Annotated in this window: 197 protein-coding genes and 2 pseudogenes (1 of these 199 cut by a window edge); 56 read left to right on the plus strand and 143 right to left on the minus strand. The window is 54.3% G+C overall.

What is annotated here, in order from left to right:
• The 9 genes and pseudogenes from IEW09_RS16295 to nusG all read right to left on the minus strand — a co-directional run.
• Window positions 1-11,479 (minus strand): non-ribosomal peptide synthetase (locus IEW09_RS16295; protein ID WP_188555321.1); only part of this gene is annotated, 11,479 nt, incomplete at its 3' end.
• Window positions 11,480-11,918: 439 nt separating this feature from the next.
• Window positions 11,919-12,257, minus strand: a complete 339-nt coding sequence (locus IEW09_RS18935) for a phosphopantetheine-binding protein (protein ID WP_444542335.1) — start codon at window positions 12,255-12,257, stop codon at window positions 11,919-11,921.
• Window positions 12,231-13,748: pseudogene (locus IEW09_RS18940) on the minus strand (non-ribosomal peptide synthetase); the annotation flags it as partial. The pseudogene IEW09_RS18940 and the gene IEW09_RS18935, both read right to left, overlap by 27 nt.
• A gap of 60 nt (window positions 13,749-13,808) precedes the next feature.
• Window positions 13,809-18,443 (minus strand): annotated as a pseudogene (locus IEW09_RS16300) (amino acid adenylation domain-containing protein); the annotation flags it as partial.
• A gap of 2 nt (window positions 18,444-18,445) precedes the next feature.
• On the minus strand, window positions 18,446-29,155 hold the full coding sequence (locus IEW09_RS16305; protein ID WP_188555323.1) for a non-ribosomal peptide synthetase: 10,710 nt from the start codon (window positions 29,153-29,155) through the stop codon (window positions 18,446-18,448).
• 464 nt (window positions 29,156-29,619) lie between these two features.
• On the minus strand, window positions 29,620-32,277 hold the full coding sequence (locus tag IEW09_RS16310) for an ABC transporter permease (protein ID WP_188555324.1): 2,658 nt from the start codon (window positions 32,275-32,277) through the stop codon (window positions 29,620-29,622).
• Window positions 32,278-32,285: 8 nt separating this feature from the next.
• The gene (locus IEW09_RS16315) at window positions 32,286-32,630 is read right to left on the minus strand and encodes a PadR family transcriptional regulator (protein ID WP_188555325.1); all 345 of its coding nucleotides are present in this window, start codon (window positions 32,628-32,630) and stop codon (window positions 32,286-32,288) included.
• A gap of 368 nt (window positions 32,631-32,998) precedes the next feature.
• Complete coding sequence (locus IEW09_RS18890; RefSeq protein WP_373282834.1) at window positions 32,999-33,754, minus strand: 4'-phosphopantetheinyl transferase family protein; 756 nt, start codon at window positions 33,752-33,754, stop codon at window positions 32,999-33,001.
• A gap of 667 nt (window positions 33,755-34,421) precedes the next feature.
• On the minus strand, window positions 34,422-34,937 hold the full coding sequence (gene nusG / locus IEW09_RS16325) for a transcription termination/antitermination protein NusG (protein WP_263369205.1): 516 nt from the start codon (window positions 34,935-34,937) through the stop codon (window positions 34,422-34,424).
• A 1,585-nt stretch (window positions 34,938-36,522) separates the two neighbouring features.
• On the opposite strand from nusG, the gene IEW09_RS16330 reads away from it, so the two are divergent.
• A complete protein-coding gene (locus tag IEW09_RS16330) occupies window positions 36,523-37,329 on the plus strand; it encodes a hypothetical protein (RefSeq protein WP_188555328.1) in 807 nt (268 codons plus the stop codon).
• Window positions 37,330-37,373: 44 nt separating this feature from the next.
• On the opposite strand, the gene IEW09_RS18895 is transcribed toward IEW09_RS16330, so the two are convergent.
• Window positions 37,374-37,595 (minus strand): helix-turn-helix domain-containing protein, encoded by a 222-nt coding sequence (locus IEW09_RS18895; protein ID WP_188555329.1) that lies wholly within the window; start codon window positions 37,593-37,595, stop codon window positions 37,374-37,376.
• Window positions 37,596-37,940: 345 nt separating this feature from the next.
• On the opposite strand from IEW09_RS18895, the gene IEW09_RS16340 reads away from it, so the two are divergent.
• A complete protein-coding gene (locus IEW09_RS16340; protein ID WP_188555330.1) occupies window positions 37,941-39,374 on the plus strand; it encodes a sensor histidine kinase in 1,434 nt (477 codons plus the stop codon).
• Here IEW09_RS16340 and IEW09_RS16345 read toward each other — a convergent pair.
• The 3 genes from IEW09_RS16345 to IEW09_RS16355 form a co-directional block, all read right to left on the minus strand.
• The gene (locus IEW09_RS16345) at window positions 39,346-40,722 is read right to left on the minus strand and encodes a phosphotransferase (RefSeq protein ID WP_188555331.1); all 1,377 of its coding nucleotides are present in this window, start codon (window positions 40,720-40,722) and stop codon (window positions 39,346-39,348) included. The genes IEW09_RS16340 and IEW09_RS16345 overlap by 29 nt on opposite strands.
• 142 nt (window positions 40,723-40,864) lie before the next feature.
• Window positions 40,865-42,178, minus strand: coding sequence for a S41 family peptidase (locus IEW09_RS16350; RefSeq protein WP_188555332.1), 1,314 nt, complete (start codon window positions 42,176-42,178; stop codon window positions 40,865-40,867).
• Window positions 42,169-44,745 carry a CHAT domain-containing protein gene (locus IEW09_RS16355; protein WP_188555333.1) on the minus strand — a complete coding sequence of 859 codons (2,577 nt, stop codon included), beginning with the start codon at window positions 44,743-44,745 and terminating at the stop codon, window positions 42,169-42,171. Before IEW09_RS16355 ends, IEW09_RS16350 begins: the two co-directional genes overlap by 10 nt.
• Window positions 44,746-45,460: 715 nt before the next feature.
• Between IEW09_RS16355 and IEW09_RS16360 the strand changes: the two genes are divergently transcribed.
• Complete coding sequence (locus tag IEW09_RS16360; protein WP_188555334.1) at window positions 45,461-46,324, plus strand: PAS domain-containing protein; 864 nt, start codon at window positions 45,461-45,463, stop codon at window positions 46,322-46,324.
• Between the two features lie 281 nt (window positions 46,325-46,605).
• On the opposite strand, the gene IEW09_RS16365 is transcribed toward IEW09_RS16360, so the two are convergent.
• Window positions 46,606-48,477: an ABC transporter ATP-binding protein gene (locus tag IEW09_RS16365; protein WP_188555335.1), complete on the minus strand. Its 1,872-nt coding sequence runs from the start codon at window positions 48,475-48,477 to the stop codon at window positions 46,606-46,608.
• Window positions 48,478-49,035: 558 nt separating this feature from the next.
• Here IEW09_RS16365 and IEW09_RS16370 point away from each other — a divergent pair.
• The 7 genes from IEW09_RS16370 to IEW09_RS18810 all read left to right on the plus strand — a co-directional run bounded on the left by IEW09_RS16370 (window position 49,036) and on the right by IEW09_RS18810 (window position 55,982).
• Window positions 49,036-49,533: a helix-turn-helix domain-containing protein gene (locus IEW09_RS16370; RefSeq protein ID WP_188555336.1), complete on the plus strand. Its 498-nt coding sequence runs from the start codon at window positions 49,036-49,038 to the stop codon at window positions 49,531-49,533.
• 308 nt (window positions 49,534-49,841) lie between these two features.
• Window positions 49,842-50,117 carry a PqqD family protein gene (locus tag IEW09_RS16375; protein ID WP_188555337.1) on the plus strand — a complete coding sequence of 92 codons (276 nt, stop codon included), beginning with the start codon at window positions 49,842-49,844 and terminating at the stop codon, window positions 50,115-50,117.
• A complete protein-coding gene (locus IEW09_RS16380; RefSeq protein ID WP_188555338.1) occupies window positions 50,114-51,478 on the plus strand; it encodes an aminoglycoside phosphotransferase family protein in 1,365 nt (454 codons plus the stop codon). Before IEW09_RS16375 ends, IEW09_RS16380 begins: the two co-directional genes overlap by 4 nt.
• Window positions 51,469-53,490, plus strand: coding sequence for a prolyl oligopeptidase family serine peptidase (locus IEW09_RS16385; protein WP_188555339.1), 2,022 nt, complete (start codon window positions 51,469-51,471; stop codon window positions 53,488-53,490). Before IEW09_RS16380 ends, IEW09_RS16385 begins: the two co-directional genes overlap by 10 nt.
• Window positions 53,487-53,861, plus strand: coding sequence for a lasso peptide biosynthesis B2 protein (locus IEW09_RS16390; protein ID WP_188555340.1), 375 nt, complete (start codon window positions 53,487-53,489; stop codon window positions 53,859-53,861). The genes IEW09_RS16385 and IEW09_RS16390 overlap by 4 nt, the downstream gene beginning before the upstream one ends.
• A gap of 15 nt (window positions 53,862-53,876) precedes the next feature.
• Entirely contained in the window at window positions 53,877-55,808 is a 1,932-nt protein-coding gene (locus tag IEW09_RS16395; protein WP_188555341.1) for an asparagine synthase-related protein, read from the plus strand.
• A gap of 45 nt (window positions 55,809-55,853) precedes the next feature.
• Window positions 55,854-55,982 carry a hypothetical protein gene (locus tag IEW09_RS18810; RefSeq protein WP_263369202.1) on the plus strand — a complete coding sequence of 43 codons (129 nt, stop codon included), beginning with the start codon at window positions 55,854-55,856 and terminating at the stop codon, window positions 55,980-55,982.
• Window positions 55,983-56,091: 109 nt separating this feature from the next.
• On the opposite strand, the gene IEW09_RS16400 is transcribed toward IEW09_RS18810, so the two are convergent.
• The 4 genes from IEW09_RS16400 to IEW09_RS16415 all read right to left on the minus strand — a co-directional run bounded on the left by IEW09_RS16400 (window position 56,092) and on the right by IEW09_RS16415 (window position 65,773).
• On the minus strand, window positions 56,092-58,401 hold the full coding sequence (locus IEW09_RS16400; RefSeq protein WP_188555342.1) for a hypothetical protein: 2,310 nt from the start codon (window positions 58,399-58,401) through the stop codon (window positions 56,092-56,094).
• A gap of 133 nt (window positions 58,402-58,534) precedes the next feature.
• The gene (locus tag IEW09_RS16405; RefSeq protein ID WP_188555343.1) at window positions 58,535-61,681 is read right to left on the minus strand and encodes a TonB-dependent receptor; all 3,147 of its coding nucleotides are present in this window, start codon (window positions 61,679-61,681) and stop codon (window positions 58,535-58,537) included.
• 48 nt (window positions 61,682-61,729) lie between these two features.
• Window positions 61,730-64,705 carry a sigma-70 family RNA polymerase sigma factor gene (locus IEW09_RS16410; protein ID WP_188555344.1) on the minus strand — a complete coding sequence of 992 codons (2,976 nt, stop codon included), beginning with the start codon at window positions 64,703-64,705 and terminating at the stop codon, window positions 61,730-61,732.
• Between the two features lie 357 nt (window positions 64,706-65,062).
• Entirely contained in the window at window positions 65,063-65,773 is a 711-nt protein-coding gene (locus tag IEW09_RS16415; protein WP_188555345.1) for a response regulator transcription factor, read from the minus strand.
• Between the two features lie 807 nt (window positions 65,774-66,580).
• Between IEW09_RS16415 and IEW09_RS16420 the strand changes: the two genes are divergently transcribed.
• Window positions 66,581-66,904 (plus strand): helix-turn-helix domain-containing protein, encoded by a 324-nt coding sequence (locus IEW09_RS16420; RefSeq protein WP_188555346.1) that lies wholly within the window; start codon window positions 66,581-66,583, stop codon window positions 66,902-66,904.
• An 897-nt stretch (window positions 66,905-67,801) separates the two neighbouring features.
• A complete protein-coding gene (locus IEW09_RS16425) occupies window positions 67,802-68,587 on the plus strand; it encodes an XRE family transcriptional regulator (RefSeq protein WP_188555347.1) in 786 nt (261 codons plus the stop codon).
• A 33-nt stretch (window positions 68,588-68,620) separates the two neighbouring features.
• On the opposite strand, the gene IEW09_RS16430 is transcribed toward IEW09_RS16425, so the two are convergent.
• The 3 genes from IEW09_RS16430 to IEW09_RS16440 form a co-directional block, all read right to left on the minus strand.
• A complete protein-coding gene (locus IEW09_RS16430; RefSeq protein ID WP_188555348.1) occupies window positions 68,621-69,199 on the minus strand; it encodes a hypothetical protein in 579 nt (192 codons plus the stop codon).
• On the minus strand, window positions 69,196-69,975 hold the full coding sequence (locus IEW09_RS16435) for a hypothetical protein (RefSeq protein WP_188555349.1): 780 nt from the start codon (window positions 69,973-69,975) through the stop codon (window positions 69,196-69,198). Before IEW09_RS16435 ends, IEW09_RS16430 begins: the two co-directional genes overlap by 4 nt.
• A gap of 64 nt (window positions 69,976-70,039) precedes the next feature.
• Window positions 70,040-70,258 carry a hypothetical protein gene (locus tag IEW09_RS16440; RefSeq protein WP_188555350.1) on the minus strand — a complete coding sequence of 73 codons (219 nt, stop codon included), beginning with the start codon at window positions 70,256-70,258 and terminating at the stop codon, window positions 70,040-70,042.
• A 409-nt stretch (window positions 70,259-70,667) separates the two neighbouring features.
• Between IEW09_RS16440 and IEW09_RS16445 the strand changes: the two genes are divergently transcribed.
• Complete coding sequence (locus IEW09_RS16445; protein WP_188555351.1) at window positions 70,668-71,054, plus strand: hypothetical protein; 387 nt, start codon at window positions 70,668-70,670, stop codon at window positions 71,052-71,054.
• A gap of 346 nt (window positions 71,055-71,400) precedes the next feature.
• Here the strand turns inward: IEW09_RS16445 and IEW09_RS16450 are convergent, their stop codons facing one another.
• Window positions 71,401-72,060 carry a hypothetical protein gene (locus IEW09_RS16450; RefSeq protein ID WP_188555352.1) on the minus strand — a complete coding sequence of 220 codons (660 nt, stop codon included), beginning with the start codon at window positions 72,058-72,060 and terminating at the stop codon, window positions 71,401-71,403.
• Between the two features lie 443 nt (window positions 72,061-72,503).
• Here IEW09_RS16450 and IEW09_RS16455 point away from each other — a divergent pair, with 443 nt between their 5' ends.
• The 3 genes from IEW09_RS16455 to IEW09_RS16465 all read left to right on the plus strand — a co-directional run bounded on the left by IEW09_RS16455 (window position 72,504) and on the right by IEW09_RS16465 (window position 77,157).
• Entirely contained in the window at window positions 72,504-72,677 is a 174-nt protein-coding gene (locus IEW09_RS16455; protein WP_188555353.1) for a hypothetical protein, read from the plus strand.
• Window positions 72,678-72,680: 3 nt separating this feature from the next.
• Window positions 72,681-73,280, plus strand: coding sequence for an outer membrane beta-barrel protein (locus IEW09_RS16460; protein WP_188555354.1), 600 nt, complete (start codon window positions 72,681-72,683; stop codon window positions 73,278-73,280).
• A 319-nt stretch (window positions 73,281-73,599) separates the two neighbouring features.
• Window positions 73,600-77,157 (plus strand): Ig-like domain repeat protein, encoded by a 3,558-nt coding sequence (locus IEW09_RS16465; RefSeq protein ID WP_188555355.1) that lies wholly within the window; start codon window positions 73,600-73,602, stop codon window positions 77,155-77,157.
• Between the two features lie 105 nt (window positions 77,158-77,262).
• On the opposite strand, the gene IEW09_RS16470 is transcribed toward IEW09_RS16465, so the two are convergent.
• Together IEW09_RS16470 and IEW09_RS16475 are read right to left on the minus strand one after the other, a co-directional pair.
• Entirely contained in the window at window positions 77,263-78,570 is a 1,308-nt protein-coding gene (locus IEW09_RS16470; protein ID WP_188555356.1) for an MSCRAMM family protein, read from the minus strand.
• Between the two features lie 170 nt (window positions 78,571-78,740).
• The gene (locus IEW09_RS16475) at window positions 78,741-79,958 is read right to left on the minus strand and encodes an NHL repeat-containing protein (RefSeq protein WP_188555357.1); all 1,218 of its coding nucleotides are present in this window, start codon (window positions 79,956-79,958) and stop codon (window positions 78,741-78,743) included.
• Between the two features lie 516 nt (window positions 79,959-80,474).
• Between IEW09_RS16475 and IEW09_RS16480 the strand changes: the two genes are divergently transcribed.
• Window positions 80,475-80,774, plus strand: coding sequence for a hypothetical protein (locus IEW09_RS16480; protein WP_188555358.1), 300 nt, complete (start codon window positions 80,475-80,477; stop codon window positions 80,772-80,774).
• A gap of 25 nt (window positions 80,775-80,799) precedes the next feature.
• On the opposite strand, the gene IEW09_RS16485 is transcribed toward IEW09_RS16480, so the two are convergent.
• Window positions 80,800-81,405, minus strand: a complete 606-nt coding sequence (locus IEW09_RS16485) for a siphovirus Gp157 family protein (protein ID WP_188555359.1) — start codon at window positions 81,403-81,405, stop codon at window positions 80,800-80,802.
• Window positions 81,406-81,468: 63 nt separating this feature from the next.
• Window positions 81,469-82,593, minus strand: a complete 1,125-nt coding sequence (locus IEW09_RS16490; protein ID WP_188555360.1) for a hypothetical protein — start codon at window positions 82,591-82,593, stop codon at window positions 81,469-81,471.
• A gap of 431 nt (window positions 82,594-83,024) precedes the next feature.
• Here IEW09_RS16490 and IEW09_RS16495 point away from each other — a divergent pair, with 431 nt between their 5' ends.
• Entirely contained in the window at window positions 83,025-84,404 is a 1,380-nt protein-coding gene (locus IEW09_RS16495) for a protein kinase family protein (RefSeq protein WP_188555361.1), read from the plus strand.
• A 176-nt stretch (window positions 84,405-84,580) separates the two neighbouring features.
• Here the strand turns inward: IEW09_RS16495 and IEW09_RS16500 are convergent, their stop codons facing one another.
• The 5 genes from IEW09_RS16500 to IEW09_RS16520 form a co-directional block, all read right to left on the minus strand.
• Window positions 84,581-85,024 carry a hypothetical protein gene (locus IEW09_RS16500; RefSeq protein WP_188555362.1) on the minus strand — a complete coding sequence of 148 codons (444 nt, stop codon included), beginning with the start codon at window positions 85,022-85,024 and terminating at the stop codon, window positions 84,581-84,583.
• Window positions 85,021-85,164: a hypothetical protein gene (locus IEW09_RS16505; RefSeq protein ID WP_188555363.1), complete on the minus strand. Its 144-nt coding sequence runs from the start codon at window positions 85,162-85,164 to the stop codon at window positions 85,021-85,023. Before IEW09_RS16505 ends, IEW09_RS16500 begins: the two co-directional genes overlap by 4 nt.
• Window positions 85,161-85,487, minus strand: coding sequence for a DUF5983 family protein (locus IEW09_RS16510; protein ID WP_188555364.1), 327 nt, complete (start codon window positions 85,485-85,487; stop codon window positions 85,161-85,163). The genes IEW09_RS16505 and IEW09_RS16510 overlap by 4 nt, the downstream gene beginning before the upstream one ends.
• A 104-nt stretch (window positions 85,488-85,591) precedes the next feature.
• Window positions 85,592-86,512, minus strand: a complete 921-nt coding sequence (locus IEW09_RS16515) for a hypothetical protein (RefSeq protein WP_188555365.1) — start codon at window positions 86,510-86,512, stop codon at window positions 85,592-85,594.
• Between the two features lie 26 nt (window positions 86,513-86,538).
• Entirely contained in the window at window positions 86,539-86,739 is a 201-nt protein-coding gene (locus IEW09_RS16520; protein ID WP_188555366.1) for a hypothetical protein, read from the minus strand.
• 366 nt (window positions 86,740-87,105) lie between these two features.
• On the opposite strand from IEW09_RS16520, the gene IEW09_RS16525 reads away from it, so the two are divergent.
• Entirely contained in the window at window positions 87,106-87,342 is a 237-nt protein-coding gene (locus IEW09_RS16525; RefSeq protein ID WP_188555367.1) for a hypothetical protein, read from the plus strand.
• A gap of 21 nt (window positions 87,343-87,363) precedes the next feature.
• On the opposite strand, the gene IEW09_RS16530 is transcribed toward IEW09_RS16525, so the two are convergent.
• The gene (locus IEW09_RS16530; RefSeq protein ID WP_188555368.1) at window positions 87,364-87,705 is read right to left on the minus strand and encodes a J domain-containing protein; all 342 of its coding nucleotides are present in this window, start codon (window positions 87,703-87,705) and stop codon (window positions 87,364-87,366) included.
• A 23-nt stretch (window positions 87,706-87,728) separates the two neighbouring features.
• Here IEW09_RS16530 and IEW09_RS16535 point away from each other — a divergent pair, with 23 nt between their 5' ends.
• Complete coding sequence (locus IEW09_RS16535; protein ID WP_188555369.1) at window positions 87,729-87,914, plus strand: hypothetical protein; 186 nt, start codon at window positions 87,729-87,731, stop codon at window positions 87,912-87,914.
• A gap of 208 nt (window positions 87,915-88,122) precedes the next feature.
• Here IEW09_RS16535 and IEW09_RS16540 read toward each other — a convergent pair whose 3' ends face one another.
• The 11 genes from IEW09_RS16540 to IEW09_RS16590 all read right to left on the minus strand — a co-directional run bounded on the left by IEW09_RS16540 (window position 88,123) and on the right by IEW09_RS16590 (window position 94,384).
• Window positions 88,123-88,506 (minus strand): hypothetical protein, encoded by a 384-nt coding sequence (locus IEW09_RS16540; RefSeq protein ID WP_188555370.1) that lies wholly within the window; start codon window positions 88,504-88,506, stop codon window positions 88,123-88,125.
• Window positions 88,507-88,721: 215 nt separating this feature from the next.
• Entirely contained in the window at window positions 88,722-88,874 is a 153-nt protein-coding gene (locus tag IEW09_RS16545; protein WP_188555371.1) for a hypothetical protein, read from the minus strand.
• A 142-nt stretch (window positions 88,875-89,016) separates the two neighbouring features.
• The gene (locus IEW09_RS16550) at window positions 89,017-89,271 is read right to left on the minus strand and encodes a hypothetical protein (protein WP_188555372.1); all 255 of its coding nucleotides are present in this window, start codon (window positions 89,269-89,271) and stop codon (window positions 89,017-89,019) included.
• Between the two features lie 178 nt (window positions 89,272-89,449).
• Entirely contained in the window at window positions 89,450-90,259 is an 810-nt protein-coding gene (locus IEW09_RS16555) for a class I SAM-dependent methyltransferase (RefSeq protein WP_188555373.1), read from the minus strand.
• Between the two features lie 169 nt (window positions 90,260-90,428).
• A complete protein-coding gene (locus IEW09_RS16560) occupies window positions 90,429-91,040 on the minus strand; it encodes a DUF7007 domain-containing protein (protein ID WP_188555374.1) in 612 nt (203 codons plus the stop codon).
• Between the two features lie 52 nt (window positions 91,041-91,092).
• Window positions 91,093-91,374 (minus strand): hypothetical protein, encoded by a 282-nt coding sequence (locus IEW09_RS16565; protein ID WP_188555375.1) that lies wholly within the window; start codon window positions 91,372-91,374, stop codon window positions 91,093-91,095.
• A complete protein-coding gene (locus IEW09_RS16570) occupies window positions 91,371-91,763 on the minus strand; it encodes a hypothetical protein (protein WP_188555376.1) in 393 nt (130 codons plus the stop codon). The genes IEW09_RS16565 and IEW09_RS16570 overlap by 4 nt, the downstream gene beginning before the upstream one ends.
• Window positions 91,764-91,878: 115 nt before the next feature.
• Window positions 91,879-92,319 (minus strand): hypothetical protein, encoded by a 441-nt coding sequence (locus IEW09_RS16575; RefSeq protein ID WP_229739403.1) that lies wholly within the window; start codon window positions 92,317-92,319, stop codon window positions 91,879-91,881.
• A 10-nt stretch (window positions 92,320-92,329) separates the two neighbouring features.
• On the minus strand, window positions 92,330-93,457 hold the full coding sequence (locus tag IEW09_RS16580; protein WP_188555377.1) for a hypothetical protein: 1,128 nt from the start codon (window positions 93,455-93,457) through the stop codon (window positions 92,330-92,332).
• A gap of 48 nt (window positions 93,458-93,505) precedes the next feature.
• Window positions 93,506-93,793, minus strand: coding sequence for a hypothetical protein (locus IEW09_RS16585; RefSeq protein ID WP_188555378.1), 288 nt, complete (start codon window positions 93,791-93,793; stop codon window positions 93,506-93,508).
• A gap of 198 nt (window positions 93,794-93,991) precedes the next feature.
• A complete protein-coding gene (locus tag IEW09_RS16590; protein ID WP_188555692.1) occupies window positions 93,992-94,384 on the minus strand; it encodes a hypothetical protein in 393 nt (130 codons plus the stop codon).
• Between the two features lie 42 nt (window positions 94,385-94,426).
• Here IEW09_RS16590 and IEW09_RS16595 point away from each other — a divergent pair, with 42 nt between their 5' ends.
• Window positions 94,427-94,633 (plus strand): hypothetical protein, encoded by a 207-nt coding sequence (locus IEW09_RS16595; protein WP_188555379.1) that lies wholly within the window; start codon window positions 94,427-94,429, stop codon window positions 94,631-94,633.
• A gap of 453 nt (window positions 94,634-95,086) precedes the next feature.
• On the opposite strand, the gene IEW09_RS16600 is transcribed toward IEW09_RS16595, so the two are convergent.
• From IEW09_RS16600 to IEW09_RS16660, 13 genes are all read right to left on the minus strand, one after another.
• Window positions 95,087-95,317, minus strand: coding sequence for a hypothetical protein (locus IEW09_RS16600; RefSeq protein WP_188555380.1), 231 nt, complete (start codon window positions 95,315-95,317; stop codon window positions 95,087-95,089).
• Window positions 95,318-95,580: 263 nt separating this feature from the next.
• Complete coding sequence (locus tag IEW09_RS16605; protein ID WP_188555381.1) at window positions 95,581-95,943, minus strand: hypothetical protein; 363 nt, start codon at window positions 95,941-95,943, stop codon at window positions 95,581-95,583.
• Between the two features lie 32 nt (window positions 95,944-95,975).
• Window positions 95,976-96,119: a hypothetical protein gene (locus tag IEW09_RS16610; RefSeq protein ID WP_188555382.1), complete on the minus strand. Its 144-nt coding sequence runs from the start codon at window positions 96,117-96,119 to the stop codon at window positions 95,976-95,978.
• A gap of 53 nt (window positions 96,120-96,172) precedes the next feature.
• Window positions 96,173-96,592 carry a hypothetical protein gene (locus tag IEW09_RS16615; RefSeq protein WP_188555383.1) on the minus strand — a complete coding sequence of 140 codons (420 nt, stop codon included), beginning with the start codon at window positions 96,590-96,592 and terminating at the stop codon, window positions 96,173-96,175.
• A gap of 109 nt (window positions 96,593-96,701) precedes the next feature.
• The gene (locus IEW09_RS16620) at window positions 96,702-97,193 is read right to left on the minus strand and encodes a hypothetical protein (protein ID WP_188555384.1); all 492 of its coding nucleotides are present in this window, start codon (window positions 97,191-97,193) and stop codon (window positions 96,702-96,704) included.
• Between the two features lie 18 nt (window positions 97,194-97,211).
• Window positions 97,212-99,620 carry an FtsX-like permease family protein gene (locus IEW09_RS16625; RefSeq protein ID WP_188555385.1) on the minus strand — a complete coding sequence of 803 codons (2,409 nt, stop codon included), beginning with the start codon at window positions 99,618-99,620 and terminating at the stop codon, window positions 97,212-97,214.
• 57 nt (window positions 99,621-99,677) lie between these two features.
• Window positions 99,678-100,757 (minus strand): hypothetical protein, encoded by a 1,080-nt coding sequence (locus tag IEW09_RS16630; RefSeq protein ID WP_188555386.1) that lies wholly within the window; start codon window positions 100,755-100,757, stop codon window positions 99,678-99,680.
• Window positions 100,758-100,814: 57 nt separating this feature from the next.
• The gene (locus IEW09_RS16635) at window positions 100,815-100,991 is read right to left on the minus strand and encodes a hypothetical protein (RefSeq protein ID WP_188555387.1); all 177 of its coding nucleotides are present in this window, start codon (window positions 100,989-100,991) and stop codon (window positions 100,815-100,817) included.
• A gap of 29 nt (window positions 100,992-101,020) precedes the next feature.
• Window positions 101,021-101,491, minus strand: coding sequence for a MauE/DoxX family redox-associated membrane protein (locus IEW09_RS16640; protein ID WP_188555388.1), 471 nt, complete (start codon window positions 101,489-101,491; stop codon window positions 101,021-101,023).
• 657 nt (window positions 101,492-102,148) lie between these two features.
• Window positions 102,149-102,790: an RES family NAD+ phosphorylase gene (locus tag IEW09_RS16645; protein WP_188555389.1), complete on the minus strand. Its 642-nt coding sequence runs from the start codon at window positions 102,788-102,790 to the stop codon at window positions 102,149-102,151.
• Complete coding sequence (locus IEW09_RS16650) at window positions 102,787-103,425, minus strand: hypothetical protein (protein ID WP_188555390.1); 639 nt, start codon at window positions 103,423-103,425, stop codon at window positions 102,787-102,789. Before IEW09_RS16650 ends, IEW09_RS16645 begins: the two co-directional genes overlap by 4 nt.
• A gap of 72 nt (window positions 103,426-103,497) precedes the next feature.
• The gene (gene dnaN / locus IEW09_RS16655) at window positions 103,498-104,661 is read right to left on the minus strand and encodes a DNA polymerase III subunit beta (RefSeq protein WP_188555391.1); all 1,164 of its coding nucleotides are present in this window, start codon (window positions 104,659-104,661) and stop codon (window positions 103,498-103,500) included.
• 54 nt (window positions 104,662-104,715) lie between these two features.
• A complete protein-coding gene (locus tag IEW09_RS16660) occupies window positions 104,716-105,264 on the minus strand; it encodes a hypothetical protein (RefSeq protein ID WP_188555392.1) in 549 nt (182 codons plus the stop codon).
• A gap of 322 nt (window positions 105,265-105,586) precedes the next feature.
• Between IEW09_RS16660 and IEW09_RS16665 the strand changes: the two genes are divergently transcribed.
• The 6 genes from IEW09_RS16665 to IEW09_RS16690 all read left to right on the plus strand — a co-directional run bounded on the left by IEW09_RS16665 (window position 105,587) and on the right by IEW09_RS16690 (window position 113,359).
• The gene (locus tag IEW09_RS16665; RefSeq protein WP_188555668.1) at window positions 105,587-105,913 is read left to right on the plus strand and encodes a PadR family transcriptional regulator; all 327 of its coding nucleotides are present in this window, start codon (window positions 105,587-105,589) and stop codon (window positions 105,911-105,913) included.
• A gap of 15 nt (window positions 105,914-105,928) precedes the next feature.
• Window positions 105,929-108,694, plus strand: coding sequence for an ABC transporter permease (locus tag IEW09_RS16670; RefSeq protein ID WP_229739427.1), 2,766 nt, complete (start codon window positions 105,929-105,931; stop codon window positions 108,692-108,694).
• A gap of 165 nt (window positions 108,695-108,859) precedes the next feature.
• Window positions 108,860-109,426, plus strand: a complete 567-nt coding sequence (locus IEW09_RS16675) for a hypothetical protein (protein WP_188555393.1) — start codon at window positions 108,860-108,862, stop codon at window positions 109,424-109,426.
• A 10-nt stretch (window positions 109,427-109,436) separates the two neighbouring features.
• A complete protein-coding gene (locus IEW09_RS16680) occupies window positions 109,437-109,958 on the plus strand; it encodes a hypothetical protein (RefSeq protein WP_188555394.1) in 522 nt (173 codons plus the stop codon).
• A 367-nt stretch (window positions 109,959-110,325) separates the two neighbouring features.
• Window positions 110,326-110,670, plus strand: coding sequence for a PadR family transcriptional regulator (locus tag IEW09_RS16685; RefSeq protein ID WP_188555395.1), 345 nt, complete (start codon window positions 110,326-110,328; stop codon window positions 110,668-110,670).
• A 4-nt stretch (window positions 110,671-110,674) separates the two neighbouring features.
• Window positions 110,675-113,359: an ABC transporter permease gene (locus tag IEW09_RS16690; protein WP_229739428.1), complete on the plus strand. Its 2,685-nt coding sequence runs from the start codon at window positions 110,675-110,677 to the stop codon at window positions 113,357-113,359.
• A 165-nt stretch (window positions 113,360-113,524) separates the two neighbouring features.
• On the opposite strand, the gene IEW09_RS16695 is transcribed toward IEW09_RS16690, so the two are convergent.
• From IEW09_RS16695 to IEW09_RS16735, 9 genes are all read right to left on the minus strand, one after another.
• Window positions 113,525-113,779 (minus strand): hypothetical protein, encoded by a 255-nt coding sequence (locus tag IEW09_RS16695; RefSeq protein ID WP_188555397.1) that lies wholly within the window; start codon window positions 113,777-113,779, stop codon window positions 113,525-113,527.
• 45 nt (window positions 113,780-113,824) lie between these two features.
• On the minus strand, window positions 113,825-114,730 hold the full coding sequence (locus IEW09_RS16700) for a hypothetical protein (protein ID WP_188555398.1): 906 nt from the start codon (window positions 114,728-114,730) through the stop codon (window positions 113,825-113,827).
• Between the two features lie 95 nt (window positions 114,731-114,825).
• Entirely contained in the window at window positions 114,826-115,287 is a 462-nt protein-coding gene (locus IEW09_RS16705) for a hypothetical protein (RefSeq protein ID WP_188555399.1), read from the minus strand.
• 70 nt (window positions 115,288-115,357) lie between these two features.
• Complete coding sequence (locus IEW09_RS16710; RefSeq protein ID WP_188555400.1) at window positions 115,358-115,933, minus strand: PRTRC system protein E; 576 nt, start codon at window positions 115,931-115,933, stop codon at window positions 115,358-115,360.
• A gap of 62 nt (window positions 115,934-115,995) precedes the next feature.
• Window positions 115,996-116,844, minus strand: a complete 849-nt coding sequence (locus tag IEW09_RS16715; protein WP_188555401.1) for a PRTRC system ThiF family protein — start codon at window positions 116,842-116,844, stop codon at window positions 115,996-115,998.
• Window positions 116,834-117,571, minus strand: coding sequence for a PRTRC system protein B (locus tag IEW09_RS16720; RefSeq protein WP_188555402.1), 738 nt, complete (start codon window positions 117,569-117,571; stop codon window positions 116,834-116,836). The genes IEW09_RS16715 and IEW09_RS16720 overlap by 11 nt, the downstream gene beginning before the upstream one ends.
• Window positions 117,522-118,472, minus strand: a complete 951-nt coding sequence (locus tag IEW09_RS16725; RefSeq protein ID WP_188555403.1) for a hypothetical protein — start codon at window positions 118,470-118,472, stop codon at window positions 117,522-117,524. The genes IEW09_RS16720 and IEW09_RS16725 overlap by 50 nt, the downstream gene beginning before the upstream one ends.
• A gap of 326 nt (window positions 118,473-118,798) precedes the next feature.
• The gene (locus tag IEW09_RS16730) at window positions 118,799-119,011 is read right to left on the minus strand and encodes a PRTRC system protein C (protein ID WP_188555404.1); all 213 of its coding nucleotides are present in this window, start codon (window positions 119,009-119,011) and stop codon (window positions 118,799-118,801) included.
• Window positions 119,012-119,117: 106 nt separating this feature from the next.
• Window positions 119,118-119,531: a protein-tyrosine phosphatase family protein gene (locus tag IEW09_RS16735; RefSeq protein WP_188555405.1), complete on the minus strand. Its 414-nt coding sequence runs from the start codon at window positions 119,529-119,531 to the stop codon at window positions 119,118-119,120.
• Between IEW09_RS16735 and IEW09_RS16740 the strand changes: the two genes are divergently transcribed.
• The gene (locus tag IEW09_RS16740) at window positions 119,532-119,678 is read left to right on the plus strand and encodes a hypothetical protein (RefSeq protein ID WP_188555406.1); all 147 of its coding nucleotides are present in this window, start codon (window positions 119,532-119,534) and stop codon (window positions 119,676-119,678) included.
• 16 nt (window positions 119,679-119,694) lie between these two features.
• On the opposite strand, the gene IEW09_RS16745 is transcribed toward IEW09_RS16740, so the two are convergent.
• The 12 genes from IEW09_RS16745 to IEW09_RS16800 form a co-directional block, all read right to left on the minus strand.
• Window positions 119,695-121,323, minus strand: a complete 1,629-nt coding sequence (locus tag IEW09_RS16745; RefSeq protein WP_188555407.1) for a hypothetical protein — start codon at window positions 121,321-121,323, stop codon at window positions 119,695-119,697.
• 148 nt (window positions 121,324-121,471) lie between these two features.
• Window positions 121,472-121,924, minus strand: a complete 453-nt coding sequence (locus IEW09_RS16750) for a hypothetical protein (protein WP_188555408.1) — start codon at window positions 121,922-121,924, stop codon at window positions 121,472-121,474.
• A 22-nt stretch (window positions 121,925-121,946) separates the two neighbouring features.
• Window positions 121,947-122,192, minus strand: coding sequence for a hypothetical protein (locus IEW09_RS16755; protein ID WP_188555693.1), 246 nt, complete (start codon window positions 122,190-122,192; stop codon window positions 121,947-121,949).
• Window positions 122,152-122,826, minus strand: a complete 675-nt coding sequence (locus tag IEW09_RS16760) for an HNH endonuclease signature motif containing protein (protein WP_188555409.1) — start codon at window positions 122,824-122,826, stop codon at window positions 122,152-122,154. The genes IEW09_RS16755 and IEW09_RS16760 overlap by 41 nt, the downstream gene beginning before the upstream one ends.
• 23 nt (window positions 122,827-122,849) lie before the next feature.
• The gene (locus IEW09_RS16765) at window positions 122,850-125,141 is read right to left on the minus strand and encodes a helicase-related protein (protein WP_188555410.1); all 2,292 of its coding nucleotides are present in this window, start codon (window positions 125,139-125,141) and stop codon (window positions 122,850-122,852) included.
• 166 nt (window positions 125,142-125,307) lie between these two features.
• Entirely contained in the window at window positions 125,308-125,748 is a 441-nt protein-coding gene (locus tag IEW09_RS18900) for a type II toxin-antitoxin system VapC family toxin (protein WP_188555411.1), read from the minus strand.
• 3 nt (window positions 125,749-125,751) lie between these two features.
• Window positions 125,752-125,982, minus strand: coding sequence for a hypothetical protein (locus IEW09_RS16775; RefSeq protein WP_188555412.1), 231 nt, complete (start codon window positions 125,980-125,982; stop codon window positions 125,752-125,754).
• Window positions 125,983-126,027: 45 nt separating this feature from the next.
• On the minus strand, window positions 126,028-126,231 hold the full coding sequence (locus IEW09_RS16780) for a hypothetical protein (protein ID WP_188555413.1): 204 nt from the start codon (window positions 126,229-126,231) through the stop codon (window positions 126,028-126,030).
• Between the two features lie 123 nt (window positions 126,232-126,354).
• On the minus strand, window positions 126,355-127,002 hold the full coding sequence (locus tag IEW09_RS16785) for a hypothetical protein (protein ID WP_188555414.1): 648 nt from the start codon (window positions 127,000-127,002) through the stop codon (window positions 126,355-126,357).
• Window positions 126,968-128,023, minus strand: coding sequence for a DUF6094 domain-containing protein (locus IEW09_RS16790; protein ID WP_188555415.1), 1,056 nt, complete (start codon window positions 128,021-128,023; stop codon window positions 126,968-126,970). Before IEW09_RS16790 ends, IEW09_RS16785 begins: the two co-directional genes overlap by 35 nt.
• A gap of 108 nt (window positions 128,024-128,131) precedes the next feature.
• Window positions 128,132-128,494 (minus strand): nucleotidyltransferase domain-containing protein, encoded by a 363-nt coding sequence (locus IEW09_RS18905; protein ID WP_188555416.1) that lies wholly within the window; start codon window positions 128,492-128,494, stop codon window positions 128,132-128,134.
• A gap of 78 nt (window positions 128,495-128,572) precedes the next feature.
• Complete coding sequence (locus IEW09_RS16800) at window positions 128,573-128,803, minus strand: hypothetical protein (RefSeq protein ID WP_188555417.1); 231 nt, start codon at window positions 128,801-128,803, stop codon at window positions 128,573-128,575.
• A 425-nt stretch (window positions 128,804-129,228) separates the two neighbouring features.
• On the opposite strand from IEW09_RS16800, the gene IEW09_RS16805 reads away from it, so the two are divergent.
• Entirely contained in the window at window positions 129,229-129,531 is a 303-nt protein-coding gene (locus IEW09_RS16805; RefSeq protein WP_188555418.1) for a hypothetical protein, read from the plus strand.
• A 105-nt stretch (window positions 129,532-129,636) separates the two neighbouring features.
• On the opposite strand, the gene IEW09_RS16810 is transcribed toward IEW09_RS16805, so the two are convergent.
• The 17 genes from IEW09_RS16810 to IEW09_RS16890 form a co-directional block, all read right to left on the minus strand.
• On the minus strand, window positions 129,637-129,876 hold the full coding sequence (locus IEW09_RS16810; RefSeq protein ID WP_188555419.1) for a hypothetical protein: 240 nt from the start codon (window positions 129,874-129,876) through the stop codon (window positions 129,637-129,639).
• Between the two features lie 35 nt (window positions 129,877-129,911).
• Window positions 129,912-130,229, minus strand: a complete 318-nt coding sequence (locus tag IEW09_RS16815) for a hypothetical protein (protein WP_188555420.1) — start codon at window positions 130,227-130,229, stop codon at window positions 129,912-129,914.
• 297 nt (window positions 130,230-130,526) lie between these two features.
• Window positions 130,527-131,639 carry an NAD-dependent epimerase/dehydratase family protein gene (locus IEW09_RS16820; protein ID WP_188555421.1) on the minus strand — a complete coding sequence of 371 codons (1,113 nt, stop codon included), beginning with the start codon at window positions 131,637-131,639 and terminating at the stop codon, window positions 130,527-130,529.
• Between the two features lie 382 nt (window positions 131,640-132,021).
• Complete coding sequence (locus tag IEW09_RS16825; RefSeq protein ID WP_188555422.1) at window positions 132,022-132,267, minus strand: hypothetical protein; 246 nt, start codon at window positions 132,265-132,267, stop codon at window positions 132,022-132,024.
• Window positions 132,268-132,384: 117 nt separating this feature from the next.
• Window positions 132,385-134,574 (minus strand): AAA family ATPase, encoded by a 2,190-nt coding sequence (locus tag IEW09_RS16830; RefSeq protein ID WP_188555423.1) that lies wholly within the window; start codon window positions 134,572-134,574, stop codon window positions 132,385-132,387.
• 311 nt (window positions 134,575-134,885) lie between these two features.
• A complete protein-coding gene (locus IEW09_RS16835) occupies window positions 134,886-135,788 on the minus strand; it encodes a Rad52/Rad22 family DNA repair protein (protein ID WP_188555424.1) in 903 nt (300 codons plus the stop codon).
• Between the two features lie 27 nt (window positions 135,789-135,815).
• A complete protein-coding gene (ssb, locus tag IEW09_RS16840; RefSeq protein WP_188555425.1) occupies window positions 135,816-136,310 on the minus strand; it encodes a single-stranded DNA-binding protein in 495 nt (164 codons plus the stop codon).
• Between the two features lie 64 nt (window positions 136,311-136,374).
• Window positions 136,375-136,623, minus strand: coding sequence for a hypothetical protein (locus tag IEW09_RS16845; protein WP_188555426.1), 249 nt, complete (start codon window positions 136,621-136,623; stop codon window positions 136,375-136,377).
• Between the two features lie 129 nt (window positions 136,624-136,752).
• Window positions 136,753-137,013: a hypothetical protein gene (locus IEW09_RS16850; protein ID WP_188555427.1), complete on the minus strand. Its 261-nt coding sequence runs from the start codon at window positions 137,011-137,013 to the stop codon at window positions 136,753-136,755.
• Between the two features lie 57 nt (window positions 137,014-137,070).
• Window positions 137,071-137,547, minus strand: a complete 477-nt coding sequence (locus IEW09_RS16855) for a hypothetical protein (protein ID WP_188555428.1) — start codon at window positions 137,545-137,547, stop codon at window positions 137,071-137,073.
• Between the two features lie 96 nt (window positions 137,548-137,643).
• Entirely contained in the window at window positions 137,644-138,039 is a 396-nt protein-coding gene (locus IEW09_RS16860) for a hypothetical protein (RefSeq protein ID WP_188555429.1), read from the minus strand.
• Window positions 138,040-138,078: 39 nt separating this feature from the next.
• Window positions 138,079-138,375 (minus strand): hypothetical protein, encoded by a 297-nt coding sequence (locus tag IEW09_RS16865; protein WP_188555430.1) that lies wholly within the window; start codon window positions 138,373-138,375, stop codon window positions 138,079-138,081.
• 56 nt (window positions 138,376-138,431) lie between these two features.
• Entirely contained in the window at window positions 138,432-139,082 is a 651-nt protein-coding gene (locus IEW09_RS16870; RefSeq protein ID WP_188555431.1) for a hypothetical protein, read from the minus strand.
• Window positions 139,070-140,059 carry a TOTE conflict system archaeo-eukaryotic primase domain-containing protein gene (locus IEW09_RS16875; RefSeq protein WP_188555432.1) on the minus strand — a complete coding sequence of 330 codons (990 nt, stop codon included), beginning with the start codon at window positions 140,057-140,059 and terminating at the stop codon, window positions 139,070-139,072. The genes IEW09_RS16870 and IEW09_RS16875 overlap by 13 nt, the downstream gene beginning before the upstream one ends.
• Before the next feature lie 148 nt (window positions 140,060-140,207).
• Window positions 140,208-140,570, minus strand: a complete 363-nt coding sequence (locus tag IEW09_RS16880) for a hypothetical protein (protein ID WP_188555433.1) — start codon at window positions 140,568-140,570, stop codon at window positions 140,208-140,210.
• Complete coding sequence (locus tag IEW09_RS16885) at window positions 140,555-140,890, minus strand: hypothetical protein (protein ID WP_188555434.1); 336 nt, start codon at window positions 140,888-140,890, stop codon at window positions 140,555-140,557. Before IEW09_RS16885 ends, IEW09_RS16880 begins: the two co-directional genes overlap by 16 nt.
• A gap of 485 nt (window positions 140,891-141,375) precedes the next feature.
• Entirely contained in the window at window positions 141,376-142,170 is a 795-nt protein-coding gene (locus IEW09_RS16890; protein ID WP_229739429.1) for a replication-relaxation family protein, read from the minus strand.
• Between the two features lie 123 nt (window positions 142,171-142,293).
• Between IEW09_RS16890 and IEW09_RS16895 the strand changes: the two genes are divergently transcribed.
• A complete protein-coding gene (locus IEW09_RS16895; protein WP_188555436.1) occupies window positions 142,294-142,584 on the plus strand; it encodes a hypothetical protein in 291 nt (96 codons plus the stop codon).
• Between the two features lie 71 nt (window positions 142,585-142,655).
• Here the strand turns inward: IEW09_RS16895 and IEW09_RS16900 are convergent, their stop codons facing one another.
• The 23 genes from IEW09_RS16900 to IEW09_RS17010 all read right to left on the minus strand — a co-directional run bounded on the left by IEW09_RS16900 (window position 142,656) and on the right by IEW09_RS17010 (window position 165,559).
• Window positions 142,656-143,339 carry a hypothetical protein gene (locus IEW09_RS16900; protein ID WP_188555437.1) on the minus strand — a complete coding sequence of 228 codons (684 nt, stop codon included), beginning with the start codon at window positions 143,337-143,339 and terminating at the stop codon, window positions 142,656-142,658.
• A gap of 6 nt (window positions 143,340-143,345) precedes the next feature.
• A complete protein-coding gene (locus tag IEW09_RS16905) occupies window positions 143,346-144,098 on the minus strand; it encodes a hypothetical protein (protein ID WP_188555438.1) in 753 nt (250 codons plus the stop codon).
• Complete coding sequence (locus IEW09_RS16910) at window positions 144,095-145,885, minus strand: type IV secretory system conjugative DNA transfer family protein (RefSeq protein WP_188555439.1); 1,791 nt, start codon at window positions 145,883-145,885, stop codon at window positions 144,095-144,097. The genes IEW09_RS16905 and IEW09_RS16910 overlap by 4 nt, the downstream gene beginning before the upstream one ends.
• A gap of 5 nt (window positions 145,886-145,890) precedes the next feature.
• Window positions 145,891-146,118: a hypothetical protein gene (locus IEW09_RS16915; protein WP_188555440.1), complete on the minus strand. Its 228-nt coding sequence runs from the start codon at window positions 146,116-146,118 to the stop codon at window positions 145,891-145,893.
• Window positions 146,119-146,120: 2 nt separating this feature from the next.
• Window positions 146,121-146,957 carry a TrbG/VirB9 family P-type conjugative transfer protein gene (locus tag IEW09_RS16920; RefSeq protein ID WP_188555441.1) on the minus strand — a complete coding sequence of 279 codons (837 nt, stop codon included), beginning with the start codon at window positions 146,955-146,957 and terminating at the stop codon, window positions 146,121-146,123.
• Window positions 146,958-147,051: 94 nt separating this feature from the next.
• Window positions 147,052-149,616, minus strand: coding sequence for a hypothetical protein (locus tag IEW09_RS16925; protein WP_188555442.1), 2,565 nt, complete (start codon window positions 149,614-149,616; stop codon window positions 147,052-147,054).
• A gap of 228 nt (window positions 149,617-149,844) precedes the next feature.
• Window positions 149,845-150,153, minus strand: a complete 309-nt coding sequence (locus tag IEW09_RS16930; protein WP_188555443.1) for a hypothetical protein — start codon at window positions 150,151-150,153, stop codon at window positions 149,845-149,847.
• A gap of 10 nt (window positions 150,154-150,163) precedes the next feature.
• Window positions 150,164-150,910, minus strand: coding sequence for a VirB8/TrbF family protein (locus tag IEW09_RS16935; protein WP_188555444.1), 747 nt, complete (start codon window positions 150,908-150,910; stop codon window positions 150,164-150,166).
• A complete protein-coding gene (locus tag IEW09_RS16940; protein WP_188555445.1) occupies window positions 150,910-152,658 on the minus strand; it encodes a type IV secretion system protein in 1,749 nt (582 codons plus the stop codon). Before IEW09_RS16940 ends, IEW09_RS16935 begins: the two co-directional genes overlap by 1 nt.
• Before the next feature lie 6 nt (window positions 152,659-152,664).
• On the minus strand, window positions 152,665-153,564 hold the full coding sequence (locus IEW09_RS16945) for a hypothetical protein (protein WP_188555446.1): 900 nt from the start codon (window positions 153,562-153,564) through the stop codon (window positions 152,665-152,667).
• A gap of 12 nt (window positions 153,565-153,576) precedes the next feature.
• Window positions 153,577-154,428 (minus strand): hypothetical protein, encoded by an 852-nt coding sequence (locus IEW09_RS16950; RefSeq protein ID WP_188555447.1) that lies wholly within the window; start codon window positions 154,426-154,428, stop codon window positions 153,577-153,579.
• Complete coding sequence (locus tag IEW09_RS16955) at window positions 154,425-157,064, minus strand: TraC family protein (protein ID WP_188555448.1); 2,640 nt, start codon at window positions 157,062-157,064, stop codon at window positions 154,425-154,427. Before IEW09_RS16955 ends, IEW09_RS16950 begins: the two co-directional genes overlap by 4 nt.
• A 196-nt stretch (window positions 157,065-157,260) precedes the next feature.
• Window positions 157,261-157,605, minus strand: coding sequence for a hypothetical protein (locus IEW09_RS16960; protein ID WP_188555449.1), 345 nt, complete (start codon window positions 157,603-157,605; stop codon window positions 157,261-157,263).
• 10 nt (window positions 157,606-157,615) lie between these two features.
• The gene (locus IEW09_RS16965; protein WP_188555450.1) at window positions 157,616-158,065 is read right to left on the minus strand and encodes a hypothetical protein; all 450 of its coding nucleotides are present in this window, start codon (window positions 158,063-158,065) and stop codon (window positions 157,616-157,618) included.
• 7 nt (window positions 158,066-158,072) lie between these two features.
• Window positions 158,073-158,735: a hypothetical protein gene (locus IEW09_RS16970; RefSeq protein ID WP_188555451.1), complete on the minus strand. Its 663-nt coding sequence runs from the start codon at window positions 158,733-158,735 to the stop codon at window positions 158,073-158,075.
• 9 nt (window positions 158,736-158,744) lie between these two features.
• Window positions 158,745-159,179, minus strand: coding sequence for a hypothetical protein (locus IEW09_RS16975; protein WP_188555452.1), 435 nt, complete (start codon window positions 159,177-159,179; stop codon window positions 158,745-158,747).
• 740 nt (window positions 159,180-159,919) lie between these two features.
• Complete coding sequence (locus IEW09_RS16980; protein WP_188555453.1) at window positions 159,920-161,212, minus strand: hypothetical protein; 1,293 nt, start codon at window positions 161,210-161,212, stop codon at window positions 159,920-159,922.
• Window positions 161,209-162,189 carry a hypothetical protein gene (locus IEW09_RS16985; protein ID WP_188555454.1) on the minus strand — a complete coding sequence of 327 codons (981 nt, stop codon included), beginning with the start codon at window positions 162,187-162,189 and terminating at the stop codon, window positions 161,209-161,211. The genes IEW09_RS16980 and IEW09_RS16985 overlap by 4 nt, the downstream gene beginning before the upstream one ends.
• A 6-nt stretch (window positions 162,190-162,195) precedes the next feature.
• Entirely contained in the window at window positions 162,196-162,669 is a 474-nt protein-coding gene (locus tag IEW09_RS16990) for a lytic transglycosylase domain-containing protein (RefSeq protein ID WP_188555455.1), read from the minus strand.
• Window positions 162,666-163,586, minus strand: a complete 921-nt coding sequence (locus IEW09_RS16995; protein ID WP_188555456.1) for an AAA family ATPase — start codon at window positions 163,584-163,586, stop codon at window positions 162,666-162,668. Before IEW09_RS16995 ends, IEW09_RS16990 begins: the two co-directional genes overlap by 4 nt.
• Window positions 163,579-163,857 carry a hypothetical protein gene (locus IEW09_RS17000; protein WP_188555457.1) on the minus strand — a complete coding sequence of 93 codons (279 nt, stop codon included), beginning with the start codon at window positions 163,855-163,857 and terminating at the stop codon, window positions 163,579-163,581. Before IEW09_RS17000 ends, IEW09_RS16995 begins: the two co-directional genes overlap by 8 nt.
• Before the next feature lie 69 nt (window positions 163,858-163,926).
• Complete coding sequence (locus IEW09_RS17005) at window positions 163,927-164,184, minus strand: helix-turn-helix domain-containing protein (RefSeq protein WP_188555458.1); 258 nt, start codon at window positions 164,182-164,184, stop codon at window positions 163,927-163,929.
• Between the two features lie 169 nt (window positions 164,185-164,353).
• The gene (locus IEW09_RS17010; RefSeq protein WP_188555459.1) at window positions 164,354-165,559 is read right to left on the minus strand and encodes a tyrosine-type recombinase/integrase; all 1,206 of its coding nucleotides are present in this window, start codon (window positions 165,557-165,559) and stop codon (window positions 164,354-164,356) included.
• 962 nt (window positions 165,560-166,521) lie between these two features.
• On the opposite strand from IEW09_RS17010, the gene IEW09_RS17015 reads away from it, so the two are divergent.
• Window positions 166,522-167,064, plus strand: a complete 543-nt coding sequence (locus IEW09_RS17015; RefSeq protein ID WP_188555460.1) for a tyrosine-type recombinase/integrase — start codon at window positions 166,522-166,524, stop codon at window positions 167,062-167,064.
• Here IEW09_RS17015 and IEW09_RS17020 read toward each other — a convergent pair.
• Together IEW09_RS17020 and IEW09_RS17025 are read right to left on the minus strand one after the other, a co-directional pair.
• A complete protein-coding gene (locus IEW09_RS17020; RefSeq protein ID WP_188555461.1) occupies window positions 167,059-167,382 on the minus strand; it encodes a DUF433 domain-containing protein in 324 nt (107 codons plus the stop codon). The two genes, IEW09_RS17015 and IEW09_RS17020, sit on opposite strands and share 6 nt — an antisense overlap.
• A 159-nt stretch (window positions 167,383-167,541) precedes the next feature.
• Window positions 167,542-168,003 (minus strand): hypothetical protein, encoded by a 462-nt coding sequence (locus IEW09_RS17025; protein ID WP_188555462.1) that lies wholly within the window; start codon window positions 168,001-168,003, stop codon window positions 167,542-167,544.
• A gap of 199 nt (window positions 168,004-168,202) precedes the next feature.
• On the opposite strand from IEW09_RS17025, the gene IEW09_RS17030 reads away from it, so the two are divergent.
• Both IEW09_RS17030 and IEW09_RS17035 read left to right on the plus strand, forming a co-directional pair.
• Entirely contained in the window at window positions 168,203-168,457 is a 255-nt protein-coding gene (locus IEW09_RS17030; protein WP_188555463.1) for a helix-turn-helix domain-containing protein, read from the plus strand.
• A gap of 140 nt (window positions 168,458-168,597) precedes the next feature.
• Window positions 168,598-169,311 (plus strand): hypothetical protein, encoded by a 714-nt coding sequence (locus IEW09_RS17035; protein WP_188555464.1) that lies wholly within the window; start codon window positions 168,598-168,600, stop codon window positions 169,309-169,311.
• A gap of 197 nt (window positions 169,312-169,508) precedes the next feature.
• Here the strand turns inward: IEW09_RS17035 and IEW09_RS17040 are convergent, their stop codons facing one another.
• From IEW09_RS17040 to IEW09_RS17075, 8 genes are all read right to left on the minus strand, one after another.
• Window positions 169,509-170,309, minus strand: coding sequence for a DUF3307 domain-containing protein (locus IEW09_RS17040; RefSeq protein ID WP_188555465.1), 801 nt, complete (start codon window positions 170,307-170,309; stop codon window positions 169,509-169,511).
• A gap of 16 nt (window positions 170,310-170,325) precedes the next feature.
• A complete protein-coding gene (locus IEW09_RS17045) occupies window positions 170,326-170,958 on the minus strand; it encodes a SatD family protein (RefSeq protein ID WP_188555466.1) in 633 nt (210 codons plus the stop codon).
• 267 nt (window positions 170,959-171,225) lie between these two features.
• A complete protein-coding gene (locus tag IEW09_RS17050) occupies window positions 171,226-172,674 on the minus strand; it encodes an argonaute/piwi family protein (RefSeq protein ID WP_188555467.1) in 1,449 nt (482 codons plus the stop codon).
• Entirely contained in the window at window positions 172,671-174,461 is a 1,791-nt protein-coding gene (locus IEW09_RS17055; protein ID WP_188555468.1) for a 5'-methylthioadenosine/S-adenosylhomocysteine nucleosidase family protein, read from the minus strand. The genes IEW09_RS17050 and IEW09_RS17055 overlap by 4 nt, the downstream gene beginning before the upstream one ends.
• On the minus strand, window positions 174,458-175,651 hold the full coding sequence (locus IEW09_RS17060; RefSeq protein ID WP_188555469.1) for a hypothetical protein: 1,194 nt from the start codon (window positions 175,649-175,651) through the stop codon (window positions 174,458-174,460). The genes IEW09_RS17055 and IEW09_RS17060 overlap by 4 nt, the downstream gene beginning before the upstream one ends.
• Before the next feature lie 923 nt (window positions 175,652-176,574).
• Window positions 176,575-177,303, minus strand: coding sequence for an SEC-C metal-binding domain-containing protein (locus tag IEW09_RS17065; protein ID WP_188555470.1), 729 nt, complete (start codon window positions 177,301-177,303; stop codon window positions 176,575-176,577).
• Window positions 177,275-178,822 carry an adenylate/guanylate cyclase domain-containing protein gene (locus IEW09_RS17070; RefSeq protein WP_188555471.1) on the minus strand — a complete coding sequence of 516 codons (1,548 nt, stop codon included), beginning with the start codon at window positions 178,820-178,822 and terminating at the stop codon, window positions 177,275-177,277. The genes IEW09_RS17065 and IEW09_RS17070 overlap by 29 nt, the downstream gene beginning before the upstream one ends.
• 24 nt (window positions 178,823-178,846) lie before the next feature.
• Window positions 178,847-179,932, minus strand: a complete 1,086-nt coding sequence (locus tag IEW09_RS17075; protein WP_188555472.1) for an adenylate/guanylate cyclase domain-containing protein — start codon at window positions 179,930-179,932, stop codon at window positions 178,847-178,849.
• A gap of 172 nt (window positions 179,933-180,104) precedes the next feature.
• Between IEW09_RS17075 and IEW09_RS17080 the strand changes: the two genes are divergently transcribed.
• The 4 genes from IEW09_RS17080 (at window position 180,105) to IEW09_RS17095 (ending at window position 183,320) form a co-directional block, all read left to right on the plus strand.
• Entirely contained in the window at window positions 180,105-180,512 is a 408-nt protein-coding gene (locus tag IEW09_RS17080; RefSeq protein ID WP_188555473.1) for a helix-turn-helix domain-containing protein, read from the plus strand.
• Complete coding sequence (locus IEW09_RS17085; protein ID WP_188555474.1) at window positions 180,512-181,534, plus strand: hypothetical protein; 1,023 nt, start codon at window positions 180,512-180,514, stop codon at window positions 181,532-181,534. The genes IEW09_RS17080 and IEW09_RS17085 overlap by 1 nt, the downstream gene beginning before the upstream one ends.
• A 56-nt stretch (window positions 181,535-181,590) precedes the next feature.
• Window positions 181,591-182,718 carry a DUF3800 domain-containing protein gene (locus tag IEW09_RS17090; RefSeq protein WP_229739404.1) on the plus strand — a complete coding sequence of 376 codons (1,128 nt, stop codon included), beginning with the start codon at window positions 181,591-181,593 and terminating at the stop codon, window positions 182,716-182,718.
• Between the two features lie 155 nt (window positions 182,719-182,873).
• Entirely contained in the window at window positions 182,874-183,320 is a 447-nt protein-coding gene (locus IEW09_RS17095) for a DNA polymerase Y subunit UmuC family protein (RefSeq protein WP_188555475.1), read from the plus strand.
• Between the two features lie 69 nt (window positions 183,321-183,389).
• On the opposite strand, the gene IEW09_RS17100 is transcribed toward IEW09_RS17095, so the two are convergent.
• Entirely contained in the window at window positions 183,390-184,511 is a 1,122-nt protein-coding gene (locus IEW09_RS17100) for a tyrosine-type recombinase/integrase (RefSeq protein WP_188555476.1), read from the minus strand.
• Window positions 184,501-184,770 (minus strand): hypothetical protein, encoded by a 270-nt coding sequence (locus tag IEW09_RS17105; RefSeq protein WP_188555477.1) that lies wholly within the window; start codon window positions 184,768-184,770, stop codon window positions 184,501-184,503. Before IEW09_RS17105 ends, IEW09_RS17100 begins: the two co-directional genes overlap by 11 nt.
• A gap of 297 nt (window positions 184,771-185,067) precedes the next feature.
• On the opposite strand from IEW09_RS17105, the gene IEW09_RS17110 reads away from it, so the two are divergent.
• From IEW09_RS17110 to IEW09_RS17130, 5 genes are all read left to right on the plus strand, one after another.
• A complete protein-coding gene (locus IEW09_RS17110) occupies window positions 185,068-185,385 on the plus strand; it encodes a helix-turn-helix domain-containing protein (protein ID WP_188555478.1) in 318 nt (105 codons plus the stop codon).
• Window positions 185,363-186,610: a type II toxin-antitoxin system HipA family toxin gene (locus tag IEW09_RS17115; RefSeq protein WP_188555479.1), complete on the plus strand. Its 1,248-nt coding sequence runs from the start codon at window positions 185,363-185,365 to the stop codon at window positions 186,608-186,610. Before IEW09_RS17110 ends, IEW09_RS17115 begins: the two co-directional genes overlap by 23 nt.
• A gap of 418 nt (window positions 186,611-187,028) precedes the next feature.
• Window positions 187,029-187,376, plus strand: a complete 348-nt coding sequence (locus IEW09_RS18910; RefSeq protein WP_188555480.1) for an alpha/beta fold hydrolase — start codon at window positions 187,029-187,031, stop codon at window positions 187,374-187,376.
• The gene (locus tag IEW09_RS17125) at window positions 187,352-188,251 is read left to right on the plus strand and encodes a hypothetical protein (RefSeq protein WP_188555481.1); all 900 of its coding nucleotides are present in this window, start codon (window positions 187,352-187,354) and stop codon (window positions 188,249-188,251) included. Before IEW09_RS18910 ends, IEW09_RS17125 begins: the two co-directional genes overlap by 25 nt.
• A 56-nt stretch (window positions 188,252-188,307) precedes the next feature.
• Window positions 188,308-189,141, plus strand: coding sequence for a hypothetical protein (locus IEW09_RS17130; RefSeq protein ID WP_188555482.1), 834 nt, complete (start codon window positions 188,308-188,310; stop codon window positions 189,139-189,141).
• Between the two features lie 18 nt (window positions 189,142-189,159).
• Here IEW09_RS17130 and IEW09_RS17135 read toward each other — a convergent pair whose 3' ends face one another.
• On the minus strand, window positions 189,160-190,038 hold the full coding sequence (locus IEW09_RS17135) for a hypothetical protein (protein WP_188555483.1): 879 nt from the start codon (window positions 190,036-190,038) through the stop codon (window positions 189,160-189,162).
• A 114-nt stretch (window positions 190,039-190,152) separates the two neighbouring features.
• Here IEW09_RS17135 and IEW09_RS17140 point away from each other — a divergent pair, with 114 nt between their 5' ends.
• The gene (locus tag IEW09_RS17140; protein ID WP_188555484.1) at window positions 190,153-191,790 is read left to right on the plus strand and encodes a VPA1262 family N-terminal domain-containing protein; all 1,638 of its coding nucleotides are present in this window, start codon (window positions 190,153-190,155) and stop codon (window positions 191,788-191,790) included.
• Complete coding sequence (locus IEW09_RS17145; protein WP_188555485.1) at window positions 191,787-193,238, plus strand: hypothetical protein; 1,452 nt, start codon at window positions 191,787-191,789, stop codon at window positions 193,236-193,238. Before IEW09_RS17140 ends, IEW09_RS17145 begins: the two co-directional genes overlap by 4 nt.
• Before the next feature lie 458 nt (window positions 193,239-193,696).
• On the opposite strand, the gene IEW09_RS17150 is transcribed toward IEW09_RS17145, so the two are convergent.
• On the minus strand, window positions 193,697-194,008 hold the full coding sequence (locus IEW09_RS17150) for a hypothetical protein (RefSeq protein ID WP_188555486.1): 312 nt from the start codon (window positions 194,006-194,008) through the stop codon (window positions 193,697-193,699).
• Window positions 194,009-194,492: 484 nt separating this feature from the next.
• Between IEW09_RS17150 and IEW09_RS17155 the strand changes: the two genes are divergently transcribed.
• Complete coding sequence (locus IEW09_RS17155; RefSeq protein ID WP_229739405.1) at window positions 194,493-197,957, plus strand: TonB-dependent receptor; 3,465 nt, start codon at window positions 194,493-194,495, stop codon at window positions 197,955-197,957.
• Between the two features lie 202 nt (window positions 197,958-198,159).
• On the opposite strand, the gene IEW09_RS17160 is transcribed toward IEW09_RS17155, so the two are convergent.
• The 4 genes from IEW09_RS17160 to IEW09_RS17175 form a co-directional block, all read right to left on the minus strand.
• Window positions 198,160-198,594 (minus strand): GNAT family N-acetyltransferase, encoded by a 435-nt coding sequence (locus tag IEW09_RS17160; protein ID WP_188555488.1) that lies wholly within the window; start codon window positions 198,592-198,594, stop codon window positions 198,160-198,162.
• A 161-nt stretch (window positions 198,595-198,755) separates the two neighbouring features.
• On the minus strand, window positions 198,756-199,679 hold the full coding sequence (locus IEW09_RS17165; protein ID WP_188555489.1) for a DMT family transporter: 924 nt from the start codon (window positions 199,677-199,679) through the stop codon (window positions 198,756-198,758).
• Window positions 199,679-201,082 (minus strand): galactokinase, encoded by a 1,404-nt coding sequence (locus tag IEW09_RS17170; RefSeq protein ID WP_188555490.1) that lies wholly within the window; start codon window positions 201,080-201,082, stop codon window positions 199,679-199,681. The genes IEW09_RS17165 and IEW09_RS17170 overlap by 1 nt, the downstream gene beginning before the upstream one ends.
• A gap of 79 nt (window positions 201,083-201,161) precedes the next feature.
• A complete protein-coding gene (locus tag IEW09_RS17175) occupies window positions 201,162-201,923 on the minus strand; it encodes a DeoR/GlpR family DNA-binding transcription regulator (RefSeq protein WP_188555491.1) in 762 nt (253 codons plus the stop codon).
• A 291-nt stretch (window positions 201,924-202,214) separates the two neighbouring features.
• On the opposite strand from IEW09_RS17175, the gene IEW09_RS17180 reads away from it, so the two are divergent.
• The 6 genes from IEW09_RS17180 to IEW09_RS17205 all read left to right on the plus strand — a co-directional run bounded on the left by IEW09_RS17180 (window position 202,215) and on the right by IEW09_RS17205 (window position 215,273).
• On the plus strand, window positions 202,215-205,577 hold the full coding sequence (locus IEW09_RS17180) for a TonB-dependent receptor (RefSeq protein ID WP_229739407.1): 3,363 nt from the start codon (window positions 202,215-202,217) through the stop codon (window positions 205,575-205,577).
• A gap of 98 nt (window positions 205,578-205,675) precedes the next feature.
• Window positions 205,676-206,443: a glycerophosphodiester phosphodiesterase family protein gene (locus IEW09_RS17185; protein ID WP_229739408.1), complete on the plus strand. Its 768-nt coding sequence runs from the start codon at window positions 205,676-205,678 to the stop codon at window positions 206,441-206,443.
• A 322-nt stretch (window positions 206,444-206,765) separates the two neighbouring features.
• On the plus strand, window positions 206,766-207,425 hold the full coding sequence (locus IEW09_RS17190; RefSeq protein WP_188555493.1) for a TetR/AcrR family transcriptional regulator: 660 nt from the start codon (window positions 206,766-206,768) through the stop codon (window positions 207,423-207,425).
• Between the two features lie 122 nt (window positions 207,426-207,547).
• Window positions 207,548-210,046, plus strand: a complete 2,499-nt coding sequence (locus IEW09_RS17195; RefSeq protein WP_188555494.1) for a glycoside hydrolase family 2 TIM barrel-domain containing protein — start codon at window positions 207,548-207,550, stop codon at window positions 210,044-210,046.
• A 385-nt stretch (window positions 210,047-210,431) separates the two neighbouring features.
• The gene (locus IEW09_RS17200; protein ID WP_229739409.1) at window positions 210,432-211,769 is read left to right on the plus strand and encodes a glucuronyl esterase domain-containing protein; all 1,338 of its coding nucleotides are present in this window, start codon (window positions 210,432-210,434) and stop codon (window positions 211,767-211,769) included.
• 42 nt (window positions 211,770-211,811) lie between these two features.
• Window positions 211,812-215,273 carry a glycosyl hydrolase gene (locus tag IEW09_RS17205; RefSeq protein ID WP_188555495.1) on the plus strand — a complete coding sequence of 1,154 codons (3,462 nt, stop codon included), beginning with the start codon at window positions 211,812-211,814 and terminating at the stop codon, window positions 215,271-215,273.
• 5 nt (window positions 215,274-215,278) lie between these two features.
• Here IEW09_RS17205 and IEW09_RS17210 read toward each other — a convergent pair whose 3' ends face one another.
• Together IEW09_RS17210 and IEW09_RS17215 are read right to left on the minus strand one after the other, a co-directional pair.
• A complete protein-coding gene (locus IEW09_RS17210) occupies window positions 215,279-216,916 on the minus strand; it encodes a GH35 family beta-galactosidase (RefSeq protein WP_188555496.1) in 1,638 nt (545 codons plus the stop codon).
• A gap of 21 nt (window positions 216,917-216,937) precedes the next feature.
• Window positions 216,938-218,149 carry an SGNH/GDSL hydrolase family protein gene (locus tag IEW09_RS17215; RefSeq protein WP_188555497.1) on the minus strand — a complete coding sequence of 404 codons (1,212 nt, stop codon included), beginning with the start codon at window positions 218,147-218,149 and terminating at the stop codon, window positions 216,938-216,940.
• Window positions 218,150-218,271: 122 nt separating this feature from the next.
• On the opposite strand from IEW09_RS17215, the gene IEW09_RS17220 reads away from it, so the two are divergent.
• Together IEW09_RS17220 and IEW09_RS17225 are read left to right on the plus strand one after the other, a co-directional pair.
• On the plus strand, window positions 218,272-219,834 hold the full coding sequence (locus IEW09_RS17220) for a glucuronyl esterase domain-containing protein (protein ID WP_229739410.1): 1,563 nt from the start codon (window positions 218,272-218,274) through the stop codon (window positions 219,832-219,834).
• 181 nt (window positions 219,835-220,015) lie between these two features.
• Window positions 220,016-223,717: a choice-of-anchor D domain-containing protein gene (locus IEW09_RS17225; protein WP_188555498.1), complete on the plus strand. Its 3,702-nt coding sequence runs from the start codon at window positions 220,016-220,018 to the stop codon at window positions 223,715-223,717.
• A gap of 56 nt (window positions 223,718-223,773) precedes the next feature.
• Here IEW09_RS17225 and IEW09_RS17230 read toward each other — a convergent pair whose 3' ends face one another.
• Both IEW09_RS17230 and IEW09_RS17235 read right to left on the minus strand, forming a co-directional pair.
• Window positions 223,774-224,643, minus strand: coding sequence for a TIM barrel protein (locus IEW09_RS17230; protein ID WP_188555499.1), 870 nt, complete (start codon window positions 224,641-224,643; stop codon window positions 223,774-223,776).
• A gap of 298 nt (window positions 224,644-224,941) precedes the next feature.
• A complete protein-coding gene (locus tag IEW09_RS17235) occupies window positions 224,942-225,349 on the minus strand; it encodes a YidB family protein (RefSeq protein WP_188555500.1) in 408 nt (135 codons plus the stop codon).
• Between the two features lie 141 nt (window positions 225,350-225,490).
• Here IEW09_RS17235 and IEW09_RS17240 point away from each other — a divergent pair, with 141 nt between their 5' ends.
• On the plus strand, window positions 225,491-225,901 hold the full coding sequence (locus tag IEW09_RS17240) for a RidA family protein (protein ID WP_188555501.1): 411 nt from the start codon (window positions 225,491-225,493) through the stop codon (window positions 225,899-225,901).
• A gap of 37 nt (window positions 225,902-225,938) precedes the next feature.
• Window positions 225,939-226,358: a peptide-methionine (R)-S-oxide reductase MsrB gene (gene msrB / locus IEW09_RS17245; protein ID WP_188555502.1), complete on the plus strand. Its 420-nt coding sequence runs from the start codon at window positions 225,939-225,941 to the stop codon at window positions 226,356-226,358.
• A gap of 123 nt (window positions 226,359-226,481) precedes the next feature.
• On the opposite strand, the gene rpmB is transcribed toward msrB, so the two are convergent.
• The 4 genes from rpmB to IEW09_RS17265 all read right to left on the minus strand — a co-directional run bounded on the left by rpmB (window position 226,482) and on the right by IEW09_RS17265 (window position 230,517).
• Window positions 226,482-226,670, minus strand: a complete 189-nt coding sequence (rpmB, locus tag IEW09_RS17250; RefSeq protein WP_188555503.1) for a 50S ribosomal protein L28 — start codon at window positions 226,668-226,670, stop codon at window positions 226,482-226,484.
• A 189-nt stretch (window positions 226,671-226,859) separates the two neighbouring features.
• Window positions 226,860-229,730: a phosphoenolpyruvate carboxylase gene (gene ppc, locus IEW09_RS17255; protein WP_188555504.1), complete on the minus strand. Its 2,871-nt coding sequence runs from the start codon at window positions 229,728-229,730 to the stop codon at window positions 226,860-226,862.
• 184 nt (window positions 229,731-229,914) lie between these two features.
• Window positions 229,915-230,160: a hypothetical protein gene (locus IEW09_RS17260; RefSeq protein ID WP_188555505.1), complete on the minus strand. Its 246-nt coding sequence runs from the start codon at window positions 230,158-230,160 to the stop codon at window positions 229,915-229,917.
• A 180-nt stretch (window positions 230,161-230,340) separates the two neighbouring features.
• Complete coding sequence (locus IEW09_RS17265) at window positions 230,341-230,517, minus strand: Trm112 family protein (RefSeq protein WP_229739411.1); 177 nt, start codon at window positions 230,515-230,517, stop codon at window positions 230,341-230,343.
• Between the two features lie 67 nt (window positions 230,518-230,584).
• On the opposite strand from IEW09_RS17265, the gene IEW09_RS17270 reads away from it, so the two are divergent.
• On the plus strand, window positions 230,585-230,686 hold the 5' portion of the coding sequence (locus IEW09_RS17270) for a bifunctional 5,10-methylenetetrahydrofolate dehydrogenase/5,10-methenyltetrahydrofolate cyclohydrolase (RefSeq protein WP_188555675.1). The gene runs 846 nt beyond the window's last position; only the first 102 of its 948 coding nucleotides appear in the window; the start codon lies at window positions 230,585-230,587; the stop codon falls past the right edge of the window.

Here is a 230,686-nt window from a genome sequence, read left to right on the forward strand (position 1 = left end):
CTTTAAAGATCAGTGCTTTCGCATCCGGGTTCTTGCGTACCTGTTCCTCGAACAGCTGATGGATGCACAGGCTGTCCGCGTAGGGTGCCTCGGTCGCGTTCCATGTCTCCAGCAACAGCTTCCGCTCGTCCTGGGCAAGGAGCTTGACTGCCCCTATTGGCCGCTGACTGTCCGCCGTAGCCTCAGCGAGAAGCGTCAGCAGATACCCGGCATATCGTGTTGCGGTAGCTTCATCAAAGAGCGCTGTTGAATATGTGAGGCTGCCTACGACCTCCCCATCGTTTTCAGAAAGAGCCAACTCCAGGTCGAATCTGGCGTTCGTGTGGGATATGCCAAATGACTCCACCTGCAGCCCGGCCAACGTGGGAGGGTTATGCTGCTCATTCTGCCAGGCAAACATCACCTGGAAGAGCGGTGTGGAGTCGAGCCTGCGCGGCGGATTGACGATCTCGACGACCTGTTCGAAAGGCAGATCCTGATGATCCTGAGCCTCAAGCGTTGCCACACGAACCCTGCGCAACAGCTCTTCGACAGTAGGTTCTCCGCCAAGATCGATGCGCAGCGCCAGCGTGTTCACGAAGAAGCCGATCAGATTCTCCACCTGAACATGCCTGCGATTTGCCACCGGCGTGCCGATTACCACATCATCCTGACCGGAGAGGCGCGAGAGCACCGCAGCCCATGCCGCCAGCAGCGTCATAAACAATGTTGTGCCGTGTTTCGTGCTGAGAGCTTTGAGCTTCCGCGTCAGCTCGGCGTTGATGCGCACCGGTACAAAAGCACCGGCGAAGCTCTGTTGTGCGGGACGGGGACGATCGGTGGGCAGGTCCAGCAGCGGCGGTGCATCCGCGAGAGTCCTCTTCCAGTAATCTGCCTGTGCCTCCAGCCGCTCTCCTGCCAGCCACTTGCGCTGCCAAGCCGCGTAATCCGGGTACTGAATCTCCAGCGGCGGCAGCGGGTTCGGCTCGCCGCGCAGATACGTGCTGTAGAGGATACTGAGTTCGTTGACGAGAACCCCCATGGACCAGCCGTCAGAGACGATATGATGCTGCACCAAAATCAACACATGCTCTTCGTCACCGAGACGTACAAGGCAAGCCCGGAGCAGCGGGCCCCGAGAGAGATCGAAGGGGGTACGAACCTGTTGTTTATATAACTTGATTAACTGGCCTTGAGTGTCTGTCTTATCAGACAGATCGATTTCCGATAGTGGCAGCCCCATTGCTTCCGGGAGTAGCTCGACAGCGGGTCCGCCCTCAACGGTGACGAAGATGCTTCGCAGCGCCTCGTGACGAGCAAAGATGGTATCGAGGCTATAACGAAGAACACTGGTGTCCAAATCACCGCGCAGGCGCACTGCCATCGGAATGTGGTAGACCGGACTGGCACCTTCGAGCTGGCTGAGAAACCAGAGTCGCTGTTGCCCATAAGAAAGAGGTAATTTCACGCCGTCAGGCAATCGACTTATCGAAGGAAGACTCTGCTGATCACCTTGAAGGCGTCTTCCATCAATAGCTGTTCCCATTTGCACCAGGGTGGGAGCAGCGAATAACTCTGTTAGCGGAATATGAAGTTCAAAATTCTGTGCCAGGCGGCTCAGCAGGCGGACAGCTAAAAGCGAGTGACCGCCAAGATGGAAGAAGTTGTCATTGCGTCCAACGCGTTCGACATGCAGCAGTTCCTTCCAGATTTCAGCGAGTACAATCTCGGTCTCTCCGTAAGGCGGCTCATAGGCGTGGCTGGCATAGGCATCGCCCTCCGGTGCCGGCAGCGCCTTGCGATCGAGTTTTCCGTTAGGCGTCAGCGGCAGAGCTTCCAGATGCACGAATGCCGATGGCACCATGTACTCCGGCAGGAGCGTTGCAATATACATGCGCAGATGCTCAGCCGATATGTCTTTCGATGCGGATGTGGTGTAATAAGCGACCAGCCGCTTGTCTTCGGAAGTGTCTTTCTTTGCGATGACGACGGCCTGCTCGATCAGTGGATGCTCTACCAGGCGTGCTTCGATCTCACCCAGCTCGATGCGGAAGCCGCGGATCTTCACCTGCTGATCGTTCCGGCCGAGGAACTCCAGATTGCCGTCCGGCAGATAGCGTGCCAGGTCGCCGGTGCGGTACATGCGCGTTCCCGGCTCACCGCAGAAGGGGTCGGGGAGGAAGCGCTCCGCGGTCAGATCTGGCCGGTTGAGATAACCGCGAGCCACGCCCACACCACCAATGTATATTTCACCCGCCGCGCCGAGTGGTACCAGCTGATGTTGACTGTCGAGAAGGTAAATCCGCGTGTTCGCTATTGGGCGGCCGATCGGAACGATTGCGCTATCAAACCCCGATGGGCACGACCAGGCCGTCACATCGATTGCTGCCTCAGTGGGTCCATAGAGATTCTGGAGCCATAGGCGCGGTAACTGCTCGAAGCATGCCTTGACTTGAGCAGGCGAGAGCGTCTCGCCACTGCAGATGATCTGTCTCAGGCAAGTGCACCGTTCGACACCGGGAGTATGAATAAAGACATTTAGCACAGACGGGACAAAATGGGCAGTCGTGACTTTCCAGTCGCAGATCAAATGAATTAGCCGTTCCGGATCTGCCTGCTCACCGGGAGGAGTAAGCGCAAGTGTCGCACCTGCCATTAAAGTCCAGAAGAACTCCCAGACAGATACATCGAAACTGAAGGATGTCTTCTGCAGAACGACATCGCTGCTAGTGAGGCTATAGGCATTCTGCATCCAAACGAGTCGGTTGATGAGCGCACGGTGCTCATTCATGACCCCTTTGGGCGTACCGGTAGAACCCGAAGTGTAGATCACATAGGCAAGATGTTGTGAGGTAAGCCCCAATGTAGCCGGATCGGGATCAACTTCCACGTGCCGCGACCATGCCGGCAGGGGATCGTCGAGATCGAGCATGATGAGTTCATCTACAAGGCTGCTTCCGAGAACTTTACGACCGTGCGCATCGCAGAGCAGCACCCGAGGAGCAGCATCGCGCAACGCCCGCACAAGGCGTTCGGAAGGGTAGGCGGGATCGAGCGGCACGTATGCTCCTCCCGCCTTGAGGATGGCCAGCAGGCCGACTACCATCGTCGGGCCGCGGTCCACGCAGATGGCGACGCGGTCGTCCGGCCGGACATTCAGTTCGATCAGATAATGAGCCAGACGGTTGGCCCGGCTGTTCAATTCCGTATAGGTGAGAGATCCACCCTTAAAGATCAGCGCTTTCGCATCCGGACTCTTGCGTACCTGTTCTTCGAACAGCTGATGGATACACAGATTCTCCGGGTATGGAGCCTCGGTCGCATTCCATATCTCCAGCAGTAATTTCCGTTCAGCGGGAGGAATGACTTCGAGCTTGCAAACGGGCGTCTTCGGAGCTGTCTCCAGAGCATCTGCCAGGCTTTCGAGAGCCTGCCGCATGTAATCGCAGATGCGCTCCGAAGAAACGGGCGCGAGCACTTCGGAGGTCAATTCCAGAGAGTCTGAGAAATCGTCAACTGACAGAACTATGGGGTAATTGGTGCGATTTTCCCCCATCTTCCACTCGATTCCTTTGAATGGATGTTTCTCATCCAGGCGATACTCCCTCGCTGAAATTGGGTTGTGACGGTAATTAAGCACTGTGCTGAAGAGTGGGGTAGGAGCTTCGATCCCGCTGCACCTCTGAACAAAGGCAAGCGACGCATGTTCGTGTTTCAATAATTCAGCCAATCGAAAGTGAGTTCGTTCTATCGCTACCCCAGCCCCCTGCATGTCCAGGTCCAACACTATTGGCAACGTATTGATGAACATACCCACGGCTTGACTGACCCCCTCTCTCCCGTGCATACGCCCGAACAAAACCGTGCCGAAAACGACGCGTTCAGAGGAACTACAGCGCGCCAATACTTGGCCCCAAGCGAGATGACATAAGCTTGCCAAGGTCACACCGAGCCGGCGAGCCTGCAAGCGCAGCAGATCATTCAGCTCTGGAGGCAACTTAATTTGTGAGCGACTAACTTTGTGACCGTGTTGATACACATTGTTTAAGCCAAATGGAAAGGTGGGTTCACTGACCTGCCCGAGCATCTCTTTGAAGAATTCTTCGTGGGCGCCCGGTAAGTCGACCCCATGTGACTGAGCGACAAAAGCACGGAATGGCTCAGCTGGCGGCAGTGTCTCGCCGCGACCTTCCATCATGGCTTCAATTTCAGCTCGCAGAACCTGCACGGAGCCCGCGTCTTCAATTAAGTGATGACGCAGGTGCAGCGCAAACCATCGACTGCCGCCTATTTCCCGAGCAATCACGAACTGTAGGAGCGGGGCTCTTGTCAAATCCATTCGGTATCGCCCCGGATCAAAAAGACGAGTAAGTTGCTCTTCAACTGTTCCCTGACGCGGATCCGGTTCTAGTTCGGTAACCTGAAGCTGCGCTTGTCTCCACACCACCTGTGCAGGCCCTGAGATTCCTTTCCAGACAAAGGACGTCCGCAAAATATCGTGCCTATCAATAACCTGTTGCACAGCACGTAGGAAACGATCCAGCAGCGATCGATTTGCAAATGAGATCTGCGCGCTCAACACATAAGGGTCACCCTCATCGGTGAAGAGGTAATGGAAGAGTATTCCTTCCTGCAAGGCGGAAAGGGCGTAGATATCTTGGATGTTGGCGATACCTCCGGGAACCTGCTGTGCGATGCGATCAATGTCCTGTTGAGTAAGTTCAATCAATGGCAGCATCTCAGGGGTAATAACGTTATTGCTCGGTAGAATCTGATTTGGCGGCACAGCTGCGGAATTATCGTGACCTGCCATTGCGGCCGCATCACGCAGTACTGGACGAGTAAATAGGCTTCGTATCTCAAGAGAAAGGTCCAAGCGGCGTAGTCGCTCGATCACTTGGATAGCCAAGAGCGAGTGTCCTCCAAGCTCGAAGAAGTTGTCGTTGCGTCCAACGCGTTCGAGGTGGAGTAGCTCCTTCCAGATCTCGGCCAGCGCAATCTCCGTATCTCCTTGCGGCGGCTCGTAGGCACGGGTCGTGTAGGCATCGCCTTCCGGTGCGGGCAAAGCCTTTCGGTCAAGCTTGCCGTTGGGCGTCAGCGGCAAAGCTTCCAGATGCATGAAGGCCGATGGCACCATATACTCTGGCAGCAGTGCTACCAGATGTGCGCGCAGCTGTTCGGCCGTGAGCGATGCATCGCCGGTGTGGTAGGCGACCAGGCGTTTGTCGCCCTGCGTCTTCTCGAGGACAATGACTAGAGCCTGCTCGACCAGCGGATGCTCGGCCAACCGCACTTCGATCTCCCCCAGTTCGATGCGGAAGCCGCGGATCTTCACCTGTTGGTCGTTCCGCCCCAGAAATTCCAAATCGCCAGCCGGCAAATAACGGGCCAGATCGCCGGTGCGATACATGCGCGCCTCCGGCGCATCGCAGAAGGGGTCGGGGAGGAAGCGTTCCGCGGTCAACTCCGGGCGGTTCAGATACCCGCGAGCAACGCCCCCGCCGCCAACGTACATCTCGCCCACCGCGCCTAATGGCACCGGCTGACGATGGTTGTCCAGCAGATAGATGCGAAGGTCTGCCAGACGCTTCCCAATCGGACTTGCCGATGTCACAGTATCACTAGCCATTAACGAGCGGTAGGTCACATGCACGGTGGTCTCGGTGATGCCATACATGTTTACCAGCAGCGGTTGGCGCTCGGAACGGCGCCGGTACCAGGAACGAAGTATCGTCGGGTCCAGCGCTTCGCCGCCGAAGATCACATAGCGTAGCCGGTCTGAGAGATTACTCTCGGCCTCCGCTTCCATCAGCGCCCGGAAGGCGCTGGGAGTCTGGTTCAGGACTGTGACCTGCTGTTCGCACACAAGACGATAGAAGTCCTGGCTCGATCGTGCCACCTCGTAGGGCACTATGACCAAGCGGCTTCCGTAATACAGAGCGCCCCATATCTCCCACACCGAAAAATCGAAGGCGAAGGAGTGGAACAGGCACCACACGTCCCGGTCATTGAACCCATAACTGTCCTGGGTTACATCGAACAAACGGATGATCTGTGCATGCTCGACCATCACGCCCTTCGGCGTGCCGGTCGAACCAGATGTATAGATCACGTAAGCCAGATGGTGTCGATTGAGATCCAGTACTTGTGGATCCGTATCCGGGTGCGCCGCCCACACCAAATCCGGAGCATCGAGTTCGACTACTATGAGACCTCGTGTGGTTTCGCTTCCCAGGACTCCACGTCCTAATGCATCGCACAGCAACACGCGCGGGGCGGCATCGCTCAGAATCTGGGAAAGGCGCTCGGAGGGATAGGCGGGATCGAGCGGCACATACGCGCCGCCGGCCTTCAGGATGGCGAGCAACCCAATGATCATCATCGGGCTGCGATCTAGGCAGATTGCCACACGATCGTCCGGCCCGATACCCAGCTCCATGAGGTAATGTGCCAGGCGATTGGCCCGACGGTTCAGTTCCACATAGCTCAACGTCGCATCGTTGAAGGTCAGGGCTGCTGCATCGGGGCTCCGGCGCACCTGCTCTTCGAACACTTGGTGAATGCAGCGATTGTCCGCAGATGGAGCCGGCGTCCGGTTCCATGCCTCCAGCAACAGCTCCCGCTCTTCAGAGGGAATAATGTTGATCCGGCGAACTGGTGTTTGAGAACCTGTTTCGAGTGCCTGTGCAATATTCTCCAATGTCTCCAGCGTATAAGCGCAAATACGCTCTGAAGACACTGGCTCAAGCGCCAGTGCAAGCAACCCTAACGCGTTGCCAAAGTCTTCTACAGAGAGGGTCAACGGATAATTGGTTCGCCACTCATGGCCGAGAAGCTCAATCTCCATTAGCGCGGATGAAGATTGAGTATCCGCAGATGTGACTTGGTCTCCGTATCGATAATTAAATACGGCACTGAACAGCGGTGTCGGTGCCTCGATTCCGCTGCATCGCTGGGCTAGGGCCAGAGAAGCATGCTCATGGGCGAGAAGTTCAGCCAGAGAAGAATGAACTTTTCTTAGCGCTTCGCCTGTATCGATCCCATTGAGATCAACAGATATTGGCAGAGTGTTTACGAGCAAACCTATTGCTTGATCGGTTCTCTCGCTTTCCTGCATACGCCCAAATAGAACTGTGCCGAACACAACTCTGTCGGTGGAAGTAATTGAGGCCAGCACCTGGGCCCACGCGAGATGACAAAGACTTGCCATACTCACGTGTAGCCGCTTGGCTTGCTGTCGCAAGCGCCCATTGAGATGGCCTGGTAATATCTGTCTCGCCTCGGTGATGTTGCTACCGTCCTGATGAACATTGCTGATGCCAAAAGGTAGCGTGGGTTCGGTGAGATCGCCCAGCATGTCCCTGAAGAAACGTTCGTGCTCCTCTACAGATACGCCCAATCTGGATTGAGCCACTAGATTCCGAAATGGCACAGGGGGTGCGAACGCCTGTTGCGTACCAGAAATGAGTGCCGCAACCTCAGCTCGCAACAAATGCAGTGTGGACTGATCACCGACGAGGTGGTGCAAGCGTCTTAGCAGTATCCAGCGATTGTGCTCAGGATCATGCGCTATGAAGAATTGCAGTAGTGGCGCTTTCGTTAAATCCATATTCTGACTACGTGGATCAAACAACGCAGCGAGTTGATCAGCAATTCGACCATCACTAGGGTTCAGCTCCAGTTCGGTTACTGAGAGCTGCGCGTGACGCCACACTACCTGCGCCGGGACAGATAGCCCCTTCCAAATAAACGAAGTCCGGAGGATGTCGTGCCGGTCAACTACCTGTTGCACCGCCCACAAAAAGCGATCCAGCAACACCATGTCTCTAAATCCCAGCTCTGTGCTCATGAGATAGGGATCGCCTGAATCTGCCATGATGTGATGAAAAAGAATGCCCTCCTGAGAGGGAGATAGCGCGTAGATGTCCTGGATATTGGCGATTCCCCCCGGAACCTGCTCTACGATGTGGTCGATGTCATCCTGCGTGAGGTTGATCAGTGGCAGCATATCAGGGGTGATGATCCCCGACTCGGGCTGGATCAGATTCTGCGGGATTGCGAAAGCGGCAGATTGGTGAAGCGATGCTGCAAGGTCAACCAGTTTCGGGGTTGTGAACAGAATGCGAATCTCCAGATTGAGACCGCGCTGACGCAGACGTTGGATTAACTGAATCGCCAACAGGGAGTGACCGCCGAGCTCGAAGAAGTTGTCGTTGCGACCGACGCGTTCGACATGCAGCAGCTCCTTCCATATCTCGGCCAGGGCAGTCTCTGTTTCTCCCTGCGGCGGCTCATAGGCTTGGCTGGCGTAGGCATCTCCTTCCGGCGCTGGGAGGGCTTTGCGGTCCAGTTTGCCGTTGGGCGTCAGCGGCAGAGCTTCGAGATGCATGAAAGTCGCAGGCACCATGTACTCCGGCAGGAGCGCAGCCAGATACTCACGCAGCTGCTCGGCCGTGAGAGAGGCATCGCCGGTGTAATAGGCAGCCAGACGCTTGTCACCAAACGTATCTTCGCGGGCGATGACGACCACCCGCTCCACATGAGGATGTTCAGCGAGCCGCGCCTCAATTTCACCCAGCTCGATACGGAAGCCACGGATCTTCACCTGCTGGTCGTTCCGTCCCATGAACACAAGGTTGCCGTCGGGCAGATAACGCGCCAGGTCGCCGGTCTTGTAGATGCGCGCTCCCGGCTCAGTGGAGAACGGGTCGGTAAGGAAGCGCTCTGCCGTCAGATCCGGACGGTTCAGATACCCACGTGCCACCCCCGCGCCGCCGATGTACATCTCTCCTACCGCACCGAGAGGCACCGGCTGACGATGACTGTCCAGAAGATAGATCCGCGTGTTCATGATCGGGCTGCCGATATGCGGGGTTTCGTCCGCATCCGTGATCGGAGTGATGGTCGCGTCGACCGTACACTCGGTCGGTCCGTACATGTTGTACGCAGTCACCGACCCGCCGTTGCTGAGTTCGGCCCACATCGTGCCATCGACTAGTTCTCCACCCAGCAGCACCGTGCGCGGATGCGAGTCTTCAAGCAGCCCTTCGGCGATCAGCAGCTTCAATTGTGATGGCGTGGTGTCGAAGGCATCGATCTGCTGCTGACGAAGAAAAACCATCATCTCGGCGCCCGAGGTCCGGACCTGCTGCGGGATGATGACCAGGCAGTGGCCTGAGAGCAACTGCAGGAAACCCTTGAGCGACATATCGAAGGAGAAGGAGGCGTTCCAGCCAATACGCAGCGGCGAGGAAAAATCGTGATAAATCGAATGCGTCATCGCCTGGTGGAAGTTCATCGCCGAGCGGTGCTCGACCATCACCCCCTTCGGCGTGCCGGTCGAGCCTGAGGTATAGATCACGTAGGCGAGATGACGCGAGGTCAGCCCTGCCACCTGGGGATCGTTCTCCGCTTCGGAAGACCACGCCGACCGGGGAACGTCGAGATCGAGAACAACCAAAGCATCGCTAGCCGCACCTCCCAGAACCCCACGGCCACGCGCGTCGCACAGCAACGCGCGTGGGGCAGCATCATCCAACACCTGAGCGAGGCGCTCTGACGGATAGGCGGGATCGAGAGGTACGTAGGCGCCGCCCGCCTTCAGAATGGCCAGGAGGCCAATGACCATCGCCGGGCTTCGGTCCACGCAGATCGCAATACGATCGTCCGGTCTGACGCCTAGCTTGATGAGATGATGCGCCAGTCGATTGGCCTGCCGGTTCAGTTCCGCGTAGCTCAGTGTTTCGTCTCCGGAGACCAGCGCTGGCGCTTCTGGAGTCAGTTGTGCCTGCTCTTCGAATAGTTGATGAATGCAAGAATTGTCGGCAAATGGGCTCGTAGTTGCGTTCCACTTCTCCAGCAGCAGCTCCCGCTCTTCAGGAGGAATGACGTCGATGAGGCTGACGAGCATTTGGGGAGCCGTTTCGAGGGTAACGGCGAGGCTCTCGAGGGCCTGTTGCATGTAGCCGCAGATGCGTTCGGCGGAAACCGAACGCGTCACTAGGGCAACTAGTCCCAGCGAATCTCCGTAGTCATCCACAGACATGGTGATCGGATAGTTGTTGCGCACTTCACTTCTCAGCACTTCTATCCCAGCCAGTGGATGATCATTCGCAAATGTCGTTCGATCTTCCGTGGCAAACGCTCCGTATCGGTAATTCAACACAGTGTTGAATAGCGGAGTGGACGAACCAGAGATAGTGCATCGTTGCGCAAGGGCTAATGAAGCATGTTCGTGAGCCATCAGATCAGCCAGACGCACATGCGTCTGTTGGACCGTACGCTCTGTAGCAATTTCTCCCAGATCAAGCCGCATAGGCAATGTATTGATGAACAGGCCCACCGCCTCAGCTGCGCCACCTTGCATTCTCCCCAAAAGAACGGTCCCACAAATAACGGTATCGTTGCCGGTAATACGGGCTAGAATCTGACCCCAGGCTACGTGACAGAGACTGGCGAGACTCACCCCCAGCCGCCGCGCCTGCCGACGCAAGCGGTCATTGAGATCATGCGGCAAGGTTTGCCGGGACTCGGCGATATCGCCGCCATCCTGATAGATGTCGCCGATCCCAAAAGCCAAGGTTGGTTCGTCGACGTCGCCGAGCGTCTTCCGGAAGAACCGCTCGTGTTCTTCCACGGTCGCTCCAAGGCGCGATTGCACCACTAGACTACGGAAGGACTTCGGAGCCGGCAGCGTGTCTTCTTGTCCGCCAAGCAGCGCGGCAACTTCCGATTTGAGCAACTCCAGCGTGGAGTGGTCGCCTACCAGATGATGCAGTGTCTGAAGAATCAGCCATCGATCGTGATCCGGATCGTATGCTGCGGCAAAGTGAAGAAGGGGCGCTCTGCCAAGATCGATATGGTGTCGCCTCGGATCGAACCGTCCGGCCAGTTGCTCTTCGATCGAGCCTGCGGCAGGGTCGAATTTGAAATCGTCGATAGTGACCTGTGCCTTGCGCCACACCACCTGAGCTGGCGAGGAAATTCCATTCCAAATAAATGACGTACGCAGGATGTCGTGGCGGTCCACCACCTTCTGTACCGCAGAAAAGAATCGGTCGAGGAGCGGCCTGTTCGCAAACGACAACATAGTCCGAATCAGATAGGGGTCGCCTGCGGTATTCATCACATGGTGAAAGAGAATTCCTTCCTGTGAAGGCGAAAGTGCGTAAATGTCCTGGATGTTGGCAACTCCACCCGGAACCTGCGCCACGATCAAGTCTATGTCCTCTTGGGTAAGGTCGATCAGCGGTAGGCTCTCCGGGGTAAGCAAAGCTATGTTCTGATTGGTATGGCCTTCTTTTTCATGCGCACTGGGTGTCACTCGAGAGGTCGAACGAAGAAATGCAATGAGTTCCTCCCTGTTTTCGACAAGTGACGCTTTAATCTCTTCGTTTATCGCTCCCTTGTTTGCTTTGATAATGAGAGACTTTCCCTCTTCATCCAGATCGAGCGAAATGCGCAAGTCCTGAAGAGTTGTTAATAGTTCTCCAATGCTCATAAAGAACTCCTATGAAACTTCTGACAACTGAAAGCTTGATCGCTTTTGCACGTCTCGCACTCCGCAGGCATGACCTCGAGAGCGGGGGCAAAGAACTATTTGAATGTGTCTTTGGAAAGTACCTTGCAGACTTCGAAGCTGAGAGTTTAACTATCGGTCATCCCCGCAGATCTCTAGCGATCCAATAGCCCACGCCTTTGCACGGTCACCGCGAAGCCCGCTGTGTACTGGCGATACTGCTCCGTGACCAGATCGAGGCGAAGTCGCCGATTACTCCTCGGTCAGATTCAAGATGTGTTAAGTCTCCGCGCAGACCCAGTTAGGCGAAGAATATAGTGCGCTTCAATGGATCAAGAAGCACTTCCATGCGGAACTCTAACCGCGATGCCCCTCGACCACTTCCACTGTGATCACGCGACCTTGAGCACATCATTTTTTCTTAGAGTCGAATCTCTTCGAGCTCGGCTATCGCTGAAGCGAGCTCACTTAGTATCGGAGCATTAAAGATGGCACGAATCTCTAGCCCGAGATTTAGCCGCCGCAGGCGCTCCATAAGTTGCACCACAAGCAGGGAGTGTCCTCCCAACTCGAAGAAATGATCGTTGCGACCAACGCGCTCGATGTGCAATATGTCTTGCCAAAGTTCTGCCAGAATTTCCTCTTTTTCATTCTGAGGAGGCTCATATTGTCGCTGGATATAAGCATCTTGCCCAGGCTCGATAAGCGACTTGCGATCAAGTTTGCCGCTCGAGGTTAGAGGGAATGCATCCAGCTCCACGAAGGCTGTCGGAATCATGTATTCAGGCAATCGCACCGCTAGGAATGTTCTTAGACTCCTCGCGAACTCAGCGCCCATCGATTCCTGTTTCACATCGCTAGAGTGCTGGTCCTCGTTTCGTACCACATAAGCCACGAGGCGTTTGTCACCAGGAATATCCTCTCGGACGATGACCACTGCGTCTCGGACCAAGTTGTGTTGCGAGAGATTTGACTCAATCTCACCCAGCTCGACCCGAAATCCACGAATCTTGATTTGATGATCGCTACGGCCGAGAAATTCGAGATTGCCATCTCGCATATAGCGCGCCATATCCCCGGTCTTGTAGAGGAGGGCGTTGCTCGCGGAACTGAAGGGATCTGAGACAAACCGCTCTGCAGTCAAGGTCGGACGATTGAGGTAGCCTGCCGTGAGGCATTCTCCCCCTATAAACAGATGGCCACGTGATCCCAAAGGCAAAGGGTTCAATCGCTCATCGAGGACATAGTAACGGGCATTCTGGATGGGTTTTCCGTAAGGTATGCTTTGCCACTCCGGCGCGATTCGGTGCACCTGGTAATAGTTCGACCATACGGTGGCTTCCGTGGCTCCCCCAAGCGCGATCATTTGGCAATCCGGAAAGAACCTGCTGAACACGTCGAAGAAGGAAAGCGGTACCCAATCTCCGCTGAAGAAGGCAAGTCTCAACGAAGATGTCCCAGAACAGCGGGCCGCATCCTCAAGATAGGGCAATAACTGATGAAACACTGCTGGCGCGGAATCCCAGAATGTAACACCTCTTTCGAACATCAAGCGAGCGAGAGATGTCGGATCCAGTATTTCGATTTTGGATGCAATTCGAATACATCCGCCGGCCGCGAGCATGCCGAAAATATCGTAGACTGACAGATCGAACGACAAGGAAGTAGTAAAGAGAAGAGTATCGTTGCCACCCACACGAAACCGCTCATTTACCCATTCGATGAGGTTGATCACTGGTCTATGGAGTCCCATGACTCCTTTAGGTGTGCCTGTAGAGCCGGAGGTGTAAATCACATAGGCCAGGTCATTAGACGTTAATCCTATCGAAGCTGGATCGATGTTCGAATCGAGTTTGCCGGCAACGTTAGCTTCAGTTTGTTCTATGTCTAGAAGAGGATAGGCCTGGAATGTCGGTGAACCCAATGCTCTACCTCCTGCTTCGTCACAGAGCACAAGACGGGCGGAGGCATCAGCGAGAATTTGGATAAGGCGCTCGGTTGGAAATGTGAGATCAAGTGGAACGTAGGCGCCCCCCGCCTTGAGGATTGCCAGGATACCGATAATCATTGACGGACCGCGCTCCATACAAACCGCTATCCGATCGGTCGGTACTACTCCCAATTCGAGTAAATGATGCGCGATACGGTTTGCCCGACAATTCAGATCCGTATAGCTGATCGTTTGGTTTTCAAACCGTAAGGCTACCGCGTCCGGGGTTTGACTCACTTGCTGCTCAAAGAGTTCCTGCATGCACAGGCGAGAGGAATATGGCGCGGCTGTGGCATTCCAAGTTTCGAGCAGGAGAGTTCGTTCTTCCGCAGTAAGCAAGTCTATCCCAGCCATCTGCTGTTGACTGTTTTGCACGATTTCGGTAAGTACTTTTTGCAGGTAACCGATATGACGTTGGATCGTCTCTTCATCGAATAAGGCCGTAGAGTAACTTAGCTTCCCAAGGATCTCGCCCTGTTGTTCATATAGTCCAAGTCTGAGATCGAACTTGATTCTTTCGTGTGAGTCGGCCAGCGGCTCTGTTTCTGTCTCTGCTAGCTGGGGAAGATCCCGTTCATCGTTTTGCCAAACAAGCATCACCTGGAAGATGGGCGTGTGGTCGAGCCTGCGCGGAGGGTTGACGATCTCGACGACTTGCTCGAAGGGAAGATCTTGATGGTCCTGTGCCTGCAGTGTCGCCGCGCGGACACGGTGCAAGAGCTCTTCGACGGTCGGCTGTCCACTCAGATCAATACGTAGCGCCAGCGTATTCACGAAGAAACCGATGAGGTTTTCGACTTGTACGTGTCTACGATTTGCCACCGGGGTGCCGATGACCAAGTCATCCTGACCCGAGAGGCGGGAGAGCACCGCAGCCCATGCTGTCAGCAGCGTCATGAACAGGGTCGCCCCGTGTTTCGCGCTCAGCGTCTTCAACGCCTGAGTCAGTTCAGCATCGATATGGACTGCCACCTGCGCGGCAGTGAAGCTCTGTTGCGGCGGCCGAGGGCGATCAGTGGGCAGGTCGAGTAGGGGCGGGGTATTGGCCAGCGCCTTCTTCCAGTAGTCAATCTGTGTCTCCAGTCGCTTCCCTGTGAGCCAGTCTCGCTGCCATGCTGCGTAGTCCGGATATTGGATCTCCAGCGGTGGCAGCGGGTTGGGCTTCCCATTCAAATAAGCGGTATAGAGCGTGCTCAGTTCACGGCAGAAGATTCCTAATGACCACCCATCGGAAACAATATGGTGTTGGATCAGGATCAGTACATGCTCCCGATTTCCAAGGTTAACGAGAGAGGCGCGCACCATGGGCCCACGGGAGAGATCGAACGGCAGCCGAACCTGTTGCTCGTGAAGATCAATCAACTTTTCATGAGCATTTGGCTCATCGCTCAGATCGATTTCTGACAGCGGCAGTCCCATCGCCTCCGGCAACAACTGGACAACAGCCTCTCCGTTGCAAGTGACGAAGATGCTGCGTAGCGCCTCATGGCGGGCAAAGATGGTATTGAGGCTACGACTAAGAGCATTGGTGTCTATATCTCCCCGCAGATGTATAGCGACAGGAATGTGGTAGGTGATGCTTACGTCCTCAATCTGACTAATAAACCACAATCGCTGTTGTGCATAAGAAAGCGGGAGTTGAACTTTTCGAGGAATTCTCCGGATATAGGAAGTCAAATCATTGGCTTCAGCCGATAGCTCCTTAAGAGAAGTAGCTAAGTCAGCCAATACAGGACGCGCAAAGAGAGTGGTAATCGGCAGTTCGCATCCAAGAAGGGGACGTATGCGAACAAGCAACTGAACGGCAAGGAGAGAATGTCCGCCGAGTTCGAAAAAGTTATCGTTGCGGCCGACGCGGTCGACGTGCAGCAGATCCTTCCACACCTCGGCGAGAACGATCTCCGTCTCTCCCTGTGGTGGTTCGTAGGCGTGGTTGGCGAAAGCGTCGCCTTCCGGAGCCGGCAATGCTTTACGATCCAGCTTGCCGTTGTGCGTCAGCGGCAGGATTTCGAGATGCACGAACGCGGCAGGCACCATGTACTCCGGCAGCAGTGCTGACAGATATGATCGCAGCTGTTCGGCCGTGAGAGACACATCGCCGGTGTAGTAGGCAACCAGCCGCTTGTCGTCCGGCGTATCTTCTCTTACGATAACCGCGGCATCTGTGGCGAGCGGATGCTCGGCCAGCCGTGCCTCGATCTCGCCCAACTCGATGCGGAAGCCGCGGATCTTCACCTGCTGATCGTTCCGACCCAGAAACTCCAAGTTGCCGTCCGGAAGATAACGCGCGAGGTCCCCAGTCTTGTACATACGCGCTCCCGGCTCATCGCTGAACGGATCGACAAGAAAGCGCTCCGTGGTCAGCTCCGGACGGTTAAGGTAACCGCGCGCCACGCCTGCCCCGCCAATGTACATCTCCCCAGCCGCACCCAGCGGCACCAGCTGGCTGTGGCTGTCTAGCAGATAAATCCGCATGTTCATGATCGGGCGGCCTATGTGCGGGGTCTCATCCGCAGCCGTGATCGGAGTGATGGTTGCATCGACGGTACACTCGGTCGGACCATACATGTTGTACGCCGTCACTGTATTGCTGCTGCTGAGCTCGGCCCACATCGCTGCATCGACCGGTTCTCCACCGAGCAATACCGTGCGCGGAAGCGGATCTTCAAGCAGGCCCTCGGCGATCAATACCTTCAGTTGCGATGGCGTGGTGTCGAAGGCATCGATCTTCTGCTGGCGAAGGAAGGTCATCATCTCAGCGCCCGAGGCGCGGACCTGCTGCGGGATGATGACCAGACAGTGGCCGGAGAGCAGTTGCAGAAAACCTTTCAGCGACATATCGAAGGAGAAGGAGGCGTTCCAACCGATGCGCAACTGTGAAGAGAATCCGCTGTAGATCGTAACTGCCATCGCCTGATGGAAGTTCATCACCGAGCGGTGTTCAACCATCACTCCCTTCGGTGTACCGGTTGAGCCTGAGGTATAGATCACGTAAGCGAGATGATGGGAGGTCAGTCCTGCCACCTGGGGATCGGTTTCCGCCTTGGAAGACCACCTCGGCCGGGGAAGGTCGAGATCGAGAACAACATATGCATCGGTAGTCTCACTTCCCAGAACCGCATGTCCGAGCGCATCACACAGCAACGCAAGCGGTGCGGCATCAATCAACACCTGAGCGAGGCGCTCGGAAGGGTAGGCGGGATCGAGAGGGACATAGGCGCCACCCGCCTTGAGGATCGCTAGCAGGCCAATGACCATTTCCGGGCTGCGGTCAACGCAGATCGCAACACGATCATCCGGCTTGATACCGAGTTCGATGAGATGATGTGCCAGTTGATTGGCGCGACAGTTCAGTTCCGAGTAGCTCAGTAGCGCGTCTCCGGAAACGAGTGCTGTGGCCGTCGGAGACAGCCTTACATGCTCTTCGAAAAGTTGATGGACGCAGGTATCTCTCGGATACGGACTCGTAGTTGTGTTACATGTCTCCAGCAGCAGTCGCCGCTCCTCGGGAGCTAAAAGATCGATCGAAGATATCGCCTGTCTGCTGTCCGCCGCCATCGCCCGAAGGGTTGTAGTGAAGTATCTGATGTGACGCTCAATCGTCGGTTTATCGAACAGTGCAGTCGAATAGATCAGGCTTCCACTTATCCCGCTCGCCGTTTCAAACAGATCCAGCTTGAGATCAAATCGCGCCACTGGGTAAGGCGGTTCGAACAACTCAACTTGCAAACCTGGAAGACTCGGGGCAGTGCGTTGTTCGCTCTGCCATGAAAACAAGACTTGGAAAACGGGCGTATGAGCCAAACTTCGCGGAGGCTTCACGATTTCAACTACCTGTTCGAACGGCAAGTCCTGATGATCTTGCGCAGCCAATGTGACATCGCGAGTGCCGCGGAGCAAGGCGGCGACGTCGGGATCGCCACTAAAATCCATGCGCAGGGCCAGGGTATTAACGAAACATCCGATCAAATGTTCAATCTGGACGTGGCCGCGGTTAGCGACCGGCGACCCGATAACCAAATCCTTTTGGCCCGATAGGCGAGAGAGCACGGTTGCCCACCCTGCGAGCAACGTTATAAATATCGTGACGCCATTTCTAGCACTGAGTTCTTTTAATTGTTGAGTCAGCTCAGCGTCGATCCGGATCGACGTATGCGCTCCCGCGAAGCTCTGACGCTGGGGGCGAGGGCGATCGGTAGGTAAACTCAATAATGCCGGTGCACCGTCGAGAGCGCGTCTCCAGTGTTCTATCTGATCCTCCAGGCGCTCTCCTCTTAGCCACTCGCGCTGCCATGCTGCGTAATCGGGGTATTGGATCTTCAGCGGTGGCAGCGGATCGGGTTCTTCGCGTAGATAGGCGCTGTATAAAGCACTGAGTTCGCTGACTAGAATTCCCATCGACCAGCCATCGGAGACAATGTGGTGCTGCGTCAGGATCAGGACATGTTTTCGGTCCTCTGTTCGAATAAGACAGGCACGAACCAGTGGACCGGCGGAAAGATCGAAAGGAGAATGTACTTGATCGTCATAAAGCTGAATTAGACGGGAGTCTGCATTCGGCATACCCCTTAGATCAATCTCCTCTAAAGGAAACCTCATCTCGTCAGGAAGTAGCTGGACGGTTGGTTCTCCATCAACAGAGACGAAGATACTGCGCAGCGCCTCGTGACGGGTGAAAATGGTATTCAGGCTCCGGCGAAGAGACTTATAGTCCAATTCTCCTTGCAAACGAAGCGCAGCCGGAAGATGGTAGATTTCGCTGATATCTCTGGAGTGAGCGAGAAACCACAGCCGCATCTGGGCGTACGAAAGAGGCAAGGCCTTTTCCCTTGAAGCGGCCCGGATTGAAAAGTCCTCGTGAATGGTTTTCCCAAGCCCACGCGACCGAGCTAGAGACCGGAGACGTTCAATTTCCAGGGCATCCAGCGATTCAAGGAGATTATTATTTGCATGCATGGTTAACAGTCCTTCGGCAAGAGATCGCGAAAGTCAGTGGAATGGAATTCCTGGTCGATCGAAGCGATGAGCACGCGTTTCGAAAAAGGAGCTAGTTGCGGATTCTCAAACAGAGTCGACAGGTCAATCTTCAGTTCGAACCGGGCCTGTAGCCGACTGAGCAGGCGTACAGCCAAGAGCGAGTGACCGCCAAGTTCGAAGAAGTTGTCATTCCGGCCAATACGGTCGGTATGTAGCAACTCTTTCCATATCTCGGCTACTGCAGTCTCCGTCTCTCCCTGAGGCGGCTCGTAGGCCCGGGTGGCATAGGCATCGCCCTCTGGTGCCGGAAGAGCCTTACGATCAATTTTTCCGTTTGGGGTCAGAGGAAGGGCGTCCAGTCGTACGAACGCGGAAGGCACCATGTATTCCGGCAGTTTCGACGCCAGATGATTACGAAGGCGCTCGGCACTGAGAGACTCCGCTCCCGAGTAATAAGCTACCAGGCGCTTGTCGCCGGGTTTCTCTTCTCGTGCGACGACGACTGCTTGCTCCAAGTGGGGATACTCAACAAGCCGTGCCTCGATCTCCCCTAACTCGATGCGGAAGCCGCGGAGCTTGACCTGCTGGTCGTTCCGTCCCAAAAACTCAAGGTTCCCATCCGGCAGATAACGCGCGAGGTCGCCTGTCCGGTACATGCGCGCTCCCGCATCATTGCAGAATGGATCGGCAAGAAAGCGTTCTGCGGTTAACTCAGGACGATTCAGATAGCCACGAGCGACACCTACTCCGCCGATATACATCTCCCCAACCGCGCCCAGCGGGACAGGCTGTCGCCGGTGATCGAGTAGGTAGATCGCTATGTTCGCGATCGGACGGCCAATCGGAACAATGATGCTGTCGAACTCAGGTGGGCAAGCCCAAGCAGTCACATCGATTGCTGCTTCGGTCGGCCCGTAGAGGTTATCAACCTGCATGGCAGGTAGCTGCTCAAGACAAGCCTTTAGTTGGACGGTTTGAAGGGCTTCCCCACTACAGATGAGCTGCCTCAGCGACGTACACCGCCCCACATTGGGAGTATGCATGAAGATATCCAGCAGAGATGGAACGAAATGAACGATCGATACATTCCACTCACAGATCAATTCAATCAACCGATCAGGATCTGCTTGGGCTCCGGGAGGAGCAAGTGCAAGCGTTGCGCCGGTCATCAAAGTCCAAAAAAACTCCCATACGGAAACGTCGAAACTGAAAGATGTTTTTTGTAGAACAACATCGTCGGGACGAAGTTTGTAAGTCTCTTGCATCCATACGAGGCGGTTGACCACCCCACGATGCTCGTTCATGACGCCCTTTGGCGTGCCGGTAGAACCAGACGTATAAATCACATACGCTAGATGGCGAGACGTAAGGCTGGAAACGTGTGGATCAACTTCCGGTTGATGAGACCACGCTGGAGATCCACTGTCGAGATTGAGCAAAAGGATGTTTCGTGTCGCTTTGCCTTCAAGAGCCTTTTGGCCTGTTCCGTCGCAAAGCAAAATACGTGGCTCCGCATCCTCCAGCACTTGAACGATGCGTTCAGGAGGGTGAGCAGGGTCAAGCGGCATGTACGCTGCCCCGGCCTTGAGCGTAGCGAGTAGGCTCACCACCATTTCCGGACTGCGATCCATGCAGATAGCAACCGGATCGTCCGGACGAACGCCTAGTTCGACCAAATGATGTGCGAGACGATTCGCTCGTCGATTCAGCTCCTCGTACGTGAGGGACCCGTTTTGCCAGAGCACGGCTGTTGCATCAGGACTCTTAGCTGCTTGTTCCTCGAACAACTGATGGATGCACAAATTACTTGGATATCGCGTCGTTGTAGAATTCCACCTCTCGTGCAGTAGATCTCGCTCCTCCGCAGACAGAAGATTAATCGAATCGACTTCTTGCCTGGTGTCGGCCACCATTGCCTGCAGCACTACCTGCAAATAGCCGATCTGCCTCTCAGTTGTGACCTCATCGAACAGTGCGCTCGCGTAGGTCAGGGTGCCCACAATCATGCCGCTATCCTCAGCAAGATCTAACTCCAAACCATATCGAGAATTGACATAAGAGGAGTCGAGCAGGGATGCGTGGACGCGTGGTAGCTGCGGAATGTTTGTCTCCTCGTTTCTCCAGGCGAACATCACCTGGAAGATGGGTGTGTGGTCGAGCCTGCGAGGAGGGTTGATGATCTCGACGACCTGTTCGAAGGGCAGGTCCTGATGATCCTGTGCTTCCAATGTCGCAATGCGAACCCGGCGTAAGAGCTCTTCGACCGTCGGGTTCCCGCTCAGATCGATGCGTAGCGCCAGTGTGTTCACAAAGAAGCCGATAAGATTTTCAACCTGTATATGCCTGCGGTTCGCTACCGGAGTGCCGATCACCAGGTCTTCCTGGCCTGAGAGGCGAGAGAGCACCGCGGCCCATGCCGCCAACAGCGTCATGAACAAGGTAGTACCGTGCTTCGTGCTCAGCGCCTTCAGAGCCTTGGTCAGCTCAGCATCGATACGGACTGGTATCTGTGCCCCGGCAAAACTCTGTTGTAGTGGTCGCGGACGATCAGTGGGCAGGTCGAGCAACGGCGGTGCGTCAGCCAGCGCCTTCTTCCAGTAATCGACTTGTGTTTCCAGCCGCTCACCTGTAAGCCACAGGCGCTGCCATGCCGCATAGTCCGGGTACTGGATCTCCAGCGGGGGCAACGGGTTGGGCTCCCCGTTCAGATATGCCGTATAGAGCACGTTCAGTTCTCTGACGAGAAACCCCATCGACCAGCCATCGGAGACGATGTGATGCATGACCAGAATCAGCACATGCTCCTGGTCGCGCAGATGAACCAGACAGGCACGCACCATAGGGCCGGTTGCAAGGTCGAATGGAGTACGAAATTGCTCCTCGCACAGAGCCCGGAAGCGGGTTGCCTGTGCGGCAAACTCACGCAGATCATATTCAGGTAGAATGAATTCTTTTTCTTGAGGCAGGAGCTTCACGAAGGGCTCTCCACCAATGGTGATGAAGGTACTGCGCAGTGCCTCGTGGCGAGCAAAAATGGTACTCAGACTTGACTGTAGAGAACTGTGATCGAGATCGCCGTCTAACTGTAACAATGCGGCAATATGATAAGACGCGTTTAGATTTTCGAACTGGCTGAGGAACCATAATCGTTGTTGCGCAAATGACAGGGGGAGCGGGGCGCTGCGCGGAGTCGCTGTAATTGTCTGTAGATCATCAGGGACTGCGTCAGCAAGACTAGCAGCGATAATCTGAGCTAGGGCGCTTAGCGTATTGGATCCGAAGATATGTGCTAGCGATAGTTCGAGGTTTAATCGCTTCTGTACATGAGCTTGCAGACGAACTGCGAGCAGCGAATGACCGCCGAGCTCGAAAAAGTTGTCGTTGCGACCGACACGTTCGACATGCAGCAACTCCTTCCATATCTCGGCTAGAACGGTCTCCGCCTCTCCCTGCGGCGGCTCGTAGGCGTGCGCAGCATAGGCGTCGCCCTCGGGAGCCGGAAGCGCCTTGCGGTCGAGCTTCCCGTTAGGCGCCAGCGGAAGAGCATTCAAATGTGCGAAGGCCGCGGGAACCATGTATTCCGGCAGCAACTCTGCCAGATGTGTACGCAGCTGTTCGGCCGTAACAGAAGCATCCCCGGTGTAATAGGCGACCAGCCGCTTGTTACCGGGAACATCCTCTCTTGCGATGACCAGAGCTTGCTTCACAAGAGGGTATTCAGCCAGCCGTGCCTCGATCTCGCCCAGCTCGATGCGGAAGCCGCGGATCTTCACCTGGTGATCGTTCCGGCCTAAGAACTCCAGATTTCCATCTGACAGATAGCGCGCCAGGTCACCTGTACGGTATATGCGCGCTCCCGTCTCAGCAGAGAATGGGTCGGGCAAAAAACGTTCTGACGTCAGATCCGGACGGTTCAAATAGCCTCGCGCCACGCCCGCCCCACCGATATACAACTCGCCCACCGCGCCTAGTGGAACAAGCTGCCGCTCGCTGTCCATCAGGTAAATGCGAGTGTTCGCAATCGGCCGACCGATCGGAATCACCTCGGGCACGGTTTGATTGCGGAAGTGCCAACAGGTGGCGTCGATGGTGGTTTCTGTAGGTCCATAGAGGTTGACGACCCCCTCGGAGGTATAACGTTGCGCCTCCTGGACCAGCGCCGCACTGAGCGGTTCGCCGCCGCAAAAGAGATACCGACATTGGAACGTTCCACTCCGCAACGTGGCCTCAAGCAGGCTGGGAACAAACTGGGCAACCGTCACGTGATTCTTTGCGATCGTTGTCGCAATACCAACTGGGTCCCTCTGGAGGTCTGAGGGCAAAAGTATGAGCCGAGCACCAATCGCAAGCGGAGTCCAGATCTCCCACACCGATGCGTCAAAGGAGATGGCGGTACGCTGAAGAAATATGTCCTCTGCAGTAAAGGTGAACGCTTGCGCTTGCCAGTGGATGTGGTTGCTCAAGCTTCGATGCTCGACCATCACGCCCTTCGGCGTCCCGGTCGATCCCGACGTATAGATCACATATGCTAAATGGCGCGAGGTGAGGCCTGCCACATCGGGATTCGTTGGTGAAAGTTGCGACCAGACAGGCCGAGAGTTATCAACATCAACCATAACGGTTTCATTTCCGGAGCCACTTCCGAGAATCTCCCATCCAATCGCGTCACACAATAGAACCCCTGGTTGCGCGTCTGCGAGGACATAGGCAAGTCGATCGGAGGGATAACCGGGATCAAGGGGCATATATGCGCCACCGGCCTTCAGGACGGCCAATAGGCCAACGATCAGGGATAAGCCGCGGTCTATGCAGACAGCAACACGGTCATCCGGTCGGACTCCTTGTTCGATCAGATAATGTGCCAGACAGTTAGCTTGGCGGTTCAGCTCCGCATAACTTAGAAACCTATCGCCAATCACTACTGCTATAGCTTCCGGAGTCGTTCTTGCCTGTTCCTCAATGAGTTGGTGGATGCAACTGTCTTTCGGATACGGAACTGCTGTCTCATTCTGCGTCACCACCAGCAGATGACTCTCCTCGGGAGATAGGAGATCAATTGAACCGACTACCTGACCGCTGTCAGCTACCATGCGCCCAAGTATTGTGTAGAGATAGGCAGCGTGACGCTTCATCGTCAATTCGTCAAACAGTAACGTGGAGTACCTCAGGGTGCCGACAACTTCGTCGCCTTCCTCGCTGATATCAAGTTCTAGATCGAATTTGGCCGTGTAGGCCGAAAGATCATCAACTTGTAGCTCCAAATTCGGAATCGAAAGGAGGCTGCCTGGTTCCTCTTGCGAAACGAGCATCACCTGGAAGATGGGGGCGCGGTCGAGCCTGCGCGGAGGATTGATGATCTCTACAACCTGCTCGAACGGCAGGTCCTGATGATCCTGGGCCTCCAGTGTTGCAGTGCGAACCCTGAGTAAAAGCTGTTCGACGGTTGGATTCCCACTCAGATCGATGCGCAGCGCCAGTGTGTTCACGAAGAAGCCGATCAAGTTCTCGACCTGAACGTGCCTGCGATTTGCTACCGGCGTACCGATGACCAGATCATCCTGGCCCGAGAGGCGGGAGAGCACCGCAGCCCATGCTGTCAGCAGCGTCATGAACAAGGTCGCACCGTGTTTCGCGCTCAGCGCCTTCAGGGCCTTGGTCAGCTCGGCATCAATCCGGACTGTTAGCTGTGCCCCTGCGAAACTCTGTTGCGGCGGCCGGGGGCGATCAGTGGGCAGCTCAAGCAGCGGGGGTGCATCAGAAAGCGTCTTTTTCCAGTAGGTGACCTGTTTCTCCAGTCGCTTTCCTGCGAGCCACTTGCGTTGCCAGGCTGCGTAGTCCGGGTACTGGATCTCCAACGGCGACAGCGGGTCGGGCTTGCCATTCAAATAGGCGGTATAGAGCGTGCTCAGTTCACGGCAGAAGATGCCTAATGACCAACCATCAGAAACGATATGGTGCTGCACCAGAATCAATACGTGCTCCCGATCCCCAAGGCGAACGAGACAGGCACGCACCATGGGGCCGCGGGATAGATCGAAAGGAGTGTCGATCTGTTCTCGGCATAATGCCTCCAGCCGGCGTTTCATGTTGGTCGCTGTCCGGAGATCAATTTGTATGAAAGGAACACTCGCCTTGTTCGACAATAAAAACACTTCCGGATGACCGTCGACGGCTACGAATGTGGAGCGGAGGGCTTCATGGCGAGCAAATATCGTATTGAGACTGCGGCGAAGCGACATGCAATCCAGATCACCACGCAGCCGTAGCCCTGCAGGAACGTGATAGGCCGCGCTCACCCCTTCAAACTGGCTTAGAAACCAGAGCCTCTGTTGTGCATATGACAGGGGCAGATGCTCCTCAAGACGCAAGGGTGTGATCGGAAGAAGCAGTTCAGGATCGTTACGAGAGCACCTTTCTGTGATAGCAGTAGCCAGCCGGGCTGGGGTAGGGTAAGAAAACAAGTCTGTAAGTTGTAGCTCAATCCCAATTACTTGCGCCACGCGACTGAGCAAGCGTACGGCGAGTAGCGAATGGCCGCCGAGCTCGAAAAAATTATCGTTGCGACCGACGCGATCGAGGTGGAGCAGTTCCTTCCAGATCTCTGCCAGCGCAATCTCGGTCTCTCCTTGCGGCTGCTCATAATCATGGGCGGCATAGACCCCGTTCTCCGGAGCCGGCAGTGCTTTACGGTCGAGCTTGCCATTGGGCGTCAGTGGCAGGGTTTCGAGATGCACGAATGCCGCAGGCACCATATACTCCGGCAGCAGCACCGACAGATGCTCCCGCAACTGTTCGGCCGTAAGGCCGGCTGGATCCGAAGCGGTGGTGTAGTAGGCGATCAGGCGCTTGTCGCCCGATGTGTCCTCCCGGGCTATGACAACGGTCTGTTCTACAAGCGGATGGTCAGCCAGCCGCGCTTCGATCTCCCCCAACTCGATGCGAAAGCCACGGATCTTCACCTGCTGATCATTTCGCCCGAGAAACTCAAGGTTGCCGTCCGGCAGGTAACGAGCTAGATCGCCGGTACGGTACATGCGCGCTCCCGGCTCATCGCAGAACGGATCGTCCAGGAAGCGCTCCGTTGTCAACTCCGGGCGGTTGAGATACCCGCGCGCCACGCCTGCCCCGCCGATGTACATCTCGCCTACCGCACCCAGAGGTACTGGCTGCTGCCGGTTGTCCAGCAGATAGATGCGGAGGTCTGCCAAACGTATTCCGATCGGACTCGCCGATGCTGCCGTGTCACTGGAGGCTAGTGGTCGATAGGTCACATGCACGGTTGTCTCTGTGATGCCGTACATGTTCACCAGCAGCGGCTGGCTCTCGGACCTGCGCCAGTACCAGGACCGAAGTATCGTCGGATCGAGAGCTTCGCCGCCGAAGATTACATAGCGCAGACGGTCCGAAAGACTGCTCTCGGCCTCGGCTTCCATCAGCATCCGGAAGGCGCTAGGAGTCTGGTTCAGTACCGTGACCTGCTGTTCGCATACAAGACGATAGAAATCCCGGCTCGATCGCGCCATCTCATAGGGCACGATGACCAGTCGGCCGCCGTAGCGCAGTGCTCCCCAAATCTCCCATACCGAGAAGTCGAAAGCGAAGGAGTGGAAAAGGCACCACACGTCCTGGTCGCTAAACCCGTAGCTGTTCTGTGTCACTTCGAACAGGCGCGTGATCTGCGCATGCTCGACCATCACGCCCTTCGGCGTGCCGGTCGAACCCGATGTGTAGATCACATAGGCAAGATGACGCGAGGTCAGGCCTGCCACTTCTGGGTCCGTCTCCGGCTGAGATGACCAGACGGGCCGTAGAGCATCGAGTTCGACTACTACGAGACCTTGTGTGGCTTCGCTTACCAGAACCTCACGTCCCAACTTATCGCAGAGCAACAGGCGTGGCGCGGCATCACTCAGGATCTGGGAGAGCCGCTCGGAGGCATAGGCAAGATCGAGGGGTACATAGGCACCACCGGCTTTCAGAATGGCCATAAGGCAAACGAGCATAGACACACCGCGGTCCGCGCAGATGGCAACACGGTCATCCGGCTCAACACCCAACTCGATCAGGTAATGCGCCAGGCAATTCGCTTGGCGATTCAACTGCGTGTAGCTCAGAGACTCTCCGCCGAAGACCACCGCCACGGCCTCAGGGCTTTTACGAACCTGCTCTTCGAACATCTGATGAATGCAGCGCCCGTCCAGAGATGGAGCTGGCGTTTGGTTCCACGCCTCCAGCAGCAACTTCCTCTCCATGACAGATATAAGAGAAAGGGCGCCAACTGGCAGTGCATCATTAGTTTGTTCAAGAACTTCCTCCAACAACCTGGAAATAGCCCGGGAACTTCGGTTGATTTCCAATTCATCGATTATGTTTGGAGCATACGACCATCGAAACATTCCGCTCGGGTGAACCTGCAAAATGAGTGGGATCTCATCCAGACTTGCTGAATCCGGGCTGTCTCCGTCGCATTCCTCTACCACTTCGATCCCTACATTCCAAGGAACGATGTACCTTCCCGACGGTCTTAGCTCTGGGTCACGAGCTATGAGATCTGAAGAGTATGTGAAATGCTGCTGAACTTTTTCGATTTCCTCGACGATCTTCTGTAAGGCTTCACCGAAACCAAGATTCATATCGATTTCAATTTCGAAGGGAACATACGGTGCAAGCAGTCTCGACGTCCACTCGGGACCTGCAAGTGGGTTTCGCACTCTCCAACCAACATGCAGACGCGTATCTGCCGTTACCCGGCTGAGATAGATCAGCCATGCTGCGATCACGCATTCATGGTTTCCTGCTTGCGAATACTGCTCGAATGGGAAGAATTTCCAATTGCTGGCCATTCGCGGTCCCGGCGGTTCTTGGCCTCCTACACTCGAGGGCAGGGAAAGAGGCTGCACGTGCCGGAGTCTTTCGAGCCAAAAACTTTCATGTGGTTCTGTGTTCGACCCAATTTCAGCCAAAGTCTCTCGCTCTGGGTTGCTGAAGACAGGCAGTAGTGCCCCTTCAAAGAGCTGGCATGTTCTGGCCACGCGAATACAATCGAGGCGCTCTCCTGTTTGACTGATAAAACCGCCGACAGAAACGTTCTGTGTCCCCGTGGAGACATGCCATCTATCTGCCCCGATGCTCAAGAGGGTGCCGGGGGCGGATGTCGATCGCTCCTCCAATATTTCCAAGTCGGTTGCACAAACAATAACATCACTGTTCAGCACGATCTTTGGATACCGGCAGGCATTTGGGAGATACCCGCCTAAAATGAGTGCGCTCACGGTACGCGACAGCGACTCCGCGCTATCGTTCCAATAAAGGACACCGGGATCGCCCCTATTAGCTCGTCGGACGTAGATATTGTTCTCTAGCGCAACACCTGGTTCAGCACTGAGGCTCTCCACGCATTCGGAAACCAGTTGTTCAGGTTGATCAAGAAAAGCCTCCATTATTTGGAGAATCCTAGCTGAGTGAGCGCGCAATTCTGACACGCTGGTGGTGGCCTCGCGATCGCTCAGAAAGACTCTGTGAACATGTTCTCCGGTACAGTCCAGAATAGCGATTGTGAAGTCGCGCACACTACCGAGAGAAACAACTCTCCATGAGAATCGACATCCAGGAAAACTATTTGCTCCGTCGAAGTTCATCCAATTGATGGATGGACCGAACCATCCGTCTTGCATGATCTGGTTGTCGCGGCGAATCATCTCACCCCTGTAACGCTGGTGAGGCAACACTTGCCGGAGAACAGATCCAACATTCCGCGCAACATCGACAAGACGATCACCCGGTGCGAGCACGATGCGAAAGGGAAGCACGTTGGACGTCATAGAGGGGATGTCCTGTTCACCTTTACGTGCATTAGCAACAGGGAGACTAAACTGAAGCTCGGACTTCTTGACCAACATATGAAAATGGACTGCAACCACAGCCGCCCACATCTGCATAGGAGAAATACCTTGTTCTCGCGAACATGTGGTCACCCGCTGAAGATCTCGGAATGCAACATCATATCTCGCAATTTCATCTGTTTGGTCCGCAGCAGTGGCTACCTTGCGAGCAAGCCACCCAGGATAAAAGGATCGAGAAAGATACCGGCGCCAGAAATCCCTATCTCGGGCAATACTTGACTCTGCATATTGCATACCTACAGCTTGTTCGTGCAAGGAGTAGTGGTGTGGCGCAACCGGGTTTCCATTATTCAATTCTGTGTAGATCTCAGCTATCCGTCTTGCCAGGAGACCAAGGCTTCGTCCATCGATTATGATGTGGTGGTATCGTTGGTACCAATAGAACTGATTCTCAGCTATCTTTATCAATGCAAAAGTAAACAGGCACTCGCTCTCCGCCTTGTGAGCACGGGTCAGGTCCTGTTCAATCCACGTTAAAGCACAGTCTCTTGAATTCCTCGCGCCGCTGACGTCGATATTGATAAGGACGCTCTCCCTGAAGCGACGGGTGATGCGTTTCCGAAGTGTGCCTTCAGCGATTTCAAATCTAGTTCTTAATGCATCCGTTTCGTCGATCACGGCGTTGACTGCTTGCTCTAGAACCATCCCGTTGACATAGCCATCAACAATGGCATAAACAGCAACCGAATGATCGTCATTGCGGCCGGTCTCCTCGGCCAACCAAACCTCGCTTTCAGTTGGCGAGATTTCATACGCCGGAGCCTGTCTCGCATCCTGATCTTCCATCATGGTGTTATTCCGTACTGCGTTGCCAGCGGATCAGTAAAAGTTTGGAATGCATCCCCCGCGATTCGATCGGGGGCGCCGAGCGACGCTGTCGTAAATAGCTGCTCGTCAGATAAAGTTGTGAGATTTGGGAACAGGCTGCCTGGAAAGGTTAAGCTAGTGCAGCATGGAGTTGTTAAATGAGTTCAGTCTAAGATTGAGTTGTGGGATTGGGATACTGCACCCCGCATGCTAATGGGGTCCACGATAGTGGACAGATTATTGCAGTTTAAGCCGCACCACTCTTGCTGGGCATTTATACAAGACCGGACTTTTTACAGCAGAAGGTTGCTGATTGTAGCCTGGCTCTGCAGGTAACACGTGCCACTGTTACGGTAACAATGTGCGCTGTGGTTTTTGGGACGATTACGCCATATGGACTCAAACATGATCATAACGTTGCTCTTGAATGCTAATGCCTTCCTTGTTCATTCCTCCCGCAGTGCCTTATTAGGGTCAATCCGAGCGACTCTAAAAGCGGGTATTGTGCTCGCAAGAGCGGATACGGCTGCAATTGTAAGTACCACCGATAGAAAAGTTGCGCTGTCATATACTTGAACACCGTAGAGAAAACTCTGTAGGACACGCAGGACCCCTGCGCAAACAAACAATCCTAGAATCAATCCCGCGGCCGCAGCAATCACTCCTGATTTGGCGGCATAGATCATCGCTTCTCGAACTGTCGAACCGAGCGCAAGGCGAATGCCAATTTCTCTGGACCTCTCCGCTACCATATGAGCAACAAGCGCAAAAATCCCGATCGCGCTAAGCAATAAAGCGAGACCAGCCATTGTCGAAAGCAGAGCGACTTCGATTCGTTGCATCGCCAAGGTTTTCGCTTGCAGATCGCTCATGCTGTAAAAGCCGGAGAATGGAAGCCCTGGATCGACACTCGCCAAAGCGCGCTGCATCTGAGCAGTCAGGTCATCACCCGGATGAGCGCTTCGAACGATCCAACTTGGTTGAATCCATGTGTGCACCATAGAAAGCAACTTGGCATCGTCAACCTGGACATAGGGAACATAGATCGTTTCTTGATCCGTTAAAGGAGCTGCATCTGTAACCAAGTGAGTCGCTGAAGACAATACAGTGTCTGCAACGACACCGACAACCATCGCATTCTTGTTATTGTTTTCAAGCTGACGGCCCACCGCGTTTGCTTCATGGAAAAACTTCCGCGCAAAGGTCTCGTTGATCACCACAACGTGTTGCGTGCTCGGTCCGTCCGAATTCGTAAAAACTCGACCAGCCAGCAATGGAATTTGTAGGGTCTTGAAATAATCAGCGGTAACAAACACCTCATTGGTCGTAACCTGATCCCCCGCTTGCTTGCCATCGCTGAGGGTAACTCCATCCAGCAATGCGCGCTCATAAGGTAAGGTCAAACCGACTGCTGCGCTTTCGACTCCGGGAATATTCTGCATTGCGGTGAGGCTTTCGCGGAACAACGTTTGCAAAGCCCTGGGGTCTTGATACCGGACGTTGTCCAAAGATGCCTGCGCAGTGATCACCCCATTAGGATTGAATCCCGGCGACATAGTTTCAAGATGGACTAGCGTGTGAATCAGCAGTCCTGCGGCGGCCAACAGTAGAACCGTCAACGCAACTTCTCCCGCGATCAATCCCTGCCGTAGGCGTGCACGCCCCGTCCCGATGACCGAACGGTTGCCGATAGACGAGCGCAGGTCAACCTTGTTTGTGGCAAAAGCTGGGAGCATACCAAAGAGAATGCTGGTTAGCAACGAAAGCAGCAATGTGAAGGCCAAGACTCGACCATCGAGAGGCACATGCTGCACAGGCAGAAAATGTTCTGGAAGCATCTTCAGTAACGACCTTAGCGCAATAAAACCGAGCCCGATTCCTGCGGAACCTCCTATTAAAGCAACCAACAAATTTTCAATCCAAAGTTGTCTTTGAATCCGCCAACGCGACGCACCAAGCGCCATGCGGGTAGCGATCTCTCCCGTGCGGCGTAACATCCGCACCAAGGCGAGTCCCGCAAGATTGGCGCATGCGATCAGCAGTACAAGGCCGGACGCTAGCATGAGGGCTAGAACTTGAGGACGGAGTGTCTGGGTTTGCGCTTGTTGCAGGGGCATCCAGTAATAGGTCCGCTTCTCATCGGGGTTGCTTCTTGCGAATTCCAAAGTCTGATGACTTTGGTACAGAGCGCGCTCGATCTGACTATTTGCCTCTTGCCAAGTGAAACCATTACGTAGCAGCACGGTAGCGAGGAAATTAGTCGTCTGCCCTTCACCATCGCGGCTCGGTTGAAGGTCTGTGTATATGTCGGCATCCAAAGGAGTGGTTGCATGCTCAGGCAACACCCCGACAACCGTATATGGTTCTCCTTTTAGAAGAACGACTTGTCCCAGGACATGCTGGTCTTTACCAAATGCCGTACGCCACAGCGAGTAGCTCAGAATGGCAACTCTGGGACCATTAGGAAGATCGTCTTCGGCAGTGAAATTTTGACCAAGCGCAGGCTGAATGCCTAAGACGTCAAAATAACGCGCTGAAATCCGTCCGGAATGTAGATATTGAGCATGGGAGGCTGTCTGAAGGACCACACCGGCGGGATGAATTGCTGAAACAGCCGAAAGCACGGAGGGCACATTGTCACGTAATAGCTCCCATTGCTCTCCGTCTATAGTTCTTCGCTCGTCAGAAGGATGAGAGCCTGTGGTCCGAGCGTAGAGAGTCCCAATGCGCTGCGGTTGAACGTACGGAAGGTTGTTCAGTAGGAGTGCGTTCACAACGGAAAAAATCGCGGTATTCGCCCCGATACCTAACGCCAACGTCAGACAGGCTACTAAAACAAACCCAGGAGACCTGCTAACCTGCCGCAACGCAAGCTTTGCGTCACCAAGGAGGCTATCCCATCGCGGCCACAGCCAGACTTCGCGGCTGCGCTCCTCGATTACAGCGACATTGCCGAACTCGCGACGTGCGACTCGCTCCGCCTGCTCCCGTGTCATGCCGCGATCCATAAGATCGGCAATTTTTTCATCGAGATGTTCACGGATGGGTTCTGAAAGCTCTTGATAGCGACTGCGGTGAGAGAACAACTGTCGGAGCCAGCTCATAAGACCTCCTACTCTCCTGCCAATGCGAGCACGCGGGTAATTCCAGCAAACATTTTCTCTACGCTCGCAATCTCCTGTTCCAAATGCTTTTTGCCTACCTCGGTCACTTTGAAAACTCGTACCGGGCGGTTTCTAGCCGAAAGGCCCATCTCAGTTTCCAGCCAGCCAACCTTCAACATTCGTTGAAGAGCTGGATACAAAGAGCCTTCCTCAATTCGAAGATAGTCTTCCGAAATTTCCTTGAGCCTCTGAGCAAGCGCATAGCCGTGCATCGACCTCCAACTCAAGCTCTTCAGGATCATCAGTTCCAATGCGCCCGGAAAGAGATCACGGTATTCAGGTTTCTTCCTCATGCTATCGAAATTAGTATATTGCAAATACTATATAAATGGTAGTACGCATTGCCGGGCTCACGCAACAGCGGGACGCGGCACGGTTTGCGTGGCCCTTGCGGAAGTGCAATTCGCACTCGCAGCACACAAATAAGAGACCAGATCTGTGTTCCGGAGGAGATCAGCACATCAGAGGGTCGCTAGCTGCAGCTGATGTTCTCAAAACTTGAGCATAAAACGGCCCGCGGCCGCCGCTGAAATACACCGTGACCTGGTATGGGTAGCATAGTCGTGCAGAATCGTGCCAAGGGGTCGGCCCACATTCGTCAGATCCGCATATGCGCCGTCGGATTATGGGCGGCGCTCATCTCTTGCACTTTCTGGACGATTCAATGGAGCGCAGCTCCCACGTCAAAGAGTCGAGCGACTACGTTTTGAACGGGGGTTGCGAGCGCGGCTACATATCCCTCTGCGGTTGGAAATTCGAGCCCGAATATCCTCCTGCGAGGATGATGGCCTGGGCAGCTGATTTCCGACCTGCCTGGCCCTTCGAAGGACACTTGGACATCTCGTGGCGCGATAGATAAACCGCATCCCATTTGCTTCAAGAATGCCTCCTTGTGCACCCAATAGCGACAAAATGCATGCCGTCGTTGCTGGACCTCCAGAGCAAGAACGTCACCTACTTCAGCCTCTGCCAGGATATCCATGCAGATAGGAGTGACGTCGCCAAGATAATTCAGGCACTCAACGTCCACACCTATTTCCTCTCCCTCGCAGATGGCAATCACAATAATGTCAATCGAATGCGAAATGTTGAACGCTATTCGTCGTGATGTGTGCGGCGTCGAAGCTACACTGGGCTTTCCCTGATGCCCATAACAAAACATCACACTTGCCGGCCGTATACCGCAATAGCTTCCTAGAATCATCCGCAGAAGCGCGCGACCGACGAGGAATTCTTGCTTTTTCCCGGAAGGTCGAAACCGGTCGACTCGATCCAACTCTTCACGAGATAGAAGACTCTCCGGGTCGTTCAATATTGGAGCCAACAACGGAACAGCAGCACTCCATACATGCACCGATCCAGATTCGAACGGTATTTGGAGTTTGCAAATCTGACGTGCCAAATAATGAGCGTTCATTTCACCGTGCACATACCGCCAACTTTGTCTGGGAAGATCTGGAACGGATCGATAAAGCTTCAACACTTTACTCTCCCAACGCGAGTTCTGATGCGGAGACTTTGATCGAAAGAAACCTTAAACCGCTTCACCGAGATGACGAGGCGGCAATGCTCCTTTTATCGAGACACAATGCCAACTATTCCCTTAAGCGAGCCAGAGATGCCAATGACTTTTTCGCTTATCGCCAGATGTGGAACGGATATCGTCGACCTTCCGGATAGCAGCGCTTGCTGAATAGCCGCGATGTCTTCGTCTGACGTAGGACATGCGCATTCACCGAAAGACACGATCTTCTGGACGCCCGGAGTGCTAAGAACAGCTTGAATTACAAGCGCTTCGTCCTGCATAAAACATACGTCGGAAATAATGGCTGTTCATCACTTTATTCCGGTCCGACCATTGTCGTCGCGTAACAGTCTTGGGAAGAAAGTGCTCCTGGCCTTTGTGGTGAAGCAATGTAGCTATCCTATCGTCGTGACGAGGCCTGCACGGCGAGCCATCGGATTTGTTCAAGTGGTAACAATCGATGCCTCTTTGTCAACGTGCCGAGACGGGTTTCTCGATTTGCCATTTAAGGCAGCATTCCAGAGGGCGTTGCCAGTCGTGTTCCTAATCTGAGGACTGCTTACGCAATCTGTTCGAACGGAGCAACCTCGGCTGAAGACACTTCGATCGAAATTGACCTTAGGATTGCTTCTACCGAGATGATTAGCCGGCAGTGATTTTTCGGCCGAGAGACGATACCGGTTATTCCCTTCAATGGTCCAGAAACGATGATAACCTTTTGTCCCACGGTCAGGTATGGCACCGGCTCTGGATCTCGTCCGACCGACAGCATCCGTTGGATAGCCGATATTTCGTGATCCGGTATCGGGTACGCAACTTCGCCGAATGAAACGATCTTATGAACGCCTGGAGTGTTGAGCACGGTGCTGAAGAGGGAGCGCTTTGTTCTGCAAAAGACATACGCTGGAAATAGCGGTTGCTCGATGACCTTAATCCTGTCTGACCATTGCCGTCGTATGACAATCTTTGGAAGAAACTGCTCCACGCCTTTATGGTCAAGCAATAGCGCGACTCTAGCCTCATGACGAGGCATGACCTGTACAGCAAACCAGCGGACTTGTTCGACCGGTATCAAATAAAGCTCAAATCTCAGAGAGTCTTATCGGCGACTCTTCGGCGCAGGCTATCGCCCATCTAAGCCCCACCGCTACGGGAGCGACTCAGCATGCTAACTTATTGCGCGAACTTCGTTTCATCCAAATATCTGCCGCTGGGGTGAATCGATCTGAGTTCGCGTGCTTTGCTGCGCTACGCCATGCACACATACTTGCTGCTGCATAGGGCGCACGTTACGATTCGCGATAATCCCGAACAAGGGATTTGTCGCGGCTCATAGTTTGAGGTAAGCCTTTCTTCAAAGTCAATGAATCACAAGGAGGAACTCTAGTAGGCCGAACTAAGAACGCAGACAATCGTTACAGCCCATGAAAAGACGATCGCATCCCGCTTCAGCCCATATCGCGGAAGGAGTGCTCACTTCGCGCCAAGTCACGTATTTTTATGGGTTTGTTGGCAGTTCAACACCCAGTTGCACTATGGGAAATGGGGTAAATACCTCTGACGTACCAGATAAACCTTGCAGGCTGGTATTTGCGCATAAGTCAGAAAAGAGCCCTCGTGTATTTGTCCTATAAGCAAAATGCAGGTCAAGGAGCCGGGTGAATGGCTCCTCCCAGCGGGGATGCCACGATGGGATCCTTATCTGTTGCTCAATCCATTGGGCGAGCCGGCACACTGAGGGGAAAAATATGATGAGAAGAACAAAAGCACATGCTCCGGCCACAATCAGCCAGCGGGATGGAAGTCGTTCTGATTCTGTGTCTTGACTGTGATACGGGCAGAATGGACAGTTGCACGTATTTTGGACAGAATTGCGCAAACTATTCTGGCTTGGAGTTGATGCAGAAGGTTGAATCTGTTTCGGTTCTGAAGAAATAATCTCGCCCATCGCGTGTCCTCCATCATTCCGTCATAGATATAGCGACCGGGAATTCAAGATGTGGACAATCGTGCTGAGTAAATATCTGGTTATCCCAGAACGACTGCGGTAAGGTGTCGTTGCAGTCGGAACTAAATCATGCACGGCTGCGACGCATTACCCCGGGTTGATACTGGAATGAAATCTCCATCCCCATCCGATCTTTGCTGGGTGATAGGGTTTACGGCCCAAGGCAGCTGGATTGCGCCTGTCATCAGATCAGCAGTCCGGCTGGAATGGGATGCTGCAAAGCAACTAGCGGAGCGGTACCTTGGCGACGAGACATTGGCGTTGGAGTTAATGGAGGCCGCGATTCAGCAGACCGCAGAGCATCTCGAGGAAATGCAGCCGATCAGTGTAGAGGAAACACGCATTATCCTTGCTCGATCTTTCCGGAATGCACTCCGTCGCAAGCAATATGCAAACAGCAGATTCTATTTCGTTGGTACCAGTTCGGAGCTCGAACCTTATTGGCCCAGGCCAACATTCGGTACGGATGCTGCGGATGCGTTGCTTGATCTTGAAGTCTTACTCCGGGATACGCCCGACGAACTCCGACAAGCTATGCTGTTGCGCTATGGAGCAAGTGATCATTGGAGTGAAGTCGGAGAGAGACTGAAGAAATCGAAAGAAGCAGTCCGAAAGAGTTGCGAGCGAGAGCTCCATCGGATCCGAAAACGTCTTGGCCTATCGAGGTGAGGTGCTATCGAATAGCTTAGACAAGACAGGTCTAGCAAAAGAAGGAATCATGAGTCGAATCTTACCCTTTACGAGTGATGACGAAGACGACAGCGCTCTCTTCGAAAAACTCCGCGGGTATGTCCTTGAGAATTATCCGAATCCGGAACGGAAAGGCTGTTTCGATCGGGAAACACTTCGCACGTTTGTGGAAGATTCTTCCAAGCTCGATCTAAAAGACCCTCGTTATCTTCATATTTTTAAGTGTGCGGAGTGCACGCGCGAACTCAATGAACTTCGTGCAGCACACGTGGCGCATGCCAAAAACGCGCATGTAAGACGAGCTCGGAGTGTTTCCAGTGCCTGGAGGCTCGCTGCCTCTATTGTTCTCGTCTGTCTTGTGGGCGCTGTTGCATTCATTGGCCTTAAAAAGGCCGCGCTACTCCATCGCGCACCAATTGTCGCCGAGGAAGCTCCTGTCCCAGTAGAGCTTGATCTCAGCAAAGATGGGGATCTCCGGGGTGCGGGACAACCCGACGATGGTCTCTCACTTGAGCTTCCGCGGAAACGGATCAATCTTTCGGTCATTCTTCCTGTACTTTCTCCCCCTGGGGAGTACCGATTCTTCATCTCGCGCGAGAAAGGAGGTCCCGAACTCTGCGGCACGCAGGGATTGGCTGTCTCGCTGAAAGCGAGGACGGAGATCCATGTTCAGCTTGATCTGCACGCTCTTGCCGCAGGAAATTATTACTTGGGAAGCACATTCCGTCCGAACTCAGAGCTTCATTACTACCCTGTTCGGGTGCACTGATACCGGCTCATCCCGGTCGTGAGTCCGGACCTCGGGGCCTGTCTCTAGCCGCATCCATCAAGAAGCTCAGAGACCGTCATCTTGAATGTTGCTGCGAGAATAGCAAGAGTGTTTAGGTTAGGGTTCTTCAAGCCGTTTTCGAAATTGCTGATATAGGTCCGCCCTAGACCGCTCTCCACCGCAAGATCGTCCTGATTCCAGTTCCTGGCTTTTCTGAGTGCCCGGACTCGTTGCCCAAGCCGAGCATGGATTTGCCGAGTTGCCACCCTTTCAGGATCAATGTATTCTACTGGCTATATTTCGCCAGTAGAATACATTTCGAGGCAAATCACAAATTTGGTGCCGTGAACGGATGCTGGAGAACACGAAATGTCGCGCGAAGAGCACGATGCAGAAACGGGATCGGACTACCGCCCCTCGCATTCTCTGGTCATCGTATGCGGTATTGAGGTATTGCATGATGCAAATAAGCAGATCCAATTCTGAGCCTTTGTCTAAAGTGGTCAGGCCGGCGCGTTCCAGATGACCACTCGGATGCATGCTCGGGGCACGATCACGACACTTGAATAACATGTCTCTTTAGGTCACCTGGAGCGAGATAGCAGGCCCTGATGTCCCTTAAATTCCGAATCGCATCATTCACGGTGTCGCTCATCGCCCTTAATACGGCATTCATCATGTGGTATGCAACGCGTGGAATGCAGCAAGCACGTCTTCGGTCGATTTCCATTGTGATTCGAGATTTTGCATTCAGCGCGGCACATGATGTGGATCGCCTCAGAGCAAGTATCGATTTCATTGCGCCTGGAAGCGCTGTATTGACATTCCAGGCAAAAGACAGCGCTCTCCCGGCATCCATGCAGGGCCTAAGCGCGCCTGATGTTCGGCCAATGAAGGATTGTCTGATATCAGGCGGAAGGGTGTGTAGTCGCGATGATGTAGCTGGAATAGGCTATAGAGACGGAGAAGGTGGATTTCACTATGCGGTCATTCGACTTTCCCAGATCTCTCAATGGCCCTGGATCCTCTCCTTGGCCAGCACAGGATTCATAGCGATCTGCTTCCTGAGTATTTCCCTCGTGTATTGGTGGCGCAAGTATTTTTCTATACCCATTACAAGAATCACCAAATCCGTAGCTGAGTTTATCTTCCAGAGGCGTTCAGGAGAGGCTCATACAATGGGGTCGGAGAATTCATTGATAATGGCAGGAATTGGCGATGAAATCGCCAACCTAGAACAGGCCATAGCCGGTCTTTTGCATCGCGCTGATCAATTCAGGAAAGAAACCGATGCGCGTGAAACCCAACACTTGAAGTGGTTGTCTTACTTGACACACGATCTATCCAGCCCATTATCGCGAACCCTGTCAAGACTTCAACTACTGGAAATCCACCATGGAATGTCGGTTATCGAGCAGCACAAGCATCTCGAAGCAATTGACAGGGATATCAGACGCACAATGGATGTCATCGGTTCAGTCAGCCAATTCGCTATGCTTGAGAGCAACATACAGCGAAACTTCGTCCCTATTTCCGTTGTTGACCTCCTAGAACAGACAAGTCGAATCTTTGAATTTGAGGCTTGCCGCAAGGGCGTTGAGATCGACCTGCAAATCGAACCATCGATAGGTACCATAAATGCAGAAAAGCTCCTCCTCCGGCGCGCCGTCGAAAATCTCATCTCCAATGCACTGCGATTCTCTCCTGAGGGAGGAATCATTACAGTGATGGCGAAACGAGCGGGCGGGTTGATCAGCCTTTCCGTTGCAGACACAGGTTTAGGGATATCGGACGAGGATCTGCCGCGGATTTTTGACTTTGCGTTTCAAGGAACCGACCAAAGGCTCCCTTGCGTTCATGGTGAGATGGGAGTGGGCTTGGCTTTGGTAAAAAAGGTAGCCGAGTTGCACGGGGGCAGAGTCGCTGCCATGAATCGCGTAGACCGGGGAGCTGAGTTCACCCTGTTTCTGCCTATCGCACCATGCGCCTTGAATGCCGCCTCACCTGCACAGTCTGTCACGCACTCATCCTATACTTCTCATTGAGCGCTGTCGAAGCGGACATTAGTCTGCGGATAAGGCTTCTGACATGACGTTCAAATTGCGGTTTGAGCCTGTAGCTTGTCTTCAACAGCGGTTCCAGTAGACAAATCTTCATCGCGCTGCCCATAAAGGGGCCAATGGAGAAAGACAGGTCTATCTCTTTTTCCGAAAGAATTCCTCTCCATTGCTGCCCATAAGCGCTTTTGAGCTTTAACACGGATGCTCTAGAGCTTGATGAAAGGAGCGGGTGCATGGCGATCTCTTCGAATGCCATGAATGGAGGACCGATCACCGCAGATGCCCAATCGACTAAAACAAATTGTTCATCCGAGACCAGAATGTTGTCCGGACGAAGATCTCCGTGCACCAAACCGTCCGGCATTCCATATTCATCGAGCAACTGACAGGTGCGCTCTAAAACATCTACTATCCGATGAAGATCAGATGCTCTGACGCGACGGGGAGTCTGGTGTATTTGTGCCTGAACGATTTCGGTAAGCGCAGGCAGTAAGTTGCGGAAGCACTTATATAAGTGTGGGCTTCGGAGATCAATACATCCAGCATCTATCAAACTCGCTGTATACTCAATACTCTTTGCCTGAAGCGCGCCAACTGTCTGCATTAGACGAACAGGGTTTGCCTCTCGCATTCCGCGGATCGAATCCAGAGGAAGGCCCGCATCCCTCATCAACCAGCCGTTCCATGCCTCATGCTCAGCGATAATAGAAGGAAGATGTTCAGGAAACAATGCTGCTAAGGCACAGGCAACTTTCCGCTCTTTACTGAAGATTGGATCGCACGCCTTGAACCAAAGAAGGCTGCCATCACGCTTGCGTATTCGCAATAGCACAGATTTGGGCGACGCGTTGAGTTGTCGAAACTCTTGGCGGAATGCCATTGGTTCGTCCGGACCGACAGCTGTCTTGAGCCATTCATGAAAGACGGCTGTCCATCCGAAGCGAGAAAATGGTCCAGATTCTTTTGTTGTTCCACGCACTGTATCGATGGCGTGCTTCACTCCACACCAATACTCGCAATGGCGTAGTCCTTCTGGAGGGCTCCATCTGGACCCGTCATCGAAATGTTGAAAAGCACTGTCTCCTAAAGCCTCAGCGACTACAAGCCCATCCCCACCCGGTTCCTCACCGAAAAAGGTTAGAACAATGATTCGCAGGCCCCATCTTTTGAGAGCAAAAAGCTGAACATGTTCACTTGGCCTCGACCAACGTGGAATGAAGATACGAGGCAGCGTAATAGGTTCTCTGCTTGCGTCAACCAAAACTGCGTCATCCGCTCCTGATAGGAGCAGCAGCCTAAATGCGTCATATTCTGGGCTTGGGATACCCGGCAAACGGCCCCTCCGTGCAGCATCAAGCCGGAGCGAAGGCGCCCTCCAGCCTCACCCATCAGAATGTCACCCAGCGACATAGCGCGACAGGAGAATCGATTCGCAGGATGCGACATTCTATACGCCCTATACGCTGAAGTCCGCCTTAGAGTTTGGAAACTACATCCAACGCCACTTTCAACTGATTGTCGTGACCTTCTCGGGCGAGCTCCGGATCAAAAGGTACCGGCACATGCGGTGCAATTGGGTTGCCCTCAACGTTGTTACCCTGGGCGGTTCTCAACTCCCCTACGGGAAGAGTAAGCCGATAGCCATACGGGAGCTTGATTTTATCTCCGGCCAGAAGGCGACCAGGGCTTGCTTCGCCTACGATGATAGCGAGCTTGTTCTCTTTGGCAAATGCAAGCAATATTTCATTGGCACTCGCCGTGTGCTGATTGATCAAGAGCACGATGCGATTATGGAATGGCTGCGGACCAAGACTCTCTGTAGCCAAAGTGACCGGCAGGCGACGTCGCGTTATGCATCGCGCTCCCAACATCGCGAAATAACGCACAGTCAATAAATATCGCTCTAGGGTGTTGCGCGGAATCCGATCTAGCAGGAAACCCTGATCACTAATCTGTGAGGTCGCTGTCAATTTTCCATGCTGAAATATGCCGGCCGGTAGGCTGACTGGGGAAAGATAGCTCATCAGTCGCAATATTCCAATTCCTCCGCCCGTGTTGCCTCTGAGGTCAATGATTAGGCGCCGTATGTCCCCCAACGTCTTGAGCGATTTCGAGATGTCGTTTGCAATGTCCACGCCTATGGCGCCTGGATATGCGCAAATCTTGATGTAACCCGTGTCATGAGCTAAGCGACGCGTCTGGACGAGAGGGTCCGGCTCGATATATGGAAGCTGTCCACTCTTTGGTGCAACAAGAGGAATCGTCACGTGTTTGGTTTCTTGGTGGTTGGCGCGCGAAATGACTTCAACTGATACGGTCGATCCCATCGAAAAATGAGGATGCTCAAAAGGGCGATAGCTGCGATCATCAACGGAGAGCAGGATGTCACCTGGCCGAATTCCTGCTTTTGCAGCGGGACCGCCCGCGTGTACGTCCTGAAACGTCCAATATTGTTCTCCTCTGAATGCTTGTGGTACATAGGTGGAGGCTAGCGCCATCTTTGCAGTGCAGCGCGTTAAGTCTTCGTGGTAGAAGCCCACGTGCGATATGCCTAACGTGAGCAAAACCATTAAGACCTCGCGTTCGAATTCTTGCTCGGAGGTCGCTGCCAAGATCGCGCTGCGATGGTCGCCCAGGGCGGTTGCCCATTGACCTCCCTTTTTCTCTGGATCAAAGAGTTTGCTAGCAACCTGTGCGGACAAAGAATCAAGAACCTTTTCACGTCGCTTGGTGGTCATGCGAGTTTGACGCATTCTGCGAATCCGGATCAGAAGTGCTTTCAAATCCATTGAGATGGGTCTCCTACGAGTTCGACACTAGCCCAGTAGTATGGCATCAACCCTTTTCGCTCAACCATCAATTGAGCATTTCGCAGCGCTTCTGCCTTTGACTTACCTTGCTCTAGATTGTTGTAAAAAGAAGTCATCAGTAGCTCAGTACTTCGGTCCTCAAGCTCCCACAGAGACATGACCACGCTGTCGGCACCGGCCTCGAGAAACGCATTGCCTAAGTTGGCCACATCCGCTTCGCCAATCGGACCATCGCCTGTATTGCATGCAGAAAGGGTAACCAGGGTCGCCCTTAGGTGCATTCGACGTACTTGTTGGACAGTCAGGCGCCCATCGGTGGGATCTTTGTCATCGGGCACAAACACCAAGGCCGACTGATCCGGGAATTGAACATTCGCATAACCATGCAACGCGAGATGAATTACTTGGTACTGATCGAGTGGAAGGTGTGAAAATGTCGTGAGCGTTGCTGCTTGCCCCACAAGCACCGTAGCAGAGCTTCCGAAGCCTTTAGCTATCGTCTCCACCTCTCGCTTGCTTTCCGGAATAGAGACAAATTCACTTGGCTCAGCCAAAGCGGTGTCTGACAACAGTAAGTTGGCGGGATATTGACGTTGTTCGGTACTGGCGGCTACGCCCACGAATTTGCGCACCTCAAGAGCCGGAGGCGGCTTTCGGCCTCGTAATAAGGCAAGCACGGTGGCCGATGGGCTGACGCTGAAGACATGATCGACAAGCGCGTAACGGCTGCTGTCCCAAAGAGCCGCAAAAGGCAGGCGATTTAGTTCTCCGTCCGGGACCACAATGACATTCGTCTTCGCTCTGTATTCGACAATGGGGCGTAACAATTGCTCGAACAGAAGCGCTGCGCTCTCTTTGTCCTCTGCGCGTGCATGGATAGACTTCTCATACCGAATTACCGCCTGGCTGATTTCACTCTCTGGCGGGAGTCCATACGCTCGCACTCCGGAGTTCGTGACGACCACTACGTGAGATAGCGGCTCGCCTAAAACGTATTCGAGCAGGATTTCCGATGGCTTGAGATTTTCCTGTATCGACTTCAGAGGAAGTGGGCTTCTGGCTACCTCGGTCGCAAGGGGCGGATCACCATCGTGATCTGCATTCTCTAAGGCCTTTTCCAACTCCTGTTTGACGCCGGGGTTGTCCGTTTGAATCAGCTCGAGATTTAGTTGCTTTATTCGGCTTTCTATCGGGGAGGGCTCATGTGGAGTTGCGATTGTGTGATGTTCGAGCGCCTGTGCCTCAATACGTCCGTGCGCAGATTCGATCATAGAAAACGCATCCGCAAGCTTGCCCTGTCTGCAGAGCAGGTCGAATGCGCCGGAGTAGACATCTCTCATCTCTGTCAGCAGATCTCGCTCAACGGTTTGGGTCGGCGCTGTAGCCAAAAGTGAGTTGATGAGAGTAGAGCTTTTCTCGTAAAACAGCTCCGCTTCAGCCCGCCTGTTCATCTTGTCCAGAATTTCTGCCTTGATTGCCAGATTGCGTGGGCTGTAGTACATCTCCTCCGAAAGATGAGCATTTGCATCGATCGCAAGATCGATGTTCTTCAAGGCCGCATCCAATTGCGCTTGATGCTCATAGGCCTCTGCGAGGAGGGCCGCAGTTACGGTTATCGCTCTCCATGATTTCAGTTTCTGTGAGTATTCGAGCGCGGAGGAGAACTCTGTAATTGCATCCGGCCACTCTCCCTGGGCCTCGTACACCTGGCCCTTTGCGTTCATGATTTGTAGCAGATGGGCATCTAAATTTCTGGTTGGTAGGTGCTCTATAGCGTCATTTGCCAAAGCAAGAGCTTCTTGATAACGTCCCAGACCTCGAAGCGCATCGATTTTCGAGTTGATGGCGATGGTTGGGTAGGCCACTCCAGGTGACGTGCGAGCAGTGGTGATCGCTTCGTCGAGTGCTCGAAGAGCTTCCTGATAATGGTGTAGCTCTACAAGCCCAGCACCATACACGCTGGCGTAGCGAACGTGAGCCGCAGGATCGTGTAGGTACTTTGCAACAATCCAAGCGCGCAACACTAGTTTTTTTGCGCCCGCCAGATCGCCGAGGAAAAACTCACAGATGCCGCGCTCCCCTACCGCCCGCATCGCCAGCAAGTAGTGTCCTTGTCGCATGGCGATATCCTGCACTTTCTCCCATGTTTGTTCTGCTATGCCGGCATCATAGTTTGTCTCGATCATTCCTTCTATTGTCAGGATGCGGAGGCGAGTCTCCGCGGCCTGAGCGGCAGGAAGAGTAAGATCCTGATTGAGCTCGATGAGAAGAGAAGGCGTTGGATCCCAATCCGCCCTGGGAATCATTTGGCTCACATGGGCATAGAGGGCCTGAGAAGGTCGATGCTCCTGAAGAAACAGCAGTTCCGCTCGGTGATAGATGGGTGTTGCACCCATCCAGTCGTTATTCCAAGCAAGCCGGTCGGCCGCCGAGAGAAGATCCTCAGCGCTGCTCCCATCGGTGATGCGATAGCGGTGCAGCAGCATCGCGGCAGAAATTGCACACACGGCAGCAAGAATGACGTAGACCTTCGTTGCGACCCTCAATCTCCTCATCGACGATCCTCGTACATGCTCACCACGCGGGCCTCCAGGGGACGCCTAGTCACGAAACAGTGCCTACTGCAGTCTGGTGCGAGAGAGGAAATACGTCACCGAAATTCGTTCAAACTTGCTTATAAGCAAAATGTGAGCTGGCCTTGCTGGTAAATCGTTTATGTATTATTGTCAACGACGCCCGGTTAACGCCCTGCTCGACGTAAGCCAGCATGAAAAAAGAGGCGGCGAGACCTCGCGTTATTTGTCGGCAGCATTTCGCGTCGGCTGACTCCCGGCTTGCGTGCCCACGATCTTTTACCATCAGCCACTTTGGAAGCGTGTTTAGGCCGAAAGTTTTTCAGTCAAAATTCGCAACGCTTGGCCGAAGCCGCTCACTATCGTAGGGAGGACTCTTGTCCTGATGAAGAGACAATCGGCGCTTCCCGCCACCCGAGTTCCGCTCTCGTTCCGGGTTTCAAGAGAGATTGCATATATTACGGCGGTTCTTGTGGGCTGCGGGGCGTTTGGCATGACAGTTGTGCTGAAACATGCGGGATTTCCACTCGATCCCGTCTGGGTTGTCTTGTGCGCAACTCTAGCGGCGGTGTGGACCGGGGGAAGTGGTCCCGGACTAACTACGACCTGTATTGTGTTGGTGCTCTTTGCTGCGCAAATTACGAATGGGCAACTCACGCTGGGATCGTGCCTCCGTCTAGGACTGCTTATGAGCGCATGTCTCGCTGTGGTAGGTTTCATCGCCCTAAAGAACCGGCGCTTCGCCGAAGCTATGGTTGAAATCGTGTTTCTTCGCCGGATCGTCCACTGGGCGCCCATTCCCCTTGTGCTCTTTGGACGGGAACGAATCGTCGAATATTGCAATGCAGCATTTGAAGCTCTTTATGGGTGGAGCTTTGAAGAACTCAAAGGCCGGCCGCTTCCGATACCCGATCGTGAACTGGAAACCTGGCACGAACTTGAGCAAGGCTTGAGGTCTGGCCGTGAGTTCCGGAATGTCAGGGCAGTGCGGATTCGCAAGGACGGATCAGAAATCAACGTCCGTATTTCTGGGGTTCCTTTAACGGATGATAATGGCAACCCGGCCGGCCTTGTAGGGCTTGCAGTAAAGGACGATTCGAACTCTTCTCCGGATCTATCCCCGAGCACACTGCAGTTTATCGCCACGAGATGTGGTGATTTTGTCTGTCTCACCGACGAAGGACATCGGATCCATTTCCTCAATGATACTGCGCGGGAAGTCTTGGGGATTGACATCAAATCACCACAAGCATCTCTTAACCTTCTCGATTTTGTTTTTCCAGAAGATCACCAGAGGATCGTGCCCGAGCTTTCTCACTTGCCATTGCATGGATCTCTGCCATCTGTCTGGCTCAGGATTCCCGATCGAAGATCTGACGGTTTCATCCAGATCCATGGCGGCGTCTATGTATTACCTGACGAACAGGCGAGCGGCGGAAAGCAGTTTGCCTATGTCTGCCAGCGCGTGAACGAGTCATCTGGTCTCCAAGAGCCCCAGGTTCCGGAGAGCTTGCCTTCTCAGCCAGATTTGAGAATGTGCCGACAGCCGTAGGATTGCTGAACACCAACGGGCAATCACTTGAAGTTTCCAGCATTTGATTTGACGTCAAGCCCATGAGATCATGCACGCAACCGAATGAAAATCCTCGAATTTGCAGCTGGGAATAGACCACCTACGAAGTGAACAAGCGATTCTATGACAAAAGCGGTCAATTATTGCGGTGCAGGATCATTGCTTCGCTAGTGCGAGGAGGGACTGGCGAGTCAAGCTGATTACGTCAGCATCGTCGAGCCACTTCCTCCGGGTCACTCCCCTCCGAGTTTCTTCAGACCTTACACTGTTGATTTGCCGATAGGATTATTGGTTTTGATCAGGTCGGGCAACAGCGCATCCTCGAAAGACAGCGTCAATTCTTCATGCGTGTCCGACTCTGCCTCGTGCTCGAGTAAGCTGCGATAGAGGGGGCTGTGGCGATAGAGGAAAGTATGCGTGCCCGCCGAGTCAATTTCTCCGGCATCGAAGAGAATGATGCGATCAGCCCACAACAGCGAACGGAGACGGTGAGAAATGATGATGAGAGTTTGTCTCGTATCTCTGTGCGCCAGAGCATTAAGAATGGCGTGCTCGGTCGGAAGGTCAAGTGCCGATGTTGCTTCGTCCAAAAGCAATATCGGCGTTTTCCTTAAGATTCCCCTCGCCAAGGCTACGCGCTGACGCTCACCGCCGGACAGTGCAACTGCTTCCGGGCCGAGAGGTGTGTCCAGCCCCAGCATCAAGTTCGCGACGATGGGCCGTAGCTGCACGAGGTCCACGATCTCGGATAATTCCTCGTCATTCGTCTTGGGATTTCCAAACAGAAGATTCTCGCGTAGTGTTCCCGAGAACAGGACTGGATGCTGTGGTACATAACAGATAGCCCGGCGCAGACTCTGCAGGGTGTAATCGCGAATCTGCCTTCCCTCAAGCCATATCGTGCCGGCCGTGGGCTCGGCCATTCTGGCGAGCAGCCGAGAAAGTGTAGACTTGCCGCAGCCGCTTTTTCCTGCGATCGCTAGACACTCTTCCGGCTCGATATGGAACGAAACACGCTTTAAGACTCTGGTATCGCCAGAATAGGAAAAGCACACATCCTGACAGGTCAGACCCGATTGCAATGGATTCGGAACCACGCTGATCGATCCATCGTCACAGACGCTTGGTCTGGACTGAAGCACCTCGCGTATACGTCGGATACTGGCATTCACCCGCTGCGTTCTTGAGTAAAGCTCCATTGCGCTCGATATTGGATCAAAGATCCTCGTGATGTATGTATAAAACGCAAAGAACGTACCAATGCTGAGCGCTTTGGTTTGATATTCGTGAATGCCCACTTCAAGTACTGCCAGAATCGCAATTGCCATCACGGCAGTGACTGCAACAGTGAAAGCAATTTCAGATCGTCTTTGCTGCCATTGCGCCTCAACCATTTGAGACCATGCGACCACGACTCTTGACAGCTGTCTTTCTTCTGCGCCCAGCAATTGAATTTGTGGAACGGCGCCGAGGTGCTCGGCAACAACACCGGACGCCCGCCCTACGCTGGCCTGCGCCGTATTGGCACAGTCCCGAATATGGCTTCGAAATTGGGTTCTCACCCAATGGAATATAGGAAACAATGGCACGATCGTGAGCGCCATGCGCCAATTCAGAGAGAGCATGACTACGAGATTTACGACGAAGAACACGACGCTGCGAAAGGACACATTTGCGGCGTCAGATCCGAACTCGGCAACCTGCTGCACATCTTGTTCTACCCGCGCCATCTTTTCGCCCAAGAATGTGCGCTCGTGCCAGTCTGCCGACAGTATGGTCATGTGTCGTAGCAGACCCACCCGCAGATCCTGGCTCAACGATTGTGTTGTACGAAAACTGAGCAGTGACGCCTGTCCCCCAACGACAACTCGAGCGAGATAGCAGAGCGCAATCAGGGCCCCGACAGAGACAGCCTCGAACCGCCGATGTTCAAGAATATCCTTGTCCACAAGGTGTCGTATGAGCAGGGGGTCAAGGGTGCCGAGTAGGCCTGCCGTCAGCGTGGCGGCCAACGCAAGAAACATCCTCAGCTTGTATGGCGTCAGGCGCTCCCATAGCCATGCAGGCGTGCTTTTTTCGGAGATTGCCTGCTCATGACAAGGCGGCTCAGCACATTCGAAATGGGACTCCATATTCACTGCATTCTTTTGTCCTCAAGTCTCAACAAATCAGAAAGTTCTTACATCGCGTCTTCCGTTCCTTTTGCGCCGCCCCTTATTGCAGCATCTGCTCGTGAGAGCAATGATTTTGTGTGCATATTGCTTATAGGCAATATGGTTTTGCGTAACCTTGACAGCTTGGTTATTCGACTGTCTTATCTGAAGTGGATGCAGCATTATTGGCCTCTGCAGACCGGAAGGTTTACGGGAGGCCCGACGCGATGTAAGGCTCATCAGCTGATGGTGACCTCCTCCCAAACCCGATGCGACCGACCTCCAGGTCAGATACCAGATAGAGTCCACAGCAGGATTAGCATGGGTTTGCGAAGGAGTTTCCGTTCGCAGTCTACGGAGATAACTCTCTTGGTGAATGTAATCAGCCGAAGGTTGTAGATGAAGATTTATAGACTTAACGAATACCCATTTCTGGAACCTAGCCGAGAAAAAAGCATCTGTCGGCCGCGTCGCGCGATCAATAACTGTTGTCATGGTTTTTTTTGTGCCTCCCAGTTTCCTTATGAGGACATAATTGTGCCGACGCCCTCACAAGATTCGCTATCCGAACCCGAACGCAAGCTGATCGACCTGATCCGAGACACAAGAGCGAATCCCGAGGACAAACTTCATGCAATCCTTCTCGAGCGGCCAGAGGAGTTCATGCAATACCTCATCAACGATTCTCACGGCGCAGTAAAGTTGCGCCTGTACGTCGTGGCTGCCGAACTCGGCATAGGGATGAAAACACTTCAGCGCAACTTTGCGAAGAAATACAAAAAGGCGATGGTCGACTTTCACCTTGAAGCAAGGCTCGACTTTGCGAAATTCTTGTTGCGTGTTATGCGAGGCGAAAAGATGAGCGTGATCGCGAAGCACATTGGGTATGATCGCGAGCCCGAGTTCACTCGCTTTTTCGAGAAGCTTATGCATGAACCACCTGCCAAATGGGCCGAGAAAGAACACCGCCGCGCAGATCGGAAAGCAGCTCAGCTACGCGCTGACCAAGAGAATCATCCGCCCTCCTCACTGTAGCGCCATGTCGGCCGATTGACTGCATGCACTCCGCATTTTGTCGCATCCTGCGTAGCGGTTTTTCTTGCAACCTAGAAATCCAGGTGACAGACTAAGCCTCACAGTTGGGCCGACAGCTGTCCTCTCGAGCAACTTCCGGACAGCGTCGCGCAGTAGCCACACTTCGGGCAGCAGCATTTCTCAGTCCGATATGTAGCCGTCAAGGATTGCAGGCAAAGGGCGCCCCTACGTAAGACGGACGTCTCGCAGTCCATTTCACGGCGCAGCAGTGCGACCAATGCGTCTCGCCCTCCTTAGAGGAGGCTCCCATGCTCGCTCCCAGCCCTCAGCTCACTTCTGTCGTCACCACTGATGGTGCCGTCATCCTGGATGCGAAACAAAACCTCGTCATCTCGATTGATCCGATCGGTGGTTATATTTGGGATCGACTTGGCAAGGGGCAGAGCGTCGAATCGATTGTTCTTGATCTGGTCACTGATACTGGAGCTATGCCAGAGGTTGTTGAACGCGACGTTCAGGAATTTCTCGCGGACCTCTTTGCACGACACCTTCTTGTAGATTCTTCAGGCCGGCGAACCAAATGAAGCTCTTGCCACAACTCGAGAGTGACGTTTACCGTCTTGTCCTCTTATCTCCTGATGGGCAGCGGTGTCTCATGGTCAGGGTGAATGGTTGCAGGCGGCTACCCGAAGTTGAGATTCCCAAGTGGACGCGCCCTGCGGAAGAGATTGCACGATCGATTGAAAACACCTGGGGAATAACCGCAGTAATTCTTATGTTTTCCCTCGCCGAACAAGATGATCCATCGTGTGTCTTCGCGGAAGCATATGGATCGGACGTCGCAATAAAGAATATTTTGAACGCCATATGGGTCGACGTAGACAGTCTCGGAGACAAGGAAGTCGGGCGTTCAACTCGCGAATGCTTGGCTGCGATTTTGACGGGTGCTCAGACAGGGCACGGCCCGTTCGCGAAGCACGGCTGGATGAATGACGTTATCGAGTGGCTTTCGTCGCAGATCTCGAGCCGCACATTTCGCTTCGATGGCAGGTTCCAGCAATTCAACGTGAGCGGCCCGTTCCTTCTCGTGTCGCTCGGCAACCTTTATGGGCGACCCTACTGGTTAAAGGCGGTAGGAGAGCCAAATCTTCATGAGTTTCCGGTGACTGTAACCCTAACCGACTGCTTGTCACGATTCTTGCCGCGTATTGTTGCGACAAGAGCGGAGTGGACTGCTTGGGTAATGGAAGATGCAGGACACCGATTAAGTGAATCGGCACCAGCAGAAGACTTCGTGGCGGCTGCGACTACTCTGGCGAAGCTTCAAATCAGTTCCATCGATTGTGGCAGAGCGATATTGGACGCGGGTTGTTTTGACCAGAGCAATGGCGGTCTCGAGCGGGATTTGCCCATGTTCTTCGAGTTTCTCATCGCAGCGATGGCAAAGCAGACCTCGACCAAAGCGCCGCAACTCACAGCCTCACGGCTTCACGAGCTTCACGCAATCGTGAAGGATGCCTTTGATGAAATGTCAGAGCTCAGGATTCCGAGCACGCTGATCCATAATGACTTCACCCCAGGAAACATTCTGATCGATGGAGAGAAATGCAAGTTCATTGACTGGGCGGAGGCCGGATGGGGAAATCCGTTTTACACATACCAGCACCTGCGTGCGCTCATCGCCAAAAGCGATGGCCATGTAGACCGCCTCAGCATGACGGACCAGGCATATAAGCACTGCTGGGGTGCTGCCCTCACTGAAGAGCAGATCAATCGAGCAATACGATTAGCGCCTATGCTCGCGCTTGTTTCTCACCTATATGGACGAGGGGGCTGGTTGGCTTCGCAGGGGCTTCTCGACCCGAACCGTGAGCGATATGCGCGTGGTATCGCACGCCACATGGATAAGGCTGCCCTCGCATTGGAAGGTGTCCTATGCCACTGAACTGCAGTGAAAGATCAACTGCGACTGACATTCTCCACGGTGTATCGATCTCAGACCCGTATCGTTGGCTAGAAGATCGCCAATTGCCGGAGACAGACGCATGGATCAAGAATCAGAACCGGACTTTCGAGCAATATTTCGAGAGCAAATCCTGCCTGCCGGAATACCGCGATCGCGTGCGAAGACATCTACCAGTGGAATCGTATGAGGAGCCGGTTCGCACTGCTGGGCGGCTCTTCTATCGTCGGCGACAGGAAGAGCATTCGTCTATCTGTGTCATAGATGCTGACAAACAGAGAGAACGCGTCCTGTTGGATTCGTCCATTTACGGGCCATCTGCTTCGGTTTCCATCCATGCAGTCTCACACGATGGTTCACTTCTTGCATATGAATTACGAACAACTGGAACGGACACCGCAGAGATCCATCTTCTCAACTCGATCACCGGAGTAATGCTCCCCGATACACTGCCTAGTGGGCTCTCGAGAGGGTTTTCCTTTGATGGTGAAGGCGATGGCTTTTACTACAGCCGGCAACCGTTGGATGGCTCCCGCGATCACTCAATCCGGTATCACTCCATGGGAACTCCTTCTGAACAGGATCTCGAGCTATTCCGGACGCCACAAGCTAGTGGCAGCAATCTAGGCCTGCTTGCAGATGATCATCATTTTGCAGCTGTCTATAGCCGATTCATCGATGGCGAACGATTGGTTGACATTTACCTCGCGGAGCGTGCACGGCCAAACGATTGGGTATCTATGGCGCAAGTGCAGACCGGGCTTTATGCTCCTTATCTGCATTGCGGTCGCATTTTCCTACTGACGGACAGCAATGCGCCGAATGGACAGTTGGCCGAGCTCCGTTGCGCAGACGGCTTCACATCAGTCATCGTTCCAGCTTCCCAGAAGCTCATCCAAGACATTCTTTTCGTTGGCGGCAGCGTCTATGTAGCCTACGCAGATCGGTTCTCAACTTCCATCGAGGAATGGTCGCTGCAGGGAGAGTTTCTTGGCGAAGTGGCTCTACCGGAAAGTGTCGTAATGCCATCCGTAAAGCTCATCGCACAACCTTGCATCGACCATGCGTGTTTCTTGTCAATTCAATCGCCTGTTCATCCACCAAACATCTTCGAACACATCACTGGCGAGCCGGAGCTGAGGCCTGTTTTCCCGGAAGCATCCGGAGCAGTTCCACCTCTTCACGTCAAGCAGACAGCATATCATTCGTTTGACGGAAGAGAGGTGCCAGTAGCCCTTCTCAAAAGTTCTTCTCACCGGGTTTCCCAACCCAGCCCCGTTCTCCTCGTGAGCTACGGGGGATTCGGAGTCTCCTCCACTCCTCACTTCTCAGTAGCAATAGCCATTCTTTTAGAAGCAGGCGTCATTGTTGCGATACCGGGAATTCGAGGCGGCTCGGAGCTGGGCAAGGAATGGCATCGCAGCTCGCTCCGTGAGGATCGCCAGGCCGGCTTCAATGATTTCCTTGCCGCAGCCGAGTGGCTGATCGCGGAGTCAATTGCGGACCCGGGCCGACTCGCTCTCTATGGCGGTTCTAATGGAGGCCTTCTTGTCGCCGTAGCGATGACACAGCGGCCGGATCTATTCTGCTGCGTGGTATGTATGGGGCCCCTTTTGGATATGGTGCGCTATGAGCGCTTTGATCGGGCCGCCACATGGGTCAGTGAGTATGGGTCAATAGCAAACCCACGGGAATTTGCAGCACTCTATGCCTATTCCCCATATCACCATATCGCTGAAGATACGAATTTTCCTCCGACGTTGTTTGTTACCGGGGATGCGGATGATCGCTGTAACCCCGCACACGTGAGAAAGATGGTGGCTCGTCTTCTTGGGCGCTCTGCACAGCGTAGCCCAGTCCTCGTAGATTACCTGCCCGAGCGAGGCCATCGCTCAGGTCTGAACTATACCTTGAGGCGTGAGGCAATCGCACGGCGGGTTACATTTCTCTGCAGGGAGCTGGCTGTTGACCAAAAGCGAGGCGATGGATCATGACAATCCTCATTGTCCGATCGTGGTTCCTTCTCCTGCTGTGGGATCTGGTTAGCCGCACGTTCGGCTTCAAAGGGACGCGATTTTGTCTTCGCAAGTCGGTATCGTCCCCACACTCCCCATCGTCCTTCACCAGCGCCGGGATCGTCCAGGCTGTGAAGACTGCTTCGGTCTTATATTTCAAAGACGTTTGGTGTTTGCAGCGTTCCATCGTAACCACCTACCTGCTCCGTCGGCATGGTTTCCCGGGAGAACTCGTCATCGGAGCAACGTTTATGCCGCAGGTCACCCATGCCTGGGTTGAGATCGATGGCACAGTCGTCAACGACAAACCTTACGTGATTCACCGCTATCAGGTCTTGGAGCGTTATTAGACGAGCGAGGCGAATATGAGCACAATCTTCGGGATTCTCCTCAAGATAGACGGCATGGTTGCGTACGAAGACCTCGAAAGCATGTCGGCGCCAACCTCCCGCTATGCCGTCGACGGAACATATCTGAAATTTTCCGGAAGAGTTGGTATGGGCTTTCAACCTTTCTATACGCATGATCGATCCACCCTCGAATCTGTCCCTCTCGAAAATGCGCGTGGAGACCTTGTCGCCGTGGACGGCCGTATCGATAATTACAAAGATCTGCAAAACGCCCTAGAGCTGAACGGTTCATCTTCTGACTCCATAACCATCTTGGCCGCGTTCGCAAAATGGGGCTCTGACTGTTTCTCGCATTTCATCGGAGAATGGTCTATCGCGCTCTGGTCTGCAACCACACAGGAACTATATCTGGTCCGGGATCATGCAGGAACACGGCCGCTCTATCTTTGTGAACGCGCTGGCAAATATAAGTGGGCCACCTACCTCGATGCGTTTAGGGACGATATCGCGGATGCCGACATCGACATGGAGTACATCCAGCGCTACATCTCCGGAGCACCATTGTTGCCTCACAGCCCTTACAGGCATATCCGGCAAGTCGGCCCCGGACAGGTAGTCTGCATCAAATCGGATCACCTCACAACGTACATGCACTGGCGCTGTGCGGAGAGCCCGATTGTAAGGTGCCAAGTAGAGCAAGAATATGTCTCCGTCTTTCTGGAATTACTGGAACGTGCGGTGGTGCGCAGAACGGAAGGGTACAATGCTCCGATTCTCGAGCTCAGCGGTGGGATGGATTCAAGTGCGATAACGTGCATGTCGGACCGCTACAAGAGACGGAGCCGTTCACCCCTGTCACTTCTGGACACCATCTCCTTTTATAGCGACAGGGAACCGTCCTGGAATGAGGAGCCTTATTTTGCTTCTGTAGAGCGCCAGAGGGGGAAAAGCACTTGCCGTATAACTCTACCGAATTATGAGGGTTGCTTCCTGTCTCCCGCCGAAGCCGAGGACTGGATGACAGCTCCAGGCATTAGCAAACGGAGCATCGCAGTCGAGCTCGCGATTAAACCCGCTATAGCCGATCGAGGCTATCGGGCCATTGTCTCGGGTATCGGAGGTGACGAGGTGCTTGGAGGAAATCCTGACCCGATCCCCGAAATTGCAGATCTCTGGAGAGCAGGGGCAATTGCTCCCCTTATGCGGCGAAGTCTTGAGTGGGCCCTAGCAAAAGACACGCTCATATGGCGGATCCTCTTCGGTGGTGCACTATTTTGTTACCGCGCGCGATATGATCCATCTGCCCTATTGGAGATAACTCGGCCACCGTGGTTACGGCATCACAATGAACAACAAAAGGATGACATGTTGCGGCAGCTTCTTGACAGCTGCGGAAGTGACGACAATCCAACATTGATCTCGAACCGCGCTGCATGGATATCTCTGCTTGAAACCTTGCCATCCTGCCAACCAGACCATTTCACAAGATATGAATATCGCTACCCCTATCTTGACCAAGAACTAGTGAACTTTGCCTTCAGCCTTCCGCGAGATCAACTCGTACGTCCAGGTCGACGTAGATATCTCATGAGAAAAGCACTCGTGGGTATCGTTCCAGAGATGATTCTCGAGCGCGGACAAAAGGGTGTCGTCGGTCGCGGCCCCCTGGCAGAGTTGATCTCTGCCAGAATGTCAGATCCCCCCTTATTCCATCTCAAGATGTCCGCCGAGCTTGGAATCGTCGATCGCACACTCTTTACGAATATTGTCAACCATGTGTGCTCATCACAGGATCCAAAGTGGATCCATGCGATCTATCGAACGATGGAAATCGAGTCCTGGCTTCACACCAGATTCAGCACGAAGGCTCCTCACTTCGCGTCGACCTCACTAGGGATGCGAGCAGATGCCTTGCACCCTCAACAAGTCCCGATGCACATCCAGTGAAGATCTGCTGGATTACAACGGTAATTCAAACAAAGGAGAATCACCATGCGTTACAACAAACCACAAATCCTCAACGTCACCCGTGCAACCGCTGCAATCAAAGGTTCGAAGGCAGGCGTAAGCACGGACAATGAGCAGCGGATCACTTCGCCAAGCTACGAAGACAACGAATAGCCAACTTGCGCTGCCGCGACTCCTCTTCAGAGCCGCGGCAGCGCGGTTGTATCAAGGTATAGCGGGTGCCATTGATGATTAGATGGTCGAGAAGTGCCTTTTAAGTTCGTCAATGTAATCTATTGTGGGTTGCTTCTATACATTGTGAAGGCAGTTCCTTAGACGTCGACCGTTGTAAACTACACAGCCCCTCCCAGCGGTGATACTGACGGGTCTTCTCAGGGTTTGGATCTGCGTAACCCTGCAGCCAGAATCGAAACCAGTCGACATTGCCCCCTTGAGAAGCCAATCGGTTCCACGGTTTTATAAGGACATGATCACCATCCGGGATCAGTACGAAATCGACCGGACTGTTCAGGCGCTGAAGCAAGGTAAATGTTTCCCAATTAGAAAAGAGGCTTTCTGGCGCATTGGTCTCTAGCCTGAGAGGTGTCGTGATTCGTTCTACTCCGAAACCCAGCCCTGTCGCTATCCATTTCTGAATTCCGTCGCCAACAGGAAGTCCTCCGTTAATCCTCTCCAAGATGTTCCCCATGGCTGGGAACGAGTTGAGGAGCGCGAGGTATTTGAAATATCCACCATCGCTAGGGTCAGCTAGCGTCGCTGCTGCAAAATGATACCTGGAGTGCGTCAGGGCATACTTTACCCCCCAACCTGTAACGCTGAATCCAATGATTCCGATCCGTGATTCATCGACCATACCCCTTCGAACAAGAATGTCGATCAAGGCGTCATAGTTTGCAGCCTCTTCCCGTATATTGGGGAGGGTATTCTTGTCATTTCTATTCTGTGCAACCTGCGCAACAACGAATCCATGTCCTGCAAAGACCTGAGCTGCTGCGGCCGTCGTGAAGGGGCCGTCAATCCAGAACTGCTCCGGATCCCAGCCGTGCGTTTGAATGATGAGGGGGTATTTCTTTCCGCTCACGTATCCAACGGGCAAGTAGATACCTGCATCGACGGGTATGTCGCGGTTATTGATGTGTCCCAGATCTTCGACCCGGCCGAATTCGAGGCGCTGAAATTGAGGATTGAGATCAAGGACAACATGCCGTAGCCCTGTTTCGGTATCGGTTGCAATAACTTTTGGCGGCTCGTTCATCCCTTGCTTCAGGGTGACAGATACCGAACTGCTTCGTTCCATTTCTGCGCAGACACTACTGTCCACGTGCCATTCGGCGTTGTGCTTTGAGAAGACTATGTCGGCACCGGCGTCGACGTCACCGGCTTCCCAACGCCCTTTTCGGGTAAACAGCCGATCCGAGCCTTTCTCCCATTTCAACAGTTCGACCGCTTCAGTGCTGATTGGGCTAACCTTACCTGACTCAATGGACACTTCTGCCACAAATTTGGTTCTGCGTCGAACCTCATCTGATATTTGATTTGAAGCGTCTAACGGTAGGAATATGCCGGCCAGTGCCACAGATTTACTGTCTGGAGACCAGAGGACATCAGGTTGAACTCCCATCGGAGTTGGAGAGTTCAACAAAGGTCGACTGCTCCCCGTTTTGAGATCCACCAACAGGAATTCTCCTACAAACAGCTGTGAAGTATCGTGACGCACAACATTCAATTGTGAAAGCAGCATCGGGTCCAGATAGTGGTTCCAGATAGGCGGGAGATCGTGGGAAATGTACGTTTCGACGACAAGATGTTTGCCGTCCGGTGAAAGAGCCAACGGTTGCCAGGCAAGGATCCGACCTATTGCTACGATCCGCCGTCCTTTGCCTGTAACCAACGATCGAACATAAAGATCAGCGAAAAAGTCCTCATCGAAGTGGTACCTGTTTGTCAATAATCCAAAGAGTGATTGCGTACTGATATCGACACCTTCGTGCTGCTCTTCTGCTGTCAGGGTGTTGTCGCTTTTCTGCTGCGCCAAGAACGTAATGATTCTCTTATCAGCGTCTATTGCGTAGCTGTATATGTTCCCGTCACTTTGAGCGAGAGGTTTCAATGTTCGAGTGTAGATATCCATTGAATACACAGCCGAGCGTTCTCGCGAACCTCGTGCGATGAAGGTCAGCGTGTCGTTGTCAGCCCATTTGACCTGTTCCAGAGCAGGTCGGTTTGTTGAGCTGTCCCGCTCTAAGATGATTGTCCCGCCATTGGCTTTCATAGCTGCTGCTGCGTCAAACAACCTGATTTCATAGTGCACCGCATTATCCGCCAGGTCGCCCCGCTTGAGGACGATGATGAAATGCGTTCTATCCGGCGAGAAGCTGGCGATCTTTTCCTTTTGAAAAATACCCCCCACATAAAGATCTTCACCGGGGGTAGTCATCTCGATCATGTCTTGAACTGTTACAGGTCTTTTGCCAACTCCAGATTCAGAGAGGGATCCTTGTATGCAGAGGACGCTAAAACCGAGCGCAAATGCGAAACTTCTGGCTAATGAGGTTGCGCGCCAAAGTGCCATGATTATTTCCTTAACTGTGTTTTGAGCAAGCGTGATGTCGCGGCGAAGCCATGCAGAACCGAGAAGTAGCGGGCCTGATCGGGCTCGCTTGCTTTTGTGCACGGCTCGACGTGAGCGGTACGGTGGATGAAGCTCAGAATAGAAGCTTCAAAGCGAACTGCATCGAACGCGGACCACCTTGTTGGTACTGAGAAGCCACAGTGCCGAGGCTTTCATTCAGCATTTGAGTGGCATACCCAAAATTTGCATAGCTTAGGTAAGGCCACACGTAACCAAAATTTGGGTGATTCAACACATTGAATGCTTCCGCGCGGAATTGGAAGCTAACACGTTCGTTGACCGGGAAAGCGCGGCGGACAGCCACATTCCACTGTTCTGCTCCAAAACCGCGTACAAAGTTTCGGGCCGCAGTGCCCTGTTCCGAGCCTGTTGGCAACGTGAAGGCAGCTCGATTCAGAATTCGCCCCCCTGGATACTCTGAACCGTAGAGATATAGAGGAATGCCGGAGACCACGTTGACATTGGTGTAGTATCCCGAACCCGTTGCCAAGTCTGTCGTATAGTTGCCTTCCAATGTGATTGGGAAGCCCGTCCTAGCCATAAAATGGCTGTCAACTCCCCAGCCGTTGATTATGTGAGCTGCAAGGTTCGGCGCATTTACAGACGGCAGACTCCATGTGAGGGCCGCCTGGAGATTGTTTCTCACATCGAAGTCGGAGTTTCCGTAGGTCAGTGGGAGTGACGCGTAATTACTTCCATAGTCCAGAGAGTGAGACCAGGTATAGGAGACAAGAGCATTCACGCCCGTCGATACTTGTCGTTGGAACTTCGCCTGCAGACCCTGATAGTTGGATGTTACGCCCGCCCCAGGAATATAGAGAATGCTCTCGAATGTCGAGCTCGATGGGTACAATTCCTGGGACTGTATAAGCCTCCGGCCGGACGAAGCGACGTAAGACAAAGTAAATGTCTGCGTCGAACTGAGCGACTGCTCCAATGCTACGTTCCACTCGTTTGTATACGGTAGTTGCAGGTGTCGGGGGTAGTACATCGCCTCAAAGTATGGCGGAGAATCTATTGCGAGATTCTGCTGTGCAGCGGTAAATGGCATTGGAACGCCCGAGTAAAACCCGACCGCCTCATATCCGGCCGTGGCAAAAGCGTAATTTGCAGCCTCATTGTCCGTGTCGAAAAACACGCCGCCACCGGCACGCAGTACGGTTTCGTGTCCCGGGGTGCGATGAACCTGCCATGCGGCGCCAATGCGCGGGGCGAAATTGAGCCACGGTGTATGCCACAGCGGCGCCCCAGGAGCCGAGGGGGTGAGGCTGTCAGGATTCGTCAAATCGCCAAGAACGATGTAGGGCTTATTCTCATTGCCGCTGTGCGGGGGTGGATCCACTTCCCAGCGCAGGCCGTATGACAGTGTTAGTGCCGGACTTATCTTCCACTGATCCTGCCCGTAGAGAGCCAATTGGTTATAGATTGACACACCATTGAGATAGCGGACTGCATAGGCGTAATCTGCGGCGTTTTGCGTAAGGCTTGGCATACTCTCGTAGCCCACGTCGCCATAAACTGGCTCTGGATTCCGCCCCGACCGTAGCCTGCGATAGTCCAGCCCGAACCGAATTTGATGCTTGTGGATTTGCAGCGTTGTGCCATCAGTGAGATTCCATTGCTCTGTGTCTCCACTCGTGCCCCCTGTCGATAGCGTTGCGTTGCCAACTCCAGCGAAGATCAAATCTATCTCGGGAGAATTGTTGGGCGAGGCAGGTGTAAGGTTCATTGCAGTTGCCATTGAAAACGGAACCGCAGCGCCAAAGTCATCGAGGCCAATATGCACGGTAGTTGTCCCTGTGGTGTACCCGAGGCGAAGCTCATTAGTGAGGTCATTCAATACCTGGAACGTGGTACCCAGGGTGTAAGTCTGCGATGTAACGGTGTCCGTTTCCGTTTGTGAAATGCCGGATGGCCTTGAATTAATGGAACTGGGCGTGTCGCTGAAACGGAAGAACGAAGTCAGGCGTGGAGAGAATGTGTGATCGAGGCGAACACTGGTTGAGTTGATTGATCCGGGTACGGAGTACCCCTCAAAGAACTCCGCAAGGTTGGGAGACTGCGCCGTTCCATAGTCGATACCATTAGAGCTCTGTTTGGGAAACGCGTTCAGAAATGGCTGCAGGACCGGTGTTGCCTGCTGGCGCATGTATTCGTCCGGAACGTATTCCGTAGAGGCAGCTACTGGCTCATCTAGGCGTAACCCTTCATACGATACAAAGAAGAAGGTCTTGTCTGTGCCGTTGTAAAGTCTCGGAATCCATACGGGACCTCCAAGAGTTCCTCCGAAGTCATTTTGATGGAGTTCTTCCTTAGGCTGTCCCAACTCGTCATTGAACCAGTCATTGGCATCGAACCATCCGTTCCGGAAGTATTCAGACGCCGTCCCATGAAGAACATTTGTCCCCCCGCGGCTAACGAAGCTGACCTGCCCACCTGGGCCTCGCCCAAACTCCGCCGAGTATGTACTGCTCTCCACACGGAACTCTTGGAGCGAATCTACAGAGAGCAGAGTTTGCGTTGTTCCGAGAGCTGTGCCGGCTGCGATAGCACCACCTTGTGCGGGTTCCGGTCCCCCTCGTCCCGTACCACTGTTGGTGTTGGCTGAAACGCCGTCCACCGTGTAATAGTTGGTATCGGTGCGCTGTCCATTGATAGAAAAACCTCCATTCAATCCTGGGCTTTGGTTGGCGACCTGTGGCGATGTCGTTACCACTCCTGGCGTCATGGAGATGAGGTCCTGAAAGCTCCTCCCGTTGAGGGGCATGTTGGCGACAAAATTACGGTCGACTACCGTGCTCACTGAAGCGTCGGTTGTATTGATTGTTAGTCCACTGCCATTGACGGTGACCTGCTGCGCCGCGCTACCCACTTTCATGGCGAGGTGTAATTGTTTGTTGTCGCCGACATTGAGGGTTATGTCAGCGACAGTAAGATCAGCAAAACCAGTTTTAGCGATTAGAAGTGAATAATGACCGGGCTTCAGAAATGGAAATACAGCATTTCCACTCGCGCTGCTGACCGAATGCTGAACCTGATTCGTTTCGGTATTACGGAGGTCAACAGAAGCATCGCGAATCACTGCGCCGCTCGGATCAGTCACTGCGACGGCAAGACTGGCAGAGCTCGCATCAGCAAATACTCGAGATGGTGTCAGGGATGCGGTAATTGCAATTGCGCAAAGGAAGAGCTTACTAGCAAGTCGGGCAAAATTGGGCATACGTCTCCTGAGGCTCTGTGAGCCTGATTCAAAATCGTGAAATATTTGCTACCTATCTGCCTCTATACGGCTGGGGCTTTGAAGCCGCTCAATCGTGCCCTGGAGCTGCTTCTCTTCGGCATCGAGACTCGCAATTATTTGCGCGATCGTTGCCGGATTGTCGCCTGGAGGAGGACCTGACGACGTTAACGTGAACCCTGCTGCGATTAGTCGATCGAGCCGTTCTGCGTCGTGGCTGAGATTCAATGCTGCCGTATCAAGCTCGCGGATATCGGCGGCCTGCAGAGGTAGTGAATTTGTTTGCGTGCTGAGAGCCTGAGGGGGTAAGAGTCCGTGCATCTCGGAGTCGAGAGAGGTCAGCTGTTTGCGAAAAATCCAAAGTTGTCTATCCAGAAGGGCAAGCCAGATCGCCCTATCTTCGGCGTTCATGCTACGCAGATCGTCAGGGGAGAAATCACGCGACGCGATCTGGGCAATGTTCCACGCCTCGCGATGCAACTGGGCACCGAGCCCTGCGATTGCATTGGCTCGCTCGACTACCTTCGGCCCGAGATCTGTGATGGAAACTCCCTCACGCGAGAGAGCGGATCGGAGGCCCTCCTCGAAAGGAATGCTTGTGCCTGATATTGTCTGTGCTTCGATGGAGATGGGATTAACACTAGATGGTTTAGAACTCGACGGAAATGGCTCGTCGCTCGAATGGAGCTTGAGAAACAGGCCATCGCCTGCCTGGAGCGAGCGAAAGGCACGAACCACATCTTGCTTTTCCTTCGAGGTCGAAAATACGCCGCTGACTTCTACTGCGCCGCCGGGGTGGCGTTCTACGTTTACAACTTGCTCAATGTCCGGTCCGAGGTCATTGAGCAGTTGAAGCGCTTCGAGCGTGATGTGAGCGCCATTCACGGTCGCCGGACCGGAAGGTTGAGCTACAAGAGACGGATCAGGCTCAAAATTGCTGTCCAGGGTCTTTACGGCCGGGAGGATTTCATACGTCAACCGCCGAAACTGGTATTCACGAGTCTGTCGGCCTTCTCGCAGTCGGAACGTCTCCGCAATCGGGAGTTTTGTGTCTCTGGAAATGACGAGGCTCGCGGACAGCAGATGGGGCGCCACGGAAGGGCGATAGGTCAGTTCGTAAGTCTCCCGCTCTTGGTGCACGGCCACATCCGCTGCACCTCCACTCCACGCTTCGAACTCAGCCGCATCGGGTACCGCCGTCCATGCGTCCGCAATTTGTGGAATGGCTGGCTTCGTCTGCCGATGACGGATGAAGCCGCCCTTCCGGGTGTAACTGGCGGAGCCTGTCACGGAGTTCTGCCATCTGCCGGCAAGAAGAGTCCCGTGCGGGTCGTATGCCTTAGCGGCACTTCGTTCCGGTTCGCGGCTTCGATATCTCTCTATCGTGGCGGATTGGAGCAACTGTCCCGTACCGGAATGCACTTCAAGAGCAAAGGTCTGATGCTCTGCACCGTATTTCGGAATTGCCACATCTGAGGCTTGCTGCGACTGGCTAAGCAGCATCTGGGCTGAAGCCACACTTAGCGAGGCATTCTTCGGCTGGCCGCTGCGGGTCAAGTAAGAGAGAATCGCCAGCATGCTAGCTGTCATCGTGAGCGTGAAGGCAAATTTCCAATCAAGCCGCGTGAAACTTGATCGAATCCACTGGATAACCGAGGAACACGTTTTTCTGTTCTGTTCTGCGGGCTTCGCAGCCTCCGCGATGACACGGGGCATTTCAACAGCCGGTAGTTCATCAGGAAGCGCCCATTCATTTTCGGATTCTCCAAGGATGGGGTCGTAATAAGAGACATTGACTACGTGAATACCTCCTGGAAAACTGACCTCCGCCTGAAGAGTGCGGCCGTCGCTGAGAACGACTTCTGTTTTTCGCGGGCTCGGATCAAGATAGTCCTCATCTGCCAACTCGAGATAGAGAAGGCAGATACCCTGCTCACTGAGGATTTCCAGAAATTCCGGCCGCGAGAATGGTTCAAGTTTGGTCTGGAAACGACTCAAAGCCGAGGTGATCTGTTGCGCTGACTGCACTTCGCCGTTTACAGCCAGTTGCAGCTTCCGAGGACGGTGTTCGTGAGTATCGAGGAACCGTCTGCGAAGCCTGGAAAGAGTTTGTCGGCTTCCACCAGAGGATGGCGGTGCGCCATCACCACCATCCTTAGGTGGCTTGGTGGGACTATCAAAAAAGCGTTCCGGTAGAGAGGGAAGGTGAAGCAAACGATTGGCCTTTTCAATACACTCGCTACAACTTGTCAGGTGCGCGAAATCCTGCTTTGTTAGTTGGCGACTTGATGGATCGCTGTACCTGCCTTCGAGATATTCGAGCGAGAGACATTCGCCATCCGGCGTAGCGAAGATGCGTCTTCGCAACTCCGCGAACAATTGTTCCGGATCGTCTGGAAGGCTGCGATTTCTTTTAGCTTCCGGTTGAGTTTGTTCTCCCATGATGTGAAGCGAGTCAGGGCGCATCAGAAAGGCCTTTGCTTCAAGGCGGGCACTTTCGGTGAGCTTATAGACTGCGGCGGGTGTGGTTCCCAGCAGCTTCACGATTTCACTTGGGTAGTAACGCAGAAAGAAGCGGAGGATGAGAATTGCGCCGGCTCTGGAACTCCTGCGACGGAAACAAGCGTAATCACATATATCCGACAGATCACGTCGAACATGGAGAAGCGTGCTTCGATCGACCGCAAAAAGCGCATATTCGACGGAATCGTAGTCAACCGCATGAAGGCGGGATAGCACATCTGTCCCGCTTCTCCGGACTCGCGAAATAAGCCTGTTTCTCAGGATCCGGTAAAGATACCCGCGTAACCTGTGCGCATCGCTTAGGTCTATCTCGACATGCGTCTGAATAAATGGGATATAACTGTCATGGACAAGATCTTCCGCTTCCTCTTTTGCTCCACGAGTTAGTTGCAGCGCTTTTTCGAACATCCATGAATAGTGCTCGAGGAAGACTTGTTGACGGTCGCGAATTGTTTCAGCTTCTTTACATTGTTCGGAAGGCAAGATGTCCTCCTCTGCTACCTCTACGCTTTCCGCGGAGGGAGTGGACGGTGCTTGGTTCAGTCGACAATGAAAGGTTGTCGGCAGAATATTGTGAGCCGGTATGGCCAGGCAGTGACTGAATTATGGAAGGGACTAGGCTGGGACGTGGATGAGCTGATCGGGACGGCCTGTCTTTTAACGGCGAACCCTTTGGCAAGAGTATAGAAGGTTCTGGTCGCCGCGCGTCGGGCGACGCAACGGGCTCACGAGTTGCAGGTTAGGAATAAGCCTGTTTCCGGCGAGGTCCGGCAGAAAAGCAGTCAACGCCGGTTGAATTGCTCCTTCAGGTCTTCTGTCAGCATCTAGGCGCGGGAACAATTATGACTGCTGTATGGCTCGCGATGCGATAAGTTTGAATCCCCGCCCTTTGACGTTCTGAACGAGATCGTCTACGTCATGTTCGCGAAGTTTTGCTCGAAGCCGTGAAAGGGCACCGTCAAGAACGGAAGGAGACTTTCGGATGTCAGAACCCCATACTTTGTCGAGCAGCTCTTGGGTTGGCACAGTACGGGCAGGGTTTGCCGCAAGCACCTGGAGGATCCTCGTCTGCTTTCGTGTCAGCTGAATTGGCGTATCGTTCGCCGAGAGAACGTGCGATTCGGGATCGAGTTGAAACGTGCCAACGTCGATTCGTTGGACCTTGACGCCGCTGTGGCCGAGATCCCACTCGTTTCGCCGTAAATGCGCATAGAGCCTGGAAAGCACTAGAGATATCGGGGTTTTCTTGAGAATAAAGTCATCTGCTCCCGCGTCGAGTGCCGCGCTTTCATAGATCTCCCCTTCCATAACAGTCCACACAACGATCTTGGTCCTTATTCCGGCCGCACGGAGTTGTCGTATAAATCCTGTTCCCAACTCCGAGTTGAGTTTGAGATCCACCAGGACGAGATCGTAGTGATTCTGCCGTATCAGCTTATGGGCAGCTGCAGCTGTTTCAGCGACATCGACACGAAATCGGTATTCTTGGAGGGTACGCGCTTGGGCTTGAGCAAAGACCGCCTCGTCGTCTACGAGAAGTAGAGACTTCATGGATACACCAGACCTTATGGGTAAAAGCATCAATCATTGCAGGGGGAACAGCAGGGAGGACTTCAGCAATACTTGTCTGTAGACAGCTTGTGCTCGAACCGAGTCACGCAAAAAACGTCTGCAATAAGCTCACACATACCCCCATCGTATTTACTTGCAGGTTAACCCTGACAGGTCCGCTATCCGAGTCCGCTGCCTGCCGTAGGTCGTATAAATGACCTACACATACCTATCCCATCGCGGATCGTTAGCCAAAAATCCAGTTGGCCGCCGGGAGCAGCGAGGTAACAGCGGAGCCTGTAGCGTGTTGGTACAATTCTAGCGAACGTCCTACCGAAAACAACAGGCAACGACGGAATTTTGCAAGAATTTTGAGAGTTTATCGAAGGGATTCGCCCGCATTTTACGATAAGCTTTCCTGAAATATTTTCTCCGACGTGCCCGCGCAGACGGATCGCGGGTTCCCACGAGTCGACGGCAGTGCCAGCAAAGCGCGTGGATAGGAACCACCTGCAGGTATTCGGCGCCGCTGATCCAGGCTGTATATACGACAAGGAAGCCATTAGGGTCGGGATATCGACACGTGCGTGCCAGCCAGTCTTCTGGTGATGAGAGAACAAAAAGACTCTGCGTTCGAAAACAAGGTGGATAGGCGTTAGTAAGGCAAAGAAGGTCGCCCCAGGCGATCTTTCGTATCGGTTCGATCCAAACAAGATCGCGCGCGACCCCAATTCTGCAAAGAGTAAAGCGATCACAACCCTTGCACAGCATGGCGTGAACAGGCCGATTCGCCCTCCCCCGGGACGAATGCTCGACACGCTTCCGTATTGCCACTCTCATTATATCCCGATTCGGGATATTCCAAAATGGGATTTTACGGTGAATGAGGAGACTTTCCTGATTCACTTGAACAAGGCGGAAAAATACGAGGCCAAAAAGCGCCTTGGTGAGCGTCTCAGGGCCGCCAGAGCACTTCGCAATCTGACCCAGGTCGAGGTTGCCGCTGCCCTCGGGCAGCCGCAGTCCTATATGTCGAAGCGAGAATCGGGCGACCGGGAAACAACTGCCGTCGAATTGCAAGAGTTTATGCGGTTTTACGAGTTGCCGTTGGACTTCTTCTGGGTAATTTGACCGCCAACACGCTTCGCCAGTCGACACCGCCCGCCGGGCAATGTCCAGTATGTCCCGAATAAATTCCGGCCGGACTCATTGCTCCCAGATGCGGGCATGTGGGATCAGATCTCAAATTGTCGCAACCTGCGAATCATTTTTTCTTGCATAGACCCAATTTTGCATGACAGACTGGCCCCGCTCTCCGAAGTGGAGTTCAAGCAGTCGAATCTGCATTGCCAAATTCTTCGGGGCACGAAAGAGCTCGCTGTGGAACACATTGATCGGCCGAATGTTACAGGGTTGCCTCTTTGTACTCGTTCGGAATTGGCTGATACCGAAGCACCTGAACATTGGAATGCAGCAGGCGACAGTCAGTACCGTGCATAGAGCGTAAAGAATGGCGAATAGGAAAGATAGTTAACTTCTCTATATTGTGTTTGCCGCAAGAAGGCGACACACTTCGCATCTTGTCAGCTTGCGCCACAATAACAGAGCTCCTGGTCCGACACGCCGGGAACATTCATCCCCCTGTTCCTCGCTCGATGCGGAACTTAGACAGTTCGAGGCAAATGCCTCGACAGAAAGGAATGAGAGCGTGATTGATTTAACGATTGAGCCTTGCCCGACGCTCCTCCTGAATCTGAGAGGAGCCTTGCAGTGAAATCCCTGAAACCCCACCTTCGTACGATTCGTTCCCGGTTGGGACTGTCATCAAATAACCAGAGTGCTGCTAATCCCCCTTCCGATTCTCATACCAATCCCGCCTTTCCACCCATCTCCCGTCGGTGGGTGCAATCGACAGAAGCGTCAAGCGACATAGTCATTGCACCACGCCTGCAGGCACTCGCTGCAATCTATGGTTTCTCTATAGGGGAGCTTCTCCAACTTCTACATAGGTCCGAGGAGGATTGATATATGTTAGGCATAGGAAGAGACCTTCGCGCTGCACGTAATCGAATGGGATTCACCTTACAAGAGGTCGAGGAATTCAGTGAACAGTTGGCCCAGAGATGGGGCAACTCGAAGTATCGGGTATCAGGTAGTTGGCTGGACCGGATCGAGCTTCATAACCGCGCTCTCTCTGCGATCAAGCTGATTGTTCTCTCGTTTATTTATAACCTCACGCCGGCGCATATTCTTGCCATGCGACCTGGAACAGACAGCAATCCATCAGATCCGGATCCTGTTTCCGTCCCGAACTGCACTCTCGTGATCACTGAAGGTCCACTTGCAGAACATGCAAAGCGATGGTTGCCAGACGCGCTGATCGTCAATGAGGCACCGGAAAATGCTACTCTCCTCGATCCGATTCCGGGTCTGCTGCCTCCCCATATCAAGCGCGCCATCATCGGTCGAAAAGATAGAAATATGGAGCCGATGATTTTTCCTGGAAGCGTTATTGCATTTGATAGTACCCGGAGAAGCATTGCCCATCGCAGAGAATGGCACAACGAGTTCGAGCGACCTATTTATATCCTCTTTGCGCGGACTGGATTCTATTGCGGATTCTGTGAGCTCGATAGAAAAGAGGAGTGGCTAACGCTGGTGCCGCACATGCTGTCTCCGGAGCCCAGGAAAGGACGTTGGCGCTACCGCAAAGAAATCGAGGTGCTCGGCACCGTGACGCACATTTCATCTGCTCGTTTACAGCTCCCAGTGCGTCCCGTCGCTCCGATTGAGCCTAGTTCCACCGCGGCTTGATTGGCGGAGGCTATCAAGTCGCAGCGAAGCGATTCACAGCGCTCTTTGCAGTTCGGCTACGCCCGGCAGATTGAGTCCTTCATAAACAGAGAGAACACGGCGCGTCATCAGATAGTACGTCGCAATCGCCCGCTGGGCGTAGTCAGGAAATGAACGCTCAAGAGAGCCTATTTTCGCTGCGCTTCTAAGGCGGCTTAAATGCCACTGGATCTCTCTGGCATTTTTTCTGAGCTCCTCGGTAAGCGCCAACGCCTCCGGGTACCACTGCTGCACATAAAACACCAAGTCCACCAAGACTTCGCAGTTCCGCTCCAATACCTCGAGCCCTTTCAACCCGCCAATCAAGTCCCATATATCTGAAGGATCCAATTCCGGCCCCGACGTGTCATCAGGGGAGCGTTGGTTGCCAGACTCATCGATTAGATCGAGAGCTATCAGTGCGACGTTATCGCGGTCTACCGACATCAATCGACGCAGCAAATCCTCAAATTTGCCATAGGGATATTTGCGACGCTTTCGGGCCTGAAGGTAGTAATAGAGACCTACGCCTAACAGGATGGTGACGAAGGCGGCCAGAAAGGCTAGAAAGTAGATTGTCCGAATTTCAATCATTTTCTCAGTGCACGAAATTTCTGAAGATCGTATTCCAGTCGGCGATGCAAAGTAAAGAGACCGTTTCGCATCTCTCGCGGAAGCTCTTTAGGCGCTGGAGCCTCGCGCCAAAGCATGACAATCCAGTAGGCCACGCCAATGAGATACGCTGTCATTCGGATATACGTTAGCGCAAAGGAGAATGAGGAATTTCTATCCATTCCCGTAATGTTCTGTCCAGCGGAAGTCAAAAGCCCGATGAGCGAAAAGAAGCCGAGTCCCTGCGCGATTCTCGCAACATGAGTTTTCCAGGGAAGATGGACGGTGGCAGCAAGCACAATCATCACGAGCAGAATCTCGCAAATCCATGCGGATGAAAAGAAATTTAGCCACGTGAGGGCCGATGCACCAGACAAGCCCTTCGGGTACTTTGGAATAGAGCTCAGAGTTGCAGCAATCAACACAGTAACTGCAATGCCCACTGTGAATGGGCCCTTCGCGTCCGGAGCCCACGATCCAGTTGGACAGAACGTATGTCTCGCGATCTCGTACGTGACACCCACCTGAAGCAAAAGATCTGGAGTGACAAGCCAGTAATACGCAACGTCGTAAGTGCTCCTCGTTGCTGTCCTGAAGATGACAAAAAGCACTATCGTCTTCAGGAACTCGAAAGCGATGAACAGAGTGAAGATGGGAAAGCTCTTCATTCGTCGCCGAGTCCACAATACCCCAATCAACAGAAAATGCCCCAGAAGGCCGGCTGCCCAAAACAGGAAGTCGCTTCTGATCAGATGCATTCCGCTCCTCCAATCGAGCGGCCGGTCTCGGGGGCGCCCTCTCACCTATCTTAAGCCCCGCTGTCTACAGGGTCTGCAAAATAGTGAGGATGACTGTCATGAGATCGGTCTGGGGTTCCGGATCGGTTCCGCCTACGACAGTCGGCGGCGTGGATGGCGGTGTCGTAGTTGTCGTGGTGGTAGAGGAAGAGCCGCTTGACTGCGCAAAAGCAGGGTTTGAGCTGAACGAAAACACGCTCAGGGCAGCGGCGATCGCGAGAACGCGAGCGGATTTCTTGAACATTGCTTTGTCTCCTTTGCAGCGCAGAAGTGCGCTGGGCGGAGACTAGAGAGGAAAAGAAGAAATTCAGATCGATTCGCGCGTCCGTTGCTTATAGGAAATATGGGAGGTTTTTTATTGCTACTCTCGTGGCATTCTGAAACATCGGCACAATCAGTACTTAGCCCGCAAGAGTCCAGTAAATTGCGCTGCGTTTGTCGTATAAGCAATAAAAATCGGACCTTTGTGGGATTAAGTGGCGACTCGATAGGCCGTTGATGCGCGGTCATGTCAGAATTCAGCGCTATACCAGGCCTCGTAAAGTGCCGACCAGACTTTCTCCGGACGCCTAAGTCAGGTCGGGAACAGCTGTCCGCTACGAAGGGCTAAAAGCAACGCCAGGAGCCGGCGATGAGAGCAGATTTTATAAGCGATGTTTCGCCGCCGCCTATGCTCGACCGCGCTTTTTCGGCCTTGCGTACTGACGGGTTATTTTGAGTTCGCCTTTCACGGACTTCATATACTGCGCATCGATTTCCAGTGCTGCTCTCATGTTGAAGACCAGCACACTCCTGTCCGTGAAGTGGATCTCAACACACCATCCGCCGTCTTCCTCAATAACAACTTGCTCGATGAAAGCAACGGTTTTGCCGACAGCTTCTTTGAATTGAACCGGTGCCCTACTGAACCGCGTTTGTCTTCTCATTACCCCGCCTTTCACAGCAAATCGCATGAATTGTTTCTCCGGGTGCATTTTTACGTGGCCATTGGGAAAGCGTCTAGCGGCGTGCAGCAGCGCAATGGCGTCGGGCTTTATTGAGGCAAAGCACAGGCACGCTCGGCAAGAGTTTGTACCGATAGTCAGTAGCTGCTGGTGGTCTTTTCTACGAGGGAGAGGCAGGGCGAGAGCATGGGTGAGTGGGAGCGTTGCTTGCTGATTTCCCGTGTCTAGAGTTCGCGGACAGCGAAAACCCTGAATCCGGACAAATGGATGGTTCCAGAAATCGGCTTCCGCTCCAGTGGGATGTCCTCAGCTGCTCCTGAGAGGCAGCGGTCGGGCTAGAGTAGATTCACATCCAGGACTCTCTTCCCAACCCTAGCTGATGAGCGAATACTATAACTGCGATGCCGCTTTGTCCCTGTTCACTGTGCGGCCGGCGGCAGCACTATTCATCTTCTAGGTCATCGTCCTCGAAGTTGTTGGATGCATCCTCATCGCCGTCGAAGGCACTTGCGTATGCAGCGCGCTCCCTTTTATCCCTCCGGACCTCAAGCAACTGACTTCCGGTTGTATGCTTCGGTGAAAAGCAATATTGCACGTAGGCTTCAAAAAGAGAGAGATTGGACTTGCCTCGCTTCAGCAGATCCTGAAGATGCCGCTTATACATGAGTGCCAATGCGTCAGGAGTAATGACGTATCTCTCATTTGCGCCTTGCTTCTCGAGAGTCGCTTCTAACCATCCCTCTTTGATCCATTGCAAGATTTCTGATTTCCTTACGTGCAAAGCTGCCGACAAGCTGCTTAGTGAAAACTGATCGCATCGAATGTCACGCATCCTAAGCTTGGAGCGATATAGCATATTGCGAACAGCCTGTGGACTTCGGTGCAAGCGTGCCGCAACCTCTTGCAGCGGCCTACGCACAAGTTCTTCCCGTGCCATTTCAATTTCTTCCTCGCTCCATCGCCGATAGTCTGTGCTCTTTTTAAGACCGTGCTGGATGAGGAATCTCCAACACTGATCGCTGTTTCTCCCGCTCATCTTCTGAAGGCGGACGACCACGCCTTCCAGCTTGTTCCCTGAAAGTACCTTGGCTTGGGCGGCCATGGCATAAGCTTCGGCACTCCACTCGCCTGTTCCCAAAACAGCCCTCGCATTGTGGCCTATGCAGAGCCACGAAATACACGAATAAACCCCTACATTGATGTACGAACGAGAATGCGAAAAGCGGACACTTTAGCTCTTGAAAAAGGCACTGAAATGCCGGTTTCAATTGAGGACCCAGATGATCTGGCACGGGATACGTCACTCGCCGTGACATTCCACACCGTTCGAAAATCGATGGGGGCCTCGCTGAGGCTCGAAAGCATCTTCGTTAGCACTCACTTCAGTTCAGGTCGCTAGATTGATATTCCCTGTAGCGCGACCGCGCGTCCTGTTATCGCGAAATAGCGACGGACGACATGCCGAACCTTTTTAACGCGGCCTCGTCCAATCTGGAAGTGTACTTGCCATTGAAGGCTGTCCGAAAAAGAAGAATTCTGTGCCTGGTGGAACATGCTGTAGAGCGGCGCGGCGAGGTAGACCTGCCGTCATTGCTCTGTGGCTTCACCGGCGAGACGGAAGCTGGAATTGTGAAGACAAGCAAGCCCCTCGTTTATCAGAGCTGCTGGGTGCTGTGGCGGCGCTCTGACAATGCGGTGATTGTCTTCGTGGAGGTGTGATAGATGTCGATATTTCGTCTTCTGGCTTGTCGCCAGCAGTGCCTGCCTATAGTCCCTCTATTGCTTTTTGCTGTTCTCACACTGCTTACCGCCCTTGCCCCAAGGCTTATCGCTCAGGCTGCCCCCGCTGCCATACGCGGTGCGACCATTTGGGTGGGAGGCACGTATTCGAACTTTCAAACTGATTTTGAAGGTAATCGCATCGGAGGCCTGGGGGTCTATACGGACCTCAACCTATCTCCTCACTGGAGCGCAGAAGCCGAAACCCATTGGTTCCGGCTCGGTGGCTACCGCGGCCAAACTGCCTCAAACTATTTAGCTGGGGGAAGATATCGGTTGTTCTTGCCGAACGATAGGATATTTCTCTACGCGAAGCTCCTGATCGGTTCCGGCGTGATGACATACCCGAGCGATATCGGACACGGAAGCTACTTCGCTTATGTCCCAGGCGGTGGTGTCGATTTCCATATTTCTGACCGGGTCTCCTGGCGTCTCGACTATGAATATCAGTTGTGGCCTGGAGCCCCCGGATTTCCCGGCATTCCGAGCCATGGCCTGACGCCGAACGGGATCAGCTTGGGCGCTGCATGGCGACTGCCTTGACCTCGAACCTGCTTGAATGGCTGGTACCCGTGGATGGATGATCGAATGGCGGCACGTAGGCCTACTATCTCGGGGCGGTCTATAGAGAATTTCCGGAAACCAATATAAGAATCAATAGAGCAGGAGTCGAAGCGCGATGATGTATGTGAAGAATGTTCTCCGGGGGCTCTGCCTCTTGGCAGGTTGTACGTTGCCACTCGGGGGCATTTCTAGTGCGCAGACGGTTGTCGGTAACGTTGCTGTTGGCAAAAGTCCAATAGCGTCGGCCACCGATCCGGCTCTCAGCAAAATCTATGTCGCCAACAGTGGTTCGTCCAGTGTGACAGCGATAAATGAGTTCACCAATGCGGCAAGCACCATCGCTGTCGGCAATGACCCAACAGCTTTGGCAGTCGATCCAGCTTCTGGCAGGCTCTATGTGGCTAATACCGCCGATGCTACTGTGACTGTCATCGATGGGAGCTCAAGCAGTGTCCTGTTCACTATCAAGGTAGGCAGGTCCCCGGTCGCCATAGCCGTCAATTCTGTGACAGGCAAGGCGTACGTGGCCAATCGAGATGACAATACGGTCACGATCATCGATGCCGATACGAGCGGGACTTCGCTGGTGGCGGTTGGCGCAGCGCCAGTGGCGATCGCCGTAAACCCCGCCGACAACAGCGTCTATGTTGCCAACCAGAATAGCAACAATGTCACAGCAATCAATGGAACGGATGGCACCACTGCTACCCTGGTCGCTGGCAGCAGCCCGGCCGCGATTGCGGTTGAGCCGACCACAGACACCGTTTATGTCGTGAACAAAGGGGACAATACCGTCAGCGCCTTTGATCGCGCCTCGGATAGCGTGGCCACATTCAGTGTCGGGGCCAGCCCTTCATCCATCGCGATCAATCCCGTAACTAATCGAATCTATGTACCAAGCTCTGAAGATGGAAACCTCACAGTCATTGATGGTTTGGCTGCATCTACGACAACGATAACTGTAGGGACTCCGGCGATCGCGATTGCAGTGGACTCAAACATCAACAAGATCTACGCGGCGAATGATCAGACAACCGGAGGAATATTACTTAGCGTCGTCGATGGGGGAACGAATAATGTAACCGAAATTTCCGGTAGTGGAAGAGCATCTACGATCGCGATCGACTCCAAGAGCGGCCGCGTCTACGTGCCCACTACCGACACTAGCTCAACAGTAGTGATTAACGAGGCAACGAACCTAAGCGTGGCCGATAGTGTTGGCAAGTTTCCGGAGGCGATTGCCTTCGATCCCGTTATCGGTTTCGCATTCATTTGCAATATAGGCGATGGCACGGTATCCATTTTCGATACGGGTGCGAACAGCGTGACCTCTTTATCTACAGCCACTTCGCCAATTTTCAATTCGCCTCTCGCCGTCGCTGCAAATCCGGTCACCAGCAGAGCATATATTGCCAACGCCTGGGGCGGGACGGTAAGCGTCTTGGATTCGGTCGCAAAGGTAGTCACCCAGAGCATCCCCATTGGCTATTCAGAGCAGGATACGGTTACAGTCGACCCGGTTGCGAATAAGGTCTATGTCGCGGTCAGCTCGCAGAATGAGCTAGCCATCATCGACGGCGCAACAAACAGTCTCAGCACTCTCCAGGTGGGGCAATACCCGGTTGCAGTCGTGGTCAACCCTGTTACGAACAAAATCTACGTTCTTAATGAGAGCAGCAATTCCGTCAGTGTTGTTGACGGTGCAACCGACGAGATTACGGCAACCATTCCCGTGCCGACGAGCGTCAGCCTTGCTCTGAACCCGAATCTAAATCAGATCTATGCTGCCGGTGAGGCTGGAACACTAACAGTCATTGATGGCGCCACCAACAGCACCTCAACGATTCAACTTCCCAAGAATCTGAATGCCAGCTCTAATTACGAATCGAGCCTCGTGGTAAATAACCAGACCAACCGGATCTACATTGCCGACACGGAGGACGCGAATCTTACAGCGGTGGCCGTCGTGGATGGGGCAACTGGAAAGCTTCTCACATCCGTGAGTACGACCGCATCCGCAGGGGTGATGGCAATCAACCAACTGACTAATCAGATCTATGTCGCCACGGCCGGGAGTGATACGACTGCACCTCCTGGGCTAATGGTCGTCGATGGCCCAACCAGCGTATCGAAGACGTTTCCGCTGCCATCCGATTCTCCGGGGCTTGCGATTGATCCGGCGACAGGCAAAATATACGCGACTGTTTCGAGCAATAATGACGTGTATGTCTTTACCCCTAATATCCTTGACCCCATCCCTCTTACAACGACGATTTCTGGGGTCGTAGACGACCAAACGGTCAGCACGGCAAAGATTTTTCAAACCAAGAATACTTCGCCGGTCTTTACCGCACGAGTTTCCAGTTCCTACGCGCCATCATCTGCGACTGATCTTCAGGTCAATCCCACGCCATCAGCGGTTTACTATGAAGTAGATGGGGGAGCCAGTCCGTGGACGAGGGCTGCGTCCAGCTCTGCAAATGGCGCTAACCCTGCTGAATTCAGTCTGTGTCTATCTAACATTCCGGTTGGGCTTCACACGTTATACGCATTTCCGTCCTACGGTGACGAGGCGGGAGAATCTGGACCGGGAAATGGCAGCGGAAACGCCTCACAAGTTGGAAACATCACGGCTGTCCCGTTTCTGATTGAGCCTGGAGGGACATCTGGCAATACTGGATCTTCAACATGTGCTTCGACCCAGCCGCCGTCCGGCCCAACTGCGGAATCCACGACAACGATCTCGGCCAGCGTCAACCCCCAGACCGTAGGAAGTAGCGTCACCTTCACCGCCACAGTGAGCGCCTCATCCGCGAACGGGACACCAACCGGAACCGTTACTTTTTTCGATGGAACAACTCAACTTGGCGCGGTTGCTCTGGACAGCTCACTTACCGCGGCCTTCTCGACCGCTTCACTAACGGTCGGCTCTCATTCCATTACCGCTGCCTATGGCGGAAACGCCACATTTATTAGCAGCACGTCCACCCCACTCATGGAAACCATCGTGTCGCCCGCGCCGATCGCGACCACCACGACGTTGGCTTCGAGTGCAAATCCGCAAACAGTCGGATCAAGTGTGACTTTCACCGCAACCGTCCATCCATCTTCATCAGGTTCAGCGTTGCCTACAGGGTCAGTATCGTTCTTTGACGGAGCAGCGTTGCTTGGTACGACGTCTCTCGGAACAACTCTCACGGCAACATTCACAAGTTCTTCGCTTGTGCTCGGAAGCCATTCCATCACGGCAACCTACAACGGGGATAGCAACTATTCGGAAAGCACTTCGCCGGCTCTGATTCAATCGATTGTCGCGGCCCCTGCATCTGGCGACTTTACTCTTTCTGCGCGCCCGGCTTCGTTGACTTTTGCTGAAGGTGGAACCGGCACTATTACGCTCACGATCTCACCATTGGGTGGGTTTCAAGGGACCGTGAGCCTCTCCTGTGACGATCTCCCGTCAAATGTCGCTTGTTCGTTCCAGCCATCGACGATCAACGTGACCAGCACTTCTGCACAGCAAGCTGTTTTGACGCTCAGCGCTTCAACGAATGCACAGATACAAGCAAAACGCACCGGATCCCGCCTCGGACTTCTTCCTTGGCCTCTTATTGGCTGCCTGCCGGCACTGGGCTTCAGTGCGACCCTCCGGTATGGCCAGAAACGAAAGCGCCGCGGAAAGAGGAAGGAAAGATTGGCGATAATACTCACGCTGCTGATTTCATTGTTGGCGTTGGGCGGTTGTGGCGTCACGTTCAACGGTCTCCCGAACACGAACAAGATCATCGTGTCAGCGAGTGCTAACAATGGAGGACTTGTCCACCAGGCGGTCATCAGCGTAACAGTGAATCAGTAGTCTATGGTTCGAAGATCTACCTGCTTATATCTGTATCCAGACTGCAGGTTGCAGGATTGTCGGCAGGTACGCGGCCGTCGATTCCAAGTTTCAATTAACGCTATGCTATGAACCGATCTCGTTACACTCTATCTCCAGTCCGTTCTCCTGCGAGCCGTTCTCAAGCTCAACATGGATAGCTTTATTTTCATATCGCCTTAGGAATGAAGAACTGTCATACGGTACCTGCCGAACATCTGCCCAACCATAGATCAGGTATTCACCAGGTGCCAGTTTGTCCGCTTTGAACATGCCCTGGGAATCGACTGGAACCAGCTGACTTGTGTGAGACGAGATAGATTCCACTACGACGCTGGCGCCTTGCTGCGCACTGTCACCCAGCTTCAGAGTTCCCGTGATGCTTCCGTATGCGGCCCCTGTCACCAGGGTTAGCGGACTATTCGAATGCAGGTCGTCGAGGGTGAGAAGCGTCCCTCCGACACTCCGGCCAGAGACGAGGATGTCTGTGGCGTATAGTCCGCTGCCGGGGCTCAATGAAATGTAGTATTTCCCTGATAGGACACCCGCTAATGAAAACGACCCGTCAGGTTGGACAGCAGCGGCATAGCGATGCGCATCAAAGGTTGCTGCCGATTCCAGTACCACTTCGACCGTTCCATGCGACGCAGAATCGGGATAGCGAATTTTTCCCGCTACGTTATATGGCTTGACCTCTGTTATGACTGCTTGCCCGGAAGTAAGTTGTCCGACGGAGATGAATGCTGCTCCTTGGTGAGTCACCCCATTTTGGGACCAAAGCTCCGTCAGCCGGTATTCACCAGGAACAAGCCCTTTGACACTGTAATTGCCGCTCTTGGAATCTGCCGAGATCCGAACATTTGTTGAGACGGCAAAATCCTCACCCAGCGCGGATACCTGTAATGCCTTATCCCTTGCCTGTCCTGCGGCAGACTTCACCTGAAAATCTGACCCGGGGTCCTCCTGTATCTGGACCTGAATAGACTGAGTTTCTCCAGATCCAAGCTTGACGAGATTGTTGGCATCGAGATCGGTATTCGTGGGATAGACTTCGAACAATGGAAGGCGGGTCGGCGCGACGGAGCCAGACTGAGCGCGAGTAATGCTGCTACTCCGCCGCAACGCACTGGCGATCAGGATGTAGGAACCCGGTTCAAGATGTACGCATTCAAAGGCTCCCTGTGCGTCTGTATTCGTTGAGCACTGCGGCGTTGGCATCATCCTGCCGTGCCGTGCTTCGATGCGATAGGCCATCACGTGACCCTGTATCGTGCTGTCATCGCTGGCCAGTAAGGAGCCTATCAGCGATGAATCGTGTGTTCTGCCCGGTGCCTGGGCCTGAAGGAGGGTGCAGCTCAGAAATGCAGCGCTTGCGAAGAATCGCGATAACAGCATGCGGCGAACCTCATAACCTTTGGGGATACGAAAAGGCAGGCAAAAGGAAGGCGTCCGTGATTTGAAGCATCGTGTGGCGAGAAATTGGTGATGCGATCGCTCAACGCCCAACCCGTGGCCATAGCAAACAGAGTGCCCGATGGATGCTTCACTGGGCACTCTGTTCTGCATTAGGGCGTGACGGCCCGGATGCGGCTGTTATATTGATCGGCGATATAGATCACACCGGAACTGCCAACCGCGACATCATAGGGAACATTCAGTTCTGCGGCAGTCGGGGAGCCCCCGTCGCCCGAATATCCCCGGGTACCGTCTCCCGCGTAGGTCGTGATGATCCCGGTAGATGCGGTTACCTTTCGGATTCGGTAGTTCAGGCTGTCTGCGATGTAGATGTTAGCCGAGCTGTCAACGGTAATGCCCCTGGGCTGTTCCAGTTCCGCGCTCGTTGCGGCACCCCCATCCCCACTGTACCCGCGTGTGCCGTTCCCGGCCACTCTTGAGATGATGCCCGTAGAGGCTGTCACCTTACGGATAACATTGGCGGAAACGTCGGCGATATAGATGTTGCCAGATCCATCGACGGCAACGCCGTATGGAGTATCGAGTTCCGCACTCGTTGCCGCGCCGCCGTCTCCAGTGTCGCCTGCTGTTCCGTTGCCGGCTACCGTCGTAATAATGCCGGTGGACACTGTAACCTTGCGAATTCGGGAATTGTTGCCGTCAGCGATGTATACGTTACCTGAACTATCAACTGCGATACCCGTAGGAATGAGCTCCGCGCTGGTCGCGGCTCCCCCATCTCCGCTGTACCCGCAGTTTCCATTCCCAGCGATTGTGGAGATGGTCCCTGCTGGCACTACCTTTCGGACGCGGCAGCCCGATGAATCAGAGATGTAGGCGTTCCCGGAGCTATCCACGGCTACGTCGTAGGGATATTCGAATTCTGCGTTGACCGCCGCCCCTCCGTCTCCGCTGTAGCCAACCGTTCCATTTCCCGCAAAAGCTGTGATGATGCCGGTGCTGAGCGTGACTTTTCTGACCCGATTGTTGTCGAAATCGGCGATGTACAGATTGCCCGAACTATCAGTGCCGACTCCGCTCGGAAAGTCTATTTCCGCGCTCGTCGCTGCGCCTCCATTTCCCGAAAAACCTGCCGTGCCGTTTCCGGCGTAGGTTGATATCGTCTGGGCATCGGCATGTGTGCTGCCAATCGCGATCGCAGCGCAGAACGGCAACGCCGCGATCACCGAGGCCCTGATTCTCAACCGATCAGAGCGTTTGCCGCATAGGGTGGCCTTCAGGTTCCCAGCATCTCCAAAGGGGGATATCCTGCCCGAGAGCAGGAAAGGCAAGTTGCGTTTGATGGCCGTGTGCCATGTCGACTTCATTGTGAATACCTCCCAGCACCTTAGTAGAGAAAGTCTCAGTTGGCCGGTAATCGCAGCTGAGCAGTCGAAGTCTAGTTATGCATGGCTTCAAAACCAAGAAACTTGAGATAATTCAGCCTAATTCGTGGCGATGGCTGCTAATCCTTTTCGTGTCAATGCAGTGATGAACGGTTCTTGCATTATGAGCAGAAATGTAGAGCCTGTTAAATTTCCTATACGAAGCACGCAGGAGTTCGTTCATTCCCGCAGGACGGAGAACCCGACGCGGGCCATTGTGGAGGTGGGGCAAGAAGCCGCTGCAGTCAGCTTCAAAGTAGCTGGCAAGTCGAAAAGCACGATGTGCGCGCTAGAGCAGATCGCCGCGGAAATAACGGCGAACCTGAGGTTTGGGGCGGGAACCTGTGAGAGTCGTGGGAACAGATACAAACCCACGTAAACCTAATATTCCACTACCTTTATAGATATTGGGCCAAACGCAAATGAATACGGAAGTGATACGCTTACCGCGGAGGATAAATGAGCATTAACGCTGCAGCGAACGAACTCACTAAAGAGATCCAACGCTTGACCAAAGAGGCTGAACGCCTTACTAAACTCCGGGACTCGATTCTCTCAGGCTCGGCGCCTTTTGATCATCGAGGTGTGGGCGCCGGCCGCAAGAAAGCCGGCTCAAGGACAGCAGCTCACTCACAGGCACCTTCGAAGAAGTCCTCCGTAACGAAGAAGAGAACAATTTCAGCTGCGGGAAGAAAGCGGATCGCCGAAGCTCAGAAGCGGCGGTGGGCCGAGAAAAAGAAGGCTGAGTCCGGAAAGTAGCGGATGGGCATCTTCTGATCGGGCGTCATTCAACGCGTAGATGTTCGCCGCGTTTGACTTCGGCGCCCTCCACCTTTTCTTGTCTTGCAGCCGCAAGCTTGATTGCTTCCGTGTCCGGTATTGCTTCTCTTACTGCATTCCCCAGCATCTGCCTGAGGTCGTCGGACACAGAATCGAGGAGCATCTCCCAGTGTGCTCCATTCAAAGCGACATGAACCGTCTTGTATGCAAGAGGAAGTTCTTCCTCGCTCGGAATTACAACGCTGTCTTGCGCATTACGTTGACACCTGAGAGTGAATTCCACTCCCTCGATCCGCTTCAAACTCCGGCCTTTCAAGTAGTAAAGAACCATTGATTTCGTGCGGAGCGTCTTGCTTTCCGCGGCTCGTGCACGCCGAGTGAGACGATTCGCTTCGGACCTGCAATGTTGTGTCCGAGCTTCCATCGACTGGATGAAGCGAGCAATGCGGTCTACCTTTTCTCCGTGTGCCTTGCAGAACTCCTGAAAGCGTTCCATCAATATCGATGATGCCTCCCCCTCCTCATCGATCTGTTTCTGGATCTGCTCCATCAGGTCGTCCAACTCCATGTCAATCTCAAATAGCGAACAGTTCGTAGCAGTAGCAGACATAAAGAGCTCCTCATTTTTTAAGGGGTGCAGGACGCACGGAGATAGCCTCCGTGCGTCCTGCGATCATGCGACCTGGGCAACTGAATGTGCGGATCTGTTAGCAGGTTTAGGCAAAACCTCTCCAGCAACCTTCATCAGTTCCAATTTGCGCTCAGTTTCTTCTGTTTTTCCGGCTATCCAGGAAATGGCATTGGAGAGTCGCCAGGTGCTGTTGCCTGCCGGTAGATTGTAGGTATCGGGCGAGTTGTAGGCGTCAATCACCGCGTCTGCTTCCGATTTAAGAAGTAGCTTTTTGAGGGTTTCCTTTGCGCTGGCGGGATCGACCGCCGTTGCATTGGCAGCGCGGATCGTATCCATACGGCTATGGAGGGACTCGGCATTCAATTGCGACCCGATTACATCGCGCAGCGCGCTGACCGTGGTCTCGGCGTCAAGCTCGTACGTGCGCTGAGAATAGATCATCGATTCATCGAGCCGACGCCCAAGATGTACCTGCCGCATCTCTTCCTGAGTGATTGCCAGGTTGCTGCACCAGATCCTTAAAAGATAGGCTCGAACGGAAAGCGCTCCGTTACCAAAGTCTGAATTCTCAAGGCTCAGGCCGTACGCTACCAACTCTCCTGGAACAGGCTCGTAAACCTCGGGCATGATCGCTTGAATCGCGACCTTTGTGTCGGTCACGTATCCGTTATAGGGCAACGCGCCCTTCTTCTGCACCTCGGTGGCAAATGCTTCAATGATCGGCCGGGAATCGAGACGCCGATAGCGGTCCGAGAGGAAACCACGTACCTCGCCGTGGATGGAGCGCAAGAGGTACCGCTGCTTCCAGAAACGATTTGCGAAGACCGTACGGAGATTGTGCGCCAGCAGTTCCTTCGCCCAGAGGTTCGGGGTATTTAGCAGCCCGTCCATGAACTTGATCGGGAGGTCGGTCGTCTGTGCCATCTGCTGAACTGCATTGCGATGCAGTTTGAGACGAATTGCGCCGACCATTGAGTCAGCAAAGGACACCTGGACGCTGTGATCCTCCGCTACGTCAAAGGAAAGGCTGGCACCTGATTGCAGACGATCGGCTGGCTGGATGTTCATGACGTGGTCAATAACCTCTCCGGCTTTGACGCGGCCATGGTTGATGAGCTGCTCAAGCTTGTGGGCAGCCGCTGTCTTTGACTCCATAGTGAGGAGCATGTGTGTGGTTCTCCTTATTTGTGGACTAAAGAATAAGAGGCGGACGCCTCTCTGGCGATGTGGCGGGGGCAGACGGGTTGTTCCTCAACCGAGACCGTTCCCGGGTCGGTGGTTCCTATAAGCAACAGCCAGCGCGTTGACGCTGGTTATAGAAAAGCAGCAGACAAGTGGATTCAAGCACTCACGAGCATGACCGTGAATGAGTCGAATCGGGCGATCATCCTATGAATAGTTACAGATAGGCTATGGGATCCTTTCTCGGTTCGGCATAGCCATGCCGCCTCTCGTTATGGGTCAACAGTCATGGCAATGCCTGTCGACGCATTTTGTCGGAAAATGCGTAGTAGTTTTTATTGCCGGGATCCCAGCAGAGTGCCAAACTTTGCACAAAGTGCTTCCTGGCTATTCCGGCAGGGACCGAGGGACTTGTCATGGCTCATCCTCAAATGACTGCCGCGGCATATCGGCTGGTGCTCGTTCATCCCGATTCCCGCGAAGTGCTCGTGATTTGGTCAGCTGCAGGGCTTACATTTCCCGAGATAGCGATCCCCTGTGGCGCGCGGCTGGCAGAACACATACAGACATTCGTCAGAGACAAATGGGGTCTCCACGTCCTGGTTCTGGATACGATTCAGGCAGATGGACCTCATATGGCATGCGCGTTCGCAGAACTTCTTCTGCCAGATGAAGGGCAGTTCTTCCGGCGATTGCGCCTCAGGGATCTCGATACCGCGCTGATTTCGGAGATGCAGCGAGCGAGGGTGCAGTCGCTGCTTGACTCGACGGGGCATGACCAGACACCGTTCGCCCGTCTTGGCTGGATCGATGAAGCGGTTGCCTGGCTTCACGCTTCAACTCGTGATCGAATCTCTTCGAAGAAAGATATTCGGCAATACAATGCAGGCGCCGATTTGGCACTGATTCGGATTCGTGTCGAAGATGGATCCGGGTACTGGCTGAAGGCCACTGGAGAGCCGAACAAGCACGAGAGGACTATCACCGAATATTTGTATAGGGAGTGTCATGAATACATCCCGCGATTGGTCGCATCTCGTTCTGATTGGAACGCGTGGCTCATGCTGGAAGAAGGCAAGATGCTTCCATCTCCTCCGTACTCCTCCATTGAGAGCCTTACCGAATTAAGACAGGCCGTAACTTCGATGTGCGAAGTGCAGGACCGCTCATCCGGGGTGAGTCTCGACATTCTCGATGCCGGAGCATTTGACCAGGCGACGGAAGCGATGCGGCCTCGCATCCCGGAGATGTTTGACTATCTTGATGAGGCGATGAGCCTGGCCGCCGCCATGGGCGAGACTCGTTTGCCGACCGGAAGGATCAGGCAGCTGCAGAGAGTTTTTTCGGACGTTCTGGACGACGTCGAACATCTATACCTGTCCGAGGGGATCATCCACGGGGACCTTCGCTGGGAACACATTCTCACAGGCACAGGCGTCGCTCAGTTCATCGATTGGAGCGAACCTTATCTAGCATATCCCGTTATCTCACTTCAGCAGTTTCTTGACATGAACAGGATCGGAAGCGAGGACGTGCGGAATTTGATCGAAGAGGCTTTGATTCAGGAGTATTGCGACTTTTGGGCGATGTTTATGGATCGAGAACTTATTGAGCAATCGTTGATCTACATGCCGATACTCTCGCTAGGGTCATCACTGCTTGGAAGAGGCGACTGGTTTTATTCAGATACGCGGTACGATCCACTGCGATTGGCGAACGCCGTAAAGATTGCATTCCGGATGGATGCCGCGGCGGAGCATCCGCGACTCCGAGAAGCGTTGGATGACAGCGAGTAGCCAATTCGAACTGAACCAGGGCATCGCGTACCTTGAGCATGATGCCCCGAACCTCCCGTCCACCGGAGCACCCAGATGACGATGGTGCTCGTCGCTAAACTGCGATACGAGGAAGAAGCTGACTGGATCGAGCCGGACCTCGTAATCGAGGGCCAAACTGATGGTATCGTCCGCTATCAAAACAGGCCAAGCTGTTCGGCCGAGGCTTCGGAAGGGAGGGATGGGTCTGCAACGAAGATCGCGGGAGGTCCGCAAAGGATGTATGTCTCGCCCCCTGTCGTTACGCTGATACCGTGATAGAACCCCATTGGATCGTTCCGCGCGGACTCTCCCCAGTCTGGCAAGATCTTCCTCTTGTACGTCGTTGTCGCCTCCCAGAAAAGGTGCGCGGGGATAAGCCTGTACGCCTTTGCTCTCTTCGAGTCAGGAAAGACTGTCGCGCTGACTGTCACCCACAAGTCTCCCTGCCACCCGAAAGGTTTGCGCACTCTGTCGTTTGCACAGATTGTGTCACCGCTGTAGGACGACTCTATATCACCGGCTACACAATCCTTCGCGCCCACCTCCAATGAAGCCGTAAGGCGGGATAGGGGAACACGATAGGTGGTCAGTTCTGTCATAGGTTCGCTTTCTCGTCGATTAATGCCCTGCTTTCTGGAGGCTCTGATGAAGTTTCTCTCCTGGCAATCACCACGATCAGTATTTTGATTTCTAACGGATAAAGTCCAAAGGCTCCTGCTGCGCCGGCATCCATGCTCATGAGTCCATCTCGTCATTCGTAATCAGCTCAAGTCCTTCGATCATGTCGCCGTCGCAGTCAAAACGCACCATCTGCATCCCCTGCCTAGAGGCCTCGACGATGATCTCGATAAACCGGTCACTGAGGCCGAAGTCACGGGCCTCTTGGGTAAATGTTTCGATAGTTCCCGCATCTATATCCAGCAACGTGTAAAAGAAGGCGCCATAGAACTCGTCATGCGTTGCCAGATGCTGCGGTGCATTGTGCATCAGCAAGAGATCGTGGTCCGATTGCGGCAGGAAACCAGTCGATACGTCTATATATCGATATGTCTTGAACTCCATCGCTTCTCCTCGACTTCCGGGACGCCCCCGATTTCTCTGTCTCGATTTCACGCCATGCTCCTTACTTCCCGAATTCATAGCGTTTGCTACTCTCGCGACGCGACCTATTCCCTCAGCATTTCGGCCACGCTCTCCCACCGCTGCGCGGCCAGGCCGAGTAGCTCCCGGTGGCGGCCCTCTTCGTCCTCGATGCGCTTGTACAAATCGTCGTCCCGCAACTCTCCGACCTTCGCGCGAATCAACGCCGCGAGTACGGTTGGCTCCAGGGCATCCAGCTCCCAGCTTTCATCCCCGTGCTCGTTGCGGTATTTGCCGAAGCGGCTGTCCGTGCTCTTGGCTGGATTTGGCGGCGGATCATACCGCTCGATCTGATCCATATTGAGGGCAATCCGCGTGAACTCGAAATGCTTCGAATGGCCGATGTGGTGGGATAGAAACATGCGAATCCTCTCTTCGATGTCTCTGCTCATGTCCTGCCCGCTTGGATCATGGTCCCCGAGATGAATAATGTGAGTCCGTTGCCCCTTCCTCGCGTACCGAATGAACCGCTGCGCCGCGCCCCACATCTCGCTCTGGCTGGTGTATCCGCGGCATGAGAAGTAGCTGACATCCAGTTCCTCGCACACTCCTTCGATCACTCCCACCAGCGCATCTTTTTCGATCCATACTTCCGGGCGCACTTCGCAGTCCTGCCACTTGTCCATGCGGTACTGCTCGGCAACCGCCTCGATGATCGACTCCGGGCTCTCCCAATGACTAATGCTGCGCACGTTGCGGGTGCGATCTTCAAGCGCGTTCCAATCGATCAGGCCAGCCAGCCTTGCATCGTTGATGATCGAGCCGACGCGCTTGTACTCCTGCTGCCGGTTGGCGATCACGTCCCGGCTTACGAGCTGGTAGTACAGCTGGCGAAGCGTCAGTACAAAGCCTGCCGCCTGATATTCAGCAATGATCTGGTTGCAGGTATTGATCAGCGCGAGGCTGTCCGGACGAAAATTGAATGTTTGATAGGCCACTTTCGGCATACTCTCTCCACTACCTTCTTCACCCCTTAGCTCAACTCCACGCGGGAGTCCAGGGGGATTACCTCCCACGTCTTCTTGCTGCCGCTGATAACCCGTCCTTCGATCACCCCTTTGCGGGTGCGAGCGCGGCTGATCCGAACTCTGCGGCCATCCGGCAGATCGATGTAGCAATAGCCGGTCGCGGCCCAAAGATGCGCATTGATTTTGCGTACCGACGGCATCGGCATTTTTTGTCTCCTTGTGGTCAACGTCCCGACCTGTGGTTCATCTGGGACGCGCAGCGTCACTCACTGACGGCTCGCCATGCACCATGCAAGCGCTGAGGACATGGGTCAATCGCAATTGATGGTGGAAAGCGCTGTCGCTTTCAGCCACGCTGTTGATGAATAGGGGATCTCGCCGAGAGGATGGGGCGACTAGAAGGCCTTTGAGCAGGCACTTACACGAAGCTCAGACTAGGGCTTTCCTGGGAGGAAGCCGATCTCTTCGCCGCTGTCGCACAAATACGCGTACGCGCCGACAAGCCTCTCCGTGCCTTTGTCGAATTTGACATGGAAAGATAACTTGTGCGAAGGAGCTTCGTCCGGATCATCATGAAATTGGACATCGGCTACTTTGGTCCAGTCGTCCTGATCGCAGCTTTCGTCAGTTTGCCAACGCTTGTGATCGAGGATTTGGATACCATCTCCGAAGTCATACCGGTCGAAGACCTTTTACGCAGCTTCTTCCTGCTTTGTATAAATCTCTGGCATCTCGGTCTCCTGTTCGCAGTCGAGAGCGGCATTCTCGGATTACTTCATCGAGACACTCTCGACGCGAGTGCGTTGTGACCATCGTTCTGGATAGCCTGTTTACTTCCCAAATTCTTCACAAAGCACGGTGTAGGCGGCGCTCACGATTTTGAAGGCTTCCGTCGCTGCTTCGACGGTCATTCCAGTAATACTGATGCGGTCGGGATGCGTCGCAAGAGCCAGCTTGCGGAAAGCCTTTGAAATCTCCTCCCACGACGCATGGATGCCCACGCCGAGAATCTGCCGAGGCGACTTCTGGTTGCCGTACAGCACCTGCTCGGCTTCCTCCACTCCCATGCGTTCATAGAACGAGCTGGTCCATTGATGAGCATTGCCATAGCCCTCGACTTCCGGGTTGTAGCGCTTGCGCTTCCGGTCAATATCTGCCCATGATTTGGCCATCACTTCAACAGAGCCTCATACGGTTGGCTGTGACCGGGTATGCCCAGTGCCGCCAGATGCTTGCAGTGCCGCTGACGGATGAATCCGAAACATCCGCACGACCACCAGCGTCCGGTTTTGTGCTGGGCGATGATGTAGATGCGATCGCTCGATTCCGAGTGAATCTCGAAGCGATTGGTGAACTGTTTGTTGTCGGGAAGCAGGTCTGAATGGCGAGGTAGAAGAACATGTTGGACATGCGCGTACCTTTCTGGTTTTCGTCGAAGCAAAGCGGCGCGGGCTCGGCGCGACGACGGTCGGCGGTTGAACCGATCACCAAACTCGGGGCGGAGGAGGCTACGCACCAACTGCCGTTGTCGTTGGTCCCGGTTTCATAACCACTGCGTCTACTCCATGAGCCGCAAATGCTTCTGCCGATCAGTTCCAGCGAACTGCAGTAAGAAACTTCTGCGCTTCCATGCCGAGGGCGTATGCGTCCTCCGAGCTCCACAGCTTCGCATGACCGAAGTCAATGTAGATGCCCGGATAAGGACGATTGCCGAAAGCCACCATTGCACCAACATGCACGTACCAGCCTTCCGATTCACCTTCGATTGCGAAGGAAATCAGTGACCGGAAACGCTTGGGGATCCGTTCGTTCTTTCTGTCTTCATCCCATGCCGTTCTGTCGCAAAACGACTCACCCTGGAGCAGATTCTTGCAGTGCGCATTCACGGCCTGAATGAGTGAGGTGACCGTGACATTCTTGCCGCTGTCCTTTTCCTCGAGCGAAAAGCCGGTAACAGTGTCTTGCGGGTTCATATACTTCCAGTCCTCTCGTAACGCTTGAGCATGGGCCGATCGAGCGCAAGGCGCTGAATCGAAACTTCCCGCATGATCGATATTTGCTGGTGATGGGTTTATGCATCTTGCGGTTTGGGCGATGCCAGATAGGGCGTCGCCTGGGGCACGTACATGGAGTCGAGTTACACGCCTCGCAACGTGCCGTCATCGCGACGGTCATCGACTGACACCGATCAGCGGTTCACGTAAGCCCGGACAATGGCGATCTGCTCGCTGCGCGTCTTTGCATCAAAGGCTTCGTGCCCATAATCGTTTCGTGCAGCGTCCCACGCGCTCACAAACCCCGGCTTCGGCTTGAGCTGCCCAAAAGTGATCGTGATCTTCATGAATCTCCTCCGTTACTGTCGTGCCCGCGGCGACGGTACTTGTCCTTGCAAGCGCTGTTTCGAGTGCGATTGTTTCCGGGACAATCTTCTTGCGTGTGAGAGCACGAGCGCGTCAAATGTGCCGCCGAGAAATGCCTCGACGCTACCAGCCAAATGCGTTTATGTGCTTTGGCATCGCCCTGCAAATGGCAAGCAGTTGCTGGGCATAGGACTGAGCGCGGTTGAGCCTTGCGTGTGCATCTTGCTTTTCCGAAGCGGGCGCGTGAAAGTACGCGAAGTGTGCTTCTCTCCAGGCGAGATGAGCGGCATCATAGGCCTTCCATTCGGGAGTTTGCCTGAATGCCTCCTGCAACCTGGCCGAGCGAGGTTCGACCGGAGCTCCGATTTCATATCCCATAGACCCTCCTGTTTTTGATGTCATCGGGGTTGGCTGTTTTGGATGAGTTGTCCAAAGAGTCGGGAGATGCTTATCGCAGGTCTTCGTCTTGTTCAAGCACGGCTTCAACCCAGTCCCAATATCCGCGTTGCGTGTTGCCACGCCAGATCCCAGACTGAAGGAGTCCCTCTCCGTTGTCTTAGGCCGCAAGGCGGTCCGGGTCCGCGAAGAGCTCTGCCTGCATCGAAAACATGCGCTGCGGGATCCTTCGGCTGCGCGCCTGCTCGAAGTCAGCGAGAACGATCTCAGTGATAACCGAGGCACCCTTCCAGCCCCCTGCGGAGACCGATGTGTCGATGCCGCAGTTGGGTTCGAGCTCGATCGATGTCTCGCCGACGAATCGCTGATACTTCTCTGAAGTCGCCTGCAAGAAGGTTTGCCGCCCACTAAGCCGGAAGGGCGCGGACGACTGGGGAACGATAAAAACGCCGTGCTTTGCCCGATCGCTGGCAATGTCGATCACCTTGTACTCGAACTCGCTGCCGGAATAGCGAGGAGCCTTCCCCGGTTGCTTGATGCGCCCAAATGGCGGGTTGGCAATGACGCAGTCGAAGCCTGTGAGATGGGGCGGCAGGTCCAGTACGTCGGCCCGAACCCAGGTCGCCTCTGGAAGAATTTTCTTCCCGACCGCAATGTAGTCTGGATTGATCTCGACGCATGTGATCTGGGGCAGGTCCGAACTCCATGCACTGTGGCTATATGCTGCATAGGCGAGTGATCCGATCCCGGCGCAGAGATCGAGGATGCGACCGCCGAAGGTCTCGATGGCGAAGTCGCGCGCGAGCGCGGTCGGTGTAAAGAATGCGCCTGCAAGGCCGTTGATATGATTGGCGCTCTCCTGCCAGTGGTCCAGCACGAAGAGGCGGTCATCGTCGGTAAGCACGTCCTTGCGAAGCAACTCGCAGGCCTCTGCATGCAGGGCCGCCTGCTGCTTGGTCAGTTTTGACATGGAAGTTCCTTGAACTCCGGGCACGGAGACGGATTGGATTGTGGCGGGAAGGGCCGAATGGGTTCCATCGCGGGTCGTTGACCCTCGACAGGCCTTTCGGATCTTGCGAGGCGACTGCCAATCGAGGCGCCGCAGATGAAGTCTCGGTAGCGCCTCCCCTGGAATGGAGTCAGTCAACTCGCGATACGATACCGGACCCATCAATCTGCGTGTGACGGCAACGATCGACCACGAATCCGTTGTAGCTTCGCTGTTCGTATTCAGCGGCGGGGACCAGGAAATAGAGGATCTCTCCTTTTGATTGCCCCTTCGAATCTCTCCCTCCGATCGAAGCGGCGACGCCGATCATGCCTTCCGGCACCCATGATGCCCAATCGCCCCAGGCGGCGGTTACAATCCAGTCCCTGGCGTGCTCTGCCTCGAAGGCGTTTCGATCACGGATATAGGACTCTCCAGGGAGGATCGATCTGCCGGTAAAGCGTTCGTAGGCGTCGGGACGCCAGTTCTTCAGGGTGTTGTGTGCAGCCTTGACATCATTGGCCTCGAACGACTCAGGGAAGACGACTGCTACCTTTGCCCACTCAACGTCTTGTTCATACCACCCCGAGTCGGCACGCATGTAGTCGGGTATTCTCTGGTTTGGTTCAGGGAAGACTCGAATGCCGCCGTGGCCAGCTGTAGAGACCTCAAAGATGCCTTCGGTCAGTTGTTTGATATGCTCCGCCTGACCCCAGGGAGTATCGCGGATGGTGTAGTCGTCCTGCTGAAGCGAGGAAGGCATCGTGGCTCTCCTTGGATTTGAGCTGTTGAGTGAGGGATGTTGGAGCGGGAGGCTAGAAGGTGTGGACAGGCCAGTTGTATTTGTTTGAGACGCTCTCGGCATAAGCCAGAGCGTCCTCACGAGTATGAAAGTCGCCGATGCAGTTGACACTGCCTAGTTTGAGGTGTGCGTACACGGAGAAGAATTGCGGGGTCTCGTCATTCACCTCGCATACGGTCCCGCCGCTCCCGTCCGGCTCTTCGACGACACCATGAACTTCCAGGCAGTCGTACTCCTCCGGGTCTTTGATGATGGTTTCGGCATATCCGCCGAATGCAGCTTCTGATGGAATCATGGCTTCCTCGAGGACAACATAGCGAGTGACGGTTCAGGAGGGGTGACGGGATGACAGAGCGCGCCGCACTCGGGGCATTCGCCGGAAGGAACGATCTCGCCGGGGGAGACGCGGTCGTTATAGTTCTGGATATCCTTCAGCTGGTGCTTGGACCAAGTCATGCCGCAGTTGCTGCATTCCTGGTCCTGAACGAAATCATTCAGTTGGGCAATCATCTCTCGCCAATGCCTGTCGCCACCGCTGATTTTGAGAACTTCAGCGATCTCTCCGCACCTCTCGATGCGCTCGCGCGCGCCGCTATCGTCCAGGTCTTCGCCGTCGACTTCCATCTCCAGAGTGGTCATAGCGCAGCCGAGAAGCCACTCGATTGTTTCCCATTTCAGTTCCATGATTTGACTCCGCGAGGTTCTGGTTTATGCAGGATGGGCTCGCCGGGTTGCAGCGACGATGCGTAAGTAAGAAAAAGGTGATGCGCACCGAACTCCCACAAAGTAAACGGTGGTGTCATGATCGCGTGAAGTAGCCGTACACGCAGCGCATCCCTCCGCGGGAGCAATTGTGCGTGTCGTGAAGCTCCCCATCGATGACCGTCGTCAGATGTCGCGAGACGCGAACAATGAGGGTGCCTCGGGGCAGCTCGGATGCGCGAAGATGCACGCGGCAACCCGATCCGATGGACATCGTTGGCACCCACCTCCACCCGAGAGACTGGAGATAACGGCTGTAGGTCTCCCGAAACACACCCTCGCGGCTGCTTGATTTCTTCCGTTTTCGCTTTGTAATACGCTCCGTGATGGCAAGCGCATTTAGAGCGTCATAGACTTCGCGATAAGGTTTAGCCGTAGCGATGGCGATAGCTCTGGTCACGCAGTCGCGAGCGGGACCACGAAAGCCGGCCTCGGCTCGGCCGCCGTCGTTGAAGTTCCATTTCATGGGGGGCCTCACAGGGAGCGGCTCACGCGGCGCGTTGTTTCTGACTGCGGAGGCGTGAGCCTTGAAAGACGCTTGCAATCGCCGCGCTCCGCACACCGAAGCGAATCCTGCGTTCAATGAACTGTTGCCATGCTCGGTCGAGCTCATAGGCGAGAAGCGGATGTTCGATCCAGACGAGATCCTCGAAGCCAGGACAAGGTGTCTGGAGGAACTCGTCCGGAGATGAAACGAATGTCTCGAGTACGGGATCGACGAGATCGATGATGTCGGCAATCGCCATCAATTGTTCGGGGCTCGCCCATAACGACGGAGACGCGATGAGGTCGGTGTAGTCCCATGTTTCACCGTTGCCGGTGAATACGGGAGACTCTACCGCGCCGAACATGTGCTCTGTCGGCGTTGAGCGCAACTCCGATTCCAGCCGCGTTAGAGGTCGATCCTTTCCGACAACGGCACGTAGGCGGTTGGAATCCATGCTGATCGACGTCTCGGGACAGAAGTGGCGAATCGCCCGAATCAACCCTTCGGACCGGTGATTCTCGATTCCGATTCCAAGCAGATGGACTTGAGGAGGTTTTGCTGCTTCAAGGAAGTGAAACAGCGCCTCCGGAGTGGTGGCCGCTTTTCGCATCGGCATGGCTGGTATCAGTGGAAGACCGGTGACGTTTTGGGCGGCCTTGAAGAATTCTTCGTGAGACTTTTCCCCGATCTGCAGAGGAAGGAGAAGTCTCGCGCCGGTCGCAGCTATCGCAGTGAGATCTCTCCGATGCGTAGTCAACCTCGCCAGGGTCTTCTGCTGATCGCCGACCTTGTCCGGAACCACCAGAAGAGCCTTTTCTCTCAGCGCGGATGCCAGGTGAAGATAGAGCTTGAGCCGGCGTCTCCACTCGGGTTCGGTGATGGTGACCTTGGTCCGAAGTCCAGTGGGCGTAACAGCCACCTCGCTGAAGGCGCCGCTGTCGACCATGACCGGCTGCCCCAATTGAATCAAAGCGTCGATTGCCGTCTGGTTCAGGCGGTTAACGGATACCCCGATCGGAATCGCGACATGTGCAAAGCCGCGAATCTCGCTCTCTCGGTTTACGCCGGATGCAAAGACCTGCACGTCGCCTGGAAGCGGGCTGCGAAATGCGGAGAGGTCAAATAACATCGTGCTCTCCTCGGTTGGTAATAAATGCATCCGGGGGGAGGCGGGGTTCTAGCTTGGAACCTCGTACAGAGAGTCGACCGTCCACTTCGGTGCGTAGATCAAGGCAGTATCGAGATCATGGACACGGATCCGATCGACAAAGCTCGTATCGCTTGCCTCAATCTGCTGTATGATCCCCGTCATCAGGTCGTCGAAATAAGCCCACAGGGTATCGCCAAAGATGCTCTGCTCAAGAGCGACGTACCGGACCGGCGTGTCGGGAATGATGAGACCGTTCTCGATTGCGGTAGTGTTGCTGAGAAGTTCGGTAAGCCTCTCGATCCTCCTGATGATCACGTCGTTCCTCTCGGAGGTATGGTCTCCGGAGTGACGGGCATTTCCAGGTTTCGACCTGCGGCAGGATGAATGGCTGGATTCTTTCGAAGAACATCCCATAGGAGAGCTCCTTGGTGAATTGAGGATCGATGTCGGGTGTCGTGAGTGAGCAGCTTTATGGAAAAGAGGGCCAACCCGCGGCGATAGGTGGCGCAGGCATCAGGATTCTTCGTCGAGCTTCGCAGCGACAAAATCCCAATAGCCGCGCTGCGTGTCGCCGTTCGCCACCTCGTGCTGCCATTGAGCACGTGAGCAACCCGGATGTTCCCCATGCACACCGAATTTGTCTATGAGCTCGGCGGCGCCAGGCCTGTTGGCGTCTCCCACCTGGGATGGTTTCTGGCTGTTCTGCAGCAACTCGATCAGCCGTGAAAGCATGGTGAACGGGACCTCCAGGCGGCAGCGCTCCACGACACCGCGTGAGGTGATCGGTTCGAAATAAATTACGTTGTGTTGCGGGATCGGACTGACGACCAGGCCGCACATGCGGCCGTAGCCGTTGCGCCCAAGAAAGACAAGATCGAGAGACTTATCGATAGGGAGTATGTTCATTTGTTCCTTATTCCGGCGGTATGCGAGGGGCGGAGATGTCTATTGCTTCATCAGCAGGCGGAAGAGCCGATCGATCCGGGCAGCGGTGCGCGCCCGAATCCGAAATTTTCCGATTTGAAAGCAGGGAGACTGATAACCGAGTCGGCGAGCCAGTTCCACTTTGGTGAATCCCTCAGCGAGCAGGGTACGAATCTGCCGCCAAGTGGCATCGGCCTGAACGAGTGCGCCATCACTCGCCGCCTGATTTGAAACCGCGAGAATTCTTTCCTCTGTTCTTTTGCAGATTTTCGTCTGCCTGCCCGACCGAACTCGGGAGACGACCGCTTCTGCGACATCTGAGGCCACAGCGATAGCGCGGCGACCTACGCCTTGCCTTGAGAGTTTGAGAATGTGCCTGCGCGCGGAGTTCGCCGGGACGAGGCCGTCCCAAGGGCCTGAAGCACGGGCTTTGGCTCGCTTTGCCTCGTATCGCGCATTGACAGCTCTGCACGGCAGGCAGCGGCATCCCGCTTTGTATTTCAAACGCGTGCCGTGCGGCTTGTCTTTTACGAGTCGGTTGGGCTGGGGAGGAGTTCTGGAATGCATGAACAGTCCTACATGAGAGCGCCGGGTTAGCGCGTCTGAGTCAGTCGTTGTGTGCTTTGGAGCAGATCAGGATTGGGTGTGGGGAACTACTGCTCCGACCGGTCAAGAGGTCTGTCGTCAGGAAACAGACTTGCTCTCGCCCCCCACGGCAAGAACGGCTGCGGATTCCCCCTCGAATAGAATCTCGAGGGCGGAGATGATGAACAGGTGCTGCAATCCCTTATGGCGGAAGCGTTCCTGTGCGGCCTGCTCGGCAGAAGATGGAGTAATCTCGAGCTTTTGATTCAACTGTTCCGCCGCCCAGCGTTTGCCGGCTTTCATGGCCCTTCCAATGTGATCGGGTGCCATGGGGTTCTCCTTTCAACGGGCCGCAGTGCTCCTCACCCGTTTGGCGTGAAGAAGGCTTTGATATCTGTTTCGAACTGCCTCTACGGTGAGCTATTTCGCGGGCATAGGTCCTCCGTGGGAGTCGAGAGACTCACGCGTAAGGAACAAGAGAAACGAGAGACGAGGCTAGTCGTGAGGTGTACGGATTGCGCGCCGACGGCATCGACCTTTTCGAGCGCTCACAGCCTTCGATCTGTTCAGGGGAGAAGACTACACGGATGACTTCAGGCAGCTGCGTCGAGAGTTGCCGGCTCCGCGGCGAAGAGCTGGGGCAGCCGGGGAAAAATCTCGTCTTCCGTGGCGAGCCCCTGTTCGAGGATGGAGTCCAGAATGAAATCGAGCATGTCCAGCATGTCCTCCGCAACTTCCACCTGCTCATAGGTGGCTGCGGAACCTTCGCTGATTCCGAAAAGTGCGTGCTTCTGTTTGCGCAACAGCACAAGATCGATGTCGCACTCAAGCCGGACTCGAATCTTCGTCGAGCTCTCTTGGGAAGGTGAGGGTGTGACGGAGGCGTCGGTAGTGATCTCCGGTAGCGGAGACACCCGCGCATTGTGCAGATGAAGTGTTGGTTTCGTTTCGGGCATGGTTGCTCCTTTAGCTCCGTTACAGGTTCCGGCTAGTAGCCAGCGTCTTCCATGGCTTCGCAGAACTGATCGAGGGCGATGTTCGATCGCTGCTGTGACTCGATATCTTGAGTCACGTTTTGAACTGCGGTGCAGTCCATTTCAGCGATGAATTCGATGAGGGTGCGCTTTAACATCGGAGACTGCTCCCTGGAAGAGAATGGTTTTTTCGCGTGTGCAGCCATCGCAGTCAATCGGAGTGAAGAAGGAGTCTCGCCGTGGGCTGGAGACCCTTTGCTTCGAGGGCTCGACAACGCGACGCCACTTCCTCAGCCGCTGTGCGCATGCGCTGGCGCCAACCCGGCGTCCTCCATACGGCGTGATCGAAGTGCTCGACGACAGTGCTCCGCCAGCGGATGACTCCATTCTGGTCGATCGTCAGATGTTCGATGCCGAAGAGAAATGGGGCCGTGTATCCCTCACGCTTCGTGGCGTTGTCATAAAGTGCCTGGAACAGGGTGATGCCGGCTTCATCCAGCCGATTGTTAACAGCAAGCTCGACGAGTTTAAGGTGCTGAGGGGCAAGCGTGTCGCCGTCGTGGGTAGCTCTCAGGATCGCAATCGCCATCTCGGCAACCTGATCCCGAGTGAGAAGAGATAGAGGTTTCATATGGTAGTAACTCGAAAGGAACAGAAGTCGGAGCAGGGACATACCTGTCCTTACCGGAGGAAGGCTCGTGTGGAGAATAGCCTGATGTCAGGTTCTGCGCAGAGGTGCGCTATTCCGCTATGAGCCGTGGCAACTCCCATTTCCGTAATGTCGAACCGCCGGGTCCTACAAGGGAGAAGCCCAGGAGGTTGACTCGGAATGCGAAGAACACTGGCATAATCGCGTCACTGAGTTCATCCCCCGTGCAGCTCTTCAGTTCTTCCCAATAGACTCTATCTTCTTCGGGGAGGCTCGCGGCGGCATAATCGAGAACGGTTTCGGCTCTATCGTCCACGCTTTGAAGCATGTGCTCGAGACGGTACCCACTACAATTCTTCAATTCCGATTCAATCGCGAGCGATGTCATCTTCTGCATCGTCTGTGCCGAGGAAAAAATGCTGTAGATGAGCCTTTTCTGCTGAGGTGAGAATTCATCTATGCGCGCCAGATCCACAGCAACCTCGAACTGTTGTTTGAGGCGAAAATGAGCGGGCGCAATCAGATCCGTGCGGGGAGTGCTGATTTGGTTTACTCGTCTCGTACGAACCGAAATGTCAGACACGGCAGCTCCAAAGATGCCTTATTCCTCTTTCAGAACTTGAGCGGGGTCAAGGCGACACAATTCGATTGCCGTAGGCGACATGGAGGCTCCTACAACAGTAACGATCGCAACGCACGCAACGAATACCGAGCTTTCCTCGAATAGCACTTTCTGCGTAAGAATGGATATCAGGAATGGGCGGATCATGAACATAACAACGATCCCTGAGAGCACCGATACAAGAGAAATCTTTCCGATGAACGATCCTAATAGTTCCAGGATGCGCGATCGCGAAGAACCGAGTGCAAGCCGGATGGCCAAGTCCCTGCGCCTGGTATCAATCCATAATGCAACTATGCCGGTGAGACCAACGCCCGCCATGAGAAGCGCGATGCACCCAAGCGCAACGGCAGCATCCGCGTTAAAACGTTGGGTAGCGGTTGATGCATCTTCCATTTGTCCAAGGCTTGTGATTCGCGCTACTTCAAACGCCACGCCTGAGCCTTTGATTGCTGCCAGAATCTCTTTGCCTGCTGTCTCTTCGTTGCCTCTTACCTTTACAACAAGCTGAAACATTCCCTCCGGATAGGCGCTAATCGGCAGATAAATCTCTGGACGAATAGGTTTGTCGAGACCTTCCTGGCGCACACCATGGATGACACCGATGACCTGAACCTTCGCGGTCGAACCATCATCTAACGATAAAAATGCGAATTGACCAACCGGATTGCTCTGGTGAAATGTGACCCGCGCGGCCTCTTCGTTGATAACGGCCTCGCCGATATCGGGATGACTTGTAAACAGACGGCCTGCTTGCAAGGCGATGTTGAGTTGATGAAAATAGTTCGGCAATACCCGCGAGACCGCGACGTATCCTTCCGGCTGAACCTGATGCAAGCTCGCCTGGGATGTAGCCATTGGTGAGAGACTGCTGAATCCTCCCAGAGGCACTGCTGTGGCAGCGGTCACAGACACTACATTCGGCAACGAACTCACGCTCTCTCTCATCTGCTCGAGTGCGATCAGGGAGTAAGCATCCCGGGCCTGTTGCCCAGTCTCTTTCTGGCTCGGTTGTGGGACGATCTCTGCGACCACATTTCCCATGGCATTGTAGCCTTTGCTGCTTTCGCGATATAACGCCAGAGCGTCCGTTGCGATACGCGCTGCAGATAATGCAAGCACGCATGTCACCCCGACCTCGATACCGACTGCGATAGTCCTTGCGCGCTCTCCAAGGCGGGTCGTACCTCGCGCCTGCTTTATGGACGAGGTTAAAGTCCTGCCACTCTGCTGGGCGATTAGTAGAAGCAGGAACAAAAGAATGGCATTGCAAACGATCCATGCAACACCGACAGCTGTTACGGGCGCCGCATCCAGGTAGACGTCATCAAAATGAAGCGTATTTGGGATCGGCAGATTCATGAGCAGCCGCGGCAGACACGCGACAAGGGCTAATGACAGGAAGACCCCGGCCGACGAGAGAACTCCATACTCAAGCCACTGCTGAAAGGCCGCCGAAGTTGCCGTGGAGCCAAGCGCTATTCGTACTCCCGCATGATGTTGATGGCGCATAGCCTTCGCAAGAAGGAGTCCACAAACGTTAAGGACCATGACCCCAAAAATCAACAGTGCGAGTGCATTCAGCTCTCGTAAAAAACCAACGATCGGACGGTTCAAATATTCAACAAGCGGAATCGCCTGATATTGGCTCTTCGCAAGGAGGTCGGCCACCGCGGAAGGCATGGATCGGATGGCGATAGCCGCAGTTGCCTGTGCTGCGGACTGGATGCTTTTCTGGCTGTTTCCATTTCGCGCCTTAGCGATCACGTTCACGAAGCTAAAGGCCGACTGATCTCCTGCGTTGAGTTGAGCATCGAGGGAAGTTATCACGTCTGGCTGTCTGTCCTCTGGAAAGACCACGCCACGCGGAATACTTCCTTGGTAGATATATTTTCTGGATTCCAGAGTGATGACGTCGCCTTTGTGTGGCGCGTTTGGGAGTTCTCCTATGGTCTTGTCCGAGAAAAGCACCGCAGGTATCCCTGCATTCGTTGACCCATTGAATGAGACGGCGATTTGGGGATATCCGAGCAGATCGAATAAATTGTTTGTCGCTGCCGTGACGTGAATCCTGCGGGGGAAAGTGGCCCCTGGAAGCATCGTCTCCGAGGTTCTCCAGGCCGCAATGGTTGCCTTGTCCTCCAGCTGATCGCGCCAGGCCGCCATGATTGGAGCGACAACAGAGCCGTCCTTAACCATGTCGGACACTGAGACCAACCGGAGCAGGCTTGCACGATCCTGATATGGAACTCTGTGGTCGTGGTTGGCCGCCATGATAGCGACAGAGAGGGATAAGGCGCAGAAACCAACCAGGAATACCAGGAACAGGACCGTGGACTTCCAGGGATTTCTCACAATATTTCGAAAGACAAGTGGCATGAGGCGCATATTTGAAAGTCCTTCAAGGATGGTGCGCCTCTGTGTTACATCCACTTGTGCAAGGATTTACCAGCTGGCGACCAACGGGCTCAATGCATCAGAACCTAGATGATACTCCCATTTAGAGAGACGTAACCCGTCCGAAGTGATGATCTCGCCTGGAGCCGCAAAGTATCCGAATATCTGATCCTTCGGAAGTTCGAGAGAATAGAGGTAGTCGCCGCTGGCGGCGTCATAGCAATCGACGAGGTTGACACTGTCATGCTTGGCTCGCGCTGCGGTGGAAACGTACAGAATTCCTTTTTGCACGTTCGCAGCTTTGATGGGCGGAGCCAATCCTTCATCGGCTTGGATCGCAAAGGCTCCATGTTCCTTATTTAATAAGACGGGCAGAGAATGCGGATCAATTGTCTGGCGCAGATAGACCTTTGAGCCGTCAAAACCAAATGACGCGAGCGTGTTTTGGTAGCGCGAAAGGTAGAGGAAATCAGGCTTACCTGGATCCTGGATCAACAAGCCATCTAAGGTGAGGCCATCCTCAAATTGATGGGTCAAGAGTTCAGCGGACTGAATACACTCTGAGCCGTTATCGTCGCAAATTGAAAACATCTGATGGGCGTGAGGCACATTGATGTAGACGATGTGAGAGTTGCCGCCTGTCAGACTCAGAGTTCGAAAATCTAAGGGTACTTTCCGGCTGTTTTTTACAACATAGGCGGAATGATTGGGATCGGTTGCGACGATATTGCCCTGATCATTCACGCTGAAATCTGTGGTGTGGTCATCGTCCGAATTGACCGGAAGGTCGCTGAGCACGGTGCCTGTCCGTGATAAGTGGATGAATTGACTATGACCATTCTGATCGAAATCGAGTGCAACTATGCTGCCATCTGTTAAGAATGCGACTTTGACGATCTTGTGGAATAAGCTCCGGTCCGAGACCGTCCAATCTCGGCTATAGCTGATGTTCTTCCATACCCTGGCTTGCATCTGCTGAGGCGCTGGTACATACCCGGAAGCATATTGCGGGATGTCTTCAGATAGCACAACTTGGGGAGAAGATGGGTTCCATCCTGTGAGTCCAACCGCAAGTGCTACCACCACAACAACGATAAGCCCGGTCCCGTAAATTTTCGTGGACGTCATTGGGTACACCTCAGTGCGTTAATCCCGTCTCGTCAATGGGATGTGCTCCCGGAGAGGCTAGCTACGCAGGCAGATGGCGCCTGAGATGATGCAGCAGCCATTTGTGCCGGCAGGACAACCACATCCTCCGGTTCCGCAACCGCCACCTTTAGCGTGCGCAAACTGGGTGGCAGTCAGCGACAGAGCAAGTGCGGTGAGGGATAACAGGATTCCCTTTTTCACTTTGTTGGTCATGGACTTTCTCCTTTCGGGTGATGCTTGGGTTAGTGAGGCTGACTCGTTTTTGCCGAGCCGCTATAGACCGCAAGGCATAGGGCTGCCCAAACAACATTCATCAGGACATGCTGCAGAGTGCCTTTACCAAGCGTGATGGTGAACCAGCATCCACAAGCGTCCTGGATGCCATAGTAATAGTTGAACGCGAGTGCAATCGCGAAGATTGACAATAAGAGACATCCCATTAACGAGGCCGCTTTACGAGTCTTGCGAATGATGAGACAAACAGATGTCCACAACTCTGTGAGGACGACGGCTGGAGCAAGGTATCTAATCAACGGTGTTGGCAACACCGCGTAATTCTCCAGAGCATTGAGGAAGCCCCAATAGTGAAAGAGTTTGTCGATCGACGCAAAACCAAAGAGAATGGCCAGGAAAGCGCTTGCTACATCGACCCACCCGATGCCCCAAAATGAAGATCGATTGATACCCTCTGAAGTCTGGACTGTTACTGACATAGGCGCTCCGGCAGTTGAATTCTGCTGCATCCGAGGCCACCTCATTCCTGCAGCCTTTGACATTAATCGGTGAGCCCCATGGCATAACGGCAGCATGTGAGGAGGGGGTGGGCTCGTTTGTTACTTCATGTGTCTGGCAAAGACCAGTTCGGACTGGTGGAAGGATGCTGGATAAAACCTTCCATCTTTGCTTCCGCTGCGCAGTTTGCTCTTCTCTTCAGGAGAGGTCAACGATTTACGCAAACTATTTGAAATGGGAGTGAGATAAGAAATACTGTTGGTACTTATATTGCTGAGTGACAGCGATACCAGTTATCCATTCATGTCGCTAACGTACGAAATATGATCTAGTTGGCCTGTTGAGGTATCAGATAGTAAGCGACAGGCTGCGCGCGACGGGATCTAAAATTGAGGTTGATCGACCTTCTCGCCTTAGACTAAACTCCTGCGCAAATCTTTCCTATAAGCAAATATCCACAACAACGATTGCCTTACTAGCAAGATACAGATCTCTAACCGAGGGCAACGGAGAGTGATGGCTGCTGCCGTCGTATGGACAAAACTGCCCTGATGGCTTCAGAGTACGAGGGAAATCAGATATCCCGACTGGCGGGCAGGTTATGGAGGGACGGCGATCTATCGCTGATGCGCGGTGTGCTAAATCTGCCGGATCTTGAGCCGACGAACCAACGCAAGCAGCTCTTCTCTGCGTGGGGATAGAGCCAAGGGCTCGGTACGAATGACCGTTAGCGGAGGAGTAGGAAGTCTCTGACCAAACAGCATCACACATCGCGCCGCATCATCCCGGCGTGATCCATAAGCAATAGCCTGTGCCGTCGGCTGTTGGTGGTATGCGGCCTCCGCCCATGGGCGTGTCTCAACGTAACAAGCCGGCAGGCTATCGATCAGCTGCGTTCGTGTAAGCCGAAGTGTGGGCAGATAGGGTGTATGGAAGCTGACACAGTTAAGAGTCTCGGGCAGCATGACCTGAGCCAGATGATAGTGCTGCAGCTCAGAGAGATCGAAGACTCCTGGTGGGAAAAGCGGAATCTCGTGGAGAATCGACTCCATGTACGCGCACTCTGGCGTGCTGGCAGCGTAGTAGGTGTGCACAGGAGTTCCGGTCGCGGTCGAGATTGGCGCGAACCGTGTGTCTCCCCACCCTTGGGAAAACGTATCTGGCTCTGCTGGATGGTTTTTCGTGGAATACACATGAAACCAAACCGGAACGTCTGCTCGCGTGACGGGCACGAGGGTAAACGATTCAGACGATCCGGGTTGGGGAATCCCGCAGCTCACGCAACGTAGCTCCCTTTGCGCTTCTCGAGGGCCTTCATCAGATCGTCGCGCCGGTCCAGCGCATCCTTGGGAGCTACGGGTTTGACGCCTTCCGGTCCGGGCTCCACGATCCAGCCATTGGGGTAGTGGAACCACGAGGCAATCTTCCAGGTGTCGGCTACGGGACCGAAGGCTGTGAGGAGTTCCCGGATTAGCGGAAGAGGTTGGTAGACTGCGTCAAACTCATAGCGCGGGAAGTACTCTTTGCCGCCATAGGTGACACTGAAGATCCTGCCGCGCCTCTTCCAGTCGCTCGCCGGGAGCGACCGGTTCGAGGAAGGCTCCGGCTGCAGAGCGTTGAGCATCTCTGCCGTAAGCCACTCTTCCCCTTTGAAGATCTCCCGGATGGTCTGAAGTCGATGCAATCGCTCCTCCACCAGTCCGACCTCGGGCTGGATCAGGCCGGTTAGTAGACCGGCAAGCTCGTCGGCCTGCTGAATCACGGTAATCTCTCCGGAAGACACTACAAGCTTCACGGCTTGTTCGATCCCGCGCCGCAGCGAAGGGAGCAGGGCCGGGTCGGTGCCTTCGGGAACCGCCACATCCAATACAAGCGCGGGAGCGGAAGCCGATGCGGTCTGCGTAGCTCTTGACATGCGAAAGAACCTCCTGCCAATACTGCTTATATTATGCATCATGTCGGCAATATCGGCAAGGAGGTCCTATTTTCAGATGCGCATCGGCATGACAACGTACTGCTGCTGGTATTCCGGGCTCATGTTTTCGGGCACCAGGAGCCCTGCCGAGTCCGAGTCCTTCAAGGAGAGCCGCATCGCTCCCTTTTCTCCGACCGTGCGCAGGAAATCAACCAGGTAGTTGCCGTTGAATCCAATGGTGACCGGATCGGCGCTGTAGCTGACGGCCAGCGTCTCCTCCGACTCGCCCCGGTCCGGAGCCGACGAGCTGATCCTGAGCGTATTTGCTTCAAGATGCAGCTTGACGCCATTCGAACGTGCGTCGGAGAACTCGAGGACGCGCTGAATCGAGGTAAGCAGCTCCGAGGTGCGAATCACGGTGGACCTGGGAAGATCCTTGGGCATGATTCCCTCATACGACGGGAACTGTCCGACGAGCTTGCGCACGCTCAAGAGACGAGGGCCTATCTGGAAGAAGAGGTTCGCGTCGTCTTCGCTGAAGTACACACCCTCTTCTTTGGTGGACGACAGGAGCGAAAGCAGATCGGTCAGGCACTCTCTCGGGAGCAGGGACTTCTGTAGATCCTTCACCGGAATGCCGTCATCGGGGACCACAACGAAGGACAGGCGATGTCCGTCCGTCGCGACCATGCCTGCGCGGTCGGGCCGCAGGAGCAGCAGCGCCGCGTTGAGCAGATAACGGTCCTCCGAGGTGGACACGGCAAAGAGGCTCTGCCGCACCAGAGTCCGCAGCACGCGGCAGCTCAGCCGCACGGATTGGGCAGGAGGCAGCGGGAGCTTTGGAAACTCCGAGGGAGCCCGGCCCGGCATGCGGGTACGAGAGTTGCTCGCGACAACATGGAGGTGGTCGTTCGCGAGAACCTTGAGGTGGACCGGTCCTTCGGGGAGCAACTTAATATAGTCCAGAAAATTCTGGGCATGAACCGTCGCCTTGCCCGGTGTTTTGGTGGCGGCCGGGCACTGGGTTCGGAAGGCCCGCTTGAGATCTGTGCTGGTGATCGTGAGCATGCCCCCGGGGTTGGCTTCGAGCAGCAGGTACAGAAGAATCGGTTGCGTGCCTTTGCTTTCGCTGATGCGTGCCGCGGCGGTGATCTCCGCAAGCAGAGTATTGCGGTCCACACTGAGCTCCATCAGCTTTGTGTCCGTCTTGGAATTGGTGTTCGGCGTCTGTGCCATGGGATGAGACTTCCTTTCAGAAATGAGGGCTGAGAAATATGGAGCCTCGCGACGTCAGTCCACGTTCACGAGCACCTTTCGGCTGCCGCCCTTCGTGATCCAGTGCCGCTCGCCACCCCATTCGTGATGGGGTAATCCGATCTCGACGTACTCGCCGCGCTTTTTGATCACGTAATGCCGCTTGAGCTGCGGAGACACCAGCACAAGGCAGCGCGATGGGTTCGCAAGACACCACTGGTAGGCATGCTTCTGCCAGTTCGTCAAAGACGACATGTGTCTCCGCAGAAACTCCTTCATGGGCGTGTCGCTGCCAGCGAGATAGGAGCGCCCGCAGTTAAGAGCCTTCTCCCACTCCCCGAATTTCGGGTCTTCGCCAAAGGCGTATTCATTGTCCTTCTGCCGGACGGTGTAACGAAACGGCTCGCGAATGAGCTTGCGATTGATGCAGGCCCGGCTTCCTTGGGCGTCAGGGCGGCCCCAGATCAGCCGGTTGCGGTATTCGAGAAACGAGAGCTTTGCCGGATCTGTCTCCCATTCTTCTGAGGCAGGGACAACAGTTGTGATTGCTGGAACCATGGGAAAGAGCGTCGGTTGAGTGGTCATATCCAGACCTTTCTGAAGTGGCCGAACTGGGCGAGTAGTGTGACAGCTGCCGATAGGCTTAGCCGTTCCCCTCCGAGCCAACGGACCGGAAAGGAGAGCGTGGAGACTCGGTTCGCGTGTCACTGAGCGAATGGACAACAGGGTTCGAAAGATGAAGTTGGTGGGTGGGACTTAACCCAAAGCCTTGACGGCGGTCGGCTTCCGGAAGAAACTCGGTCGCAAATAAGTGGGCCGTCATTGCAACTTCAGGCAAGAGTCTCCCTTGACACACCTATGCTTCTAGGGATAGTGTCAGCCATACCAAGATGTGTAGGGGTAGATGATGGCCAGAAACGATCTTCAGGGAACTTTGGATTTGTTGATTCTCAAAACGTTGTCGCAGCGAATAAAGCTGCATGGCTACGGGATCGTCCAGCACATACAGCGAGCCTCCGATGAACTGCTCCAAGTCGAAGAAGGTTCGATCTATCCAGCTCTTCATCGCATGGAGCAGAGCAATTGGATCCGCTCGGAATGGGCGACGACGGAAACGAATCGCAAGGCTAAGTACTATCGCCTTACCGTTGCCGGGCGTAGGCAGTTGACCGAAGCCGAAGAGGGATTTGAGCAACTGGTGAAGGGCGTTCGTGCCATGCTGCGCTATGCGTAAGGGGGTTGGATGGGAATGCTACGGCGGTTATTGAATTTGGGGCGGCAGGAAAAGATAGATGCCGAAATCCAGGCGGAATTGGAATCTCACCTCCAGATGCGGACAGACGATAATCTGGCTGCCGGAATGTCTCCTGAACAGGCACGACGTGAAGCGCGTCTGAGGTTCGGAAATCCTATTGCGCTAAAGGAAAGAGCCGTCGCTTCGGACGCGGCGCTGGAGTTGAGTGGTCTCTGGAGAGATCTGCTTCATGCCGTTCGACAACTGAGAAGATCGCCGGCTTTTACAGCCACATCGATCATCACGTTGGCCTTGGGAATCGGAGCAACGACGGCGATCTTCACGCTTGTACAGCAGGTGATGCTGCAATCGCTGCCCGTAGCCAACCCGCAGGAGTTGTGGCGCGTCGGTGACAAGATGCATTGCTGCACCTGGGGTGGGTATACCCAGGATGGCGACTTCACGCTCTTCTCCTGGGATCTATATCGAAGCTTTCGCACACACACACCGGGATTTGAGGAACTGGCAGCGTTTCAGGCCAGTGATCAGGGATTGGGAGTGAGACCACCAGGGGGTGCTCAGCAGACGGAGCCCCGGAGCGGCCAGTTTGTTTCCGGTAATTTTTTCCAGACTTTCGGTATCGGCGCCTGGATTGGGCGGGTAATGACAGACTCCGATGATCAGGAAAATGCCCCGCCTGTTGCAGTGATGAGCTATCAGGTCTGGAAAGAAAAGTATGGTAGCGATCCATCCGTCGTTGGAGCGGTCTACCAGATTGACGGCCATCCATTCACGGTGATCGGTGTGGCTCCGCCCGGATTTTACGGCGCAAGCCTAAAAGGGTGGGACATGCCTGATTTTTGGCTTCCCCTCGCTTCCGAACCACTTATCAATGGGACAACATCGCTGTTGAAGACCCCAGGGCAGAGTTGGTTGAATCTGATCGGCAGGATTCAACCGGGTTCCAATCCGAGGACGATTGAGGCACAGTTGAGACTCGAATTACGTCAATGGCAGGCAAGTCATCTTGCCGACATGACGCCCCCTGAAAAGGAGAGCTGGCAACAACAGACGCTGAATCTGACACCGGGCGGCTCAGGCGTCAGTGAACTGCGTGCTCAATACAAGGATGGTCTGAAATTGTTGATGGCTGCCGCTGGTTGTGTCTTGCTAGTTGTTTGCGCGAATCTGGCAAACCTCCTGCTCGCGCGAGGATTGAGAAATCGCCAACAGACTGCTGTGCGTGTCGCCCTGGGAGCGTCGCGGCGCCGCTTGATTCGCAAAGCGCTGGTCGAGAGTATTGCCTTGTCCCTGATGGGCGGACTGTTGGGAATCGGAGTCGCTTATGCGGGGACAAACTTGATCGTGCACCTGGCGTTTCCTGTAAAGAACGCATCCTCGCCAATCCAGGTCGCACCGTCCGTGCCGATGCTGTTCTTTGCTCTTGCAGTGGCAACTGCAACTGGAATTCTGTTTGGAATCGGACCTGCATGGATGACCTCTCACGCGGAACCCGTTGAGGCGCTGCGCGGGGCTAATCGTTCTGTGGGCGGCCGCTCGCGGATTCAACAGACGCTGGTCATCGCGCAAGCCTCCATGTCGCTGGTGCTTCTGAGTATCGCGGCGTTATTGGGGCAGAGCCTTCGCAATCTGAAACACCAGAATTTTGGATTCGATATGAATGGGCGATATGTGGCGTGGATCAATCCCAAACTCGGAGGCTATAAGCCGGAACAACTCGACCCGTTATTCGAGAGGATTCAGGATCGGCTGAAGGCTATCCCCGGAGTTAAAGCGGTCAGCACCGCCTTATATGCCCCCATGAGCGGGGAGGCGTGGAATGCCGGTATTCGCGTGGCGGGAAAGCCGGAACCGGGACCACATGACGATAACGGCGCTTCCTGGGTACGGGTCACGCCAGGATTTTTCGAAACACTTGGAAATCCGATTTTACGAGGACGACCGATTACCGACGATGACACGGCTGCGACGCTGCACGTTGCTGTGATTAACGAAGCATTCGCGAAGAAGTTTTTCAAGGGAGAAGATCCGATCGGCAGGCACTTTGGCTCAAGAAAAATGAAGTATGCCGGCATATACACAGTGGTTGGAATAGCTGCGGACATGCGTTATGTTACCTGGGGTTTGAAAGAGCCAAACCGGCCAATGTTCTATGTACCGGAAACGCAGACCGTACAGTATGACGAAGCGGATGAGATGGCAAATGAAATCGCGACCCACTATCTGACCAATGTCATCCTCTGGGCGCCGGGACATCAGGTGGGGTTGGAGGAACAAGTACGAGAGGCCCTCCATGAAATCGATCCTGATCTTGTGCTTAGCAGCGTCGATTCCTATCCGTATCTGCTGAAATCCGTCTTCGCCCAACAGAACATGATCTCTACCCTTGTAGAGATGTTCGGCGCATTAGGGCTGGTGCTTGCTGCAGTGGGGCTTTATGGTGTGACCGCCTATTCTGTGGAACAGCGAACCGGTGAGATCGGCGTTCGTATGGCTCTGGGTGCCGATCGGGGGAAGGTGATGCAGATGGTGCTGCGCGGAGCATTTCTGCAGGTGAGCATAGGGCTGGCGATCGGAGTTCCTGCTTCCATTGGAGTGGGTTGGGTCGTTGCAAGCCAGCTGTTTGAGGTCCGGCCATGGGATCCGGTGGCGCTGGTCTTGTCCACAACCTTGTTGCTGCTGGCCGCACTCACGGCAGGCGCGATCCCCGCGCAGCGCGCAGCTTCGATCGATCCCACGCAGGCTTTGCGAATGGAGTAGACGTCAACTTGCTGAATCGCATGTTTGTCGATGAGTGTATTTGCGATTTCGCACACATCGAGATCGCAACTGACGAGAGCGGCGTTAATGAGGATCAATTCGGCAGACGTCAAGATTGCCGTCAGACGGTTAGATTCGCTCCCGCGACCGACTAAAACCTGAAACGTGATCGACTTAAGTGAACTGACGGAAGCTCAGAAGGCCACCGAAGGCTTCGCCAATACGTATGCCGGGATGATGAACCTTTACAGCCGACCCGGCTTCATCGAAGCTCTATGCGCCCATGAAGCCGCACACCTTGTCTTTTACGAGCGAATGGGTAGTATCCCATTCGAGATCGTCCGTCCGAAAATTTATTACAACAATTCACAGGCTAGATTCGAAGGTTATATGGCTGCAGTGAAGCCCCAGCTTCCCGATTGCGAACCTTCGAAATGGCGAGAGTGGGTGTCAGCCAAAGCATTAGGCTGCGCAGCTGGTGGGGTCGTAGGGCGTCTCTTGTTCCCACACGCTGACGGTGGTGATCATGAGGACAAACGGCTATTCATCCAGGAGTGCGCCGATCTTGTCAGGCATTTGGGAGGTATTTCCATCAATGCGGAACAGGTTTGGGCCTCGGCCAAACAGGAGGTTTCGCGAGAACTGGAAGCAAACCCCACGCTCATGCCATCGATTCAGAAAAGGGCTGCGGAGCTGAGACCACTCTTCGGCTTCACCACGCTACAAGGCTAAAATTACGCCTATGCCCAACGTCCTGCTCCTTGGTGTCGTTCACGAATTCCAACGGCAAGATCCTCGATTTCTCTTCATTCCTAAAGAAAAGTCTGAAATCTACCTTGCGCAAGTGCGTTTGTACTCGCAATGGGTACGCACGCAGATTGACGGCTTCGAAGCGGAATTAATATTCGACGAGATGAATCTGCCGGAATGGGAACACTTCAATAGGCTGGAAGACTTTCTCGTTGTGCCTTGGATGTACATGGATATTCCGGAGAACGTGAGAAAACGATTCAAGCTAACAGCCGTGAGGCAGCCGGGCCAAGAAATAATTCCTGAAATCGACGAGCCACGCGAGAGGCACTGGCTCAAAATGATTGAAAGTGTCTGCGCCGAGTGCAAGCTAGAGAAAGTCGCTGTTTTGTGTGGTGCGGCTCATCTGCCGACCTTCTCGCAAAAGTTGATTGAGGCAGGGTGTGACGTCAAGTCAATAGATGTTCGCGAGATGGAGTGGTATAACACCGGCTATGCTAATACGTCCTCATAGGTCGCTTTGTGTTGACCAACGCTGGGAATTCTCGAGTGTCGCAATCTGGACAAGTCACTCACGGAATCCGCATGCACGTGCATCGTCCGGCTCAATGACGCCGCGATAACCTCAGAACGAGGTTATTGTATCTCTGTGATTGTCGGTTGAGTGCGTGAAGCCGATTTGATTGGAGATCGAGTTTCCGCTTGATGTGATTGAGTTCGCTTATCACAAAGACGCGGATATTCCTGCGAGTTGGGCATAATGGTGGCTCACAACGAAAACGTAGACCCAACAACCAGTCGACTACGCCTTACGGGTTTTCCTATGGACATTCCAAAGGAATGAGTGATAGCTTCTTTGCAATGTCCAAAGGAGAAGTTCGATGGGCGCAGGTAAATCGGAAGTGTTGCAGGGCACGCTGGACTTGATGGTATTGAAGACTCTGTACGCCATGGGTCCGTTGCATGGGTTCGGAATCGCCCGGCGGATCGAACAGGTGAGCGAAGGAATTCTCGATCTCAATGAAGGAACGGTGTACACGGCCCTGTTGCGTCTGCAGCAGCAGCGTTGGATCGTTTCGCAATGGGGTACGAGCGAGAACAATCGCAGAGCGCGTTTCTATTCGATTACACGGCAGGGGGCGAAGCAGCTCCGGCGTGAGACGGAGAACTGGGAACGGGTCGCGGGCGTCATGGAGCGTGTGCTGAAACTCGAAAGGCAGGCGTGACATGATGCGGGCACTTTGCTTGTTGTGGGCACGAATCAGAGGACAAGCCGCACAGAGGCGCGAGGACGAGGCATTCGAAGACGAGATCCAGGAGCATATTGCTCTGTTGGAAGAGCGCTACAAAATGCGGGGCATGAGCGAGGAAGAGGCGGTGCGCGCCGCTCGACGCCAGTTCGGGAACGTGACAGTTCTCAAAGAACGGCAGCGAATCCAGCGTGGGATTCTCTCGCCGGCAGAATGGTGGCGAGATGTGCGCTTCGGCATGCGAATGCTGGTTAAAACTCCAAGTGTGACGCTGATCGCACTCTTAACACTGTCACTCGGCATTGGGCTCAACGTCGCCCTTTTCAGCGTGCTGGATGCGGTCATGTTCAAAACACTGCCGATTGCGCAGCCGGATCGCCTGGTCCGCCTGGAGAGAGGCAGTGGCGAGCCGACCTTCACTTACGCGCTCTGGCAGGAAATCAAAGCGAGACAGGAAGTCTTCAGTGGGGTCTTTGCCTATCAGGCGCGACTCTTTAATTCATCCCTCAGCGGCGAGAAGCATTTTGTAGCCGGATTGTACGTGAGCGGAGATTATTTTTCGACACTCGAGATTCCCGCAATCGTGGGACGCACGCTGATCGATCGGGACGACCGGCGAGGTGCGGCTCCGGTAGCAGTCATCAGCTATGCCTGTTGGCGGAGGCAGTTCGCAGGCGACCCGGAGATTTTGCACCGCCAGATCACATTAGAAAAGCATAGCTTTCAGATCGTGGGTGTGACGCCGCGCGGATTTTATGGCACGGAGCCCGGGTACCAGTTTGACGTTGCCATTCCACTTGAAGCCGAGCGGATCATCCAGCCTGATCATCCCACTCTGGACCGGCCGTTTGCGTGGTGGCTCTATGCCTTTGGAAGGCTGAAATCAGGCGTTTCGTTGGAAAGCGCGCGGGCACGCATGATGGCCTTGTCCCCCTACATTGACTCGGCGGCTCTACCCCCGGGAACGGACGCCGAAACCCGCAAATGGTATATGGCTCCGATTGTGCTAAGCCCGGCTGCTACTGGAATCTCGACACTGCGTGATAGCTATGGGAAGGCACTCGTTCTTCTCAACATCATGTTGGGGATCGTATTGCTGATTGCCTGTGCGAACATTGCCAACCTGCAACTAGTGCGTTTCAGTGCGAGGCGACGCGAGTTCGCGGTACGCGCGGCGTTGGGTGCTTCACGCCACAGGCTGTTCCGCCAACTCGCAGTGGAGAACCTGATTCTTGCGACGACGGGAGCCGGACTGGGGCTCATGCTGGCGCGCTATGCCGGACGTCTGCTTCTGCAGCTCACCTCATCAAAACGCCAACCAACGGTCCTCGATCTCTCGATTGATTACCGGTTGGTTCTCGTCGTCATCGGCCTGACCGTTGCTACCGCGGTCTTCTTTGGCATTGCGCCTGCACTCAAGCTCGCCTATGTCGCTCCACAGAATGCCATGAAGCAGGAGTCCCAAACCGTGGCCGGCAGCGGTCGGCGTGACTGGACGCGTTTTCTGATTCCGCTGCAGCTTGGGCTTTCGGTGATTCTTCTCTTCGGCGCGATGCTCTTTGTGCGCAGTCTGACCGAATTGTTGCACCAGAACCTCGGATTCGATAAGGAAAGCGTACTGCTGATCAATACGGATCTGGATATACATCCGGGATCGGATCAGGAACGTCTGCAGCTTGCATCCACTTTTCAGGAGCGGATCACCAACCTGCCGGGCGCATTGTCCGTCAGCCGCTCGGATGTTACTCCGATCAGCGGCGACACCTGGCAGTGGGATGTGCAACCGCAGATAGACAGTGCTGGCGCTGGCAAGCTTCACGTCTACGGCAACCTGGTCGCTCCGGATTTCTTCCGGACTCTTGGCACGCCATTGTTGTCGGGACGGGATTTTGATGAACAGGACAGGGCCGGCTCGCCGCTTGTTGCCATCCTGAATCGGGCAGCGGCTAAGAGCATGTTTCCGGGCGCCGATCCGGTAGGACGCTTTTATCGCAAAATGGATCGGGACAAAGGAAATCCGCTGATTCAGATTGTGGGCGTAGTCGGGGACGCAAAGTATAGGAGCCTGCGCAGTGCAGCTCCACCGACGGTCTACATCCCCATCACGCAGAACCTGTCTCCGCTTCCGGTGATCGGAACCTTTGAAATTCGCTTCGCCGGCGGAGCGGCTTCGATGGAAAAGCAGGTTGAGCAGCTTGCACAGTCCATCGATCCGCAGACATCACTCGAATTCACTTTGCTTTCCGAGCAGGTCAGCGATTCGCTGGGCCAGGTGAAAATGATTGCCACCCTTGCATCAGGATTTAGTTTGCTTGCCCTGGTGCTGGCATCCATTGGGATGTATGGCGTGATGGCTTACAGCGTATCGCGCCGCACGGCTGAAATCGGTCTCCGTATCGCCCTCGGCGCACGCCGGTCCAGCGTGCTGCAAATGGTGATGGGGGAATCGCTGAAGCTGGTGGGGATAGGACTGCTTTTTGGCATTCCCGGAGCAGCGATCGGAGCACGCTTTATAAGAGCGATGCTGTTCGGCATCTATCCACTAGATCCCTTGTTGCTGACTCTTTCAATCTTGGTTATCTGTGTCATAGCCGCCCTGGCAGCGTGCCATCCTGCCGCGCGAGCGTCGAGAATCGATCCTGCGACTGCCCTCAGATACGAATAGCTGCTATTGTTCAAGCGGCGAAGGGGAGACTCATGTGATTTCTGAGTGATCGATCGTATACACGTGCATCGTTACGTCAGAAGGCGTCGATCGTGCCCGTGAGCGAACGATCAAGCAAGCGGAGGGCAGGCTTACGCGATGCCGGAGTGATCGACCGTGTGCGCGTCAATGACGCTGCGACAATCTCAGAATGAGGCTGTTGTATCTTTCTGACAGGCGGTTGAGTGCATAGAGCCGATTGGATTGAAGTTCAAGTTTCCGTTTGATGTGGTCGATTTCACTGAACACGAAAAACGCCAGAATTCCGGCGAGTTGGGCATAATGATGGCTCTCGACAAAAACGTAGACCCAGTAACCAATCCAGGCGTTGATGAAGAGCGGGCTTAGTGCCGCCAACCATTCCATGATGGATTGCCACATAACAATAGCTTCCTTTCTTTGAGACCCTGCAGAGGTGAGGGATTGTCAGGCGGCCCTTGGGCAGGGCTGTGCAGGCGAAGTCCCTACAGAAGAGGTGGATTCGCTGTCTCCCGACGCGCGTTTGAGAATGGATTTGGGAAACGGGAATGACAGCCAGGGAGCATAGAACGCGCCATTGCAGAGGCAGATGTCGAGGACCAGCTTGTCTTTGTCCATGCCGGAGAGTCGGTAAGAGTAATTGCTTGCGTGTAGCAATAGCCGTCCTGTGCCTACTGCCGGTTCGTTCACCGTCCTGAGCCGCGGATCGCGCTCGCCTTCGATACTGCTATTCCCGGTGTGAAATAAGCCATAACTTTGCCGTTTGGCAACATTATGGGTTATTTCACCGAACGAAATCTGCGTCATCAGTTCACAGACTGCGTGAGGCGTCGGAAAGAAGGCGTTCGGGTTCCAGCCTTTGGTCTGGTGTCCGGCAAGAAACTCACCGAGATAGTCGTACGGATGAAGGATGAGTGGCTCGAAGTTGAAGGTGCGATATAGAGCTTCCGAAGTGGCTTCTTCGATCTGGGGCCTCTGTTTGGAAACAGCCATGCCCCATGCCAACCATGCGACGAACAGCCCAAAGGCCGACCAGGGCGAGTCGCGGTAGGAGAGCAGTTCGACACACTTCTCGACCATCTTGAGCCCGGCAGGATCGGCTGTCGAGGAGAAGTTGATCCGGGGTATCGGCTCGTCGAGCAGATGTCCGGCTTCGAAGGTACGCAGGTAGTGACTCCATCGCCCAGGAGCCTCAGGATGTCCATCGGCCAGTTGTACCTGAAAGAGCAGCCATCCACGATAGTGCCAGGGCGGAATGGGATCGCTTAGAAAAGGTAAACGGCCATGTTCAAGAACGAATCTGTTGACGTCGAGTTCCGCCGGTAATGCCGCCGCGCGCGTAGCAAGACGCATGGTGACCTCCGTGGTTTGGGATGATGAGGTGAAGTGGAAGCCTCGGGTCGCAAGCGCTGAGGAAAAGAACGAGCTTGCGAGGGGAGATGCCGAGCTTACAGTATGGATGGAAACGCATCCGCCCGAGAGTGACGGGCATCGGCGTCGGAGAACGCGAGCTCCCAGGACTCGCCGATACCCATCTGGGCGGTTGCAGACTCCAGAAGCGAGCAGCGATAGACGCCATAACGCGTCGGCTGCCCGAACCTGGGACTGCCGTTGTAGCGGTGGACTTCCGCTTGCGGCCCCCAACGTCGCTGCGCTTCCACAAGGGCTTCCTGTCTGGTCATCCTTCTTTGAGAAGCTGCATGCCGGGGCTTCTTGATTGGGGTATAGCTCGGCACGGCATCTCCGTTTCGCAGAAGCTTCAGCTCCCAGACACGCAGACGGCGCGTCCGTTCATAGCCGCTTTGTCTCCGCTCGAGAGCATGCACGGAGCAGTAGATGTAGCCCTTATTCCCGATATGCGTGACCGCATTCAGACAGTCGTCGCGCATCTCGCATGACAATGACTTCATTGTTCAACCTCCTCTGAGGCCACGCTGCACCAGCCTCTGCTGCTCTCCGCCTTGGGCGGTCGGCAACCAGCTAGGCAGCGGGATCGAGTTCCTCGTTGTCCTCGTCACCCTCGGACATCTCGGCCAGGATCTCCTCTTCTTCCTCTGAGTCATCCGGGCTGTTTTCTACCGGGACGGGCGCGGACGGGGCCGGTGGCTGCGGTGCCGGAGAGGGCGCGGAGCCGAAGTCAAAGAGGTTCGCGGTCGTTGGCACTGGCGGCGCCTTCGGCTCCGCAGGCTTCGCGGGAACGCTGGCCGGCTTCTTCTCGGTGGTCTTGGTAGTTGCGGTCGGCTCGGTCTTGGCCACTGTTTTCGCCTTGTTGTCTTGCTTCGCAGCCTTTGCGGCCCGGGCCATCTCTTCCTTCGCCAGCTCGAGCGTGTTCTTTAGTTCGATGTGAGCTCCGACAAACTGCGTGAGCGTGGAGGGGAGCTGTTCGTCCAACTCTTCGGGAGTGCCGGTAACGCTGACCGGGATAGACAGCGCAGCATTCTCCGAGTCATTCAGCTTCTTGGGGAATACCGCAACGGTGAGGTTGCCATCGCTGGCTGGGTTGACCATGATGGTGACGGATCGCTGCTGCAACAGCGGGGCAAGTTCTTGGAACATAGGTTTACCTTTCCATGTCTGGATTGAAACGGCTTCGAATTGAGCGGGGATAGGTGAGAGAGTCAGACAGCCCGAGAAGCGGTTTTGCTCGATGTGATAGCACGTGCGGACTCAAGCATCCGCCGCGACCTCCTCTGGGTTTTCCTCCAGAGGTCGGGGTCCACAGGAAGGATGCTCATTCTGCCGGTTGCGGCGTTATAGAAACCGCCATGATGGCTGATTGATCCGTAGCGGAGCAATCGTGTGAGCATGGCGAGGGCGCTGGTTGCCAGCACCGGATTGACGAAGGGCTCTTGCCGTTCCAGCGCTTCGATCGCACTGCAGCTCGGCAACGCTTCTTCCCCGATATCCGGCGATGCTATCTCCGGGTAAAGCTCCGCAACGGTCCGCAGCCGCGAGCCTTTTCGGAGGTTCGACTGGTTCAGCGGCTGCCCGAGGACATACTGCCCGCTACCTGCGTTGTTCCCGAGATCGAGCCAGTAGTCCGTTGTATTTCCGGAGGAACCGACCGCTTCCGCGATGGACGCGCGCGCCGAGCGAGTATCGACGCAGCTGATGAGCAGGTCGGGCTGGTCATGGTAGCCGTCCAGAGAATCCTTCCTGAATGCATCAGGGACGGCGCGCCATTGCAGTCCCCAGAAGAGATTGACTCTGTTGGTCAGGACGGTCGCCTTATGCAAGCCGACGTCGGAGGCGGCGAAGGGCTGCCGAACACAATTGGTCTCCGAGATCAGATCGTCATCCATCAGCGTCACGTTGAGACCTCGATGGCCCCAGACAAGTAGCGCCTGGTGGAGATAAGGAAGATGAAGGAAGATCGCGCTGCCGTTTCCGCCCGCGCCGACGACAAGAACCTTTATCGGTAGCGAGTGCCGGCGGAGCGACTCGCTGAGCATGTGTTCAAGGACCATTGCCGCGCCTCTTTCCGGTGAGAAATCCGTCTACTGTCTCCGGAATGTCGATCAGCGACGCCGCCGGAAACTTTTTCTTGTCGGCAAGCTCCTTCCACAGGCCTTCAAATCCGCCAGGATGGCGGGTCACACGCCCAACATTGCCGTGAGTGAACTCACTCTGATAGAAGCTCTCCTCCCACTGCGCAATCGAAGCCACTGTCGATACCTTGGGCGCACGCATGGTACCAAGGCAGACCTCTCCGGACTCATAGAGATTCCAGTAGGGCGCGACCGCAAGCGGGCTCTCGGGCGAAGGTCGCTGATTGTCCTTAAGAGCACGGATGCGCAAGGCTCCATCGACAGCAAGCCATACCAGAGCGGGTTGCGGAAAGTTCCGGCCGCTGATGCCTTTGAGATTTCCTTGAACATTCCCAAAGAACATGGGCCGTATCTGTCTGGGGGTCCACCAGGCGAGCAGCCGGTCGGTGCGGCCGATGACCTGTTCGGGAAGAAACTCCGCTGGAAGCTGGGTTCCAAGCGATTGCAGCAGAGACTGGATAAACTCGATCGTCAGGAGTCTTGCTGGGCCGAGCTCCGGCGTCCTCCCTTTGTTCGTGATGACCGGGTGATGTGTGACGTAGGTATTACCGGCCTGCGAGTTATGTTCGTCCCCGGCTCGATAAATAAGCAGGGCCTCATGCAGCGCGAAGTGCCGGTTCTGTCCGATGTTGACGTTGACGTGCATGCTGTTCCTCCTCCCAGGTGTTGAGCATATTGATCAGCCCCGCGAGCTCGATGTTGAGTTTGAGGAAGATGTGCATCGTACGGAGCGCCCCGTCGAATTCCTTTGGATCGTCCGGACGGAAATACACGGCGCAGGTGGGTTCATTGTCCGCTTCGTTGTAGCGAGGAGATTCCTCATCCCAGCAGGCTTGAATCGCATCCTGCTCCCGAAAGACGATCAGCACACTCGGAACGGGGGGACCGTCGTATTCCTGGCCCAGGTCGACAGCGGTGGTTCTCAGGTGAGCCAGCTGCTGGATCGTGAAAAGTTTCTCGATCCATGCCTTGTGCGGTCCGTTGCGATGCCTCCGCAGGAATCGCCGGATTTTTCGATCCTCCCACTGCTCGACGATCTTGACGGAAGGCGGGGTATGCTCCTCGACCGTGGGAAACTCATAACCGTCGCGGTTTTCCGGATCGTCGTCGATCATCATCTCGTGGAGTTGTTCGTTGTACCACGTTGCCGTCACGTGGTCGTAGACCAGCATCTGCCGGCGAAGAGCACGCGTGAGTGCGATATAGAATCCTGCGCCCAGAAACTCTTCCTCCTCATCGAGAGCCTTCATAGCCTCACCGATGATGAGATAGCCGGCCGTATCGAGGTCAAACATCGCCACCAGCTTGCCGGCTTCGATGCTTGCGCCCTGGAAATAACCAGATCCGAGCGTGTCGCTGACGACGCACACATATTGCAGGTTGTCCTTGAAGGCTTCTCCCGCGGTCCGATCGATCATCGCCTGAATCGCGTTCCGGGCAAATACGACGGGAATCTTGCCGGATGCTGGCCAGAGACTTTCATCGACGAGCTTGCGCTCTACGAGCGTGACGCAGAGGCGGAAGAGAAGCTCACCGTTGATTCCCACCTGATAAGCGGAGGGTACGGAACCAAATCCCGGAAGCGCGTCGCCCGATCCGATTCCGAGAGCTGTCAGACGAGAGGCGGAAGCATCTCGCTTGGTGGATCGATGACGCGGGTGGAGTACGTGGATGTTTTTCGCGCTGCTTCCGCGACGGCCTGAGAGAGTTTGAGGGATTCTTTGCATTGCAGATGTTTTGCCAGAAGGCGCGTCCCCCTTTTGGCGGGCCGACCTTCGAGGGCACGGAGTTCTTCAAGAACCGTGGCAGGGGTGATGGTTTTCTTCGACGGCATAGGCGGCTTCGGAAACAAAGCAGGCGTGAACTGGAAGCCCTAACCCTTGCTTCCGATGGCGCGTGAGAAGTTGTAGCGCGCGGTATCGCCCTTGAGCTCCGGGCCAGTCAGTGCGGCGGTGGCGATTTCCGGATACGCGGCGACAAGCACATCGCGCACCTGCTCTGGAGACATGGCTGGGTTTGGGTCGGGGATTACGGTTCCGTTATAGACGAACTCGCGACGAAGAGCGGTAGCGGTGAGGATAGCCATAAGACGGGTCCATGGCTGGGGCTAGAGAGGCGGCATCATGCCGGCTCTCAATTCTCAGCCTGTTTTCCTTTCCTGATTTGAGATCTGTTGAAGGTGTGCCGTTCTTTCAAAACGGCAGCGTGGTTGAGTTGATTGGAGCGTTCTCTCCGGCGATCCGGTGAACGTAGTGTTCCTGCAACTTGGTTTCGATGGCCCGCGTACAGTAGTTCGCGCGGACCCATGCGATCGCGTCGGCACTCTCCCAACCGCAAACCGTCATGATGGATGCGATGGCCGTGCCGGTCCGTCCATGGCCGCCAACGCAGAAAACCAGGAGGCTCGACCGCGTGCTGGCCAGGTGTGCAACGAGTTCCGACCAGAACTGCCGCGGCAGGTCGATGACTCCCATGTCAGGCCAATCAAGCACGATTTCCGGGACAAGAGGCGGCTTTTCCCAATGGGCCAGCTGCTGGACTGGAATAACATGCCGCGCCAGTACGGAGGAACCGGTCAGGTTCAGTAGAAGATCGAACCTTCCCATGTGCTTCTGACAATCCGGTTCGGCTCCCGCGGACACACTCCACCCGCCCTCGACGCTGCGAAGGAGGCATTGCGGCGGATGCTCGCAGAACTGGGCATAGGGAAAATCCAGGCCGTAGCCGAATTCGCTCCCGGACGGAAGTCGTAAGCGGGATTGTCGGCGCTTAGAACGGGATGTCTCGTACGGGTCGTCTGCGGCGGGAATCTCGTTGTCCGCGAATGCACTCCATTCGATTTCGTACTCGTCTGTCACGTCTTCTTCCCATCGGCTCATCCGATCTCCTTGTGCGGCAATCCCGCTCCCACTCATCCTCGTCGTCATACGTGTCAAGATTCGGCGGTCCGCTCGGTATGTTGAGAGGAGAGTGTCTGCGCGCGAACCGTTCGGTAAGCTCCGCTCCACGAATGCCAGCCTGCTTCTGCGCCTCATAGAGCATCGGCGCGCAGAGCACGAGCACGTACACTGGGTTGCGTGCGCTCAGGTCAAGGATTTCGCTGTCGATGAACTTGTTGAAAGCCCAGCCGGTGTTGTGTACGCAGTGGACCAGCTGATTGAAGGCGGCCAGAGCAGGGCCGCCCTGTCCCGTCACGAGCTGGTTATGCAGTGACGCTGCCCAACGGGCGATTTCAAACCATTTCGCGCCGCCAAAGTTATGCTTCCAAGTCAAGCCATGAAAGGCGCTCAGTGCACTTTCGAATGCCGCCCGTGTTGACGGCAGGTGCGTGGCATTCCAGCATTCCTCATAGATACTGTCGCGGCTGACTTCATCGTCACGGCCTGGCGCATGCCGCATTTCCCCGAGGGACGCGGTCACCGTCAGCCGGTAGCCAAAGCCGAGAGCAAGTCCCAGCAGAAGATCGTGCCGCCCGGCCCACACGGAGATGTGATGGCAGCCTGCGAGCATGACTCTCGCAGCTTCCTCATAGGTCGCTTTGCTTCGCACTGCAAGTTGAAAGCCGGTGCGGAGTGAATGAATATCCGGACTTTGCCGCGCTGCTGGTCCCGCAGTTTCCAGGCGCTCCCCCACCTTAGGTTCGCGGCTGGTGAGGAGTGGAATTTGATTCAGCACGGCGTGGATCGCGTAATGCGAAGCGAGCGAACCGCCCGGATGGTAGACCACGGTGCCGGTCTGGGCCTTCTGCATCACGAGCTCCCAATCAAGGAGATCGCCCTCCGCAAGGAGAATCCGCTCGACAGTGACCTCATACGGGATGAAATCGGCCGTTGCCGGCAAAGCGGGTCCATCACGCAACTGCACCAGATGATAGGGCGCATTTTCTTTCGGCCAGAGAATCTCAACATACGGAGTGTCGCAGACCCCGGCTTCGATGACCGTATGCTTCGTGACCAACTCTCCTAAAGCGGGTATTGTCCATGCGGACGTGCCGGAAGTTGCACCATCGTGGCCTGGCCCCATGGTGAGCAGGTCTCTCGTCCAGATTCCGCTATAGACCGCGTCGATCAGAGGCATCGTTACGATCTCGGCTTCGGGGTCGGCATCAAGCGTTTGCTGGATCAGTCTGTCACCGTCTTCGACTGATTCGATCTTGCGCGAGTCGACGAATCCATGGCGCGGTCGCATCGGGCAGGGGCGAGAGAAGTATCCGATCAGCTCGCTTGGCTGGACGTCGCGGGCCGAATGGACCGAAAACGGGGGAACCAGATCGGAGGAATGATAGCGGGATAATGCGGCCAGCCCACGCGCCTTTTGCGTGCGCGGTGAAAGAGCTTCAGCAACCGCTCCGGGCTGGGTCGTTATAGTTTGTTGTGCTGTGATGGTATGCAATCGCATCTCCTTGCGCGGTGGGGACCGCAAAAAGAAAGCCGCCCCGGTAGAAGCCGGAGCGGCGGAGAAGGAGGAATCTGATTCGAAACTGCAGTCGAAGGAAAGTAATGTTTGCGAGTAGGGAGCGCCGAAGAGGCATCGCAGGATCGGAGACCTATCCAGGAGGATCGGTTCTGCCGGTCTTGAGAGCCTCCCAGTATTCGTCTGCGAGCGCGCGGCCCATGCTGAGTCGCAAGAGGTGATGAGTCTCCTCTTCATTGAAAACAACGGCTGAGAATGGCTTTCGGTTGATCAAGGCTGCGAGTATGCGGTGATTGCCGTCGATCATTGGCGTTCCGACCCCACTGGGAAGAGTCACGACAATGCCAAAGCCTTCGATGGGAACGTGGTCGATGTGCAGCTTCTCGATGTGTGCCCATCCCAGCCAATGTTCGAGAGCGCCTGGATCCGCGGGCACGAGTGGTTTGCCTGCCGCGAGTTTGCGAGCAGCGGCGATGCTGAAGCGAAGGTCCCAAAGCTCAAAGAACTCTTCCCCGGGAATATCTTCTGCGCCAATGATGGGACACCGCGGGCAGTTATTGTGATGAGCGAATCGAAGTCTGCCCATGGAAGCCCCCGTAAGTTTGTGCTTATCTGGCCACTGAGCCTGCCGTGAGGGTAGGCACCGCGGGAGAGCGAAGGCTGAAGAACCCGTTATTCTTTTCCTCGCCCACCAGTTCCATGAACTGCAGCTCCACCTTGGCAGAATTGATGACCACCTGCGCAACGTCGCTGATCGCTTTGGCTCGCTCAATGTCCATGGGTGACTCTTCGTCCTTGAGGGACTCGAGGGTTTCAAACAGATGGTTGCGAAGATCCGTGATCGTGTTCTTCATGGTGTTTTCTCAATCTGCGCTTGAGAGCGCCGTTAAGCCGGATGACATCCGCCAGCTCCGGCGGAAAGCGATGAATGGTGTTTCGCCGCATCAGTTCACGGCGGGAAACGAGCTCGAAGTTGTCGAGCACGAGGTGAGATTTGTCGCCGTCTTTGAAACAGACCGCGAAACCCTTTGGCACGGGTCCGTGCTTCTCTTGCCACATGAGGATGTGGACGGCAACCCAGTCGCGTGGCGGATAACCCGTATCCGAGACCTTGCGCTGGAGATAGCCTTCTTTCGAGTAGCGTGTGGAACCGATTGGTCGCCAGGTATGAGGTTTGCTGCCGGCTTTGAACTGAGTCTCGGCCATGCGGCCAGGTGACCATCCCGGCCTGCGCAATCCCTTGTTCGCTGGAACATGCCCACGCAGGAAGCGATGGGCTGCTCCGATATTGTCTCCTCGCCGAAGACGACAGGCGTCGGGGCTGGCAAGATAGCTCGTGGATTTGTGCAACCCCGAAAGCAGGGCTCGCTGGTAGACCGAAGTCACGCTCCGGTTAAGATCAGCCGCAACTTTGGCCGTGGGGCTGTTCGGATACTCCGCATGAAGGAGACGCAGTTCCCACTCTTGCCATGGACGTCGCTCTTTCATAGAGCCTCCTCAATCGTCTGGAATCAACCGAAGAGCTTCAGCTGCTCTCCGACGACATAGCCTGTTGGCCAGAGAGAATCCGGCTTCTTTCGTTTCTCCGGGTTTGAATGAACAAGGGTGAGGCCGGACGGGTGCGAAAGTGCGGTGTCGAACACTTCAAAAGCCGCAGTCTCCGCTTCTTCCTCTTGGGGAAGCTCGATCTTCGGCATCGTCGAGAACTGGGAGATGCGTTCCCGCTTCAGCTCATCCCAGACGGCGTCGGCAGATTCACCCACGCCGCCTTGCTCGACGAGTTCTCGCGCCATGGCCGCGACGAGATCCTCTTCGATGCCCATCGAGTGGATGCCCTCGCCCGAGAACTTTCCCTCCATCATCAGCGCGACCAGCATCTTGCGGCCCATCAGGCGCAGGCACGTCACCTGTGTCGAGCCGGCATAGACAAAGAACTTCACACGCACATCGAGAAATTGCCCGATACGCCAGGAACGGCGCGAGGCCTGACGGAGCGTGTGCAGCGAGTACCCCGTTTCGTAGAAGTAGATTGTCGGAAACCAGAGAAGGTCGAGGCCGGTCTCCACCAACTTGGGATGGCAGATCACGACTTCGATTCCGTTCTGGATCTGTCGTTCATACCAGCGTTCTCGTTCGAGAGGAGGAACGCTCGGTCGCAACACCGCAACACGGATTCCTGCGTTTTGCAGAACGTGTTCAAGGCGGCCAAGCACGTCATGCTCAGTGGTAAACGTCGCATAGACCTGGCAGCGCCTGCCCTGACTGAGTTCGGAACGGATATCGTCAATCAGCTTCTGTTCTTTTGGATAGACAACATCCCGGGGCAATTCCGGTGCGCGCGTCACCAGGACCGGCACCATCTGCTGCACCTGCGGATCGAAGACCTTGCCCCAGATCTCCCCGATGCCGAAGGGATGATCGGGATAGAGCATGAGCCGGTGCATCATGAGGCTCATCAGGCTGCGATTTTTCTTGTGTGCCTCCAGTGCTGCGCGGATGTCTCTCTCGATCTTGCGGTACGCCTTCGACAGCGTTTCTCCCATCTCGATCTGAAGCACGCTCTCTTCGTAAGGGGGTAGAAAATGTGCAATGTCTTCAAGCGATACGAAGACCGTAGACGACAGGAGGAACTTGCCGAACAGGAGTGGAGACGCTCCCGGCCGCCGCACCAGACGTGAAGTGCTCTTTTCCGCGCGGCTGCAGGCGTTGTCGGAATGATGGATCTTCTCAATGGATTCGAGCACCCCGTACAGGGCCTGGAAGTCGCTTTCACCTGCACTCGAACACTCAAATCCTTCGGCAACCATCTTCCGTGGGTTCATCCGGAAGAGGAGTCGGAACAGGTCGCTCGCGTAGCCGCCCATCAGTGTTCCGGTTGCTCCGATGAGTTTCTTCGCACAACGCCGCAGGACATCGAGGTTGTTCCCCTGGGCTGTGTCATTCGCCAGTTGATGAAGCTCATCGGCGATGGCATAGTCCCAGTAGTTGCGCATGTAGCGGCTGATAAACTCGAGCGGCGCCATCCGCTGGGTTTTGCTCTTATCCGCCTGCCAAAGGGAGCTGTGACCCCGCGTGCCTTTGTAAGCACGCTCGAAGTTTTCTGAGAGCTTGGTGTCGCTGAAGTCCGCCTCGCGGAGATACCCGCCCTCCGGATTCGGGATCGGCAGGCCGGTATCAGGATTGGTAACCAGACGTCTCTCGAGTCGTGTGGATCGAATGGAATAGGCGTGCTTCCAGTAGTAGCCAAGCTTGCCCGTCTCCTTGCTCACCACAAAATAGGTCGGAGTCGTCCACCTGCGACGCCAGGCTCGGCGGCCCATCCTCCGGAGATCAGAGAGGGTCGTATGTTCTCCCTTTGAGACCGCATGACCATTGCGAAGCCGCATCTCAGTCACGCCATGCGGCTTCTTCGGATCTCCCCCGTTGCGGAAGTCGTAGATGACGAAGACGCGGGCGTTGGGGACCGTGATGAAGATCTCGCGTGCCCACTTGAGCACAAGGTGCGGTGGGCACATTACGATGGCGCTGTAGGGATTGCCCTCCGCGTGAGCATGGACGATGCCGGCGGACATCAGCGTTTTTCCGGTTCCGCACTCCCCGACGATGCTGACCGCCTTCGCTGTCTTCAGATACTTTGCACAGCCAGTAATCGTCATGCCCTGAACCGGCAACGGCTTGCGCAGGAGTGTCTTTAACTCGGGCGCTAACGGATCCTTTGGCCCCTGAAGTGGCGGATACATCTCCACAATGCGTGAGCCCAATTCCGAGGCATAGGTGCGCAGGTAGTCGTAGCAGGTTTCCATGCGACGCTCCTTGGGCGGTGTTTTGGCAAAGGAAAAGGCCGGCGAATGCCGACCTGAAGAAAGTGACTTTTACGGGCGAGAGCTCTATCGAAGGCTTCTAGTTGAGCATTTGGAAGTGGACCAGGCGTTCAGGCGGCGAGCGATGATCCGGTTTACCGATTTGCTGTCAACTGACCGGCTCTTGAAGACTTCTTTTTTGCCACTGAAGCGGACAGTGTTGCGCTAGGCGACTGAAATCGCGCGCATTCACCGTGATTACGGTGACTCCCAGACGAGCGGCACTCGTAGCGATCAGAGCGTCGTTCGTAAGTCGGGCTCGGCCAATGTTCTCATAGCCGTACTTGCTGCCCATAAGAGCTAGTAGTTTACCCGTATGAGTCCAGTCGTTAAGGCTGGGCACAAGAATACGATTCGCTTTTGCAAAGTCACGCTCGAGTTTTTCGAGAATGCGGTGGTCCGCCGTTTGTGCTCCAGCATAGAGTTCCTCCAGAACGACGGAGCTCAACCATAGAGGAGATTCACGGGACCATCGTTGCATTAAGAGTGGAGCGTTGAAGTCTCCCCGCAATGCCTCGATATAAACCGAAGAGTCGAACAGAATAGGCATCCGTTAACCCGCGGTCGATCCAAACACATCACGGATGATAATGCCGCTCTTCAAGAATTTCTGATTCGCTTCTGTCACAAGCCGATTGCGCTCGTGTTCTGCGATCGCAAGATCGAGAGCCAGCTCCACGGCCTCAGTTTCGGTAGAAGCAGATAGAGCTTTCTGAGCACGCTTGAGTTTTCCTGTGTCCAGCCTGAAATGTTTATGCGCGATGCGTCTCTCAGCGGTGGCCATGCCTAATCTCCCATCTTCCTCCATCGTAACATGATGTGTACAACTTTATAAATTATGAACATCACGTAGAGACCGATTATTCCTTTGATCCCGATTCTGAATCAGTTCTTCGTGAAGTTCGGTCAACTCCTGCACCGTATCGGCGCCACTGGGCTCGGTACTTTCTTTCCCGAGCCATGGGAAGCGGTCTTCGAGTAGAGCGAGGACCATCTCCACGAACGTCTGAGGCTGATTGCCTTCTGCTGGCATCTGAATCTCCTTAAGATGAGCACGAACGTGCGCGCATCCGGCCGTCAGCTGATCGTGCCGGATAGCAGGAATGTGCGAATTCGAATGGATACGGAGGCGTGAGGGTATTCGGGGGTGATGAGGTTAAGCGATGCGAAGCGCTTGAGCGAGAGTGAAACGCGGCCAAAGAACCGGGCCGTTTTTCTTGGGGAAAGGGAGCTTTCCGCCTGTCAGTGCTTTGCCGCAACATTCCATAAGATCTTCGCGTGATGCTTGCACAATGACAGGCTGGCAGCCTATACCGCTGATTGCCCGCAGTCGTTGATCTTGTTCCAATTGGTTGAGGATATATTTCGCCCAGCGTGGATCGGCTGGGAGCCCCAGTAAACCGACAAGTGTGGACCATGCCAGATCGATCGTGTCTTCGGCGCAATTCATCAGGATGGTAGTTCCGGCAGTGCCGTTCGCCAGGAGCGTCGCAGAGGCAACCAATAGATGGCGTACAGGGCGCGCAAGCTCTGGGACCTTGAGCATGCCTTTGAAGCACGCCGGTTTGGGGCCAAAGCAGACTTTGCTCCGTGATCCGTCCGGAAACACCAGATCAAACTCGTGTGTCTCGTGGACCGCAGCCGTGATAGTGCCGACCTCGGCATCGCGCCCGAAGGCACTCAGGAAATATCCCTGCTCCTTGTCGCCGATAAAGCGGTCGATATGCAGCCATGTCTTGGTTTGCCGCTTCCCGACATTTCGATCGTATTCAAGCCGTCCCAACCGCAGGTGCGCGTTCTCCACCCTCTTCTCCCTTCTTCTTGTCGGTAAGTACAAGGGTTCGGCCATTCGCGTAGATAATGGCAACTTCGTTCGAGAACCGCTCCTGCCGGTGGATCTCCGTATATTTTTCTTCTGCCTCGGTGAAGGTGGTGACGTACTTCTTTGTCTGCCATCGTGCGATGTGGCGGTCTTCTCCGTTGCCGGCGACTCCATTCAGCATTCCCGCGGTGCACAGCAACCCGACATGCCCCGGGTGAAATGGGGTGATAGGGCGCTCGATCGCTGCATCTTCTCGCGGTAGTAGAAAGGCGGCGACCTTCCTCCATGCGGAAGACTGCGGCAGCAGAGTCTCGATCTCATCAAGAGGAAGGCCACGGTAGGTGAGCTTGGCGGGCGGCGTCGCCGGGACTGCGTATTTGGGCTCTGCGCCAGTCAACGCCGGGAGCGGACTCCTGTAGATCGCCTCAACGAGAGCTTTTCGGTTCATTTCCTGCGCGTCGGCAGGAACTCGTTTGCGGGCTGCCAGCAGGACGATCTGGTCAAACCGCTCCGACTCGGGGTCTGTTAATCGAAAGACCTGAAACCAGCCGAATTCGGAGGACAACAGTGGAATGCAAGGTTCGAGCTGCGCGTGCAGTACAACGAAGATGAGTATTCCGCCCTGCACCAGCCACGGATACGTGTGCTTGAGGAACAGGTACTCCATGCGTTTGTTGTCATAGGAGCCTATCTCGTGATCGTAGGGAGGATTCAGGTATAGAAGCGAGAAACTCTCCTCCGCCGAGCTCGCTCCGAAGAGGTTTCCGTGGATCGTAGAGATACCTGACGCGGTGGCGCACCGCGCACGTTCTGTATCCAGTTCCACCCCATAGAGAGAGGCTCCCGCATTCTCGGTGATTTGTCTCAGTGCGTCGCCAGCACCTACGCATGGATCAAGTACGCTTGCACCCTCGGGCGGGAAATCGAGAAGATTGCGGAGGCGGACTCCCTCCGGTTCGGGCAGGGGATAATAGCCGAGCTTCAGCCTTCCGCTGCTTCGCATAGCCCCTCCTTCAGGAGATCAATGTTGTTGTTGCTGCTGTTGCGGTTTTGTTCAATGCAGTTGATCTCCAAGATGCTGTGTCGAATTCCTCCGTGCTACCCCTCAAAGTCAGCATTGAGTGTTCTTTGCTCGTAAGCTGCGACGTTTGGTGTTCTTGGAAAGAGGGATTCTTGAATAGCTGCTCAGCTCTGGGTCATCTGCGTAGAAGAATTGGATGTCTACTTTCCGGTCTTTCCATCGAATCGGCCATGTCTGACGCATATGCCATCGCTCGGATACTTGAAGCGACGTGAGGTGTCGACGATTCGGAATAATGATGGCAACATCCAGATCGGAGTCAGGGCGTGCCGTTCCTTTGGCTTCGGAACCAACAATGAAGCCGTCCAGAATGGTGCCTCTGTATCTTGCGCTAATATTGTTGCGGAGCTCCCTCTTAATCCAGGCAAGGCTAGGATAGTCATTCGTCATCATGGATTTCGTTGTTGCTGGATTCTTCCTTCAGGGCGTTGACCCGAATATGGTTCAACCGACAAATACCGATGGTGATGTCTAGATTGCATCGACCGTCTGACCATCAAAACGGTACTTGAGGTTCTCGTTCTCGGCGGAATAACCTTCCCAGGCTTGTTCATCGGGGAGAAAACTTCGATCGAACTGAAGGCCGATCTCGTTAAACTCAGTATCCGTATTCGCCTTGCGGAAGGCGTCCCCAATGGAGCCCGCGTCAATTTCGCGTTTTGACCAGTGCAGCTCCGGAACTTCGATAATGAATATCGCCATGATTTTCTCCAAGGTTTCAGGTGTTTGATCCTGGCATTTGATTGGGTGTTTCTATCCGAGAGACAGCGGATGGTACTACAGGATCTGTGGCCATTGGTTGCGCCTTCCTCTGTGATTGACAAGCGTCGAGCCACATAGCGGTGGCACACCGGAACTTCTCATAAAGATCCTGACGTACGGGGGTAGATGTGCCGCGTCGGTCATAGCGCGCCATAGCCGCGTCGGAGCCAAGTGTTTTCTCAAGCTCCTTCCACCACTCATCGCAGCAGTATTGGCGGCATCATAGAGCTCTTTCATTTAAGGTGTCATCTGTTTCTCCCCCGAAAAGCCGAGCCGTTCGACCGGGTCGGGCATTGTTAGACTTCCCGGCGTTGTCGCAGGATCTGTAGGCCGCAGACCATACTGTGAGAAAGGAGAATTCACGCATGAAACATTCCATGAACATCCCGACGAAACGCACCACCTTGCGTAAGGTATCCATGCACTTGATGGTCATCATCTCTCTAGGAACGCTCGGCGGCTTTTTGCTCGGCGCGATTTCTTTCCCCCATTTCATCGAATACGCGAATAAGCTGACCTATATGCACTTTTTTCAGTGGAGAATGCTGGGCACGACAATGCTCTATTCCCTCATTGGAGCAATCGGGGTGGGCCTTGTCTTTGTCGCTAATAAATTCGGTGATGAGCTTTGGGAAGCACTGAGACACGGGAAGCAACTTCAGCTTTGATGAGAGGGAGCGCGTCTCGATCATTGGCGTGCAGTCAACGAATTCGATGCCCATCGACGCGGGGTCTCGACAGCCCTTGCGGAGGCGATGGCGAGAAGTATGATTTCAATTGCTGAGAATCGCCCGAACGTCGGGACCAAGATTCTTGGCTATTTCTTTGGCTGTCTCCGCAGCAAAGTTCCAATAGTGCCGCTGGTTGATGACATTGATGCCCTTGTGCTGGAGAACACCGGTCGTGATGTCAAGACAGCGTCCTCTGTAGAGGAATCGTACTGGTGTTCCGTCCTTGATCATTTGGGCTTTGAAATGGCGAATTTGTTCGTCGGTCAGCTTTGGGCCACGCATCGCTGGTGTCTCCTCCTCGTTGACCTTCCGGTGATCTAGCGTCTGGCGAGGGAGATCGGATAGACCTTGCGATCCTTATTTGGCACAATCCCTGGCATTCCCCACACTTCGGTGTAGTCGCCATCTTTGATAGCGACAAAGAACGAGTCAAAGTCCTCGTCAGGCGAAAGGGCTAGTTTCTCCCGGAGGTCCTGCACCTCGGCGCTGTCGCAGAGGAAGACGAGGTCCGCCTGCAGTTCGGCGACGGTCGTAGCTCTGATGTGATCGGATTCGGCGTGCTCTTCAGATAGACCACACTGAAGGCAGTAGCCATTCCCGGACAGGTCACAGTAGACATGAGGGTTCCTCAACATGGGTCTCCTTATGAGCTGCTAGGTAGAATGAGGGGCGCATGGAGCACACCTGCTGTAATTTGCGGGCTGCGCCTGATGTCTCGAGTCGCACGTCACGCAGCTGTCGTAGATCGCTTTGAAGGCGAAGGGAGTAGTGGGTAAGTTTGGATCCACTGGTCCAGTGGCAGATAGAGACCAGATTGAAGCGATGGGGAGATGGCTGGCACTGATAAGGCGGACAACTATTGGCGCATAGCCGCAGCCGATGGGCATGGCAAAACCCGCAAGTTACGCGGTCGGAACAAACCTGTAGACAGCTCAGGCAGAAGTGCTCTTCCAGGCGCTTAATACTTCTTGCTCTTTCTCTGGCGTGAGCGGATCTTGCCAAGGTATTTGCGGGTGACGCCAGTCGACGATCCTGGAATTTGGGCTGCGGTAATACGCGAGGATATCCAGCGCTGTTTCCCTGAACGGCCGTGGTCTCCACCCGGCATCCAATGCTTTTTGGCTACTGATCTGGTTGAATCCCCAGTCAGACGGATCGGTGTTCCAGCCCAGGAAATGATTCCAGTCGGCTATGCCTTGCTTGACAAGAAAGCCCTTGGGAATCCAAATCCATTGTGCATCCGAATCCGTGACTTCATTGCATGAGGCGAGATAATCCCGAAATGTTGTCGGATGTCCAGTGAGGTTGAATGTCCCCATCATCTGCCGCTCAATAGACATAACCAGGAATCGCGCGACATCCTTTACATCCACAGTCTCCTCAGCATAATCATTGCCGTCACCAGGCCCGATGTGCATTCCTCCGCGTTGAGCGCGCAGAAGCCAGGAAAGTATATCCGGAGAGACATCTCTGGTTCCATGAATGGCATTCGGGCGGACAATGGTAAGTCTGTTTCCAACGATTGCTTTAAGCCGACGCTCACTCTCCGCCTTCGCCGGCGAGTAGTCCTCTTCATTGCCATCGAAGGCCCTGGTAGGCGCTTCCTCATTCATGTTTGGCCGATCATAAGAGGCATAGGCGCCGACCGAGGAGACGTAGAGATAGTGGCCGGTTCGATCGTGTAACAAGGTCGCAGCGCTCGCAACCAGCGTTGGTTCGCAAGGCCATACATCGATAATTGCATCCCAACGGCGCCGTCCTTCGAGCGATTTCAGATTCTGCACTCGCTCATCAAGGGCGCGAAAGCCCCGGAGCTTTTCGAGTTGCGGAAACAATTCAGGATGGGTTCGGCCACGATTGAAGAGCGTTACTTCATGGCCTCCAATCAGGGCTGCCTCGACGATTGCCGGTCCAAGAAAGCTTGTCCCTCCTAAGACCAGGATTTTGCGTGGAATGGTTGCGAATGCCGATCTTGAAAGAGTCAGGGTTGCCACTGCCGCGCCACCAGCAATGAATGATTTTTCGATGAAATGCCTGCGATTCATATGGACTCCCTGCCACATCCCGTCAACATTCTAGGCTTGCTGAAGGTCATTTGGTTACTGAGTCCACCCGATACATGTGAGCCAATCCTCTCACTGGACCACAATTGAGTCGAGCCACAACATCCACTATCCGCGAGTATGCTGTTTTGATCGATTCAAATTGACCCACCATCGAAAGAGCTCTCACCTTGAGCCACCTGCAATCGTCTGCTAGTCGTGCGATCTTGAATGCCACGCCGCATCTGAAGACGAGAACCCAAGGGAGTGGTCAGTTCAAGCAATTTTCGGACATGTTCGATGGAATCAGGATCCTCGGCTACCGTAGCCATGCAAAGGAGGCAACTTTTGCATGGCGGCTCTTTCTGTGGTGCCATTTTTGCTCTTACTTCTGGCGGCTGCGCCGTTTGAATGGCACTCTCCGTAGAAGCTCCGAATTGCCCCCCTTCCATTGGACAGCGGACGCGGTAGCGTTCTGCTCGGTGCAGAAGTTCAACTCGAGGACGTAGCCGCCTTCGAGAGCGATATCCACGCTGAGGACTCCCGCGTGACAATAGGATTCGATCTTCTCTATACGCTTTTGATGGTAGTTGCCAAGTGGAATGAAGCATGGCCGGTCATTGAGTTGCATGAGTTCCTCCGCAAGTGACCTGTTTGCAAAGCAGTCTGCAACGCGAGGAACACATCCCTAGGAAAATGGCGACGCAACCTCGTGATTTTTGGGGTTATGTTGGTAGTGCGCTAAATCTTAAAAGTCGTCGAGTTCGATCCGCAGATGCTCGGGACCTCCCATTCGTACGGCGCGCAGCAGGGCTTTTCGTTCAGCCTCACGAACCCACTGCTCAAGGTCGGTCCCGCTGACCGGATTGCCGTCCAATCTGTTCGCAAGAATCTGAACTCCCTCATCAAGAGGAAAATTGAGAGCTTTGCCCATAAGAAATGTGCGTAGCAGCTTTGGCCGCATTTCGGGGTTGGGCGCCGGGAGCACCAGGCGTTCGGCGAAGCAGTTCAAAACAGATTCATCCACGCGGCTGAGATCGGGAGTTGTGGCGATGACAAAAACCTGATTCGCCTTGACGCGGATGCCGTCAATCTCCTGCTGCAGCTGAGAGGCGATCTCTTCGGTCAGACGATCTTTTGCGTCAAAAGCGGATTGTCTCGGAGCTAATGTTTCCAGGTTTGCCAGAAAGAGAATAGCCGGTGCCATCGACCGCCCGCGTTCGAAAAGCTGAGAGAGCTGGTTGGCACTCCCGCCAAGGATCGTAGCCTTGACCTGGGCCATGGTGGGTGCCATGAAGTTCAATCCAGTGTCTTTGGCAATGGCCTTTGCTATCCGAGCGAGATCGGCGCTCGATGGGCCAATCAGGAGCAGGCTCTTGGGAATCGAAGCTCCGTGCGACCGCCATTTCTCCGATTCTTTCAGTAATGTGGAGATCACGCGAAGTCGGTCGGTGATAGTCTCGTCGACGATCAAATCGTCCCAACCAACGTTATCCTCGACGACAACATCTTTCGATCTTCGATACGCTTGGATCGCTTCGATCATGTCACTACGCGTGATACCACCCGTGAGCTCGAGAGACCGGAGTGATCGCGCCACCTCTTTCAAATCCCGGCCGCTCAGACCTTGCGTCAGCTCGGCGACATCGTCAGGAAATTGCGAGGAAACGCCGAATTGACGAGCTTCCTGTTCAAAAGTCGCGCTTCTATCCTCACTTTGCGGAAGCGTGATCTCCATTTCCCATCCGAAGCGGGAGCGGATCGCACCATCCACCTTCTCCGGACGATTACTGATGCCGATCACGAGAACGCGAGAGCGTCCTTTAACTCCATCCCATTCTGGAAGGAAGGATTCGACAATCTCCTCACTCATCTTGTCCGCCCCGAGAGAGCCGCGCTGCGTGAACACCCCCTCACAATCGTCGACGAGCATGATGGAAGGCTGGTGGCCGCGAGCTTCTTCCCATCGGGCCCGAACCCGTTGCGCACCTTCTCCGAGCTTGTCCCCTTTGAAATCCGGGAGGGATAGCAGCTGCCAATGGCAGCGTAATGTTTCAGCAAGCGTTGAGCCGATCAAGGTTTTGCCAGTTCCTGGAGGGCCTTTCAGGAACAACCCCATCGGTGCTGCCGGATCGCCCTCCTCGAAAAGCGCGAATCTGCGAAGCAGTTCCAGTTTCTGGCGTTCTGGAATGCGTACCTTCTCCCAAAGCGCTGCTACGCGGTCGATGTCCTCGAGTTGAGCCTGCGCCCTATTTGCACCGTCTGTAGCCTGCCATTGCTGATGAAGTCGCGAAAATGCTCTTTCGGCATCCAGGATCTCGCTTCGGTGCTCTTCGATCACCCCGAGGAAGGCGACCGGAAAGACGTCTTCTGTGCTCCAGGTGGCTCCGTCGAGAGAAAACAGAAAGGTGTTGAGCGCCGTGAACTGCCCGGATGGAGGCAGCAGCAGGAACAGCGCTTGGTGTTGCCAGCTCACGGCTACGACTGCCTTCCCGATTTCAAGGGCAGGTCCGTTATAGTCTGGGTAGCTAACGACGTCGTAATCTCTCCGAAGGCCAGGCCCACGGACGATCCGAAGAGGCATCTGGCTGACAGGAATCCAGAGTTCTGCCTTGGCCTCTTTCAGAAAGACGCGCTTCGCATCCCGCGCGAAACGTTCCTCCCACCCCAGATCTTGAACCAATGCGACTTTCGCTGCGTCGGCCCCGCCCTGAACGATCCTTCGGAGAAAGGAGGTCTGGTGCCGGCAGAAGCTGCGCCACACACGTTCAGCGTCTTCGTCGTTTGTCAGTGCTCGCAGGCGCGCGATCGTTTCTCGATAAGCTGATCTACGCCCGCTCCAATATTCATTGAGAGTGGGGGCCATGTCATCCTTCTCCACGATGACATGGTTATTGTAGGCCGGAACGGCGACGAAATCTTCCATCAACGTATTCATCGCGGTTTGCCTCCATGAGGAATCGAGCGTGCTTTTAGGCCGCCCGATTGAGTAACTCAAAAGAATAGTTTGGAACGGCACACATAGCAGGGGCCGGGCCTGGACCTGGATCGTCCGGCGGCGGAGACGGAAGCTTCACCTTGGCCAGATCCGATGAACCGCATGCGGTGCAGTATTCGGTCGGAGAGTTATTGATCGCATCGCACGACCTGCAATAGCGCGCCTCTGCGATCGGAATGCTGACAAAACGAGATTTCTTACGGAACGTAACAATGGTTCCCATTGTGCTACCTCTACGTGTGGGCTCCATGCTAGGCGGCGTGCTGCTGCGCAATGGATTCCATGTTTTCAAGCAGTTCGGTCAAGGCCTGGAGACTGGGAATGGACATTCCTGACGTGATCTGGAGGTCCCCCATCTCCTCCATCAGCTGTGCGGTGCCGAGAACCCTTGTCAGGGTTTTTATTCGGTTGGCACGTCGCGCCGCCGCTTCCATCCAGCGAAGCACCTCGGTTTGGCAATCTCGGGTCAAAATTGCCCGGGCAGACTGGCATTGCCCAACCCGGTGCAGGATCTCAAGATAGATCGGTTCACCCAGGCAGCTCTTGAAGCTCTCGATCCTACTTGTAATTCGGGTGTCGAGAAAATTCCTGGGAGTAGACTGCGTTGAAACAGAAGCCGAGGGGACAACAATGCGAGAAGTTCCCGGCAACGCCCACTGCGGGAGCTCTGGTACCGACACTGGACTTCCTGCGCCATCCAGCCTGACCCAAGCTTCGCCTAGGCTGTAGAGATAGCGTCCGAGTCCGAAGCGGCTGCAGGCCCGGCGCAAGGCCTGAGATTCGGCGCGTGCAAGGGCATTTTTTTCATCCGCCCACCGCTCGCCAGTTCCAGGTTTTGTTCCGAACCCGTGAATGGTTAGGTGGCACAGAACGAATATTTTGCCGCTCTGCACGGTTCCACCGCGCTCCGGTCGTGGAACACCGGAGATCGCATTGACCGAATAGCGATCATGCCAGCCCGAGGGTCCTACAACTTCATTGAGCCGGTCCGTGTATGCACGAGGATCAACGTAGGCCAGCAGTTTCCCCTTGCTTCGATCGGGCGTCCTTTCCTCTACAAGCCATCGAATGATTTCCGGGGGAAACGGCTGAGAGAGCTTCTCTTCCAGCGAGCGGCGCTCCTCCGCTGTGAGCCGACCTCCACGCGTTTCCATACTGCGCCTCCTTGAAGGTGGTAGCCGTCAAAACGGAATTTCGTCGTCGTATGCAGGCTCACCGTAGGTGTTTGCCATTGCTTCCTGTGGAACGGGCGAATGGTTGAACTCTCCGTTGCCGTTCGATTGTGTAGATGTGGAATGCCCGCGATGGCCGTTACCGTTCTGCCCGTTCCGCGAAGAATCAAACGGCGACAGGAGACTGATGTCCAGAATCAAGACCTCGGTCCGGTATCGCTTCTCTCCAGACGACTTGTCCGTCCACGAGCGTGTCTGCTGCTTACCTTCGATGAAGATCTTCGAGCCCTTCTGGACGTAGTCTCGGATGACATCCGCACGTTTGTTCAACGCAACGAGGTAGTGCCACTCGGTGCGATCGTGATATTCACCCATCTCGTCCCTGAATCGCTCGGTTGTTGCCAGTGAGAAGTTGGCTACCCGAGTGCCACTCGGCAGAACCTTGATCTCTGGGTCTTGCCCAACGTTTCCGAGAAAAATAACCTTGTTCACGTCCTTCGACATGGTGTTTGCTCCTTGTTTATTTACAAAGTCTGGTGTCGATCACCGAAATCTGGTGGCGCTACCGCTAGGCGTGCCGAAACCACCTGGCGTTGGCCACGCCGAAGCCTCCCTGTCCGTCGTCGTAGGTAAGCCACTGCCTGTGCAATTTGGCTGGAATGACAACAGCCAACGGTTCGTAGATCTGGGTGACGACGAAACAGCGATTCGCGTTCGGCCCCAGTCCGTCAATGCGGCGGTGTTGGTTCCAAGGTCTCCTGGAACCACGGCGAATGACGACCATATCCCCTGGGTAGAACTTATCGCTAGAGTTCATGCTCCCTCCTATGCAATGGGTGAGTGTGATCGCAGCGACAGAAGACCTCAAAGCTAGCTCGCGCTGCTTTCAGGCCTTCGCTAGCGGCTGTCCGAACCCGCAGTCGCCTAAGTGAGAAGAATCCCCACCTTAGAGAGCTTTGCTGGATTTGCTCTCGCCTTCCAGCAAACTAGCGAGTTTCTCACTGCTCATACAGGCGGGCTTGCACTTCCGTACCGAATACCCCGCAGCGCGAGCATTCTGCCGGAACGTGTCGAACTCCCAGGGTGCCAGCCGCACACCTCCGGTCTCGGCAAAGATCCGGTTGTATTCGCGTTCCGCCTCAGGAGTATTGGGAAAGACGCTGGTGAAACCATTGCTTCCCGTCATGTAGCTGAAATCAGCTTGCATATTGAGAATCCTCAAAGCCCGTTATTGGAGGGTATCCGGTGACAAATGGAGCGATGCTCAACTCTCCAAGGGCATAGCTTTTGGTTCGACTGAAACCTTCACCGCATTCCGGCCACGTAATTTGCGAGTTTTGATACGCCCATCGGCGGCAGCTGTGCGCCAGTAGTTGTTTGTCTGATCGGTCCCAATCCTCTTCCCGTCTCCGTAGGCGTGATAAAGGGAGTTCAGCATCCAGTACCGCGGCGACGAATCAAGAGCGGCCAGCGTGTCCAGAAGCGCCTTGGTCGTGCAGAGCCGGAAACACTCATCGCCGCCACCGTGGCGCACCAAAAGATATACGCTGGAATACCATTTCACGACGCGGTAATGGTGGCAGTGGCTGTCGAGTCCGCCACAGCGGCCTGGCTCATCATGGATGAGACTCTGACCCTCGTGGAGCTCAGGGGCATTCGGTCTACGAACCATGGGTGCATCATTCGGCTGCCACTTGTAGCCGAACTCACCGTTTACCGTGGGTTTATCACAGCAGCACATGGAGTCCTTTCCTTCTCAAGCAGACTTGCCGAGAGCAAAAAAGAGAAACCCACCGTAAAGGTGGGAGAGTGGTCATGGGAGAAAGATGCCTGTGAGTCAATCGCTCGTATCGAAGCTCCGGGTCTCAAGACACTTTCTGCAACGAATGGTGTGAAGAAATTGGTAAGTAGTGATGTCTTGCCAGTCGTGCTCACATTCGGCGAATCGGAAGTAGCGCACCCTCCCGGCTTCACGGTCCGCAATCATGGCAAAGCCCTCAGCATAGCCGTAGACGTAAAACATGTTGATATTCTCGAGCGGACCATTGGGGATGAGCTGGGCCTGTTTGAATTCGACCGCGCTAGGGCTGTAAATGAAGAACGCGGATTCCGTAAACTCCCTTTCGCTGATTTCTTTCCAGTTCGGTGGAAGCGCATTGGGATGGACAGATGGAAAACCGCTCTGGCGAAGCTGACCATCCACGTCAGTGCTATGTACAAGGTCGAGCAGCATAGAAATACCCCATCGTTGGAATGCAGATCGGAAGCCAACTCACTCGTCCGGTGTGTGAACGACAACACGATTTCCGACCTGCATGGCTTGGTCCCAGACAACCTCCATGAACATCAATTCAGGAACCTGGATACCGAAGCGCCTTAGAATTGGCCGATAGTATTCCACGTCTTGATTCGTACAGCCTGCGTTCGTGTCGCCAAGATTGCTGTAGAGCATCTTGCCCTTTTCGCTGCAGATGGTGCAGAACACATAGTTCAGTGGCCGGTCGTAGCCCATCGTCACCGTGACTTTTCTCCTCTTGCGGTCGACTGCATGAAAGATGTGTTGAGACATCGCTCCTCCTGACGGCTCCCCGATCTGAGGCTGTAATCGCAATGTCGTGATTGCACCTACGGCTTCGGTGGAATCGCGACGTGTGCGTGTTTGCAGCGACGACATACGACAGCGTTTGTGACAGAGCACACTGTCGCTACGAACTTCGCGGGGATTGCATGCTTTTCACCGGAGTTGGTGTGAAACAACGGGATTGTCGTTCCGCTGCCATCCTCATCTGCATTTAAGGCGGCAGCGGCCGCCATAACCCCGGAGCGCCCACGAAAGAGCAGACTGGACGCGATGCGGGGACGTCCACCAGTCACCGGCATGGTCAGCGAATGTCGCGTAATGGCAAGTTCATATGTTCTGTCGATCCGCAACATCTCGATCCGGACAAGGTTCTCCGCGATGACGATTGCGTGGCGGCCATTACCGCCGAAGGAATCCAGCGGCTGCAGCCACGGGATTGGTTGGCCCTCGTTATCCACAAATCCGCAGTACCGACCCAGATTTTCTGTCGCACCACCAGACTCGGTTCCCTTGAGAACAAATCGGTGGGCGAAATGTTGATGCTCAACAGAGATACCCGGAAAACAGTAGATACCAGCGTTGTCACAGGCGCGTAGGATTTCCCACGGCAAAGAGAGGCCGTGCCTGGCAAGCCGTGACTCTGCCGACTCCATGGGAGCCTTACTCGACGTTCGCTGTGATCTCAGCCGCGCCATGACGAACCCCTCCTTGTGCCGTTGAACTGCGGAATCGGTCTGCCGACAGCCTCCCGAATGTCTTCCTTGCGGCAGCCTGCAAAACATTTGTAGACAAGCGGGTTGGATTTGAGGATCTTCAAATTGTCCCCATGACGGTCCCGGCCCGCCTGTGCGCAGGATGGACAGCGCGCCACCCAGTTCCGTCGATCGCGTATCCGAGCGTTGACCTGGACATATTCGAGAATGCGAAATTCTGTCGTTCCGGAGCCGGAGACTGGCGCTATGTACGGTTTCGGCTCTGGTGGGCGATAAGCCTCTGGCAGTTTCATGCCCCGGATGAAGGTCTTTAGTTCAGCCTCCGTCACCTTCTTCAGGCTCTCGAGATAATCCAGTTGCGCCTCCGGATTGACGTCGGCTTCGTAGAACCAATAACGCCGATTTGTCTTCAGCTGAACTCCAAGTGGCGCCCGTATAGCATTTCCGTAGCCACCTTCATCGATGTGGTCCTGCTTAGGGAAGACCTCGATGCCTTGCTTAATGCCACCACCGACGATGGGCACGCCTATTCTCAGGGCGAGGTTGTATATATAGATGCGAGCCTCCGATGCCAGCACGGGGGCTTCAAAGAACACCCACAGATGGGCTCCACGGCTGGAGGCTTCTAGCGCGGCTTGCACGTTGTCCTGTTTGAGTTCCCACTGCAGCTTTGACAGCGCCTCGAAGGCCCCATCGAAATCCGCATCGATCGCCACCCACTTACAGCGTTGCGTCTTGGGATTGGTCGAAAACAGATTAATCGTGACATACCCGTCCAGATGCATGCGGATGACGTCCGCATTCATCGGCTTCGGCCGCCTGGGTCCGCTGTACTCCGCGAGCGTATAGATCACGCTTCCATCCGACAGCCTGCGAGCCATTCCATAGGCGAGACGGTTGACGAAGAGCCGTATATAGCGATCCGCAGTTTCACGCCCGACGCGAAAATGCTCGACCATGACTACACCTCCCTCTAGCCGGTGTGGTTGTAACCCGGTTCCAAAACTCGGTCAAATTCGCCGGAATTACTGCCGGATGTCCACACTCTCAGAACGAGTAGGCCGCGCGGGTGGGCCATGGGACGATAAACCCACCAACGCAAAATACTCAGGCTTCAGCAATTTCGGGCCACTGGAGAAGCAATTCCGGATGCTCGACGAACCGGAACAGGTCATATTCAGCGAAGGCCTCTTCGAAGCCTTCGGTTGTGAAGTGCGAGTCATCGACGTCCTCAAAACAGAGCATGTACCAATCTCCGCGGTGACGGTCATAGACGTAAATGGCGCCGGATGCCTCTTCCCCTGGCACCATCGGCACAACCATCATGCCCCTCGGAGTCTGTATCAGACGGCCCAGGACGGCTTCACTCACCGACAGGAATGCCTCCAATGTCTGCTGAGGATTTGCGCCGGTGTAGTCGCGCCAGTTGAACATGTGACGGACGGTCATGTCTCCTAAGCTGAGTTGCATGTTGCTTCTCCTTTCTCCTCTCGGAGTTCAATAAGTTCGGTTGGTGGAATCTCGATCACCGCTTGGTGCAGGGCTAATGTGCGAACCGCGTACACCCAGAGGTTCAGGAGTGTGCCTGCGAGGACGCTCAGAAGCACGGTGAAGATCCCAAATTCGACTTGATTCAGGACCAGGGAAATACCTTGAGAAAGAATTTGTGCGATCGCAAAGACGTTCATGACTGTGACGGCGATTGCGAGGCAAAGACGGCGAAGGAACAAACGACGGACAAAGGCGTGGACGTATGCTTCCGTCCCGACAACGATGTAGCGGTTGCGCATGGGATCTCCTTAGTACGGTTGAGCGGCGGGGATTCCGTGAGTTTTCAGACCGGAAGAGAAGACACGCAAACCACTCAATGTCTCGTAGCGACGACATCGATCACTTGCACATAGGGTCAATGTGTGTGGCTCAGTTCACGAGCTGGATCGCGACTTTAACCTCATCGGTCTCAAGTCAGGAGACGGCGCGAACACTCTTCGGGGGGCCATTTCTCGAACCACCTAGAGCGACAGATCATTGCCAATGCACGGTGAGACCTGTCCTAAGCCGGCGAGTGATGAAGCCAAATGTCCAGCGAATAGCGATCTCCAGACTTCCAATGCATCGTCTGCCCAAACTTAACCCAAAAATAAGGGGAGTCAGAACGTAACTTATAGACTCGCGGCTTTTTAGCCTCGGGCGAGCCGGGGCAATGGGAGGTAGTAACAGGTCAATAGGAGGTCAATGAACAACTGTGATGGCTCTCGAACCGAGAGTTGATGCATTATCCAACCGCAGTTTCATTCGCGAGTAGAGCTCGAAAAGGGACGATATCTGAGTCCTCGCCGATCACCAATGTATTGGCTTCTAGTGGGTTCTGCCGAAAGGAATCGCACAAAGTAATGCCAATGCGCTTCTTCGCCGCTCTCATTTCCTCGGCCAGCAAGTAGAGCACATTGCGCTCGGATGCGAGGTAAAGAACGATGTCTACAGTCCGATCGTGATCTAACATCCGGCAAATTTCGCGATACCGCGCACCGCCTTTAGGCGTTCTCTCGTACTCTATGGCGAACGTCTGGGGTACTCCGTTTACGAGAATTTCAGCGACCGCATCGAAATCCTTGGCGGTTCCTGGCTCCAGAACCGTGTTGCGGGACACGATTTCGAGGTCGCTAAGCCAGGAGCGAAGAAGCCCATGTTTCAGCAGAGCGAGGCGAATTCTGGTCAGCTCGATCGCATGGGGTACCTGGGAATGGTGAATGATCTGCTCTGCTGTCGAGGGCAATGCAATCAGCGAATGCCCACGTGACTCAAGCACGCGTAATCCCATTCCAGTGATCACAAAGAAGGGCTCTCCCAGAAATCGATCGCGTTCGACGCGTTGGATAAGACCATGTTTTTCGAGGCGAGCGACTCTCCAGTCGACGCTCCTGCGGGATGTTTCTGTTCCCTCGAACATCAAAAGATCTCTCAGCTGCCGAAATGAAATTGCGCGAGCGTTCCGGACCAGAAGCAATACTGGGACATCACGGTCATCGGAAATGTCGAGATAGCCCTTGAAATACCTCATACCAAGCACCAATCATCATCCTGAGCAAAGCTGCAGCCGCTGTCCGTCGGCGTTTAGTCGCCACACTCCGAGTTCGCTCCGAATCCAGCTATCCGGTCGCATGAGGAGCAACGCTTCGTAGCGTGGTCCCTTTTGGCTGATCGAGATCGGTTGGACGCCGATGGAACACCATCCTGCGGTATGAAAGAAAATCTGGCCGTGGATACCATCTGTGACCATGACCAGATACTCGTCAGGCACAACTTTCGAGGCTTTACCGGTCACAAGAAGGTGAGTTTTGCCAGCGTAGATTCGAGGCAGTTCGCAAAAGAAAGTACGCCCGATTGCTCGCTGAGGGAATTCGGGGTGGAAGCCGCTGGACCGGTTGAATCGAACTTGCCCGGTCCATATCCAGTGATGATCGACACGGCGACCGTGCCTTAGGCCAGCAGAATTGAACCAGGCAGGCTGCTGGTGGGCTTGCCGGACAGCCCACCAGTTGCTACCGAACTCGATCATGCAGACGTACATGGAGTGACAGCCTCTAGAAGTTCCTGCAGGACCATTCGCGCCGCAAGGTTACGTTCCTGTCCTTCCCGCTCGCGGTGAAGCGCTCGAATCCGGTTGATAAGAAGGGGGGAAATGGTCTTCCTTTGTTCGCTGAGCTGACGCAACAGTTGCCCAAGCGTCCCCATGGAAAGAGTGAATTCGATCGAATGTGGCTCCTCGCTCGCCAAGAGCGCCTGAACATATTGCTCCCAGGTGGGTAAATGTGAACCCTTACGCTGCGCACGCTCGTAGCTAGACCACAGGGCAAATGAGGCGTTCTCCCGCTCGAGCCCAGTAACAACCCCTGCAATAATGGTGTCGGCGTTCTCTTCAGTCCGGGGTGTCGGAACACTTGATAGGTTCGCAAAAAGAAATCTGCTCATCCCATCGAACAGTCGTGCATTGAGAGTATTCAACTCCGCAGTCCTTTTGGGTTCGCCCAAAGTCGTAACCTTTGTGAGTGCTTCGAGCAAGTCTTTGGGTATACGTATGTCTCGAACTTCATGGAACCTCACATATAGAGCTGTCAGGCCCGACGCGATAACAAAATCCCGTTCCCCTTCCGGAACGCGAGTCTCGACGTAGTGTCTCCACTCCTCGGAAGAGGAGAACTCAAGGCGACTCCTGAACTGTTGCTGGCGGATCGTCATGGATACTTACGCTCCCTTGAGCGCCTTATTCCGCTTCCGCTCGTCCTCGAGCTGGGTGGCCGTTTGATTCAGACGCTCTCTGAGATTCTGCTCCGTATTTCTCATCGCTTCAATTCGGCGCTCAAGGAGCATGTTCTGTTGTCCGAGGTCTACGGTGGTCGGCGTACCTAACGGCATTTCTGCGGAAGCTCCTTTCGGAATCTCTCCTGGCGCAGATCCAGACCGCCTGTCCCCGACCAGGCGCTCAATCTTTTTGTGAGCCCTGGCATCTGGGCGTGCTTCGGCTTCGGCCAGCTCCTTTTCCCGAGCAATAGAGCTCTCGGCCATAGCGTTCTTTTCTGCGATAAGGCGGTTGTACTGTTCTGTCCGTCGATCGATCTCGATACAGTCGCTGACCCTGCCATTCCAAAGTTCTGTAATGAGGCAGGCGGTGAGATATTCTTTCTTTTCGTCAGCTCTCAGGCTCAGAAGGTGCATGGTCAGGACCCCTGTGAGAAGCAGAACAGCAGATACTGTGAGCCAGAAATAAACGTTCTCGACTGTCAGCGTGACAATGAGATCGCGCTCCGCCTGCGCTTCCGCTCCATAATTGCGCTGGTCGGGATTGATTCGGCCGAGTGCGTAATCCAGGAAACCCGAATGTTTCTGATTTGTCTGTTTCGCGGGTATAGGGACATTTGTGTTTTGAGCGACCGCGACGCCGACCAGCATCAGTGATAGCAGACCAGGAAGAATGAGCGTCAGGATTCGCAGCTTCATAACTGGTCTCCGAGAAACTTTGCAATTGATACCCCGGACATACGGCGGCGCGGACGACCTTCGCCCTCTTCGCTGAAACGAAGATTGGCTCCAATCGATGGATCGATTGCCACGTGCATTTGAGGGTAGATATCACTTTGTAGACCCGCCAGGCGAATGGTCGGCAGATGGCGAACGTGCAGATGCGAATGTAACGTGCCTGCGAGCGCATCCGCCATCAGGATCTCCATCTGGCCGACTGGAAGGTTCTTGATATGCTCCTCTCTGGCGCGAGTCTCCCGCGCATCGCTCTCGCTGCCGGTTCCCGTTTCCCGGTACGTCGGCGCAAATAAACCCGTTTTTCGAACGGAGAGCGTGCGCCGCTTTGTTGTCACACGGGAGGAAGCTTTCATGAACCACTGCACGGTATTTTCTTCTGAACCATGCATGATCATCTTCGTCGCTGGCGCCGAGATCAGTTCGTCCGCGAATGCCTGACCGAGCTTCTGAAATTGGGGGACCGCTTGAGTTGAGAACAGCATCATTACTTTGGCGCCCCGGGCCGTCTGCAGGCCGTGGGGAAAGTCTGGAAAGACAAAGGGGCCAATCTCATCGAAGAGCACGCTCAGGTAGGGCGCGTTGGGATCGCGTAGAGCGGAAGGAGTTGAATATCGTTTCCCAATCGTGAGCTGAATATTCTTCAGCATGATCTTGCCAAACGCCTCACAAGCGCGCTTGTTCTTGTTGAGGTTGAGGAGGACCCAAAGGACCAGACCCTCATCCACCACCTGATCTGGAGTCAGATTGTCCTGGTAAGAGCCGGTGATGATGGACAAATTGTCTTCGAGAAAGGCGACAAGCTCGTTCAGCAATCCCTGAATTTTTTCAACGCGATCCCGATCCTTGAATGACCTTTGCAACATCCGCGCCGACATTTCAAAACTCTGGCGCGCTTGAGTCGTGACGTCCGCTCGCAAAGAGATCCTCTTTCGCGCCAGCGCGATCTGCTCAGCAAGAACGTTTTCATCCAGAGCCATGACGAGGATGTCCCTCGTGTTGAATGCTTTCCCGGTGTGCTGAAGAATCCGTGCTAAGTCATAGAGGTAAGCTTCCTGATGGCCTTCGAAAAAATCCTTCTGGAGTCCGAAGCTCTGGAAGATGAAATTGACATGTTCCTGATAGAGATCGTCGGGCGCGATAAAGGGGTTATACTTGACCGATTTCTGCGGATTGGTCGGATTGACCACACGTAGGTCCTGCAGCCGCCCGGCGGCAGTGATGTGAGGCAGCATGTCCTCGAGAAACTCCTCGTCACCCTTCCCATCGAAGATAATCATTGGCATGCGACGACCGCCATATGTTCTATGGAGGTCCTGAACAATGATGTTTTTAAGAAATGTTGACTTGCCCGCGCCTGTTCCACCAGCAATGATGCCGTGCCGCGCTCGTATCGCATCAGGCCATACCCACGGCTCCCCATGCACGTTGTACCCGAGAACAGTTTCACCTGCTTTGTTGGCCTCGGCGACAACCTTCTCGTCCTTCTTGGACGGGACAAAGAGCGGGGGATGAGGCCATTGCGCTTCCTTTCGCTCTCTCCTGCCAATCAATTGGGTAACCAGGATGAGCAAGCCAAATAACCCTATGGCGACATAGCAGAAGATCTCGAGGCATTCCGCATGGGTCATATTGAACCGCGACACGGCTACGTACCAAAGGCCGGCGCATAAGGCACAGACCAAGAGAACAACAACGCCAACCAAATCATCTCCGCTGGATCGAGGGGTGCGAGAGTAGTCAGGAACCATGGTATTCACCGGATGCTGAAATAGAGGAAGACACACACCGCGGCAACGAATATCCCCGCAACCGTCATTAAAAGCCTGCTGGGTCGCCAATTTCCGCGTGCATCTTTCGGTACGAGGTCGTCTTCAAGGGCGCGCTTAAGGACTTGCATGGCGTTGACCTCGGGATCGGTGTGATACAGCGTGCGAAGTGCAGCCCGGGCCTGAGCGATCGTGATATAGTCAGCAGTCTTCATCTCTACATGACCACAGCGGCTGTAATGCTCTGAGTGCCTGTGCTACCGAAATCCAATTCGTAAAGCTGTGGCGCGGCTTGTTGTCCGCCTCGAATGCTTATGATTCCGACGGTGCTCTGTCCCGGATCGAGATCTGGCGTCAGTACCTCCGTATGCAAGGGCAGCAGTCTCTCGCCTCTCAATGCCTTGAATTGGCTGAACATTTCGTCCGACAGTTGATGGTCTCTCAGGCTCAAAAGAGAAATGGGATTTTGGGTGGGGCGAGCCTCGAAAATGTCGGGAGCAGAAATCCGAAAAGGCGACCTAGAAAGATTTCGGATCGAATACCTGACGATCATCTGATCTCGTGAGTGCAGGACTTCATCGATGTGGATCACAACCGAGGCGGAACGATTCTTCTGGTCGTCTGTGATCGCTTCGGAGCGGAGAACAGCTTCAATCGACGCGTTTGAAGAGGCTCGTTGCAGCTCCTGCTCGTCGGCATTAGCGCCGGGCGTGGGTTTGCGAATTGGGGAAGGCGGGCTCTCGATGAGCATGTTCATCTTGGATACATCACCGGGGGCGTCGATCTCGTAAGTCAATTCCCGGGACGCTGTCCAGATAAGAAGGTTCGTCGAGACGTTCTGACCGAGGGGCTGCAGGAACAGCTTGTTTTCTCTCTGGTCGATGTCAAAATTGGCATGATCGGCCAACGCAAACATCACGATTGGTTCACCAGGATCGATGACTGTAAAGTGATTGATGGCGGTCTGAATGTGAGTAGGTTGATTTTGCTTAGCTGTTTGAGCTGCCGCTGCAAGGGTGGTGAACGCAATTGCAAGTGCAACGAGTGTTCTCATGGCGGTCTCCTGGTCCTTCGGCGAGTGGCAACGAAGGCTGCGCGGAGAAGCCGGGCATATGCTCGACCTCTCCACGACAGGGTTAGGCGCACACCTATTGAGGAATGCGCGTGTCTTCGAAGACAAGCGATCTGGGTCCCGTATACTGCCAGAGAAACAGACGCTTTTCTCCCATTGATCCGTCTGGATTTTCAATACGTTCCACAAGAAATGCCCGCTGCTGATCATCGAACTGGACAAATCCGTCGACGACTTGTGGCAAACGAACAGGCATGCTTTCGCCGCCGGTCTGCTCGGCGAATGCGTCGACTATTTCTTGCGGGAAGGCATGAAACAGCACAGCCCCTGTACCGTCGCCATTTGAGATGACGGTGTTCAGAGCCTGGGCCCAACCATGACGGTTTTCCACTTTGCCCTGTGCCCAGTAATGCAGCCACAGGTGGAGTCCCTGAAAACGTGCTTTCGAGTACTCCTCATTTTTCCAGTACGCGGCCTGGGCCTTATTGCGAGCCTCCCATGCTAACGTCCTGAGCTTCCGGTCTTCGCTCGTACGCATATCGTTCCACTGCGCTTGAGCAGTTTCTAATTCATCCTTGAAGGGCTTAGCCTCGTCCAGAATCTGGTGAACGACATCTCCGTAGATAGAGTTCACAAGCTGACATTCCTCGAACATGGACTGAGTGTAGGTATTGCCCTCGAACAATCCGCGGAAGTCCTCGATGTTCCTCTTGTCTTCGAAAACATCACCCAATTCTTTGCGAAGGTAGTTGTAAAGCCGCCCGACCTTATCCGTGCCGGCAACGTCGAGATGGTCCGGAAGATCGGTCACACGGGTTACGTTCTTGTATTGCAGCCAGGGCGCGTCCGAAACCTCCGCACGAATCCTGTCTACAACTTCTTCATCGACCTTGACGCCCCATTTCAAGGCATCAAGAGCATTCTGCAACTGATCTGCGAGTTCATTGAACTCGTCAATCTTGCCCGCGGCGAGACAGGACGTTTTCAGATTGGTAATTGAGCCAATGCTGTACCTTCCGCTCCCACGCGCGTTCATTGCAACGTGCTCAAGATTCCACCAGATGGCATGCGCCTTCTTAGCCTTATTCTTGGTCGTGTTCTTCTTTTCCTCGGGTTTGTCTTGACATCCAACTGCGAATCTTCCTTCGACAAACTTCGGGAACTTGTCGGAGGGGATCGCACAGATGGTGTCAAAGTCGAAGTCACCACCATTCAACTTGGCTGTCTCCGAATGAAGGACGTAAGCACCCTCCATGCGCAACTGCCGCGTGAGAATGAAGTGGATGAGAGAGTCTGGAAGTTCCTTGCGTCCCAACGCCTGTGTGAGCATCGGAATCAGTTCGGCGTCGCTGAGATGCCGAACTGGAAGCAAGTCCCGATCGGAACGAACCGGGTAGCGAACACAGAGACTCTTTTCTGCTTCGAGGTGATTGAGGGCTGCATCTCTTGGAATCCAGTCAGAGGCGGAGAGAATCTTCCCCTCGTGCTCCACCAGGATTCCATCGTCAACTAGTGCAAATGACGGTAAGGAGAACCCGGCACTGACCAGAAGTCGATAGATCTTGCGCCCGAATTTGCGGTTAAGATAGTTCAGGACATACGGAAAACGAATCGCAAAACCACTCTTGTCTGCAAGCAGCACAGCATCGACCGGATCCCAAACATCAATATCCATCTTTTCCGTCTCTTCGAGAAGAGCAGGGTTAAAGCTGGTATCGATGGTTGGACTATCTGGCCTGCCCAACAGATTAAGAAGACCGCTGTAGTCACCTTCGTCAAAGGCCTTCCGGATGGATCGAATATTCTCGATGCCGTCGACCTTGATTTCGGTTTCAAAGGACTCAAGAGATGCGTTTTCTACCAGCGATGCACTGGACGAAAACTCTGAGGACTCTGACCACTGACGAAATCCTAGAACTGCCGGTCCTGAATACAGGCGCCCGGAAGTCCGAAGCTTCGGCAGCAAACGTACAGGATCTTTCAATTCAGGTTTGCAAGCACTCTCGGGGAGGATCATATCGACCTCGAGAATGTCGGCTGCCTGATCGCTGAAGGGTTTGACGGCGCCTTTGAACTGGAGCTTGTCTCCCTCAAGATAGGCCATCCGGAATTGAGTGAACCAAACCGGAAGCAATCCAGCTTTTCGATAAAGAGACTTGCGAAGCCAACCCCTGCAATCGTTCGTGCCAAGGACATGATCCTTGACAACCGCAACGCGGAGATCCGGCTCTTCCAGGATCATTCGGCAATCGGAAGTGAGAATCGAGAAATAAGTAACCATCGCTTCTGGCCAGCGCTGGTAACGTTTCGCGATGAGAGGTTGATGAGCCGCATCTACAAAGTAGAATCGGGTCTGCTTTGCGGAACCGCTGACTCCAACGAGTTTGTATGAAATGCCGTCGAAGACGAGAGTCTTCATGCGCTTCTCGACTTCGGCCTCTTCATACGCAGACATATACTCAGGCAAAGTCACCCGAGCCACTCGAATTCCCGGATAGAGCCGGCCAATGAGCTTGTCATCGACGGTATCCTCCCGGCCATTCCTGACTTCTTTCCGGCTAACAGCACCGGCTGCATCGATCTCCAGTTCGAGAATGACTTTCCAATCTTCTGCAACGGGTTGTGTCGTATTCGTAGTCATGGTGTTTTCCTCACTCATCTGGCGCATCAGATGGATGAGAGATTGTGCTGTCCAGCTCGCAATCCCTCTACCTGGCGCCCACGTTTTGGGTGGGTGTTTACTGAGCCAGGCTTCAGGTGCCAAAGCTGGTCAGCGGAATTCCTCGTCACAGTGGTGACAAGGGCTCAGAGAGGCGGACAATGACCGAATGTTCAGGCATGTCTCCTCTTTGAATTCCGTTCTGACCTCTCACTGTGCCTGCTGCTTTAGCAGCGGCCGTTTCACTAAAGTAGGTAACCCCTCCTGTACCTCCGCTTCTACGCGATAGGTGTGGATGACGTAGATCACACCGGTCTGTTGGAATGCCTTGATCAGGGCCTGATTCTCATCTGTCGCCTCATCCCCAAGCTCCGGTCTGCCCGACGAGGCATTCGCCTTGCCGAGAAAGAATCGTGCTGCCTCCTCACCGCTTTGACGCGATCGCCTGGGCCTCCTTGCGGCGCGAGTGGTGGGTGTTTCCGGCTTTGTTGCGGGTACGCTCACAATAGAAGTTGTCACTATCCCTCCTTTATTGCTGCGACGTGATTGCATCAGGGGCAGCAAGGATCTGATCTTTGCGTTCCCCTTCAATGGGCCGTTCGCTATAGCTGGCAATCCAGAGACCACTCGGAGTTACTTTCGACCGCTGATCGGTGGCCAATTCGATCCGATACTCACTGACGAAGTGATCCGTTGTTTCAGCCCCATTGACGAGATGATGAACGTCCTTCACTCCATAGGCGAGATACGCCAGCCTCTCACCTGGAAGTCTGTCCAACTCGCGCAAATGAAAATCAGACTCGACGTGATCGCGATCGATTTCTCCGAGGCTATCGGCTTTGGTCAGCGCATCGTATGTTGCTTTTCGGAGTTTCTTCTGCATCATGTTCAAAGCAATGCGCCAGTGTTCGTTCACGTCGGACGGCTTGTAATTGAGGTAGTTGGACAAGAAGCGAGTCACGAAATCCTGGTTGAGAAACTCGTCGGCGCCCGGAGTTAACGTAGAAGCGACATCCCCGCTCTGGCCGGGACCAACAACGGTCTGGTCACCATGAGGTCCTATCCGGACGACGGTAGGCGGCTGGATCCGGACGAAAATCGCGAACCCGATCGCAATGAATGTGCTCAGCAGCGATGCAACTGTTATGACCCACCAGCGGTTGCGGCTCGCAATTTCACTGCCGTATACCTCGTAGTATTCCGGGCGTTCGTTGACTTCTGTTTCAACCGTCTGTGGCATATCGTTATCCTTCCGCTCATGGGATATCGTGGACATTACTTCTCCTCGTCCCGCGTTTGCTTGTAAGCCTTTGTGAATTCGTTACGGATTCCTTTCGCGGTGCTTGTGGTGGTATCGGCCACACGCGTGCCAACCGCCGAGAGGTTCTCACTGACAGCCTGATAGCCTTTTTGCGCGGTCTCTACTGGGTGCGAGGCTGCATGTGCCACGCTTTGAGCCGTGTCCCGCGCCGTTGCTGAGGCGTTCACAATTCTGCCGGCGAATGCGCCGGCCGCCGCACTCGCCCTCCCCACCGAGTCCCCTGGATGTTGAACCACTCCCGCTGCCGCAGTCATAACGCGGCCGCCACCACCCATTACGCCTTCCGTGGCCAGGCGTGCAACGTGGTAAGCCCCCCATGTAGAGAGCCGGTATGGGGCGATCGACGGCTTGTTTTTCGTGTTAGCCGACCTGGAACGATCAGAGTTGGCAGGCCGACTTCCAACCGATGTGCGGCTCGCGGATCCGATGGTGGAAGCAGACGGTGCCGAGGCTGCGGTGCCTCTTACCTCTTCTCCGGGGGAACGGTCTGCAGTAGGCTTCGTGCTTCCGGCTCCTGCAGCAGAACGCATCTTTGCGGCGTGCTCTTCAGCAAGCGATTGACGAGCGGGGACGGTATTACCTGGATCAGCGGCGGTCGCAGATGCTGTCGGCTGCGTTCCGCCTGAGGGTCTACTTGTGGATGGTGCAGTTCTCTGTTGTGGTGCCGGTTGATTCGGGGCTCCGCTGGTAGCAACCTTGGAGGTCGACGATCCAGCGGCGCTGTGAGAAGTTCCCTGAGCCGGTGCTACTGCTCCACCTGGAGCGGCAGCCTTGGCACCAACGATTCCGGCAGCAACTCCTTCGCCCGCAGCGATTCCTGTGCTTAAAGCCGTCACCGCTGCCCCGACAAGTGCTGCGGCCGTTGACCCGACTTCACCTGAAATAACGCGTTTCGCGATGAAAGGAATCACCGCAATGGCAAGCGAATAGATGATGCTGGCAAGTCCTATCAGAATCGACCCTTCGAGATTCCCAAGGCCGCCAAGAAAGTTGTTCTGATTGAGCATCTGTCCCACCTGTCCCATTTGGACAGCGCTGAGCAAAGCGCCAAATCCGCCATAGAGCACAGGCCACGCATTCCAGATGAAGACGTTCTCAACGTAAGACTTCGCCAGGCGGTTTGTCGCACCGAGTGGCATCAGCGCAATGATGATGGGACCGAATATGTAGAGAATGCTTCCGTAGAGAATGTAGAAAAAACCAAAGATCGCGATCACAAACGGGTAGAGAACATATGCGACGATGATTAGCAGTCCATCAAGGAGCCCAGCGATACCGCCGGTAACAAGGCCCCAGAGGTTCTGAAAGCCGCTCTGGTTATATTGGGTATTAAGATCGTTGGCCCAATTGCTCAGGAGATTCGAAGTGCCCGAGGCGCTATTGATCCAGTTGCCGGCATTTACAAACCCCTGGTTAATTGCAGTAAAGACCGTGTGGTAATTCATTACGATGATGGCTGTCGCCACATACTTGATGAGATTGGTTCCCAGGCCACGCACATCCCCGCCATGCAGTGCCGACTGGTAGACCTGCCAGAGGAAACCAATCAACAGCACAATGTAGGCAACATTCTGCATGCCGCTCGTGATGCTGGTCGAATCGATCCCCGAGACAGCCTGCGTCAGGAAACGCTCAAAGAGGCTGAGCTGAGTCGACTGAAAGAAGGCCAGCGCGGTGATCGAGGGATGGAAGAGAGATAGCATGTTCGTCTACCTGCTGGTTAAAGCGCCATTTACAAGTCCGTTGTTATTGGTGTTGTAAGTCGCTCCCAGCTTCGCGAGCTTGCTCTGATTGGCAATGTCGATTCCGCGTGTTCGCATTAACTCCGCGAGTGCCGCTTGGGTATACGCATTCGCACGTACTGTCCAGACGTCAGCTTCAGCCTCGAGGATGGGAGCGCTACCGGGAGCGGCGGCCGTAATCTGCTGCCCAAGTTTGTCAGCCTGAGCCAGCTCCGTGTCTGCAAGAGCATCGATTGCGATCGCTCGCTTCATCGCATCCTGTGCTTGTGCATCCGTCATATCCGTCATGTTCCGCACATTGGCGGATGCAGCATTCTGCGCCATCACCACTCCGTAGACACTCTGATACTGCGTCGATATGGATGGGACATTGCTGGTGTTGCGGGAAAGAATTAGAGATTCGAGGCTTTGAGATTGCGGCAGTGTTGCACTCGAAACTTTTACGTTAAACATGTTCGAAATCTGGCTGAATTGGCTCTCGAACTGAGTCACGGCACTCTTTGCTTGATTGATGGCGGTGATCGGATACATGACCTCCTTTTCATAGCTGCCGATAGTCTGCTGGGTTTGATTGATCGTCTTAAGCGGAGCAGCTACGTAGGTAGTCATCAACGACTCGACCTTGGAAAGTGCAGCAAGAATCGCGGCAAGATCGATTCCAAACTGGCCATGAGCAGCCTTCGGAACAAAGAGACAGGCACAGAGACAGAGGACTGTAAGCTTAAGCAGGCTTGGCGAGTACCAGTTGCGCGGCTTTTTGGCTTCCGCCACGTTCATCGAGGCTGCATCTTTGGAGGCTTGGGGAACGGCCTTCCTCCAGAACAGGGGCTTGCGGATTTTATCGGTGATGCGCTTGAGGTCTGTCATAGCAACTCTCCGTTACGGCTGGGTCAGCGATCCTGAAACAGATTGGCTTAGGCTTGCGGTTGATGCGGCACGCCGCTTTGTGAGCACATTGTCATGGGCAATGCGGCCCGCTTCCTGCCGCAGTTCGGCAGCCAGCATCTTTTGCATGTATGCCTGACAACGGAGATTCGCTACCTGTGCCTGAGCTGTAAGAAACGGGTTCGATCCGGGTGTGCTGACGGCAACCTGATTCTCCATCTGGTTGGCCGTTGCGAGGATCACATCTTGTCCCTGGTCCGCGATCAGCGTCGTCTTGAGGTTCTGCTGCGCCAGAGCGTCATCCATGTCCATCATCAGACGGTCCTGCGACGACGCCTGGGTTGACAGCGGTATCGTGCCGTAGTTCGTGATGTAGCTGGACTGCAAAGCCGGAATCTGTGTGCTGGTCCGGCTGTGCAGGATTGTCTCCAACTGTTGTGGATTCGGCAGTGTTGCGCTCGGGGAAGACAGGGTGAAGATCTGCGTCATATAGCTGCGGTACGTCGTGATAGAGTTCGACACGAAACCACGCGCGGAGTTCAACATGCCCAGCGGCCAAACAATCTCCTGATGGAGTTGCTGAAGCTCTTGTGTCATCTGATTGATGGCTTTCAGTGAAGCACCCATATCGCTCTGGATCGTGCTGAATATTGCGCTGAAGATATCGCCGAACTGGGCTTGAGCTTCATGAGGGAACGCAAGGTACAGCACGAAGAAAATGCCGCCGGCCCATAGAATCTTTCGGGCTCGCGCGAAGCGTCGCGGCTTTGATTCGCCAAGATCATTTGGATCAAGGCTCACAGGCGCCAGAATCGGACTGAGGTTTGGATCGGTGTCGTGAATCATTGGGTCAACGCCTCCAGTACCTCTCCTGAGCGTTCTTCCTCAAGGGGAGCAAAATCGGCCAAGCCGCGAGGGAATTTCCGAGCAAGTGCTTCATAGGCGGACAACAGGGGCATGTCCTCGTGCCGCCTCAACCACCACTTGCGGTAGGTACGCTCACGCGGGTAGGTCGTCGTAATCCAATAATCGACTGGAGTGGGAACGATGCGGATGACATGGGTCGATTCGGCCTGCTCGCCAATTGAGATCAGGAACTCGGCACTATGCCCTTTGCGGGGATGGGCAAAAGCCCTGATCTGGTTGATGGCGGTTTCATTTAGATTCAAATGCTCACGGTGCGCGCTCATGTCACCGCGCTGTTTGCCAATAATCTTGGTGCTTGCGTTCTTGATGATGCCGATCCCGTGAGGATTGGGTTTCTGGTGAGTGCCGACGAACTGTTCAGGGATCTGGCCAATAGCCCAGACACTCGCATAACGTTTGCGGGCAGTGAGAAAATCGCGTTCAACCTGTTGGGCCAGTAATGGGGTGTCGAGGATGATCTTGCACTCGTCCATCATGCTGATGCTTGGCCGGCCAGTTTTGCCTGATGTCCGGTGGATCGCTGCGTGGGCGATCTGTAGACTCATCGCCCCTTCGAGCCGCGGATCCGCTTTGAGTTTTTCTATGTTGAAGTACAGCCAGGTGGTGTCGAGCGGGACGGTCGTTGGCCGGTCAAAGAGGCGTGCGTATGGGCCTTCATCCACCCACACCCTCAACTTGGTCGCCGCGAGCCGGGCCATTTCGTTGATCTTCTGATTGCGATCGCGATCCTGCCAGTGGGCCAGTTCCGCGACGAAGTCTCCAAATAAAGGAATTGGGTTCGAAGCCTTTGCGCTGCAGCGCTTGTATGTGGAGGAGATGGCATCGAGAAGAATGCTGTCGAGAAGATCGATGTCGAGATCAGGCGGCGTATTTTCGCCTAGCATGTGTCGGCTCAGATTCTTCAGGTAGGCGAGCTGATCATTCGAAGGCGACATCTCGCCGTTGGGAAGGTCCCATGGATTGATCGTGGCGTCGCTGTCTAGAGAGACCTCAATCATCCTGCTCCCCATCAACTCGATGAGTGGGCGATAGGAATCGCCACTCTCGATAATCGAGATCAGGGCCCCGCTGCGTGCTGCCATGAGGAGAAGCTGTTGGGCTAAAAGGGTCTTTCCACCGCCCGTAGTTGCCATGAGGACGCCGTTCGCATCTGGCAGTTCAGGATCGAACATCGAATACGGGATCAGTTGCCGATAAGGAGTCTCAAACAGAATGAGTGGACTCCTGCGCGTGCCGCGCCAAGGCATCTCTAGGGGAACAAGATCGGCGGCGTTCGGCGTAAGCACATCCTGATCACGCTTGTCCGCCTCGGCCATGCCGGGGAGTGTTCCCAGGAAGATTCTCCGTTTGGCGAGGGTCTCAAGTTGGGCTTTCGCTCCGTTCATCTGAGTGAATGCTGTTAGCGTTTCTTCGACACGGTTGTTTAACTCACGTTCGCAGAGTTCACGATCCGCAGAAGTGATTTCCTGACGAGAGGTACGAACAACAACAGCAACCGAAACGGAGGCAGTCTTTAACGAGCTCGAAATGAGGTCACGCTGTACTTGAAGAAGTTGCGCCTGAGAAACCTCGGCCTCGGCATTGAATTTGAAATTGCCCTCCGCATCTTTTTGCGCGGCAACCATCTTCTGCATCCGCTTTTTGTATGCCTTGAGCACCTTCACCTGATTCGGAATGACAACCTGTCCGGTTGCGACAACGGGAAACCCCAGCGTAGATAATCGTTGCAGCATTCCGGGCAGCGTCGCGTCTGGAAGCTCTTTGAGGGTAAGAATCGAGTAGAGGTAGCCGTCAACATTCAGGTAGGTATCCGTTTCGCGCCGAATGCTGGCTTCCGATGCCTGTTCACGGGCGCTCCGATAGCGCAGCCAGTCTTCCGCCTGGATATACGGCCGCGAATCCCGCCTGCTCGGGTTTTGGGCATGCTTCACTTCATCGAACAGCTCCTGCCGTGTGAGCCTACGAGGACCAAGGCCTGACGCCTCCATCCCGCTTTCCACGCCTCGCAAAAGTGATTCGAATTCGGCAACGTAGGTTTCGTGCTCGTGACGGGTTCGTTGAATTGCCTTCTTCTGACTCAGAGTGAAGCTAGAAGACTCACGCTTCTGCGTTGGGTGATAGAGCTTGGCATGAACCTTGGGATCCCATATGACGTAGACGTGAAGTCGGTTATCGAAATAGAATCCGCTCTTCTCCTTCTCGCTCCACATTGAGAGACGATATTCATCGAGCGCACTGACTATCGTGTGGTCGGAGCGGTGCTGCTCGGCGTAGCGCTCGAGCAAGTTCCCTAAATGCTCAGAGATTTCGTAACGAAATTGCAGACGCATACTGACGTCGGGAAGACTACGGAATAGCGCTTCGATCCGTTCTTTGGCCTCATTCCGCTCCATATCAGTCGCAAAGTAGGAGAGGATACCGCGCAACTCATAGCCGGCAACAAATGCGCCGTTCGTACGGACCATAATGTTGTCGCGCCGAGGAAGGTCGCGAAGTGGCAGCAGCTCACATACGGCTGGAACTTTCTGTCTCTTTTCGTACTCTGCATAGGTCATTGGCATGGCTGGAGGCCTTTCTCGTCTGAATCAATCGAAGCCATTCCGCTTTTGGCGACTGCAGTGAGCGGTGCTATACCGTCATGGAATTTCGAAGCGAAGAGAATACTCGCGAATACTGCCTGAGCCGCAGCTTGGTCCATTCGAAGGGTGAGTGTGCCGTCTCGATATGTCTGCAAGGTCGCTTGCATCGTAGCTAGTTCTCCTCATCGCGGATGTAAGGCTGCATCAACTCTGAATCTCGTTCAACTGCGCTCCACGCCTTCGGAGAGAAGAACGATGCCAGGAGGTCTCTCAGGTAACCGCGAGGTCGCCCGTATTTGAAGGCAATGAGAAACGGCACGATTAATACGGGAACTCCAAACTCCATGAAAAGGTTGAGTGGAATGCCGAAGACGTGTGCCGTCTTGCTCACGAACTGCGCTAACAGGTTCATGATTGCTGCCAGCGCAAGGACAAGAATCAGATCTTCGAATTCCAGCCCAAGGAATTGCACTTTCGTATGCAGGTTGCGGTGTACCGGGGTGATATCGAGACTCATAGAAACTCCTTCAGATTCCGTGCGCTTGTGTGACCATGGCTTCTGCAAAGCGGACGATCCCGGAGATCATCAAAGCGCCCATAGCTGCTATGAACTTCCGGATCCAGGTGGATCCGGGATAGATTTCAGACAAAACACCGCCCATAGAAAGGACCATCGCTGCTAGCTGGGTGAGCGCAAAGACGGGGAGGATCACGTTCGCCGTCCAGTTAACCAGCGACATGACAGCCGTCCAGTAAGCGTCCGCACTTGTCGGTCCGGCATTCTGCACGAAGCCCTCAAGTGCGCGCAGCATTCCTGAGACCATCAGCGAACCGAAGCCGCTGTAGAGCATGTGCTCAAATGGCGCGCTCTTGCTATAGCGATAAACCGCGACGGAGAAAAACAGGCCGGCGAGTGTGGGCATCATCACGTTACCGAGCCACGAGGCTAAATGCACGATAGCGGTGTCGAAATTCATAAGCGCCTCATGCCGCCATCGCCTGCACCAGCTTGAGCAGGCCAGAAACGCTGAGAAACGCAATTGCGGAAAAGATCATGCGTCCCCACGGACGGTGGCGGACGTGATTGATCACCGCGCCGACACAGGCGAGTCCGGCCGCCGCCGGCAGAACTCGTCCAGCGATGTAGTTCCAAAGGGAGGAGAGCATGTCGGTGAAGGCGTATTGATCTCCGGAGTTCCAGCCCTGGAAGAGCTGCATCGTTGCCGAAATACAAAGCAGGAAAAGCGCGGCGATGATCGAGCCCAGCGGGTTCTGGCCCTCAGCGCCATCGAGCGTCGCTTTCAACACGAAATAAGCAGCGACAACGGGGACGAGGCGGGCAACGATGACGTCGCTTACGAAGTTCTTAAAGATCGATTCCATGCTGGCAAGCCAGCTCGTTCCTACTGAACCGCTGGCCTGAGGAACCGTGATGCCTTGTGCCGCAATCCAGGCGAGCAACTGGGGAAGTGTGAGCAGCACCACGGTCCAAAGAATCCATTTGCCTGCTCGCCCACCGATCTGGAAGTTCGTGCCCCCTTCGTGACGCAAGCTGACTCCGGCCGCGGCGAGCGTGCAGAACGCAGCCGGCACGGCCAGATCAAAAAGCAGCTGAAGAAGGTCGAGAAGGAATTGCGGCACAGGCATCGTTGGGCCTCACTGAATGCCTTGCGCTTGTGTAATGAAGCCCTCGGCCATGCGACCGAGGCCGGAGATGACCATCAGACCAACGCCGGTGACGCCCCATCCGAGATAGCCGCGACCGCTGCGGAAGTGCCAAGCCGCGACGCCGAGGCAAGCAACGGCGATTACCGGGGCAATTACATTGCAGCCCCAATTGACCACATTGAGCACGGTTCCCTCGACGGTCGTCGCTTGTTGCCCCTGGACGGCCTGTCCGAACTGTGGGGATGTGCCGAGGTTCTGAGCCATCGCGGACAATGGCGCAATGAAGAAAGCAAGGAGGATCGAGACGAGCATGAGCTTGAGCGCCATGCGACGCCAATCGAGTTCCTCGGGCCGATGAATAACGGAGGGGAATGTCTCGTCGGACCCACTTGAGCCGCGCGAGACAACGGATGCGATTGTCATACGGTTTCTCCTGGACTCGGCTGCTCGTGGCATCCGTGTCGAAAGAGAAAGTGAGTCCAATCGCAAACTCGGTCAAAAATGCAGTAGAGGCATGGGAGCGGCTGAGAATGAGGAGTGTTATGTCTAATCGGTGATTCAACTTCTATTGAAGCGGCGTCTGTATCGGGTTCAGGCTCGACAAGCTAGAATGGGCTCCAGAGAAACGTTCCACTGCTTCTTCAGGATGCTCGTCATCATCTTTATGTGCCTCCACGAGAAGCATTTGACGGCTGTTCTAGGCAACGATAGGACCTGTCGGGTGCCCCTAAAAACCGAAGCGAATGTTGATGCATCCGGATCCGGTTTTGCTCTTCTGGGCAAAACGACATGTGTGCCGAAGTTATTCGCTGTCGGAATCGGTAGAAATGGATCGCGAATGATTGCTCTCTGATTTGGGACATCAGTGTCTGAGTTCTCACCTCCTGAAGGGATGAGGCGTTCGGGCAGTCTATAAGGCGAAGCGTGCAGTGGTAATTTGGGAACGGCTTTGACTCATTCCGCGTAATGCAATTTGCGTGTGATTGCGAGACGCTGCTTGGCAGACCTGAAGTGGAATAAGTTTGAGGGGAGGACTACAATCGCCTCTTGCGAATGCCCGTGGCTGGGGAAGCGCGTAGCGTGTCTGTCATGCCCCTCTGGAGTGAGCAGCAACAAGAAAGCCCTGGCACGCGGCCAGGGCTTGTTAGTCAGAAGGTGGTGAATCACATGGATGGCCGTGACACTACCTTATGAAGGGAAGACGAGGACTCCTCATGCTTTGTGAAGACCACATAGATCTTCGTATCGGCGTCCACGGTCACTACTTCTTTGCTGGTGAGTGCCAGGTTCATGATTTCAGAGTCGCCGGCAGTTCCAATATTTTCGGCAAGTCTTTCACGAATGAGGTCGTCTTCCGAAAATGCCGAGCTTGTATTGTTCCCGAATACCATCGCCATGGTAGATCCGATACCTGAGACGCTTCTTACGAGGAGATTTTTTCCGGCGTTTGTTCCCGTTACTTTTCCTTTGATTGGCCCCAAATCCAGCGACAAGCCAATTGCATCCACCTTCTCACGCTTGTGGTCGATTTCAATTTCGTCGAACTTCACCGATACATAGCCGACTCGATCTGCCTGCTCGATGTGTCCGTAGATGAGAGCGCCGGCTGGCACGACGATCTGATCGCCGATGGCATAGGTGTACTCAACTTGCGCGACTACTGGAGCGGAATCAGCGGTGGAAATTGCGAATTGAAGCTTTGCCATGATGCGAGATCCGGGTGTTACTTCAAGCAGAGGCTCCTCGATATCCGATTGCTGTGCGCTTCTTGTCGTCGCAGGCGTCTGCGCGGAAGCGCGGACAAAGACCAATGACGTCTCTCGGATCGTTGCTTGTTCTTGCGTTTGAGAGCGATCGGATTTTTCGTTCTGATCGTACGGTCGCGGGTCTTCCCATTTTTGCTGGGTGTCTGCAAATGAAGGCACAGAGGCGAGTGTGCCTGCGCGCCCCGAAGAACTCGACTTCGAGTTGGCTTCAGAGGATGCGCTTGCCGACATTGATCCAGTCTCCGGAGACCGCATACGTTTGATGTCGTCGTCGCTGAGTTGTCCATCATTGTCCTTCGAATCGACATTTCGCAGAGCGTCCATCACAGGGGCAACGTTGGCCTGGTTTTTGCCACTGGCATCATTCTGGATCGCGGGGTTCACTGGTTTCCGCATGGCGGTGCGTTCGTGTGAACCATGTCCCATCATCATTGTGAGAAAGAAGAAAAGAACAGCCGCGGCGAGGCCGCCCGCAAGGATGATCGCCTTTTTGCGATCCATGGTCATGAAGTTAGTGGACCCAGGAGGTTCCTCTCGAATTGGTTCGACCGGATCGATGGAAGGCTTAGCTTCGGCTGTCTCCTGTTCATGTGGGGCTGGTGGCTGAGGGCGAGGAAGTTCCGAAACGCCAGCATTATCGGAGATCCCCGGAGTCGTGGCGTCAGTCTGTGCAATGTCGTTGGGATTCATTCGATACCGTCCTTCTGAGGGTGTCCGGAGACAGGAGGGGTGAAGGGTAGCGGGATCAGGACGGGCCGGTCCACCTGATTCGCCTGAGCTACCTGGAGGAGGAGCTTCTCGGATGACTGTTTGAAATTTGGTCTATCAAAGACAACCACCCCATCTGCTCGAGCTCCCGCTTCAAGCCTCGTCTCACTTAGGCGGGAGTCTCTGATTTCCAGTTGATCGGCAATGATACCTTTGCCTTGTTTGTTTTTTTTACGTCGCTTGTGACCAGCAATCTGGACCTGCGGTGGAACAATCTCGACGGGCTGCTCCGAATGATTGAGAATTGAGAATGCAATGATCGTTCGATTGCCCGATTGACGGATGTCTCCAATCGACGTCTCGATTTGCTGACCCTCCCACTTTGTCCATGCCGGCTGGTTGATCCGTTGTTGAAGCGCAAATTCCATATCCACTTCTGACGAAGGCAAATCGACTTTCCCATCACGATTTTCGGGATGCCGGTCACCACGAGAGCTTAGAGCAGCGGCATCCTGCCCATCGTTTGAACTGACACGCGTGGGGATCTCCGCGATGAGAGAGCTGTGCGAAAGCCGGTACTCGATCATGAAGTCGACTGCCTGAACATTTGCTGACTGATCGGAACCGTCACTGATAAGCTCCAGCGTGACATGCAGCCCAGATTTGGTGGCGATCACCAAATTGGATTGTGCCGGCTCTTTGGTGACAGGCCTGACGTACACATAAAGGGGTTCACCTTCGCTGTGGTCTGCGCTGAAGTCGGTTCTACTTCCCAGCGCAATAGAATTGATTTCCTCGGGCATTCGGATGGTGGAGATAAACCCGGGGCGTAGATGAATGGGGGTCACATCTGCCGGGTTTATGACGAGTGTTTCAACCTTCGCCTTTACAGGCATCTCATCGGCCCTCAGACTGAGCGGTGCGATGATCGCCAGGGGGATAATCCAACGTAATCTCATTTGCAGCTACCTCCTCATTGGGGTCCTTTGGTGGAATCTTCGAGCGATGTACCGTTCGCGCACCGCGCGCACATAAGCCAAAACGTCAGGGTTTTGATAATCGAGTTGTCGTTTCCCAACCCAAAGATCACCCGCGTAATAGGCTGCGGTAACGAGCCGCAGATCTCCGTGAAACTCCCACATTAAGGTCGTGACATAGCGAGTACCCGCGGCAATGTTCTGCTCAATGTCAAATGGGGAGCTCGCGCCGAAACGGCGCGCTGTCGCAGGCATCAGCTGCATAAGACCCATGGCGCCTTTGCTCGAACGAGCGTACGGATTCCAGCCCGACTCGATGTCGATCACGGCTTCGATGAGCTCTGGAGGTACCCGGTAATGGGAAGCATAGCGTTCGACACATTGTTCGGGGAACGAGACTCTCGTCTGCCCGTGCGCGTACGAGATAAACAAGAGAAGACAGACCATCAGGGAGTGCTTCATGTCTGCTCTCCCGCCGTAAGTTCCATATTCCGGGCATATTTGGCGCCATCGGCCAATAGACTGTTGAATCCCTCTCGCAGCAGAAGGTGCCGCCTGTCCTTCTCCGTTTTGGCCAGGAAAGGCAAGAGAACGTCGCGGAGTTCCGGCGTCACGTGATCGGTGCCGAGAAGCTGTAGAGCATTGGCGACGTCGATCATTTCGGAGACAGAGGGAGGCTTTTCGAGCGAGTAGTTCCGAAAGGAGAGCGCGATGCCGGCTATTTCGCGGTGAAATGCTGAAGTCGCACCTGGGGTGCGGCTGGCGATGATCTCAGCTTCACGTTGTGGTGTCGGATGCTCGACTCGAATGTAGAGACTGCGTCGGCGAATCGGGTCTCCCAAACGTCTTTCTTCGTTGCTCGTGATGACCACGAACGGAATACTTCTGGCAGTGGTGGTACCCAATTCACCAGTGGAGATCTGGTTGGCAGATAACGGTTCGAGCAACATCGCTTCGACAGCTTCGGAAACTTTATCCAGCTCGTCGATGAGAAGGACACAGGGACGTTCGGACTCGAAGGCACGCATCAACGGTCCGGGCCGGAAAAAGTCGCGGCCCTTCAGGGTCCGTGTAATTTCATGCCAATCGAGCCCCTGTTCTTTAGAGAACTCCATGTAAAGTCGTTGTAGACCCTGGTCGAACTCTCCAATCGCCTGTTTGTCGGTGATGCCTTCGTAGCACTGCAACCGCTCTATGTGGGTTTCTGCAGCCTGGGCGACTGAGACGGCTAGCTGCGTCTTTCCTGAACCGGCCGGCCCCTCTAAGATGAGCGGCTTCTGAAGCTTCGCGGCTAGGAACACAACTTTGGTCATTACCGGGTCAATGAAATACCCCGTCGCGGCAAGTTTGGTGGAGAGGTCTTCGAGCGAATCAAACATCGCTGTCCCTCCCGGAATCCGCGATGATGAGTTCCCGCCCCGGTCGAAGGGCGCAATTCAGTCTACGAAGGATGCGTCGCAGGTCCATGGAAGCGTGCCACCAAATCGCTCCCAGCGACCCAAGCCAAATGGTCAACAGAGCTGCGAGAGTTGCCTCTGCCACGGGAACTTGCTCCCAGGCATGCCAGATTGTGCCGACACAACCGATCAAAATCACAACATCGGCGGCAGTAACCGCGAGAGCAATTGCCAGCTTTGTCCGAGCTCGCATGGAGTCCTCCTCGGAATGCGGTGCAAGCATGGGGCTGATCGAAAACTCGGTCAAATTTGCCGTGTCTGCTTAGCTCCGCTGCCTGACGAGAGAGCGGACGGCCGAAACTCTCGCATTAGGTTCAATTTCCGGGGCACTTGACCGCGCTCTCAACCAGACAGCAAGGTCATGCGGGTCGAATCGAACTGAACTTGCTATCCGTAGGGATGGAATCTCGCCATTGGCAGCCATCTTGTAGATCTGTTTCACCGAAACGGCCAGGATGGGCGCGACATCGTCGGCTTTGAGCGCGCCTTTCTTTTCCTCAAGGATCTGATCGATCAGCATCAATTCCTCCTTTCTGCCGAGCCCCTGTCATGAAGGAACGGCGGACTGACCATGAAGCCAAAGGACATTTCGGTCAAGTCAGGGAAGTTAAGAAGGAAGAAAAAAGAAGAGCGCCGGAGTAACACGTCGGCGCTCTAGGAGTTCTGCTGAATGGAATTGCAGGTTTGGTTTAAGCTGCTTCGTCTTCTTCAATCTTCTTACGACTATCGAATGTCGGGCCGACAAAGCTCGAATTTACCAAATGCATGACCTCGCTCTTCCGGGCAGGCTTAAGATAACGGAGAATGCTTTCCAGAGTTGTCTGGCCCATCCACGACATCACGGTTTTTAAGTCCGCACCTGCGCGAAGATGAGTCGTTGCAAATGTCGCTCTGAACTTGTGGAGCCAATAGTCGTCACGATTCAGACCCGCCTTCTTGGCATTTCGCTTCAGCGCGCGGATCATATGCGTATCGGGCTTCCCACTCTTGGTGCTGAAGACGAGTGCAGTTTCAACCGCCCGCTTTGGAGGAAGAGACTTCCTATAGATCTCAAGGGCCTTGAACAGCACGCTAGGTGCGGGAACCTCACGTTCTTTGTATGCCTTTGGCGTCCAGTCGAATTGGGGCTTCCACTTCATCTCGACAATGTTCGATCTGAAGCGAATGTTCTCCCATGTGACATACATTGCTTCTTGCTCTCGGAACCCCGTCATCAGAAGGAACTCATAGAGCATTCGGTGATACAAGGAACAGACGGAATAGAGATCGATTAGCTGGTTGTCCTCATAGATTTCGACCTCGGTTTCCACGAAGCGTGGCTTGTCGTTCTTGCCGATGAGCTTGTGGACACCTTGGCTTTCAAGAAAAGTCAGAACGCTGGCGAATCGGTTGTGAACTGTTCGCGGTGACAGCTTTTTCTTATCGCGGAGAAATACAGCAAAACGAAGCAGGTCGATCCGTTGCAGTTCGTCCGCGCATTTCTTGTCGCAGGACTGCAGGAAGTAAGTGAAGGCAATTTTGTATCCTCGCCATGTTTTGTCTTTTCGCGAGAGCTTGATTTCATCGAGAAAATCCATCATCGCCGTGCGGAGCTGTGCACGGCTCGGCTCGTCTTTGGGAACTGTTACTTCCAACCCCTCTGCACGCGCCTCGAGTTCCTTGAGCTTCCGAATTCGGCTGTTGAACGCGACCGTTGCGTCTTTGCCAACCGAAGTGCGCTTTCGACGCCCACGATCAAACCACTCGAGGTAATAGGAGCCTTCCGGATGCCTTTCCTGATTGCCCTTGTAAATGATCCAATCGGCTTTGATTCGACCGCTGCTGTTGGTCACCACGGAGCAGTAGCGATCTGCCCCATCCGCTGTTATGATCCGCTTAACGAGAGTCACTTCCATGGTCTTCTCCTGGCTTGAACTGCACCAGGGTATGTACCACCCCTCGAAAACTCGGTCTAATCCGTTGATGATAAAAGGCCTTCAGGAATTGGGGTGCATCCTTCGAATCCCTCCGCCCCGACCATCTAACCTCTTTCCCATCAATACTTTTGACCGAGTATGGGAGGGGTGATACGAAAAGTGATACGAACTTTGCCGTGGGAAGGTCCCATGCAGGTGAATATCACGAAACGTATCGACACCCCGGAGGGCAAACGCTACTGCCCTGTCGTTGTCGGTCCCAACGGCCGCATCAAGCCCGATTCAGTGATGGTCGATGGACGCCAGGAAAAGCATCCCGAGGGCGCCTACTACCTCGATTGGACCGAAGACGGAAAGCGCACGCGTGTTTCGGTTGGTACTGACGCAACCGCTGCTTACAACTGCCGCGTTCGCAAGCAAAGAGAACTGGATGCGCTCGCATCAGGCCTCATCGTTTCGAATCCCATTGAAGACGACTCTCGTCTACGAATCAGTTCTGCAGCAGACGATTTCCTTGAAGAGATGCAGCTTAGCCGGCAGAGAAAAACCTGGATGGGATATATCGTCTCTCTGCGGTACTTTCAGGAATCCTGTGGGAAGAGGTTTCTGGACGAGGTTGAACGGAAAGATCTCCTCCGCCTGGCAGCCTTCCTCCGCGACACGAAGAAGCTTTCGCCGCGCACAGTGCATAACAAGTTCGCGGACGTGCTCACCTTCCTACAGGCCCAAGGCGTGCCGAAGCTGATTGGCAAGAATGACCATCCTCGCTTTATCGAGCAGGAAGTCTCGATCTACGAAGAGGAAGATCTGTCGAAGCTCCATGCGGTTTGCTCACCGTACCACAGCACGCTCTATGACTTCCTCCTGATGAGCGGCTTTCGCGAGCAGGAAGCAATGCACGTCACCTGGAACACGTCCGCTTCAACGCCAACATCGTCGAGATGCGCTGGAAGCCACAATTCAACTGGACACCGAAGGCCTACAAGGAACGTGAAGTTCCTGTGCCGGACGAACTGCTCGCGCTACTTGAAACTCATCGCAAGTCCTTGCCGGCATCACGCGCATCGGCTCATTCGTTGGTCTTCAGCACTGCAAACAACTCACGCGACAAACACATGCTGCGTGCTCTCAAGCGCAACGCCGGAAAGGCTAAGTTGAATCCCGCTGAGTTCTGGCTCCACAAGTTCCGGGCGACCTTTGCCACTACTCACCTTCAAGCAGGCATCGACCTCAGAACGGTGATGACGTGGATGGGACAGACTAATCTGGAGAGCATCATTCGTTATCTAAAACCTGCCAGAAACCAGGCCATGATTGAGAAGGTTAATGTAAGTTTTGCTAATCATAAGGCTATGCGGCCGCGCCAGCTGTCCGTTGAGCCAGGACGAATTGGTTCTGTTCAGAAGGAGAAAAGGCAAGACAATACCAAAAGCATGATTGCAGCGCCGTCATTGGAAATTCCGGCGCAAGTTCTATTGCTATGAGGTAGTCTTACGTGACTTGCTTGTCAAGGCACTGAGAGACAGTCTCTCCCTCTTTATGATCGTGACATGCTCGAGATCTACTAAATGCCTTCTAGGCCTCTTCGGAGCAGGAAACGCACGTGCATAGACTGAAGCGAGTTCTACCTGCCGCTTCTTTAGGCTCGGATAACTCTCCAGGATCTCGTCCATCGGAACTCCCGCATCAAACATGCCCGCGACATCATGAACCGGAACCCGGGTACCTTTAATCACCGGAGTTCCGCTCAGAATCCCAGGATCCTCAATCACCATTTCGCGAGCTTCCTCTAATGGATCCATACACGCTCACTCCCTTGAAAGAAGATTGTAGATCAAGAGATCGCAGATACATCCGGTTCGATTTTGACTCTCATGCCATTACGGCTTGGCTGAAGAGCCAAGCCGTAATGCGCAAATAGCATGCGTTTCAGATATCGGTGAGCGTGCAATCAGATCACATCACGACACGTAGGTTCCTTTGCGCTTCTCGATCGCTTTCATGAGATCGTTGTAGCGATCCAGCGCGTCTTTAGGAGAGATGGTCTTGATGCCCTTGTCCCCGGATTCAACAATCCACCCATTGGGGTAGTGAAACCATGCAGCGATCTTCCATGTGTCAGCAACTGGACCAAAGACAGCAAGAACCTCCCCAATCAAGGGCAATGGATGATAGGCAGCATCAAATTCATAACAGGGAAAATACTCTTCCCCCTCATACGTGACACTGAAGATTCTGCCCTGCCGTTTCCAGTCGCTTGCGGGAAGCCTCTGGTCTGGGGGAGGCTCCGCCTGTAGACGATTAAGCATCTCAGCCGTGAGCCATTCCTCCTCTTTGAAGATCTCTTGGATAGTCTGCAATCGTTGCAGGCGTTCCTCTATCGATCCGTGGTCGGATTCGATGTCGGCTTTATGCGTAGACATAGACCAAGACTACCCGTTGCGCTCTCATCGGCAAAAACGAGTTTCCTCCCTCAATAGAGAATCCCTGCGGGCGTCGAAGCACATTCCTTTGGCGTCTTTCTCGTCTCATCTGCCGCTCGCTATACCCCAATTTGACCGAATTTCCATTCCGTGCCAGGTTCTCCAAACTCTCACTTCCCGTGAGGACAATGGAGGAAGAATGATTCTGGCTGAAATCGTCGAAGGCAAGAAAGAAGCTCTCCGCGTCGCGGAGGTCGCTCGAATCCTGGATGTCTCGATCAAGAAAATCTATAGGATGGCGGCAAAAGGGCAAATCCCCCACCTCAAGATATCCAGTTCGATCCGGTTTGACCCTCACGATATTGCCGCATGGCTGAGAAGCCAATCCAGTTTGGGGCAGATCGGCAATTCACTGCCGGGCCGCACCTATCTAAAAAGAGGCAACGATCGATAGCTCCATCATGTGCAAACGCATCTGATCGAATTTTGCCCTGCAAACGGTTCAAAATGAACAGCAATTGTCACAAATAGAATCGCTCTTGCGCCTTATTCAGCTTGCCGATGTGTATTGAAAATAGGGCAAACAATGAAAATTTGACCGAGTTTTGGATCTGCGGCAAGATCGGCGCCATGAAAATTACTTCGCGTCAATACATCGCTGGTTATCCCGCCCTGCAGATACAGAAATTCATCCGCAGATACCGTTTCAAGTACATAGACCGGTCAGAGGTCAGGAAATACTTCAATCTCAGCCCTCGCAAAGCGACCGCGTTTCTCGATGAAATGGCAAACCTCGGCTACCTAACGCTTTTTTCATCTAAGCCAAATGGGAAGTCTGAGTTTGAGGTAAATACGCATGGACAAGCATTAGCCGATGCATGTACCGCTAAACCGATCACGCGCGAGGAAGCCGATCGCATTCTCGATGAATTCATGAATGGAGTTCACGAGGTCAACGCCGACGACGAATATGCTTTCAAAGTAACTTGCGTGGCTGTGTTTGGCAGCATGCTCACAAAAGACAAAGATCTCATCGATGAAGTAGAGGTTGCTATCCAGGTCGCACCAGCGACATCGGATTTTCAAAAATTTAAGTTGTTGTCCTGGTTTCGACGTCACGTATCAGGACGGAGATTTGAAACAGAACACTCGTGGACGTATTGGCCAAAGATTGAGATTTTCCTCGAGCTGAGATGTGGCTTAGAAAACCTCAGTTTGCACGAATTCCGAGAATTGCATGAACGGAAAGATACTCCGTATAGGATTCTCTACGGAGATCCCAAAGAAATGAGGAAGGAGCCGAAATAATTCTGGGCACATCGCTAGATCAACCAACCAGCTTTCTAGAACGGAACAGGCCACATTGCCAGTCTTAGAGCGTGGCCCTGAAAAGGCCGGCGTCGGCGGTTCGATCCCACCACCGTTACACACCTCTAAAGATTCCGATTTCCGGTCTTGTTCTTCGGCCAGCCGCATGAACCCGAGATTTCATGCGCGCCGGCGAGCTACTTCAAAGAAAATGTCCCGTATAGCATTCGCGCCAAGACAATACCCCCTGCAACAGCGATGAGAACGCTCAGAAGCGTTCCGATCAAAAAATATTCGGCAAATCGTGCGTCTTTCAGTTCTGGGAACCGGGCGATGGACTTGCCCGTCAGAATCAGCCCCACCATCGCGGGAGACTGGGCTGCGATCGCGGTGATGATCAAAAAGCGTTCGATCCAGCCTATATACATTCCGGCATTTTTGAGTTGCTCTGGAGTTTCGGTTCCCGTGGCACCGTCGAGATTCGAGGACAAGCCCTTGGTGAAGTAGCGAATCAGGTGCCCACCGGCAAACATCACTGCGGAGTAGATCGTGATTGCCACCAGCAGATGAAATCGGGTCTTGGGGGCCATAGTCGGCCACCAACTGAAAAGCCATGCTGCGTGGAGCCGGGCGAGGATCACGGTAGTCACAGCAACTGTAAGCAGATGCAGGAGCTGGTCAATAACGAAAAGAGCCGTATTGTCATAGCTCTTCCGACGAGCGGTGATAATCCCCTTGCCGGTGTCGATCACAAAGTGAATCGACAGATAGCTGACGATTACTAGCTGGTTGAACCAAGAGAAGAACGAAACATTCGCGAATAGCAGCAGAGAACACCATGCAGCAGCATAGTGAATTGCTATGTGGACGAGCCGAGCCCAAGTTCCCTTTCCTTTGTTGAGTGCGATCCAATTCGATTGCAGCGGAAAGTCCGCCAGCAGATGTGCGAGCAGAAGGGTCAGGAGTGTGGTGAGCGCGGGATGCACGATAATGTTCATATTCGTGGATTTGTACTTATTCGTGCAATTGGAAAGTTTTCTTGAACAAAGCGCCCATCGTGTCTGCTGTTTCGATCATGTGCCAGTAATGTGCCCGTTTGAGCGTTCTTGAAACAGTGGAAACGCCGACACCAAGCTTCTGGGCTGCCTCCTCCTGCCCAGAACTAGCGATCAGGGTATTTATCGTCTCCCACTGCTTTGCAGTTGTGCCTTCGATAAGGGTGTCGTGCAGGTGGTAGACCGTATTTGCGACGGAATCAAACTCTTCTACACCGGATTCAAAGCCGCTCAGGATGCGGAACTTCGGAGAGTTCTTGCTTAGGCGTTCGACAGCCAGCCGGGCTCTTTCAAACGCCTGCCCGCCAGCAAATCTGTTTATTGGAGTCTTACGAGCCTCGCTGACAAGACCTACTCCCACGGCAATCCATAAATGACTGGGATAGAAAAAGCGGCGGAGATCCAGCATGACGCGGGGTGTGTGCTCCGGTTCGGTCAAAATAGTTTGGAATTCGTCCCAAGCGGTGACCGCGTATCTGGACACAATCAGTTTCTCGCGAAGGTGTAAATCAGATATCTGTTTTAGCGTTTTATCTCTCTTGAGGCGAAACGATTCAACCTTGCGCGAACCGACGATGTCGGCTGTAATCACAGAGAATCGCTCCTGTTTCGGCATCTCGACCTCACTATTGTACGTTTTTGTGCAATATTAGATTTTTGTACGAATTGAAGTCAGATGTCAATCTTTTGGGTCTTCCAATTGGAAACTGCCTTCTAGAAGGCCAATCAGGATGCGAAATTGCCTTTGCTGACGATGCGAGCAAGCTACCGACGATATCTGACTCTGCAAGTGGTATAGACATCACACGGAGTGGTCCGCCATCTATCTGAGCCGCTCCCCAACTCTCAATGTCTAGCCTTAGGTGAAATAGCGGAATCGTGCGTTGACTTTCTTGTTAGCTGGTACGTGCTTCAAGATGTCACCGACGCGGCGCGCGGCACGAACCGTGATCGGATCACCAGAATCGAATTGTGTGTTGTTGAAGTTGAGCTTGGAAAGGCCCACAAGTTCGCGTGCAAGCTCGGCCGAGCTGGTTTCTCCGTCTTCCCTGATGAACTCGATAGCGCGAGGAATGTAGGCCCCTGGGTAGACTTGGAAATATGGCACCGTGCCTTTCAGGTAGACGATACCTGAAGCATCATCAAAGAGAAGTGAGGTGCCGCGAATCATTGGAGACTGGCCTGCCCTCAATAGCCGAACCCCCGATCTTCGAACGGTCACCAGGTCGAGAACTTCGAGCTTCTCATTGTCGGCAGCTCGGCGAAAACCTGCCTTTTCCTCTGCGTTGAAAGAAGAGGTTTTGTGCATTACGAGGCGCGCAGGCATATTTTTATGTTCACGCCGATATGTGGCCAATCCATTGGCTAGAAGCGCAAAAGCATCATCCTCTGAAAGATGCGGACTTCGGTCGTCCTTGTCGTAGCTAGCACTTCCTCCTTGAACGATTAAGCCCTCCCCGCGTTCATCAAAAACTTGAGCAACGCTGGTCATGAGCTTGTCTCCGTCCACGCTCTTGAAGAAGCTCACTCCAACGTAACAAGTAGTCAGGAGCGCTGGCTGTCTCGCTAATCGCCACGGAACACCGCCCGCTTTGTAATACAGGGCAGTATGGAAGTTCCAAGCTGTAGTCGCTTTGTCTTGTATGCGCCTGCCTTTGACTCGACCGGCAGTCGGACTACCGTACGTGTCCGGCCTCAGCAATTGGCACGGGAGTTGAAGATCAATAGCCTGCGCTTTGAAGAGATCATGGAAATTCAGGACAGACGGCGGTGCTACTTCCTGCTCAGGAGCGGGTTGTTGCAGTTCGTCAATTGGTGGGTCTATTCCAATTCCCTGGGAGACATCCCCGAGAGCAAAGACTTCTGGCGGCGGAGCTACCACGAGAACGTGAAGTCCGCTCTTACTTGCAAGGTCTCTCGCGTGATCCATAAATACTTCCACCAGATGCGGAAGCGGATTTCCGTTGCGCAGAGCGGCTGTCAGTTCGTGACGGGTTATAGTCCGAGTGAGGGTGTCGGACAGTTCCAAGGAAGTCCCGAAAACCTGTTGAGTCATGCCAGGAAATGCTGGCCGAAGAGCTTTCAGCTTCTGCTCGTCGGACGGAACACCGTCTTTGCAGCGCTCCAGCCAGTCCCGCACGCCGTCTACTGTGGCTGTTGTTCCAATCATTCCGATACGGATAGGCGTTGGTACGGAGGCACTACCCTTGTCGAATGCACCAAACGTCGACAGTCCTGCCCGGATGTCGACATGAAGATCATTCTGAAAGAAGGCTAGTTGCGGTTCTTCGACGATCTGCAGCTTCATTCTTCGATCCCTTTTTCCTGAGGTGGTGTCTGCGCAGGAGCGTCCAAAGCTGTGAGCGCTCCCTCATACACTTCCGAAAGAAATGGAATGGATACGAGCGGAGCGAATTCTAGGAGGCGCGCAGAGTCTGCGCGTTTCCATGGCGCACGGAGTACCGCTTGCCAGAGAAGTAATTGACTTAGTACCGAACGGTTCCGCTCGAAGCGCTTGATTCCTGAGAGAAGAGACTCGTGATATCGGCTCAGGCTTTTGCCGTCGTAGGTGAAGCGGTAGGTTGGAGTGATTTCTAAATACCAATTACCACCTAAGAGCCGGAATCGGCCTTGAAATGCGCTGTGGCGCTGATAATGGTATGCCTTTCCATTCTTCGCGGTTCGATCATAATGCGCGACTACGGTAACAGTGCTTCGTACGCGAAGATTTTGATACTTGAGGCTTCGCTCCGGCTCATCAGGCCAGCCCAGGAAGGCATAAACATCCTGATCCTTGAAGTAACGCACGCCTTGCGCTCCCAAATCATCGCTCAGTGCGCCATTTAGGAGTTGTACGAACAGACGACGCCAGTTGGGATCACTAGAGAAAGCCCAGTCCCTCGTTTCGAGTTGTTCCAAGCCACCTGTATCGATAACATTTCGCAGACGCGAACGCTCTGGATCAACGAGGCTATAAAACATCTTTTCTTGAACGGTCCAAGCATTGGAAATGTATTCTCTAGGTTTCGTAGTTGCATCCTGATTGAGCTGAGTCCATAGACTGCTGCGATTATTACCGTGGGCAGGCGCGACATAGAGTGTCTCAGGGAAATGTCGTAAATGAATCAGATTTGCGAAGCTCTCTTCAAGACTGTCTTCGCGAACATCGGCATTCTGATTGTCTGAGATGTTGATTGATGGTTCAGCACTCGGGTCAGTAGTGGATGTTTTTGCCGGTACCGGTTGCGTTTTGAGGTACGCGGCCGCAAAAGCAGCCGCTGAGGCACAAGCGTACTTGGTCCATGCATCCTGTCGCTTCAGACCAACAATGTCGCTCAAAGCGCGTATAGAGAGCATCGGCGTCTTATCGCGGGTCGCTCGATGGACGCCAGCGGACTCCATTTCCACAGCAATGATGCCGCGCGCGCTAGTGATCCATGGGAGGAGTAACTCTGGATCTTTCACAAGACGATCACTAGCCGCAATCGCGCCTGCTAAGAAATGTGGTGGCCGTGATGGTATGCCCTTTTCAAAGTGAGCTCTTAGGCTTTCGCGAACACTCTTCTGCCAAGGTCTCGATCCATAGAGCTTTCCCGGAGCGAAACTTACTGGGGGTCTCGGGGGTAGGTCGGCCCACCATTCGCCAAGCTCATCCTCCCGTGCACTCAAATTGGCCACTCCTGTAGCGATCTGCTTACTGATCGGACCACCACCTACGTTGTAGGTAGTCTCGTCTTGGAACTTGCGAGCTTCAAGACTAAAGTCCAATATGCGTGTCGAGAGGACAACGTCACCAAGACTTATATCTTCTGAAGGGAGACCGCCTGCGATACCAACAATCAGTAGTAGAGAGGGTTGCAGATCGTCTATAAGGTCTCGCGCGGCTTCCTGAGCTTCTCCGTTCCCTTGTTCAATCTGCCTGAGCACCGCGATGGTGTATTGATGACCCTCACCAGCGTCAGCGGTTCGCAGCGTGTATTCCCGGTGTCGTCCCCTGTAAATCGTATGACCGCGAGGAAACGCATTTAGAACAGCGCGGAACTCATCATCTCGGATTGTCAGGATTCCCACATCGACCAGCGGCTGTGTCTTCAACGGTTGTGTCCACCTTCTATTTTTGTGGATGTTTTCGCTTCTACCATGTTACCGACGCTCTTATTTGCATTCCCACAGGTCGAGGCGGAATCCGATATGGAAAGGCGTTTCGAAGCCCGCTTCTGAAGAACTGCTGGAAGGTCTGTTAAATGTTGCAAGAGGGCTGTATTCATGCGTTCTCCCATCTTCGCGATACTGAGAATGTGATGGCAGGCCTTTTCAGTAACCACTACATCGCAGTAAGGTGTCGCAAGCGCCAAGGCGTCAATATCGTAGATATCGTTGACGGCCCACGTCCGCTGTCCGTTTCGATGCCATGCTGCCTTCAGCACGATAGCGACGTCGGTGCTTGGCATAGATCGAACCAGTCTCCTGCCTGATTCCGGATTCTTAACTAGGTCCGGAAGGACGAGGCCTCTCTCTTCGAGCGCCCTGGGAAGGATGTTCTGAAACTCAATGATAAGTTCACGTGCGGATACAAAATCGTCCAATCGCCCGCGCCTGGACTTTGGATCAGAATCGAGTCTCTGCTTGAAGTCGAGCTCTTGTTGGACTCGGCCGTCGGTCACAGCAGTTGGCCCTTCAGGTTTATATCCAAGGGTACGCAGTTCAGCCCCATCCTCTGAGTTGACCGGCCCTCGCAAGATGGATCGTTCCATTCTCAAGATGGAATCTTTCATGAACATGTCAAAGGCTGCGGAGCCGTAGCGTTGTCGAAAGCTCTCTGTTTCATCCCCAGAGGGCCCCATGATCGAGAACCCACTCTGCACACCAAATGCATGACGGATACCGCGGCCGACTAAAGGCACCTTTGGAAGCGGATTCGGAAGCTTCGCAATTGGATCTAGGACTGCTGAAAGCTCCAGTTCCATCACTACGACTCGGCTCACAAGCGTATTGAAATCGGTGAGTTCTTCAATTACCTCCGCGAGCCGTCGTCGTTGTTCGGGATCTTTTATCTTTTGCACTTCCGCATAGATAGTTCCTGAAAGGACAAATATGGCGTTTCCAGCGGAACGTGCAGCACGGCATGCTTCGAGCACAACGTTATGCTTTGCTCCTTGCCGATGACCTGTCAGGGCCTGCGGCAATCCGATCCAGTGGTTCAGGTCGAGGTAAACGACAAGCTGCTCTGCCGGAGGGAGATCCAACAAGCGTGGCCAAACCAGAGAAGGCGCCGTGTCATACATGTCGTGAAGAAACTCCTATGAGACGGGGCTCACGCAAAAGCATCCGGTGGGTGGAGGAAAACCGTTCTGTCGAACCTCTCGATAAGCCTCAAAGTAGTTTCGCGGAAGAGTTTGCGCACCAACTCTCTTCGCAAGAAGCTTTACTTGTATGCCCTCTGCCTCCAGGCGCCGGCGAAAGGTCCATCTGTGGGCATCACCGCAGACAAAAAGCACATCGTGCTTAAGTCCGTCTCCCAAACAATCAATCCAAAACTTCTCGCGGACCGGCCACCGATGAGCAATCTCGTGACGATACGCGAGATCTACTGTCGGGACCCGCGCCTCCCATTCGGATGGAGGACATGGCCCCAAGAACGGAAGCGATTCTTCTATCTGAAGCTGGTCCTTCTCGTCCCAAGTAGGTTCGCAGAATTTATGGGTGATTCCGCTCTCACAAGCTGCTTCCTGTACTACCGACTGTCGCTGCGTGTTGCGTAGGATCGTTGTATTCGCTTCCTCAGCAATCAGCTCCGGTTTATAGCGCACAGCGGCTGCCAAAACGAGTTTCTTGAATTCAGCGTGCGCCTGATTTTCGGGGTCGGTTAAAGAGCTCCCGTTTCGGTACGTCTGAGCCTTACCGTGATCACAGCCGATAAGATATACCACCGTTCTACTGCTCCTCTAGCGTGACTTTCGTTTCGGTCCGAACATGTGGCGGAACTTATCTGGACCGCCATCGTCCCTAGATCTGACGCGTGCTGCGACGACGTGGTCATTGGGTCTGAGATCGTGTGCTTTCTCACCCGCCGCGAGTTGCGTGTCTCCTCTCGCGATAACGCGCTTGTTCTGAATCGCCGCGAATGTTCCACCCTCTTCTGGTTCAACGATGACGTTTGGCATTTACTTCCTCTTTCTGTTGCAGTTTTGGGTACTGTCTGAACCTGTCAAGCCGCAGCGAAACTCCGAATATCCTCCCCAGAAGCAGGCCGGGGCTTTGGCTTGTCGTAGAGCCTCTTCAGTGTTCCATGGCCGATCTGAGCTGCAATTTCAGCGACCGTATCGGCGTGACAACGCTTGTATTTCTTGTGGCTTCCGCAAGGACACAGTTCATTCCGCCCAGGATGAACTCGTCCGAGGATGACAGAAAACAGCGAGTCAAAGTGTGATTGGTTACCGTCGAGTCGAGTAAGCATAAACTCTTCATAACCATCGGCCCCGTGCTTATACTGACCACCAGGCCAAACCCCTGTTACATCAAAAACCATCTGCCGCTCCAGAAAGACCATCACCTCGTCCAGAAAGCGAACCAGGCGGTTCGGGTCGTTCTTGTCCCAAGGCGAGCAGGGCGGGAGCCAAAGGCAGAATTGGCCATTCCTAATAATGTGTCGGTCTACCAACGCCGGGAATCGGCTAGCTGAGTCGAAGGCAACAGGCTCTGAGTCCGGATAGTCGTGAGGAAACTCAACACGAATGGCGATTGAGGTGGTGACGCCGCAGTCGGTCTGTAGAACGAAGTCGCCCTCAAGGTTCATCTTGTCGGCATCAGCATCCAGCCGAAAGCGCAGCAGAGGGTAGAGCTCCTTCACAAGAGCTTCTTCGGCACGCAGGACACAGCCGTCCGCGCGCTCGAACCATGCCTTCGGCTTACTCCGCGAACGACTTCGATGGTACAAACGAACGGCTCCCCGCAGTCGCTTGACTGCCAACATAAGCACCCTGAGCACCAGACGTGACATAAACGGCCTGCTTGAACATGGACGCCTTGCGTGCGCGCTCGACCTTATCCTGCGTCAGATTGGTCGCGATATAAAGCGCGCGGTCTTTATTCCAGACGAACAACTTCTGGAGGTCTTCATCTAAGTGAGCGTGAATCTCTGCCGGGATGGCGATCTGTCCGCCGGCGGAGCCCTCCTGGTAGGTCGCAGCATCTTCCACAGAATCGCCGATGCAGATGCGGTCGCGGTTGCCGTGCGTGCCCAGTTTTGAGACGAGGGTCACTCCCACCGACGATCCCACCGCCATGCCTAGTTCCGACGCCTCTGGTAACACCTTCTTGACGACGAGCTCCATCGCAGACTGCAAGGCCACGGCTGTATCCACAGCGCGAGCGGCGATGCGCTTCTCATCGCCCTGCGGCAGATGAAAGAGCGCCTGCACGCGGTCGCCTTGAAACTGAACCCGGATGCCGCCGAAATCGTGCTTGACGATGGACGCCATCTCCTTGCGAATCGCATGCAGCACTCGCAGTGCCGCCTTGGCGTTGTTCTCCTCTGCGGCCTTGTCGATATATGCCGTGAAGCCAGACACATCGCCGAAAACCGATGCCGCCAAGACACGCTTGTTGTTCCGGATGCCGAGGCTGTCCATATCGATCAATACTTCCGCGTCGCTATATTCGATCTTGTTCAGAGGAAAGTTGGCCTTGTCGTCCTTGATCCGCTGAAGTGAAGCTGCGCGATCCCAGCTGACCCCATAGGCCTGGAGCAGGGCGTCGAGGTCTTCCAGCGAGATAGACCCCATGTCGTAGACGGTGATGCCCAGGCGGTCATCTTCAAGCGCGACGAAGTAGTCCTGCAGGCTTTCCGGCAAGGCATCGTAAACATCTGTCGTGATCCGCAAGGTGTCGGTGCCTGTCATAATCTTTGCCGCGTAATTCGCCGGCGCGCCGAGGAACAGCAGTTCACGGTCACCCCGGTGGCCATTCTTCGTGCCGATCGCGTTTCCTAGCGCGGCGCCACCAGAGACGGAGAGATTCGGCAGTTTGGGAAACTCTGGGTTGAAGATGCAGCAAACAAAGTACCGAACGACCGCCTGCAGCAGAACGGCGCGGGCCGCAATCTCTTCGCTGTCGTCAATGGGGCGGAAGAACAGAGCATGGAGCTTTGCGCCCTGGAAATGAATCCGCACTCCGTCGAAGATCTCTTCCTCTACGATGCGGGCTACTTCCCGCTCGTAGATGTGCAGCGCCTGAATGACGCGGCGATAGTCTTCACCTTCTGCAGTCATGGTGGCGAGATCGGCAAAGTTAGGAATGTCCAGATAAACGTGCGCGCCGTAGATGTCACGGCAGCAGGTTTCTGATAGCAAGTTATGGAGGTCTGCATCGCGGACTAACTTTTCGACCTCGATCTCACCCATATTCTGCAGATGCGTCTCGACGCGTTCCAAACTCGTGTTGTAATCCCAGCTCATATCAATCTCCTTGCTGCTATCGCTCTATTGCGGGTCCTCGTTCCTAATCGTGTACAAACAAACGTCTCCAATCCCCTTAAGCGAAACGCCAGAGTGGGCGGTCAGCTCGGCGGCCTCCGTGGGACTCAGCTGAGCATGAGCATCCTCTGCAATCACGATGGAGGCACTCAGCTCTTTGCATGCACTTTCGCAACGTGCAGCCAAGTTGACAGTCGGACCGAGAACGGTGAACTGCCTCTTCAGATCGTTGCCGACGTTCCCGCAGAAGATTGAACCCGCGCTCAAACCGACTCCGATGCGGACAGGCTTACCGCCTATGGTCTTGGTTCCAGCACGAGCGACCATCCGCTTGGCGCAGGCGAATGCTTCAGACATCTGGCGTGGGGATTCGAATGGGAACCCCCACACACCCATGACAGCATCACCGATGAACTTGTCCACAAAGGCGTGATGCGCGTGCAGAATGGAGACCATCTCGTCGAGGTAGTCACCGAGCTGCTGCGCGAGTTCCATGGGCGGCAGCCCGAGACTTGTCTCGGTAAATCCACGAACGTCAGCGAACAGCACAACGCCGTTGATCAGGCGGGGCCTGCCATAGTCATCCCCCTGCGCCAGCAGCCTGGAAGTGATGTCTGGCGCCAGATGAGAGCTAAATGCGGCCATCAGGCGGTTCTCGTTCCGATAGCGAAATCCGCGCTCTGAGGTAGCCTCGGCCAGCTTGGCAGAAACGATTTTTAGCAGGTTCTGTGTGAAGCGAGGGCTGACATCCAACAGCCGGATGACCTCGGCGTGCGGAATGCGAAGAACCTTCACAGTACCTCGTGCGACCGCGTCGGCTGTTCTGCAGGAGCCAGAGTTCAGGTAGCCCTGTTCGCCTAATACATCTGGTGCCCGCCGGCTCACCAAAAAGGAATCCTCGGAGAGGATCGCCACTTCTCCGTGAAGGATGACAATCATGCAGTCGGCCGGAGCGCCCTTGATACAGATGGCCTCCCCATCGCGGTAGAAATGCAGCCACTCCTGCAGATCTGCTGTAACCGCAAGATCCTCTATTCCCGCGAAGAGCGGAATGTTTGAGAGATCGATTTGTGTCTGCTGCGGGGAGGGCATCGGCTACTCCTAGTCGCGCATAATCCAAATCTGGGTGGTTCGCTATGCAGTATATCATATGGTTCATTTGCCAAAAAGTTCGCAGCAAGCTGCGAACGTATCATTGACACGTAATCGTAGTGAACGTTAGGGTGAAGCTAATGAATTTACCGGTTACTGTGGTCTGGTGCCTATGCCTACGGTAGGAGAGCGTATCCGCGACATCCGCCTCGACCTCGACCTGAACCAGGATCAGCTGGCGGAACAGGCGGGGCTAAGCAAGGGCTTTCTCAGCGACGTTGAGAACAACAAACGGAACATCGGCTCCGAGAACCTCCTCAAAATCGCAAATGTATTGGGTGCTTCGGTCGACTATCTGCTTCGGGGCGAAACCTCGGAAATGGTCACAGCCCAACCGACCATAATTCCCCCTGAACTATCCCAAGCTGCTGAGGAGCTCGAACTGTCCTATGCAGCCACGGTTGAACTCCTTGAGGCGCATCGTTCAGTGATCGCGCGGCGGAGCAACAAAGGGCTGCGGACGTTTTCCGTCGACGATTGGAAAAAGCTTCACGATGCCATCAAGAAGGTATTCGGCTGATGTCGCCCACCAGCCTCAAACGAAGTCACAAGATTCATTCCCTGGCCTCCGATCTTGGGATCAGGACCTCTACAGATCCTGTGCGTGACATCGTTCGTTTTTGTGAAAAGCGCGTAGCGCGATTCCTTAAAGATTTTCCAGACTGCAAGACTCTCTCTCAACTCCTGGATATCAGCGCCTCCAAGCTGGGTACTAAGTTCGAGGAGATACATTCTGACGATCAGCTGAACGACGTGCGCACTCGATACCTGCAGTGTGGAGAAAGATCCTTCGCCAGCCTGCATGAAGAGCTGGCGCCCGATGTCTTCGGTATCACATTCAAGCGGCTTAGCCGAAAACCATGGGAGCTACCCTATGTGTCGGTTATCGATTGTCGCTTGGATAAGAAATATCGCTCTTACTACACCAAGTGGCACGAGCTTGGGCACCTGTTAATTTTGACCGATCAAATGCGTCTGGCATTTCGGCGAACACACTTCGGCCTTGACGATAAAGATCCAGAGGAATCATTGGTTGACGTCATCGCTGGCGCATTCGGATTTCTTCCTGATCTCATCCAACCTGTTGCCAAGGGCCGACCCTCTTTCGAAGGAATCGAAGCAATCCGCATGCAGCTCTGCCCGGAAGCGAGCCAGCAGGCATCGATCATTGGCATTTCCAGAGCATGGCCTACGCCGTGCATTTTGTTGCAGGCTCAGTTGGGCTTGAAGCGTGGAGAGCGGAGAGACATCGCCCAAGGTGATCTAGGTTTCCACGACAGGCCAATAGAAGTTCTAAGGGCTACACAGGTAAGCCCAAACAATGCGGCGCGCGCTTCCAGTCTTGTTATTTTCCCTAATATGCGCGTTCCCGATCGATCGATCATCCATAAAGTTTTCACCGGCAGCGCCGTGGATGGACAAGCAATAGAAGATCTTGCATGGTGGGAATCGAGTGATGGAAGTCGGCTGCCGGCCGCCAAGGTGCTTGTTGAGACTCGCGGAGGTCGTGACGACGTTCGAGCTATCATCACTCCCCAATAGCCGATGTCCGACAACACGACTTTCTCTGCAAGGCCGAATCGGCGCACGAGGCGCATTTGATAGATCTCGATGAATTACGTGATGGTCAGATACGGTTTCACCATCTTGGGCAGACTGATTCCGTTTACACCTTCTACTACGATGAGACAAACAATGTCCGCAAGCTGTATGTGGACGAGGATGGCTTCAATGTCGCTTCGCCAAAGATCTTCATATTAGGAGGCATCGCGCACGAGGGTAAGGTCCGCGCTATTGATATTTCGACCTTGCGACAGGCGATGAACATTCAGAAGAATGTTTGCGAGTTGAAGCTTGCTCATGTCGCGAAAGGCGAGTTTGTTGAATTGTTGAAGTCTGAAAAGCTGGCGATCTTCTTGCGCTGGATTCGAGACGATGGCTTCATCATCCACTATCACGAATTGGATCCCCTTTACTGGTCGGTCGTCGACATCGTCGACTCGATACTTGCGAAAAGCGACCATGCGATGCTGCTTCACTACCATGCACTCCTGAAGAGCGATCTAACAGCAGTCTTCCGAAACAACCTGAGGGCGACCGCCGCCCTATTTCATCAATATGGCTACCCAGGCCTGTCCGCCGAAAACCGAATCCCATTCCTACGCGACCTTCTTGAATTCCTGGAGTGTAGCGAGTCTTGTCTGCCGGAATTCAATTACTTCATGCTTAAAGGTGTTCTGCAGATGGGACGATCACTCGATGAACTGGCTTTCATTGAGGGGAATCCCCGGAACCTGCTCATTGAGAATTTCAGCGCCTTCTATCTAAACCGCATCGCGCTGTTCCGACGTTCTGATCACATACTCGACACGGAGAACTCAGTTCAAGAAGCCTTCAAAAGATCGCCTCTCATGTGTGGAGATAAGCCAGCGACAAATTACCGGTTTGCAGACTCGAAAGACGAAGCGGGCATACAACTCGCCGATGTCCTGGTCGGTGTATTGGGGAAGCTCCACAGCTATCTAACAGAAGCTTCGCGAGAAGAGGTAGCCCAAGCACGCGATGGATTGTCTGGAACTTGCTTAGAAAACGTGAGCCTTCTACGAGACCTCATTTCCTCTTCCCACGACACTAATGTTGCGTTCCTCCATCATGTTGCGAGTGTCCACGATACGGACAAGCTAGACCTATTTCTGCAGTTTTCCGATGGGCGCTACGCAGGTTGACTAATTTTGAGACTTTTTATTTCTATAAGTTACTGATTTAAAAAAGCATGTGCCATCGGGGTGCAATCGGAGGGATGACGCTCCCTGTTTTGGGCGAATATAAAGCGAACATGAAAGCTGCCGTCGCAATCCGATTACAGGTCGAAAATACCTTGATGAAACGCGCATTTGCCCTCGATATCCGTGGCATGAATGCGATCTATGGATGCGCGGAACAACTTGCAATGAAGCTGCGCCAGAGGGTGATGACTGCAGGGTTCATCGTTAAAGTGGCCGTCGCTGAGAATTTTCATGCTGCCGGTTGTCTTTCGTGGGGATGGTCGGGGACGACGGTCGTGCGTCAAGGAGAAGAGGCCTGCACGCTAGCTCCTCTGCCACTGAGCGTATTGCCCCTTGAACCACCTCATATCGAAACCGTCAAGTCATGGGATGTTCGCACATACGGCGAGCTGGCATCGCTCGTTGAATCCGATCTGATCTCACGGCTGGAACAGGGAAGAAGCTCCATGCGCTGGCCTGCGGCACATGACCACATCACATGGAGCCACTCGAAGCGAGCTTTGAAGCGGACCTCGTCGAACGCACGGAACTCGATTTTCTAATCGAGGATCTGCCGGACTTATTGTCACCCTTAAGGCGACAATAAAATCGAGATGCACTACCAATAATAATCAGGCAGCATATTCTCCACCTTCTTTATTATTCTCTTCTTGCGCCCCTTTCATAAGATTCCAGATTTGACTCGCGACTTTAACTGTCTTTGCAATATGGCTCTGTCCGAGCTTGGCGTAACGCTCAGTCATCTTGATATTGGCATGACCGAGGATCTTAGCAAGTTCGTAAAGATCTCCACCATTCATCATGTACCAGGACGCGAAGGTGTGGCGCAGATCATGAAACCGGAAATCGGAGATCTTCGCCCTATCGAGCATCTCAGAGAAGCTCCCATCCAGACGCTGACGCCGGCTCGCCACACCGCCTTTGGGTGGAAAAACTCGGTTTTCACCGATTGATTTGGGATATTGCCGAATCTCTTCTGCAAGCTGAGATGTCATAGGGACATACCGCTCTCTGCCCTTTTTCAGCTTCAACCGAACCTTTATTAATCCTGCGCTATACATCACGTCCGACCAATAGAGCTGATGAATTTCACCTGATCGCATGCCTGTCGATAGGGCAATCAACACGATAAGTCTCATACGGAGGTAGGTCTGATTGAAGTCTTTGCTGCCCTTTCGGAACACTTTTTCATCCAAAGCTATTTTCAACCGACAAAGTTCATCTTCTGAGAGAAATCGCTCCCGTGAATCATCTGGACGGTTTACCTCGATCAAACTAGCCGGATTCTTATCGATCCCGGTCTGTTTAGACCATATTGTCGAAGCCTTCTGCATCATGTGGCGCATAACATTGAAGTGGCGTGCAGCGGTATTATCTGCCAAACCGCGCTTTCCTGTCAGGTTTTCATACCAGCGTTGCACCGCATAGCCATCAACCTCTCGCACGAACATACGACCCAGCTCAGATCTGATACCTTCGACAATGCTCTTTTCGCGGTCTGCTGAAATCTTTTTACGCCCAAAGTGCAGCCAATATTGATCTATCAACTCCGACATCTGATAATTCACTTCCTTCTTGATATCGAGGTGTCGATTTTCGTCCCTAAGTGACAGCTTCTTGCGAAGAATCTTCTTCGCCAATTCACGGCAGCCGTGGACTCGTAGACTCCGCTGGCGACCACCTTCTCGCCAGCGAATTTTGTATAGGCCATCGGACAATTTACTAATACACACGTGTGGTTTCCTTCCAATTAATGGCCCCAATCGTGTTTTGCTCGATGTAACACTTCAGTGCCTTCACATCGAACTGCAACGCATGGCCAATCTTGACGAAGGAGATCTCCCGCAGGCTCTTTTTGTAGATCGTTGAAGCTTTGATTTCCAGATACTGGGCCGTTTCTTCTGCATTGAAAAGCCGTCGACCGACGGGTTCATTTGATGACGTTTGGAGCAATTTCTCTTGCAATTTATTCGTTTTCTTTCTGATAGCCAAGAATGCGCATTCCTTTCGCTGCATGAAGCAGCGTTCTACAGAATACGTAGGGCGCGCTCAGGGACTCCTTGTTAACGAGAATCAAAAAGCACCTCCTAGACGCCTATGCTCAGCTCGGCAATTGGGCCAACAGGAACCTCCCCTGGTGACGGTCGATGTCGACGATGGCACAGAGGAGCGTCCAATCCGGATTTAGAGCTCGTCTAATTCGGATTAGACCGGCTTGTGTGCTTGACTGTCCTTCGGGATTTGCCGGGATATATATGTTATATGATATATTTCTAATGGGTATATCGCATGGAATATATTCAAGATCAGATCCGGCAGGCTCGTGAGGCCAGGAGCCTTACCCAGGGCGACCTGGGTAAGCGTATCGGCCAACCGCAAAGCTCCATCTCCAGAATCGAACGCGGCGGCGATCTGCGTGTGTCTACTTTACTGGAGATGGCGCGTGTTTTAGGTCTCGAGCCCATGCTCATTCCCAAACGTCTTGTGCCAGCCGTGCGAGCACTGATCGAACATGCGGCCGATGGAGGCCATTCAAAAGTGCCTTCCGAAAGCAGCCCATCTCTGGTAGGAGGAGTGCCGGAAGATGCCGACGAAGAAAGCTATTAGCGCCAGTCGGCCTTCCGTCTTGGAGGTGCGTCTCTCGGGGACCGTTGTTGGCACGATTACGAATCTGCCCAACGACCAGAATCTTTTTGTCTTCGATGCGGCTTATATCGCCGACGAGAATCGGCCTGTTCTGAGCTTGAGTTTCTATGACGCATTCCGAGAGCTCCGAACCGACGTTCGGCCAGTGACGCGCCGGCTGCCACCATTCTTTTCCAATCTTCTTCCGGAAGGACAGTTGCGGCAATATATTGCCGAGCATGGCGATGTGAACGCGCAAAGAGAGTTCTTTCTGCTATGGCTTCTCGGCAATGACCTGCCCGGGGCAGTCACTGTTCAAGACATCGAAGGCCGCGCACTTCCGCCAGCCCAGGGCACTCCCACCGAAGCTCGCACAAAGGTCGGCAAGGATGTCCTGCGATTTTCACTCGCCGGCGTCCAGTTGAAGCTCTCGGCTGTCGGCAATCCGAACCGGCAACTCTCTGTCCCTGCTTCTAGGCAAGGCGAACATTGGATAGTAAAACTGCCGTCCGCGGCATATCCAAACCTGCCTGAAAACGAATACTCCATGATGCAGTTCGCTCGCGAAGTAGGTATACAGGTGCCCGAGGTGGGCCTGCTCCCTATGGACCGGATTGATGGCGTTCCAGAACAATGGAGGCAGTTGAAGGGGAGTGCCTATTACATCAGGCGATTTGATCGCGGTGCGAAGGGAAAACGTATCCATATCGAGGATTTCAACCAGATATACGGGCAGTTTCCCGAAGCCAAATATAAGGACTACAGCTACACCAATATGGCTGCCGATCTATGGCGTCTGACGGATGAGACACAGTTCACCGAGTTCGTCAGAAGGCTCATCTTCAATGTAGTCATCGGAAACAATGACATGCACTTGAAGAACTGGTCTCTTATCTACCCTGACGGCCGCACGCCGCAACTCGCTCCAGCCTACGATTTCGTGTCTACCGTGTGCTATATCGCAGATGATCGTCTAGCCTTGTCTATCGCCAAAGAGAAGGCCATCAGCCGATTGGATTGGGCATTGATGGAACGCTTTGCACGAAAAGCACAGGTTCCGAGCAAGCTCGTGCTCGAAACCGCCCGCGAGACCATAGAGAAAATCATGGAACTCTGGCCAAGATTCCAGAAAGAACTTCCGCTGGATCAGAAGACCCGTCGCCTGATAACGGCCCACATGAAATCGGTCCCCCTTGTGGCGCGGTGATTTGGGTACCTCTTTTCGACGAGCGCATTGCTTTGTTATCGCCAGTTGAGATCCAGATCAGGGAGAATAAGCCGATCCCTCAGGACCGATCCTGAGACCTCGCGGGGCTCGGCAGAGGTCTGTGTCACACATCCTAACAAACTGTTTATTCATATAGCTCTGGCACCGGTCGAATTGATTGCAAGGGTGCGGAAGGGTGCGGAGACCACTCAGAGAAAAGAGCGGCGGGCAGACGTGAGCAGAGTCTATTCGTTACCACAAGCCGACACAGCGGTACTTATACTCTCGGTCTGACTGTTGTTCGGCTCAGGCTGGTATGTAGTCGGGGAGATGTTGATAGATTCCGTTCGACGGAAACCTAGAGACGGAAGGCCCTATAATCTCGATATTTCCTTTCGTCTAAGCGATAGTCGACCCGATGCAATCAGCCAAAACTGTTGTCACTCTCGTTCATGGAACTTGGGCTACCAACGCCGCATGGGTAGAGCCGAGTTCAAAACTGTCATCTGAACTCCTGGCGCGGCTTCCCCAACCACTTGTGACGAACGTCTTTCGATGGTCAGGTAAGAACTCCGCGTCTGCTCGGAATTCCGCTGCCGCAAATCTTGCTGAACAATTGCGGAAGCTTATCGATGCTAACCCTGGTGCGCGCCATTATGTTATCGGCCACAGTCACGGTGGAAACGTTGCATTGAAAGCGGTAGGGCCGCTGATCTGTTTGATAGAGTCGGTGTTATTTGTTTGTCGACACCATTCTTTCACGTAGGACCGAGGAACTTCGGAGACAACCGTGAAGTTGCTACGCTGCAACTGGGTGTTGGGCTTGGGGTCGCCGCATTCTGGGTATACTTGTTCTACCTCGCGTTCCACGACATCAATCACTACGGGCCCTTCCCGCTTTATTCAGGAATTCCGTTTTTCCTCTTCGTTGCATACATCCTCGGACGCTGGATCAAACGAGCAGACGCGGTAGCCGACGCATTCACGGTGAATGTCCCTATTGATGCGAATCTATTCATTGTTCGGTCGACAGGGGATGAGGCCGCGATGGCGATATCCGCATTTCAATTCGGAGGGTGGCTTCTGACGACTCTTATGCGCCTATACACGAAGATAGTGTCCGTGATACACGGTCTTGCGGAATCATGCCAACGCTATTTCGTCGGCATTAGGCGGCCCTACGCCAAGATTTTCTGTGCACTGCTCTCAGCTCTGTGCGCCATGTTGCTCATCATATTCCAGCCGCTCGGCCATATCGCCTCGGCGGTACTTGCTATAGCTCTAGTTCTTCCGATGGCGTTTTTTGTCCTCTTCCCGATTTTAAATTTGATGGATGCGGTTCCACTGATTGGTTTTGCGTGCTTGACACCCTTACTGGTCCTGATCATTTTGTTTGCTGCAATACCCCTGGGGCGTGATGCAGCATTGATGGCTGCATTCTATGAGGTGACCGTTGAGTCTGTTCCAGCGGGGGAGTGGATGGTGCATCAGATTGTGGCCAAAGACTCACAACAACTGAAACATAGCTCCACATACGAGGATCAAAACGCATTGACCGCAATTCAACACTGGATTTCTTCGTCCTGTTCAGAAGCGTGGCAGCTCGCAGAGCGCGACTCAGGTGTTGATTCGCTCCAGTGACCGGCATCTACCAGCCCTCAGCAATAATCTGTCGAGGTAAGCCACGGAGCTCTGAAATGCCGAAGACGAAGAAAATCGTCAAAACAATTGAGTCGTACTTCTACAAGAGGCGCGCCCATACAGCAGGTATCCTTAGCGGGCCAAAGCGCGAGACATGGTTCAGTGCCGAATGCTTCGCCGCTTTGGCGGAGAGAAAGATTTCGAAAGAGGGACCGCTCACGTATTGGGGCGAACTGTCTCACGGGACGATTGCGAAAGCGCTCAACGCAAAGCTGGGCAAAGGAAGGCCCTCCAAGATCCCGGATATGGCTGCAATTCTGCCTGCCGACCGGGAACTAGCCGTGGGAACGATTGTCGAAAACAAGCTCATTCGTGCAGATGAGAAGCCTGAGTCCATTCTTAAAGGCCTGAGGACACAAATGGTCAATGCAGAAAGATGTTGGCCTGGCACATCGATCGTTGGGCTGATTTTCATCGCCGGCGTGACTCATGCAAAGGAACCGAAGTACAACAAAGTTCTAAAGGAAGTGGTAGCAGCAGTGGAGGGTGTGTTCGCAGGGGTGCAGAACTTTCGATGGATCAACCACGATAAAGTCCATCGTATATTCGATGAAACCTACACAGAATTCGCTTACCCAGCGATGCATTTTTCACTGGCGCTTTGCGCCATCGAATTGTCGTCTGCACTGTTGCCGCTGGATGACGCAGTTTGCGTGACTAGGAAAGAAAAACAGACTGCCCCATCGGTCCTCCGGAGTCTACGAACTCGCCCGGAGACCCCAAAGCCTCATCGTTCTCCGAAATGGAATAGCCCGTCAATGCCGTTCGCCGGCAATTATATTGAGTCGCAAGATTCTCTTAGGCACAGCAAACGAAAAACAGCGCCGTGATCGGCGATTGATTTGCCGCTACGTGTTTGGTTGCGGCGGCTGAATCCAAACGCGAAACTGTCCTATTTCCAATCCCGGTAGAGTTTGAGCACGCAGCACGTAACCATTTGCAAGAGGGATGCCGTAGTTCCAGGAAGAGCTGGTTTTTGGCCTTGGGTTCAGTTCTGCGGGAAACGCTCTATCAAAAGCAAGAGGTCGGGCAACCGAACCATTTGGAATCGTTGGCGGGCCGTAGCAGAGGCCCCACCCACCCGGAACGAGGAACCGTCCTTCCCTCGAAATGAGTACAAGATTTCCGGGTCTGTCCGGCGTGGAACACCACTCCTCAGCAGCTACCACGGTCACTTTGTTCGGGAGAAGCTCTGGGGAATGTGGGATCGCACTTCCGCTCAAGTAGCCGTGGAGACTTGCGTTAACGCGTGATCGAAAACCGTGGATGTCTTCGCCTCGGGCCTTGAGATCAGCTTCCTGAAAAGCCTGCAGATCGTCGTCCAGACGTTCGAACTCGGTCTTCATTTGGCGGAGTTCGGCGATCATTGCCAATCGCCCTTCAGGCGAGACGAACTGAATACCTCGATCCCAGAAATACTGGTGTGCAAGGTCGTTCCTCTGTTCGTTCGCTCTCTGCAAGTGAGCGGATAACCCCGAAGAAGCTGCCAAAGGAGACTTCAAGAATCTTGATACGAGATCGCCGAATGTTGACTGGTAGTTCTCGGCAAGTCGCGCATCGAAGTCCCATGCTGTCATGCCTTCCTTCTGTCTTTCAAGCGCCAACAACATCGCCAGTCCACGTTCAAGATTCTGGGCCATGTACATAGCCAACCCATAGTACGCGTACACATCTCGAATCTGATCGCTTTCAGAATCATGTACGCCTTCATAATCTTCTCTGTACATCGCTTCCGTCCTCGTTCTTGGAATCCTAGCTGAATCGTAATTTGAGAGGGTATTCTAAAAAGGCTTTCCGGACTAACATCAAGGATTGCCGCCGCAAAGAGATGAAACGATCGCATGCAAGTTGAGAATCAAGACGCGAAGACGCTGAACGGCGGAAATCTGGATGAATTATCACGGTTGCTGGTTCCAGGAACGATTGGCTTCTACAACTTCTTTGACGTGACGGAGATAGTAGCGTTCGCAAATGGTGCGAAGACCCCGATCAACGTATTTACAATCGCCGTGGCCGAGGAGACGACGCAGGAGATCACCGAAGGATGTCGCTTCCTGTCAGGCCGTATCGAGCTCAGGAGCCTCAAGGATTGGAAGTTTGGGATCGTACGTTATTCCCGGCCAATCGCAGAGCTTGATGCGATCATTGCTGATATCGCATCGCGCCAAGTCTGGCGGGCATCTGGCAACGATCTGAGTATTGGCTCGATGACACCCCTGCCATCGAAGCTAGTCCCTTCAGACCGAATCAACTTTGCACCTCTCAATCGGGTGCTCAAGAACAACTTCTGGGATGGATCGCATGTGCTGGAGTGGGCCGATCCCAAGAAGGATCTCGTGCGCCCTTTGTTCGACGATCCTACGAGACTCCAGGAGCTCTCGGATCGAGTGAATGAAGTTGTGCCCATCCGGATCGGCGCACTGTCAGATCGCCTCGGCAATATTATCCTTCAGTTGCCAGTGACCGTCATAACCTCCAGGTTCAACCAGATGAGGCCGAGCAACGGACTCAAGCTAAAGATCGGCTGGCATCCCAAGGCTTCTCCGCGGGACCTCATGGTCACCTGCGAACGCAATTCCGATGGATTCGTTTCTTCATTTAACTCCGTGAGAGTGACGGGGCCAGAAATCGATATTTATCTTACTTCGAGTGAAGGACATTATAGGGCAACGATATCGGAACCGGGAATCGGAACATTGCTTGCGGCAACAGGTGATTTTGACTACTTGTCCGCCGTTCCAATGAACATCAACCTTGTATTGAATCAAACTCGAACCTTTGTTCTAAAGGACGACTCTGGACAGGAAACAGAAAAGAAGGTCGCGATCATCACCCATCAAGCCATGATGGTTGGAGCGCCATACATGGACCCAAACGGCGGTTTCACCCAGGGACGAGTGTACGACGAAGAGATATCGCGACTCCTCGAACAGCGTCGATTTGTTCAGTATGCAAAGGATCCAAGTGCAGCTCAAGCGGATAGAGTCCGGGCTCTGCAAGACATCAGAAAGTTGATAAATGACCATGGAGAAGCTGGCGCATGGCTATGGGATCCGTTCCTGAGCGCCAACGATATCCTGGAGACACTATTCTTTTGCCATCGACATGGAGTTGATCTACGCGGGTTGACGTCAGGTAAAGAACCACCTGAGGACGAGTCGTCTGCTTCGCCGGAAGACTTCGTCACGCGCCAACGGCGCGTGTTTACAGAGGCACGAAGCAACCTTGAAGGCCTTCGGCTGGAATTTCGGAGACGATATGCTTCGCACGGCACGATATTCCACGATCGGTTTCTTATTTTTCCCCGGACCCAACGTCGGCAAACACTTGTTTGGTCACTTGGGACTTCAGTCAACGGTCTCGGCAAAGAACATCACATCCTGCAGCAGGTCGACAACGGACAGGCCATCATGGACGCCTTCTTAGAGCTTTGGAACCAACTGACTGGGCCTGAGCACTTGATTTGGAGAGTCCCATGAGGTTAGCGGAGTTCCAAGATGCGATTTCAAATGCCTTAGACACCGGTGATGTTCTACCGCCGGAAGCCTTGCTGCGGACTCTTGACGGTCAGGTTGATGCCAATCGTTCTTTGATGGATTTGGATCAAAGGAGAGTCGTATTCGAATCGCTGCACGAGGAGTTTCCATTTTTCAAAGCACTCCTTCCAAATCAACCACCGCCGTCGCAAGAGGAAACGCTCCGCGGAATAGGGGTGCTGCGCTGGCTCATCGAGCAGTTTCGGGGATGGTCATCGGCGGGCGATCCAAAGCTCAATCGACTTGCAGCTCTTATCGCGATCATCCAATCGTGCCCATGGGATAGTAATGCATGGTTTCTGCTTGATCACGATGTCCTCTTCAACGCGGAGTTGATTCAGAGACTCCAGAAGTTAATAGCGTCGATCAGAATCGAAACCAATGTTGAGGATTCGAGGGGCGATGCTGAAGCACGAGATGCAACGCTGGCTCAAATCAACAACGCGGAGTCAGCAGCTGACTGGAAGGCGCTGCTACAGATCCGGCGACGGACGGTTTACCTTGCCCAGCAGAACTCAATCATCACCGAGGCTGTGCGTTACCTCTACAGGCACGACCAAGCTGTATTAGTGACTGCTACAGCAGGGATTCGAACTCTTGCTTTTATCCCGCAAATACTCAACGCCCTCACGGTCGAGCAGGCGTTCAATCTTGCCGGCCAGAGCGACAATCAATTGCTTCGGTTGATGGCCATCGATACCACGTTCGACCAGAGGCCGCGGAATCAACCTTTTTCTACAGAGGAAGCTCGTTCTTTGAAGGTTCTCTTGGAGCGGATTGCACTCGACCAACCAGCTTGGCGAACATTTGTTCAGCTCTACAGTGAACAGCCTTCGGCGTACCCAGCTCTTCAACCAACAATAGGGGCAGCCCTCACTACAGCTCCGGAAGCTGCTTTGGACGCGTACGTGGACTGCGTAAAGTTGTCCGCTCCATGCAACATGCCAGATCGCCAACTGGTCGCAATGTGTCTGGACATCTTTCGAAAGGGCTCTAGCGCGGAGCGCAGGCAAAGACTCTGGATGAGAGCATTTGATCGGTGGAAGAATTGGACTTTCGATGGAGTTGGGGAAAGTCTTATGGAGCCGACTCTATCCGAGTTGGACTATGCTGTTGTGGGCTACCTGAAGGAATGTGACGAAACAGGTATTTCTAGGGCAGAGCTGGTGCGTATCGAGAGTGAATTGGCTTCACTCGAAACTAGATGGTTCACGACCGCTGTGGATCTTTATACGACGCGGAACCGACTCATGTCTCGTTTCCAGCCCTATGCACACGCAACTGACCCATCAAGTCAACAAGGCTGGTTGATGGGGAGCGCAAGCTATCGGCCCGACGTGTGCGCTACCTTGTATGCGTCGCTTCGTTACAGCGTCAAAGGTGATTCCTAACAATGCCTCGCAGCATGAGCTGGGAATCTTTTGCGCAGCGCTAAAAGCCGAACAGATCCCAACATGAGTGCGGAAACAATCGACTTCCTAAGCCACTGAAGTCACTACATTTGCTATAGCAGGAGGGTGCTTATGGCCCTTCCATACCCTCGAAATTCGAATAAACAGCAGAACTCTTAGACCTCTGTCCAGATAGACCTCTCAGCCTATGCACGGCAGAGGTCAAGCTCTCATCACCCTGATCTCTTGAGGGTGCTCGCGAGGGTGCTGAAAATTGGAATTTGCGTTTTTCCCAGTGTTTTTGAGTGCTCAAGGGTGCTGTCGTTAGCCATCAGCGCCCATGAAATCATTTAGATACAACCAGTTAGCGTAACTGTCACGGTAGAGGTCAAATGTAGCCCTATCAGCAAAACGAGACGCGCTTCTCGTCACCCACATTTACCGGCTAATATGCCGGTTTATACCGGATTATCCACCAAGGCTACCGGATCAACCCATTTATCCTTCTGTGCTTTTGAGTCACTTTTCGGGGCTGAAGGCAAACTCCCTCCGCCCCGACTTTGCCCCCTTTGGTGATACGAAGTGATACGAAAATCTTGCAAAAAACTGTCTATTGGTGAGAAAATCCGGGACAGAAGGGTACGCTTGAGAAATCCGGCAAACCCTTCAAATTGAGTGGTTTTGCAGTCAAATCTCACAAAGAAAACGGCATAGCGATCACGGGTGTAGGAGCCTTCGAATCCCTCCGCCCCGACCATTGATTCAATCACTTACAGGCTTGTTTATCAGTCTGTTTATTAATTCCGGCGGTCGGCCTTACTCAAACGGTATCTACCTTTGAGGCCCCGCATGGAAGTCCGATTCCTATCTCCATATCAAAAGCACCGGCAATGCAGTTTTGCGCCAGAAAAGCAACTAGATTCTTCCTCGGCGAACCTGTTTCCCATCCAAGCTATAGAGGTGGTACTGCCCCTATTTGGCAATCCAATTCCGCCCGCATTCCTTCCCAATGAATTGAATTAATAATTTCGGCGAAACGATTTCTATTGACACTCGCTCTCAAGCGACTTATATTCCTTCCCGCATCTGGTAGTACCACTTTTAGGTTGTCAATAAGTATTTAGAAACTATATTTCTCCTAATTTGTTTTGCGAGGACAGATCGATGCTAAGCCGAAAGTACCGAAACCTGGCGTTTCACGGGATCGCTTCACTGACCATTTTTGCCGCACTTTTCCTATGTAATTTGCCCTTTGTGAGTGCTCAGAACGCTGGAACCGCGAGCTTGCAGGGCACAGTCACAGACGCAACCGGCGCCGTCATTGCCAACGCGGCCGTTACGCTCACCGATAACGCGACTCACATTCAGCGCACGGCCAATACGGCCAATAGTGGTCTGTACACCTTTCCCAATATTCCGGTCGGCACATATACCCTTGGCGTCACTAACGCCGGTTTCCAGAGCTATACCCAGACCCACATCGTCCTCGAAGTCGGCAGCAGCATCTCTGTCAATGTAAAGATGACGGTAGGCGCCACCGACGAGAAGGTCGAGGTCCGGTCCAACGGTCTCGCTCTCCAGACGGAAGACACTACCTTCAAGCAGACCATCGACAGTCAGACGATGACCGAGATGCCTCTCAATGGACGCCAGATGACTGGCCTCATCACTCTCTCCGGAGGCTCGACCGCGGCCCCAGCGGGTGACTTCACCGGTAGCAAATACTCTTATCAGACCATCTCCATCTCCATCGCGGGCGGTATGGGCAATACCACGATGTGGCGACTCGATGGCGGTGATAACAACGACTATATGGCCAATGGCAACCTGCCGTTTCCTTTCCCTGATGCTGTCAGTCAGTTCAGCGTAGAAGCTGCGGGGCTTGGCGCGCAGGACGGTATGCACACCGGCGGAATGGTCAACGTCGTTACCCACTCGGGAACGAATACCTTCCACGGCTCTGCCTTTGAGTTCATCCGCAATAACTACCTCGACGCCACCAACTTCTTCTCCACCACGAAAGATACCCTGCATCAGAATCAGTACGGCGGTACCTTCGGCGGTCCTATCCTCAAGAACAAGCTCTTTGCTTTCGCCGCCTATCAGCGAACCTCAGCCTCTCAGTCTCAGGCCGCAACCAAAGCCATCATCCCCACGGCTGCCAACCTCGCCGGAGATTTTTCCGTTACCGATCCGGTCGCTACCGCAGCTCACCCAGTAGGCAGCAAAACTCCCGCAGGCTCCTGCAACACCGTCTACACCCAGCTCGTCGATCCTCTTACAGGAGCGGCACTCCCAGGCAACAAATATCCCAGCGCGCCCGCCTACAATGCGCAGGCTCTCGCACTTGAGAAATATTTGCCCGCAATCGATCCTTCCTATGACACTGGCAATTGCGGTGATGTCTCCTACGCCATCCCGTCTCAAACCTCCGACAACCAGTTTGTTACCCGCGTCGACTACACCATCAATCAAAAGAACAATTTCTACGCTCGCTACTTCATCGACGGCTATCAGGCCCCGGCATTCTTCTCTCCAACCAACATTCTCATCACCACCCAGTCTGGAAACCTGCAGCGCGTCCAGAGCTTCACCATGGGCGAGGCTTACACCATCAGCAGCAACATCGTAAACACGGCTCACGCTACTATCCTGCGTCGTCGCAACAATCGTGGATATAACGCAAGCGACATCAACGCCACCACGCTGGGTGTCAATCTCTATCAATATCAACCCAACGGTCTTCAGCTAACGACAACCAACAAATTTACGATCGGCGGCGGCACTAATTCCGTCTCTCACTTCAACGACAACACACTTGCCATCGACGACGATGTCACGATGGTGCGCGGCAAACACCAGCTTGTCTTCGGAGGTCAGTGGGTTCAGAACCAACTCAATATCGCCAACGTCTACGAGGGCAACGGAGTCTTCACCTTCCAGGGTGTCTATAGCTCGAACGGACCCAACGGCGGATCGTCGATTGGTGACGCAAACCTCGACTTCCTCCAGGGAGCCATGTACTCCTTCCAGCAGAGCAAAGAACAGCAGAATGCCCTGCGTGGACCGATCCCCAGTCTCTATGCTCAGGACACGTATCACGCCACCAGCCGCCTGACACTCGTTGGCGGGCTCCGCTGGGCTCCGTCCTTTATGCCTGTTGATTACTTCAATCGCGGCATCGTCTTCAACATGGCAGCCTTCCTCGCCGGCCAGGTCAGCTCTGTCTATCCCAACGCTCCGGCTGGAGCCTTCTTCTATGGAGACAAGGGCGTCTCACGGCAGTTCACCAAGAACTCTCCCTGGCAGTTCTCTCCCAACATCGGCGTATCGTATGATCCCACTGGCAACGGCAATACCGTTTTGCGTGCCGGTTTTGAGATGGCCTACGATCAGGTCAACTTCTTCACCGCGCAGAGAAATCAGCAGAACCCACCCTTTGCCACAGCGATCAGCCAGACCCAAACCAGCACCTCAGGCCCTATGAGCTTCAGCAGCCCCTGGTCTGTTGGTCAGACCACAACCAACCCATTCCCGCAGCCCGTCATCCCCAATCCTGCTACCGCTCAGTTCTTTGCCCAGTCCCAGTACATCGTGCTGCCCAAACAATTCCACCCCTCCTATACCGAGCAGTGGACAGCCAGCGTGCAGCATCAGTTTGCTCACGACTGGCAGGCTCAGCTCCAGTACATTGGCAGCCATACCGTACACGCTCCCATGGGTACACCGCTTAGTGCGGCCGTCTTTATTCCCGGAGTCTGGGGTGCAAATGGCACCGGCTGCACCGGCGTTGTCCTGACCGGCCCTGCAGGCAAGCCCGCGGGCAAAGCCGGAACACCCTGCTCCACAACGGCGAACCAGGCTCAGCGCTTCTCTCTCACTATCCAAAATCCCGCTCAGGGAAATCAGTATGCGGGCGGCGGCGGCGGTTCTAACCTCGTTGCAGACACCAGCATGGCCAACTACAACGGCCTTATCGCCTCTATTCAGCATCGCCTCTCTTCTACCTTCAGTCTCATGGCCAACTACACATGGTCCAAGTGCATGAACATCAACGATGCCTCTGGCGATTACGCTGGCGGTAGCGTTGAAAACCCAGCCAATCCCGGTATGGACTACGGCCCCTGCGGCTCTGACTATCGCAACGTAGAAAATATCGTTCTCGTCACCAAGAGCGACTTCCACTTTGCCAATCGCCTCACCCGGCTTGCGGCAAACGGTTGGGAGTTCGCGCCATTGGTCCACATCACCAGCGGCGCGCCCTTCAACGTCACCTCCGGCGTCGATAACTCCTACACCGACGTCGGCAACGACCGCCCCAACCTCGTCTCCGGAACCTCCGTCTACACGCACCAGGCTCTCCGTTCTGGAACCGGCTCGGCGAATCGCGGTTATCTGAATGTTGCCGCCTTCTCTCAGGTCTGCCCATCCGGTGCTACACCCTTGACCTGCTCCGGATACGGCACCTACGGAAACATCAGCAGAAATGCCTTCCGCGGACCTACGGCCTTCCAGTTCGACGCGCAGGTCTCCCGTATCTTCCCCATCTACGAGAGGCTGAACGCAACCTTCCGGCTGGAAGCTTTCAACGTACTGAACCACCCCATCTTCGGTACTCCAACCGCAGGTCTCTCCTCATCCACCTTTGGCCAGATCTCGGGCCTCGCAGCTAATACCAACGCCAGGCTCTTTCAAGGGTCGATCAAGTTCAACTTCTAACCCGCAGCTTATAGAAAGAGCAACCTGAGATTTCGCCGCAGCCGTTTTATGTATGCGGCGGAGTTACAGATCAAAACAATAACCCGCTTCAGTCTCCTCGCATTTCTTTGTCGAGACTGAAGCGGGTTCTTTGATTTCCTTACTTCCGGACAGTCTCCTGCAAACGCTAGTCGACGCTATTATTTGAGTGGTCTCTCGCGATCTATTGAAGACGCTCCATATAACAATTGGGATGTGTGGTGAATTGAAAGTCGAGACCAAGGTAAAACGTCTGAGCGTCGTGAGTGATTAGCGCTACTCGTTTCAGATTTTTTAAGTTTGGGTGCTCTAAAACGCAGCGGATCAACCAAGATCCCAAGCCCTGCCCTCTTCGCTCTTCCACAATGTATACATCGCATAGATAGGCGTAGGTGACACAATCGGTGATCACCCTGGCAAGACCAATTTGCCTGCCGCTTTCAAGAAGAGAAAAGCAAAGTGAGTTATGCAGTGCGAGGGCGAGAGATTCCTGAGTCAACCCCGACCACCATTTTGCCTGCTTAAGAAACCCAAATACTGTGTCCTTATCCAGGAGATTCGGGTCCGTGGAAATAACAAAATTGTCCTGCTCTCGGAGAAAATAATTCACATAACCCACAGTACCCTCTTATCGTTCAGCTTTTGGAATCCCATTCACGAGCGTACATTATTATGGTAATTATTTCGGACTGTGCCACAAAGCAGTTGTGTTAAATATTAACAATAGTGGCAGTTTGAGAAAGTCTCCCGTTTAGGAGAGCGGGTTATGCCGGGTGAGAATTAGAGGGCGTAATCGAATCGAAAGAGAATCAAGGTCGCGAAGAGAACGATGGCTGCTCCAAGAATCGATCGGGGTGCAAGCCGTTCTCTGAGAATGCTAAAGGCCAGCGCCACTCCGAAGAGAGGCATTAGATAAAGCGATGCCGATGCAATGATGACATCTACAGTTCCAAGTGCTCTGAGGTAGAACACCATCGAAACTCCGTAAAGGAAGACGGCGAGATATCCAAATGTAGCCCATTGAGTGAGCGTAAGTTGCGTGAGGCCGTTGAAGCAATGTGGCTCAAGAATCAAGAGCATGGGCAGACTAAAGGCGGTTGTAGAAAGATAACTGAAGAACAGCGTTTCGATCCCGGAGAAATAATTCAGCAGCCGTTTGGAGTAGACATTGTAAAAGGCGGAACCGAGGCAGCCGGTAGCGATCAGAATATTTCCTGCGAGTTCGTGTGTCCGAGTTCCGGACCCGGCTGTACTATGCAGTGGCGAGAGTAAAAACACCCCGGCGAGACCAAGCAGCAGCGCACCAATGCGAAGAGTTGAAAGACGCTCGTGCAATAACAACACGGCAATAAGTGCCCCAAAGATGGGAATCAGCAGACTGAGGATCGCTCCATTCGATGCTGAAGACCAATTGACACCAAGCGTCATACCGACTTGCGCTGTCAACTGACCGCATATTCCAGCCAGAAAAAATTCGCGGCGCAATCTCCACGCGGCCCTGAACTTTTGCGCGACGTTTCTCTGCGTGGCCAAAATTCCGAGGCCAAGGATGGTGATGAAATAGATCGGAAGAAGCGCAATGGCCAGCGGTTCTAGACCTCCGCTGAGGAGCTTGACCGCTACACCCTGTCCTGCCCACAACAGATTTGCAGCCATCAGCAGCAGAACTGCGGAGAGCAGGCGGTTGCTCCGTCGCGAAGGCACTATAGGATTCCCCGTGCTATGCGAAGCTCAAAGGTACGGATTCCAAAAGCATCGACTCCACCTGAGCTTCCCTCAAAAATGTGAGGCATCGCATCGAGTCCGGCGGCGTACTTCCGGGCGACGGAGTGGATGGCGTCCTGGTCCCCGGAGCTACCAAGGATCGCAACCACGCCGCCCGCGCCACCACCAGTCATCTTTGCACCGATAAAGCCGGCGTCGAGTGCGCATGACACCAGTTCATCGCAAGCCTCGGAACCGAGGCCGCATTCTCTGTAAGCAACATGTGACTGATAGAGTATCTCTCCAATGAGCTGAGACGAATTGTTTGATCGAGTTCTATCGGCAGATTCGAACAGTGTTCGTATCATTTGCACTCGAAGATTCTCTTCGGTTGCGTATCGAACTGCTGCACGAACGGGATACGATCTGTCAGGATCAACTTTTGTGAACGGATCGACATGTTCTCCAGCACATTCCAAAAACTCACGCCCGCTGAGCAATTCCGGTAACACACTTTCGTACTTTGAGCGAAACTCCGACGGCGTGAGGTTCGATAGATAGCCATGCCACCGCGAGTCGGTCCAGCGCGGTATTCCCGACATCTTCGTTGGAATCACATCAATTCCTTCGCGCTGGCAGATCAGCTTGTATCCGATAAAGGCTGCGGCACGAGCAGTTTCGTAGGGAGCTCCGGTGGTCGAGCGAGGAACCATGGAATCGATGCCCCAAAACTGAAGATCAGCAGGCAACATTACAGGGGGAGACGGCTGACATGGCTGACAAAGCATGGGAATAAGGTGATTTTCTACTCCCAGGACAATCGCAGCCTGATCCATGATGCCGCACGCCGCACCAACTATGATGTTCTCTACCCACTGACCGGCCGTTGCTAGCACAATGCCGTCAAGAGAAACTCCCCACGCGGCTGACGCCGCTTTGAGAGTTGCAACTTCAAGCGCAGCAGAGGAGCTTACACCTTTATTGGGAGGAAGATCCGACGAGATGAATAGATCCATCCCGCCAGCACAGCCATAGAACTCCTTCAAGAAGTAGAGCGCGCCCAATATGTAACAACCCCAGTCTGAACCTTCTATTTGCCCACAAAATAAACGAAGACCTTCTGGGGTGCGAAGGTCATCGATCCGAAGTTCTAAGTAAGGCTCCCAGCCAAACTGTTCTGCCCCAGGGTTGAGGATGCGAATTGCATCATCGGTTCGCGGCTGAACTGCGACCCAAACGGCCTCGCGAAGAAGGCCCTGCAAAACCATGCCCCCGGTGTAGTCGACATTGCCTCCCATTACATCGAGTCGACCAGGTGCACGGGCCACCCACAGCGGTTTGTTTATAGCAAAAAAACCGTGAGGTGCGATCGCAGCGGCAACCTGATCTTCAAAGAGGCTCATTTCCAGTTGGCTCTCAACAGGACATACTTTCTTCGTTATCAGGCTACCGAATTGCTATACACAGAACGTTAATAGGAGTTCATTCGGCGACCTGCACCTGCGCGATTCGGCTCAATCGTGCGAGGTCTTCACTGGAAATGCCTTTATCGGTCAAGATCAGATCACAATCCTCAATGCCACAGAGACGATAGGTGGCTTCGGTTCCTATCTTGCTGCTGTCGACTACGAGAACCTTCTTTTTACCTGCCTGCAATAATTCACGTTGTGCATCGGGATCGTGAACCATAACTCCACGTGTGAACGATATGGCGGCGGCGCCAAAGATTACGATGTCTGCATAGATTGAGGTAAGGCTCTTTGCAACGGCATGTCCGATGAGGTCGTGGCTACTCGAACGATAGACGCCACCGGTAAGTTCGACGCGAATTCCTTCTGCAGAGGTAAGTTCCTCCAAAACAGAGAGCGAAAATGTGAACACCACCACATTTCGCCGCACGCGTAGCTCTCTAGCTACATAGAGAGTGGTTGTTCCTGAATCGAGAACTACGGATTCCCCATCGTGTATCAGCGCCGATGCCGCGCTGCCAATGCTTTGCTTGGCGTGTGACATCTTCTGCAGACGCTCAAAAAAACTCCGCTCTGCTCCTCGCCAGTGTTCAATCCGTGCTCCTCCCGGAATCCGAATTACCTGGCCGGCCTCGACTAATTTTTGGAGGTCGCGCCTGATCGTCATCTGTGACACGCGACATGCCTCTGCAATCTCACCGATTGAAGCGGATGTGTTTATTTTTAACATTTGGATGATCGAATCGAGTCGAGAGTGTTCTGCAGTTTCACTCATTTTCATTCCATTCTCAAGGTACAGAGTTAGAGTCCAATCGTCGCATTTTACGTGGATAAGTCAAAAAAAGAAACTATGCGTGCCTCTATGAGCTATTCAGATTCTCGTCCTGTTGTCGTGTAATTATTTATCAAAATATCTACATATTTTGTCCCTTATTAACATATCCCTGTTATTGTCTGGCTATCGAAGCTGAATCTGTGTTGAGCCTTCCTCGCTGATACGGAGCAGTCGCCGTTTTATTGCCTTATCCGTCACTCTCTACGAACGTTTTCAAATTCTGGGGATCATATGCATTGCGTTATCTATACCTTCCTTGTCTCCATCTATCGCCGATCCCTCTCTAGCGAGGGCCGCATGTGCCGCCGGGCTCTTCAGGCAGGCACTGGTCTGGTGTTGCTGATTGCTCTTATCGTTTCTAGCTACCCCCTCTATGCCCAAACCTTTTATGGCTCGATCAGCGGCGTCGTTAAAGACCCAAGCGGAGCGGTGCTGCCGGGAGTGGTTGTTACCGTTCATGAAAACAACACCACTACCGAATACAAGTCCGTAACTAATAATGTCGGGGTCTACCACATCTCTTTTCTCAAACCGAGCACCTATACCGTTCGTTTTGAAAAAGATGGCTTTGCCCAGTACGTTACAGCCGGACTAAATATCGTTCTGAACCAGGAGTTGGTCGTCAATGGGACATTGAAGCTCGGAACAAACTCCGAGGTCATCACTGTCACCGGTGCTGCAAGTGCGCTCAACGACACTAACCCGCAGATGGGCGGGGAGCTCAACACACAGGAGCTCGTCGATCTTCCTGAAAGCACTGGCACCAAGGGTGCGAATGAGTTTCTTATTACTAAGAGCTTTGCTGGGGCTTCCAGTACCAGCCAGGATTATTCCAACGTCAACAACCTTTCGTTGGGTGGCGGAAGGCCTGTCGACAATCCCATCATCATCGACGGCCTTCCCAGCAACATGGGTGTCGATGGCACCTATGGTCTTATCCCGACGCCCGACTCCACCGAAGAGCTCCAGGTTTTAACGGCTCCTTTCTCGGCTCAGTACGGACAGAGTGGTGGTGGCGCCATCCTTACTACGACAAAGTCTGGTACCGAGAAATTTCACGGCAGCGCCTTTGAGTCTTACAGCTCTCAGGCTCTTAATGCGCTTGGCTACTTTACTGCTCCCGGTGCGGTCATCAATCCATCGTCCTTCCACTACTTTGGTGGATCAATCGGCGGCCCTGTTCTGATTCCAAAGATTTTCGACGGTCGCAAACATCGCCTCTATTTCTTCACCGATTGGGAAGACACCCTCACCCATGCAAGTTCTCCGTTCAATACAGTTGTGCCCACCGCGGCAGAACTGAACGGAGACTTCTCGGGGCCCTCGCCACAGGGAGGCCCGACTGCCACAATCTACGATCCTCTGACGACCAAAGTTGTTGGCAAGACGACTGTTCGAACACCCTTTCCGGGGAACATCATTCCTAAGTCTAGGCTCGACCAAATCGGTCTGAATATCGCATCTTTCTTTCCAAAGCCAAATTGCAATCTCAACAATAACAACTACTGTTCCAATCCCACTTCAGTCAGCAGCTACCTCTATAACGCCAGCCGCATTGACTATAACTACTCCGACTACGATCACATCTGGGCAAAGTTCTCGCGAGACGGGCCGAGGAACCAACCTACTATCGACATTCCCAACGCGGCGAATACCTCGGCATTCAATGGTTGGACTGACGATCACTACGAAGTTTCGTGGAGTCATATCTTTTCTCCCCGCATCTCCAACGAAGCCCGCTTCGGCTACGTTTCGGAGGAGAACTTCAGCTCACCATTACCCGCTAATGCAAGCGCGATCGGTCTGCAGGGTGTTCCTCTCACCCAATTTCCTTCTGTCTCGACAACGGAGTATGCCAGCTTTGGCGCAGGCTCTTTTGAGAGAACGAGAGATGGCCATTACATTCTGAACGACGCGATGGTCCTCCAGATAGGGCGCCACAGTCTCTCAGTTGGAGGCGAGTTTATGAGATACGCCTATAGCTATTACACGCCAGGCGTTCTCGCTGGAAAATATACCTTCTCAGGAATGTTTACTGCTGTGCCCGGACAGACTGGGATCGGTCTCGCCGATATGTTGCTTGGCTTGCCTGCCACCACAACGATCAACACGACGAATACGATCTTCCACGAAAATCTTAACTACTTTGCAGGCTACATCCAGGATGACTATAGGCTTTCAACAAACCTCACGATCAACCTGGGGCTGCGCTATGAGTTTGACGGTCCGTTCTCCGAAGAACATGGCAACATGTATACCTTCAATCCCAATATCATCGATCCCGCTACAGGGAAGCAGGGTGGAATTCAATTCGCGGGCTACAACGGTGCTCCCCATAGTCTCATTCCGAATATCTATACCGGAATCTTGCCGCGAGTAGGCTTCAATTACTGTCTCTTTTCCAACACCACTTTACGCGGTGGCTACGGAATTTATCAGCTTCCCAGCATTGGTTTTGGTACCACAGGACTTACTTCACCCTCTACAGTCAATGCAACCTTCCAAAGCCCTGATGGTGTTACTCCGGCTTACGAACTCTCGCAAGGGGTTCCTGCCTACTCTCCCAATGTCGGCCCCAATGGTCAGCCGCTGATACCGACCAGTCTGACCAAACCTTCATCGAGCGTCACCCAGTTGCCGCTACATGCTGTTCTTCCGTACCTACAGGAGTGGCAGTTGGGCATTCAGCAGGATCTCGGTCGTAACTGGATCGCAGAGATCGACTACGAGGGCAATCATGGTGTACATCAGCCCATTAATCTACCGATAAATCAGATCGCTCCAACAGCGAACTGTTGCCTGGGGCTGAAGACTGCTCAGAGTCTTCGTCCTTATCCCCAATTCCTTACGATCTCTAGTCTCACCAATGGCGGAGCATCGGCATATGCGGCTCTCCTCGCAACGTTGAGTCATCGCTGGAGCAACGGTATCTCGGCTCGTGCCGCCTACACGTGGGCCCATGGACTGGATGATGTCGATGCGCCATCGCGTGCCGATGCCGTATTCGTTCAGAACTATTACAACCTGCATGCGCAGTGGGGTACTGCGATGACCAATATTCCTCAGCGTTTCTCTCTCACGGGTGTCTATGCTCTGCCCGTTGGATCGGGAGGCAGATTCCTTCCGCATACGCCGGTGGTTTCTCAGGCCATTGGGCACTGGAAGATCAGCACGGTGGCCCAGTTCCAGATGGGGTATCCCTACAACGTCTCGCAGGGAGATGGTCTCAATATCTTCTCGGGAGGCCAATACGCAACGAAGATAGGCAATCCCAACATCGCCCACGGTTCGCGCACAGTACAGAAGTGGTTTAATACCGCAGCCTTCACAACGACTCCAGCGGATACTCTCGGCAACGCACCCCGCGCGTCGCTGTATGGTCCTGGCCAGAATGTATGGGATCTCAGTCTTATGCGCGATATCCCGCTGTGGGAGCACGCCGCCTTCACCTTCCGCGTCGATGCGCACAACGCCTTCAACCATCCACAGTTTTCTGGCTTGGGAACATCACTCACTAACACGAAAACTTTTGGCACGGTTACCGGCGCTCAGGATCCGCGCATGCTGCTCATCGTTGGTCGCCTCAGGTTCTGAGGGAATGCAACCACAACCACTTCAACTAATAAAAGGACAAATAAAAAATGCGTAGCTTTATTCTGAAGCTCCTGATCGGTTCCACTTTCGTATGTAACATGGCTTTCGCTCAAACAGCGTGGACTCCGAAGGAGGACGGAAAGACAATTAAGGTTATTGCTCACCGTGGTGAACATCTGCATCACCCTGAAAACACGTTACCTGCCTTTCAGGCTGCCATTGATGCAGGTGCCGACTACTTTGAACTCGATGTTCGCACTACCTCGGACGGTAAATTCGTCCTCATGCACGACAGTACGCTCGACCGCACCACCAATGGTACCGGCGAGGTCTACAAGCATACCTTCGCTGAAATTCGTGCGCTCGACGCGGGAATCAAATTTTCCCCAACGTTCGCTGGAACCAAGGTTCCCACGCTCGATGAAGCTCTCGATCTCGCCCATGGCAAGATCAACGTTTATGTAGACACGAAGTATGCCGATCCGCAGCAACTAATCGACACCATTGTCCGCCACGATATGCAAGACCACGTTGTGATCTATGGCAATCCCTTCTTTCTCTATGAAGTGCACAAGATTCGTCCAACTCTGAAGGTCATGCCAGAGGCTCTCAGCCCGGACATCTGCAAGCTCTTCGTTCGGGCCATGCAACTACAGGTCATCGCCTTCGACGCCAGCGATTTCAAAGATCCTGTCATCGCCTGTGCCAAAGACGCAAATGCGAAGATCTTCGTGGACCGCCTTGGTGACGCCGACAACCCGGAGGCATGGCAGAAAGCTATTGACGAAGGTGCAGCCGGTATCCAAACTAACCTTCCTGCCGAACTGGCCGTATATCTGCGCGCGCACAACATGGCCACTCACTAAGAACTGAATGAGCCGAATGCCGAATACTTGGGCCAACTGCTGGTCTGGTCATCCGGCGATTAGTACCGAAAAGTTGTTTTTCTGGTACTAATCGCCATCGGCTTGTCAGATGATTTGGCGATTTATAGTCTTCTCTGCAGCCACAGCGTTCTGGATTTGCCAATCTAAAAGTTGCGGCTAATGCTCATGTTTGCAATCTCCCCTTTCTAAAAATTTTGAGGAGCCATGCGGAATTTTGTTGACAACTCCATTGCTGTTGATTTCGTATCAATCATCCAAATTTGGACATAGTATTCGAATTTGAGGGAGATGGTTTCTTCGCATGCTCTCAAAGACTTCAAATGTGTCGAGTGCACCCTATCGTGTTCATCGCGAAAGGCAGCGACGCCGCATCATGACTGCGGCGCAGAAGCTCTTCGACGTGGACGGCATTGACCGCGTCACGATGGCGAACATCATCTCTGCGACAGGCATTCGGGCCTCGACGCTCTATGAGTATTTTTCGAGCAAGGATGAGATTGTCTGGGCTCTGGTCGAAGAGTTGATGGTGCAGTCGTCCGCGAGTATTCGCACTTCGATCGACGACGCGACGGGATCAGCCTTGGTGAAGATCACGGCTCTGTTGCAGGCTCTGGGAGACGAGTTGGTGCAACATTCTGCGCGGGTGCGTTTTATGGCGCAGTTCGATGCGAGGTATGCGTTCGACTGGTCGGTTGAGCGTCTTGTGGCGCTTGAAGAACAGATATTTCCCGGTCGCTTTGAGGAGCTTTCCGCTCTGATTCGGGATGGCATTGCGGATGGGTCACTGCGCTCTGACCTCGATCCGGAGCTTACCTTGCACGCTATCGTGAACGCCGTTATTGGAGCTCAACGACGGTTGGCATCCCTGGGAAGCCGGGTGGAAAAGGAGTACGGCCAGCCCATCGAGCTCCTCTTCCGAGAAACAGTGCGCATCCTGCTGCTTGGCTTGCGTGCGACCTAGTTTGTAACTGCAACGAATGACGCCTTACTTATTGATCGCAAAAAGGGAGACTTACGATGCAAAGAGCACACCGTTTGATAGTCCCGACCGTTCTTGCTGCGTTATTTTTGTCGGCTGCTTCTATGAGGGCAGAGCAGTCACGGTCGCCGCGCCAACAACTCAACGCAGATGCGAATTGGAAGTTTCTGTTGGGCGATCCTGCCAATGCCGAAGCGCCCTCTTTTCAGGATGGCAGTTGGCGAACCGTGGATCTGCCGCACGATTGGAGTATCGAGCAGGCTCCAAACGAGAAGAATGCAACCGGTTCGGGCGGCGGATACTTTCCTGCCGGTATCGGCTGGTATCGAAAGACCTTTTCTGCTCTCGGCAGTTGGAAGGGGAAGGAGGTGAGTGTTGAGTTCGATGGTGTCGCGTCGAATGCGACCGTTTATCTCAACGGGAAGAAACTCGGCATTCATCCTTATGAATACACCAGCTTCCGATTCGATCTAACGCATGACCTCGATTTCTCCAAGGCAAACATTCTTGCCGTGCGTGTCGATGACTCACAACAGCCAAGCAGCCGCTGGTACAGCGGATCGGGCATCTACCGGCATGTCAGGGTTGTTGTGACAGAGCCGCTCCATGTCGTTCCATGGGGAGTCTTTGTAAGCACATCCGAGGCTACAGATACGAGTGCGAGTGTTGTGGTGCGCACCCGGCTGCAAAACGACTCTGCCAGTGCGGACAACGCGACCTTGAGGACAACGTTGCTTTCAGCCTCTGGGCAGCCGGTTGCGAAGGAGCAGTCGCAGGTGCAGGTAGGAGCCGGATCGCACGAAGAAGCGAGTCAGACGATTGCAGTGGCAAGTCCTGCTCTCTGGTCTCCCGCAACTCCGACGCTCTATCGTGCCGTTACGGAGGTGATACGAGGCGGCAAAGTCGTGGATCGGGTCGAGACCAGCTTTGGCATTCGTACTCTCTCGTGGTCGGTTGATAAAGGGCTGCTGTTGAACGGAAGATCTATCAAGCTTGTAGGCGGAAGTGTGCACCACGACGATGGGCCGCTTGGCGCTGCGGCGTTTGATCGGGCGGAAGAACGCAAGGTCGAACTGCTGAAGGCCGCGGGGTTCAATGCTGTGCGCACAGCGCACAATCCTCCGTCGCCTGCTTTTCTGGATGCCTGTGACAGGTTGGGACTGTTGGTGCTGGACGAGCCATTCGATGTCTGGACCAAGAGCAAGGTGAAGTACGACTATGCGCGTTTTTTCAACGATTGGTGGCAACAGGATATCGACTCGATGGTGCTGCGTGATCGGAACCATCCATCGATCATCGTGTGGGGCATTGGCAACGAGATTCCCGAAGCATGGACTCCGAAGGGCGGTCCGCTTGCAAAACAGCTTGCCGACCGTGTACGCGCACTCGACACCACCAGGCCTTTGACTGAGGCGTTTCCGGGGGCGACCTACACGCCCAGCACGGATGCAGTGATGTCACATCTCGATATAGCCGGCTACAACTACAACCTGAAGCAGAACCAGGCTAAGGACCATGAGCGGGTTCCGAGCCGGATTATGATGACGACCGAATCGCTACCTTCGGCTGCATTTGATAACTGGAAGCTGGCTCACGAACACTCCTATATCCTTGGTGAGTTTGTCTGGACCGCGATGGACTATCTGGGAGAGTCGGGAATTGGAAGCTGGTCTTACGCGACGCCGGAACAGGCTGGGCAAGTAGCTCAGGTTTCTTCGATGATGAATCAAATGATGGCCAACATGGGAGCCGATGGAAAAGATCCCTTCGAGGCAATGGCGAAGCAACAGAATGCAGCGCCAAACCCGATGATGAAGCTGATGTTTCCTGGTTTTCCGTGGCACGCGGCAGATTCCGGTGATATCGACCTGACAGGCTTTCGCAAGCCGCAGTCCTACTATCGCGACATCCTGTGGAACGGTGGAGACAAGGTCTTTGCGACGGTGCGGTTGCCGGAGCCGGAAGGGAAGAAGATCGTTGCGATTGGTTGGTCGGTCTATCCAACGCTGCCAAGCTGGACATGGCCAGGACGCGAAGGCAAGGAGATGCAGGTTGAGGTCTATGCCAATACCGAAAAGGTGCGGTTGTATCTCAACGACAAGCTTGTAGGCGAGATGCCAACAGGTACAGAGCAGCAGCGAAAAGCCCTATTCACTGTTGCCTACGCGCCGGGCACGCTGAAGGCTGTTGGAGTCAATGGAGATCGCGAGGTCACAACGGACGTTCTGCACACAACAGGAGATCCGGTAAAGATTCGTCTTACGCCTGATCGCAAAGTCCTGCAGGCAGATGGCGAGGACCTCTCCTTCATCACAGTGGAGGCGGTGGATGCTCACGGGCTAATGCAGCCGAATGCGGCAGCTGAAGTGAATTTCACGATCAGCGGCCCCGGTACGATCATCGCGGTAGGGAATGGAGACGGAACAAGCACGGAGTCTTACCAGGGAGACCAGCGTGCGCTCTTTCATGGACGCGCGCTTGTTGTTGTGCGTACGTCCAGAACGGCTGGATTCATTCGGCTGAAGGTTACTGCGCCGAGCATGGCTTCGGCTGAGATAAATCTTCATACAGAACCGGCAAAGCCAGGGATGGAGTTGCGATAACTTATAAAGCATCGGTCTCCGTAATAACGCATTGTTATGGAGGCCGATGCCAGGCACTAGAATGGCCCTGTGAACCGTCGCGAGCCATGGGAGATGACGATCCCTGTGTTGCCGGGAAATCTACCAAGGTAAAGCGAAGCTTCGTCTCCCCGCAAAGACGTCACTGGCGCTTCGCTTCCTGCGCCTTAAGCTGGAGCGAATCGTTGTGAGCTGATCCGCAGCATTTGCCTGACTTTCTGCTTTCGATAGGTTGTCGAATGCTTTGCAACTCACGCATGAGCGGTGGGTTGCTTGACAACTGTGCCTGCGGAAATTTAATGTTCGCTGGTATAAATTTCCCTGTAGAAATAAATTCAAATATGGTGCTCTTCTGGAGCTCATTATTATGACACTGAAGTTTGTATCCTCTCTCTGCGTTATTTCCTTCACTGTACTCACCATGAAGGGCCAGGCTCCGCCTTCAACTCCGCCTGCTCCTCCAGTCTCAAAGCCAGCCCCGAGTGTGGTTGCCGGCATTCCGGTGAACTATGACCAGTCAAAGGTAGGCACTTACACGCTTCCCGATGCGCTGAAGCTCGACGATGGGAAGGAAGTGCGTGATGCGAAGACCTGGTACAAGAAGCGGCGTCCCGAGATCGTTCGCCTCTTCGAGACGCAACAGTATGGTATTGCGCCTGGGCGTCCGGCGGACGAAAGCTTCGAAGTAGTGGACAAGGGAACGCCCGCGTTGAACGGTACGGCGATTCGTAAAGAGATCGATATCCATCTCTCCAAAGATCCATCATGGCCGGTGATTCATCTGCTCGAATACATTCCGGTAAATGCGAAGAAGCCGGTCCCGATGTTCTTCAGTATCAACTTTGGGGCGATACAGAATGCAGTGAATGATCCGGGGATTACTCCACAGAAGGTCTGGAGCCCGAAGACAAATACTCTGATTGTGCCGCCTGCGGGCCGAGGTTTCGGGCGTCTAGACGTGCAACCGATACTTGACGCGGGAATAGGTGTAGCTGCTTTTTATTACGGAGATATCGATCCCGATGATCTCGAAGGATTCTCCAACGGCATTCGCGCACGATATCTGAAGCCAGGCGAGACTAAGCGCGCCGCTGACGATTGGGGCTCGATCGCAGCATGGGCATGGGGGATGAGTCGCGTCGAAGATTATTTCGAGACGGACAAATCGGTCGACGCGAAGAGGGTTGCGATTCACGGTGTCTCGCGTCTTGGCAAGACGGTTATGTGGGCTGGCGCGCATGACCAGCGCTTCGCCGCGGTGATCGCAAGTTGTTCGGGAGAGGGTGGTGCTGCGCTAAGCCATCGCGACTATGGCGAGACCATCGCGCACCTTACGGCCCCTACCCGGTATCCGTATCAGTTTGCGGAGAACTTCGCAAAGTATGCAGGCTTTCCGGATACGGCTCCGATGGATGCGAATATGCTGATTGCTCTGATCGCTCCGCGGCCGCTACTGCTGCAGACGGGAAGTACGGATGACTGGTCCGACCCGAAGGGAGAGTTTCTGGCCGCCGTCGCCGCTGGCCCCGTCTACAAGCTGCTCGGCAAACAGGATCTCGGGACCGATGTATGGCCTGCAGCGAAGACACCGATCTTCAGCAATGGCCTCAACTACTACATGCACGAGGGCGGTCATGGCATGGTGCCCAGCGACTGGGACATCTATGTGCAGTTCCTCAAAGCACAACTTCACCCGGAGCAATAAGTTCGCTTCGAGCTATCAGCGCGATTACCTGCTGGAGATATTATGGTGCCGAAACGTACGGCTATCGGTTTGACGATTGCTGCCGCTACTCTTGCTGCTGCAACTCTTGTCTTCGCACAAAATGCCTCTCAGCCACTGGAACAAGACGCATTGGCAAAGGGGTTTATCAACCCTCCAGATTCGGCTAAACCTCGCATCTGGTGGCACTGGACCAATGGCAATGTCACCGAAGACGGTATTACCAAGGATCTGGAGTGGATGAAGCGCGTAGGCATTGGCGGCTTCCAACTAGTGGACGTTGCTTTGGGGAATGGACAGGTTGTTGAGCCGAAGATCCACTTCGCCACGCCCGAGTGGTATCACGCTGTGGCGCATTCGGCCACGCTCGCAAAGCAACTTGGACTAGAGATGTCGATCTTCAGTTGTGCAGGTTGGAGCGAAGCCGGAGGTCCGTGGGTAAAGCCTGAGATGGCGATGAAGCGGCTGGTGTGGAGCGAAACCGATGTTGCCGGGCCGGTAGATTTTTCAAATAAGCTGGCAGAGCCGCCTTCGAACGAAGGGCCGGTTCGCGATTCAAACGCAGGCTCCACGCCGGACGCACCGCACTTCTATGCCGACTCTGCTGTGGTTGCATACCGCACTCCAGCCGATGAAGTGTCAATGGCTTCGTTGCATCCCAAAGTCACGACGAACAATGGACCGATCGACGGCACACCGCTGCTCGATGGCAGCCTGATGACATCCGTGAACATCGCTGCTCCAGCGGACGGCAGGTCGGCATGGTTGCAGTACGAATTCGCACAACCCTACACCGCGCGCGCCCTATCGTATGGCGCTCACGGGCGCATTCCGGTGGGCCGCATTCTTGCAAGCGACGATGGCGTACACTTCCGCACGATTCTCGACACGCCCGGCCCACAGGGATATCACAGCGCCAGCATTCGCACCTTCGCTTTTCCGGCTGTCACTGCAAAGTACTTCCGTGTCGAACTGGATGGCGCAGGCCTACTTCCCGCTGCTGTGATTCATGGTGCTCCTACTGTTCCCGCGCGTGAATACACGCTGACAGAAGCAATCTTTTACTCAGATGCTCGAGTTAATCGGTGGGAGGATAAAGGAGCTTTCGGCAGTCTGATGGACAGGTACGATGTGGTGCCTACGCCTTCTGCGCCTGCAGCCGCCGAAATTGGTAGCGACAGCATCGTCGACCTCACCCGCAAAATGGACAAAAACGGCACGCTGCACTGGAATGTCCCTGCCGGGCACTGGACGATTCTGCGCATGGGCTATGCACTGACTGGCGCAAGGAACCGCCCCTCTGTTCCAGCCGGCAGCGGTCTCGAGGTCGACAAACTCAGCTCGAAGTATGTGCAGCAATACTTCAAGGGATACATGGATCCTATGCAGCAGCATCTGGGCGACTTGATCGGATCGACGGTGCAGTACATGACGATGGATAGCTGGGAAGCAGGGATGCAGAACTGGACCGACGATATGCTCGCGGAGTTTCAGCGTCGTCGCGGCTACGATCCCAGACCATATCTTCCAGTCCTCGCAGGACGTGTCGTTGGAAATGCCGATATCAGCGATCGTTTTCTATGGGATTTTCGTCGGACACTCGCTGATCTTTATGCGGGTGAGTTTTACGGCACTATGGATTCCGAGCTGCACAAACTGGGAATGAAGGCATACTCGGAGGCATCGGGAGTAGCGCTCGAGATTCCAGAGGACACACTGCTCAATAAGAGCCACATCGATATTCCGATGGCTGAGTTCTGGGTCCATGCGCTGCATCCAGAGTCGATGTACTACGTCGATGTTCGCGGCGCTGCCTCAACCGCTCACGTCTACGGCAAACCGTTGGTGGCGACGGAGTCGTTTACCGGCGGAGGCTACGAATCTCCTTATACCTTTAAGAAGATTGCGGATTACTGGTTCGCGCAGGGCGTTAACCGTCTTGTCTTTCATACCTCAGCCGAGCAGCCCCTCGACACCAAGCCCGGCAACACAATGGTTGGCTCTCATATCAATCGCAACATTACATGGGCCGAGCTCGGTAAGCCTTTCATGACCTACATCGCCCGTGTCTCTTACATGCTTCAGCAGGGCGACCCGGTTGCCGATCTTGCGTACCTGTTACCCGAGGGCGCACCTTCCACGATGCCCTTCTGGGGCAGCGGCCTTCAGCCTGCGCCACCTGCAGGCTACGATTACGACTATGTAAATACTGACATCCTACTGCACCATACCAGCGTGATCGCTGATGGACGCATCCATGTTGATGGCAGTACTGAGATGCCCGATGGCATGACTTATCGCCTCCTTATTCTTCCGCCAACGACGAAGATGACGCCGGAGGTTCTGCATAAGCTGCATGATCTGGTGGAAGCGGGAGCAACCATCGTCGGGCCGCGACCTACGCACTCTCCGAGCTTGCTCCATTATCCTGAAGCCGATAATGAGGTGCGCTCTCTTGCCACCGATCTATGGGGCGATATGGATGGAGTTACCTTCACGCAACACGCCTTCGGCAAGGGCATGACCTACTGGGGGCTTTCGCTGAATGAAGTCCTCAGCCGCATCGACGCACCGCCTGACTTCGCCTCCTCCAAACCGCTCAATGCTCCTCCTGTCTGGATTCATCGGCGCACGTCAGATGCAGATATCTACTTCGTTGCCAATCAGGCCGATGCGCCTGAGCATATCGATGCGCGTTTTCGTGTGGCTGGAAGAGACGTTCAGGTCTGGCGGCCTATGAATGGAGAGATGACGGATAACAAAGCAGGCGATACTGTGGGTTACTCAACCGTTGCCTACGTGCCGAATCGCATCGGCAATCGGCAACTGGGACTTCAGCCTGCGGCCTACACCGAGGTATCAGGCTTCACCACTGTTCCGCTCGATCTCGCCGAGCGCGAGTCTGTCTTTGTCATCTTTCGCCATCCGGCGCATGGAGACTCACGCGCGACATCCGAGCCTATCGATCTTCGGCTCGCTACACTCAAAGGTCCATGGACTCTGACCTTTCCGTCGCACTGGGGAGCGCCGTCCAGCATCCAGCTTGCGAGTCTCACTTCTTGGACTTCGAATAGCAACCCGGGTGTGAAGTATTTTTCCGGTACGGCCACGTATTTAAAAACTGTCGAGGCTCCGGCTTCGTGGTTCCATACAGGTCAACACATCTGGATTGATCTTGGCACTGTTCGCGATATCGCAGAGGTGCGTGTAAACGGAAAGTCTGCGGGGTTAGTCTGGGCCCCTCCATACTATGTCGATGTCACACCGCTTCTTCATCCGGGAGCGAACAAGCTTGAGATTGCGGTGACGAACGAGTGGACCAATCGGCAGATAGGTGACCGCCTATTGCCAGTTAGTCAAAGAATCCTCACGCCTCCGGGCGGACCTCCAGGCCGCTCGAGTGGTATCTTTCGTCAACCTCAGGAGTTGCCTGAATCGGGCCTGATCGGCAATGTCGAATTCTTTGCCCAGCGAAATCCGCGATAAGTGAACTATTGAGCGGCTGCTCTCTCGGCTGTATAGAGAACGACTCGATATATCCTGACCTGGTTTGCTGACATGCTGAGTTGGCGTCCTTGATTGCTCTGATCGCCGATCAGTCGACGTTGCGTAACCCACTTGCCATCGATTCGAGATACTTCGTCGATGCTTCCGATGCCAGCCACTTGGTTATCGGAGTCCGGGTCTCGAGCAAACGACACCGTAAGACCGCGACCTGCGATGAAGAACTCACTGGGGCCGGTTTGCACGATGATCATTGCGCCATCATTGGTGAGCAGGGTCTTTGCCGGCCACGAACGAGACAGGGTGGCCTCAAAGAGGAAGCCGCCGAGGCTGACTGTCTGGGTGGGTCTTGGGCTGTCCGCGTGCAGCACTAGTCCACGCGCGTGCCCGGAAGCCTGAGCAGGCACCAGGATGTCAGAGAGATCATCAAGCGTCTTGTATGTCTGCTCGATAGCAGGCGCAGATTCGGAGCTGTCGAGTGAGGGCTCAACGCTGTCGATGCCGAATGCCGAAAAGCCGAATGCCTTTGCTTCTCCATACGCATAAAACGCGTTGAAGGGAGCACTGTCGATGCGAGCCTCTGGCACAAACATGGCATTGCCCGGCAGCTTGTAACGCTGCATCCAGTATTCGAAGTTCGGCCAGTAGATGTCAGGTGAGTAAAAATCCAGCGCGGGAGCAGCAGCACGGTATATTTGAAGATTGTCGGGATGCGGTCCACCGCTTGGATATTCGCCGGCTCGTTCCGCAGGGGCTGGCAACTGAGCGTTTACATACATGGGCAGCGGATAAGCTTGCTTTCCCGCTGCGGCGACCGATTGAATGAACCTGGCATAGTTCCATGCCATGAAGGCTTCATTAGCTGCGTCGCCAAACACCTCCTGCCAAGACTTTCCTGCAGGATGAAAGCTCTCGCTGAGTTTTGGAGAGAGGAGCTTTTCATCGCTTTCAAGTTTCTTAATGAGCTCGTCCGGCACGGCACTCCGAAAAAGTTGATTTGCTACAGCAGAGCGATCACGACCTCCGAGCCCCAAATAGCCGACTTCATTTTCGACTTGAACCATTAGCACAGTTTGTTGTGTCTCATCTTTTTCGCGCACATGCTTCATCAGAGTAGAAAAGGCCGTGCGGTCGAGTTTGAGCGTCTCTGGTCCGAGAGTAGACAGGATCTCAAGCTCTGCGCCGTCAGCAGAGATGGCTCGCGGAAAGCGCTTTGTATCTTGCCTGACCCAGATCGGAGCGTCGTTGGAGAAAGCATTTTTCCAGCTCCCGAACCACAAAAGAACCAAGTGGAGATGTTGCTCGCGCGCGACATCGATCCAGTGGTCGAGAACGCTAAAGTCAAACTTGTTTTCGGTTGGTTCGATCTGCCCCCACGCGACTGGTATCAGCGCAGTGTTGACGTGCAGCTTTGCGAGCTTTGGAAGAATGACGTCCGCTTGCTCCGTTGTTCCGGATGAAGAGTTTCCCAGTTCGCCACCTAGAATCAGGTACGGCTTCCCATTTACAAGAAGTTGTCTTTGATTCTGGGCTCCTTGGATTCTTGGGAGTTCACGCGCATGCGAAGCCAAAGGGGAAAAGAACCAGCCAGCAAGTAAAAGTGAGATGTAAACCTTACTCTTCAATCGTCATCTCCAAATCTGATCTCAATGAGTAAATAGCGAGAGCGGAACGGCTTCACCCATGATGCGATATCCCGCGGGGGAGGGATGCAGATGGTCACCGCAGTCATAAGCTGGCAGCAGGTGATCAGGATGCTGAGGATCGCGCACGGCTTTATCGAAATCGATGACTGCATCGAAGTTACCGGGAGTGCGAATCCATTGATTGATTTCCTGCCGGTCGGCCTCGTTGCGCGGTCCCGGATGATAGTAGTCCGATCCGGTATAAGGCGTGATGGTTGCGCCAATGACGCGGATACCATGTGCGTGAGCGCGGAGGATGAGTTGCTGATACGCTCCCAAAATCCGATGTACAAGCAGGGAATGTTCCGCTAGAGATACCTCTCCATTGCGGGTCAGTCCGCCAAGATCGTTGACTCCTTCAAAGACAATCAGCCAGCGCACGCCGGACTGGGCCAGTACATCACGGTCAAAGCGCGCCAGCGTATTCGGGCCGAGGCCATCGGTAAGAAGGTGATTTCCTCCGATGCCTTGATTCAGAACGCCGATGTTTTGACCGCTAGAGGAAGCTTGAAGTCTTCCTGCGAGAACATCGGTCCAGCGATCATTTCCGTTCGTGATGGATGCATGTCCATCCGTAATGGAATCTCCCAGCGCAACAATCGAGGCGCCGTTCGGCGGCGCCAGCACATCGATGCCCGAAACTTGATACCAGTGGTCTACCTTGTGTGCGTCAGGAAGGCTTGCTGCATCGACCAGATCTCCATGAACATAATAAGAGGTTGCTCGAGAGCCGGGATGTCCGGTCTGCTGTGTCGGCGCAGTGGCAAGATGAAAGGTGATAGCTAAATTTGAAAGAGCAGCGGCAGGGAAGTTGATGGGATCGGAGATATACTCTGCTCCCGCTGGAACGATAACGTCTTCGCTGCCTGCGAACCGCAGCACCTTGTCAGATGCAAGATCAATGGCTGATGAGGACGCCGAGAGCGGACGTGCGATATGCACCGAGGTGAAATGCAGCGGCTCTGTTCCGAAGCTGTTGGAAAGATGAACGCGCAATGTCGAGCCACCCATTGATAGATGGAAGATCTGCCGAATGGTTACATCGTTGAGATCGACGGATGGAAGAGCATTCTGTGATTCGGGAATCTGTTGTGATGCTGCCCATGTTCCCACCCACACCTGAGGGGCGATTGATGACTGCGCGATTCCACAGGTTCCTGGCAAGAAGACCATTACCAGGAACGTAAGCAGCAATAAGTTTCTGTATACGAATTTCATAGGCAAGGTTTACTATTGGTCTCGAACTAAATCGCTTTAGCTAAGGTCGAGTAAGAATATCATCTCTGGAGAACTGCGTGCTCTCGCGTCTATATCTGGCTCTGCTTTCCATCCCTGTAGCGTTTGCCTGCGTTGCGACATCATGCGCGATAGCTCAGAGTGTTCCCGGCTCAACTTCACCACAGCCGGTCAACTTTACCGCCGAACAGGACCATCAAAACATGATGGATCAGCTTGGAATCAAGTCGTTGCGTCCAGGGCCCAGCGGCAATGAAAAGGCTCCAAACCATGCTAACTATGATGAGGCTAAAGCGAATCCGTTTCCGAATGTGCCCGACGCTCTGACCTTGAACAACGGGGAGAAGGTGACGACTGCAAAGGTCTGGTGGGAGAAGCGCCGTCCCGAAATCGTGGAAGGGTTTGAGCGATATGTCTATGGTCGCGTGCCGAAAAATATACCAAAGGTGACGTGGTCCGTCGTCGCAACTGATAAAGAGATGCTGGGCGGCAATCCAATCATTGCCAAAGAGCTGATCGGACACGTCGACAACTCTTCTTATCCGCTGATCAACGTAAATATTCGTATGACTGTAGTGACGCCTGCCAATGCGAGCGGGCCCGTGCCGGTTCTGATGATGTTTGGCCGCAGCGATTTTCCTGCTCCCAATCAACCTTCAGCAGATGAACTCGCACGCATCAATGCAGCGCAGAAGGCACTTCTCATTCAACAGGACCCCTCTCTCAAAGAGGTCTTCGCCCATCATCCGGCATGGGAGCCGCAGCTTCCCGCACCCTTTCACTTCCCGGAGTTCAATGCCGATGGCGATCCGCCGAGCACATGGGAACTGATCGCCGCCGGATGGGGTTTTGCGACGATCGATCCGGCGAGCATTCAGGCCGATGACGGCGCGGGACTGACGCGAGGCATCATCGGCTTGGTCAACAAAGGGCAACCGCGCAAGCCCGAAGACTGGGGAGCGTTGCGCGCATGGGCCTGGGGAGCAGGGCAGGGGCTGGAGTATCTGCAAACCGATCCCGCGGTCGACGGCAAACACATCGGCATCGAAGGCGTCTCGCGCTATGGCAAGGCGGCACTGGTCACAATGGCCTTCGATCAGCGTTTCGCCATGGTCCTCGTCGGTTCTTCCGGCAAAGGAGGAGCAACGCTGTTGCGTCGCAATTTTGGCGAAGCCGTGGAGAGCCTGACCGGAGGTGAATATTACTGGATGGCAGGCAACTTCATGAAGTACGGAGCGTCAGAGGCGAGCTTCGGCAGTAAGAATCCCGGCGATCTCCCTGTGGACTCGAATGAACTGATTGCACTGTGCGCACCCCGCCTAACCTTCATCAGCTATGGCATCCCGGAGAAGGGCGACGCCAAATGGCTCGATCATCAGGGAAGCTACATGGCGACAGTCGCTGCGAGTCCGGTATGGACGTTGCTGGGCACTCAGGGATTGGGTGTTGATGAAAATTACCGCACTGCGAAGATGCCGGAGGTCAATCAAGGATTGTTGACGGGCAGACTAGCATGGCGGCAGGATGATGGCGGACATACCGACGCGCCGAACATCAAGTACTTCATTCAATGGGCAGATCAGTTCATCGGCCACTCTCATGCTGCCTCGGGCAATCAGTAAGGAACGTTCTATTTAAATCGCTCGTAGATGAGTGTTAAGAGGTCTGTATCAATATTGATATTCCGATAGTTCCATTTTGGGTCGATTGAGGCGATAATCAGCAGGCACCTGGAAAATTAGGTAATTGCGTCTGAGACCTCTCGTTCGGTGGAGGCGAATTCCGGCGCAATTGCGGGGCCTTATGAAATCTCATGCACATCTATTTCTCTGTCGGATTATTGGCGTAGCTCTGTTGTCGGGGCTTCTCGTTTTTGGCGGATGCAACGGATCTCATCAGGCTGAAAGTGGTTCGTCTTCTACACCGCCTCCTACACCTGCAACAGTAAAGGGTACGGTTCGCGGAGGCCAGGTACCGGTTGCGGCGGCTTCTCTTCAGCTCTACGCTGTAGGCACCACCGGAGACGGTTCACCTGCTACACCGCTTCTTGCTCAGCCTATAACCAGCGATGCCGCTGGCAGCTTTTCGCTTACCGGCGCTTATACCTGCCCATCATCTTCCTCACTTGTGTATGTGACTGCTTCGGGAGGCAATCCGGGCCTGGTGTCGGGCACAAATAATACTGCGAGCGTTTTGATCGCCGCTCTTGGCTCCTGCGGCAGTCTGCCGACCTCGTTCATCGTCAATGAGGTGACGACGGTCGCAGCGATCTGGCCACTGGCGTCCTTCATGTCATCGCCAAGTGCGATCGGCTCCAGCGCAGCCGATGCCAGCAATCTCTCCGCAGCGTTTACCCTCGCTGCTGAGTTCGCGGATGTCACGACTGGTCTTGCCCCTGGCCAAAGCGTTTCCACCGGCACCACTATTCCTGCTGACGAGATCAATACCCTCGCTGACATCCTCTCAACCTGTGTTAATTCTGGAGGAGGCGTTGCTGGAGACGGCAGCGCTTGCGGTCAACTCTTTACCTTAACCACCCCAGCAGGCGGCTCGTCGCCGACAACTATCGCGGCCGCCGGCCTCTTCATCCGGCAGAACCCCACGCAAAATATTTCTCAGCTCTTTGCGCTTCTTCCAACGGATGCGCCGTTTACACCGATGCTCAGCATCCCTCCAGTCGATTGGGGTTTGCACCCTGCCGTGCCCTCAGCGCTTTCGGTAACACCCTCTTCCATCAGTTTTCCATCGACGATCGTCAACTTTACCGCGGCATCTCAGACCATCACGCTCAGTAACTCCGGTTCGACGGCCATCGATATCAGCGGCATTGCTCTGACTGGCGCCAATGCCGGCGATTTCACCTACAACAACTCCTGCACCTCGACACTTCCGGCGAATCAGAGCTGCACCATTCAAGTAAGCTTCAGTCCTACTGTGACAGGCTCGAAGTACGCCTATCTCACGATTGCAAATAGTGCCACCAGCGAGCCGGTTGCCATCGCTCTAACCGGAACGGCAGTTGACGGCAGCGGGGCGCTCTCCGTATCTCCCACGTCTCTCAGCTTTTCGCAGCTCTCCGTTCCACAGACAATCACGCTTACCAACTCCAGCGTCTCTGCGATGGCTATCCAAAGCATCAGCCTCTCCAACCAGAACTTCACAGAGACCAATACCTGTGGCAACAGCATCTCAGCCAATGCAAGTTGCACCATATCCGTCACGGCAACAGTCGCGAATACAGATAGCGCAACTCCGCTGACGGGAACGCTCACCATTATTGCCGGCGACACGATTGGCGTTCATACCGTTCCGCTCAGCACCAGCATTGCCCCGGTTCCCGGTCCGCTTGTCGTCACGCCGAATGCCTTGTCCTTTACTGTTGCAGGGGTTCCACAATCGGTTACGCTCACTAACTCCGGCAGCACCGTGTTAACGCTTCAAAGCATCACGGTAGGAAATCCGGCTTTCGCGCAGACCAATACCTGCGGCAACACGCTTGCTCCGGCGGCAACCTGCACGGTTTCAATCACGGTCAACTCTCTCGGCGCTACGGCCCTCAACAGCTCTTTGACGATAGTGGCCAACGATGCGGTGGGCACGCACACCGTCGCTCTCAGTGCTGTGGCTAGCGGCACATTGCCTCCGCTCTCAGTCTCTGTCTCGTCCTTGACCTTCCCCTCGACCTTGCTTCACTTTTCTTCTCCGGTCCAGACTTTCACCATCACCAACAACACGCCGGATGCGATCCTGTACCTTATTTCTTTTACGGGCGCGGCTGCCAATAACTACACGTTGACTGACTCATGCTCCTACCCGCTTGAAGGCGGCCAAAGCTGCACTGAGCAAGTTGCTTTTACTCCTGTTACTGCCGGTGCAGATAATGGCTCGCTGGAATATACGCTGAACGGTTCAGCTCTGGTGACGATTCCGGTTACAGGCACAGGCGTCGCAGGCACAGGTGGAGCGGTCACTCTTTCTCCTTCATCGCTCACCTTTACGCAGTTCGGGGTTCCGGCACCGGTTACTGTCACCAACACCGGTACTACTGCAGTCGCTATCGGTCCCATCACACTTAGTGACGACTCCTCTGACTATGCTCAGACCAATAACTGCGGCAGCAGTCTTGATCCACAATCCGTCTGTACGATTGAGGTTTCTGCAAACCTGATCGATATGGACTCCTCATATGCAGGCACCCTTACTGTAGTCACTGGTGACGCCACGGGCATACACACGCTCCCGCTTTCCACCCCAAGTAACGGCGGCGTGCAAATCGGTGTATCCGGCCCAATCGCGTTTGGTTCCTGGGTGGTCGGCACTACCTCAGCACCACAGACGCTTAATTTTGTGAATAGGGGAGCTGGGGACGTCAACATGGAAATCACTGGGCCTGACGCCAGCGCTTTTTCATTCGATCCAAGCTCCAACATTTCATCTATCTCTTATAGCGGATGTCCCGACGGTTGCTCCTCTGTCATTTACTTCACACCAAGCCATCTGGGACCCCACACTGCCACTCTTGTGACCAATTATGGCAACGCAACGCTGACCGGAACCGGCAGTCCCGCTGGACCATCGTTCGTTCTGAGAGGCAACATCCCAAATCCCATTTATCAGTTCTATGGGTCGGGGGTGGCACCGATCTTGATGCCTGTCACTGTGACCAACAATGGATCCACGCCGCTGAATCTTTCGGCTGCGATGACAGGTGCGAATGCTTCCCAATACGTCCTTCAGAGTCAGTGCCCTGCTTCTCTCCAGGTAGGGTCAACCTGTGAACTCCAGATCACCTTTGCACCAAACCAGTATGGCAGCCTTCCTGCCCAGCTCAAGGTGACAGATAGCGTCTCCGGCATAAGCCAGACGTTGAATTTCATGGGCTTTGGACAATATCCACTGCCGACGATCTCCATTGTTCCGTACTCATTTGGCGATATCCAGCTCGGTTCGATCAGTGCACCGAGCACTGCAACTATTACCGCGCCCGGTGGGCATCCTGTGACTATTTCCGTGCAGGGCGCCCCGTTCAGAATCTCAACGACATCCTGTGATGCAACTCCCTGCCAGGTTGGAGTAACTTTTGCACCAACTGCAACCGGATCTGCGACCGGCACCGTTACCGTGCAGGACATTGTCTCGGGATATTCCAATTCCATATACATGACAGGCACCGGTGGCGTTCCTGTCGTATCGTTATCGCCTTCGGTGCTTGACTTTACCTCTCGCAGCACTGGCACCACATCAATTGCCCAAGTGGTTACCCTGACCAACTCCGGCAATGCACCACTCAATATCTCGGCGATTTCAATCATTGGAACTAATGCAGCCGACTTTGTCCAAACCAATACCTGCAGTGGTTCGATTGCTGTCGGCGCGGGCTGCACTATCTCAATCTCATTCGCGCCGTCAGACGTTGGCAACCTCACCGGCACCGTTCAGATTTTGAGCGATGGTTCGCCTGCAACTATCGAACTGACAGGCACCGCTACCGCGCCCTCTCCTTAAAGAGTGAGAGTGAGTGAGAGTTGAAGTGACAAGTTGTGATGAGGATGCGTCTTGTCTTAAGACATAGATGCATCGCGAATCGCCTGTTCGCGTGCAGCGCGCAGAGTGGCAACTGGTTCGCCAGTGGGGTAGAACTCCATGGCGATGTAACCGGAATATTTCAGCTCTGCAATTTTGCGATAGATGGCGTCATACCGAATCTCGCCGGTTCCGGGTTCGTGACGGCCGGGAACATCTGCGATATGGAAGAGAGCAATCAGATCGATGTTCTTCTCAATCTTTTCAAGGAGATTTCCGGCCTGACGCTGCTCGTGATAAATGTCGTAGAGAACGCGAGTATGTGGGCTATCGACGGCTCGCACGATCTCGAATGCCTGGGTGACAGACGTCAGGTAAGCATGAGGATTCTCAAGCAGGTCGATCGGTTCGAGGACGATCTGGACATCTGCCTTTGCCGCGATTTCGTCGAGGCGCTTGACCGATTCGATGGAGCCGCCCTGAAGGGTTGGAGAGTCGGTGCGCTGGTTAGAGGTAAGGATGATCTGTTTGCAGTTGAGCTTCTTGCAGGCTTCGATGGTCTTGCGCAGCCCGGACTCAACGGTGTCGAAGTTGGCTGCATCTGCGTAGCCATGCGCTCCAGCGGTGGAATCGACGGTAAGCCCAAGAGATTTAATGCGGGTCATGAACTTGGTGTAGTCGGCATCGGTCCACGACTTCCATTCGCCGACCATCTCGACGCCGGTATAACCAGCCTGCGCAACGATCTCCAGAATCTTCTCGAGAGGGCCGTACTTTTTGAGCGTCCAGAGCATGACAGAAAACTTGAATGGTGCTGTGGATGCAGCTTGCGGTTGGGCCTGCGCGCGCGGCAAGAGAGAGGCTGCCGCAGCGGTGGCGGCTGAGAGAGTGAAGCTGCGTCGGTTCATCGTCATAGGTGATTTATCGTCTCGTTGATATATGGTTCGCGGCGGTGGATTGCAGCTTGATGCGAATGCAGAACTCTATCCGTGTTAGCTGTCAGCTTTTGCCGCATTGTTGTGCACGATTTTCTTGAGGGGCTGAGTATAGCGCGTCGAAGGAACTTAATAAAAGGCGCTGCTCATCTTCTGCGTAGCCGATGCGGATCGGCCGCGCAGAGATTTCTCACAGCCGGCTTACGCCAGCGTGTTTGCCATATTGCGTTACAGTGCGCGGCTGCTTTTCGCGAACGTCGTTTCGAGATGCTCAGGCGAAGCGGCTTAGAAACTGGGTTGCAAGTCCGCCCAGCGAACTCTGCGGCGCAGCTTGGCCACCGGGGGCAAAGTGCTGGACGACCATGGGAAGAACAGTCGTGAGTGCAGCTTGCACTACCTGGGGCGAGACTCCTGCATGCTCTGCTGTCTTCTCGATCAGACCGGTTCCGGCAAGTCCTTGCTGTACCTGATCTGGGGTTGCGGTCGCATTCTGGCCGGTGCTCCACGCTCCGATATGTTCTGCCAGGCCATTTTGGTTAAAACTGTTCAATATTCCCTGAATGCCTTCGGGATGCTGTGTCAGTGCCTGAATGAAGCCGCCGGCTACCTTTGCCTGGTCGGTCTGAGAGTCCTGTCCAACCTGTCCTGCCAGAGACTGGAGAGAATCCAAAATGCCCATAATGCACCTCGATGCGGAATTAGGCGGCCTCGTGTGCCGAGCCTTCCGCGTGCGAATGGTTTTATCAGTTATCTGTCCTGTTTGTCGCCCCGATGGCAGTGAATTTGCGCGGTGCCAATATGGAGATAGACTTGAGGCACAATGAGTGACCAGACAAAGATCGCAATTTCAACTACGGATGCACCCGCAGCCATTGGCCCATACTCACAGGCAGTTCGCGTCGGCGACACGCTGTTCGCTTCAGGACAGGTCGGCCTCGATCCAGCCACGGGGCAGATTGTAGAGGGTGGAATCATTGAACAGACCAAACGAGTTTTTGAGAATATCAAAGCCGTTTTAGCCGCGGCAGGGACCGATCTGACACAGGTGGCTAAAACGACCGTCTTTCTCAAGAACATGAGCGACTTTGCCGCGATGAACGAGATCTATGCAACGTATCTCGCTCCTTCGGGCACCGTGCCGCCGGCGCGCTCGACGGTTGCTGTTGCGGGGTTGCCTAAAGATGCCCTGGTAGAGGTCGAAGTGATCGTAAAGGGAGTGGGTGGAGCTTAATCGGCTGACCAGCGTCTCATAAAAAGAGGACAAATTTATGGCTGAGACCGAAAAAGTCGAAAAAGCTGGCAAGATTCACAAGACAGAGGCGGAGTGGCGCGCCCTGCTGACGCCGGAGCAGTTTCATATCATCCGCGAGAAGGGAACCGAACGCCCTTTTACCGGCGCGCTACTGAACAATCACGAAGATGGAACCTATCATTGTGCCGCCTGCGATGCTCCCTTGTTTACTTCGGACAAGAAGTTTGAGTCAGGCAGCGGGTGGCCAAGCTTCTGGTTGCCGGTATCGGCCGAAGCCATTGAAGCTCATGAGGACAATTCTCTGGGAATGCAACGGATCGAGGTCACTTGTGCTCGCTGCGGAGCCCATCTGGGGCATCTCTTTCCCGATGGCCCAAGGCCGACCGGAATGCGTTATTGCATCAATAGTGCTTCGTTAGGTTTCCCAAAAGGGTAAGAAGCCGGGTCTTTTATCTTAGAAAAATAGAAAAACAGGAAAAGCCCCAGCCGCATATTGCATGGCTGGGGCGTTCTGTTTCCATAATTCTGTTTGGTCTAGCTCTCGAAGAGTCTAGTGGGCTTAGCCCTTGACGATTTTGCCGGTCTTGATGCAGCTGGTGCAGACGCGCATGCGCTTGCTCGTGCCGTTGACCTTGGCCTTGACGGGCTGCAGGTTCACGTTCCAGCGACGCCGGGTGGTGTTGTGGGCGTGAGAGATGTTATTGCCAAACTGCGGGCCTTTGCCGCAAAGATCACATTTTTGTGCCATGACTGAAGCTCCAATCTTGATTCGCAGCGACTTCCGGAATTCAAGCCTAATAAAATGAGGGGCTTGCGGAAGCGGTAGGCACGAGCGGAACCAAGTCCGCTGACTCTCTACCGTGTCAGAGTGCGTTACAAAAATTCTATCACTTACAGGCCCTTTGCCGCCATAAAGAACTGGCGGCAAAAAGTCCGATCAGCCTGTATTTCGCAGTCCGGCGCTGATTCCATTGATCGTGGCCGAAATAGCACGATTCAGTTCGGGAGAATCCGGCTCACCAGCGGCAATCGCTGCTCGCTTGCGACGAATCAACTCAACCTGAATCAATGACATAGGATCGACATACGGATTTCGCAGACGGATCGATCGCTCCAGCACGGGATTATTTTCGAGCAGCGTCTTCTGCTGCGTAATCGCAAGAATCATGCGATGGGTAAGGTTGAACTCTACCTCCAGGGTGGCAAAGACCCGGTCGCGCAGCGCCTCATCTTCGACGAGCGAGGCATAGAGCCGCGCGATGCCGAAGTCAGCCTTCGCCAGCGCCATCTCGACGTTGCGAACGATGTCGAGGAAGAGCGGAAAGTCTCGCGCCATGGTTTGAAGCAGGGCGAGTCCATTGGCATTTTCCTTCACAAAGAGGTCGAGGGCATGGCCCACGCCGAAGAAGGCAGGCACAAGCTGCCGCGACTGCATCCAGCCGAAGACCCACGGAATGGCGCGAAGATCGGCCATTGACTTCTTGCCGCCGCGCTTTGCCGGGCGCGAGCCAAGCCGCGCATGTTCGAGTTCTGCCACCGGCGTCGCCTGCTCAAAGTAGGTAAACGTCTCTGGGTTGTCCACGATGTGCTTACGGTAAAACTCGTAGGACGTCGAGGAGAGCCAGTCAAGCGCCGCCTCCCACTCTGGAAGAATCTCACCGGTGAGATGTGGCGGCACCTTGCCTCTTTGCAGAATGGCATCAGGTCGTGCCAGAGCATCAAGGCTGGCCGCGATCATCAACTCAAGATTACGCTCGGCCAGCACAACATCGGAGTACTTCCAGTTCAGCACCTCACCCTGCTCCGTCAGCCGCAGTTCGCCGGTAAAGCTATCGATGGGTTGGGCAAAGATGGCACGATGCGTCGGTCCACCGCCACGCCCAACGGTGCCGCCGCGGCCATGGAAGAGGCGCAGCGTAACTCCGCACTCGCGGGCAACCTCATGCAGCGCACGGTGAGCTTTGTAGATCTCCCATGTGCTGGTAATCATGCCGCCGTCTTTATTCGAGTCCGAGTAGCCCAGCATGACCTCCTGCCGATGCTTCCAGCTCTTCAGCAGTGGCTGATACGCCTCGCTCGTCCAAAGCTGGCGGCAAACCGCAGGTGCATTCTGCAAATCTTCGATCGACTCAAACAAAGGAACTGGCTGCAAACCGGGATCGTTCGTCTCGTCGTCTGCCTCAACTTTTACACCGCCGAGTCGTGCCAACCAAAGCACATGCAGCACATCTTCCGCGCTGGTAGCTCCGCTGATGACGTATTGCTGAATCGACTCTGGCGCATAGGCCTGCTTCAGCTCGGCGATGGCGCGGAAGGTATCCAACACCTCGCTCGTCTGCGGCGAAAGCGCTGGAGGAAGATGAATCTGCGCCGTCAGGGGATTCGTGCCGGTGGGTGCCTGCCAGGCAGAGATTTCTGCCACGGCAGCCGTGTGGACACGCGCATGCTGCCGGATGTCGAGCGTATGCAGATGCAGTCCGTACGTCCGAACCTCGATCAGCAACGGATCGATCAGCATCTCAGCGAGACGATGGCCGCGATTTTCGGCAAGGCTGTTGCGAAGAATCGTAAGGTCGGACAGAAGATCAGCAGCACGGGTATAAGGCGTGAGCGCCGGATTGGCTGGCAGAGGCAATCCTGATTGCGGTGTAGCGCCCAACTTCATCATGATGCAGGCGATCAGCAATCGCAGATGTTCATAGTGGAAACGTTGCTCTACTGCCAACTGTCCCGCCGCCCGAAGTTTGCCAAGGTAGTGGTCAAGCAGTCCAGCAACTTCGGCTGAGACCGGAACCTGCTGGATCGAGCTACCAAGCTGCTCGAAGACATTCTGCAACCGCCGCCGATAGTGATTCAGCAGCAGGTTATGCGCCATGGCCAGAGATTCGCGCGTGACCTCGGGAATGACGAAGGGATTGCCGTCGCGATCGCCTCCGATCCACGAGCCGAAGCTAACCAGTTGGGGCAGCTTGGAGATAGCGACGGGATGGGAGTCGGGATTCGATTCGGGATATTCGGCGGCCAGCGCAGCGGCTACCTCGGAATAGAGCACCGGGAGCGTATCGAAGAGGCTGGTCTCGTAGTAATCGAGCGCCATGCGAATCTCGTCGCGAACCGTCGGACGCGCACTGCGAACATCGTCGGTCTGCCACAGGGCAGTGATCTCGGCGGTGAGGTTGCGCTCCAAAGCCTCGAGTTGCGGAGCAGGAACAGGAATGCGGTCAAGCTGCTCCAGCAGGTCCGAGATACGCCTCCGCTTGAACATCACTGAACGCCGTGCTACCTCGGTGGGATGCGCGGTAAAGACAGGCGTAATGCAGATGCGCTGCAGAAAATCGTGTGCCTGGGCGGCGTCAAGACCCGCCTCACGAAGACGGCGCAATGTTCCGCGCAGATCGCCTCGCTGCGGAGCGGCGTTTTGATCGAGCTGAATTGCCAACCGCCGCCGTTTGCGGTGGTTCGTCTCGGCAAGGTTGATCAGCTCGAAATAAAATCCGAAGGCACGGGCAAGTTGATAGGCGGCTGACAGTTCCAGCGCGCCGACCCGGCACAGTGCCTCTTGCAGATGCGAGGCGGCAGCGGCAGTATCGCCCTTTGCGTCCGCTTCGCGGCGGGCAATGGCAATACGGCGAAGCGCTTCGACAGCATCGTAAAGAGGAGCGCCAGACTGCTCGCGTAGAACACCGCCAAGCAGGGTGCCAAGCGAGCGAACGTCGCGGCGAAGAGGAGCTTCTTTCAGATCTCCAGTAGGTGCCTGGAGTTCAGCAAGGCGTTGGGGCCAATTAGGAGGAGTCCACAAGGACGGCATGATTCAACGATAAATCAATCGTGGGCAAGAAGGGTAAGAGGGCACGTTGCAGCCATTGAACTTCGGTCCAGATCGCTTGCCGGATGGCATGGAGCCGTTATCCTTCTAGCTGCTCAGCCAATCAAAGCATAGGAAAAGCGCCCACAAAGGGGCGCTTTTAAGAGGAATCGGCAATTCAGTGCGATTACATAACCAGTGCAAGCTTCTCAAGCTCTTCCTGCATCGACTTAAGCGAGCTAACCGATTCAATACGCGACGCTGCAATGCGTGCCGCATCCATAGAAACCCCATAGCCGCGTCCTGAGAGGAAGCTACTGATGAGGTCCGCGGACTGCCAGGAATCGAAGCTCGATTTTCGCAGCTCTTCGCGAAGACCGTTAAGGTCAGCGGCAGGGAACTGTTCTACGGGACTCTTCTGGAAGTCTGTCATGGTCTCTTTCCTCCTCTCTCGATGACGGGCCGCCATCAAATTCACCTTCTATTTATAAGATGCGGAAATCGAACAAATGTTGCGGAATTCTCTGCAAATCCAGAGAGACGCACGGTTAAAAACAAACAGCTTTTCTGCAATACGCAGGGGTGAAACGCGAAGTTCCATCAATCGTGCCAGTTAGAGGGTGCGGTCCGCCAATAGGACGGGGATACCGTCTACCAGAGGATAGCGGCGCAGACAGCCAGTGCAGCGGATGCTCTCTGGCTGAGACTCCAGTGGCTGGTGACAGACGGGGCAGACGACCCATCGTAGATCCTCGGGGAGCAGGGGGCTGGTGTTCATCTTCCCATCCATTCTTTCATTCTAGTGGTTACACCCTCAGCGGTTGCCGCGGATTTGGTGCATGGTCTGTCGCGATACCATGGAGGAGATGACAAATACTCCGCAAATTTTGGATGGCGTCGCGATTGCCGGTCAGATCAAGGCCGAGGTCGCTGTTGAAGTCAAGCAACTTACAGCCCGT

Origin of the sequence: Edaphobacter dinghuensis, from assembly GCF_014640335.1 — a bacterium.
Lineage (GTDB): Bacteria > Acidobacteriota > Terriglobia > Terriglobales > Acidobacteriaceae > Edaphobacter > Edaphobacter dinghuensis.

Coding starts and splice junctions, on each gene's coding strand:
- IEW09_RS16305 (WP_188555323.1), bottom strand. CDS start 29,155: ATGATGGAAGATCAGGATGCGAGACAGGCTCCGGCGTATGAAATCTCG.
- IEW09_RS16310 (WP_188555324.1), bottom strand. CDS start 32,277: ATGAGCTGGCTCCGACAGTTGTTCTCTCACCGCAGTCGCTATCAAGAG.
- IEW09_RS16315 (WP_188555325.1), bottom strand. CDS start 32,630: ATGAGGAAGAAACCTGAATACCGTGATCTCTTTCCGGGCGCATTGGAA.
- IEW09_RS18890 (WP_373282834.1), bottom strand. CDS start 33,754: ATGAACGCTCATTATTTGGCACGTCAGATTTGCAAACTCCAAATACCG.
- IEW09_RS16340 (WP_188555330.1), top strand. CDS start 37,941: ATGTCCCTTAAATTCCGAATCGCATCATTCACGGTGTCGCTCATCGCC.
- IEW09_RS16350 (WP_188555332.1), bottom strand. CDS start 42,178: ATGGATTTGAAAGCACTTCTGATCCGGATTCGCAGAATGCGTCAAACT.
- IEW09_RS16360 (WP_188555334.1), top strand. CDS start 45,461: ATGAGCGCATGTCTCGCTGTGGTAGGTTTCATCGCCCTAAAGAACCGG.
- IEW09_RS16365 (WP_188555335.1), bottom strand. CDS start 48,477: ATGGAGTCCCATTTCGAATGTGCTGAGCCGCCTTGTCATGAGCAGGCA.
- IEW09_RS16375 (WP_188555337.1), top strand. CDS start 49,842: ATGCTCGCTCCCAGCCCTCAGCTCACTTCTGTCGTCACCACTGATGGT.
- IEW09_RS16380 (WP_188555338.1), top strand. CDS start 50,114: ATGAAGCTCTTGCCACAACTCGAGAGTGACGTTTACCGTCTTGTCCTC.
- IEW09_RS16385 (WP_188555339.1), top strand. CDS start 51,469: ATGCCACTGAACTGCAGTGAAAGATCAACTGCGACTGACATTCTCCAC.
- IEW09_RS16390 (WP_188555340.1), top strand. CDS start 53,487: ATGACAATCCTCATTGTCCGATCGTGGTTCCTTCTCCTGCTGTGGGAT.
- IEW09_RS16395 (WP_188555341.1), top strand. CDS start 53,877: ATGAGCACAATCTTCGGGATTCTCCTCAAGATAGACGGCATGGTTGCG.
- IEW09_RS18810 (WP_263369202.1), top strand. CDS start 55,854: ATGCGTTACAACAAACCACAAATCCTCAACGTCACCCGTGCAACCGCT.
- IEW09_RS16400 (WP_188555342.1), bottom strand. CDS start 58,401: ATGGCACTTTGGCGCGCAACCTCATTAGCCAGAAGTTTCGCATTTGCG.
- IEW09_RS16405 (WP_188555343.1), bottom strand. CDS start 61,681: ATGCCCAATTTTGCCCGACTTGCTAGTAAGCTCTTCCTTTGCGCAATT.
- IEW09_RS16415 (WP_188555345.1), bottom strand. CDS start 65,773: ATGAAGTCTCTACTTCTCGTAGACGACGAGGCGGTCTTTGCTCAAGCC.
- IEW09_RS16420 (WP_188555346.1), top strand. CDS start 66,581: ATGCTCGACACGCTTCCGTATTGCCACTCTCATTATATCCCGATTCGG.
- IEW09_RS16425 (WP_188555347.1), top strand. CDS start 67,802: ATGTTAGGCATAGGAAGAGACCTTCGCGCTGCACGTAATCGAATGGGA.
- IEW09_RS16430 (WP_188555348.1), bottom strand. CDS start 69,199: ATGATTGAAATTCGGACAATCTACTTTCTAGCCTTTCTGGCCGCCTTC.
- IEW09_RS16435 (WP_188555349.1), bottom strand. CDS start 69,975: ATGCATCTGATCAGAAGCGACTTCCTGTTTTGGGCAGCCGGCCTTCTG.
- IEW09_RS16440 (WP_188555350.1), bottom strand. CDS start 70,258: ATGTTCAAGAAATCCGCTCGCGTTCTCGCGATCGCCGCTGCCCTGAGC.
- IEW09_RS16445 (WP_188555351.1), top strand. CDS start 70,668: ATGTTTCGCCGCCGCCTATGCTCGACCGCGCTTTTTCGGCCTTGCGTA.
- IEW09_RS16450 (WP_188555352.1), bottom strand. CDS start 72,060: ATGGCCGCCCAAGCCAAGGTACTTTCAGGGAACAAGCTGGAAGGCGTG.
- IEW09_RS16460 (WP_188555354.1), top strand. CDS start 72,681: ATGTCGATATTTCGTCTTCTGGCTTGTCGCCAGCAGTGCCTGCCTATA.
- IEW09_RS16470 (WP_188555356.1), bottom strand. CDS start 78,570: ATGCTGTTATCGCGATTCTTCGCAAGCGCTGCATTTCTGAGCTGCACC.
- IEW09_RS16475 (WP_188555357.1), bottom strand. CDS start 79,958: ATGAAGTCGACATGGCACACGGCCATCAAACGCAACTTGCCTTTCCTG.
- IEW09_RS16480 (WP_188555358.1), top strand. CDS start 80,475: ATGAGCATTAACGCTGCAGCGAACGAACTCACTAAAGAGATCCAACGC.
- IEW09_RS16485 (WP_188555359.1), bottom strand. CDS start 81,405: ATGTCTGCTACTGCTACGAACTGTTCGCTATTTGAGATTGACATGGAG.
- IEW09_RS16490 (WP_188555360.1), bottom strand. CDS start 82,593: ATGCTCCTCACTATGGAGTCAAAGACAGCGGCTGCCCACAAGCTTGAG.
- IEW09_RS16495 (WP_188555361.1), top strand. CDS start 83,025: ATGGCTCATCCTCAAATGACTGCCGCGGCATATCGGCTGGTGCTCGTT.
- IEW09_RS16500 (WP_188555362.1), bottom strand. CDS start 85,024: ATGACAGAACTGACCACCTATCGTGTTCCCCTATCCCGCCTTACGGCT.
- IEW09_RS16505 (WP_188555363.1), bottom strand. CDS start 85,164: ATGAGCATGGATGCCGGCGCAGCAGGAGCCTTTGGACTTTATCCGTTA.
- IEW09_RS16510 (WP_188555364.1), bottom strand. CDS start 85,487: ATGGAGTTCAAGACATATCGATATATAGACGTATCGACTGGTTTCCTG.
- IEW09_RS16515 (WP_188555365.1), bottom strand. CDS start 86,512: ATGCCGAAAGTGGCCTATCAAACATTCAATTTTCGTCCGGACAGCCTC.
- IEW09_RS16520 (WP_188555366.1), bottom strand. CDS start 86,739: ATGCCGATGCCGTCGGTACGCAAAATCAATGCGCATCTTTGGGCCGCG.
- IEW09_RS16525 (WP_188555367.1), top strand. CDS start 87,106: ATGAAATTGGACATCGGCTACTTTGGTCCAGTCGTCCTGATCGCAGCT.
- IEW09_RS16530 (WP_188555368.1), bottom strand. CDS start 87,705: ATGGCCAAATCATGGGCAGATATTGACCGGAAGCGCAAGCGCTACAAC.
- IEW09_RS16540 (WP_188555370.1), bottom strand. CDS start 88,506: ATGAACCCGCAAGACACTGTTACCGGCTTTTCGCTCGAGGAAAAGGAC.
- IEW09_RS16545 (WP_188555371.1), bottom strand. CDS start 88,874: ATGAAGATCACGATCACTTTTGGGCAGCTCAAGCCGAAGCCGGGGTTT.
- IEW09_RS16550 (WP_188555372.1), bottom strand. CDS start 89,271: ATGGGATATGAAATCGGAGCTCCGGTCGAACCTCGCTCGGCCAGGTTG.
- IEW09_RS16555 (WP_188555373.1), bottom strand. CDS start 90,259: ATGTCAAAACTGACCAAGCAGCAGGCGGCCCTGCATGCAGAGGCCTGC.
- IEW09_RS16560 (WP_188555374.1), bottom strand. CDS start 91,040: ATGCCTTCCTCGCTTCAGCAGGACGACTACACCATCCGCGATACTCCC.
- IEW09_RS16565 (WP_188555375.1), bottom strand. CDS start 91,374: ATGATTCCATCAGAAGCTGCATTCGGCGGATATGCCGAAACCATCATC.
- IEW09_RS16570 (WP_188555376.1), bottom strand. CDS start 91,763: ATGGAACTGAAATGGGAAACAATCGAGTGGCTTCTCGGCTGCGCTATG.
- IEW09_RS16580 (WP_188555377.1), bottom strand. CDS start 93,457: ATGTTATTTGACCTCTCCGCATTTCGCAGCCCGCTTCCAGGCGACGTG.
- IEW09_RS16590 (WP_188555692.1), bottom strand. CDS start 94,384: ATGAACATACTCCCTATCGATAAGTCTCTCGATCTTGTCTTTCTTGGG.
- IEW09_RS16600 (WP_188555380.1), bottom strand. CDS start 95,317: ATGGCACCCGATCACATTGGAAGGGCCATGAAAGCCGGCAAACGCTGG.
- IEW09_RS16605 (WP_188555381.1), bottom strand. CDS start 95,943: ATGCCCGAAACGAAACCAACACTTCATCTGCACAATGCGCGGGTGTCT.
- IEW09_RS16610 (WP_188555382.1), bottom strand. CDS start 96,119: ATGTTAAAGCGCACCCTCATCGAATTCATCGCTGAAATGGACTGCACC.
- IEW09_RS16615 (WP_188555383.1), bottom strand. CDS start 96,592: ATGAAACCTCTATCTCTTCTCACTCGGGATCAGGTTGCCGAGATGGCG.
- IEW09_RS16625 (WP_188555385.1), bottom strand. CDS start 99,620: ATGCGCCTCATGCCACTTGTCTTTCGAAATATTGTGAGAAATCCCTGG.
- IEW09_RS16630 (WP_188555386.1), bottom strand. CDS start 100,757: ATGACGTCCACGAAAATTTACGGGACCGGGCTTATCGTTGTTGTGGTG.
- IEW09_RS16635 (WP_188555387.1), bottom strand. CDS start 100,991: ATGACCAACAAAGTGAAAAAGGGAATCCTGTTATCCCTCACCGCACTT.
- IEW09_RS16640 (WP_188555388.1), bottom strand. CDS start 101,491: ATGTCAGTAACAGTCCAGACTTCAGAGGGTATCAATCGATCTTCATTT.
- IEW09_RS16650 (WP_188555390.1), bottom strand. CDS start 103,425: ATGTCAAGAGCTACGCAGACCGCATCGGCTTCCGCTCCCGCGCTTGTA.
- dnaN (WP_188555391.1), bottom strand. CDS start 104,661: ATGGCACAGACGCCGAACACCAATTCCAAGACGGACACAAAGCTGATG.
- IEW09_RS16660 (WP_188555392.1), bottom strand. CDS start 105,264: ATGACCACTCAACCGACGCTCTTTCCCATGGTTCCAGCAATCACAACT.
- IEW09_RS16665 (WP_188555668.1), top strand. CDS start 105,587: ATGGCCAGAAACGATCTTCAGGGAACTTTGGATTTGTTGATTCTCAAA.
- IEW09_RS16670 (WP_229739427.1), top strand. CDS start 105,929: ATGCTACGGCGGTTATTGAATTTGGGGCGGCAGGAAAAGATAGATGCC.
- IEW09_RS16680 (WP_188555394.1), top strand. CDS start 109,437: ATGCCCAACGTCCTGCTCCTTGGTGTCGTTCACGAATTCCAACGGCAA.
- IEW09_RS16685 (WP_188555395.1), top strand. CDS start 110,326: ATGGGCGCAGGTAAATCGGAAGTGTTGCAGGGCACGCTGGACTTGATG.
- IEW09_RS16690 (WP_229739428.1), top strand. CDS start 110,675: ATGCGGGCACTTTGCTTGTTGTGGGCACGAATCAGAGGACAAGCCGCA.
- IEW09_RS16695 (WP_188555397.1), bottom strand. CDS start 113,779: ATGTGGCAATCCATCATGGAATGGTTGGCGGCACTAAGCCCGCTCTTC.
- IEW09_RS16700 (WP_188555398.1), bottom strand. CDS start 114,730: ATGCGTCTTGCTACGCGCGCGGCGGCATTACCGGCGGAACTCGACGTC.
- IEW09_RS16705 (WP_188555399.1), bottom strand. CDS start 115,287: ATGAAGTCATTGTCATGCGAGATGCGCGACGACTGTCTGAATGCGGTC.
- IEW09_RS16710 (WP_188555400.1), bottom strand. CDS start 115,933: ATGTTCCAAGAACTTGCCCCGCTGTTGCAGCAGCGATCCGTCACCATC.
- IEW09_RS16715 (WP_188555401.1), bottom strand. CDS start 116,844: ATGGTCCTTGAACACATGCTCAGCGAGTCGCTCCGCCGGCACTCGCTA.
- IEW09_RS16720 (WP_188555402.1), bottom strand. CDS start 117,571: ATGCACGTCAACGTCAACATCGGACAGAACCGGCACTTCGCGCTGCAT.
- IEW09_RS16730 (WP_188555404.1), bottom strand. CDS start 119,011: ATGGCTATCCTCACCGCTACCGCTCTTCGTCGCGAGTTCGTCTATAAC.
- IEW09_RS16735 (WP_188555405.1), bottom strand. CDS start 119,531: ATGGGAAGGTTCGATCTTCTACTGAACCTGACCGGTTCCTCCGTACTG.
- IEW09_RS16745 (WP_188555407.1), bottom strand. CDS start 121,323: ATGCGATTGCATACCATCACAGCACAACAAACTATAACGACCCAGCCC.
- IEW09_RS16750 (WP_188555408.1), bottom strand. CDS start 121,924: ATGGGCAGACTTCGATTCGCTCATCACAATAACTGCCCGCGGTGTCCC.
- IEW09_RS16755 (WP_188555693.1), bottom strand. CDS start 122,192: ATGAAGAACACGATCACGGATCTTCGCAACCATCTGTTTGAAACCCTC.
- IEW09_RS16760 (WP_188555409.1), bottom strand. CDS start 122,826: ATGAAAGAGCGACGTCCATGGCAAGAGTGGGAACTGCGTCTCCTTCAT.
- IEW09_RS16765 (WP_188555410.1), bottom strand. CDS start 125,141: ATGGAAACCTGCTACGACTACCTGCGCACCTATGCCTCGGAATTGGGC.
- IEW09_RS18900 (WP_188555411.1), bottom strand. CDS start 125,748: ATGCCTATTCTGTTCGACTCTTCGGTTTATATCGAGGCATTGCGGGGA.
- IEW09_RS16775 (WP_188555412.1), bottom strand. CDS start 125,982: ATGGCCACCGCTGAGAGACGCATCGCGCATAAACATTTCAGGCTGGAC.
- IEW09_RS16780 (WP_188555413.1), bottom strand. CDS start 126,231: ATGCCAGCAGAAGGCAATCAGCCTCAGACGTTCGTGGAGATGGTCCTC.
- IEW09_RS16790 (WP_188555415.1), bottom strand. CDS start 128,023: ATGCGAAGCAGCGGAAGGCTGAAGCTCGGCTATTATCCCCTGCCCGAA.
- IEW09_RS18905 (WP_188555416.1), bottom strand. CDS start 128,494: ATGATGACGAATGACTATCCTAGCCTTGCCTGGATTAAGAGGGAGCTC.
- IEW09_RS16800 (WP_188555417.1), bottom strand. CDS start 128,803: ATGGCGATATTCATTATCGAAGTTCCGGAGCTGCACTGGTCAAAACGC.
- IEW09_RS16805 (WP_188555418.1), top strand. CDS start 129,229: ATGAAACATTCCATGAACATCCCGACGAAACGCACCACCTTGCGTAAG.
- IEW09_RS16810 (WP_188555419.1), bottom strand. CDS start 129,876: ATGCGTGGCCCAAAGCTGACCGACGAACAAATTCGCCATTTCAAAGCC.
- IEW09_RS16815 (WP_188555420.1), bottom strand. CDS start 130,229: ATGTTGAGGAACCCTCATGTCTACTGTGACCTGTCCGGGAATGGCTAC.
- IEW09_RS16820 (WP_188555421.1), bottom strand. CDS start 131,639: ATGAATCGCAGGCATTTCATCGAAAAATCATTCATTGCTGGTGGCGCG.
- IEW09_RS16825 (WP_188555422.1), bottom strand. CDS start 132,267: ATGCAACTCAATGACCGGCCATGCTTCATTCCACTTGGCAACTACCAT.
- IEW09_RS16830 (WP_188555423.1), bottom strand. CDS start 134,574: ATGAATACGTTGATGGAAGATTTCGTCGCCGTTCCGGCCTACAATAAC.
- IEW09_RS16835 (WP_188555424.1), bottom strand. CDS start 135,788: ATGGAAACGCGTGGAGGTCGGCTCACAGCGGAGGAGCGCCGCTCGCTG.
- ssb (WP_188555425.1), bottom strand. CDS start 136,310: ATGTCGAAGGACGTGAACAAGGTTATTTTTCTCGGAAACGTTGGGCAA.
- IEW09_RS16845 (WP_188555426.1), bottom strand. CDS start 136,623: ATGAACTCTAGCGATAAGTTCTACCCAGGGGATATGGTCGTCATTCGC.
- IEW09_RS16850 (WP_188555427.1), bottom strand. CDS start 137,013: ATGCAAGCTGATTTCAGCTACATGACGGGAAGCAATGGTTTCACCAGC.
- IEW09_RS16855 (WP_188555428.1), bottom strand. CDS start 137,547: ATGTGCTGCTGTGATAAACCCACGGTAAACGGTGAGTTCGGCTACAAG.
- IEW09_RS16860 (WP_188555429.1), bottom strand. CDS start 138,039: ATGCTGCTCGACCTTGTACATAGCACTGACGTGGATGGTCAGCTTCGC.
- IEW09_RS16865 (WP_188555430.1), bottom strand. CDS start 138,375: ATGTCTCAACACATCTTTCATGCAGTCGACCGCAAGAGGAGAAAAGTC.
- IEW09_RS16870 (WP_188555431.1), bottom strand. CDS start 139,082: ATGGCGCGGCTGAGATCACAGCGAACGTCGAGTAAGGCTCCCATGGAG.
- IEW09_RS16875 (WP_188555432.1), bottom strand. CDS start 140,059: ATGGTCGAGCATTTTCGCGTCGGGCGTGAAACTGCGGATCGCTATATA.
- IEW09_RS16880 (WP_188555433.1), bottom strand. CDS start 140,570: ATGCAACTCAGCTTAGGAGACATGACCGTCCGTCACATGTTCAACTGG.
- IEW09_RS16885 (WP_188555434.1), bottom strand. CDS start 140,890: ATGCGCAACCGCTACATCGTTGTCGGGACGGAAGCATACGTCCACGCC.
- IEW09_RS16900 (WP_188555437.1), bottom strand. CDS start 143,339: ATGACGATCCGCCAGCAACAGTTCAGGAGTCGCCTTGAGTTCTCCTCT.
- IEW09_RS16905 (WP_188555438.1), bottom strand. CDS start 144,098: ATGAAGCTGCGAATCCTGACGCTCATTCTTCCTGGTCTGCTATCACTG.
- IEW09_RS16910 (WP_188555439.1), bottom strand. CDS start 145,885: ATGGTTCCTGACTACTCTCGCACCCCTCGATCCAGCGGAGATGATTTG.
- IEW09_RS16915 (WP_188555440.1), bottom strand. CDS start 146,118: ATGAAGACTGCTGACTATATCACGATCGCTCAGGCCCGGGCTGCACTT.
- IEW09_RS16920 (WP_188555441.1), bottom strand. CDS start 146,957: ATGAGAACACTCGTTGCACTTGCAATTGCGTTCACCACCCTTGCAGCG.
- IEW09_RS16925 (WP_188555442.1), bottom strand. CDS start 149,616: ATGACTACGAATACGACACAACCCGTTGCAGAAGATTGGAAAGTCATT.
- IEW09_RS16935 (WP_188555444.1), bottom strand. CDS start 150,910: ATGTCCACGATATCCCATGAGCGGAAGGATAACGATATGCCACAGACG.
- IEW09_RS16940 (WP_188555445.1), bottom strand. CDS start 152,658: ATGCTATCTCTCTTCCATCCCTCGATCACCGCGCTGGCCTTCTTTCAG.
- IEW09_RS16945 (WP_188555446.1), bottom strand. CDS start 153,564: ATGACAGACCTCAAGCGCATCACCGATAAAATCCGCAAGCCCCTGTTC.
- IEW09_RS16950 (WP_188555447.1), bottom strand. CDS start 154,428: ATGATTCACGACACCGATCCAAACCTCAGTCCGATTCTGGCGCCTGTG.
- IEW09_RS16955 (WP_188555448.1), bottom strand. CDS start 157,064: ATGACCTATGCAGAGTACGAAAAGAGACAGAAAGTTCCAGCCGTATGT.
- IEW09_RS16960 (WP_188555449.1), bottom strand. CDS start 157,605: ATGAGTCTCGATATCACCCCGGTACACCGCAACCTGCATACGAAAGTG.
- IEW09_RS16965 (WP_188555450.1), bottom strand. CDS start 158,065: ATGAATTTCGACACCGCTATCGTGCATTTAGCCTCGTGGCTCGGTAAC.
- IEW09_RS16970 (WP_188555451.1), bottom strand. CDS start 158,735: ATGCCTGTGCCGCAATTCCTTCTCGACCTTCTTCAGCTGCTTTTTGAT.
- IEW09_RS16975 (WP_188555452.1), bottom strand. CDS start 159,179: ATGACAATCGCATCCGTTGTCTCGCGCGGCTCAAGTGGGTCCGACGAG.
- IEW09_RS16980 (WP_188555453.1), bottom strand. CDS start 161,212: ATGAATCCCAACGACATTGCACAGACTGACGCCACGACTCCGGGGATC.
- IEW09_RS16985 (WP_188555454.1), bottom strand. CDS start 162,189: ATGAGATTACGTTGGATTATCCCCCTGGCGATCATCGCACCGCTCAGT.
- IEW09_RS16990 (WP_188555455.1), bottom strand. CDS start 162,669: ATGAAGCACTCCCTGATGGTCTGTCTTCTCTTGTTTATCTCGTACGCG.
- IEW09_RS16995 (WP_188555456.1), bottom strand. CDS start 163,586: ATGTTTGATTCGCTCGAAGACCTCTCCACCAAACTTGCCGCGACGGGG.
- IEW09_RS17000 (WP_188555457.1), bottom strand. CDS start 163,857: ATGCGAGCTCGGACAAAGCTGGCAATTGCTCTCGCGGTTACTGCCGCC.
- IEW09_RS17005 (WP_188555458.1), bottom strand. CDS start 164,184: ATGCTGATCGATCAGATCCTTGAGGAAAAGAAAGGCGCGCTCAAAGCC.
- IEW09_RS17010 (WP_188555459.1), bottom strand. CDS start 165,559: ATGGAAGTGACTCTCGTTAAGCGGATCATAACAGCGGATGGGGCAGAT.
- IEW09_RS17015 (WP_188555460.1), top strand. CDS start 166,522: ATGCGCTGGAAGCCACAATTCAACTGGACACCGAAGGCCTACAAGGAA.
- IEW09_RS17020 (WP_188555461.1), bottom strand. CDS start 167,382: ATGGATCCATTAGAGGAAGCTCGCGAAATGGTGATTGAGGATCCTGGG.
- IEW09_RS17025 (WP_188555462.1), bottom strand. CDS start 168,003: ATGTCTACGCATAAAGCCGACATCGAATCCGACCACGGATCGATAGAG.
- IEW09_RS17030 (WP_188555463.1), top strand. CDS start 168,203: ATGATTCTGGCTGAAATCGTCGAAGGCAAGAAAGAAGCTCTCCGCGTC.
- IEW09_RS17040 (WP_188555465.1), bottom strand. CDS start 170,309: ATGAACATTATCGTGCATCCCGCGCTCACCACACTCCTGACCCTTCTG.
- IEW09_RS17050 (WP_188555467.1), bottom strand. CDS start 172,674: ATGAAGCTGCAGATCGTCGAAGAACCGCAACTAGCCTTCTTTCAGAAT.
- IEW09_RS17060 (WP_188555469.1), bottom strand. CDS start 175,651: ATGTATGACACGGCGCCTTCTCTGGTTTGGCCACGCTTGTTGGATCTC.
- IEW09_RS17070 (WP_188555471.1), bottom strand. CDS start 178,822: ATGAGCTGGGATTACAACACGAGTTTGGAACGCGTCGAGACGCATCTG.
- IEW09_RS17075 (WP_188555472.1), bottom strand. CDS start 179,932: ATGCCCTCCCCGCAGCAGACACAAATCGATCTCTCAAACATTCCGCTC.
- IEW09_RS17080 (WP_188555473.1), top strand. CDS start 180,105: ATGCCTACGGTAGGAGAGCGTATCCGCGACATCCGCCTCGACCTCGAC.
- IEW09_RS17085 (WP_188555474.1), top strand. CDS start 180,512: ATGTCGCCCACCAGCCTCAAACGAAGTCACAAGATTCATTCCCTGGCC.
- IEW09_RS17095 (WP_188555475.1), top strand. CDS start 182,874: ATGAAACGCGCATTTGCCCTCGATATCCGTGGCATGAATGCGATCTAT.
- IEW09_RS17110 (WP_188555478.1), top strand. CDS start 185,068: ATGGAATATATTCAAGATCAGATCCGGCAGGCTCGTGAGGCCAGGAGC.
- IEW09_RS17115 (WP_188555479.1), top strand. CDS start 185,363: ATGCCGACGAAGAAAGCTATTAGCGCCAGTCGGCCTTCCGTCTTGGAG.
- IEW09_RS18910 (WP_188555480.1), top strand. CDS start 187,029: ATGCAATCAGCCAAAACTGTTGTCACTCTCGTTCATGGAACTTGGGCT.
- IEW09_RS17130 (WP_188555482.1), top strand. CDS start 188,308: ATGCCGAAGACGAAGAAAATCGTCAAAACAATTGAGTCGTACTTCTAC.
- IEW09_RS17135 (WP_188555483.1), bottom strand. CDS start 190,038: ATGTACAGAGAAGATTATGAAGGCGTACATGATTCTGAAAGCGATCAG.
- IEW09_RS17140 (WP_188555484.1), top strand. CDS start 190,153: ATGCAAGTTGAGAATCAAGACGCGAAGACGCTGAACGGCGGAAATCTG.
- IEW09_RS17145 (WP_188555485.1), top strand. CDS start 191,787: ATGAGGTTAGCGGAGTTCCAAGATGCGATTTCAAATGCCTTAGACACC.
- IEW09_RS17170 (WP_188555490.1), bottom strand. CDS start 201,082: ATGAGCCTCTTTGAAGATCAGGTTGCCGCTGCGATCGCACCTCACGGT.
- IEW09_RS17175 (WP_188555491.1), bottom strand. CDS start 201,923: ATGAGTGAAACTGCAGAACACTCTCGACTCGATTCGATCATCCAAATG.
- IEW09_RS17180 (WP_229739407.1), top strand. CDS start 202,215: ATGCATTGCGTTATCTATACCTTCCTTGTCTCCATCTATCGCCGATCC.
- IEW09_RS17185 (WP_229739408.1), top strand. CDS start 205,676: ATGGCTTTCGCTCAAACAGCGTGGACTCCGAAGGAGGACGGAAAGACA.
- IEW09_RS17190 (WP_188555493.1), top strand. CDS start 206,766: ATGCTCTCAAAGACTTCAAATGTGTCGAGTGCACCCTATCGTGTTCAT.
- IEW09_RS17195 (WP_188555494.1), top strand. CDS start 207,548: ATGAGGGCAGAGCAGTCACGGTCGCCGCGCCAACAACTCAACGCAGAT.
- IEW09_RS17200 (WP_229739409.1), top strand. CDS start 210,432: ATGACACTGAAGTTTGTATCCTCTCTCTGCGTTATTTCCTTCACTGTA.
- IEW09_RS17205 (WP_188555495.1), top strand. CDS start 211,812: ATGGTGCCGAAACGTACGGCTATCGGTTTGACGATTGCTGCCGCTACT.
- IEW09_RS17215 (WP_188555497.1), bottom strand. CDS start 218,149: ATGGTCTTCTTGCCAGGAACCTGTGGAATCGCGCAGTCATCAATCGCC.
- IEW09_RS17225 (WP_188555498.1), top strand. CDS start 220,016: ATGAAATCTCATGCACATCTATTTCTCTGTCGGATTATTGGCGTAGCT.
- IEW09_RS17230 (WP_188555499.1), bottom strand. CDS start 224,643: ATGAACCGACGCAGCTTCACTCTCTCAGCCGCCACCGCTGCGGCAGCC.
- IEW09_RS17235 (WP_188555500.1), bottom strand. CDS start 225,349: ATGGGCATTTTGGATTCTCTCCAGTCTCTGGCAGGACAGGTTGGACAG.
- IEW09_RS17240 (WP_188555501.1), top strand. CDS start 225,491: ATGAGTGACCAGACAAAGATCGCAATTTCAACTACGGATGCACCCGCA.
- msrB (WP_188555502.1), top strand. CDS start 225,939: ATGGCTGAGACCGAAAAAGTCGAAAAAGCTGGCAAGATTCACAAGACA.
- rpmB (WP_188555503.1), bottom strand. CDS start 226,670: ATGGCACAAAAATGTGATCTTTGCGGCAAAGGCCCGCAGTTTGGCAAT.
- ppc (WP_188555504.1), bottom strand. CDS start 229,730: ATGCCGTCCTTGTGGACTCCTCCTAATTGGCCCCAACGCCTTGCTGAA.
- IEW09_RS17260 (WP_188555505.1), bottom strand. CDS start 230,160: ATGACAGACTTCCAGAAGAGTCCCGTAGAACAGTTCCCTGCCGCTGAC.
- IEW09_RS17265 (WP_229739411.1), bottom strand. CDS start 230,517: ATGGATGGGAAGATGAACACCAGCCCCCTGCTCCCCGAGGATCTACGA.